The following is a 230,686-nucleotide window of genomic DNA, read 5'->3' as shown; positions in this document are numbered from 1 at the left end:
ATGCCATTCTTTACGTACAATTCCGTTTTTGTCTATTCTCTTGATGTTACCACCATCGGCAACATAACCGGTTTTGATCTGCTCAACGCCAAGTTCTGCATATAAGTCCAGTGCACCTTGCATCTGATCTCGATAGTTGGTCACATTGCCTGATGTTTCATGATGACCAATTAACTTAACGCCTTTTTCTGCACCATATGCAGTTAATTGTTTGATATCAAAATCGTCATAGTTTTCAGTAAAACTAAATACATCACCATTAAAGAACCAGTCACCGTCCCACCCAATATTCCAACCTTCAACTAACACACCATCAAAGCCGTATTTAGCGGCAAAATCCATAAAGTGTTTGGTGTTGTCCGTCGTGGCGCCGTGTTTGTCTCCACTGCCCCAAGTTGATTTATTAACATGCATTTCCCACCAAATTCCCACGTATTTACCAGGATTAACCCAAGATACGTCACCTAATTTATTTGGTTCATTAAGGTTTAAAATTAAGTCTGAGTTTAATAATCCTTTGGCATCTTTTGATACTTGGATAGTTCGCCAAGGTGAGGTGAAGTCCGTTTTGGTTTTTACTGCGATACCATCATACCAAGGGGTTAAATCGGCAACATAACGACCCGGTCTACGTTGATTTAATGTCATAGCAGCGTAATCAACTAACGCGGCTTCATGGATGCTTAAGTGAATGCCCGTATCCGTTTTAAACGTCACAGGGGTGTGGACGTGTTGAGCTTGGTAAACCGGTGTTTCGTTATATGTATATTCATAACGATTCCAACCTCTAGCGGGTATCCACCATGCTGTGGTTTTATCGGCATTGTTAAGGGCAAATTCTGTGTTTTCTTTTACTATCTCTATTTGTTCATAACCGGCTTGTTTTGGGACTTCGTACCTAAAACCAAACCCATCATCAAATACTCGTATACGTACAGAATATGTCCCCGCTGAATCTTTATTGCCAGCGATTAATTCTGAGTTATGCAGTTCCACCAATAATTCATTATATTTGTCTGTAACTACTCGGCGTTCGCCCCAAGGTAACTCCCAACTTGTGTCGTTGCTGCCTTTAGTTGTATTAACAATCTTAAAACCATCAGTAAACGCCGCTTGCTGTTTAAATACTAAGCCTAAAGCTGATGGCTCGATGATCTGTTCCACGCCAAATGAAGCAGAATATTGAGGTTGATTGGTTTCATCACTGATAGAAACTTTTAATTTTCCATTTGGAGACGCCACTTGCAAGGTTTGTGCATGGGTGATGAAGGAGCAGCTGATTAATAAGAGTAGTAAAATGTTTTTCATATTTTATTGGTATCGCTAGTTATTATAATTAGTATGGCTTTAGCATAATCGCCGCGGACTTATTTCTAAATATACAAAGCCGAGTTACATACGTATTCAAACCCTAGTTAATGAAACGATAACAAAGGGTTTAGTTAATATTAAAGGAATCTGAATGACAACCAGCCAACAAATACTTAACCAATTATCTGAATTAGCAGACGCGACAATAGCGGAACATTCAAGCCGTTTCTTTAAGTCGGGTGTTGGTGAATATGGTGAAGGTGATAAGTTTTGGGGTATACGAGTGCCCGCTTTACGACAAATAGCCAAACAGAACGTGGCGACACCGTTGGATGAAATAGTGACATTGTTGTACCACGATCATCACGAAACACGTTTATTAGCTGTGTTTATGCTGGTGCAAATATATGAGAAAAACAAAAAATCACCAGACATTCAACAACAAGTATTTGACCTGTATTTACAACATTCAAAGCAATTTAATAATTGGGATTTAGTGGACAGTTCAGCCCATAAAATTTGTGGCCCACAATTATTTAATCAACAGATAGATAAACAAGATCGTTCAATACTGTACACATACGCAAAGTCAGACAACCTTTGGCAACGCAGAATAGCCATGATGACTACGTATTATTTTATTAAACGTGACGATTACCAAGATGCTTTTGCCTTGGCTAAAATTTTATTAAATGATCAACATGATTTAATTCATAAAATTGTAGGCTGGATGTTAAGAGAAGTTGGTAATAGAAACTTAATGGCAGAACGTGAGTTTTTAAATCAACATTACCAAGATATGCCAAGAACCATGTTGCGTTACGCAATAGAAAAGTTTGAAAAACCGCTTAGGCAGCAGTATTTAAAAGGGCTGATTTAATATAAAAGGTTAACAGGTAAAGTTGTCTAAAACTAAAACCTGATAACCATTTCAAAACGGTAAGATAGCGGTATTATTTGTAATAACGCTATCTGTCACTGTCATTAAATAAGTGATAACTCAACAGCAATATTGCCACGTGTTGCATTTGAATATGGGCATACTTGGTGTGCCGCATCAACTAAAGCTTGCGCTTGTGTTTTGTCTAGATCACCAAGTGATACAGCTAATTTAACTGCGATACCAAAACCACCTTCAATTGCGCCAATTGACACTTCTGAGTTGATGTAGGTTTCTTTTGGAAGTGCAACTTTAGCTTGGCCAGATACAAATTGAAGCGCACCAATAAAACAGGCCGCATAACCAGCAGCAAATAATTGCTCTGGGTTAGTCCCTTGACCGTCATCACCGCCTAGCCCTTTTGGCGTAGACAAGTTTACTTGTAAACGACCATCATCACTTTTAGCAGTACCAGTACGGCCGCCAGTTGCAGTTGCTTTTGCTGTATATGCGACTTCTTTTAATAAATTCATATTGTTCTCCAGAAACGTGTTTTATATAAAATGACTTCGATAAATAAGTGAATATTTACTTTGTGTGCAAAATAATAACCTGCTATTTCAAACATTGCAAATGTTTTGTATGCAAATTATAATCTGTCCATAAATCGCAATCTATTCATCCGAAGGTGCACGTTATGGAATACCCACAACTTAAATTAGACAATCAAATTTGCCATCGACTATATATGGCCTCCAATCGGATTATTAGAAATTACCGTGACCCGCTGATTCAATTAGATTTAACTTATCCGCAATACATAGTGATGATGGCGTTATGGGAAAAAGATGGAATTACCATCGCTGACTTGTTAGAAAAAACAGCTATTGATGGTGGCGCTATGACGCAAATTCTCAAAAAGATGACAGACAAATCATTGCTTTCAATTGTCAAAGATGAAAACGACAAACGTAAACGCATCATCAAGCTTGAAACACATGGTTCTGAGTTACGCCATCAAGCGGCGGCGATTCCAGATAAAATTAGATGTTCATTTTCACATATGACAGATCAAGAAGCACAACAATTGATCGCTTTACTGGATAAGGTTAATCAGGAGCCTTAGAGACAACTAACCTAGATTAACGTCCTCGTTAAAAATACATGCAAAGGAAATTTCATTGAAGTTATTAACTTTTCTTACTTGTCTATTATTTTGCTCTTTAGCTTATGCAAATGATGGATTTGAAATACCTAGAAGTAAAACTGTTGAATTAATTGAGCCTTCAAGCAATAGAGTTTATCCAATATTTATAAAAATACCTCGGTCGTATAAATCAAATCACGATAAAAAATACCCAGTCATATACTTAACCGACGCCTTATATAGCTTTCAAATTGCGTCGGGAGCTACCCGTTTTTCAATGAACAGTGGCGCAATGAAAGAAGCCATTATTGTTGGAGTGTCTTATTCAAAAAATTCTCAAGGCGCATCTAGTCGAGTTAGAGATTACACAACGAGTAAAGCCGAAAGTTGGAAACTAGAAACCGGTAATGCGCAAGGACATGCTCAATTTATTCGCGAAATCGTATTTCCTTACATTGAAGAAAACTACAGAACAACGCCATTGGAACGGACTTTAGTTGGTCATTCTCTTGGAGGTTTATTTGGTGCTTATGTTTTATTTAAACATCCAGATATGTTTAGCAGTTATATATTGGGTAGCCCATCCGTTTGGTTTAATAACTATGACCTATTGACCATCAATGGAATTAAATCCAGTACACCGATTAAAGTTTATTTATCTGTTGGTAGTCTAGAAAAGCCTGAATTTAGTGAGAGGGAAAACATGATTGCAGGAGCTAGACAGCTAGCAAATAAAATTAAAGCACAATCAGGGGGAAATACAGCTCTCAAATTCAATGTTATTGATGGTGCAAAACACGTTACTGCCTTCCCAACAACTTTGATCCAAGGATTAGACTGGATTTACGGCAACAATTAACGAGGTTTGCAACTTCAAAAACTCGCTGGTAATTTAACATCCATAACTTCATTGGTTATTGGGTGAGTAAATACTAACCGACTTGCATGTAACATGAGTCTATCGGCTTTAAAAAATGATTGTTCCAAGTCATATAAATCACAACCAATAATTGGGTGGCCTATTTCTCGGCTATGAATTCTCAGTTGGTGGGTTCTGCCTGTGACAGGTTTAAATTCAACTTTAGTGGTGTTGTTTTCACTGTTGTAACTTACAACCTGATATTGGCTGGTGGCTTGTTTTCCTGTTTGCTCGCATACTTTTTGCAGCGGAAAGTTATCCACATCTTTGATAACAGGGATATTGATTTCTCCTGTTTCTGTTAGCAACTTGCCATCTAATACTGCTTCATAATATTTAGTGACAGTACGTTGACTAAATTGCTCACAAATTTGTTTGTTTATTTCCTTGTTCAGCGCCACCACCATTAAGCCGGAAGTGCCAAAATCAAGCCTGTGCACCATTAATGCCGTAGGGAAATGCTGCACCAAACGCCAATGCACAGAATCTTTATTAAGTGGATGTTTGCCGGACAAGCTTAATAAGCCTGACGGTTTATTAATGATCAGCAATGATTCATCTTGATAAATAATAGCTATTTGATCTGTGCACTTGGGAACAATAAAAGGGTCGGCTTGTGGTTGCATGATCAGATATCTTGCTTTGGTAAGGTGATGTTTCCGGCACTCGCGTTATATTCCAGCAAGGTTAAATATACTCGGGTATCAAATTCTATTTGGTGATATTCAGGCAACATGTGGCAACACAGTTTATAAAATGCCTTGTTATGGTCTAACTCTTTCACATGTGCCAGTTCATGTACCACTATCATGCGTAAAAACGCTTCTGGCGCGTCTTTGAAGATAGAACTGACTCTCAACTCGTTTTTACTTTTGAGTTTGTTACCTTGTACTCTGGAGACATAAGTGTGAGTGCCTAGTGCGTTTTTCACTACATGTAGCTTGTTATCAAACTGGATTTTATTTATCGGTGCCGACTTTTTAAGATACTGGTTTTTAATCTCCATCACATAATCACGCAATTGTTTGTCGTTATTACAATGATGTTTATCTGGATATTTTGCATCAAGGTAGGTTTGCACTTTACCTTGTTGCAACATACCTTGAATTTGCTCCACCAATGACGGTGAATAGTGATTTAAGTATGGTAATCCAGACATAGTGTCGTTTATCTTCTTTTTATTAATAAGTGCTCAAGAGGACTTAAGCAAATATTCGTTGTGACCAACGAGTTAATCCAGAGGTAACACTACCAAAATGATCACCAATGACGACAGGTATATTATTAAATTGCTGCTGTAAAAATTGGTTAATCACAGGCGATTTTGCCGTGCCCCCAGTTACAAAAATAACATCTGGCTGACATTCCGCTAACTCAACCGCTTCACGCATTAACTGTGCAATGTTGTTTAATTGATTTTCACTGGCGTGTAAAAACAATTCACGGTCAACCGACTGAGCAAGTCCCGCATCTAAATAACCTAAATCAACTAAGAATTCGTGGTTATCTGTCAGGTTAATTTTGGCTTGTTCTGCACTGTTAACTAACTGATAACTTAACTTCTGTTCATACACTTTTAATAAACGCGCTAATAACTCAGGTTGTTTGGAATCGCGTTTTAGTTGTGCTAAAATACGGCCATTTTTAGCGTTATAAAACTCGGTTTGCGCGTTAACATCATTGATGGCAACGGCTTCATGATAACTATTAACCGGCATAGGTTTGTCGGTCAATAATTGGCTGGTCATGCCTAAATTAGGCATGATGCCTTTTAATGCCAACTGAATATCAAAGTCGTTACCACCAATACGTTTACCGCTGTGGCTTAATAACTCTGCACTGCGGTCTAACTTATTAATAAAAGACGGGCCCATTAACAACATAGAGCAATCCGTGGTACCACCACCAATATCCACTACTAATACGCGGGTTTCTTCAGTTAATTTTGCTTCATATTCAAATCCAGCGGCCACAGGCTCAAATTGAAATTCAACATCTTGATAACCTACGTGTTTAGCCGCATTGGTTAATACCTGAATAGCTTGTTTATTGCTTTCTTCGCTGTTGCGGCCTTGGAAGTTAATTGGGCGACCTATCACCACTTGCGTCACTTCTCTTTGCAATTCGTTTTCGGTGAGTTGTTTAACATGGGCCATCATAGAGGCAACGATATGCTCAAAAAAAGCAATTTGTGGTGCTAGCAAGCCATTAGTGCCCAAAAATGATTTTGGTGATTTGATGTAATAACCTTCACTTGGATCGTCCAAGTATCGAGAAAGCGCTTCTTTACCAAAAGACAAATGTTCGGCAATGCCGTCATAGCGTAAATCTTCTAACGCTTCTTGGCCTTTTGATAATTGGTATTGTCTAAGGGCTGTGAATTTTGCTTTATGTGGTTCATTAATATTTTTTTGCAGCCAGTTAACAATTACATCACGACTAGGAGAATATAAAGATGACGCCATAAATCGGCCATGTTCACCCAAATTGAGTAACTTAGGTTGGTCTTTTTCCATAATACCAACGGCACAATTTGAAGTGCCATAGTCAAAACCGATCATAAATAGTATCCAATCTTAAATTCAAGAGCTAAAAAGGTCGCGTAGGATACTGACGTTAGTGGTGTCCTGGCAAGCCAATAATGGTTAAGGATAAAAACTATTTCACTTTGTGATTGTATAATTAACACTTCGCATATACCTTTTAAGTACCTCAATTACTTATATGAGAGATATGAACATTAAATTTATCTTATTATTGCCTCTAGTGTTCATCGCATTTTCTGCGCATTGCAAGCAAAAAATCACGGTAGTATTTGGTGACACTCTTGCGCCGTGGGTCATTCCATCTAACCACAGTGGTATCATAATGGACATTATGAAAGCCGCGTTAGAGCCAGAGGGATATGAAATCGATCCTTTTTATTACCCATATGCCAGAAGAATAAATTCATACCGGAATGGGTTAGTTGATGTTTCCATTGATATGAATGCCAACACAATGGAGGCGGAGGGATTAACGGGCTATTTTTCAGGATCAGTTTATCAATATCAAAATTATTTAATTTCACTTTCTGACAATCAATTTCAATTTAAGACGTTGCAAGATGTCGGCACTCATAGCTTAATTAGTTGGCAAGGGGCGTTGCAGCATTTAGGTGAAGAATATAAAAATGTAATGGCAAAGAACCCTAATTACACGGAAACGCACGACCAATCATTACAGGTTAAGATGATATTTTTAAAACGCTATGAAGTGGCGCAAATGGATATTCAAATATTTAAATATCATCGGAACCAAATTCAAAATGAAGGTATCATTAATACCAAAGCTAAAGTCGACCTTTTCCCTGTACTAGGTGCAAGTCCTAATGGTTTTTTATTTAAAGATGAAACGTTAAGAGATGTGTTTGTCGAGCGTATAAAACAATTAAAAGCCAGTGGTGAATTCCAACAGATTTTTGATAAATACACTGTAGAGTCAACACAACCAATCCAATAAAGAATTTATGAATTTAGAAAAGTTACAAATCGCGCAACAAGATTTTTTACGTGTTTACCCTCAGGGGTTCCAAGACCCTAAAATGGCTGAGTTAGCAAAAAAACATCAAGTCGACAAAATGACGGATTTTGTTTTGGACGTATTTTCACGTGATCAATTTAATATACCTGAACGCATATTAGAAAATTGGGCCAAAGCGGTTAGTCGCTCTTCTATGGTGTCTATGTTTGAAAAACCAAAATTCAAAAATATGTTGCACGACTTATCAGCTCATGAAAAAGAGTTGATGATTAATGGTTTATACGAATTATTACATGGAGATGCAAAAGCGGGCTTTAACGCCCAGTTAGATATTTTAAAACAATATAAATTGGCCAAATGGTCATTAATATCCGCTGTACCTGCTTATTTTAAACCACAGCAAGAAGTGTTTATAAAACCTACGACCGCCAAAGGTGTGATCAAATATTTTGAATTACCTAACTTAATCTACAAACCGACACCGAGTTGGGATTTTTATTGTGAATATCGCAAACAGATATTAGCCTTGATGAATTTTGTTGATAAACAATTAGCCCCAAACACCGCCGCATTTTGTGGTTTTTTAATGATGAGTTTGCCTAATAAAAGTTAACCGTTTATTTAACAATAAGGCCAATACTGTGGTATTGGCCTCGCTTTCTTATTAAGACATGTTTTACGGTTATCCGTCTTTTCTTAGGGGGGTATTAGCATTACTGCTGTTATTGCCATTGCTGCTATTGCTGCCATTGTTTCTCGTATTATTGTCATTTCTAAATTTACGATTTCGATCCGACGTCTTTTGTAACTCCATACTTCTAGTGTTAATCGCATTGCCTTCAGCTCTTACCTCAGCGTCTTGTAAATAGAAAGGTGATGAGTAATCGTAAAAATCAAGAGGTAATTCGCTCTTCATTTTATTGTGACTTTCCTTAGCAAATAATGCATTTTGTTTGTTAATAATTAAGTCAAATCCAACTAATTGTCGCGGCTTAAATACCGAAGTTAAGATTGTTTTTTGTCCTTGTCGTATAACCACAATCTGGTAATTTTCTCCCGTTTTTAATGTATTCAACCCTTCTTGTAACTTTTTATGATTGCCTTCTATTTCAATAGAATTAAAGTTAGATATTATATCTCCTGGCTGTAATCCCGCTTTAGCCGCTTGACTTAAGGGGCTTAGGCGTTTTACCACAATGCCCATAGTTGCATTATTATCTAAGCTTATTTTTTGGTAGGTCATACCATAAATATAATCGTCAACCGCTTTTCTGGTTAATTTTTTATGTAATGTGTCTCGGTCAATCTGATCCAATGATTCTAGTTCTAACGTGATCTGGGTGAGTCGATACATTAAATCATCTGGTAATGGAAATTGATTAATCACAACTGGTGGGTTTTCAAATCTATTATTATTAAAGAAGTAGCTTATTTCCGAAAGGTAATTGGGGGTTAAATCTCCGGATAACTGAATTGGTTGCTTATCTCTAAGAATACCAATAACACCATTTTTTTTGCCTGTTGATAAATAGTTATTTATGTTTTCAATAGGTGAAAACTGCTTGTCTATTTCACTTCCGCCTAATTGTACAATCTGATCACCAGCTCTTAACCCAAATTTTTCAGCTACAGATGCAGGAGACACGGCAAGCACTACTATTGAATTAGCGTTTTGCGAGTATGAATTATCTAAAATAGCGCCAAATTTTAAGTTTTGATGTGACGATATTAAGTTGTTTAATGACATGCCTGAAGATAATTGAAATTCATAAATGTCATTCATTAAGGTCCGTAATCGATACTCTAACCCATTGCCAATTGACTTATTATATAGAACCGGTTCAGAGGTTAGTTTTGAATCGTTTAATTCACATTGAACATCCGAGCTAGTAACAATATGCATGTCTGCCTTTAAATTGTTTGCGCTTGTGCTCATGACGATTTTTTTTCCATCCTCAATATAAACCTTAAATTGTTTATATTCTGGGATGGGTACCTTTTTGACATTTCTTTTAATTATGCCTGTTAATCGTTGCAATTTGAGATATCGATAATCTTTATACCGCCACTGGAGCGCTGTAATGGTGTGCCAGCCTGGTGTGATTAGGTAGTTAACATTTCCTTCTGCAAGTTGGTAAATATCATCACGTTCTGAGATATTTAGATTATTGTCGGTTAATATCTCGTAAATATATTCATCACCGTCAATATTGGTTTTGTTAAGTTGCAATATGGAACAATTATCACTTATGGCGTTAAAACTAAAAGTCAGTAAAACGATAGCCAAAGTAGTAATCGGTTTTTTAAATTGTGTACGCATTATCGAGTCCTTTTTTAATTTCTATTAGCTTTACCAATACAAGTCTTCGTTTGTTCAATATCTCTAATTTTTGCTGTGCATCATTTACGTTGTTAAGTTCATTTTCGAGTTGTCTTAGCTCTAAATTTAAACTGTCAAAATAGAGATTCTGGCTAGAAAGCAAACTTAACTCGGCTTCTAGTTGTTGATTTTTATTTAACACTAACTCCAATTGCTGCTTAACCTGATAGGAGCTCCAGCTTAAATAGGTAATCGCACATATCAAAAACGAAGCGGCCATTGCCAAGTAGGTTTTTGAAAAAAAGAGGTGTTTTTTTCTCGGCAGTGTCGCTTCGATGTTTGCCCAAATGTCGGGTGGTACTTCGACGGAATCAGTCGTTTTGGCTTCTATGTATAAGTCGTTTAGGAAATGGAAATGTTCATAACATTCAGAACATGTTTTAAGGTGCTTTATTTCGGCTCCTGATAATTCCGGAGTAAATCTATCAAAATTAATATGCATAATTTTTTACCTTAACGTGACTTTTTATACGCATTAAGCTTCTGGATACCGTAGATTTTGAGAAGCTTGACGTTTTCCCGAATAATGTTGCAATCTCTTGGTGGCTGTATTGTTCGACAATATAAAGCCAAATGATTAATCGCTCAGATTCGTTAAGTATGGAAAGTAATAATTCAAATAACTGAGTATCAGCCAAAGCTGATTCATGTATTGGCGAATCTTGAATGCAATCTTCAACCTCTATGTCATTTTGATTTATGTAATCTTTACGTTTAACGGCATTATAAAAATTATTAAATGCGATTCTTTTTATCCAAGATTTAAAATCACTACCAATTTTGTAACCTTTCATATTTTGAAAGGCATCAATAAATGTGTCTTGTAATAAATCTTTAGCGAGTTCTTCGTTCTTACTAATCTTCAGTAGAAGGTGATAGAGAACAGGGGATAATACTTGATAACAAATCTTAAAAGCTGCTTGATCACCGGCTTTCATCCTGAGCGCGATATCTTCATCCCATTGATCCAAAATGACGTCCTTATTTATGAGTAGTGGTTAATATAACAACTCAGTGTTAGAAAAGGTCGCAATTATTTTATTTTGATATGGATTTTAGATTAAGGATGCTTGTAACAAAGTATGGGATAATCGTTTTAAACCACTAGTCTCATACGCCGTTGAATTATGTGGTTTTTTAATGATGAGTTTGCCTAATCAGGGTTAATGCAGATTAAAGTTACTGTGTTCAGCTAAATACAGTTTAAACTGATTAATCGGTAAGGCTTTTGAATAGAGCCAACCCTGGGCTAAGGTTATATCCATTTTTAGCAGTTCTGCTACCTGTAAATCGTTTTCAACACCTTCTGCCACTATTTCGGCGTGCAATTTATTTGCTATCGAAACTATATTGGGAATTAATGTGGAGCGAATCGCGCCGGTCTCAACTTCATCGATGAATGACTTATCTATCTTTAATGTATGAATTGGGAACGATTGTAGTTGTGACATATTTGAGTAACCGGTACCAAAATCATCGATAGAAATGTTCACACCAGCTAAGACGAGTTTGTTTAATATCTCCTGAGCTTTAGTAAAATCTAATTCTTCGTCTTCTGTAATTTCAAACGCAAATTCAATATTGCTTGGCGTATCTTTAATTAAATCTAATATCTTTAGTACCTGACCATTATTGATATCTTTTGGAAATAGATTGATTGAAAGGTAGATAGGGTAATCTTGCTGACCTAATCCATGTAAATCATCGATGGCTTGTGTGACAAGTAATTCAGTCATTTGCCACGACGCACCCAGTTCAGAGACAAGTGGGATAAATGTATCTGGATACAAACTACCTTGAGAGTCTTTAAAGCGAGCTAATAATTCGCAGCCGATTGTTTTGCCGGTTTTTAAGTCAACGATAGGTTGATAAAAGGGGGTGAATTTTCGTTTCTCTAACCCTTTTTTTACGCGTCTTTTGTCACTGTTTATGTAGCGGTCAACATAATAATAAAGGTGTAAGGCGGTCACTCCTGAGAGGGTTAAAATAAGCAATAAAGCTATTATTAAAGGGACCCTTTGGTATTCGGTAAAGTTATCTTGTTGTATGGCGACACATATGAATCTTTGTTCACCGCAAAACTCTAATTTATGACTGATCAGCCCTACCTGAACATTATTACGATTATTGAGAGTTTCATTTTTGTAGATATCGTCGTGACCATATAAGTGTTTAGGCTGATCATTGATTAACGCAACTATTTCATAGTTGGTGAAATCGTTATGTTTAACCAATAACGTGTTAAATGATAACACCACGTTATATCGTCCGCTTTTGATAACGACACCTTCAACAGTGCCATCGAACGTTTTTAATTTATGGCCGAACCAAAATTCATGCCCGTCTATTTTTTTATCAAATTCACCTTCAGAAATTGGTATCTCTAATTCACCAACACCGGTTGTACATATAATCTTGTTGCCATCAAAAAAACCAATGTCTTTTATATCGTTTGCTTCAAATTGTAACTTGCGCATGGTTAACAAATTTAAAGTGGAACATTCGGTAAAGTTTTTTTGATTTAACATTGCCAGTGCAGAATAGGCTTGATTGGCACCGTCATTTAAGTCGTTTATTATTCGTTGACTGTGATTGCTCATTTGAACAATAAGGGTTTGAGAATAAATAAAAAAGATTAAAAAAGTGCTAATTATAATGCCGATAAAAAATGCGGCTGATTTTTTAATTAGCTTAGAAAGGGGCATTCGATCTACTTGATTTTATTAATGATTAACCAGCTTATATTAGTCGTAACATCCGCTGTATGTCTAACGTTAATATCGGATTGTTACCATTTGATACCTTTTCTCTCAATTACGCACCCATAACATGCAAAAAAGGCCAGCAATGCTGACCTTTTGTTTATCACTTTATAGCTTTTCAGCCTTTTGAACTAGTTACTCAAACACAGCGTCAATAGCTAATAACTCAATGTTGTTAGCTGGTATTGCTAATTTATAATCTTGAATTATCGCGTCTTCATCGGTTAACGCTTTTGGCTTTTCTGAATTGTACAATAACGGTGACGTCTGCTCTTGGCTTAAACGTTTCACCATATCTTCACCGTCTCCAGTAATGAATACATAATGCATGTTTTCGCTTTGTAAGTTCTCAGCAATAACACGATTTACATCTTCAACCGTTAATTGATTTAGCTGGTTTGTCACATACGCACCAAACTCACCAATGCCATAAAATTCACTATCCAGAGCGTAACCAAGTTGTTTGTCTTGGCTTGCTACTAATTGCGGGACATAGTTAATTAAGAAGTTACGAGTGGCCTCAAAGTCTTCTTCACTTAATCCATTTTTAATCAACTGGTCTAGTTCATATAACGCAACACGAGTGGCAAAATGGGCATCATTGTTTGAACGTAATGGACGGATCCAAATTTGGAATATCTGTTCGCTACGGCCTAAGTTTGCGCTCGGTTTCGTTCTAAACATGCCACTTGGGAAGTATTCAATGTATGAATAATCACCGTAGTTCATGCCACGTACTTCACGAATTCGCTTAAACAAATGCGCATTACTGCTTCTGTGCTCACCAAAGTAAGAACGGACTAACCACAATGCAGCCCAATCTTTATCACTTCTTGTTGTCTCAATAGGGAAGCCAAAACTAACGGCTGTTGATTGTGCTGATTTTTCAATTACCGTTGCGTGGCGACCTGTTAATGTTGGTGCATCCGCAATGGTTAAACGTGTTGAATCGCCTACGTTTAACTTAGTTAGGTCAGCTAACATAGTCGCTTTAACATCTTCTGGTAACGCACCCGAAATACCCACATTTAAGTTAGACTGAGTAAATTGTTCAGCATAAAACTGTTTTACGTCATCAAGGGTAATTGACTCAAGATCGGATAAATCACCGTAGTTATAAGTGCCGTAAACATGTCCTTGGTACAGTTGTTCATATAACACTTCTTTGCCTAATTCTTCGTCGTTAGACGCTTTAAGGCCTGAGGTAATACCGTCAATCTGTTCTTTCTTAAGACGTTTAAAGTCGTCTTCTCTCCAACCTGGATTTAACAATTGTTCACTTACTATGTCATACCAAACGGATACTTTGTCTTTGTGTACTCGGCCTTTAAATGAGACCATTTCTTTGTCGACCTGCACACCAAAACTACCAGCGATTGGGTATAACGCAGCTTTGATCTCTTTATAAGAACGAGACACGCTACCTCCATTCGCAACCATGTTGGCTGTTAATGCGGCTAAGCCTTTTTTACCTTCAGGATCGGCAGCTGCGCCAGTATAGAATAATAGGTTAATATCAATTAGCGGTGAGTTGCTTGATTTGTCTAAGACAGTGTAAACACCTGCCGCTTTAGGTTTTGACAATTCTGCAACAGCACTTTCTAAACTTACTTCTTGCTCAAACCCATCTACTTTGTCTAATGCAGACATGGTGACTGTGGTGCGAGCTGAATCAATAAAGTACTTGTTGGCGATATTACGTATATCTTCCGCCGTTACTTTATCTAACGAAGCATAAAGTTGGTTTAACAATTCTGGGTCACGCTCAAAGTGCATGTAACTTGCTAAGGTATCAGCAATAGATTTTGACGAATCTAACCCTTTCGCAAAGCTGTATTTAATATTTGATTTTAAATCTGCTAGTTTATTTGCGTCGACTAATTCTACTCTTGCTTTAGCGTAAGTATTGTTAATCGCGTCACGAACGACTGCTAAGTTTTCTTGTTTATCTACCTTAATAAATACGTGTAATAAACCAGGATCTTTTGTTTCTGGATTGTAAGTAAACATTTGGCTAGCCAGTTGTTTATCCACAACTAACTCTTGGTATATATCTGAATTACTTGAAAAATATAGCTGAGAAATTAAGTCTAAAGCAGCTCTGTCTTTTTGCTCTGGTTCAAAGGCAGTGCCCTTGTAAGAAACTAATAACCAATGCCCTGGTAATCCTTCACTTACTTTATGTGCATATAACGCTTTGTCTTGTTTAGGTTCAGCTGGAACGGAAGAAACGTAATCGCCTTTTTTCCACATGCCCCAGTATTTTTTAACTAGCGCTAAGGTTTCATCTGCGTTTACATCACCAGTGATGATCAAAGACACGTATTCTGGTTTATAAAAACGCTCAAAGAATAATTGGCCATATTCCATTTGATCTGGCATAGCTTCAATATCTTCAAAAAAGCCCATTGTGGTGTGGCTATAAGTATGAGTATCAAACGCAGTGTCTCTTACTGTAGATAATAATTGGCGAACAGGGCTGGCATTATTTTTTAAATATTCGCCTTTAACCGTTAATGCTTCAGTGCGGAACTCAGCTTCTGTGTAACTTAGGTTTTGAAAGATATCAGCTTGGATCTCTAATACTTTTTCTAAATGTTGCTTAGAAAAGTTTAGGTTATAGTTGGTGTAGTCATTGGTGGTATAAGCACGGTTATCCACACCTGAATTTTTGTAGATGTCACTGTAAACATCTTGTGGAAATTTCTCAGAGCCTTTAAATACCATATGTTCAAAGAAGTGAGCAAAACCGGTTTTACCCGCTTCAACTTCATCACGAGAACCAACCGAAACCGGAATTTGTAATGACACAACATCTGGATAATCTGTTGGCACTATCATGACTTTTAAGCCATTTGGTAAGGTTTCTAAAACATAATCTTGCGAGAATATCTTATCTTCACTTTTGGTTGTTTGGGTATCTTGGCCAGAGCAGCCCGCTAACGTTAATAAAAACGCTACCCCCGTGGTTAATAATCGAAATTTCATCTGAGTTCCTTGGATTTTTATAATGTTTGATTTTAGTACGTCTGCGAAAACAGTTAAGCTAAAAACGTGTGGCCGATTGTGCCTATAACGGAATGATATGGCGACTTTTTACGACCAATTAACGGAATTTATATATTAATATGCAGTAATTATATCTATACGAAGGTTTACGACCCTTGGTTAGGGTTTCCTCGTTCATGTCATCTGGTTGAAATCATGTTAAAAAGTAATCTACAGTCATGTGTATTTTAAACATCGCCATTGTTTTATAATTCTCTCTTAAGCCTACCCAGAAGGTATGCTCCGCAATTTAACAACCGAAATCGTGTAACAACAGTTCGTCATTCAAATTTATAGGGATCAGCCCATTATGTGGATAATTTATGCATTACTCGCCACCGTATTTTTTGGTGCACGAGGTATAATGTATCAATGGACATCACAACAAAACATCAATCGTAACTTATTATTATTTGGCGTTTTTTTTGTCGGTTTTATAATAAGCGCTCTAGGCATGATCTTGTTCGACCATAAATGGTATGGATGGCCTGATATCACGGTTGGTTTAGCGTTAGGGCTTGGCTCTTTTTCGGCCAATGCTTTGTTGCATAAAGGTTTTTCAGTTGGCAAAGCGTCACTAATTAGTATCTTGACCGGGTTAACCCCTCTGTTTGTGTTAATTTTTGCGTTTATATTGTGGCAAGAAACGTTAACTACGCTGCAGTTAGTCGGGTTTTTTATTATTTTTTCAGGTCTATATATAATTCGCTATTCCAACGATCTTTCATTGACTAATTTACAAGGCGCACACTGGGGATTACTCGCTGCATTGTGCTTTGCATTTACTGATTTACTTAATAAACAATCGACTCTACTGTCAGCGGATACGTTTGCCACGTTAACGTCGATGTTTGGCTTTGGTAGTGTACTTTTTGCTATCAGTTGGTTGGTAAAACAAAGAAAACATGACAATCAACAAAATGACGCAATACCTTATTGGTCAGGAACAAAAACCTTTGCCTGTGGTTTACTTATCGGTCTGACTAACGTTGGGGGGATGGTGGCAATTATCTCAGCTTTTGCCATTGGCAACACAGGTTTAGTGTCTGCAATTTCGGGTATGAATATATTAATAATACTGTTGTACTCACGCATTATCTTAAAAGAAACGTTTACGCGCCAAGAGGTGTTAGGGCTAAGCACGGCACTGATTGGGGTTATCGTACTGAGGTTGAGTTAATAAAACGTGGATGGATAATAGAGTGAAGGTGGATAATAGAGAGAAGATGGATAATAAAAACCGTTTGAATTAATTTGCACAGCGGACACTGCAATAAGCTATTAGACATAATGCAGTGTATTTCATTTATTCACGGGGTAGTGCTTAGATTTGTATTAATTAACTTATGTCTAATTATGTCTTGTTAATTAAACACTCTGCCCTGCTGCCCAACCACATGCCCATGCCCACTGGAAGTTATAGCCGCCTAACCAGCCAGTGACATCTGTGACTTCACCGATAAAATACAAACCTTTTACGTTTTTGCATTCCATGGTTTTTGATGACAATTGGTCGGTATCCACACCGCCCAAGGTAACTTCTGCGGTTCGGTAACCTTCTGTACCGTTGGGTTTTATTTGCCAATGATTGATGGTGTGGATTAAGCCATCAAACTCTTTATGATCTAGCTGTTTTAATGGTTTGTCCGTTATCTGTTTTGACTCTATTAATGCCTCAACAAAACGTTTTGGTAACCATAAAGCTAAGGTATTTTTTACGCTTTGGTTTGGGTGATGTTCTCTTTGTTTAGTCAGCTCTGCTGTTAAGTTTATATTGGGTAACAAGTCTATACTTACCGCTTCTCCCGCTAACCAGTAGTTTGATATTTGTAATACCACAGGGCCTGATAAACCTCGGTGGGTAAACAATAAATCGGCAGCAAAGCTGGTGCCGTCATTGGATTCCACTCTAGTGGGTAAACTAATGCCAGATAAATCTTGGTATTTTTCTTTATCGTGATCGTGCAAAGTAAATGGTACTAATCCAGCGCGTGTTGGTAATACAGATAAACCAAACTGTTCCGCTACTTTATAACCAAAAGGCGTTGCGCCTAATTTAGGCATGGACAATCCGCCGCTAGCAATAACTAATGATTCACAAGTGTAGTTAAGTTGATTGGTGTTAACGTTATAACCATTATCCGTTTTTTCTATGCCAAGTATGTCGGTACGTAATTGGATTTTGGCGCCTGCTTCTTGGCATTCGCTGGTTAAAATATTGACGATATCTTTGGCGCTGTCGTCACAAAATAACTGACCAAAATCGCGTTCATGGTACGGCACATTATATTTGGCTATCAGCCCCAAAAAGTCCCATTGGGTATAACGAGAAAGTGCCGATTTTACGAAGTGTGGATTACTACAAATGTAGTTGTTAGGTTCAACATCCATATTGGTGAAATTACAGCGGCCGCCACCAGAGATCAGAATTTTTTTGCCCGCTTGTTTGGCGTGATCTAATAAAAGGACGTTTCGTCCTCGATATCCTGCTTGTGCAGCACACATTAATCCAGCAGCGCCAGCGCCAATAATAATTACATCAAAATGTGTGTTAGCCATAAAACAAAAATACCGATTGTATAAACAAATTTAGGGTAATTTTCCCCTATATAGCCAATCTTCACAATCAATAGTTATAAGTGGGCTAAAGTAATTGCACTAGGGTCGTTATTGTATGTAAAATGCGCGGCTTATTACTCCCTGTGTGTTTTTTGGACGAACCTATGAAGTTTGTGACCTTTTTTGCTGCCTTAATTTTTCTGTTGAATGCTTCAACTGTGTCTGCACGTTTGTATGATGAAAGTGATTTATATGATTTAGAGCCGTTAATAACGGATTCTACTTTAGATATTTCTGCGGAACTGGGGGCATTATTTACCACGGGAAATGCAGAATCGACGTCGATATTAAGTAAACTCGCCGTAGATTATGAAATGAACAATTGGCGTCATAAGTATTCTTTTGAGTCGCTATTTAAACAAGATGCTCAGATTGATAGTGAGACAAATACCAGTAAAACCGTTACTTCTGCTGAGAAATATAGATTAAACGCCGAAGGGTATTACAAGATCACAGACACTAAATCAGCGCTCGTTTTCTGGGGTAATGAGTTTGATCGATTTGGTCAATACCGTTCAATTTCTTCAATCGTGGTGGGATACAACTTCAGGGCGATAGATGGCAGTTTAATTAAACTGGATCTCAACGTTGCACCAGGTTTTACTTTTATTGAATCAGAAGATGGTTCAACGCAAAACGCACCTGTGTTACGTGGATCTGGTGTTTATAAGTGGACCATCAATAGTAACGCCCGCTTTACCCAGACGTTCACTATTGAAACCTCTGAGATTAATACACGTGCAATTATTGAAAGCTCTTTAACTGCTAAATTGCATGGTTCAATGCAAATGAAAGTCAGTTATAAAGCCACTTCTGATGATGATGTGGATGATACTCTTGCACACATCAATACCCAAACATCGGTCACCTTAGTGGTGAACTTTTAATTAAGTATCGGATATTTTTTACTTAATTTACATTCATTTGCTGATAATACGTTATTCTTAGCTATGATTATTACGCGAATCATTCAAAATTTTACAATCAAATATAGGTATTTTATGAAAACCAAATTACTAGTCACTGCAGTAGCGACTTCTTTATTATCATTTGGCACTATGGCAGAAGACGCTGCTGACACATGGGTCGTTTCAGCTGAATTAGGCGCATTAATTACTACTGGTAATACTGAATCTTCTTCATTATTTACAAAAATCTCTGCATCACATCAATTAAACAAATGGAAAAACAAATACACGTTTAATACATTGGTGAAAGAAGATGAAGTTGTAAACGCTGACGGTAATAAAGAATCACAAACAACGGCTGACCAATACTCTTTAACGGGTCAAGGTGATTACTCTTTAGGTGAACATTCTGCGGCTTTCGTATTTGGTAGTTATAAAAACACTAAGTTTAGCGCTTATAAAGGGTACACAACAATTGCAGGCGGTTACAGCTTTAGAGCAATTGATAAAGAGAATTTAACGTTAGACGTCAATGCAGGTCCAGGTTTTACAGAAAGTGAAACACAAGATGGTGTTGTAGAAAGCGGCGCGATCATCAGAAGTTCTTTAGCATTAACGTGGCAGATATCTGAAAGTGCAAAGTTTGAACAAAATGTCAGTGTTGAAGCGGCTGAGTTTAATACAAGAACTGTGGCTGAGTCTGCATTAGTATCAAGCATCAATAACTCTATGCAAATGAAGTTTGGTTTTGCGTTAACAAACGACTCAGACGTAGCACCAGGGCTTGAAAAAACAGATACTGAAACATCAGCAACTATTGTTGTAAGTTTCTAATTTGTATATCAATTAATAATTAATAATACGTAAGCTTAATCAGCTTACGTATTATCTTTTCATTCTCAGAGCATTATCAATAACCGATATTTCACACGGTGATTGACCTATATATTCCCCATCCGCTTGTAGATCTAATCCAACAGAATCAATAACCGATACTTTATCCGTAGTGGTATACGTTACTTGTTGTGCCGTTAAATGTTTACCCACACATAACAAAGAGATCAATTTAAGCTTAACCAATAAAGGGTGTTTTCCAACTTGCACTATGTCTAATTGGTTGGATAAAGGATTGGCTTTAGGTGCAACTTTTAATCCTCCCCCAAAGTATTGGCCATTGGCAAAGGCGGTGATCAAGTTTTCATATTTTTGATGAATACCGTCAATCACAAAGCTGGATGCTCTTTCTCGATAAAATGGCACATTCTTAACCGCCGCTAATAAGTAACTTAATCCTTTGAACGTGCCTTTGTTATGCCTTAATGCCTTGGACAATTGGCTATCAAAGCCTGTCCCCATTACATTATGAAATAAGCGTTGATGCTGATATTGGTTGTGTTCATATTTTTCATTAAACACACATTTACCTAAACTTATCGTTTGTACGGTATTGGCAGTCACTACATCCAATATGTAGGGTATGTTTTTGTTTTTACGGCCATACCACATTCTGGCAAAATCATTTCCAGTACCCGCAGGAATGAGTCCCACATTTATGTCAGTGCCAATGGGCAAGCTGTTGACCACACAATGTAAAGTCCCATCACCACCAATCACAATAACATCTGTATATTGATGAATATTGGTCTCAAAATAACATTGATTGACTCTTAATAGTGCATCGGTAGGATAAAGATCAAATGCCATATTTTTTTGTATTAATCTGTGTTTGACCAGATCAATTATGGTTTGTCGTTTTTTATTAGGTAAAGGGTTAAATACAATTAAGTATTTTGTGATCTGGTTTTCAGTTGTTAATTTAGGGGAGTTATTATTATCCAATCTTAACGGTCGCTCTTATCTTTAAATGTGATCTTCTTTGTTAAAAACAGGGTAAACCTAAAAAGATCTATCTCATAGTAAAAAGTCATATCTGGCTTGAAAGTTACTACACGCTTGATTTTAAAGGGGCTAATTAGCTATATAACCAAATGGAATACATATAAGCATTTAGATACTTTATCGAATATAACTAGACTTCTACAATCCGTTTACTTTGTAAATAGATGGTTTAATAACATGAGTCCGGTTCAACTCGTACAACAACTAAATCAAATTGCTTCTCCGTTATCTGCACAACAAGTGACGGACCTGCAAACCTTGGTCGCACAACTTAACCCAATTCAACAAGCTTGGGTGAGTGGCTATTTGGCAGCAAGTGCTAATGCAGCGATGCCAAGTGCTCAAACTACGAGTTTAGCTCCACAGGCAAATGAAGCGTCAGTATTAACCATATTATATGGTTCGCAAACGGGTAATGCTAAAGGCGTTGCCAATCAACTAAAAGAACAAGCTGAAGCTAAAGGCATCACGGTTAAGTTAGTTAATATGTCGGACTATAAAACTAGCCAACTTAAAAAAGAAAAATTTATTGTGGTTGCCGTTTCTACTTACGGAGAAGGTGAACCACCAGAAGATGCAGAAAACTTACACGCATTTTTAGCTTCTAAAAAAGCACCAAAATTAAACGGCGTTAAAGTTGCGGTGATTGGTTTAGGTGATACCAGTTACGAGTTTTTCTGCCAAACTGCCATAGACTTCGAACAACGATTTAACGCATTAGGCGCAGATACCCTTGTTACCCGTGCTGAACTTGATGTTGATTATGAAGAGCAAGCGACACAGTGGATTTCTGGTGCTGTTGAAGCCTTTGAACCTGAATTTAAATCTAATAATCAAGCCGGTGCGCAAGTTATTCCAATGAGCGGTTTTGCCGCTGCACATGCGCATAGCAGTCAATATAATAAACAAAACCCATTTGCTGCAGAGTTAAGTCTTTCACAAAAGATCACCGGCCGTGATTCAACTAAAGACGTACGCCATGTTGAAATCTCATTAGAAGAATCAGGTATCACTTACCAACCAGGTGATGCACTTGGTGTTTACTTCCTTAATGATGAAACATTAGTCGATGCTGCTTTAGCTCAAACGGGGCTTCAAGGTGATGAACAAGTTACCGTTGGTCAAGAAACATTAACCGTTCGCCAAGCGCTGATAGAAAAGTTAGAACTTACTCAGTCTTATCCTGGCTTTGTTGAAAAGTACGCAAGTGCGACCAACAACAAACAATTACTTGCTTTGACTGAAGATAAAGCGGCATTACGTGAATACATTGAAGCACGACAAATATTTGATGTTATCGCCCAAAACCCAGCTAAGTTAGACGCTCAAGTATTGGTTGATTGTGCTCGTAAGTTACAAGCCCGTTTATATTCAATAGCTTCTAGCCAAGCTGAAGTTGAAGAAGAAGTTCATTTAACGATTGGTTTAGTTGAGTTTGATGCGTTTGATAGTGAACATTTAGGTGGCTGTTCTGGTTACTTAGCTCGTCGTGCCGAAGAAGGGGCGTCTATCAAAGTATTTGTTGAACACAACGATAATTTCCGTTTACCGGTGGACAATAACACACCTGTGATCATGGTTGGCCCTGGTACGGGCATTGCGCCGTTCAGAGCATTTTTACAAGAACGTGATGCACGTGAAGCGGAAGGTGAAAACTGGCTATTCTTTGGCAATCCACACTTTACTCAAGACTTCTTATATCAAGTTGAACTGCAAGGTTATGTTAAATCTGGATTATTAACCAAGATTGACCTTGCCTTTAGCCGTGATCAAGCTGAAAAAGTATATGTGCAAGACCGCTTACGTGAGCAAGGCGAGCAAGTATTTGCTTGGTTAGAAAAAGGCGCTCATTTCTATATTTGTGGTGACGCAAACCGTATGGCAAAAGACGTACATCAAGTGCTGCTTGAAATCGTAACAACCTTTGGTGGTAAAAACGAAGAACAAGCAGAGCAATACTTAAAAGATTTACGTAGCGCTAACCGCTATCAAAAAGACGTTTATTAATAGTCGATTAGAATTTAGGAAAAAACGTGAGCAATAATTCAGAATTTAAGAAAAACAGTAAACACGATCCAGATGCAAAGTTTGCTGATAACGAGCGTTTAAAAACGCAAAGTAACTTTTTACGAGGCACCATTGAAGCGGATCTTGATGATCAATTAACCGGTGGTTTTACCGCTGATAACTTCCAGTTGATCCGTTTCCACGGTATGTACCAACAAGACGACCGTGATATACGTTCTGAACGTGCTAAGCAAAAATTAGAACCATTACACAATGTGATGTTACGTGCTCGTATGCCAGGTGGCGTGATTAAGCCACATCAATGGTTGGCTATCGATAAGTTTGCAGAAGATAAAACCATGTACGGCAGTATTCGTTTAACAACGCGTCAAACGTTTCAATTCCATGGTGTATTAAAACCAAATATCAAAGGCATGCACCAACTATTAAATAGTGTCGGCATTGACTCAATTGCAACGGCGGGTGACGTAAACCGAAACGTACTTTGTACTGCCAACCCAGTGCAATCAGAATTGCACCAAGAAGCGTATGAGTGGGCAACTAAGATATCTGAACATTTGTTACCGAAAACCAGAGCGTATGCTGAAATTTGGTTAAACGGCGAAAAATCAGAAACAACTGAAGAACCTATTTTAGGATCAACTTACCTACCACGTAAGTTCAAAACCACTGTGACTATTCCACCGGATAACGAAGTGGATATTCACGCTAACGATTTAAACTTTGTAGCTATTGCTGAAAACGGCAAGTTAATCGGTTTTAACGTTTTAGTGGGTGGTGGTTTAGCCATGACGCATGGAGATGTAAACACATATCCGCGTAAAGCTGACGACTTTGGCTTTATTCCGGCTGAACATACTTTGGCTGTGGCTGAACATGTTGTCTCTGTACAACGTGATTGGGGTAATCGTTCTAACCGTAAAAATGCAAAAACTAAATACACATTAGATTCATTTGGTGTTGAATCATTTAAAGCTGAAGTTGAAAAACGTGCTGGTGTGAAGTTCGAACCAAGCCGCCCATATGCATTTACTCATCGTGGGGACCGCATTGGTTGGGTAGACGGTATTGATGGTAAACATCATTTAACTGTATTTATTCAAAACGGCCGTATTTTAGATTACCCAGACAAAGCGTTAAAAACCGGTTGTCGTAAAATTGCTGAAATCCATCAAGGTGATTTCCGCATGACGGCAAACCAAAATTTAATTATTGCAGGTGTGCCGGTAGAACAAAAAGCTGAAATTGAAAAAATCGCTCGCGAACATGGTTTGATAGATGACAGCAATAGTGAACAACGTAAAAACTCAATGGCCTGTGTATCTCTACCAACATGCCCATTAGCCATGGCAGAAGCGGAACGTTACTTACCAAGTTTGATTGAGAAAACCGAGGCGATTTTAGCGAAACACGATATAGCCAATGACGACATTATTTTACGTGTTGTTGGTTGTCCAAACGGTTGTGGCCGCGCCATGCTGGCAGAAATTGGCTTAGTTGGTAAAGGACCAGGTAAATACAATGTGTATTTAGGTGGTAACCGAGAGGGGACTCGTGTCCCTAAGTTGTATTTAGACAATGTCGGTGAAGATGTGTATTTGCCGGCACTGGATGAGTTAATTGGTGCTTGGGCTAAAGAACGTTTAACGCTTGAGAACAACGAGCATGAATGTTTTGGGGATTTTGTGATCCGTAAAGAAATCGTTGCCGAAGTAAAAGTCTCTAAAACAGACTTCCATGCCTAACAATTTGGGGCTGATACAGCCCTTTAGGAAATAAACATGACAACAGCCACAGCTATAAAAAATCAAAACTCAGGTGACCAACCTGGGTTGGTGGCCAATATTGAGCAGATTAATCAACAGCTTGCACCATTAACGGCAGAGCAACGTGTTGCTTGGGTAGTTGAAAACTTACCTCAAACAATCACCTTGTCATCTAGCTTTGGTATTCAAGCTGCCGTGATGTTACATATGGTAACGCAAGTAAAACCGGATATTCCTGTGATATTAACGGATACGGGTTATTTATTTGATGAAACGTATCAATTTATCGACCAGTTAACTGAACGATTAAACTTAAACTTAAAAGTCTATCGCGCTGAATTAACTCCAGCTTGGCAAGAAGCGAAATTTGGTCAGTTATGGACTAAAGGTGAAGCGGGATTAAAGCAATACAACCTTATCAACAAAGTTGAACCTATGAATCGTGCTCTTGAAGAATTGGATGTAGGTACTTGGTTCAGTGGTATTCGTGCGGGTCAATCTTCTAGTCGAGCTAATAAGACCATTGCTGAATACAGTTTTATTCGTGGTAACCATAAACCTGTCATTAAAGTGCATCCTATTTTGGAATGGTCTAACAAAGACATTTACGATTATTTGCAAAAACATGACTTACCTTATCATCCGTTATGGGAGCAAGGGTATGTATCTGTTGGTGATAAACAAACAACACGCAAGTTAGAACCGGGCATGACGGAAGAAGAAACACGATTTTTTGGTCTGACTCGTGAGTGTGGTCTACATGAAAATGTAGAAGGTGGAGGTATTTAAAATGAACAATGCACCCGTTTCTATATCACTCAACAGCAATGCTGGTAATAAAGTTAACCTGCCTAGCGTAAATACACGAGTGTATTTAGTTGGAGGAGGTCCTGGCGATCCTGATTTATTAACCATCAAAGCGTTACGAGTGATGCAAGCGGCAGATGTCATTGTTTATGATTATTTGATCACCGACGAAATATTAACCTTATGTCGTACCGATGCAGAATATATTTCTGTGGGTAAAAAAGCGGGTAATCACACCTTACCGCAAGATCAAATAAATCAACTACTGGTTGATCTAGCCAACCAAGGCAAAGTGGTTTGTCGTTTAAAAGGCGGTGATCCTTATATATATGGTCGCGGTGGAGAAGAAGCGCAGTTATTAGCGAAATATAATATCCCTTATCAGGTGGTTCCTGGTATTACCGCTGCGGCAGCTTGTTCTGCTGCGGTCGGTATCCCATTAACCCATAGAGACTACGCACAATCTTTACAGTTTGTGACGGGTCATCTTAAAAAGTCGACTGACGCCAATGCGCAGTCAGATACCAATTGGCAGTCATTAGCCAGTACGAATCAAACCTTAGTGATATATATGGGCATCATTCAAAGCCCTGAAATCAAACATCAATTGATAAAACATGGCCGTGCTGCTGATACGCCAGTAGCCATTATAGAAAAAGGCACAAGACCCGACCAACGTGTTGTGATTGGTACATTAGCGACTTTAGATGAGCTCGTGCAAAGCCATAACATTGGCTCCCCTGCGCTGATCATTGTGGGAGAAGTGGTTAACTTATATTCAGAGCTTAATGGTCAAGATGTTAACAACCAAACCAATCAAGATGCACAACAAGAGCTAACAAAAATCATTCAAATTGCTCAAGAGCAAGCGGCTTAAACGCGCGTTTGCTCTACATGTTGTTTAAAGTTATTTAAGATAGATAACCAACCATGTCTCTGTCGTTCATTTGAATTTTCATTTTCAGCTTCAAAAGCCTCAACTAACTTCACACCTTGGTCAGTTTGAGTAAACGTAATAAACACCTTTCGGTCATCGCCTAACACATACTCTATTTGTTGATGTGGTTTAACACAGGTAAACCGTCCCTCGAAATCAAAACCAAATGAACCGTCTTTGGCTTCCATCCGGTAATTAAATTTGCCACCAACAACCAGTTCAATATCTGCTTTGGGGCAAATCCAATCGTCGGAGGCAAAATTCCAATTCACAATATCGCTCGGCGTCGTCCAAGCAGACCACACTTGCTCTAGCGAAGCATTGATTAATGTTTCTATTGAAATAAGCATATAAACTCCTTAAAAAGTGGCCAGTCGATATTTTATACCGCAATTGGTTAATTACATATCGGTCTGACAGCAGGTTAGTTTGTTAATAAATATTTTATAAGCATCTATGGTTTCTGACTTTTTCATTGGTTGCGCGTGTGTTGTGTTAGGCAATACTTTAATCGATTTAATCAGACTAGGTGATATATTAAATAATTGCTGGGAAAAAACCAATGGTGTGGTTTCATCGTTTTCACCACTTAAGATCAATAAAGGGTTAGTGTACTGGGCAATTAACTCTTCATTGTTAATATCACTTAATTCCGGTGACACTGTGACGGTTGAAAATAATTTAGACCAAGTTGGAATTAAATTCTCAACCAGCTCTGGTACCGAGCTAATCGCGCCATCTAATACTAGCCCATCAATATGTCGTTCACTTGCGACATAACCCGCAATTAAAGATCCCATAGATACCCCATGCACAACTAACGGCAATTGGGCAGTGAACTCCTTTTTAGCGAAGTCGAATACGGATAAAGCGTCGATTTTTAAAGCATCTATTGATAGTTCGGTACTTTTTTCACTAACGCCCATACCTTGATAGTCAAACCAAATCACATTCGCAGGGATCAAAGCAAAGTGGTTAAGAATGCCAGCAGAAGCACTAATTCTCATCCCGTTGCCACCAAATAAAACCACATTCACTATGGCATCTGTTTTAGTCAGTTTTATGCCATTTAATGTGATACCAGTTTGGGTGATTACACTGATATTGGAGACGCTAGATGGAGCGTTACTCATTTTGACATCTATGGCTTTTATATCTAATTGAGGTTCAACTTTTTCACTTTGATAAATGAATGAAGCTGGCGTGATATTAATGGCACAGCCACTTAACAATAAAGCAGCGATAATAAATAAGTATTTCATGAGTAACTTCCGTGATTAAGTGAGGGCAATGTCATTAGTAATGATATAGAGCGGGCTACCTTAACGAAAAAAGCGAGACTAACCAACTAGTCTCGCTTTATATGATATTTATTCAGTTATCTTTCTTAGTACCAAACTAGTTGATACTTATCGATATTTTAGCTCCAAAGGTTATGCCATTGAATGTAAACCTATCATATTGCCTTCTGTATCTATCGCTAATGTACAGAAACCAAATTCACCAATAGCCATTTTAGGTTGCTGAATTTTACCTCCAGCAGCGACAACGCTGGCTTCTTCAACTGCACAATCTTCACATGAAAAATAAATGATGGTGCTGTTACCGCCAGCCGAAAAACCATCCATTTTAACTAATGCACCTGAAACACCGTATTCTTCCATATTCGATGGAAACGCCAACATTTCAGTGTCTGTATTGGTGGGATCGCTCAATACTTCGAAACTGACGTTAAAGACGGACTCATAAAAAGCTTTGGCTCTCGCCATTTCATCCACATATATCTCAAACCAACCAACTGGGTTATTCGCCATCACATTTCCTTAAATTTAATAATTTATACAAAACAACAACGAATTAAATGTAGAACAAGTTATCAGTCTTGATAAAAAAAATTTTGTAAATTGTGAAAAGGTAATGCCTGAAAGCAAAAAGCGCCGATATATCAGCGCTTTAAATTATTGAACAATGAAGTGTTTATTCACTAATCTTTAGTTGGGCGTTTCCACCCTTCGATATTACGTTGTTTACCACGAGCTATAGCTAATCCATTTTCACCAACGCCTTTGGTGACGGTTGAGCCTGCTGCCACAAAGCCATTTTCTTCAATGCAAATAGGCGCTACTAATGTTGAGTTAGTGCCAATAAATGCATTGTCTTTGATTTCGGTTTTAAACTTATTTACACCATCATAGTTTGCCGTGATCACGCCAGCACCTATGTTAACGCCTCGTCCGATAATGGCATCACCTAAATAAGAGAAGTGATTAGCTTTTGACCCTTCACCTAAGGTGGATTTTTTCATTTCAACAAAGTTGCCGACTTTCGCATTATTGCCAACAATGGCGGCTGGACGTAAGCGAGCAAAAGGGCCAATTTGAGCTAATTCACCCACTTGCGCTTGATCGATTAAACAATTCGCTTCAATGACGGCGCCGTCACCAATAGTGCAATCTTTAAGTACGTTGTTAGGACCAATTTTTACATTGTTGCCAATCACAACGGTGCCTTCAAAGATAACGTTGACGTCTACTTCAACATCTTGTCCAACGGTTACATTGCCTCTTACATCAACTCGTGCAGGATCACGCATTGACGCACCTGATAACATTAAGGTTTCAACCGCACGACGTTGATATTCACGCTCTAACGTCGCTAATTGAACGCGGTTATTAGCCCCTTCTACTTCAATTCCCGTTTCAGGATGTGCAGTTTCAATTGCAAAACCGGCGTTGTGCGCCATAGCGATCACATCAGTTAAATAATATTCACCTTGCGCGTTGTCGCTGGATAAGTTGGATAACCACTGTTTTAGTAAGTTGCCGTTCACCGCCATGATGCCTGTATTAACTTCATCAATTTGTAACTGTTCTGGGTTAGCGTCTTTTTGTTCAACGATACCAACCACTTTGCCATTTTCACGGACAATTCGGCCATAACCGGTTGGGTTATCTAGTTTAACCGTTAACAAAGCAATGCCTTGTTCAGGTTTTACCGCTAATAAACGTTCTAATGTCGAGGTTTGAATAAGCGGTACGTCACCGTACAAAATAAGAATAGTGTCTGAATCTGGCATATATTCATCGGCGACTTTTACCGCATGACCTGTGCCTAATTGCTCAGCTTGTAATGCCCAATGCACTTTATTATGGCTTAATACTTGTTGCAGTTGTTCACCGCCGTGACCATACACTAAGCTGATGTTTTCTGACTGCAATTCTGTGGCCGCATCGATTACATGTTGCACCATAGGTTTGTGAGCTACAGGGTGTAATACCTTAGGTAAGCTAGATCTCATACGTGTGCCTTTACCGGCAGCTAAAATTACAACAGATAAACTCATTATTTTTCTCATATCCTTTTAAAATCAGAGGTATTATAAAGGCTGTTGGTAAAATGTTCAGTCCTTTTTTTATAAATAACAAATAGAGTGGGTTATGACAGACAAAGTGTTAGTGTCAGCATGTTTATTGGGTTATCCGGTAAGATACGACGGTAAAAGTGTGCCTCTGAAAGAAATAACATGGTTACAAAAATTACAGCAGCAAAATCGCCTCGTTATCATTTGCCCTGAACAAGCGGGAGGTTTACCTACACCAAGAGACCCCGCTGAGCGACAACAAGACAAGATCATGACCGTTAACGGACAAGATGTAACCACTGAGTTTGAACTTGGTGCGCAAAAAGCATTAACGCTTTGTCAGCAACACAATATTAAGATTGCCTTATTAAAAGCAAAAAGCCCAAGCTGTGGTAATCATCAAATATATAATGGTCAATTTGATAAAACGTTAATTGCCGGTCAAGGTGTTACCGCGGAATTACTAAGTAAAAACGGGATCCAAGTTTATTCAGAACTTGAAATAGATAAGTTACTCGACGTCATTTCTTAACCCTTAAGTAAGATAATCTCCACACCTCTTGTTAGATTCTTTTTAAACTAATTTATTGTTTTTGTTGATGCATACTTTTAAAGTGGTACGGATAATAAGAATAAAACGACTAATGTATGTCAGTCAGCTTCAATAATTCGCAAATTACAATAATCGCAATTTCAAAACTGCAATTTCAAAATAAGGGATGCTCGTGAAATCTATAAAGCGTGTTTTAACTATGGTCGCTATTGCCGTCACTATGACAGCTTGCACCAACCCAGAATCATCAACTCCTACTACAAGCTCAACCAAAGAAAGCAAAGCGCTTAACATAGAAAAGTATCAACTTAAAAATGGCCTTGATGTGGTTTTACACCAAGATAAGTCAGACCCAGTTGTTGCCGTTGCGATTGTTTATCATGTTGGTTCAAATCGTGAACTGCCTGGTAAAACGGGTTTTGCGCACTTTTTTGAACATATGCTGTTCCAAAACTCCACCAATGTTGGAGCTGGTAAGTTTATCCAAAACATCGGCAATATGGGGGGCACTCTAAATGGTGGTACTTGGCAAGACGGGACTATTTATTATGAAGTCGTTCCAAATGATGGCTTAGAACAAATCTTATGGATGGAGTCTGACCGTATGGGTTACTTCATCAATACCGTGACCAAAGAAGGCTTGGAAAACGAAAAACAAGTTGTTAAAAATGAAAAGCGCCAAAGCGTAGACAACAGACCTTATGGCCATACAAATTCAGTTGTTATGGAAGCTATGTATCCAGAAGGTCATCCATATAGCTGGAGTGTTATTGGTAGTTTAGAAGACTTACAAAACGCCACCTTACAAGATGTGCGTGACTTCTATCAAAAGTGGTATGGCGTAAATAACGCAACACTGGTTTTAGCCGGTGATTTTGAAGGTGTACAAACCAAAGAGTGGATTGAAAAATACTTTGGTGAGTTACAACCTCAGCCAGAAGTAGAGGCATTACCGCCAATGCCTGCAAAATTAGCGCAAAGTGTGTCTTTGTATCATGAAGATAACTTTGCACAATTACCTGAATTAACCGTTACTTTTCCAGCAGTTGAGCAATATCAAGCAGATGCTTATGCATTAGAGTTATTGGCAGAAGTACTAAACGATGGCAAAGACAGTGTGCTTTACCAAACTATAGTAGAACAAGATAAGTTAGCGCCGTCGGTCAGTGCGTATGCGTATATCGGTGAAATTGCGGGTACCTTTGGTATCAGTGCTAGAGCCTTTAACGGTACAAAATTAGACGATGTAAAAGCCAGTTTGGATAAAGCATTAACCCGTTTTGCAAAAGAAGGTTTTAGCGACGAACAGCTTGCTCGAATTATTACGCGCCAAGAAAAAGCATTTTATAACAACCTAACCAGCGTCTTTAATAAAGCCTCTTCATTAGCGACATACAATGAGTTTGCTGGTGATCCAAACTTAATCACAACAGAAATTGAGCGTTACAAAAGCGTGACTCGTGACGACATCATGAATGTATTTAATAAATACATAAATGGTAAAAATTATGTTGCTACTAGCTTTGTGCCAAAAGGGCAAAAAGAACTGGCGTTAAGTGATGCAACCAAAGCGGACGTTGTTGAAGAACAAGTAGTTCAAGGTGCAGAACAAAACCTTGGGATGGAATCAACGGAAGCATTACCGCCAGTAGCTGAAACTAAGTCTGCATTTGACCGTTCAGTAAAACCTAAGTTTGGTAAGTCACCGACAATTACTTTACCTGATGTTTGGACATCTAAATTAGACAATGGTGTGCAAGTTTTAGGTATTGAACATACTGAGTTACCGTTAGTTTCCTTCTCTATCCGTATTTTAGGTGGTCATGCTTTAGACACGAAAGACAAAGTGGGTACCGCTAATTTAGTCACAAGCATGATGATGGAAGGCACTGCAACGAAAACGCCGCAACAGCTTGAAAAAGCCTTAGGTGAGTTAGGGGCAGACATTCGTTTCACAACCAGTGATGAATATTTAACTTTAACCGGTAATACGTTAGCGGCTAACTTCACAGAAGTGATGGCGTTAGCGCAAGAGATGTTATTGCAACCACGTTGGGACGAGTCAGAATGGACACGTATTAAAAACGAAACAATTGCACAAATTCAACAAGCTCAAGGTAATCCAGGCGCTATCTCTAACATTGTGTATAACAAATTAATGTATGGTGACGAAAACATGTTGTCTACGCCTATTTCCGGCACAGTGGAAAGCGTGAACAATATAACCTTGGATGACGTTAAAGCGTTTTACAACAATAACATAGTAGCTAACTTAACCAGTGTTCATGTTGCAGGTGACGTAGCCCAACAACAAGTAACCGCAAGCTTAGCTCCGTTAGCTAAAACGTTAAAAGCCGGTGATGTTCAATTACCAGCAACGACCGCTGCAACGCTTAATGAAAAAGCCCAAGTTTACTTTGTAGATGTACCGGGGGCTAAACAGTCGTTCATTAAAATTGGGGCTCGCGCTATGGTTGCAAATTCAGATGATTATTATCCTCTGGTTGCTGTTAATCATAACTTAGGTGGCAGTTTCTCAGGTCAGTTATTCCAAATATTACGCCTGCAAAAAGGCTATACCTATGGTGCATATTCTGGTGTAAATCGTAAAAACTTAGGGGGTGTATTCACGGCAAGTTCAAGTGTACGTTCAAATGTGACATTAGAATCTTTACAAACGTTTAGAGAAATAATGACTAATTACAACCAAGGTTTTGACGAAGAAGCTTTGACCAATACCAAGTCAGTCTTATCACGCTCAAACGCCCGCGCATTTGAGACTACAGACAGCCTAATGGGTGTATTACAAAACATTAGCAGCTACGACTTACCTAAAGATTATGTCGCTAAACAACAAGCAACATTAGCTAATATGACCATAGAACAAGCACAGCAAACCGTTGCTAAATACATGAACCCTGACAAGATGATTTATCTAATTGTGGGTGATGCAGCAACACAGCTTGAACGAGTAAATGAACTTGGTTTAGGCAAAGCCATTGTATTGGATACTGCTGGTAACCCAGTTAACTAATTGTGGATTAATATACAAAGGGATAAGCATAGCTTGTCCCTTTTTCACATTTAAAGTAACGAGATCCCAAATGTCATATCAATCAAAACTAGAAAAAGCCCAAGCGGAATTAGCAAACACAGGTATGCGCGAGTCTAACTATAATCCGCCAATATTTATCCTGTTAAGAAAGTTAGGGCTCAAAATTAGACCCGTGCATTACAATAGCTTTATTAATAACTTTGCTTTTTCAGCAATATTTTTCGGACTCATTTGGGGGCTGTTAATGTGGTTTACTACTTGGAGTACACAACGTTTACCTATCTTCAATGTGGTGACGACAAGTATTGTCAGTGGTGTATTGTTTGGTTTGATAATGGCGCTTTATTATAAAAAAAGCGCCTCAAAAAATGGCTTAAGTAAATGGGATGATTTGTAGTAGCTAATAGTGTTTTATAACTCGTTTTCCATTACTGTTGCTCTGATACTTGGAACTTCGGTGTCGTCAAAGCTGTAGCTATATAAAATATGCATGCCTTTAATTTCTTTGAAGTCTTTAAAGTTGGTATTAGCTGAGTTTTTAGCGATATCGTTAAACGACTCCTGCAAAGCGGCTACACCGTCCTCGGTTTTCAAAAAAGCTAAATTGTCATCAATAGACAGCTCGTTTTGTTTTGCCATATCGTCTAAAAATTTAGTTGTTTTCAGTACATAGCTATAATTTAAAATGCAAATATTAGAAACATAAAACACTTGAACGCCGGTCAGAGTCGTCACGTAATCTATATCCATTGGAGCTTGAGCTTGCAGATCTTTTACTACCGGTTTGAGTTCATCACAAGCTTGTTTGGCGGTTGTTGCATAAGCCGAGACGCTAAATAACGCCAGTAAAAATAGTATTGTTTTCATAGCACTTCCTTGTTCACTGATTATAAAACCACAACTTACATTAATAATTTTGACGGGTATAGAAAATATTTTATTGTTATCAAATAATAAGTTTATTCATGATCCCAATCGTGTTTATCAAAATAATCACTAAGAAAATCAATTAAGGCGCGGACCGTAGGCGACAAAAACTTTCTTGATGAATATAAAGCATAGATATACATGTCGTTTGGTTTCCAATCAGGTAAAACATGAATTAAACCACCTTCATTAATTGTTTTATTTACCATATATGTCGGCTGCATGGATATGCCGGAACCACACAACACAGCTTGAAATAACGCGGTTGCTTCGTTAGCGGTTAATTGGCAATTTACATGTATTGATCTGTGTTCTTTGCCTCTTTGCAGGTGCCAAATATTACGCTCAAAGTTAGTATAACTAAGGCATTGATGTTCGCTCAGATCTTCTGGCTCTTTAATAGGAGGCGACTTATCTAAATATTCTTTACTGGCTACCAGCACGGAGCGACACACTCCAATAGGTTTACCAATTAGTGATTGGTCAGGGCTAGATGCTATTCTAATGGCTAAATCAATTCTGCTCTTTACTAAATCAATGGCATTATCTTGTAAATCAATATCAATCGAGACCTTAGGGTGTTTTGACATGAACGCAGTAATTGCAGCCATTAATTGAGTATGAGCAAAAGACATACTTGTCGCCAACCTTATAGAGCCAGACAATTCAGTTGGTGATTCAATACTAGATACAATTTTCTGTGCAACCGATATCCATAACTCAACATCTTCCAAGCACTGTTGACCTATTGTGGTTAAAGTGACTTTCCGTGTTGTCCGGTGTAGTAACCTCGCACCAAACCAAGCTTCAATGGTTTCAATATAACGAGTAACCATAGGTCTGGACATATCTAAGCGTTCAGCCGTTGCGGTAAAACTACCTGAATTGGCAACATCAACAAAAACTTGCGCAGCAGTGAGTCTATCCATTAACTTGTCCGATATATGAAACAATGATGTGCATTATTGTGTATTTATTCGTTCAAATCAATTGCCTATTATTGCCCCACATTAATCATAGACACAAAGAGATCCAAAATGAAAAAAGTAATTTTACTGATAACTTCACTGTTATTAACCACATCATTATATGCAGCGAATAAAACCCCATTAACCCTAAAAGTAATTAATGCAGACAGCAACAGCTTTCATGTCAACTCAACCTTAGTATATGGTGAAACCGAAGCATTAGTAATCGACGCTGGATTTACCAAAGCAGACGCGTTACGCATTGCCGCAAACGTATTAGATTCTGGTAAAAAACTAACCACAATCTTTATTAGCCAAGCAGATCCCGACTTTTATTTTGGTGCTGAAACATTACAAAAGTTGTTTCCTGAAGCCCAAGTATTAACCACACCAGCTGTTGCTAAAGTGATAGAAAAAAAGATGGAAGGTAAACTTGCTTTTTGGGGACCAAAAATGGGCGCAAATGCACCAAAAAATCCATTATTACCAAAAGCAATCAAGCAAACTGAATTGACGGTAGATGGTTATAAAATTGAAATTAAAGGAACCAGCGGCTTATTAGCCCATAGACCTTACCTTTGGATCCCATCTAAAAAGGCATTAGTAGGTAATATTGCCGTGTTTGGCGGGGTACATGTTTGGACAGCCGATACTCAAACGCAAGACAAATTAGACGCTTGGTTAACACAGTTAACACAAATGCAAAACCTTGCTCCACAAATAGTGGTACCTGGTCATATGCAACAAGATACAAATCTTGATGTTAATAATATTAACTACACAATTTCATACTTGAACACATTTATTGAAGAAAAGAAAAATAGCCAACACTCGAAAGCACTAATTGACAAAATGACAGTTGCTTTTCCAAACTCACAATTTGCACTTGCATTAAACATAGGCGCTAAAGTTCACATGGGAGAGATGAAATGGTAACCATTCATTACTTTTTTGACCCTATGTGTGGCTGGTGTTACGGCGCCACACCTCTGGCTGATATTGCGAACTCAGCACAAAATGTAAAATTAGTGATGCACCCTGGAGGAATGGTACAAAGGCGTGAGATGGACGTCTCTTTTAGAAATATGGCAATAACGAACGATAAACGAATTGCTGAAATGACAGGTCAAGAATTCACAGCTGAATATTACGATCGACTTAAAAATGCAACACCTTTGATATTTGATTCATACATTACAGCACAAGCAATTTGGGTTATGGAGCAATATTATAATCAAGGTTTTGTGATGCTAAAAGCGATTCAACAGGCGCATTATCAATCTGCACTTGATTCCAGTGACCCTGTAGTTTTATCTGAGATTGCAGTTGGTCTTGGTGCAAAAAAAGATAATTGGTTTGATTTAATGAAAACCGAAGAGGTTAATGCAATGGCTAACATTGAAAAAAGTCAAAAGTTAATGAAGCAATGGTCAGTTCAAGGGTTCCCAACATTTATCATGGAAAGTGAAGGGAAATTAAGCCGACTCGCCCATTCTGACTTTTACGGTAATGCAATACATTGGCAAAAACTGATAGAAAATTTATAGCGACTGAGTCACCTAAGTACTCGAGGCGCTATCAGTTATGCTTAAACAAGTAATGAATTTATAAAAATGCTGGACGTAAACGGAGATAAGGTAATTATGACCAACCTTGAAATTATCAAAAGTACTTATGAAGGTGCTTCGTCAGAAGAGAATGGACGAAACTTAGAGAAATATTTGTCTGACAAGGTAAAGTGGAAAGAAGCCGACGGCTTCCCATTGGCCGGGACGTATATTGGATTTGAACAAATATCCAAACATGTATTTCACCGCTTAGCAACTGAATGGACCGATTATAAATTTGTCGTTGAAGATTATGTTGCTGAGGGTAATAAGGTATTTGCTTATGGCACTTATTCTGGTGTGTTTAATAATACAGGAAGGTCATTTAACGCCCGAGTTGCTCATCTTTGGACATTAGAAAATAGCAAAATTATTAAGTTTGAGCAGTTTGTTGATAGTGCTCCAGTCAATGCAGCTATGCAATAACGAGGGTTAATGTTCCTTAGCCGTAAAGCAAAAACGGTAAGCTATAAGGCTTACCGTTTATTCATTGAGTTATTATTAAATTCTAATTAAAACAATAGACTTAAACTTAATCTTGCCGTTCTTGGTTCAATTGGGTGGAAGTGATTGTCTTCAACACCTTCACTGATTTCACCCGGTAAACGAGATTCATAATAATAATCAATGTCATGATCATCACTGTCCAGCAAGTTCAATAATTCAAAACTTACTTTCCAATGAGTTTGCGAATAACTGAACATAGTATTTAATACCGTTAACGGGTCTGAACGCTGTTCGTTATCTGCCGTTAATGTACGTTTACCGATATGGCGTAATCGTAAAGATGATTGCCAGTTATCGTTAACATGCCAATTCACACCTGTGCTCGCAACTACTGGAACCGCACCTTCAATGTGGTCGTTCACATCGTTAATATCTAGTCTTGAATGGGTAAATGACGCTTCTGCATCTATGCTAATACTGTCATTTAACCAATAGTACGCACTCACTTCGATACCATAACGTTTGGACGCATCACTGGCTTCCGTATTACCAGCGTCCCCAATAAACAACAATTCTGACTCAAGCTCTAACCACCATAAAGCGGCAGATAGATTGAAGTTTTGTTTATCAGAATAACGCAGACCAATTTCAGCACCTTCACTTTTCACTAATAAATCAACGGTTTCTGCTGGAGTTAACGTAGCAGGATCAATAGAGATAGTTGCCCCACGTGCATCATTAGAATGAAACGATTCACCCCAATTAGCATAAGCTGCTAACGAGTCATTTATTAGATAGTTAAGGCTAGCTTTAAAGCTAATTTGGTCATCATTGGCTGAACCTGAATTTGCTGCAATATCACTATTTACATCAGCGTCAATGTAGTCATACCTGACACCAACCGTTGCTTCTAATTTGTTATTAAAGGTTAAGTTAGATTGCCAATAACTTGAATAACTGGTTTCAGTTAACGCATCTTGGCGAACGGTGCTTACATAAACCGTTTCTTTGGTATTATATAATCCAACATTGTCTATGTTGTCATGACGCAGTTGTAATCCCACCTTGTGCTGAACGGGGATTGAGAATCCATGACTATCAAACTGATAACTTAATGCCGCACCGGAAATGGTACGACTATCCTGTTGATTAAATTGATCACCATTAATCGGATCATTTAAAAAATATGAAAAGTTTGAGAACAAGTTTAAATCGTAATTAATTACATAAGCATTAGCTTGTAGGTTATTGCCTTGCCAATTGGCCGACAAACTATAACGACTTGAACTACCACCTAACGATGTATCTAATGACCCTAATTCAGAGATTAAACCTTGGTCTACTGCACGCTGCGGTATTTGATCCGCTGAGTTCCACGTATTGTCATAAGCCATGGCCGTTACAGATAAGTTTCCGTTTTGCATATTCGTTACATAACGTAATAATGCGTTCTTTTTGTTCACGTCTTCATCAACATTGTCCCAAGGGCCCGAATACGTTTGCCATTCAGTTGCACCAATTAACTTGCCATCACTTAACTGTGCAGCACCTAAAGCGACACCTCTGAAGTAATTGTTTTCACCTAAGCTCAATTCAACTTGTTGATGTTGTAAATCATTGGCAATAAAGAAGTTAGCACTGCCGGCTGTAGAAAAGTCGCCTTGGCTTGCGTCATACGAGCCTTTTGCATAGCTGATGGTAGAAATGGTTTCTGGGATAATAAAGTTAAGATCTGTATAACCTTGTCCGTGACCATGACTGCGCATATTGATTGGCATGCCGTCGATATTGGTGGCGAAGTCAGTGCCGTGATCTAGGTTAAAACCACGAATAAAGTACTGATTAGCTTTACCTGAACCACTATGTTGAGTCACAGCCATCCCAGGAATTAACTCAAGCATTTCAGTACTTCTTAACATTGGACGTTCTTGTATTTCCCCTTGACCAATAATACCACTTGAAGCACTAATCGAATCGCCGATTAAACCTGCTCTATGACCATATACGGTGATTTTTTCAATATTTGCATGCACAGCCGCGCCATATAAAATGCCAATTGTGGCTAAAACTAACCTTCCCATATTACTGCTTATCCTATTAATTTTTTGTACTTACTCGTTTGTTTTATGAGTCATGTTTTTCGGGGGTATTATAAATGAGCTGAAATACGAACACACAGTGATTAGTCTTAGGTTATCTGCAACAGAACTCAGATACATGACTACAAGTTAGTAAATTAACGTTTTATTAGAAAAAAGAGTTTTAAAGGGCAGTTGTAACCAACCTACATGAGTAGAGAAATACCCTTATAATCACTGTAAATTGGCGCACCTAAACGGCATAATACGGCTCGAATCCATCGCACTAACCAACAGGAATTTTCATGGCTCACACCAAAGACACTTGTGTTTTTTGTATTGCTTCGCCCATTTTAGTCGCTGAAATCTTGCAACAGACTGAGTATGAACATCCAAGCGTAAAAGCCGAAGGGTTTATGCATTTATGCCGTTCCCATCAAGTCAGCGAAGTGGTTGATAGGTTTTACCCTGGTGTAACGGACTTAAAATTACTGGTGATTGATATTAGCCTGCTGAAATCCGAACTGGTATACGAGGGGGCGGATGGTGACTTTAGTAATTGTGATGATTCCGCCAGCAACTTTTTTAAAACTGAGTCTTTCCCACACTTGTATGGTGCATTAAATACCAATGCCATTATCGACGTTGTTGATGTCAGCCGATTTAATCAAAAACCAATTCATCCAGATACCGTCGCTATGTTGCGCCATTATCGTTTTGAGCGTTTACCTGTAGAGGGCACCTTGTTTAAAAGTACATGGCGTTCTAATCAAGAAAATAACAATGGCGAACCTGCAGGCACCGCTATGATAGGTTTGTATGCTAACGAACCCGAAAGTTTATCGTGTTTTCATAAACTTGATTTTGATGAGGTGTGGCACGCGTATAACGGCGACCCATTTACGCTTTATTTATTGTATCCAGATGGTAAAACGGAAGAAGTATTAATGGGCACAAACCCAATGGCAGGACAACATATTCAATACGTTATTCCTGCAGGTGTATGGCAAGCTGGCTGTTTAAATGACGGTGGCCGATATGCCTTATTTGGTTGCACTATGGCACCGGGTTTCACTGGCACCTGTTTTGAGGCAGGATTAGCCGATGAGTTAATTAAGCAGTATCCAAGCAGAGCGGAAATCATTAAAAAATTATCTGTTAATGGTCACGAAACTAATATGCCAGAAGGGTTTGCGAGTTAACGGTAGTGGAACATTAATAGGAGGTATCCCTCCGATTGCTCACTAAAGTAGATGTTGTTTAAGTCGATAATATCGCTATTCTACTTTCTCTAACCAAGTACTAAAATCAATCTCTTGTGGCCTAATACTTTCTTCTTCACCTAAATTATCGCCCATATAAAGGTAAGTCCCTTCAATAACGAACAGCTGTAAAAAGGAAGTGTCATAATCATCATATTGATTGCCAAAGGTATCTGAGCCCTCAGTTAACATTAAATCTACCTTTGTGGCATCAATGCGTGCAGGAGTTGATACCAACTCCCCAATTTTATAAGTACCTAATAAAGTAAACTCAATAAGAAGGCGTTCACAAGCCAAGCCTGAATAAATACTTTCTGTAATAGTTACGTTAGTGTCGGTGAAGGTAAAACGACTAATTGAAGACTCTTCATCTTCAGGATCAGTATCATCACTATTACAACTTGAAACCCATTCGCCAAATAAAGGCGACGTTATAACTACTTCAGGTTCGTCTTTGTCGCTTGAACAGCCAGCAATAAAAATAAGTAGTAGTAACAAACTTAAAAGTATCCATCTAGACATATATAATCCTTTAAATTACACAATATTATCAATTAGTTAAGTTTTTACATTAACGTAACTGAGCTAAATGGCAAGTTCTCTACAAATTGTGAATTAACTCATTGTAATTATTTTTATACAAATTAACTGCTGCAACTTATCGATAAGTCTTTTGACCAATCAGGTGGCGTTTGGGCGTATTGTTCAAACTCTGGTTGCTCATCAAAAGGCTGTTTTAGCACTTCAAATAATCTCTCTAGCTCTGAGTTATCACCCGCTTCTGCTGCTTTAATGGCTTGTTGGGCTAAGTAATTTCGTAATATATATTTAGGGTTAACTGCGCGCATTTTTTGTAGACGAGTTTGGGTATCGTCTTTTTCAATTAGTAACCGGCGTTTGTATTTTGTCAGCCATTTACTGGCGGCTTCTCGGTCAATAAAGTGATCAATGAACACGTCATCATTACCATTAAAGTTTGATAATAAACGCCATGAATTCGTGTAATCACGTTTATCTTGTTGCAACAAGGTTAACCACTCTCCTAATAACACTTGATCGCCTTTGTCGTTTTGCGTTAAACCTAGTTTTTGGCGCATAAGCGCCGAATAGGCTTTGACTAATGTAGGTTCAAATTGCGACAAACACTCGGCTAATTGATCTTTCGTTAATAAAGGAGACAACGCATGACCTAAGGCATTTAAGTTCCAGAGCGCAACGCCAGGTTGTTCATCAAAAGCATAACGCCCCGAGTGATCCGAATGATTACAGATGTGTTTAGAATCAAATTCATCTAAAAATCCATAAGGCCCAAAGTCAAAAGTAATGCCCAAAATAGACATGTTGTCGGTATTCATTACTCCGTGACAAAAACCAAACGCTTGCCATTTTGCTACTAACTCAGCGGTGGAGCTGATCACTGCTTTATACATTGCCAATGTTTTGTCTTGAATAGTTAAATGGACGTCAGTAGCCAGTTGTAAAACATGACTATGAGTATATTCCACCAATGTTTCTAATAACTCGGTGTTGTTTTGGTAAAAGGCATATTCAAAATGACCAAAACGAATATGACTTTGGCAAATACGAATTAACACTGCACCTTGTTCGGTTGTTTCACGTTGAATGGCTTCAGATGTTTTAAATACACCTAACGCACGACTAGTTGGTATACCTAAATGGAACAAGGCCTCCGACGCTAAAAACTCTCTAACGCTGCTGCGTAATACAGCTCTACCATCACCAAATCGTGAAAATGGGGTTTGCCCTGCACCTTTAACGTGAATATCCCAACTGCCCGAGGAGCTTTGCAATTCACCCAATAATAATCCTCTACCATCACCTAAGTCGGGATTGTAATGACCAAATTGATGGCCTGTGTATTTTTGCGCTAACGGTTTGGCATTGGATAAGGTTGCATTGCCACTAAACCAGTCTAGGTAATGACTGTCGGTGAAAACAGAGTCAGGTAATTCCAATAATTCAGCCACGTCGGGACTGGTTACTATCCAACTTGCATCGGGCATTGGCGTTGGCGTAATAAATGCGGCCATCTCTGAAAGTTGTTCAGCGTAGCTATGTTTTAGGTTTAGCTGTATTTGATCTGATTGTTTACCATCTGTAGAAGACATAATTTCGCCGTATAAATTGATATATATTAATAAATATAAGATTAACTAACTGTGACCCCATTTCCTTATTCGACATTTTACCAATTAATGCTAAGTTATTAATCAGTAGGTAAAAAATTCAATCTTATATTTTCTATTGGAGTCCATATGAAAAAAATAATAGCACTTTCCACCATGCTTTTTGCATCAGTTGCATTTAATGCAAATGCCGCTGATATTGCAGCTGGTAAAGCTAAGTCTGCCACGTGTGCAGCTTGTCATGGTGCCAACGGTATCAGCATGATCCCTATGTATCCAAATCTAGCAGGACAGAAAGTAGCTTATTTAGAAAAACAATTAAGAGACTTTAAATCTGGTGCTCGAAAAGATCCAGTGATGTCTGCGATGGCCATGCCTTTGTCAGAAGAAGATATTAAAAACGTATCTGCTTATTTTGCGTCATTAAAGTAAGTAAAAAGCCGATTTAACTTAATCATGTTAAACAATGCGATTTCAATTCAATATTGAAATCGCATTTTTGTATCTACGATTAATAAGCGTCAAGCATTGCTAATATAACAAACTAACCATTCGCTAAATGCTGTTCTATAACCGTCAAAAACGCGTTACCGTATCTTTGTAGTTTAGTTTCACCTACGCCTGACACCGCAAGTAACGCTCTTGGATTGGTTGGTAACTTATTGGCCATATCCACCAAAGTTGCATCAGAGAACACCACAAATGGTGGTACGTCGTGCTCTTGTGCAATGGCTTTTCTGAGGCCTTTTAAGCGTGCAAATAAATGTTTGTCGTAATTCACTTTATTCGGTTTCTCATACAAATGAGTACGACCAATTCTTGGGACGGCTAAGTGTAAAACCTTTTCGCTTTTTAAGTACGGACGTGACTTTTCGGTCAGTAATAAACGGCTGCCTTGGCTAATATCTTGTTCGACTAACCCTTGGTGGATTAGCTGACGCATAATACTTAACCAGTATTCTTGGCTCTGATCTTTACCTAAACCATAAGTGCTTAACTTGTCGTGTCCGTGATCTTTAATTCTTAAGTTTTGGCTGCCACGTAAAATATCAATCACATGACCTACACCAAATTGTTGTCCACTGCGATAAACACAAGACAAAGCTTGTTGTGCTAACAAGGTGCCATCAAATGACTTTGGCGGGTCTAAACAAATGTCGCAGTTTCCGCAGGAATGATTGTCGTATTCATTAAAGTAATTAAGTAATACTTGGCGGCGACAAGTTTGAGCGTCGGCTAGTGCAATCATAGCGCTAAAACGTTGTAACTCTACTTTTGCCCTTTCTTCATTAGGGTTGTCGCTGATCAAACGTTTAACTCTTGGCACGTCAGCAGAATCAAAAAACAATAAACATTCTGCAGGCAAACCATCTCGCCCTGCTCGGCCGGTTTCTTGATAATAGTTTTCAATGGTTTTAGCTAAATCATAATGCACAACAAACCGAATGTTAGGTTTGTTAATTCCCATGCCAAAAGCAATGGTAGCAACCACGATTTGAATGTCATCACGTTGGAATTTATCTTGAACGGCAACTCGATGGGACGTATCCCAACCCGCATGATACGCCTCGGCTTTATAGCCTTTTGCTTGTAGTTTTGCGGCGATGTCATCCACACGAGCACGGCTAGAGCAATACACTATGCCGCAGTTATCAGACTGGGTATCCAAAAAAGTTAACAGCTGATTTAGCGGCTTAAACTTTTCTTCTATGGTGTATCTCAAATTGGGTCTGTCAAAACTGCCTACATGAATATAGGGGTCTTGCAGCTGTAATTGATAACTAATATCGTGTCGTGTCGCGCGGTCGGCCGTAGCCGTTAACGCCATAATAGGTGTGTTGGGGAAATTAGGTTTAATGCAGTGTAAACGTAAATAATCTTGCCTAAAGTCATGTCCCCAATGAGACAAACAATGGGCTTCATCAATTGCAAACAAACCCACGCCACAAAACTTCAAATGATCCATAAAGCTAGGTTGTAATAAACGCTCTGGCGATACGTATAATATTTTTATTTCACCATGCTGAACTTGGTTCAACACTTGAATTTGCTCTTGTCGGTCTTGTTGGCTGTTGATAAATGCCGCAGCGATGTCTAATTCTAATAACTGGTCAACTTGATCTTTCATTAACGACAATAAAGGTGTCACCACAACCGTTATATGATTGAGCAATAAAGCTGGAATTTGATAACACAGACTTTTACCACCGCCCGTTGGCATTAAAACTAATGAATCTTTACCTGATAAACAGGCATCAATCACTTCTTGTTGGCCGTCACGAAATGACTCATATCCAAAGACTTGATTTAATAACGACAGCGGTGTGTTTTCGGCTAATGACAAAAGAATTTAACTATTGGTGTGACACAAATGTGCGCGCATTGTACCATTCCTCTGGTCTCTTCTGTGAAGGAAAATTAATGTTATCTGAACAACAAATCAAAGATTGGTTAATCAAGGTATTTTCTCAACTCAACTTCAACCAAACGATTGGTTTAAACATCACGGTTTGTGAGCAAGATAAAGCCGAAATACGCTTTGTATGGGATGACAAATTAATGGGTAATCCTATTCAAAAAATCCTACACGGTGGTGTCACTGCGACAGCGTTAGATACCGTTGGCGGTATTTTAGCGATTTATAGTCGACTCAGTCGTCATACTGATTTAACCGAACAAACCTTAGCCGAGTTAACTGGAAAAGTGGGAACCATCGATCTACGCACTGATTATTTACGTCCCGGTCGAGGGCAAGAGTTTATAGCCACTGCTCATTTAATACGTTCAGGCAATAAAGTCTGTGTGTGTCGAATGGAACTGCATAATGAACTTGAAGAACATATTGCTTACGGAACCGGTACTTACCTTGTTGGTTAATACCTTTAGGGCCAACTGCTTTTGTTAGCTCTATTAATTATTATTGTTATATAAAACTAAAAAGAAGATCTTAATGAATACAAACGCCAAACAAGGTGTATTTTTAGCGATTGCTGCTTATTTTATGTGGGGCGTTATACCTGCTTATTTTAAACTATTAGACTCGGTGGATTCGGTCGAAATATTGATGCACAGGATCATTTGGTCATCACTTTTATTGGCGATAATTATTTCAGTGAAACAAAACTGGATGCAGATCTCCAACATATTCAGAAGTCCCAAAACCTTGGTCATCTTAGTAGCGAGTTCCGCTATTTTAGGCTTTAACTGGTGGTTGTTTATTTGGGCAATAAACAATAATCATATATTAGATGCAAGCTTAGGATATTACATAAATCCTTTATTAAACGTGGGTTTAGGTATGTTGCTTTTAGGTGAACGGTTATCAAAATTACAGTATGCTGCGGTGTCATTAGCCTTTATTGGTGTGGCTATTCAGGTGATCACGTTTGGTTCGTTTCCAATTGTCGCGTTTGCGCTTGCTACTTCTTTTGCCATCTATGGCCTTATTCGTAAAATGGTGTCGGTTGATTCTGTTTCAGGTCTATTAGTTGAGTCTATGTTGTTGGTTATTCCCGCCTTTTTGTATTGGTGGTTTATGGTGCCAACCCCGAGCAGCAACTTCGCCGATAACAGCATAGGTTTCAATTTGTTATTAATGTCTGCGGGGATTGTCACTACCGCACCTCTGTTATGTTTTGTGGCCGCAGCTCGTCGTCTTAACTATTCCACTATGGGCTTTTTCCAGTACATAGGGCCAAGTATTATGTTCATATTCGGTGTGTTTATTTATGGTGAACAAGTAGGACAAGATCGATGGGTTACCTTTGGCTTTATATGGACTGCATTAGTGATCTATTCCATTGCCAGTATCTTAAAAATTAAAAAAGATAATAAAGCGGCCAGTTAAACAGCGAGTACTTTGTTTGAGCCTATTAAAAGGCTCATTTACAATTTAACAATGCAAAAAATAAACCCGCTTAAACCGTTGGATCTATACCGTGCACTATTTTGGCTGAATACTCCGCCTGATTTAATTCGAGTTGACTCGTTGGGTTTTTAGCCGGACAACCGTGCACTAACCGCACAACTATCTCGCCTCTGTCCAATGCACCTTGAATGGTGGTTATCACCGCTTCTTGAGCTGGAATAACCTTGTCACTGTCTTTGCGGGTTAGTTCGATTATCTCTTGTGATACTTTTTGATCATGTACAATTAAATCCGCTAATTGCATCGCTTGTAAGGCTTTTAATGTTAGGTTTTCTGGGTTGTTATTGCCAATGCCCACATAAAAAACCGAGCCGGCTAGTTTGTTGTCATCACTCAATGTTTGTTCTATTAGCTGTTTAACCCCATCCCAGTCTTGTTGCCCTGCTTTGGCGGCAATATCACCACGGAAAAAGCGTTCCCAAAAATGGCGGCGGGATGTGAAATCGGTAATGGTGCCTTTTACTTTATGGCGATATGAACCCGCTAATGCGGCTAACTTACCTGTCCATTGTGGCATTAAAGACTCAAATTTTTCTTTCCACAATCTTGCTAATACAGGCGCTTCTCCACCAGATGAAATAGCAACTACAATGGGTGAGCGGTCAATAATCGCAGGGGTGATAAAATGACAATATTCAGGATCATCCACCACATTAACAAATATTTTTTGCGCTAAGGCGTTGGCTTGTACTTGTCGGTTTAATGCGTTGTCGTCCGTTGCTGCTATGACTAACCACTTGTCCATTAATAAAGAAGAATCGTAATCGCCTAGTATTAATTCTATTGAGTGTTGCACCGCTAACGCTTGCACTTCTTGGCAGATATCATGAGATACCACAGTGATCTTGGCACCAGTCTTACATAAGGTTTGAATTTTTCTTAGAGCAACGGTACCGCCGCCAACCACTAAAACAGGTTTGTTTTCTAACTTAACAAAAATAGGCAGAGTGTTCATGATGTTCCAAATAAAGAGAAGCTTAATGTTAATTTGCAGGCATTAAGGCACGATAATAAGGGGACTATAGAAAATGGTTTACGTTATCACAACAACTAAAGACGATAAGATATAAGTGTTTGATTTTCAGCGGTTGGTTAGGGGAATAATAAACACAAAAAGAAACAGGCCTTTTGCTACAAATTAGTGATAGTTATCAGAGAGGTGCACCACCAATGTGCATTTTAGCGTTAATTTTTCATTTGTATATGTGCGTGATGTGATAGTGAAATTTCGTTACTTATTAAAATATAAGGAGTTTTCTCTTTTCATTATAATAAACATGGGTTTGGTATTTATATTGCTACTGAATGAGCAAGTTACAAATTATACAAAGTTATTAATCCGTACTTTCCTAATATAAAAGTGTTATGCAACGGATTAATAAAATAGGCTTATTAGCCAGCTTCGCCAGAAGCCAGAAACAGCTTAGTTTCTGACACCAACGACGGTGGTCCCACAAGACTCGTAATTTCAAAGTAGAAATTACTGCTCAGGTTGAAATAAATCAAATTCAATTATTCTGAGGGTTACCCCATGTCAAAGACAACAAATGTACAAACAACAAACACATCCAATAAACCATTAAAACTGATCGTTGTAGGCAACGGCATGGTTGGTCATAAATTCATTGAAAATGTGGTTAATCATCCTGACCATGAACATTATCAAGTGATCACCTTTTCTGAAGAACCTCGTTTGGCTTACGACCGAGTTCAATTATCTGCTTATTTCTCCGGTAAAACCGCTGATGACTTAATGTTAACGTCGGAAGATTATTACGACCAACATGGCGTTAAGTACATCATCAAAGACAAAGTGTCTAATATTGACCGTGCTGCTAAAACCATCACCACAGAAAGTGGCCGAGTAGAAAGCTACGACAAACTTATTCTTGCTACTGGTTCATTCCCATTTGTTCCACCAATTCCAGGTGGCGATGCAGAACATTGTTTGGTTTACCGTACCATTGAAGACTTAGAGAACATCACAGCATCTGCTAAAGAAAGTAAGGTTGGCGTTGTTATTGGTGGTGGTCTTTTAGGACTTGAATGCGCCAAAGCATTACACAGCTTAAACTTAGATTCACATGTGGTTGAATTTGCCCCACGCTTAATGGCCGTGCAACTGGATGAAGGTGGCGGTGCGTTATTGCGTACTAAAATTGAAGAGTTAGGCGTACATGTTCACACAGAAAAAAATACTCAGTCCATTACGGCTGGTGAGACTTGTCGTTACCGCATGAACTTTGCCGATGGCAGTCATATTGAAACGGACATGATTGTTTTCTCTGCGGGTATTCGCCCACAAGATGAACTTGCTCGTCAGTTTGATATTCAAATTGGTGAACGTGGCGGGATTGTTATTGATGATAACTGTCTTACTTCTGACAAAGACATTTACGCTATTGGTGAATGTGCATTGTGGGATGGCAAAATATTCGGTTTGGTCGCTCCAGGTTACACCATGGCCAAAGCTGCGGTTTCTCATATAACAGGCGGTAGTGATCAATTCACGGGCGCAGATATGAGCACTAAACTTAAATTAATGGGGGTTGATGTAGCCAGTATTGGTGATGCTCACGCTCGTACCGAAGGTGCACAAACTTACACTTACATTAACGACGCAGAAGGCATTTACAAACGTTTAATTGTTTCAGCTGATAAATCAACCTTGTTAGGTGCCGTACTGGTTGGCGACACTGACGCCTACGGTACCTTGTTGCCTATGATGTTAGAAAAAATGCAGCTGCCTGATGCGCCAGAAGTATTAATATTACCGCAAGTTGAAGGGGGAGGAGAAAGTGCATTTGGCGTCAACGCTCTGCCAGACTCAGCGCAAATTTGTTCTTGTCACGATGTATCAAAAGGTGACTTAATTGAAGCCATTCATGCCGGTGCAACAGAATTAGCAGAGTTAAAATCATGCACCAAAGCGGGCAGTGGTTGTGGTGGTTGTTCGGCTATGGTTGGGCAAGTATTAAATGCAGAATTAGAAAAAATGGGCGTAGAGGTGAACAACAACCTTTGTGAGCATTTTGAATATTCTCGCCAAGAGTTATTCGACATTATCCGCACCAAAGAAATCAAAACCTTCGACGAATTATTAGCACAACACGGTAGCGGCCTAGGTTGTATTACTTGTAAACCTGCCGTTGGTTCAATGTTAGCAACTTACTGGAACGAGTATGTCCTTGAAGATGACCATATTCAGTTACAAGATACCAATGACATCTTCTTAGGCAATATGCAAAAAGACGGAACGTATTCTGTTGTTCCACGTATAGCGGCGGGTGAAATCTCGGCTCAAGGCTTGATTGACCTAGGTAATATTGGTGTTAAATATGACTTATACACCAAAATCACTGGAGGTCAGCGCATTGACTTCTTTGGCGCGCAATTACACGAATTGCCGCTAATCTGGGAAGAATTAGTACAAGCAGGATTTGAAACGGGTCATGCTTACGGTAAGTCCTTACGTACAGTTAAGTCTTGTGTTGGCAGTACTTGGTGTCGTTATGGCATGTTAGATTCGGTCTCTATGGCCGTGAATTTAGAGATGCGTTACAAAGGCTTACGCTCACCTCATAAATTAAAAATGGGGGTATCAGGTTGTACACGTGAATGTGCAGAAGCACAAAGCAAAGACTTTGGCATTATCGCAACGGACAAAGGTTGGAACTTATACGTTTGTGGTAACGGTGGTATGAAACCACGCCATGCAGACTTGTTTGCATCAGACCTTTCTGATGAAGAGCTAATTAAATATATCGACCGAATTGTCATGTTCTATTGTCGTACGGCAGACCGTTTACAACGTACATCAGTATGGATGGACAATATGGAAGGCGGTTTAGAATATCTTAAGTCGGTGGTTATTGAAGATAAACTTAATCTTTGTGCAGATTTAGAAGCCAATATGCAACGTGTTATCGACACTTACGAATGTGAGTGGAAAAAAACACTTGATAACCCTGAACGATTAAAACGTTTTGCCCATTTTATTAACTCAGACGCAACGGACGACCGACTTGCTTATGAAGCTGACCGTGGTCAAAACAAAGCACGTATAGCTCAACCTTCAGTAAGGGCGGCCAAAGCGAAAGGCCAAGAAATTCCAGCGTTAGAAGTGTAATAGGAGAATAAAATGAGTGAATTTAATTGGGAAACCGTTTGTAGCGTGACTGATATTAGTAAAAATACAGGCGTTTGTGCATTGCATCATGGCGAACAAGTGGCCATTTTCAGAGTCGGCCCTGATGAACAATTATTTGCGTTACAAAACTACGACCCATTTGGGCAAGCAAACGTATTGTCTCGTGGTATCGTAGGAGATGTTGATGGATTACTAACCATCTCATCCCCCTTATATAAACAGCATTTCTCGTTAGAGTCAGGTAAGTGTTTGGAAGACGAAAGTGTGATCTTACAAACTTACATGGTTCGTCAACAAGATGGCCTAGTACAATTAAAGGTGTAATAAGCCTAAATAGATTAAATTGAAATTAACTTTGTAGTGAGCAAAAACCACCAAAACATTTGGTGGTTTTTTTTGTGTTAGTGAATAAAGTTAACCATACAGAGGGAGAGTCGTTAGTGCTTACCGATAGTTCTTTCGGTATTTTATATGGCTAAATTGAATACAAATGCGCTGTAATGATTGTATTGATACAATTTGGTACACTCTTAAAAATCATGATACGACTATTACGATCAATACCCATTAATATCTATTTATTCGCTTAGTCCAATATAAATAGAGAGTAACCTCATGGAAAAAATTATTAATTTGAAACGTACTTATATATCAATTGTTATTGCTGCATGTGCCTTTACAACTCACGTTACTTCAGCACAATCTTTAACGGAAAGTCAGCCTTTAGTCGAAACCGAACCCTCAAAAAATGAAGCGCTGTCAGGCAACGAAGAGCCTAGCGATAAAAAAGCGTCGTTAAAGGCTAGAGAGGCTTCTGCCACAAACGAGTTATCAGAAGCAACGGGCTCTAATTTAGACGTTAACGGCGATAAAAATATAAAAAGCAAAAAGAAAAAAGTATTCAACGTTGTTGAACCTAGTCATTTTCAGAAAGTGAAATTTAATGAAAATTTTACCTCATATACTTTGTTACCGGATGATAACGATGGTGACAATGTAGATGAACTCGCTGATGTTGAAACTATTGCTGTTACAGTAAAAGACGAGTTTTACGTAAAACGACCAATGGAGAAAAATAAAAATAAGTTCAATATAGAAGTTGATTTTGACAACGTTGAAGAATATGAAGAGCGAGATTGCTGGACATTTTCTCGCTCTGTTTGTAATCCACAGGATGGTTTTCATTACGCCTTTAGTTTTGTTAGCAGCGGCGGTGATGATATTTACCAAGAGTCAGGCGAGTCCACGGATATAAATACGTATGCGTCTTATCGAATTCAAATCGCTAGTTTATTCATAGAGTCTCCAGGAATGGCCACGCGCCGAATCCATGGTTTATACGCAGGTAAAGCTTGGGGGATTAACTTTTATAACACAGAAAGCTGGCGTTTAGACTTATACAAAGAACGTGACACAGGTGCTATTCGTGATTTACGGGGCATTAAATCTAGGACAAAAGAAAAACGGGCCGGTATACGTTTAACTGGTTTTTGGGATTCGTCGCAACTTCAAATAAGTATGAGTCCATACAGTCGTTCAAATCAAGAAGATGATGGGATTACGGGATCATTATCTTATACCCATTATTGGCAAGCTAGAAATTGGAGTTTTTACGGCAGTTTAGGTGTGCAATATCAACCTAAGCAAGTGGTAAGTTATTACGAGGAAGCTCCGGTCGACTTTACTGAGCGCAAAGGGAGATTAAATCAGGATTTAGAACTTGGTTTTGAATACCCTCTTAGTAAAAGCTGGGTGCTTGGTGGCTTTGTAGCATACAGCGAGTCTGATGCGCCGTTACCTGGGGCTATCACATATAAAGACGCTAGCGATGAATCATACTCAGGCACTCGTTCAGGTTTACTACTAAGTTTTGTGTTGTAAGGTGATGAACATGAACTTAGTCACTGTTCAATCTAATTTGTACTCTAGGACTCAGTTAACCAAGTACCAGCGACCAGTTATGTTATGGCGTTGGTGCATGGTCGTTATATTATTGATGTTGCTATTTACTCACCATGTAACGTGGGCCAATGACAAACCAACAGAGCAACAATTTTCAGCAACCATGACAATATCGCCTGACCAGTGTGTCGCTATGACAGAGGGACAAACTTGTTATGTTGATATTGAGTTGCAATGGCAAGCATCAAGCATTGGTGAGTATTGTTTATTTAGTTCGCGGCAGGAAAATGCTTTACAGTGCTGGTCACAAACGTCAAAAGGTCGCTTTCAACAGGAAGTGGCGTCGACGCAAAATGTTATTTATACATTACGTAAACAACAGACTAATGTAAGACTAGCTCAAAGTGAACTAGAGATGGCATGGGTACACAAAAGACGTGGTAAACCGACCACTTGGTGGCGTCTTTTTTAGCAATCAATTTGAGCTATGGTAGTTTGGTTTATTGGTTAGATGTGGTGCGTAAGCATATTTTTATCAGCGCGAAAAAGTAATGGGTACTAGTAAAAGTAATTAAATCGTTAAGGGCTTATGGAAAATCAACAACATATTTTATTAGTAGAAGATGAACAGTCCCTGTCAGATTGGATTGCAGAATACCTTACTATGCGTGGATTTAAGGTCACTCAAACGGCCAGAGGCGATGAAGCTGTCACTCTTATTCAGTCTCTAAATCCTGATCTGGTGTTATTGGACGGTATGTTACCGGGCATGGACGGCGTTGATGTTTGTAAAACGGTGCGCCCGGAGTTCACCAACGCCATTATCATGATCACCGCCCGTGATGAAGAAGCCGACGAAGTATTAGGCCTAGAAATGGGGGCGGATGATTTTTTAGTGAAACCCATTCGTGCCCGTGCTTTATTAAGTCGTATTAAAATTTTATTGAACAAACAAAATCAAACATCAATAGCGTTAAGTGACGATCCACTAGCTAACGACCCATCAAATGACAATGAGTTGCGCTTTAACAAACTCATCATTAATGCCTCCACGCGACAAGTTACCTTGGCCGATGAGCAGATAAACCTGTCTACCAAAGAATTTGATGTGTTGTGGTTACTTGCTAATAGTGCAGGACAGGTTGTGTCTCGGGAGCAATTAGTGACGGACTTACGTGGTTTTGAATACGATGGTTTTGACCGTTCAATTGACCTGCAAGTATCGCGATTACGAAAAAAACTGAACGGCAAAAACGTTGATAAAAGCACAGACAATCAAACAGATAGGATTAAAACTATTTGGGGTAAAGGTTATTTGTTTGTAAAGGACGTTTGGTAATGCGCTGGTTAGTTGGTTCTTTAATCGCCGCTATTTTATTTGCAACTGTGGGATTAGGTTGGCTATTCGACACTATTTATTTGCAGTACATTGACGACAAATCGAACAAACAAAGTGATGTTGTGAGTGTTATGGAGCAACTTGGCGATAATGTAAGCCAGCTCATTAACTCGTCTAATACACCACATGAACTGTTAGCAAGTTGGCCAGAGGCTAATGATTACCAACTGACACTTCAGTCGGTGGATAATATGCCCTTACCAACGCCATTATTAAATCAGTTTATTAATGAAAAACGACTAGTGTTAGAAACCAAAGATCACATAGAAATTAATTTTTATTTGCCAGCACATGATCAGCGTTTAATCCTGACAGCACCAATTTCACATGCGGTAAATGAACCTCGCTCCAGCGCATATTTATTTACCGGTTTGTTTTATTTTACTTTATTGCTGTTAATGCTGTTGTGGCTAAACCCGTTAATAAAACGTTTACTTATTCTCAGAAAAACCGCAAAAGCCTTTGGTGAAGGTAACTTGGAGCAGCGAGTTAAATTAGGCTCAGTTTCATACATACGAGATTTAGAATTTGAATTCAATCGTATGGCACAGCGTATTGATGACTTAGTCTCAGACGTAAAACTGCTGAGTAGCGCCGTTTCCCACGATTTAAGAACCCCATTGTCATCCATTCGTTTTGGGATAGACACATTACAAGAGGTTGAAGAGCCAGAGTTAAGAAAGCGGTTTGAACAACTGATCAGTAAAGATGTTGATTCTATGATTGAATTAGTGGAAACCTTGTTGAATTACGCTCGATTAGATCAAGCCATGCTTAATATTGATAAATCCAAGATTGCGGTCGCACCGCTAATAAACCAAATATTTGAGAGTAAAAGAAGCGATACCATATCTTTCAGTTTAATTTCAGATGTTAATACAATGGAATTGGAAGTGTTTGCCGACAAGGGTTATCTGCAAATGTTACTGAATAACCTAATTCAAAATGCGTTGCAATATGCGGTATCACAAGTCACTGTTACGCTCAAAAAACTGGACCATGGTTGTGAGATCATTATTGCGGATGATGGCGCAGGAATACCAGAGACTGAGCGTGAAAATATTGTTAAACCTTTCATCCGTGGCGATAAAACCAGAAGTTCAGTGAAAGGTTTTGGTATTGGATTAGCCATTGTTAACCGTATATTACATTGGCATGGTGGGCGTTTAGAGATTGGCCAAGACGAACAACTGTTAGGGGCAAAACTTACAGTATTTTTACCTCATTAATAAGGTGACCAGATGAGTAATGTTTTTATTTAATGTGCCGCCAGATTCTTGAGTGGGCTTTAGTCTAGAAAGGTTATTCCGTTAACTCCGCAGGCAACTCTCGTATAGATACCTTGTTTAAGGTGGTCCATGAATTAGGGCTTTCAATTGAGCTAAAGCCTAAGCTGGACGCTGATAGCCATAACAAAGGTTCTAATTGAGATCAGGGCTGGTAATTTGGAGCTAGCGAGTAATCCCTTGTAAGTTAACCTATCGTTACATTGTAGAGAGTTAAAACCACCAAACCCATTTGGTGGTTTTTTATTGTTTTTTATTAAATTCCATATTCTCTAATGCTTGCGTGATCACAACTATGCTTGGTAATACAATTAATGGAATGGTCAATAAATACATAGTTAAAGGCAATACAGCGTTAAAGCTCAGCCAAAATGTTGCGATTAACCCCACGATACCTAATAACAAATTTATCCACTTTGAAACCTTCATAATATTTCCCTCATCCTGTTTATTGGTTGTGTATATATTTCAGCCTATTCAGTTTATGAGTTTGCAAATTGAATAAAAAGTGTCATTATTGACTTTAATAAGGTGATTAGTGACACTTGCGTGATCATGATGATAGGAGTAATTTTATGCAGCAACAAGAGATCAAACATATTGTTATATTGGCTGCAGACGGAGTGATGTCTTCACAGATCACTGGGGTTATGGATTTTTTTATGATCTGTAACCGTTATTGGCAAGTCCGTAACGGCGGTGCCGAGTATAACTTATTCAATGTTACTGTAGTTTCAGCAAGCGGTGAAAACTTACAATGTTCATCCAATATTATTTTGCCTGCCCAAGACGCAACTAGTGTAGCAACGCCGGATGCGGTATTTATCACCGGCGGAGTCTCTTATGATCAAGCTACATTAGCGGACTATTACCACAAGCTATCCCCTTTGATGCCGCTTTTAATCAAGTGGCATAAACAACAACTGCCAATTTGTGCGTTTTGCAGCTCTACATTTGTATTGGCAGAATTAGGTTTGTTAGATGGTAAACAAGCCACGTCTGTATGGTGGTTGGCCAACTTATTTCAACAACTTTACCCGGCAATAGAACTGCGCTTAGATCAGCTAGTTGTCAATGACGAAAACATATATACAGCAGGCGCTACCACGTCTTATTTAAGTTTATGTTTGGCCTTGGTGAGTTTATTAACTGATCAACAAATAGCTACTCAAATAGCTAAGATCATGTTGGTTGAGCCAAACCGAGCTTCACAACTTTCCTACATGTCCTTACAAACCTTTGAACAACACTCAGATACTTTGGTTAATCAAATTCAAAAATGGATGTCACATAATATTGCATCGCCAATTTCATTGGACACTATCGCTGAAAAGTTTGCGATAACCAAACGCACGCTTAACCGACGTTTTAAGCGTGCCTTAAATGATACTCCTGTGAGTTATTTACAAAGAATGCGAGTAGAAGCCGCGAAGCGTTTATTGGAAAGCAGCGACTTAGCCATTGAGCAAATAGTTTACGAAGTGGGTTATGAAGACGTGAGTTCGTTCCGTAAGTTATTTATGGAAATAGCTGAGCTTTCACCAAAAGCATACAGAGATAAATTTCATAGTGGGTTTGGTATCGCTTTGCCCGGCCAATAAATTTTTTAAGGCATCGTGTTTGTTAAACAAATGAAATAGCTTCTTTATCATTTTGTGAAACCTCTGTGATACTTTTGGGATAATTAACATTCATTCTTGTTATTAGATTAATAACAAGAGAATGAACATGAAAATAAAAACAAAAAACACAATCACCACACTAGCAATCTTGAGTGGCGCACTACTCTGCCAATCTACGTTTGCTGCCGAAATCGACGTTAAAATCACTAACCTTACTCAAGGCATTTACTTCACGCCTGTCATTATTGCGGCTCACACAAGTGACGCCAGCATTTATACACTTGGTAGTGCAGCTTCTGATGAACTACAAATGATGGCTGAAGGGGGCGACATTTCAGGCCTTTCGACAGCATTAACAACAGCAAGTGCAGATATCTTAGAAAACCCTGCTGGTGGCTTATTGGCTCCGGGAATGTCTACTGAAGGTATGCTTTCTACTGCAGATACCAATATGTATTTATCTCTCGGCTCTATGTTACTTCCAACTAACGATGGTTTTGTTGGACTAGACAGTTGGATGATCCCAACAGAAGCCGGTACTTATACCGTTTACCTTAATGGTTATGATGCCGGTACAGAAGCAAATGACGAAATTATTAATGGTGGTGGTATGCCGGGCGCAGCGGGCATTCCAGTTGATCCAGGTGCAGCCAATGGTACTGGCGCAATGGGAGTCACGGATATGGAAAATAATGAAATGGTGCACGTGCATCGTGGTGTTATTGGAGATACTGACGTTGCTGGTGGTTACAGTGATTTAGACAGTACTGTACATCGTTGGTTAAACCCAGTTGCTATGTTAACCGTTACCGTTAAGTAAGGGGGCAACATGAAAAACTTTAAATCAAAATATTTGGCGGCTTTTATCATTACTTCATCTTTAGCACTTGCTGGTTGTAGTGATGATGACGAAAAAGAGATGGTGGAAATGCCAGATCCTGAACCGGTTAATGTTAGTTACGAAGTCACGATAACAAATTTAACCAACGCCCAACCTTTATCACCAGTCGCTATTGTACTTCATGATACTGGCACTTTGTGGGCTATTGGCGAGCCCGCTTCAACGGCATTAGAAACCATGGCGGAAGGTGGCGATAACTCAGAGTTATTAGCATTAGATATTGTTAAAGCCAGTGTTAGTGGCTCAAGCCCTTTAGGTTCAGGAGCCACAGAGATGTTAACCGTTACAATAGAAGACCAAACCGATGCAATGTTGTCATTAGCCACTATGTTGGTGAATACAAATGACGGTTTCACAGGTCTTAGTAATATAGATTTATCAGGCTTGTCAGTTGGCGACACTTGGTCGGCGTATACATCCGTTTATGATGCTGGTACCGAAAGTAATAGTGAAGCGCAAGGCACCATCCCAGGACCCGCTGATGAAGGCACCGGTTTTGAGATGGCCAGAGACGATGTTGATTTTGTTTCAATGCACTCAGGTGTTGTGTCTAAGGATGATGGCTTAACCACATCTGTGTTAACACAAGCCCATCGATTTGATAATCCAGCAACATACATAATGATTAAACGAACGGAGTAAACCTTTTGACCGACACTGTGCTCATTGTTGAAGATGATAAAGACATCGCTGACCTAATCCGCGTTAATTTGGAAGAATTAGGTATAAACACTGAGCATCAGTGTGATGGTCAAATTGGCCTGAACTGCGCATTAGAAAATAATTACACCTTGTTATTGTTAGATGTAATGTTACCTAATGTATCTGGGTTAGATATTTGTCGGCAGGTCAGACAATTAAAACCAGAACAAGCCATTATTATGCTCACTGCCAAAAACTCAGAGACTGACCGTGTACTCGGTTTGGAGTTGGGGGCAGATGATTATATGACTAAACCGTTTAGTGTTCGTGAGCTACAGGCAAGAGTACGTGTGCAACTTAGGCGAGCAAGTTTATTACAACAAAGGCCAACGAACACAGTTCCTAAAAGCGATTTATTGCTGGTGGGTCGTTTAGTTATCAATGAGGTGCAACACAGTGCCAAACTGTCAGGTCAAATACTGGATTTAACCGCAACAGAATTTGATTTACTTAAACACTTTGCCAAACACCCAGATCAAGTATTCAGTCGTGCGCAATTATTAGAAAATGTATGGGGCTATCACCACAGTGGTTATGAACATACGGTGAACTCACATATCAATCGGCTACGTGCCAAATTAGAAAAAAATCCAGCTCAAGCAAACATCATTCAAACGGTGTGGGGCGTGGGTTATAAACTCAATTCTCAAGGTATAAATTAATGTCGTTATCACTTTATCAGCGTATCGCTCTGTCACTGACATTGGCGTTTTCAATTATTTTATACTTGTCATTTTTATGGAGCAGTCAATTACAACAAAGTACACAATGGGAGTCTGAACAAAGACTGCATTTGGGCTTGGCAGAACACTTAGTTTCAGATAACCCGTTATTGGCAGAAGGTGTTTATGATTATGATGGTTTGAAAAATTTATTTCATACCTTGATGATGTTAGGCCCAAGTTTTGAATTTTATTATCTGGATCCAACTGGCAAGGTACTTACTTATTCAGCAGAGCCCGGAAAAGTAAAACGTGATGTGGTGGATATCAAGCCCATTCAGTCTTTGATATCTAATCAAACCGAATTACCCATTCTAGGTGACGATCCTAGGAATGTAGGAAAACAAAAAATATTCTCAGCCGCGCCTGTGTATAAAGACCAAACGTTGCAGGGGTATTTGTACATGATCATTGGCGGTGAAATCCATGACTCCATCGTAAAATCAGTTCAAGAAAGTCACAGCTTGAAAGACTTATCTATTGTCATCGTTGCCAGCTTAGGTGTGTTGTTACTGTTATTGTTAGGTTTGTTTAAGTTTTTTACCGCGCCGCTTAATAAAATGGCTAAGCTGATCAAGGCAATTGATAAAAATACGCTAAGCCAAGTGGAAATAGACTTTGATACATCAACCGATTCAAATAATGAAATCCATGTATTAGCAACAGCGTTTAATACCTTAATCAAACAAGTACAAACTCAGCTAGTGCAATTAGAGAATATCGACGAACACCGAAGAGTTTTATTGGCAGATTTATCACACGATCTACGTACGCCTTTGGCCAATCTGCAAGGATATATAGAAACATTATCTATCCATGGTGAGAAACTCACGGAACAAGAAAGGCAAAAATTCGTCAATATCTCCATGCGCAATGCCAATAATCTCAAGCGCCTGATTGATCAAATTTTTGAACTTGCGTATTTGGAAGGAGGGCAAGTGACCGTGCAACATGAACCTTTTCCATTAGCCGATCTGCTATTTGATGTAACGGCAAAATTTGAATTAAAAGCTAAACAAAAAGGCGTAACGCTACAAATAGAGCCGTTATTGACCAATTATCTGGTGTTTGCTGATATTGGTAAATTAGAAAGAGTGTTAACAAACTTAATAGAAAATGCGATACGACATACACAAGAAAATGGAGACATTACCTTATCGGTTAACGCCCTACCGGATCAATTTAATAAGCTGAGATTGGACATTCGAGATACTGGCACAGGGATTAACCGACATGAAATAGCGCACATCTTTGATGCGCGATACCGAGCCAGTAATGCATTGGAAGATAAAAACACACATGTTGGATTAGGTTTAGCTATCAGTAAAAAGTTAGTGGCATTATTAAACTCTGAACTGACCGTAGAGAGTGAACTTGGCAAAGGCACCTGTTTTAGTTTTAGCTTAACGTTAGCAAGCAACTAATCCATCGTGGGTTAAAAAATGTAATCTATCGAGTGAATTAAATTAACCCGTTGATTTAAAACAATAAAATGGATCAATGTTGTGCAATGCACAAACTAAAGTAGTGCAATTAATGTCCAGATATTGAAATTCACGTTGCTGTTTTAAGTTAACTGTTTGTAATCAATAGATAAATTTTTACTGGCACCTAAAATGCAATTATATATCCAGTAACTCACTTTCGGAGAGGCAAGTGAGTTCGGCAAAGCAGCCACCGTTTCGACATCCTTTAGGGGATGTTGAACGGTGGTTTTTTGGTTTCTGGGCTTTAGTTTTTTTTAAGCTGGTTTGAATGGCGTGGTTTATGGTTTTCAAATGAGTCCAATTTCAATTGTTTTGCCGGTGTGAATTATAAATACATGGGAAAATAATAATGAAAATATCACTATCCAGTAAAGTACCGTTTAAAAAGGCAATGACGTCTTTTTCAAACCCGTTAAATACAATTAAAACACTGATAGCGGCCACCAGTTTAGTGGCAACGTCTATTAGTTTTGGTGCCAATGCAGAATTGGGTTATCCAGAAAAAGAAGAACTTAAATTTGGTTTTATCAAATTAACCGACATGGCGCCAATCGCCATTGCTTATGAAAATGGTTACTTTGAAGACGAAGGTTTGTACGTCACCATTGAAGCACAAGCTAACTGGAAAGTACTGTTAGATGGGGTTATTGATGGCCGATTAGATGGTGCGCATATGTTGGCGGGTCAGCCGATTGCAGCCACTATAGGTTATGGCACTAAAGCGGAGATCATCACCCCATTTTCAATGGACTTAAATGGTAATGCCATTACCGTATCCAATGAAATTTGGAAAGAAATGAAGCCAAACATTCCTAAAATGGCAGATGGACGCCCTGTTCACCCGATTAAAGCAGATGCATTAAAACCAGTAGTTGAAAAGTATATGGACGCTGGTAAGCCATTTAATATGGGCATGGTATTTCCGGTTTCGACTCATAACTATGAATTACGTTATTGGTTAGCTGCTGGTGGCATTCATCCGGGTTTTTATGCACCACATAAAGGGGATACATCAGGAAAAATAGATGCTCAAGCATTGTTGTCCGTCACCCCTCCTCCACAAATGCCAGCCACATTAGAAGCCGGAACGATCTACGGTTACTGCGTTGGTGAACCTTGGAATCAACAAGCTGTATTTAAAGGGATTGGTGTTCCGGTTGTGACCGATTACGAAATTTGGAAAAACAATCCAGAGAAAGTATTTGGTATCACCAAAGCCTTTGCTGAGAAATACCCGAATACCACAATACGTTTAACTCGCGCGCTTATACGTGCTGCCATGTGGTTGGACGAAAAGAGCAATGTTAATCGTCCTGCCGCGGTAAAGATCTTATCTCAATCTAACTATGTTGGAGCGGATTATGAAGTGATCGCAAACAGCATGACGGGAACGTTTGAATATGAAAAGGGCGATGTACGTGAAGTGCCAGACTTTAATGTGTTTTTCCGTTACAACGCCACTTACCCATATTATTCAGATGCGATTTGGTATTTAACGCAAATGCGTCGTTGGGGACAAATAAGTGATGAGCAAACCGACGCTTGGTATGCCGAGGTCGCTAAAAAAGTTTATCGCCCAGACATTTATATGGCCGCGGTGAAATCATTAATAGAAGAAAAAATGGTACCTGCCTCTGAGTTTTCCGATTTACAAGGCGAAGATGGATACCGTGAGCCTCAAACACACTTCATAGACAACATAGTGTATGACGGTAAAAAACCAAATGAATACATTAATAAATTCACTATCGGCTTAAAAGCCAAAGATAAAATTTAACTTAAATATGGGAGTGAATCGGTTTGATTTGCTCCCTCATTTTTAACAAATAGAGAGTTCATTATGTCTAGTTTGATTGCACAACTTATAACTCGAAAAAATGAATCTGTAATAAAAGCGCAGTTACCGCCTTTTGTTATTCACTTCTTTAAAACCGTGACTTTACCTACCATTGGAATCTTGGTCTTTTTACTGTTTTGGACGGTGGGCGCGAATAATATAGATACCTCATTAGGTAAATTTCCTGGGCCTGTGCAAGTCATGACCCAAGTGGGCAATTTGTATAATGAACATGTTGAAAGTAGAGCAAAAGAAAGCGCTTTTTATGAGCGTCAAGATAATAGAAATCAGGCTAGATTAGCTAAAGATCCCAATTATCAAGCTAAAACCCGAACCTACACAGGAAGGGAAACTTTTGTCGATCAGATATTCACCAGTTTAATTACTGTGTTAAGTGGATTTCTGGTTGCCGCGGTTATTGCGATTCCACTTGGTATTGCCATAGGGTTGAGCAAGTCATTAAACACAGCAGTAAACCCAATAATTCAAATATTTAAACCTGTCTCCCCTTTAGCATGGTTGCCTTTGGTTACTATGGTGGTGAGTGCGGTATACACCTCAACGGATCCTATGTTTGCAAAGTCATTCATTGTTTCCATGATCACAGTGACCTTGTGTTGCATTTGGCCAATGGTAATTAACACGTCTGTGGGAGTTGCGTCGTTAAACAGCGACTGGGTAAACGTGAGTAAAGTGTTAAGACTACCTGCATTAACCCATATTCAAAAAATTGTATTACCTGCGTCTATTCCAGCCATTTTCACCGGAATGCGTTTATCACTTGGAATTGCGTGGATGGTTTTAATTGCGGCCGAAATGCTGGCGCAAAATCCGGGGTTAGGAAAATTTGTTTGGGATGAATTCCAAAATGGCAGCTCTGACTCGTTAAGTCGGATTATGACGGCCGTTATCGTGATTGGATTAATCGGCTTTTTATTAGACCGAACTATGTTGCAACTCCAGCGTGTTTTGTCTTGGGATAAAACAACAGAAGTACGTTAATTAAGGAGCACAAAATGAGTCTTACAAAAAACTTACTGTTAGATATTAGTAAAATAGACATGGTGTTTCCAACACCTAAAGGTGACTTTACCGCGTTAAAAGAAGTGGATTTGAAGATCAATAAAGGTGAATTCATTTCGTTAATAGGCCACTCAGGCTGTGGAAAATCTACAGTCCTTAATGTGGTTGCTGGTTTATATCAGGCAACCAGTGGCGGGGTTATTTTAAACGGAAAAGAAGTTAATCAACCCGGGCCAGAACGTGCGGTGGTATTTCAAAATCATTCTTTATTGCCTTGGTTAACGGCCTATCAAAATGTGGAGCTGGCGGTAAAACAGGTGTTTGCCAAAACCAAATCACCGAAAGAAATGCAAGAATGGATTGAATACAACTTAAAATTGGTTCATATGGATCATGCCATGCACAAACGCCCAGATGAAATATCTGGCGGTATGAAACAGCGTGTTGGTATAGCAAGAGCATTAGCTATGCAGCCAGAGGTACTGTTGATGGATGAACCTTTTGGCGCATTAGATGCGCTAACACGTGCGCATATGCAGGACTCGTTAATGGAAATTCAAGATGAGTTAAATAATACCGTCATCATGATCACCCATGATGTCGACGAAGCCGTTTTGTTATCTGACCGTATAGTTATGATGACCAATGGTCCGGCGGCGACGATTGGCGAGATATTGGATATTAATTTAGAAAGACCACGTAGCCGATTAGAGTTAGCTAAAGATCCAATTTATAACCAATACCGTTCGGAAGTGTTAACTTTCCTTTATGAAAAACAACGCAAAGTGGAAAGCATTTCAAAGACAAAAACAGAAACGAGTAGCTCAGCAACAAACGTGGCTTAACGACGAATATATTTCAAACAACAAAAATAATAATCTAAATAATTAATTCGGGAATAATTATGAACAAAAAACAACTGGCGACACTGATACCATTACTGGTCACTACAGCTTCTTATGCCACAATTGAAACTAGCCTAGGTAAAGCCAATGTGGACTTACGTTTACGTTTTGAAACGGTAAGCCAAGATAATGCACTGGATGACGCCACCGCATTTACCTTGCGTACTAAAGCAAATTTTAAAACCAATGCTCATAATGGTTTTTATGGCTTTGTTGAATTAGAAAATTCACTCGCTTTAATTAGTGATTACAATAATGCCATCGGTGATGGTGTTGGTTATTCTGTGATTGCTGACCCTGATTCAACGGAATTAGATCAAGCCTACATTGGTTACAGTCAAGATAAGATAAACCTAAAATTAGGTCGTCAGGTTATTACTATGGATAACCACCGCTTTATTGGTCATGTTGGTTTTCGGAATGATAAACAAACCTTTGATGCGCTAAGTGCAAGTTATGCGGCTTCTGAAAAGGTAAAGTTAAGTTATAGCTATATCAACAAACGTAATCGTATATTTGCCGATGATAAAGACATAGATTCAAATGATCATTTATTAAATGCCTCGTTAAAAACCGACTTTGGCACAGTTACTGGTTACGGCTATTTGTTAGAAATCGACAATGGAACGGACAATGCGTTAAACACTTGGGGCGCACGTTTAGTTGGGGCGAAGGACAAGCTCAGCTATACCGTAGAGTTTGCCACACAAACCTCAGAAACGGGTGGTGCAGAGTTTGATACCAGTTACATGTTGGGTGAAGTTGGAACCACATTTAATGGCCTTAAACTAACAGCTGGTTATGAATCACTAGGGTCAGATAACGGCCAAGTTGGTTTTGCCACACCTTTGGCAACCTTGCACAAATTTAATGGTTGGTCAGATCAATTCCTTGGTACGCCGGGGGTTGGTTTAAATGATATGTATGCGACGGTTGCAGGTAAAGCTGGTGGTGGTAAATGGTCAGCAACCTTCCATAGTTATGCCGCGGATGAAGCGTCAGCTACAGTGGATGATCTAGGGACAGAGCTTAATGTTATTTATACAACAAAAGTGTCGGATTTTCCGGTAGGCGTTAAATACGCTATGTATAGTGCGGGTGATCAAGGAGCTGGTAAAGTTGACACCGACAAGTTATGGATTTGGACGGGATATAATTTTTAATTAATATTGGTTTTGTCAGGTTTGTTATTACAAACCTGACAGATTTTGCTTTAATCGCTGTTATCTCAATAACCAAGCCATTATTGAGTTATACTCCTCATGGCTAAATTCGCACCTGAGAACCCTTCAGAAAGTCACAACATTTGTGACACAATTTATTATTAAACGTCGTTGAATATAGTTTTTAAGATATTTCTTTAAGGCATTCATGTCCTTCCTGATAAATCGCCCGCACATGTTAAAACACGCGGAGCGTTAGGCTGACCTTTCAGTCACCAATTCAAGCGTCGTTTAACGGTACATACGTTCGCTTTCATTTCCAGCAGTATAAAAAAGACCATTGTTAAGATAAGCATCTTGCCAATGTCGTCTCACCTTACAAATTCATACAAGGAAACGGCACATGTATATACCAAAAATAGGCGTCATTGGGACGTCAAAAAAAGTGGATGAACGACGATTTCCAATTCATCCAGAGCATTTATCACGAATTCCAGAAACATTAAGAAAACAACTGATATTTGAACAAGGCTATGGTGAACCTTTTGGTATTAGCGATGCAGAAATAGCGGCGTTAAGCGGAGGCATTGCAACTCGTCATGAGTTATTAGCCGATGTAGGCACGGTTATCATCGCAAAACCGGTATTAGCGGATTTACAAGAGTTACGCGAAGGGGGCACGCTTTGGGGTTATGTACATTGTGTGCAACAAGCGGAAATTACCCAAGCCGCTATCGATCGCAAACAAACCTTACTTGCGTTTGAGGATATGTTTATATGGGCACCTAACGGCCAAGTTGGCAGACATACATTCTATAAAAACAATGAGATGGCAGGGTATTGTGCGGTCATACATTCTTTGCAACTCAAAGGCATAGATGGTCATTATGGTAATCAGCGTAAAACCATAATATTTGGTTTTGGCGCGGTCAGTCGAGGTGCTATTTATGCGTTAAAAGCGCATGGGTTTAGGGACATAACCATCTGCATTCAGCGAGTAGAAGATGAAGTCCGAGAAGAAGTTTTAGACTGTAATTACGTGAGGATCCGATCGGGAAACCATGGTGAAGCTCGGATGATGGTGTCGGAACATGATGGTACAACAAGACCGTTAACTGAATTGATCAGTGAGGCCGACATTATCGTCAATGGTACTTTTCAAAATACCCAAAAACCAACCCATTTTGTGGTTGAGTCAGAGCAGGCATGCCTTAAACCGAACAGTTTGATCATTGATGTTAGCTGTGACGAAAATATGGGGTTCTTTTTTGCTAACCCCACCACTTTTAAACAGCCTATGTTTAAATATAATACAGTGGATTATTACGCGGTAGACCATACGCCAAGTTACCTATGGGAAAGTGCAACCCGTTCCATTTCAGCGGCGCTTATTGTTTATTTACCAATAGTATTAGCAGGACGTGATGCTTGGTATGCCAATGAGACAATAGGCAAGTCGATAAATATAGATGCCGGTATTATTAAAAATAAGTCTATCCTGACATTTCAGAATAGGGATAAGACCTATCCACATTTATGCACAACGACCGCAACCAGTAGTTGATAACAGGATGACCTCAACAACAATTAACTTGTTGTTGAGGGATATTGAAAATCACAAATTAAAGAATATATTTAGAAATCAATTTTTGATAGCTGCCGTCCGTTTTAAGTTTTTTTAACGTGATATCAAATTGCTTTTTTAATGCAAGATCGTTTTTTGAAAAAGCCAAATAAGTAGGCGCCCTAATAAAGGGAAGGGGCAATTCAATGATTTTATTTTGTAAGTCTATGTCTTTCAAAAGGTGAACAATAGTTAAATGAGAACCAACGATAATGTCGACTCTATTTTTTAATAACATTTTAATACTTTGTTCATAGTTAGAAATTGGCGTGATAAATTTAATTGTTTTATCTTCTACAGCGCGATCCCATTTTGCTCCATAGGAAGCCCCTCTGAGAGTGCCAAACCGATACTGAGTTAATACAGAAAAGTCGCCATTAAACGAAATATTGTCCTCCCTTCTAGTGAATAACGTACCTGTTTGGGTAATTAATATCTCATCAGAATACAGTAAATACTTTTCACGTTTTGGGTTATTAACTAAAGCAAAAATGGCATCGCCATCTTGCTCTCTTAACTCTTTTAATGCTCTTGCTAAAGGATAGATGTAAAGCTCAATTGGTTGATTCATTCGTTTAAAGACTTCTTTCACGATATCAACGGCAATGCCTTTGAATTCACCATCTTCGGTATATGAGATAGGAGGTTGTTCTATGGTATAAACTTTTAAAGATTTAGCCGCCACGAAGTTATTAAAACTTAGTAATAAATAAGATAATAAAAAAACAAGAACTCTCATTGCCAAACCTTTGAAAAGTGATTGTATTTTTTGATAGAGGTGTATCAAGGTTAAGGTTAGCCTGAGACTCTGATCTATTACAATAGTTAATGAACAGTGCATTATGTATAGACTATAACTTAAGTTTAAACCACAAGACACATATGCAATGTTTATCGGCATACACAACCCAATAAAACCAAGGGTCACTTTGATTTATTAGTGGATTACTCGCTAAGAGTAACCATAGTTTAAGTCCAATTTATCAGTCCTCAAAATCCCTGTTCACCTTTAATCATCAATCTTGTCACATTTATGGCATACTCATTACAGGGGATTGGCTTAACGACGTCGTATATAAAAAGGCAAAACATCTTCATATTGGTTACACACTAATTATGAGGTTTTGAATTATGGAAATGGAACTAAACAAAAGAACATTAAAAGATCAAAGAGACAGCCGAGCGTGGAGTCAAACCCAACTTGCCGAAGTATCTGGTTTAAGCTTAAGGACAATTCAACGCATTGAAAAAACAGGCATAGCATCACAAGAGTCAGCAAAGTCATTGGCGTCGGTTTACGAATGTTCAATAACCGAGCTCGTGTCAAAAGACGTGAGCGAACATACAAAACAAACCCTGTCTTTAAACACAATGAGTACAAAAGCAAAAGTTATTCATGTTTCAATACTCACACCCGTATTATTGATTGTGTTGTATTTATTTTTTACAGAACATCACTTAATTGCTTGGGTTGATACAATTAGAGACTCCATTTTTAGCCCTACTATTTCAGAAGACCGTTTAGATAAAATCAGCTTTTTAATCTTAGTGGTCGTCGTCGGTTTACCGTGTTTAATACCTGGTTATCTTTATGATCTCATCTCACATCCATCGGACTAATGGCACCTGATTTATGTTTACCTAAAACATGGGTATAAATTTGAGTGGTTTTCACATCATCATGCCCTAATAGCTCCTGTACGACCCTGATGTCATGACCTGTTTCAAGGAGTCTAGTTGCAAAGCTATGGCGTAAAGTGTGTGAAGTTACTCGTTTTAAAAGGTCGGACTGATGAACTGCCTTTTTTAACGCTTTACGAAAAGAAGTTTGATGTAGATGATGTCGGCAAACATATCCGTCATAAGGATGGATACAACGAGTACTTGAAGGAAACATGTATTGCCAAGACAAATTTGTTGCTGCATTACCATATTTTCGAAGTAAAGAAGGGGGTATCGATGTCAGGCCATAACCTTCATCAATATCTTTTTGATGAATTCGTTCAACATTTTTAATTTGTTGCGAAATTGCCTCCTTTGCTAATTCAGGAAACAAGGTCACTCGGTCTTTTTGGCCCCTTGAACGAAAAATGAAGATAGTGCTGCGTTCAAAATCAAAATCTTTCAATCGCAAATTTAACACCTCAGAGATACGGAAGCCAGCACCATACATAAGAATGGCAATAGTTTTATGTACTCCATTTAGCTTATCTATAACTCCAATTGCATCTTTATGACTTAATACTTCAGGGACACGAGAAGGTGTTTTAGCAAATTGAAAAGACATGTTAGTTAAATCTGACTCAAGCACATGTCGATACATAAAAATAATGGCACATAAGGCTTGGTTTTGAGTTGTTGGGGAGACTTTAATCTGAATAGCTAAATGTGTTAAAAATTGCTCAACTTCATAATTACCCAAATCCTTAGGGTGGCGTTTATCATTAAATAATATGAACCGTTTAATCCAATGGAGATATGCTTTTTCAGTTTTTAAACTGTAATGTTTTGTTCGTAAAACAAGTCTGATGGATTCTATGAATGGTGAACGTGACATAATATAAACTCCAATAGCTGTATTTATATACAGGTATAATATGGGTTATAAAAAAAATCCACTTTAACTTCCTATTAAATAACTTCTAAGTTCTCGCTTTGTTTTTATGACAATACCTAAGTTGTTAATTAAATTATGGAAAACGTTATTCATTTAGCTTTTAATAGGAAGTGAAAAAGTCGCGTTAAAGTCAGGCTCGTTTTGTTTTTGATTATTTAGTTATTTATGATAAATATTTATTAAAAATAGATAGTAAAATCAAATAGTAACATCTGATAATGACATTAATTAAAAAAGAATTGAGCAATTACATATACGAAATGCTCGATAATAAGTGTTATATTTTCAAGGAAGTCCGTGCATTTAATTCATCATTTAATATTATTAGACGAAGATAGTCCTCTTAGAAAAGGGATCGAAGTCATTGATTCAAAATTATCTGTAGATACAGTTAGCGACTTGGACTATTACCTTATTTCTTGTGCAAAAGCATATTGTTCACTTACTTCTTCCGTTGATAAAGCTAAATTATCAATATCATTATTAAGCTATGAGAATATTACAAAGTTCGATACCGATAGCCAATCAATAAGTGACTTTATCGAGCTGTTCATTGAAAATACTATTATTAGAATTCAATCAATTTATGATAGAACATTAATTTTTGTAAATAGGCTTCTAGAACTTGGAATAAGTAATGAATGTATTAATCATTCAACTCTAGTGACTAATGATAATGTTAAAAAGTACGGTTTAGATAAAAAACTAAAAAGTCTCAATAAAGCTTGCTCTGAGTATCGTAATATTCGGAATACTATTATTCATCATGACAGATATAGCGAAGAAAACTTAGATATGCTGAGCATGGTCCATCAAGTTGAATTTGCCTCAAAGCAAGAAGGCAAAAAAACACTTATTCCTGAATCACAATTAAATGAAATAACTGAGTTATTTATGACTGACAGCCAAGGTGAGTTAGGTGAATATCTTGAAGAAATTGAGTCTAAACTTCACGAAATTTACAACTCCGCATGTGTCATTTATGCAAAAAAGAAATTGGCGTATCAGAAAATATAACAAGGCATTTAAACGGAAAATTTACAGTTGGCTGTTTTTCGTTCCTCAAACATTTTAGCCAACTATAATTTTCCGCTTAATGCGGCGTTATAGCTCTAGGTGATTATGCGCACTTTAATACTATTATTGTCAATTTTAGTTTCATCTCTGGCTAAAGCAGATACAGATCTATATGCACCCCTAACTGATGAGCTAATAAATAAATTAGGGGTTCATATCGTAGACTTTGGTCTTGATAATGGGATAAGAACAGTAAATATTGGTTATTGTAATAAGTATTTTGAGTCAGAAAGAAAGATAGTACGAGAAGCTAAAGGAGCATCTATCCAATTAATGGATAATGACCTAATGCTCATGAGAACTCACTTATCAATTGTTAAAGGAAGTGGATCAACTTCTTACACAGTAATAAGTTACCAACCAAATAAGCAACTTATTGTTGAGTTAGGTTATGGCTTTAAAGGTGCAACCATCCCTGATAGGGTTATTGCATTGGATCTTAATAAAATCCCATTGCTACATAGTAATTCAAAAGAATTAAAGTCGGAAATAAGAGCTATAACAAGCTGTTAAACAAGGACAAAAAACAGTTGGTTTTTGCTCCTTCGTCGCTAATTTTAACCAACTGTTTTTGCCTGTTAACAGGGCGTTATAACTCAATGGAAAGTCATGCGTATTAATCTCGGAGACGTTTTAAAAGAAAATGATGGTGAGTCAATAATCAAGGTTATAGGTGTTGACGATCATGAAGTATTTTATGATGCATGGTGGGAACATAATGAGTCTTGGGGGCTGAATAAATCTAGAAGTGCTATTTTCTATAGGCTTAAGAAAGAGTTTTGTTCAAACCATTACTCATTTATTCGTAATGAACCGTTGGATGCGAAAGAACTCAATAAGTTTTCGCCGCAACTTCCCCATAGAACCGCTAATTTAATCGAATGGTCATGGAATCAAACAGAATATAAAACACTTGAAGAATACGAAGAGCAAATTGGGGTGTTAGCTAGGAAGCTAAAGCTTCAAGAACATATTAAAGCCGATAAAGTAATGATTATTCCATTGGGTGCAAATGGCGGGCATAAACCCAAAGTTGCTATAGCACCTGAAAATGGTGAAAGCTTTACTCCAATTGAACTGTTGTGGAAATCCCACAATATTCAAGCTAAATATAAAACCAATATTGAATCTAGTGTTGGAATATATAGGCTTGGTATTTCAAATAAAGTACCGTCGTATTATCTTGGTGGTAAAGGCGATAGCGCTGGTAACTTTGAGTTATAACAAGTCATTAAAGCAGGACAAAAAACAGTTGGTTTTTGCTCGTGCCTCGCTTATTTTAACCAACTATTTTTAGCCTCTTAATGAGGCGTTAAGTGCCAATGTAACAATCAATCAAAGAGTGTCTATCTAAAATGGAAAAAAGATATCAAGTATTTGTAAGCTCTACTTTTGCTGATTTACAGGAAGAGAGACAGCAAGTCATTCAAGCATTAATGGAAATGGACTGTATTCCTGCTGGAATGGAATTATTTCCAGCTACAGATGAGGAGCAGTGGGAATTTATTAAAAGAATTATTGATGATTGTGATTATTATTTACTAATTATTGGTGGCCGTTACGGTTCAGTTTCTTCTGAGGGTATTAGTTACACTGAAATGGAATATGATTACGCTGTATCTAAAGGGCTAAAAGTTATAGCTTTGCTTCACGATGAACCTCAGGATTTACCAGCTAGCAAAGTCGAAATGAATACAGAGGCACAAGAAAAGTTAGAAGCTTTTCGAAGTAAAGTAGCAACTGGACGATTGGTTAAGTTTTGGAGTAGAGCTGACTTGTTAGCTGGCTTAGTAGCACTTAGTTTATCAAAGACTATCAAAACATATCCTGCCGTTGGCTGGGTTAGGGCTGATCAGGCTAACTCGACGGATTTATTGAGAGAACTAAATGATTTGCGAAAAGAAAATGAGGCATTAAGAAAAAAATCCGCGGAAAATCCACAACAAAGTATTGTGGCAATAGAGTCACTTTCGCAAGGTGAAGATTTAATTGAAATAGAGGGCAAGTCATCTCCTGGCTCAGGTTATTCAAAGCAACCTTGGAAAGTTAAGATTAATTGGAATGAACTATTTTCAATAATTGGTCCTGATTTATTTCAATATCAATCAGAGTACGAAGTCCAAAAAATTATTTCATCTAGACTTGGCGTAAAAGCAGGTATTGGTGATTATCTTCCGAGCCTTGATGATGAGTCTAAAAAACAAATTAAAATACAATTGATCGCGCTTGGTTTAGTAAAAGTAGATGAGTTAACTCTGAAAGGTGGAGGCTTTGGTCAGTTTTGGAAAATAACTGAGTTTGGCAAGACAACACTGATGGGAATAATGAGTATCAAAAAAGGCACTTAACAAGTTACTCAAACGGACGCTAAACAGTTGGCTTGCGCTCCTTCGTCACTAATTTTAGCCAAGCATTTATGTGCCCATTAGTAAGGTGTTAGCTTTCTTATCTTCCAAGTTGCAAATTGAGTAATAAAGGTATACTTTTAACTCATGTATGATTTCGAATTTGATATACAAAAAAGTACGCTGAATTTTGAGAAGCATGGAATCGACTTTGTTGATGCTCAAGAGCTCTGGTCTGATCCTAATTTAATCGAAATTCCAGCAAATACTTCTGACGAATCAAGGTTTCTTGTTATTGGTACTATTGATAACAAACACTGGTCTGCTGTAATTACGTATCGGAAAAAGATCATCCGCATAATATCGATTCGAAGATCCAGAAAGAAAGAGGTGAATTTCTATGAAAGCTAACAAATTTGATGAAGCGTTTGACGAAAATCAAGATGACATCCTAGAGCACTTGGATCTGACTAAAGCTAAACGTCCTTTACAAAGTCAGCGAAGAGTTAATGTTGATTTCCCTTCATGGATGATTGATTCACTTGACAGAGAAGCAAGTCGAATAGGTGTAACAAGGCAATCTATTATTAAAGTTTGGCTAGCTGAACGATTGGAAAGCCAGGAAAACAAACATCACCACGAAAGCTAACAAGTCATTCAAGAAAGACTCGTCACGGCTTGCTCGAGTTCCTTCGTCACTAGTTTAGCAAACCTAAACTCGCTTCTTAATGAAGCGTTCATAGCATTTGTTGGCTTTGACTCTATATTTTCACTTTTAAACGAGTACAAATCACTTTAAATACCAAATAGAGCAAATGAGGCACAATATTGTGTCAATATACAGGTAGAATAACCATGTAAAAGGTTGTTAACGTTAACGGGTTAGTGCGCGATATGCCTTTACCTAACCCGTGATGTTTATTGCATTTAAACCATAATAAAAATAACAATTAGGAAGATGATTAATGGAAAAATCAGGAAAAGAAATTGCAAAGTACGGGATCACATTTGGAACGGCACTCTCCATCGCTATTTCATGGAGCGTAAATAAGTCAGTGTTATGGGCCATTTTACATGGCTTTTTATCTTGGTTTTATGTGATCTGGCATGTTATTACACGCTAATTAATTAGCGTTATGTTTATTGAGTATTAGTATATTTTTTAATTAATACTCAATAAATCCATGCTGTAGTTAATATTATTTAACTACAGGACTCCCCCAAGTAATCCTGTCACAATTCAAGTTGGTTTGCATATTCGTTAAGGTGCTGATGGCTTTGTCGATATTAGCCATCCTTAGAGTCGTTTTTTAAAATGACGATTAGGGTTTAAATAGAAAACTCTTGTAACGCCTTGATCGCCAGTTCAGCCTTCTCTTTTTGTACAAAAATATGATCGTGGTAATACGCAGCTATCACATTAGCACTGATTTCATATTCAGCTAATTTACTGGCTACTGCAGCGGTTAAACCAACGGCATCTAAACTAGAATGAACCGTTAATGTAATGCCACTAAATACAGATTCAAATGGGATATTATTTGCTTCTGCCTGCGCTTTAGTGATGACTAACGTTAAGCCCTCAGTTTCACGGAATGTGGCTAATGGAGACAAGGCTTGATAATCCATGTGATTGTCTGTTACACAACAAAATACATATTCATCAGTCATTAATTTTGGCGACATAGACTGTAATAATGTTGTTAAATTGGTTTCGCCTACCATGTGTTTGCCTTTTTATATTTTGGATGATTTTAATTCTATTTTAATTTACCCGGTTTTTCCCACGCGTGTTCATCAGCGTCATGTTGCCATGTGCCATCTTGTTTTAATGTTTCTTCTAACAAACGTCTGGCTTCATTGGTTTTGGAAATGTATTCATGTTCATCACCATTAAATGCAGCCAGTTCTAATACACTTTGATCATCGTGTTTTTTGAATAACCGACTCGTTCTGTAGGCGATATTACTTTGCCAACCAAGTGCAACTAAGGCTTTTGCGCCAAGTTCTGCACCAGATGCCATGGTTTCTCGTTCTATTTCATTCACCCCTAAACGGTGTAATTCAACTGCGTGTAATCGGTTGATTGCTCTGGCTAAGATCTTTAAGTGAGGGAAATGTTTTTGCACCATATGCACTATGTTTAAACTGCTGTCTACATTATCAACTGCAACCACAATGGCTTGAGCGGTATCAGCGCCAGCGCTGTGTAATAACTCTGCACTTTCACCTTCACCAAAATAAACTTTAAAACCAAATTTACGTACCATTTCAATTTGACTCGCGTCATGATCCAATACAGTTGCTTTAACATTGTTGGCTAATAATAAACGTCCGACAGACTGGCCAAAACGACCAAAGCCAATGACGATAATTGGGTTGTCCTCGTCGATAACATCCGCAGGACGTTGTTCTTTTTTATGGGTAGCAAAACGTGGTGATATGTATTTCTCATTCACAATTAACATCAATGGGGTTAATAACATAGAGCTGGCAACGACCAAGGTTAATAATCCAATTAAGCCTGTTGGTAAAACGCCGCTGGTGCTAGCAAAAGCGAACAATACAAACGCAAACTCACCTGCTTGAGCTAAGGCAACCGAAAATAACCAAGCATCTGGTTTGGCTAATTTATTGGATTTGGCGAGTAAAAATAACACCAGAAACTTACCAATGATCAAGGCGACTGTAAGGCCAATAACAACTAACGGATCGGCAAGCAGAAGTTCGAAGTTAATACCTGCCCCAACGCTGATAAAAAACAAACCCAGTAATAATCCTTTAAATGGTTCAATATTACTTTCGAGCTCATGGCGAAAATCACTTTCTGCCAATACTACGCCCGCGATAAAGGTACCTAATGCAGGAGATAACCCAATGGCTTGCATTGCTAGTGCAACACCTATCACTAACAATAAAGCAGACGCGGTGAAGATCTCACGTAATTTGGACTTAGCGATAAATCCAAAAATAGGATTCATCAGATATTTACCGCCAAAGATTATCGCGGCTATGACGCCTGCTACAATAAGCCCTTTAACCCAGCCTGCTTGGGATGTATCCGCGTTTACCGTTAATTCAGGGGAGGTAACAGCCAATAAAGGCAAAATGGCTAACATAGGGATGACGGCAATATCTTGGAATAACAATACAGCAAAAGCGCTCTGTCCTGCGGATGTTTTCATCAACCCTTTTTCTTGCAGACTCTGTAATACAATGGCGGTTGAAGACAAAGCCAAGACCATACCTATGGCTAAAGCTTGTTGCCAAATCAGCCCTAAATACATGGCAATTAAAGTGATCACAGCTGTGCTTAATAAGACTTGTAAGCCACCAGTTCCAACAATTGGCCCACGCATTTTCCACAACAAACTTGGTTTTAACTCTAAACCAACTAAAAATAACATCATGACAACGCCGAATTCAGCAAAGTGCATTACATTGGTTTGATCGCCAACAAAACCTAAAACAAATGGGCCTATTAACACACCCGCCACTAAATAACCTAAGACGGAACCTAAACCTAATCGCTTGGCGATAGGGACTGAAATCACCGCGGCACATAAGTAAATAAAGGCATCAAATAACAAATTTCCATGTTCCATGTTATTGCTCCCAACGTTGATTTAAAGTTTGTAAGTGACTCACGGATTCACTATCAAAGTTGTCGTCTTGTAATTCATGAATAAATTTTTGATATTGCTCAGCTAAGTGTTTCAGCTTGTCTGGATTTTTACTTAAGTTTCTAGCGCTGTGAGCAACAAATGGCGGTAAAAATTCCATTTCACATAAATGCGCGGTTTGATCAAATGGCGTTAATAATTCGCGAATGGTGAATCGATTATGACCTTGGGTGCAATAAGCTTCTTTACTGCCGCCTGTGGTTATTACGGTTAACCATTGTTTACCTTTTAAGGCATTACCTTTAGGCCCGTAGGCATAGTTAAACTGTAAGACTAAATCAAACCATTCTTTAAGGATTGCGGGGGCGCTATACCAATAAAAAGGATGTTGAAAAATAACCACGTCTGCGCTGGATAACTTTGCTTGTTCAGCATCAATGTCTATCACGCCATCTGGGTAAGTAAGGTATAAGTCGTGAATGGTTACCTTGTCATTTTGTTCAATGGCGTCGATAAAAGTTCTGTTTATTTGAGAGTTTGCCAAATTGGGATGAGCCAAAATAATAAGGATGTTTCTCATTATGGATCCTTCGAGATTAAATTAACCCCAGTGTACTGGGCATTTGATAAGAAAAAAACAATAATAAAACAATTCTAACCATTGAGTTGTTGAGCTGAAAAAGTATTGCGCCGGATCAGTGCGAGCTTGGATCATTGTTGTGCATATAAGGTTGTAAATAATATAATTTTGGCGCTAAAAATAACGTAACCATCTGTTAATATTATGATTTCAATATTTGGCATTAAAGGTGCTATTTAACCTACATTAAGCCGAAAGGTTTATGTTTACAGTTGAAGATATGGCAAAGAAGCCACCTATGGGCAAGTGAATCACTTGTTCTGGGTGGCTTTTTTTTATGACTAAAAAAGTAGAACAAACGAGAAACCCCATGACAGCAAATGAAACGCCGAGCAAATTCAATCTCTTTTCCTTTCAAGGAAAAATGAAAATATTACATCTGAGTTGGATTGCATTTTTTATCACCTTCATGGTGTGGTTTAACTTTGCTCCAATGTTGATGGCAGTAAAAGAATCTTTGGGATTAACCACGGCAGAAATCAAAACGTTACTTATTTTAAACGTTGCCTTTACCATTCCAGCTCGAGTCATAGTGGGTATGTTAACGGATAAATATGGACCAAGATTAATATACACCGGCCTTTTAGCTATTTGTTCTATTCCTTGTTTTGCTTTTGCTATGGCCGATACATTTACCCAAGCCGCAATAGCTCGCTTTGCACTGGGTCTTATTGGTGCTGGTTTTGTTGTTGGTATTCGTTTGGTATCGGAGTGGTTCCCACATAATGAATTAGGTACTGCTGAAGGTATTTACGGTGGTTGGGGTAACTTTGGGTCTGCTGCAGCGGCATTTACCTTACCGACTGTTGCTGCGATTTGTGCTGGCGTATTTGGCGGAGAAGATGGTTGGCGCTGGGCAATGGGCTTAACGGGTCTAGTTAGTTTGATTTATTCTTTTATCTTTTATAAAAATGTATCGGATACACCAAAAGGATCTACTTATTATCGACCTAAAAAAGCTGGCGCGATGGAAGTAACGTCTAAAGGTGATTTTTGGTTATTGTTGATAATGAAAATACCTATGTACGGCGCGTTAGCGTTGTTAACGTGGAAGTTATCACCCGCTGGCATCAATATGTTCAGTGAGACTTTAGTTAATGGCATTTATATTGGTTTAGCCGCGTTATATTTATTTGATAGTTACCATGTATGGCAGGTGAATAAAAACATCTTTGTTGAGCCCGTTGCTGAAATTCATAAATACAGCTTTAAACAAGTAGCGGTGTTAAACATTTTATACTTTGCTACTTTTGGTTCTGAATTGGCGGTTATTTCAATGTTGCCTTTGTTCTTTTCTGAAACCTTTGAATTAACCCCTGTGGTTGCTGGTATGGTGGCGTCCGCTTACGCCTTTATGAATTTAATGTCTCGTCCAGGTGGTGGTTGGTTGTCGGACCGTTATGGTCGTAAACCTGTGTTATTAATCCTTACCGCTGGTTTAGCTATTGGTTATTTTATGATGGGACAAGTTGATAGCTCATGGCCGGTATGGTTAGCCGTTGTTGCTGCAATGGCATGTTCGTTCTTTGTGCAATCAGGAGAAGGGGCGGTATTTGCTGCGGTTCCTTTGATTAAACGTCGCATGACAGGTCAGATTGCTGGCATGACGGGCGCTTACGGAAATGTGGGGGCGGTAGTGTACTTAACTGTGTTATCTCTGGTTGATTACAGTACTTTCTTCTTAGTAATAGCCGCAACCGCAGTGGTTGGTTTTGCTGCGCTATTATTAATGAAAGAGCCGGAAGGTCATATAGCTGAAGTACAAGAAGACGGTACTGTTGAATTAATCTCTGTCAGTAACTAATACGTTAACGATAAAACAAAAGAGCAAAGATATTGCCTGATTTTGCAACCTCAAAACAGAGTCCGCTAAAGGACTCTGTCGATCAACAAACACACTCTAAATCGTCAGCGGATGAGAGTGAAAACCACTCGTCTATCAAAATGTTGGATGTGTTGTTTGGTGGCTTTTCAGATAAAGGGGTTAAAGCACAAAACCAAGACGCCTTTGCTGCGCAGCAACCTTATGGCTCTGCACGTGAGTTAAAAGGCAGTATTGTTTGCATTGCCGACGGCGTAAGTTGCAGCGAAAACGCGCAACAAGCCAGTCATACGAGTGTGACAACTTTTATCAGTGATTATTTCAGTACCCCGGATTCTTGGTCGGTAAAAGACTCAGTAGCTAGGGTATTGTCTTCCCTAAACTCTTGGTTATTTCATCATGGACAACAAGCCAGTTGTCGCCAAAATCAATTAGTTACTACCTTTAGTGGCATCATATTTAAATCTAATACTGCTTATGTTTGTCATGCTGGTGACAGCCGAATATATCTATTTAGGCAAGGTAAGTTGGAGTTGTTAACCAAAGATCATTGTTATTTCCCAAGCGACAATAACAGTGTTTTAACCCGTGCTTTAGGTATGGACAGCCATTTAGAAGTGGATTTTTTTCAACGAGAACTGCAACTCGGTGACCGCTTTTTATTAACCACAGATGGTGTTCATGATTCATTAAATCAGACACAATTAAGTAAACATTTATCAGAACAGCGGCTTAGTTTAGAAAAAATTGCGACGGCAATCTGTTTAGAGGCTGAAGAAGCGGGCAGTAAAGACAACTTAAGTTGTGTGATAGCAGAAATTAACAGTCTCCCCAATATCGATATAGACGAAGTTCATCAACAATTAACCGCGTTAAAAATTCCACCTGTGATGAAAGCTGGCGTCACTATCGATAATTACTTCATTGAAAAGGTGATCCATAGTGGTTCTCGTAGTCATGTTTATTTAGCTCGTGATAAAAATACTGACCAAAAAGTAGTGATAAAAGCGCCTTCTGAGAACTTTGCCGAAGACTTAATTTATTTAGAAGGGTTTGTGCGTGAGCAATGGGTTGGTAGTCGTATTAATCATAAATCCATCATGAAAATCCAACCAAGAGCAAACAAGGATAATCAAAAAAAGAGCCCATTTTTATATCATGTGTGCGAGTACATTGAAGGGATTACGTTAAGGCAATGGATGTATGACAATCCGCAGCCAAGTTTTAATTTGGTACGAGAAATGACGGCAAAAATCATTGTTGCGTTGCGGGTATTTCAGCGTCAAAGCATGGTACACAGAGATTTAAAACCTGAGAACATCATGATAGATAATGATGGCAATATTAAGCTTATTGACTTTGGTACTGTGCAAGTCAGTGGATTAGCTGAAATTAACTCACCTCTAATTGAAGATACGTTAGCGGGCGCGGTTGGTTATATTGCCCCAGAGTATCTTTTAGGCCAACAAGGTGTACATCGTTCAGATATATTTTCATTAGGCGTGATTGTTTATGAAATGTTAACCGGCGAATTACCTTTTAAAACGCCATTAATTCAGCACCAACAAGTGACTAACTACGATCAATGGAAATACCGTTTTGCTAAACGTATCAGAAAAGATATTCCAGTTTGGTTGGATTTAGCTTTACAAAAAGCCACACAACCGAATATATCTAGCAGATATATGGCGTTGTCAGAATTTTTAAAAGATTTAACCACCCCCAATATGAGCATGGTAAACAAAATAGAATCGGCCCCTTTGATTGAACGAAACCCGGTTGGTTTTTGGAAAATGTTAAGTACCGTACTTGTGTGTTTATTGTTTCTGCAAACCTACTTGTTTACTCGCTAACAGCAAAAAAACGCTTACTCTTAAATCAAGGTTGTTTAACTATTAACCCGCTTCTGTTTAACAATTGTTCAAAAATGAACGATGGTCAAAATTAAAGTGACCGGCGTTTCAGTTTATAAACCTGCCATTGAACTTGTTATTGAGAGGTCACAACGAAAACAATTTGAAGTTTTAATTTGTTTAGCACAAGGTAATAATTAGTTATTGCTGCGGTTTCGGTCAGCAATGAAGCACTGAGAAAATAAGAAATATGAATAAAGCTTTTATCATTATAATTCTATTTATGTTACCCACCGTCGTGTTTGCAACATCATGCAATGAACACTTTGTTGAACAGGATTTATTAACCCTAAAAGACAATGATTTTGTTATTAGTTCACAAGCAGAACGAAATCAAACCGCAATAAAGTTATTAACTTGTTTGGGACACCCGAACCCTAAGATCCGAGATGGCGTTGTGTATGAAGCCAGTAGCCAGTGGTTACGTAAGGGGTTATTAACAACTCAAACGATAAAGACCATGTTTGCTGCATTAACAGAGCAATTGTCCACACAGGTAAAGGACAAAAATAACCGTGATGCGGATAACTTTCGGCAGCCATTTGCGGCATTAGTATTGTCTGAAGTGGTTCGAGTTGATCGCATCAGCCCTTACTTGACCATTGAACAAAGACAAACTGTGGTTGATGTGACCACGCATTATATGCAACACATAAACGATTACCGAGGGTTTGACGACCAATATGGCTGGCGACATGCGGTTGCCCATACGGCCGATGTGTTTTTGCAATTAGCCCTCAATAAAAATATCACCAAAAGCCAATTAACCCAGTTGTTAAACGCAATTAAAATGCAAATAACCCCAAGCCAAGGGCACTTTTATGTTTATGGTGAGCCAAAACGTTTAGCCATGCCTTTTGTGTATTTAACGTTAAGAACGGAATTGTCAGAACAAACCTTGATATCTTTTTTAGATCAGGTTGCTGACCCAACGCCATTTAAAGACTGGACGAAAGTTTATAGCAGTAATGCAGGTCTTGCTAAGTTACATAATACGAGAGCCTTTATTTATAGCTTGTATGCGATAACGTCAAAAAGCGAAAATCCAAGGTTAATCTCTATTCAGGCTAAGTTAGCCGATATTATGGTTCGACTTGGATAACGGAAACAAACCTGAACAACGCAGTAAAAGGTTTGGCAAATCAGTTGTGATTGGTTATTTTAAATAGCTTAGAACAAACAAAGAATACAACGTTAAGGCATGCTACTGTGCCTTATAACCGGAGTGAAACACCAATGACAGATACAATTAGCGGCAGTTGTTTATGTGGGCAAGTCGAAAGTAAAGTGACAGGGCCTTTTCAACGTTTTTATCAGTGCCATTGTGACCGTTGTCAGAAAAAAACAGGTTCGGCATTTGCCTCGTTAATCTTTACCAGCCCAGATAAAATAGAATGGCAATCTGGACAAGAACTGATTAAACGTTACGACTTACCAGAGGCTATCCGTTTTTGTAATAGCTTTTGTTCTAATTGCGGCTCTCAAGTACCTTATTTAAGTCGAGACGGTTCTGCCTTGGTGATCCCTGCAGGTTACTTAAATGGCGATCCCAAAATCCGTCCTATGGCTAATATATTTTACCAAGAAAAAGCATGTTGGTTTGAAGAAGGCCAAGCGTCCACTAAGTTTGATCGTTACCCTGAGTAGCATTATTTGTTAGTCAGTTAGTTATTCCCATCTTGTCATTCATCCACAGGCACCAATTGTTCTTCCAATAAATTGGTGCCGTTCATTAAGTTTATTATGCCTATTCAATTTATTAAATTATTCACTTATGTCAGCTTTGCCTTGTTAGCGTTTGCTGGAAATTCAGTGCTGTGTCGTTTGGCATTGGGACAAGGATTAATTGATGCCTCTAGCTTTACCTCACTCCGTTTATTATCTGGGGTCCTGACGTTAATCGTTATTAGTTTAGTGTTAAATAGAGGCAGCGGATCTGTGGTAATAAGGCAGCTAACTAAACAGAATACAACTAAGACTTGGTTAGCGAGTTTGATGTTATTTGTTTACGCCGCTACTTTTTCTTATGCGTACATCTCGTTAGACACAGGAACCGGCGCGTTGATATTGTTTGGCATGGTGCAATTGAGCATGATTATGATAGGTGCACTTTATGGTAACAAACTGCACTACTCAGAATGGTTAGGTATATTGGTGGCTTTTGCTGGAGTGGTGTATTTAGTTAAGCCTAATCTTTCAACCCCCTCTTTTTTAGGTTTTGTATTGATGGCGTTATCTGGCGTAGCGTGGGCAATATATACCTTATTAGGCCGAGGTTCTAAACAACCAATATTAGACACAAGCGCAAACTTTTTACGCACAATACCGTTTGTTGTTGTGTTAATTTTATTTACCGTTCACGATGCGCAATTAACAAATTGGGGCATTATCTATTCCATCTTATCCGGGGCTGTTACTTCGGCGGTGGGGTATGCTATTTGGTATTTAGTGCTTAAAGATTTAACGGTGACACAAGCGGCTGTTCTGCAATTGTTAGTGCCTATTTTAGCGGCCTTAGGTGGTGTACTATTTGTTAGTGAAATGATTTCAATGAGATTGGTTATTTCGTCACTGTTAGTGTTAGGTGGGATTCTGATGGTGATCATAGGCAGACGTTTTCTTGTTCGTCGTTAACTGATCTGTTTTGCAATGGACCTTAATATAGCAATATGAAAATTTACATCAAAAATATGGTGTGTCACCGCTGTTGTTTAGCGGTTGCCGAAGTATTAAAAACGTTAGAGTTAGCATATTTGTCTATTGATTTGGGCGTAATTGACTTTGCTGATTACCAAGGTGATAAGTTATCAGATGCCAACCACACCTTATTGTTACAAGCATTAGAGAATCTAGGTTTTGCCATATTAAGTGACAATAAAAGCAAGATAATCGAGCAGATTAAACGTTTATGTTTACTCCACCTTCAACAACAGACTCAAACTGAAAAACAAACGCTTTCTCAGTTTATCCATACTGGAATACAACGAGATTATAACTACTTAAGTCAACTATTCTCATCGGTAGAAGGGATTACCATAGAGGGTTACTTTATTAGTTTACGGGTGGAGAAAGTAAAAGAGATGTTATTTTACGAGGAACTTTCTCTCAGTGAAATTGCATACAAACTGGGTTATAGCAGTGTTGCGCACTTATGCGGTCAATTCAAAAAAATAACGGGTTTAACACCGAGTCAATTCCGCGCATTAAAAGATCAAAATAAACGTGTTGGTTTGGATGATCTGAAAATTGTATAACAATGAATAGTGAAGATATAACAGGTTAATTTGTATTATGTTTTATGATGAGACCTAAATATAAACCACTAGGAGCTTGATCATGAAACTGGCTTGGAATAATAAAAACAACTGGATTAAAAGTGCCCACAATACCAAATGGTGTTTAATTGGTTGTGCGATTGGTGATTTTGGCACCATTGCGTATTTTCAATTTAATGAACATACCCTATCAACCATGACGGTGATGATGTTAGCTATGTTTAACGGTTTATTAACCAGCATTATGTTAGAAACTATCATATTACTGCGTTCCAATTTCACATTACCTGAAGCCCTAAAAACCGCATTTGGCATGAGTTTCATCTCTATGTTAGCCATGGAAGCGGCAATGAATATTACGGATTATGCGTTAACCGGTGGTGCTATTTTAACTTGGTGGGTGATCCCAATTTCACTATTAGTTGGTTTTCTAACGCCTTGGCCTTACAACTATTGGCGTTTACAAAAACATGGTAAATCCTGTCATTAATGTAGAGCGAATCCATATTTTGTATTCCTTGGTGTATAGTTAACTTCAACATTTTATTCTATATATGGGAAGTCGTGGTATGAATTTGTCGGTATCGGTAAACATTAATAGCTCTATAGATCAGGTTTGGCGTGCCATCACTGATATTCATAACTGTGACAAAATGATCAATGGCATCATAGGTCTCACCATATTGGAACAACCTGAATCTGGTTTAGTTGGATTAAAGTGGCAAGAAACCCGTTTAATGTTTGGTAAAGAAGCGGTTGAAACCATGTGGATTACCGAATGCCAAGAACAAGTTTATTATTGCACACGGGCTGAAAATCATGGGGCTATTTATATTACTAAAATGTCGGTACAACAGATTGAAGACCAGACGGTATTAACCATGACGTTTAGTGGCACATCAGACTCGTTTTGGATTAAGGTATTGTCGTCAGTGATGAGTTTGTTTATTAAAAAATCGATGATGAAAATGTTACAAGCGGATCTAGAAGATATTAAACATTATGTAGAAAACCAATCTAATTAATAACCATTTTATTTTTAATTTTCCTTAAATTGGGGTTCATAAAGGTTAACGTGAAAGACAATCAAATTAGCGTATTATTTCGCTTTTTATCATTAAATCGAATGCAAAGTTTCACTTTAAATAAAGAGCTGATGGATGCCTATTGCATAGAGGTTGAAGAAAAAAAACAATATATAGGCATGGTGCCATTAACGGATATTAACTTTAACGACATCATAGACTTTTATATCAAACAGCAATTAAAGCTAGACGACTGTGACATTACAATAAAAGTAAATGTGAGTGAAACTCAAGGTCATCATGCTGTCCCGACAATTGTTAGCCAAATGTTAAAACACATTGAATGTAGCTTGTCAGTGACTCTTTCCCATAACTAGTGTCATCCGTTGTTAACCTAACTTCACAATTTAATGTTGAGCTTGTGTTCTGCTATTGATAGTCAGTCAAATAATACTTCATGGAATTGGTATTAGTTATTATTGAATGTAAGCGTTTTGTGGCATAGTTTTACTTTATTTGTAATACATAAGAAAATTTATGGACGCTACTGCCCTACTTCAGCCTGTCATGGTCGTTGCTTTATTAACCTTAGTTATAACACTTTGGGTGCTATTTACTCGTATCCCAGCTATGGTGCGTTTAAGAATACATCCACAAAAAGTGCAAGATACGTCAAAATTTAAAGATTTATTACCACCGGAAATTAATCGAATTTCAAACAACTACAATAACCTGTTTGAACAGCCCACACTATTTTACGCCGTTGCAGGCGTGATCGCGATATTAGGGCATGTTGATATGATTCATGTGTATTGTGCTTGGGCGTATGCGGTATTTAGAATTGTACATTCTCTCGTTCAAGCAACAGTGGATATTGTTAGATTACGATTCGCGATTTTTGTCCTATCATGGATAACATTGGCTATTATGATTGTACGCGAATCTATTACCATTTTTAGTTAAGGAAATATTATGTCAGATACAAGTCACTCTAATAATGATAACAAACCTAATAATAAAAAAGTGGCGGCGGGTATTGCGATTGGTGTCGGTGTGGGACTCGCCATTGGTGCTGCATCAGGCAATATCGGTGCGGGTATTGGTGTTGGTATTGCACTGGGTGTTGCCTTAGGCGTTTCTAAAAGTAAAAACACATAACTCACTTTCAATCGATAAGGTAAATATCATGGCTAAATTTGTAATTTCGTATATTGGTGGTAATCAACCGCAAACCCCTGAAGAGGGAAAACAACACTTTGTAAAATACAAAGAGTGGTTAGCATCATTGGGGGACAGCGCAATTAGTCCGGCCAATCCATTCAAAAATACCCATACTGTTTACCCATCAGGCAAAGTCACTGCGGGTGGCAATACCACAATGTCTGGTTTTACCATTATTGAAGTAGAGAGCATGGAACTTGCCTTAGTCGCCGCTAAAGCCTGCCCATTTCTTGATATTGGTGGATCCTTAGAAGTATCAGAATTAATGCAGATGCCGGTTTGATAACTTATTATTTAAAACGAGTTGTGTGTTGATGTCTGATTTAATTCCAATTGAAGACATTTCCGACCTTGACCCTGACATTACTTGTAATACTTGCCGTGCAAACTGCTGTAAGTTGGAAGTGATGTTGATCACCGATACGGGTGTGCCCCCTCGATATATTAAAACTGATAAGTGGGGTTCAGAAGTGATGTTGCGGTTAGATGACGGCTGGTGTGCGGCACTGGATAGAGACACGCACATGTGCAGTATTTACGAAGTACGCCCATTAATTTGTAGAGAGTTCGAAATGGGCTCGTACGAATGTATTGAAGAACGTAATAACTAGATTAATAAAGTTAGATTAAAACTATGAATATTCTTATTTTGGCCAATAAAGACTTAGCCAGTAACCACGCACTTAACCTTTTATTACCGCAAATTAAACAGCATAAAGTCACTTTATGTTTGTCAGCAAAAGTGGGCGGGAATAACCCAAACAAGCCCACTGAGTTAAATCGGTTAACCTTTTTTGAACAAGACCTTTTTAATAATTTATTAACTCCAGCGTTAGAAGCAAACTGCATATCTGAGAGCATTAACGCTAGTGAAAACAAACTATATAAAACCTTTAACCAATTAAACTGTTATTTAAGTCAACCGGTGCAAGAGTTAAATAAGATAAATCAACCGGAACAATTACAAATGGTGGCAGAGTTAAAACCTGACTTAATAGTTTGTATTCGTTATGGCGTCATTTTAAAAGAACAAGTTTTGGCGATTCCAAGCAAAGGCACGATTAATCTACATTCTGGAATATTACCCGATTACCGTGGTGTGATGGCGACGTTTTGGGCCATGTATCATAAAGAGCCCCAAATTGGGACAACACTGCATTATATTGACGATGCCAACATCGACACAGGTAATGTCATAGCCACTAGCACCTTGGCAGTTAATTATGAAAAATCATATTTATGGAATGTATTGCAGCTTTATGTACACGGCGTTCAGTTAATTTTAAATACGATTAATGCGTTGGCCAGCGATCAAGTTATAACTAAATCAGTGCAAACTGGCGAAGGGCAATACTTTACATTTCCCACTACTGACGACTTAGCTGTTTTTGCTGATAACGGTCATTCGTTAGTGGATGAAACGGAAATTACTGAATTTATCACTGAGTACTTTTTGTCATAGTGCTCTTTTTTGTAAAGCGCACTTTTTAGGGTGGGGTCATGTTTACCAAGGTATTGGATTTTTGGTTTAACGAAATAGAGTCATCTAAATGGTGGGTCAAAGATATAGAGTTTGATCAAATTATCAAACAAAGGTTCACGGAAATTCATCAGTCGGCTCAAAAGGGCGAATTGTTTGCTTGGCGTAAAACCGCACATGGCCGTTTAGCTGAAATCATAGTGTTAGATCAGTTTTCCCGTAATATGTTTCGTGATACGCCAATGGCATTCCAGTCCGATAGTTTAGCTTTGGTTTTGGCCCAAGAAGCAATTGCGGTTGGTGCGGACCAAGCGTTAAGTCAAACGGAACGTAGTTTTTTATATATGCCTTTTATGCATAGTGAATCCTTATTAATCCATGAGGTGGCGGTGGAGCTATTTAAAAATAATGGCAACCAATCCAATTTTGAATTTGAATTAAAACACCAAGCTATCATCAAGGAATTTGGCCGATACCCACATCGGAATCAGATTTTAGGTAGAACGAGCACTGAACAAGAAATCAAATTTTTACAACAACCAGGCTCGTCATTTTAATCTAAGAGTTGTAATGAATACCTGTTGAAAAATAAAGAAAGGCAAAATAAATGATGGCGTTTACAAATTTAACTAACCGGAAAATAAGTGTATTAGGCGGTGGTTGGTTGGGTTATCCGTTAGCACAAGAATTGAAAGCATTTGGCGCGGATGTGAATATTGCCACTCGCTCAAAACAGAGGTTAGACACTTATAACCAGCTAACAGGTTTTTTGGTAGATATTGAAAACTTAACTGATGATGTAAATGCGTTTTTAAACTCAGACGTTTTAGTTGTAAATATCACTAATAAAAACATTGCCGCCTTTAAAGCGTTAATCGATAAAATTGAACATTCACCGATTAAGCAGGTTATTTTTATCAGCTCTACATCTGTGTATCCAGACAACAATAGCGTTATATCTGAGTCAGACGGTTTAGAGTTAATTGAACATCCGTTGTATCAAATAGAGTCGCTGTTTAAGCAATCCGATGCATTTGTGACTACGGTAATTCGTTTTAGTGGTCTTATCGGTTACGAACGTCACCCTGGACGTTTTTTTCGAAATGGCAAAGTGATTAAAAATGCACAAGCGAAAGTAAATTTGATCCACCGAGATGATTGTTTACCGATCATTTGCCAAGTAATTAACGACGATATTTGGTCGGAAGACTTTAATGTATGTTCGGATACGCATCCAAATAAAAAAGAATTTTATACCTATGCTGCTCAGTCACTCGGTGTCACGCCGGCAGCCTGTGAACCTACCGACGTTGTTGCATTTAAGGTTATTGATAATAATAAAATTAAACACAGACTTAACTACCGATTTATTTATCCAGACGTAATGGCGATTGATTTTAGTCAGGACCTTTGTTAATTAATGTTGAAATCGTTAAAGCTATCGTTAGTGGTTTTTAACCACAGGGTAATAAATATTAAAGTCAGTGGGTAAAATCCACAACTTAGGATCGTTAACGTCTGTATTGTCGGATAACAATGGGTTGGGGATGTCGAGAAATAACGTACCCATTTCATTTTTTAAAGGGTAGACATTTTCTGTTAGCGGATGACTCTGCATGAGTTTCACGATACTGCCATTGTTAGCCAGCTGTTTTAAACCTAGTTCTAACCTTGCTGCTAATTCATGATTATTTTTGTTAGTAAAAAAGTAAACGGCAAACGGGTAATGCAGCATGACTTGTTCAAAACTGATTAAATTAGGATACAAGTTACGTCTTAATTTTAATTCGGTTTGCGCGTCATGATAACCCCGTGGAAAATAGTCACAGCGTTTAAGGTCTAACATTTTAAATATATTTTCGTAAATGGTTGTGGTGGTGACTTCAAGCCCTGAAGCTTTGAGAATTTCAGTATCAGGCCAGTTGGTTCCTTGGCAAGCACTTAACTTTTGTAAATCAAAAAATGATTTTACGTTGTTAAATCGGTCTAACGAGTCTTTGTGGATAATGAATTTACGATAGCCAATTAACCCTCTTGTGGTTGGAACTTTAATCGCTAGTAAGTCACTTTCTAACTGTTTACTAGTGCCAAGCCAATATACATCAAGCATATCCCCTTTAATTAATTCTTTTATCGCACGTCCTTGAGACAGAGAAACGGTGGTTTTTATTTGCGTGGCTTGGCCAGGTTGTTCAGTTTGTTTTAATGCTAATAACAATAATTGTTTATGGTAATCATGGGAAATGTCATATTCAGAACGTGGTAATGGGATCCGTAATTCTTCAACTTGTGACTGTGCAATACCGCTAAATAAAAAGATGTAGAGGATTAATAATTGGTAAGTCTTTTTGCAGGATACAGTTTCAAAGGTCATAAGGACTTAATACATAAAGAAGACAATTTCAGTTTAACAGAGGTAACTAAATGGTCAATTTAGTTTACCGATTAATGTCACTAACAGGGGTAAACCTATGGTTATTTGTTTTTAATTACTGTTTTTACTATTGTGCTTTCACTGAGAATGAGTGCCAAAGTTCTTTGCGTTCCAATGGGGTTTTACTCGGTAAAAGTGGGTTGCCAAGATGAATGATAGTTCTATTTTCTAAGTCGGCCTTTTCAATATAGGCTCCGTAATATTGCTCAAATAATGATTGTAGTGATCCATCTTCCACCATTTTTTCTAACCCTAACTCTAGACGCGCGGCGATTTGTGGGGTGCTTTTAGAGACAAACATATAAAAAGGCGAAGGAATATATAAGGCTAACCTTGGTTCAACCATTAAATGAGGTAAGTCTACTTTTCTAATTTCGAGCTCGTCATAAATTTCGTGAATGCCTCTTGGAATATAATCAAAGCGGTTTTTATCTAACATGGCAAAGATAGAGTCGTATGAATATGCGTCGGCAACTTCAAAGCCCAATTTGGTCAGGACTTTACGTGTGGTCCAGCTTTTACGAACCCCAACGGTAAGGGTTTTAAGCTGCTCTAAAGTATGAATGTTATTGAATACTTCCGCTTTTGCCGTGTTGATGGCTAGTAAACGATAACTAAAAATACCTCGTCTAATCGGGATCTGAATTGGCGTGCTTTTTTCTTCCCATTCATCGGTAGTTAACGCCATGGCCACATTAATAAACTCACCTTTAACTAACTCTTTTAGAGTCTGATGATTAGGGACTTCAAATCCTGTAACCTCAATGCCAAATGCGCCATATTTAGGAATACTGGCAATCAAGGCTTTATTTAATACGGTGTAGGTATAATTTGTACGAATGTCTTTTTCTGACTGGCCTCGGTTGATTTTTATTATGTCTGAGGCGTGGCTTGAACTGGAAATGAAGAAAAAAAATAATACAAAAAAAGATACGTAAGGGAATGATATTTTTTGTTTGTATAGTGTGTTTTTCATGACCATCCTGGAAGAATACGTAAATTGAAAAGACAATTGAGATTTATTCATTGTTTCTTTAACTATAGGTGAAATTCTCTAACTTATCTAATGCAAGTCAGAGAGATAGTTAACAGGATATATTTGGCGTGGAAACCTAATTAAAATTCAAATTGGGTGTTGCGTTCAGCCCACATTTGTTTGGCTTTTGTTAATGCTTGCTCCACATCAATGGAATCTAACAAGGTTAAGTAACAGGCGATGGTGCCTATTATTGCTTGTTGGCCATATTCAAATTGAAGTTCCCCAGTCCAACATTGTCTTAATTCATCTGGTGTTAGACTTCTAGGTTTGATTTGCCAATTTGGCAGCAAGGTTGGAAATTCCAGTTCTGAGATTACATCATTATGTATCAAGTGTTGAACAAAACCTCGTTCAGGGTTTACTTCTACTTCACCACCCTCACCGCGAATACAAGACACATGTTTGTCCCCTAATAATTTGGCAACATTGATGTGGCGTTCGTCAAAATGTCGATGATAAACACCATGAAAGCTAAAAGGTGCACCTGTAGGATTTAACATTCTGGCTAAGGTATTGGCAGGAGAACGTAATCCAAACAAACTACGCATTTGAATTAAATCGTTCAATTGTGGATTTACTTGTTGTAGATCCATATAAGCAAATCCGATTTTGTCTAGCTGTGAACTTGCTTGTTCTGCCGTTTGTGAAATTGGAATGTTTAACGTTTTAAACACGTCAGGTATATATAAACGGTTAGAGTCAGGTTCTTTGCAACCATGTAAAAATATTCGTTTACCGGATTGAGCTAGGCATAACATAGCTAATATAAACCAAGGTAAATGACGACGTTTACCAGCGTAACAACCCATATCGAGGTCGGCGTTAATTTGCTGTATGGCTAATGGTGAATATTCACGGGCTGCTTGCACAAATCCCGCTAATTCTTGTTCTGACTCTTCTCTAACTCGCAATAACATTAAAAAGGCACCGACTTGCTCAGGTTCAGCTTGCCCAGTTAACAACAAATGAAACGCGTCATTCGCTTGTTCTTGGGTTAAATACTTACCTGACTTTTTACCTTTACCTATGAGTTTTATGTATTGCGAAAATTCATTCATTTACGTTGGTTTACCATTATGCCGCAGCAAGTTTTGACTTCTTGTTAGTTAAGTCTGTTGTTAATAATTCGATATTTACTTGAGCTTGGTAATTTATAACATCGCCAACCACAATCAAAGCAGGACCAACAATATTTTCACTATTTAATACTTGTTCAATGTTAGCTAAATCAGAAATATAGGTTTTTTGATTGTTTGTTGTACCTTGGTCAATAATAGCCATAGGTGTAGTCGCATTTTTACCATATGAAATAAGGTTTTCAGCTATGTGTTTAACTTTATTCAGTCCCATATAAAATACTAAGGTATCACTCGACTCCGCATAGTTTTTCCAATCTGATTCTATATCTTCACTTTTAAAGTGTGCAGTTATAAAACGTACTGAATGTGCACAATCACGGTGAGTCAAAGGAATACCAGACCAAGCTGCGCAACCAGAGGCAGCGGTTACACCAGGTACAATGGCAAAATCAATATTGTGTTGTTGAAGGTGTTCGACTTCTTCGGCAGCACGACCAAAGATAGATGGATCTCCACCTTTTAAACGTACAACATCTTGTCCTGCCAAAGCGCGGCGTGATAACAGTTGGCAGATCTCATCTTGGGTCATGCTATGACGACCACATTTTTTACCAACAAATACTTTTTCAACATGTTTTGGGATCATGTTAACGATGTCAGGACTTACTAACCAGTCATACATCACAACATCGGCAGTCTGCAACAATCTGTACGCTTTTAAGGTTAATAGTTCTGCATCACCAGGTCCTGAACCCACTAAAAATACTTGACCTACAGCATTATTTTTTTTAGTCGCTTTAGTATGTGATTGCGCTAAACCTAAGTTTGTTTGTTTGTGTGCTGCAAAACTAAACAAACGAGAAAAGGTTAAATTAGACCAGCCAAATGTTAAATTAAACATGATGCACCTACGCTTATATTTCAGTAATTGGAATTTGCACTAACTTGGCATTTTTAGATGCCGTAACATTATCTCTTACAGTAGATATGACGTTAGTTTGTTGTGTGTCTTTTTGTCCGTGTTCGTTGATCAGTGTTCTTAATTCACTTTTACATGAACCACAATTGGTTCCACATTTAAGGCGTTCGCCTAATAACTCAGTGGTATTGTCATTGTGATCAACAATGGCATTGATAATTTGGGTTTCACCTACTTTGAAGCAGCTGCATATGGTTTTGCCATTTAAAAAGTTCTGCTCTACGTCAGCACGTAAAATTCGGTTGATTTGTTCAACCGTAACGCTAGGTTGGTCAAATAAACTTTCTACCCAATCAGCATTTATTTCTGGTTTGTATGACGCTAAAAATGCAGCAAATTGTAATTTGTCGTCTTTAATGCAAAGTACCGTTCTAATGCCACTTTGGCTGTTTTCAAAATAACTCCAGTCACCAGCAATATCGGTATTATCGCGACACCAGTTTATGGCTAAATCGATAGGTAATGAGTTGGCACAAATGTATTCAAAACCTGAGGTTATTTTTACTTTTGCCCAATAATCACTGTTAGGTTCAAATTCAGCATCTGAAAAACATTGAATGAATTGTTCGGTGTTATATTTTTCTATTTTGACTACAGTAAATTTACTTTCTGGCTGACCAGAAATTGGGTCAACAAAAGAACCAAAACATTTAGAAATATTAGCGGTGGGTGCAGTTAACTGACTCCAATGAATTGGGGCAAACACGTTGCCAACTTTTAACCCTTTATCAAATTGCAGTGGTAAAAGAACTTCACCATATGGACTGGTGACTTTTACTAAGTCTGATTTGTTTAATCCTAATTGTTCGGCTTCTTGAGGATTAATAAACAAAAATGGTTCTTTGATATTTTTGGCTAATGCCGCTGATTTTCCTGTTCGGCTCATAGTGTGCCATTGATCTCTTAAACGGCCTGAGTTCAAAATTAACGGAAATTCTGTTGTTGGTGTTTGTTGCGGCAATTGCGCGACAACATTAATAAATTGGGCTTTTTGAGATGGTGTATAAAACCGGCCGTCATCAAAAATATGTTGGCGTCCATTTGGATAAGTACTGTTTACCGGCCATTGAACAGGTGTAAGACGGTTATACTCATTAAGGCTTAACGTACTTAAACCAGAAATATCGAAGTCACGTACTGCATAACCATGTGATCCATTTTTATAACCAGATAAGGCGGCATGTTCTTTAAAAATATCAGCCGCACTTTGGTAGTCAAAGTGGCTTTTATAACCCATTTTGTGGGCGACATCACGGATGATCTGCCAGTCATGTTTAGCTTGCCCTGGTGCTGGCATTAAACCAGTTTGACGAGAAATTCTTCGTTCCGAGTTAGTAACTGTACCGTCTTTTTCACCCCATGTTGTTGCAGGTAATTTAACGTCTGCATAGGTTAAGGTATCATTTTTTTCCATGCAGTCTGATACCACAACAAACTCACATTTTTTCAGAGCTTGTTCAATAACGTTTCGGTTTGGCAAACTCACCAGTGGGTTGGTTGCCATTATCCAAACGGCTTTTATCTCGCCGGAGTTAATTTTGTCGAACAAGTCTATGGCTTTAGCACCCGCTTTAGTGCAAATAGTGGGTGACTGCCAAAACTCTTGCACTAATTGTTGGTGACTTTGATCTTCAATATTCATATGGGCCGCTAACATATTTGCTAAACCACCCACTTCACGACCACCCATAGCATTAGGTTGTCCGGTAATAGAAAACGGACCTGAGCCTAATTTACCAATCTTACCGGTAGCTAAATGGCAGTTAATAATGGCATTACATTTATCTACACCTTGGCTAGATTGGTTCACACCTTGAGAGTAAAAAGTCACACTGGATTTTGAATCAGCGAATAATTGATAAAATTGAGTGAGTTGTTCAGGACTCAAATCACATAACAAAGCCGTATTGTCTATATCACTCTGAGCCACTCCCGCAGCCATTGTAGACCAACCTTCACAATGAGCATTGATATAGTTATTGTCTATCGCATTATGTTGAATCAAGTAATGTAATAAACCGTTAAATAAAGCAACGTCACTGCCTGCTTTTAAAGGCAAGTGAAAATCGGCTAGTTCAGCGGTGGCGGAACGTCTTGGGTCAATAACAATGATTTTAACGTCAGGGTTCGCCAATTTGGCCTTTTCCATACGCTGGAATAAAACAGGATGAGTCCAAGCCGCATTAGAACCCACTAAGACTAATAATTCGGTATGGTCTAAATCTTCATAACTGCACGGAACAGTATCAGAACCAAAAGCACGTTTGTAACCGGCTACTGCTGAGGACATACATAAACGTGAGTTGGTATCTATATTGGCAGAACCAATAAATCCTTTCATTAGCTTGTTGGCAATATAATAATCTTCAGTTAACAGTTGCCCAGAAACATAAAAGGCCACGGAGTCAGGGCCGTATTTTTTTATGGTTTGTTGAAATTTATCAGCAACATGTAGTGTCGCTTGTTCCCAGTCTACAGGTTTGTCAGCAATCATTGGATGTAACAAACGGCCGTCTAAATCAACGGTTTGTATTAGATTAGAACCTTTGACACACAATCGGCCTAAATTAGCTGGATGAGTTTCAGTGCCTTTAACTGCAGATGGAACTGAATTTATTGTAGTGACATCCACGCCACAACCTACCCCACAGTACGGGCAACTTGATCTTACTATTTTCTGTTCAAATTGTTGGGTCATGTATTACTCACAAAAAAAAGGCGACAACCATTAAGGAAGCGCCTTTGCTTAAAAATTTAAATTTGTACCTCAACATTGAGGAGCTAATAATTCAGAGTTTTATCACTCTTAGCTAATGTCGAATAATAGTCTAAACAGGGTATTTATTATTCGGCTATGGTTATTAAGTAACAAGTTATATGCCAGTAAAAAAGAAACTGAATATTTATCCTAACTCTCTGTTATTAATAGCTTTAGTGTTATTGAAGTAAATAAGCCATTATTTAACCTTGCACGTTATTGGTGCTAAATCGTTATTAGCTGTATTGAATGTCACCTAATTGGGTCATCTTTTTTTTCATATCTAACATGCTTTTGTATAAGTCAGGTCGGTAGACGTCCTTTAATAACTGTTGTTTTTGCGCTTGAGTAAAGTCATGTGGTAACTGATGAGCCGTCGCCATTTTATCCAAAAGAACTCGACCTTGGCTTAACTTGGGTAAATTAGCATCTTTACTAATAAAGCGATTATATGCAGGAATATTCCTTGGTGTTCCATTTTGCGTCGTTAGACAACTGCCAATTAATGACGGTGCAATAACATCAAGCGGTTCGCCTAAGTAAGTTTGTAAAACGGCAGCTGCTTCAAATCGATTAGCGGTGGAGTTTAGCCATTCACAGGTTTGTTGTACTGCGGCTAACAGCGCTATAAATGTATTTGGGTGTTGTTGTTGCCATTGTGAGGTTACGGCTAGCACTTTTTCAGGGGCTTCTTGCCAGATATCACATGAAGTTATCACGGTGGCGCCAATGCCAGCTCTTACTGCTTTAGTATTCCAAGGTGTGCCAACGCAAAAACCATCTATTTCGTCATTTTCTAACGCCGCTGTCATTTCGGTTGGCGGAATGATGATAATTTCTATGTCATTATCTACGTCTATTTCAGCAATAGATAACCAATCTCTTAATTGAAATAGGTGACATGAGTACGGATAGACCGCAGCAAACCTTAATTTGGCTTGGCCGTTATCACGTTTGTTTTGTACGATTTGTTTTATCCATGAAGAATCAAGCGGTAATACAGGTTCTTGACCATTATTAAGTTGCTTGATCTGTTCAAATAACGCAGTGGATAACGTAATGCCATTGCCATTCATGCTTAAGTTAAACGCGTTAATAACATCACATTTTGCACCATTTAACCCTAATGTACTGGCTAGCGGCATTGGAGCTAACATTTGAGCTGCGTCTAACAGGCCTGTATGCAACCTGTCTCTGACAGTCGCCCAAGAATGTTGGATATGCAAGTTTACCTGTAAGCCCCATTGCTCAAAAAAGCCTAAATGTTTTGCCATTACCAGTGGCGCACAGTCAGTAAGGGCAACAATACCTATGTCTAAGTCAGTTTGTTCTAATGCTAAATCTTGTTGTATGGTCATGTTATTTTGCTCCACCCATTAACTGCATCATGGAGATCAGATTTTTGGCAACATCTTCCATTTTTTGACCGTTATCCATCGCCATTTTTCTAATTGCAGAATAAGCTTGTTGTTCGGTCATGTTTTGTTTTTCAATTAATAACGCTTTGGCTTGATCAACCCATTTTCTGGATTCGAGCTGACGTTTGGCGTCGGATAGTTCGTTTCTCAATCCTTGGTGTTCATTAAATCGAGCTACGGCGACATCTAATATAAACTTTGCTCGTTCAGGATTAGTATCCCCAGATACATAAGCACTGACACCGGCTTTGATTGACTCACGCATTAAATCAGGCTGATCTTGTTCGGAAAACATGACAACTGGTTTAGGGTTAAAGGCTGATATAGTGCTTAAACTTTCGATGGTGTCGCGGTTTGGGGATTCAATATCAATAAGAATGATGTCAGGTTCGGTTTTTTCGACTTCTTTTAACAAGGAGACACTGGTATGAGCCAAGTGTTTTACTAAATAAGGCGTGTCTTTTAAGGCCGCTTCAAATGTTTGAGCTCTGTCCATATTGTCGTCAATGATTAAGACGGTTAATAGTTTTGCTGCTGTGGTCGATTTTTTTTGTTTTACAGCCATTTGGATAAATTAGCACCTGTTTCACTAACGCGAATATTTTGATGGCTAGCATTACTTCAAGTATTGCACCAAAACTATGAATAAACGGATTTTTGATTGTTAACTGTTGATTTTTATGGATTTATCTTTAATTGATTAGGCTTGTATAGATAGTCTTTGTTTAATGTTTTAACAAATTTGCACCAAAGAAATGTAGGGTTAATAAGTTATGCACAGAATTGGTGAGTAATGAATACTACATAAACCTAAGTAGCTGGATGATGGTTAATTAAATTTATTTTGATTATTTTAAATAAATTTAAAACTATTTATAAACAGGGCTCGACTATACACATGAACCTAATAAAGCGATGGTTTAACGTTTGGTGAAAGGCCAAGTTAGTAAACTTTAAAGAGTGTTATTACTCAACAAAATTATAAGAGAGGAAGCTTTGTCATTGTTTAAACAAACCGATGAAAAGCTAATAAAAAAGGCACTTAAGGGAAGTCAATCAGCTTGGCAACAACTGATATCGCGTTATGAAAAGACGGTTTATCATTATGCGTTACGTATGACTAGTAACTCGGATGACGCCTTAGATTTGATGCAAGAGACCTTTGTTTCAGTATGCCGCAGCTTGCCTGATTATCGTGGGGATAGCAGCTTTAAAACTTGGTTGTTACGTATTGCACATTTTAGAATCATTGAATTTTATCGTAAACGTAAGTGGTTTGCGGATGAGTCTGAATTAGATAATGTCGATGCAGATCCCAGGCATACATGCCCAGAATTAGCGTTAAATAACAAACAGACGCAATTACAAATTGTGCGTGTGATGAAACAGTTACCTTTGGAACAAAAGCTAATTGTTGAATTAAAAATATTTCAACAGCAAACCTTTGATGTGATAGGGCAGCAGTTAGGGATTTCAAATAATACCGTGAAATCCAGATTTTATTCTGCTTTAGATAAGTTAAAAGTATTATTGGAGGCCAATTATGACGCAGCATGAGTCAATAAAGTCAGAGCAATTGGAACGTAATTTTGAACGCTGGTTAAGCGGTGATACGTTAACGGAACAAGAGTTAACGCAATTGAAAATGCATCCAACGTGGTCAGAACGTATGTTAGCGTTTAATAATATGGAAATGTTAGCTGAACAAATGAACAGCGAGTCAGTTGACGTTCCAAACTGGAATAAAGATGCGGGGTTTGACCAATATTTACGCCAACCAAGCTGGTGGCAATCTAATGGTATGGCGATGACCGCCATGTGTTTTTCTATTTTTGCTTGTGTAGTTATGCTTTTTGACTTGCGAGTGAATATTTCAGAACAAGGCTTAATGATCACCTCGGCAGATCAATTGCAGCAACAAAAATTAAGCGCTGAATTTGATAAATTAGCGAAACAAAATAATGAACAAATTCAAACTCGTTTAGATAATTTCCAAGTGAACCAGCAGCAAAGTACTGCCCAAATGGTGAGTTATATTTTGGAAAACTCTCGAGCAGAGAGAAAAGAAGACATTCTAGATGTGGTTAATTTAATTCAAAGGCAGCGAGTGGACGATTTAGATTATTTAAAGCAGCAGTTTAGCGACATTAATTACAGCATTAAATCAGTCGAAAGAAAAAGCCGCAGACGAATTGCAGAACTGAGAGACGACGAATCTCAACTATCAGACGAATAACATAAACCTAATCGTTGGTTTGAAGAATGAAACATTAAGGTAATCCATCGCTTTATTTCCTTAATATATAAAAATTAATTGGAGTTATTATGACTATTTTATCATTACCTAAAAAAGTAAAACTGGCGGTGTTGTCACTTAGTGCTTTGTTGGTAGGAACATCATTACAAGCAGCCACCATTGAACAAAGTACCTTAGATAGAATTCAACGAGACATGAATATAATGACAAAGATCTTAGAAACATCTTTGGAACAAGGGCGAGAAAGGAATGTAAGAATTGAAGGGTTTTATTTAGCCAATCAAGGCATGGTATTTAATGTGGACCCGAGTCATCGTTTTCACTTTGATATGAACGATAGAAACTTTGCTCCTGTTATGCCAACAGCACCAATTGCACCTGTGGTTATTAGTGGTGATGCACGAAAATACTTATCCGAACAGGAAATAGAAGAGATAGAAGAGGAAGCGATGGCTGCGGCTGAATCAGCGATGGAAATGGCTGAGATTTCAATCGATTTTATATCCGACTCAGACTGGTCTCAATACACAAATAAAGAACGTACGGAACAACGTGTAATTCAAAAAGCCATGCGTGATGAAACAAGAGCATTAGAACGTGAAGCTAGGCAACTAGAGCGTGATGTTAGAGAGATAGAACGCAAACTCCGTGACGCTGAATTTGAAGGTGAATTGCAAGATGCCAAAGAGTCTGAAAAAGTTAAATCATTAAAAAAAGAAATGAGCAAACTTACCGACGCACTGACAAAAGTAGCGGGCAAGATCCAAGAAAAGTCAGATGCGTTAAGAAAAAAAGCAGAAGCCATTCGCAACAAAGAATTAGAGAAACAGAAAAAAGCGTTAGCTGAAACAGAAAAAGTGATCAGTCAGACAGTATGCGATTTTGGTTCAGGGTTACGTTCATTACCAAACGATCAACATATATCGTTTAACATTGAAGGCAAGGTAGACCGTTTATACATATTCACCAAGCAAAACATTATGCAATGTGGAGATGGAAAAATTAACGCTGCCAAGATGTTAGAGAACGCCATTAAGTATTCTTTATAATCACTCAAGTTATTATATAGGTTTATCAAAGAGCAGCGTATTTAGGCTGCTCTTTTGGTTTTTTGCATCAAATATCCGCACTGACTATCTTAACAATGTCATACAAACTATAATGACCTCATATTAAAGTTATACAGTTATTGTTATCCCCATGAGCACAGAAGAAATTTATAAAAACAACCCATTACACGGTAAAAAACTAGAACAAATATTAGAAGAGTTAGTCGACTTTTATGGTTGGAATATCCTGTTTGCGTATTTGAATTTACAATGTTTTAAAACCAACCCAAGTATTGAGTCGAGTTGTAAGTTTCTAAGAAAAACCCAGTGGGCACTTGAAAAAGTGGAAGGGTTTTATATGTATAAATTAAAGAACTTACCAAAGCCAGACGATACGCAATTTGCTTTACCTCCGCGTGATCGTATCGTGCCGTTAAATCAAAAGCCAAGAACACCAAGAGAATTGAGCTTAGCGGATGCTGAACGTGTGAAATACAACAAACAAAAAGCTAATTTAACGCGTTCTATTAGACAAAAAGCGTCTACCGTTGAAGACCCTTGGGGCGCATCAAGAAGAAAATAACGTAACAATACATTGCACTTTATTAAGTGATTAACGGCCACTAAAGGGACAAATGCATGTTTAGCAGTTTAAAAAATCAATTAACTCAAGGTTTTTGGAAAATAGCCGCAACGGTGATTGTACTGTTATTGGCAGGTCCTGAAATTCTCATTAGTATGGAATTGATGGCAATGGTTGAAGTGTTAGGTGCTTCCACTTTTGTCATCGCTTACTTTTCAGCGTTTAAATTATATTTTGAAAAACCATTAAACTGGATAAAGCGGTTTGAAGTTTATAGTTTCTTTTTTATTCCTAACAAAACGCATCTTAAAGCCATGCCTAGTCTTATTATCCATGCCATTCCGGAAAGAATATCAATGATTGCGGTTGTCAGTTTTTATACTATTAGTATTACTGCAATGATGGTTAGTTTCGCGTAATTAGCACTAAGTTTTGTGTCGAAATACCAAGGGCCGTTTCTCGCGGTAAAAAAAAGCCAGTTACATGCTTTCGCATAATAACTGGCAATCGAGGAGAGGTTACATTGTCATACATAGATAAATGAGGCGTGTTACCTGAATCTATTAGAAAGATTCAAGTTCTTTTTTGCTTAAGCTACCATCGTTGTTTGCATCGATTTTAGAAAAGTTACTGATTAAAGTGCTGTTTTTACTCGCCATAACTTCTTCTTTACTTAACTTACCGTCGTTATCCGAATCTAATTGACTTAATAAATGGCTAAGATCCGTTTTACTTCCCATTCCTGTTTGTATGTTGGTCGCTTGGTTTGCACTAACAAAAAATGTAGCAACTAAAGAACTAATAACAACTAGGGTAATTTTTTTTAAACTTAACATTTTAATTTTCCTTTTTATTTAAGATTAACGTAGTAGTTTCGTACTAACGATAGGTATATTGCAGCCAACGTGCCAAAGTGTAAGTTGTTGTTATTTAAGGTTTATTTTAATTTTGATTTGTTAATCTGTCGCTAAATGGAGACAGTAAAATTAATTAAATTTAGTATTTATGCAATAATACGTAATGAGTTTTAAAATTTTATATATAAATCAATAATTAACGATTTTTATTGGAGGGGTTAGTGGACTGTCGCTAATACCAGACAATATTGTTTATCCTTGTTAAACAGGGTTAAATCCAGCAGTTGATTATTCGTTTTAAACAAGGACGAGCTGTATAAATGAAAGATTGGGTTAAAAAAATATCATTGTTTCGTGGTTCAATTAAAACACTGACCTTAATGGGGTTTGGTTTAGTGGCTTTGCCTTTGGTATTTGCTTTGCTTTATAGCGCCAATCAAGTGAATAAGTTATCTCAACAGGGAACGTCAGCAATCTTTAATGTTGCTGAGTTGGTGGAAGTTAATCGTCAGATCAGTCAAGCACAGTCTAGGTTGGAGCGATTCTCAGGCCAATATGTGGTGTTAAAAGAGCAAGAGTTACTTAATCAATATTTAGCGCAAAGAGTGTTACTCGACACTGTTATTACGCAAGAGTTTAAACAATATAACGATATTCAAATGTCAGAGCTGATAGCGGCTTACACGAATAAAATCATAGAAATAGATCAGTTAATACAAAGCACACCTGCAAATTTAATCAATCTAAACCAAGTGCAAGATCACTTTAAAGCACTGTCACAGATCAATCAGAAAATATCACTGCACTCCAATCAAATTATTAATCAACAAGCAAAAGGAATGGAAAGTTCGGCTAACGAAATAAAAAAAACCATGTTGCTGAGCTTATTAATTATTCCTATTACGTTATTGATTGCTGGCGTGTTTATCGTGTTGATCACACGTCCGCTTAAAGTATTACTCGGAAAAATAAAACGATTAGAGCAAGGTAGTTTTCAATTGCCTATCACGGTAGATGGCTCTGCAGAGATCAAAGAAATTGCGGATGCTCTAGAGTTGATGCGCAGTCGATTACATATATTAGAGTTACAAAAGTCGAGTTTTATACGTCATATCTCACACGAATTAAAAACACCCTTAGCAGCAATTAGAGAAGGCACTGAATTAATTTACGACAATAGTGTGGGTGAATTAAATAATGACCAGCAAGAGATCACTAACATCATCCGAACGAGTGTGTCTCGTTTGCAGCAATTAATTGAAGACTTACTCGACTTTAATATCGTATTGGACTCAACCAGTTTACAAGACGCTGAAGTAATTAACTTAAACAAAGAGATAGAAGACGCGTTAGCGTTGCGTTTGTTAGATGTGAACCGAAAGCAACTCACAGTAAGTAAAGACATCGCTCAATTATCACTACAATGCAATCGCAAACAATTTAGTGTCATCTTGGATAATCTATTATCAAACGCAATTAAGTTTTCACCAGACAAAGGCACGATTACCATTAAGGCTTGGGTTGAATATCAGACGTTACAGCTATCAATAACCGACCAAGGTGTAGGTATCGCTTCTTCATTGTTTGACAAAATATTTGATGCGTTTTATCAGGGGGCAACAGAGCATAACAGTCCGATAAAAAGCAGTGGTTTAGGGTTAACCATAGTGAAAGAGTTACTCATGCGATTAAACGGCAGTATTTCTATTGATAGTGACATGAACTCACCAAGTTTTACCACGTTTACAATTAGTTTGCCTAAAGCAAAATTGTTATCACCTACCACCACCTCTATGTTGGAAAAACCATCATTATGATTATGCGATTTAACACATTTACCTTTTTGAAAACCATTGTCACATTTGTACTTTTTATGACGCTGTTTGGTTGTCAGTTAACTAACTTTCAGCGTTCAGAGACTACTAAATCAGTGCCTGTGGTGAATGAAACAACGCCTATGACGAGTTATTACTTATGGGTTATGAAGTTAGACAAACAGGAAGTGCAGGCTGAAATCAATAAACTGCAAAGTAAACTTAATGAAGGGAATACCGTCGCTAAATTGCGTTTATTTTTGTTACACAGTTTGCCAAGCTCGCCGGCATACAACCCAACCGAAGCATTATCTCAACTTGAGCAGCAAGCACTTGTTGGTGTACCTGATACAGATTTAGCCTTTATCAGGATGCTAAAAAGTCAATTGCAGCAGCAAGTATCGATCAATAAAAAACTAACCAGCCAGCAGCGGTTATTGAATAAAAAACAAAAACAGCTTAAGGCACAAAGTAACAAGCTTGCAGAGTTAGAGTTACGTTCGCAAAAATTACAGCAACAAATTACTCAGTTAAAAGAGATTGAGCGTTCAATAAATGATAATGGAACCCCGTTATGAATGAGTCAGACAGTTTAAATACTAATCTCAATAAAGAAAAAATTCTTATTGTTGATGATGACCCGAGTTTGCTGCGTTTATTGGCTATACGTCTTAATGCAGTAAATTACCATGTTGAATCAGCACAAAGTGCGAAACAAGCCTTAGGTATTTTAAAAAGTTTCCAGCCGCAACTGGTGATCAGTGATTTACGTATGGAAGGCATGGATGGCATGGCGCTGTTTGAAAAGATACGTCAGCAATATCCGAGTTTGCCGGTGATCATTATGACTGCTCATGGCACTATTCCAGATGCGATTAACGCCACTAAACAAGGTGTATTTAGTTTTTTAACTAAGCCATTCGAAAGCCAAGAATTACTGGATATTGTAAAACAAGCTATTCGTTTGCAACCTAGATCAAACCAAGATAATCCAGATTCTAATGATGCGTTATGGCGGGAGAAGATCATTTCTCGAAGTGCGGTAATGGAAACCCTGTTACAACAAACGCAACAAGTGGCTAAAAGTGACTTTAGTTTATTAATAAACAGTCAAAGTGGCACAGGTAAAGAATTATTAGCGCAAGCCATACATCAGGCCAGTGAACGCAGAGATAAACCTTTTACTGCAATTAACTGTGCTGCGATCCCAGAACAATTATTAGAGTCTGAATTGTTTGGATATAAAAAAGGAGCGTTTACAGGTGCAGCTAATCATCACGTTGGTTTATTTGAAGCCAGTGATGGCGGTACATTATTTTTAGATGAAATTGGTGATATGCCAATGAATTTTCAAGTAAAACTGTTACGTGCACTACAAGAAAAAGAAATTCGGCCTGTGGGCAGTACTACGTCAGTCAAAGTGGATGTTCGTATTATTTCAGCCACACACCAAAACTTACAGAAAGCGATTAAAGAACAAAGGTTTAGAGAGGATTTGTATTATCGTTTAAATGTAGTTGAGCTGATTTTACCGCCCCTATCTGAGCGCCGAGAAGATATACCACTACTTGCTCAACACTTTTTGAGTCTAACGGCAGGCAGAACCAGCATTCAAGTTAATGGCTTTTCACAAGATGCGATGGAGTTATTAATTAGTGCGCCGTGGCCAGGCAACATTCGACAATTACAAAATGTGGTTGAACAAAGTGTGGCGTTATCGACAGAACCGGTGATCAATGAATCTTTAGTGCGCAATGCGTTACGAGATGCCCCAACTCAACATCCGTCGTTTCAAGAGGCCAGAGATCAATTTGAGCGGGATTATTTAGCAAGTATATTAAAAACCACCAGTGGTAACGTGTCTAAAGCGGCAAAAATCGCGCAAAGAAATCGAACCGAATTTTATAAGTTGTTAAATAAACATCATCTCAATGCAGAGTCCTTTCGCGATGGGTAACAATTTTTTCACTTTTATCGCGTTAAACTAAACGTATACTATGACAATAAACATCGACCAACTTTAAGTTAAAGCGCGTTATATGTCAGATAATGATGTGAAAACAGACAGCAAATACAGTGTATTTGCTGTATTTAAAACATTCCTTTTTCTAGGGCTAACGTCCTTTGGTGGGCCAGTTGCTCATTTAGGTTATTTCCGTAAAGAGTTAGTTGAAAAGCAACAGTGGGTTAGCGAAAGCCAATACGCTCAGCTATTGAGCATTTGTCAGTTTATTCCTGGACCTGCAAGTAGCCAACTTGGCTTTGCCCTTGGTTTGATTCGAGCTGGTTGGTCTGGAGCCTTAGCCGCCTTTGTCGCTTTTACTTTCCCTTCAATTATATTATTGATTTTGTTTGCTTGGTTATTACCCCTTCTTTCTGGTGATATTGGGGTTGCGATAATTCACGGCTTAAAATTAGTAGCTGCTGTTGTGGTCGCTGATGCAGTTTGGGGCATGTTTAAAAAACTATGTCCAGATCTGCCCCGGCGCATTATAACTTTGGTGGTTATCATTATCTTGTTATTGCTCGATTCTGTGTGGGCATTGTGGGCAGTTATTATCTTAGGTGGTGTGTTAGGCGGTACCTTCTGTCGTCAATCATCAACTGAGCCGTTAAGTGAAATTAAAGTGACCTATAGCCAACGATTTGGCTTTGTATTACTGACAGTGTTTTTTGTCTTGTTATTAGGCTTAATTGGAATCAGTCACAATGGTGGCATTGTGCAAGTCATGCAGATATTTTATCAAGCCGGTGCATTAGTCTTTGGTGGTGGGCATGTGGTATTGCCACTTTTACAGGAGTCAGTGGTGACAACTGGGTTAGTTTCCAATCAAGACTTCCTTGCTGGGTATGGCGCATCTCAAGCTATTCCCGGTCCTCTGTTCGCCTTTTCTGCCTACCTTGGGGTGTTAATGTCAGGTGGGATTGAACAAAATATGATCTTGGTTGCATTTGTCGCCCTAACGTTTATGTTTTTACCCGGCTTTTTGTTAGTCGCTGCTGTATTGCCTTTGTGGCAAGGTATTTCCAATAATAAAACGACGCTCAATGTGATAGCTGGGGTGAATGCCGCGGTAGTAGGTTTGTTAATTACGGTGTTATATGACCCGATACTTATTACGGGGCTGACCTCATTATTTGATGTATTAGCGATGGTGGTGGGAATACTGATGCTTAATCGATGGCAGTTATCGCCGTTGTTGGTCATTGTTTGGTGTTTACTAACCAGTGCTATGCATTTGTTAATTTAAGGTTTTTTGTTGCGCTCGATCAATAACTAATACAGGTAGATCTTTATACTTCACATCACTTTCTAATAGCAATGTGATTTTATTATGTCTCAGGTATTTAATTTAACGTCAGATTTATTGAATAAGTACAATATTAACGGGCCGAGGTATACCTCGTATCCAACGGCGTTAGAGTTTTCTGAGCAGTTTGGTAATCAAGAATTTGAACTCGCTATTGAGCAGTCAGATTCTAAATTATTGTCTCTGTACATTCACATTCCATTTTGTCATAGCCTTTGTTATTACTGTGGTTGCAATAAAATAGTGACCAGACATAAACACAAAGCCGATATCTATTTAGATTATTTAATCACTGAGATTACCTCTAGAGCTAAGTTGTTTAAACAACATAAAATTCAGCAGATTCATTTTGGTGGAGGCACCCCTAGCTTTTTATCAGAACAACAATTTTCAAGAGTTATTGATGCGATAGAACAACATTTTGTTCTGAATGAATGTGTGCAAATGAGCATTGAAATTGACCCACGCGAAATTGAACTTAACTTGTTAGATCATTTAAAAGGGTTAGGGTTTAACCGTCTTAGCTTTGGTTTCCAAGATACTAATCTTAAAGTGCAAGAAGCAATTAATCGTGTACAGGATAGTGACTTTGTTGATCAGTTAATTAAACGCGGACGAAGCTTAGGATTTGAATCGATAAATTTAGACGTTATTTATGGTCTCCCCCATCAATCAGCTGAACTGTTTAATAATACGTTAGCTAAAGTTGTTGAATTAAATCCAGATAGAATTTCTTTATTTAGTTATGCTCATATGCCATCTAAATTTGCGGCTCAGCGTAAAATAAAAGACGAATGGTTACCTCAGGTAAACGAAAAATTAAATCTGATGTTGTCAGCCATTGATGCGTTTTCAAAAGCCGGTTATGTGGCAATAGGCATGGACCATTTTGCCAAACCTAATGACGAATTAGCGATTGCCCAACAGCAAGGTCAATTACACCGTAATTTCCAAGGTTATACCACACAAGGTGAATGTGACTTATTGGGGTTAGGCGTATCGTCAATTAGTTCGGTTGGAAAATCTTTTAGTCAAAATTATAAAGATTTAAAGGATTATTATAATGCCCTTGATAACCACGAACATGCGGTAGAAAAAGGGGTGTTATTAACTCAAGATGATGTCATTCGTGGTGACGTTATTAAGCAACTAATGTGTAACTTTAAGCTGAATAAAAACAGTTTTAATACAAGGTTCAATATCGACTTTGATGAATATTTTGCCTATGAAATATGCAAACTTACTCCCTTTGTTAACGATAGGTTAGTCACAATTGATAAAACCGAAATATCCATTCGACCGATAGCTAAATTACTGATCCGTAACATTTGCATGACGTTTGATGTTTATTTACAAAAACAATTAAACAATCAGCGCTTTTCTCGGGTGATTTAATTCCCTTTTGTGACTCTGGTAGGCACAATACTAATTCTAAGTTATTGAATTAAGAGAAGCTTGTTTTGAACCAATTAATTACCTCTCCTGCCGTCTTAGTGATAAGCCTTATTGTCGCCTGTGTGTTTTTGATCTTGTTTGTGTTTTTATTATTTAAAAGCCGTTCTCAATTGAGCCTGCAACAGATTCAAATAAGTCAATTTGAATTGGTTAATAACAATGCTCAACAGCAAATTTCTGACTTACAAAGTGCACTTCATGAAGCCAAAGAAGGGGTATTAAACTTTCAAACCCAAGCGCAGTTAGCGAATCAGCAAGTGGCAAAGTATCAGGCCGATATCCAAGGATTAGAAACTCGACTTAATGAACGTGATAATCAGATCTCTGAATTAAAACAACAGTTGGAAAGTCAAACCTTTAACGTACAACGATTGCAATCTGCTCACAGTGAAGTGTCTAACGAATTAACAGAATTAAAAACGTCGTTGTCTGAAAAGCAATTACACTTTGAACAACAAAAGCTCGATGTTGAACAACAGCGTGAACAATTAAAAACTGAATTTTCAAACTTGGCCAATACCATTTTGGAAGAAAAAGGTAAGTCCTTTAGTCAGTCAAACAAAACTGAATTAGACTCAATTTTAAGGCCGTTCAAAGAACAAGTAGAAGGTTTTCAAAAACGGGTGAACGAAGTACATTCTGAGTCTGTTAAAGGCCAAGCGGGATTAGCGGCAGAGCTCAAAAAAGTGTTAGACGTTGGCGTACAAATGAGTGGCGAAGCGAATAACTTAGCAACCGCACTAAAAGGTGAAAAGAAAACAGCAGGAAATTGGGGCGAAGTACAATTAGAAAGAACGTTGCAACTTGCTGGATTGGTTAAAGGCGACCACTACGATAGCCAAGAGAAGTTTATGGATAAGGATGGTAATCGCAGATTGCCTGATTTCATCATAAAACTGCCGGATGACAAACACATCATCATTGATAGTAAAGTATCTTTAGTTGCCTATGACAAAGCTATTGGCGCAGAAACTGAAACGGAAGTCGCGTTAGCGCTTGATGAGCATGTTGGTGCGGTTAAAAATCATATTGATGACTTAAGTAAAAAAGATTACAGCAATTTAGTGGGCATGAAGAGCCCAAGTTTTGTATTGATGTTTATGCCAATAGAGCCTGCCTATATTGAAGCGTTAAAGCACAAAAAAGATCTGTTTAATTATGGTTATGACCGTAATGTTATTTTAGTTTCGCATACGACATTAATGCCTATATTAAAAACGGTGGCTAACCTATGGCGTATAGAGCAAGGTAATTCAGAAGCGAAAGAAATTAGTGAAAAAGCGGGTGATATTTATAACCAAGTTTGCATTGTGGCTGAACGTTTACAGAAGTTAGGTAAAACGTTGGCAACGGTGAGTAATCAATACAATGACACAGTAAAAGGATTGGCTGGTAAACAAGGTTTAGCGGGCAAAGTAGAGCGTTTCTCTCACTTGTCGAATAAGGTCACTAAATCTATGCCTCAGTTAGAAGCATCACATGCCGATGTTGAATTCGACAGACTTGAATTAGTAGCTGAGAAAGTAGAAACAACAAAAAGTAGCAAAGCTGATGACAAACAACCTAGTGTTGAAAACTCAGCAGAACAATAGAATACATCCGAGATCTAGTAACCATAGGTTACCAATAGTACTGTAGTCGTTTTTGAGCAGTCGATCATTTTGAACTCAGGTTCGATGAAATATCAAAGTAAGAGTAAACCCGTATTGGATAATATAGTGAATGACCATAACGAAACATTTAAGCAAAAACGAAAGTTCATAGTACGACTGGGTAAGATGTTGCACAAATATGGCATTCCCGCCTATCGATTAGAAAGTCATTTAATGGAATTGGCTGACGCTATCGAGCTGCGTTCATCTTTTATCATATCGCCAACATCGATGACGTTTGTATTGTGGACGGAAGGTCATGAAGATGAATATACCCATGCTGCGCGTGTGGCTCCGGGTGATCTGGATATGGGCTCATTATCTCGTACTGATGAAGTAGTCAGCGATGTTATTTCAAACACATTAACCATAGATGAAGCCTTAGAGCGGTTAGATGAAATTGAGACTATGCCTAGCCGTAATGGCCGTGCAATTACAGGCCTATCTTATGTATTAGCAAGTGGTGCCTTTGCCATGTTAATGCGCAGTAGTTTAAACGATGTTTTATGGGCTGGATTGTTAGGCGGCATTGTTTATATTTTTGTGCTGTGGAGTGAACGCTCTAAAGGCATTACTAACATGTTAGAACCTTTAGTTGCTATGGTGTCAGCTTTTGCGGCCTGTGGTATAGCGGTCCATTATGACGCGTCCATTAGTATACGGTTAGTGATCCTATCTTCCATCATTGTATTCATACCCGGTTTAGCCTTAACCATTGGTCTAGCAGAACTTTCAGCCCGCCATTTAGTGTCTGGTACGGTTAAGATCATGGACGCCTTTATGATGTTATTTAAACTGTATTTTGGTGCGTTTTTAGGCATGGAATTAGGGTTCGCCGTTTTTGGTCATTCAGAATATGTTGCTTTGCCTCCTCTACCGCAATGGACAGTGTGGTTAGCGATTGCAACCTTATGTACCTCGTTGATCATTGCCTTTAGAACCAGAAGAAAACATATGTTTTGGTCTATGGCGGCTGGTTTCATTGCTTATGCTTCAAGCAGTATCGGGGCGAGTTACTTTGATTTTGGTGTTGGTGCTTTTTTTGGTGCTTTTGTTATTGGTGTTTATGGCAATTTGTTTACTCGTTTTGCCAAAGCTCCTGCGGTTATCGTGGTAATGCAAGGGCTTATTGTATTAGTACCAGGTAGTAAAACCTTTATTAGTTTAAATACCTATATTGCCGGTGAAGGCTTTGCATATGCTGAACACGCCGGACAACAAGCGGTGGTGATATTTATGTCTATAGTCGCGGGATTAATTTTTGCAAACTCGGCGTTACCGCCGAAAAAGAGTTTGTAACTGCTGAAGCGTTAATACAGAACAAACGCACAATATTGATATAGGAACAAAAATGAGAATATTGTTATTGTGCGCCTTAGTTTTATCCATGTCTGGATGCGTTTTTTATCCCAAAGAAGCGAATAAACAAGACTTAGCTGCCAAATGCCACAAAAGTATGAAAACCAAAAAGCTAGTATTAGAGCTTTCTGAAAACCAAATGGCCTTAACTTGTGGACACTCACATAATGCGCAAGGTAATGCGGGCTGTGTTGCTTTGTTTGCTGCACTTATACCAGCTACTTCTTTGGTAGTTTCGGGCTCTATTGTATTAGTTGGTAATGCATTACATTGGTTGGAATATGAATCTCAATGCAGGACGTAATTGATTTTATTCATTAAATATATGAGTAACGATGTTAAATAGCGGTCACCACTAATATCTCTCAGTTATTTAATTATCGGTTCCCCCCATTATTGGTAGATTTGGCTGGTAAAATCGTACTTTTTCTGGTTAAATGCCGACCAATTTTTTGACATAAATACTGTCGATATTTGATTAATAAATGGGATACTAACTTTCGTGATCACAACTGCTAATATCACAATGCAATTTGGCGCTAAGCCATTATTTGAAAACATTTCTGTAAAATTTGGTAACGGTAATCGTTATGGACTTATCGGTGCCAATGGTTGCGGTAAGTCAACGTTCATGAAAATTTTAACCGGTGAATTAACGCCTTCCTCAGGTAATGTTAGTTATGGACCAGGTGAGCGTTTAGGTATCCTGAAGCAGGACCAGTTTGCGTTTGAAGAATTTTCGGTTATCGATACAGTGATCATGGGGCATGCTGAACTATGGGCCGTGAAAGAAGAACGTGACCGTATTTACTCTTTAGCTGAAATGTCTGAAGAAGACGGCATGAAAGTAGCGGACTTAGAAACTGAGTTTGCTGAAATGGGCGGTTATGAAGCAGACTCTAGCGCTGGTGAATTATTACTAGGCCTTGGCATCCCAAGTGATCAACATTATGGCTTGATGAGTGAAGTTGCTCCAGGTTGGAAATTACGTGTGTTATTAGCACAAGCTTTGTTCTCTGACCCTGATTATTTATTACTAGACGAACCTACCAATAACTTGGACATAGACACGATTCGTTGGTTAGAAGAAGTATTAAATCAACGTAATTCAACCATGATCATTATTTCCCATGACCGTCATTTCTTAAACAGTGTTTGTACACATATGGCTGACGTTGATTATGGTGAACTTCGTGTTTATCCAGGCAATTACGACGAATACATGCTAGCGTCAACACAAGCTCGTTCTCGTATGTTAGCGGATAATGCCAAAAAACAAGGTCAAATTGACGAGTTAAAACAATTTGTTGCTCGCTTCTCTGCCAATGCTTCTAAAGCACGCCAAGCAACATCTCGTCAAAAACAAATGGAAAAAATTAAACTTGATGATGTAAAAGCATCAAGCCGTGTAAATCCATTTATTCGTTTTGAGCAAGAGAAAAAGCTTTATCGTCAGTCGTTAATTGTTGAAGGTTTATCTAAAGGCTTTGATGAAGGTCCATTGTTTAAGGACTTCGATTTCATGGTGGAAGTCGGTGAACGTGTTGCCATAATTGGTGAGAATGGTGCGGGTAAAACCACCATGATGCGTTGTTTACAAGGTGACTTAGCCGCAGATGCTGGCACCATTCAATGGTCTGAAGGCGCTAAGATAGCGTATTACGCTCAGGATCATGCCGCTGATTTCGAAACCGACATGAACTTATTTGATTGGATGAGTCAATGGCGACGTGAAGGCGACGACGAACAATCCATTCGTGGTTTCTTAGGCCGTATGTTGTTCTCTTCTGACGATATTAAAAAGTCGGTTAAAGTATTATCTGGTGGTGAGCAAGGTCGCATGTTGTTCGGTAAAATGATGATGGCATTGCCAAACATTTTATTGATGGATGAACCTACAAACCACATGGATATGGAATCGATTGAGTCGTTAAACATGGCGTTGGAACAATATGAAGGTACCTTGATGTTTATCAGTCACGACCGTCAATTTGTATCTTCTTTGGCTACTCGTATTATTGAGATCAAGAAAGATAAAGTCATTGATTTCAAAGGTACTTACGAAGAGTATTTAGCAAGCCAAGGTGTTGAAGCTTAATCTTTAGTTAAGTTCATGGCTGGGGTAAAAAATCTCGTTGTTGTTAATAACGAGATTTTTTTGTTGTTAAATAGGGCGAATACATCAAATAACTTAGGGGAATTGTTTCAATAACCAATTTTCAGCATCGGTTTGATTGGTGAAGTTCTTAATATTTACGTTTGAGCTTAAACAGACATTTTGTATTAGGTCTTGTTTGTAATCGTCGAGACTACATAAACGGGCAATATTAAACCTAACTAATTGGGGTAACAAACGATTCATTAAAGGAAGAAATCGTTCCATCGGGAAGTCTAAAGTAACGTTATTCGCGTTGACGAGAATGTTTTTATACTGGCTCAGCAATGCTATATTTTTAATATCGGCATACATATTTTCAATATGTATATCGTCTGCAATACCTTCAACTGTGATAGATAAATAATGTTGCTCATTAGTATGAGTAGAATAACGAAATGGAATGCTCATAAACTCTTTGGTATTTGTTAAGACCAAACGACAGTAACAACTTAGTGGTTCGACCACTATAGGAGATATCCCTATATCTCGGTCATTTATATTTATCGTCAAATCGAGCTGTGGTTAACGATTAATTGAGCTCGTTTGCTTTGCGGAACTTTCCTTGGTAATCAAATATCTTTTCTTGAATCTTCCAAAAGTGTTTTTGTTTTCTGGCAACGATAAAGTCAGGTGGTATTAATGCTTGTTGCTTATCTATTACCTGTTTGGCATTAATAAACTTAGTTGGCTCTGCTCCATTTGCAACTCGTTGACCAAATTGTTTATTAAAATGATAAAGGGCTTTTGTATTATCTAAATCAAACGACTCTTTTAATTCGGTTGCATCTTCATCGTAATAGGTAATGGATAGGATATTATTAGACTCAAACATGGTCATGCCCGCACAACGAATAACCATGGCATTTTTAAGTTTTAACGCCTCTTTGAGCTTATCGTCTGGGTCGATGATGTCTTCATTGCATGAATGGCAAACCCGAGCGGCTATGTCGTTTTGTGCATTACAATGTTCACATTCTTTAAACCTAAAGCGATAATCACAGTCTTCTTGTACTGATTCTGGGTCATCTTCAACAGCTTCAAAGAAACCCTGGCATTTACGACCATAATGTTCGATGACTTTGCCTTCTTGATCTTTAATGCCCCAGAATGAATTAGCAAAACCACAACTTGGGCAAAATACCTGAACAAGCTCACTTTTACTGTTTGGTTTTTTCTCTCCGACTTCTGGATAAAAAATATTAATGCCATTACCGGCATAATCGACGACCAAACAATCGGTTTTATTTTCATTCAGTCTTAACCCTCGTCCAACAATCTGCTGAAACAGACTAACGGATTCAGTTGGCCGTAAGATAGCGATAAAGTCCACGTGTGGTGCATCAAAACCAGTGGTTAACACGGAAACATTGACCAAAAACTTCAGCTCTTTGTTTTTAAAAGAATTAATTAATCGCTCACGATCAAGAGATTTAGTTTTGCCTGTGATGAGGGCGGTTTGCTCTTGTGGTAGGTATTGTTGGATCTCTTTTGCATGTTTAATGGTTGCGGCAAAGATCATCACACCTTGACGTGTCTTGGCTAACTCTTCAATTTGTTCGGTAATCGCCTGCGTAACTCTTGGGTATTTAACTAATAATGCATTAACTTCCGACTCGGAATAATCACCATTTTTATTCGAATTTAAAGATGAAAAGTCGTATTGAGCAATTGGAGCGTCGACCATTTTAGGGGGCGTTAAATAACCATGTTTGATCATATAAGCTAATGGTAATTCGTAAATGCACTTTTTAAATGGTTTCGGTGTATCGCTGCGTTTAATACCATGATGGTGGTATTGATATATCCAGCCCATACCCATTCGATAGGGCGTGGCAGTTAACCCTAAGACCTTTAATTTTGGATTTATTTTAGTCAGTTGTTGCACTATTTGACCGTATTGACTGGTGTTATCTTGCCCTTCGTCGGTATTCGACTGCTGTAATTGGCTTACTCTGTGGCATTCATCAATAATAACCAAAGAATACTCTGCAGCGAAAGCATCTAGATTACGCACAACGGATTGTATGCTGGCAAAGGTAACTTGGAATTGGGTTTGTTTAAGTTTTAAACCAGCAGAGTACACCCCAGATTTCACTTTTGAGTAGTCACTGTATTGCACAAATTTTTTATGATTTTGCTCTACCAATTCCTTAACGTGCGTTAAGACCAAAATTTTTCGTTTTGCCAACTTTGCGAGTTCTGCAATTACTAAGCTTTTTCCGGCTCCAGTAGGCAAAACAATAACGGCAGGATCATTGGTTTTTCTAAAGTGTTGCAAGGTTGATGTGACAGCATCGGATTGATACGGGCGAAGTGTAAACATAACTACCAATAAAAGTGCTGTGTAGGAAATTGGCTGTTAGTTTAACAGACTCAATTGTCATTATCATTTACTTGAAATAATGAAAACATCATTAAATAAGTCTTAAATGGCGCTTAATTCGTATAAATCGGATTAATATGTTGCTATATATTACCTTATGAACATTAAGTTACATTTCTTTAGCTAAATAAAACAATTATTTACAATTAGATAGGCAAACATTTATCAAAAATTACGTTATTATGATGGTAATTAAATCAAGGTGTTAATGTTATGAATAAAAAATGGATAAAAGCAGGTGCTGCAATATTTACTTTGGTATTGGGCATTGTAGGTATGAATGTCATTGGATCATCAGGTCCAGAAGAAGAAGAAAAAGAAGTAGTCGAAACACGTCCTACCGTTAAAGTGGAATCAATTCATTCACTTAACCACCAAGTTAAAATTAAAGGTCATGGCGAAGTCATTCCGGTCGAGTCTACTATTTTATCGGCTCAAGTATCCGGTGAAGTCATCAGCTGGCATCCAAATTTTGTATCTGGTGGACTGGTAAAACGTGGTGATGTTTTATTCAAGGTTGACCCTGCTAATTATGAAGCCGCTGTATTACAAGCTGAAGCCGCGTTATCTAGTGCTCAGGCCACATTAATAGAAGAACGCGGACGAGCTGATGTAGCTAAACGTGAAGCCAAAACCCTACCAAATGCTAAAGTCACTGATTTATATTTAAGAAAACCTCAATTATTAAGCGCAGAAGCTGCAATGAAATCTGCTCAAGCTAGATTAAAGTTAGCGCAAAGAGATTTATCATACTGTGAAGTGAAAGCCCCATACGATGCACTAGTTGTCGCTAGAGAAATCGGTAAAGGCCAAAACGTAAATCAAGGTGCACGTGTTGGTGAGATTTATAATATTGAAGTTGCCGAAATCATCTTTCCAATCGCTGGTTTTGATAGTGCATTTTTACCAAATCAGTTATTAGGTTTGGCTGCGGATGTCTCAACTGATGGACGTTATTCATTTAACCGTCCAGGCAAAATTGTTCGTGATTTAGGTGTGGTAGACAGCAGCACTCGTATGACTAACATTGTTGTGCAAGTTGAAGACCCATACAGCATTAATTCAAACTTACCTAAAATGCAATTTGGTAACTATGTAACCGTTAGCTTTGACGGACAACGTTTAAATAATGTCTTTAAATTGTCGCAAGATTTAGTCACCAATAATTCAGTATGGATAGTGACAGACGAAAATAAACTAGATATGAGAAACATCGAAGTGATCCGTGAAGAAGCGGATTATTTTATTGTTGGCAACGGTTTAGAAAACGGTAACAACTTAGTATTAACCTTACCTGAATATCCTCAAAAGAATCTTGAAGTGTTAATCGCTGGACAAAAAGATATTAAAACAAAAGATGACTCTGACGCGGTCTCTGTTGAGCCAACTAACGCTGAAAAAGAGTAGGGGCTAACATGTCATCAAATGAACCAAAACAAACCGGGTTAATCGCCTTTTTCGCTAATAATAGCGTCGCGGCTAACTTAATGATGGTATTCATCATTCTAATGGGGTTAGCGAGCTATTTTACAATTCAGCGTCAAATGTTTCCGAATATTGAAATTAACTATATTCAGATAACAGCAAGTTACCCAGGTGCATCGCCACAAGAAATTGAAGAAAGTATATTAATCAAAATTGAAGAATCACTGAAAGGTGTCACTGAAATTGAGAAACAAACGGGGCGAGCTTTTAGAAACTTTGGTCAAATAACACTTGAAATTGACCCAGATAAAAACCTGTCGGAAGTCTTAGATAAAGTGAAATCCAAAACCGACAGTATCGCTACATTCCCTGGTGCGATGGAACCAATAACGGTTTCGCAGATAGAGTTTAATCAAGATGTTGTGGAATTATCTTTAATTGGTGACTTTCCTGTACCTGAGCTTAAACGTGTAGCTAAACAAGTTGAGCAAGAGTTATTAGAGTTAAACAATATTTCCCTCGTTGATGTTTATGCCCCTAGCGAAGAGATAGCAATAGAAATTAAGCCTGAAGCATTACGTAAGTACGACTTAACATTAAGTGATATTTCTCAAGCGATAAGACGTTATTCAGCCAATTATTCAGCCGGCCAGTTAAGAACAAGTTCGGGTGTAATTTCTGTACGTATTGAAAATCAATATTACAGCGGTGAAGAGTTCAGAGATATACCCGTTAAAGTTGGTAAAAATGGCTCTCGAGTATTACTCGAAGACATCGCAATTATTAAAGACGGCTTTGTTGAAGGTGAAAACTACGCCAAGATGTCTGGCGTAAATGTTGTGAATATGTCGGTTAAAGCAACCAAAGATCAGAATACGATTCCGGTTGCTAAATCGGTCAAAGATTTTGTTGAATTAAGAAATAAAACATTACCGATAGGCATGAACCTAGAAGTTATTGTGGACATGACGTATTACTTAAATGCACGTCTGGATATGATGCTTAAAAACTTAGTCCAAGGTTCGTTACTCGTAGCCTTGATGTTAACCATATTTTTACGCTTTAGATTAGCATTCTGGGTAATGTTAGGTTTACCGGTTTGTTTCTTAGGTGCGGTAATGATGATGCCGGTTTTGGGCATTAGTATTAATATTCTTTCACTTTTTGCATTCATTATGGTGCTAGGGATTGTGGTGGATGACGCCATTGTCATCGGTGAAAGTGCCTATAGTGAAGTGGAGAAACACGGTGGCGGTGTTGAAAATGTGGTAAGAGGCGCTAAAAAAGTTGCCACACCTGCGACCTTTGGTGTGTTAACAACTATCGCAGTATTTGCTCCATCGTTATTTACGAGTGGCCCACAAGGTGATTTCTTCTTTAACATCGCTGGGGTTGCTATTTTATGTTTGGTATTTAGTTTAATTGAATCAAAACTAATATTGCCTGCCCATTTATCACACATGAAAGTAACACCAATAAAACCGGGGAGTTGGCGTGAAAAGTTTAATGCTAAATTCTTTGGCTTTGTAAACGGTACTTATAAAAACTTTTTGAATAAGTGTGTGGAATGGCGTTGGTTAGTACTTATGGTATTCATTGGTTTGTTACTGTTAAGCATAGGTCTTCTTCAAGGTAACTATGTACGTATGGTTGCCACACCTAAAGTACCACATGACTTCCCAAGCATTTCGATAGAGATGAATGAAACGGTATCAGATGAAATGACTATCAATGCGATCAAAACCATTGAAGAAGTTATGATCAAAGTTGAAAAAGAAACAGTATCTGAATATGGCACTGGCATGGTTAAAGACATTCTTGCCTACAACCAAGGTCGTACAGAAGGCCGTATTATGGCTCCTTTAGTGGATGAAGAGTTGCGTCCATTTGACACATTTGAATTAGCCCGTCGCTGGCGTGAAAATATGCCAATTATACCAGGTATGAAGTCATTTACTGTGCAAGATGATGTGAATGGCGGTGGTAATCAAGGCGAGTTTGGTTATTTACTGTTTGGTCCAGATATACCAACACTTAATGCCGCTGGCCGACAATTAATTTCTATGTTGCAGCAAGAAAAAGGTCTGTATGACGTTAGTTCAACCATTGATCCTGCAAGTAAAGAAATTCAATTAGACTTAAAACCCGTTGCTTATGATCTTGGTTTAAATTTACAAACCATAGCCAGTCAAATAGGTGCGAGTTTTTACGGTGGTGAAGCACAACGTGTATTACGTGGTGGGGAAGAGATTAGAGTCATGGTGCGTTACCCGCAGCTTACTCGTGAACGTTTCTCAGAGCTGAAATACGCCATTGTAACAACCCCTTCTGGTCAAGAAGTGATGTTAGGTGATGTTGTTACTTTGACTGAAAAACCAGGTATTAGCTATATCCGCCGCGAAGGTGGGTATCGTAGTGTTTATATCTACGGCTCAATTGATGAAGACGTAATTGAACCAAACGAAGTGGTTAAATCAATACAAGAGAACCTACTGCCAAAACTTAAAGAATTATACCCAAGTGTTAAGTCTGAGTTAGGTGGTCAGATAGAAGAAGATCAGTCGCAACAAAGTGAACAGATCATGTTCTTCATTGCGGGTATGTTGATGATTTACATCTTATTAGCTGTGCCACTTAAGAGTTATTCTCAACCTCTAATTATTATGTCTGTTATTCCGTTTAGTTTAACAGGTGCAATAGCCGGGCATTGGTTCTTAGGCTTAGACATGAGCACCATGTCTATGTTTGGGTTGATTGCGGCTGCCGGGGTTGTAATAAATGACAGTTTGGTCATGACCGATTACGTAAATCAAAAACGTTCAGCCGGTTTCAGCATTAAAGATTCGGTAGTCGAAGCAGGAACCGAACGTTTTAGAGCGATAACGCTTACGTCAATCACAACATTTGTTGGTGTACTACCAATTATGTTTGAAACTAGTTTACAGGCTCGTTTTGTCGTACCAATGGCGGCAGGGCTTGGATTTGCGGTGTTGTATGCCACTGTTATTACTTTAATATTGGTGCCTTGTTTATACTTAATTTTAGAAGACTTCCGCAGACCAAAAGCGTGGTTTAAATCTAAATTTAGAAAAAATAAACCGGCTGCGCCACTAACTGCAAACAGTTAATCCGATAGATTAATAAATAAAATATAAAATCCGATAGTTAATAACTATCGGATTTTTTTATGCGTATCAAAAATATTACAACAGGTTTAGTAACGTGAAAATGAATAAACTCTGTGTATGTATCCGCATATTTAATGTCTGAATGTAATAATTCGTTATTCTTTTTTTGTATGATTATTGAACAAACCTATGAGTTCTAAAGCTTAACAACACTTATTAATTATCATTGATGAAATAACTGGTAACACCTGCAGTTTAAATGGTTACAACCTTTTTATTTCTATCCGCCACTATGTATATGCGACCTGTGATGTACAGGCAATATTAATAGTTAGGAGATTAACATGGGTATTTTAAAAACAAGTTTAACCATTGCTGTTTTAAGTTTAGGTGTTGTTACAAGTGCAAGTGCTGCCACATACGTTTCAGCGGATGATACTAAGGAAAGCCAGTTATGTGTCGCTGCCGCTACAGAGAGTAAAATTGGAATGTATATAGAAGCTCGAGATTACAAACCATCTAACGCAGGAATTAAGAACCTTCGTTTTTTAGCTAATAACTTATATTGTAATGGGGTCAATGTTGCTGACTTTGCCAAAAGCGCAGGAAATGACACAGTATCCGTTCAATTAAATCGATTTAGAAACACCAACGTGCAAATTAGGGATTTAGCAAAAATGAGCCATGGGACGGTTTATCTAGGCAGTAAATAAAATGCAATTATTTGATGCCTTTAAGCATAGGTTTAACGGCACCCTCACTGCTTAATATATTTATCTATCATAGAAAATCAGCAAAAAAAAACCGCAACACATGTTACGGTTTTAATCATTAAAATTTGGTTTTATTTAGCGGTTTGGCCAAATGTTTTACCAAAGAAACTATCTTCTAACCAATATGGACGTTCGTCCTGATTAGCAACAGTTAAACCAATACGGATATTAACATCAGCAAACACTTTAGCTGCGTCATAGTTAATTGGTAAATCTAATGAGTCAGATGGCTTATGATAATGTTTAGCAAAAAACTCACCCCAAACTTTACCGCCGTCTTCGCCTTCCGTTTTAGAAGTGAAACCAGTCATTAAGAATACAGATGGGATCCCTTTCTTAACAAAGTTGTAATGATCTGAACGAGTGAAGATCGCTTGCTCAGGCATAGGGTCAGGACTTAAACCAATACCTAATTGACCAGCTGCTTTTTCAACTACTGCACCCATAGAGCTGTGGTTTGCACCAAATGCAATAACGTCAGCAAAATCATACAATAACACAGGCATATCTAAGTTTACGTTAGCAACCATTGACGTTAAAGGAACCGTTGGGTTGTTAGCAAAATAACTTGCACCTAATAAACCTTTTTCTTCACCAGTTACAACTGTGAATAAGATTGAACGACGAGGACGTTCTGAATTAGCTAATACGCGAGCAGTTTCTAATAACACAGAAACACCAGACGCGTTATCCATAGCACCGTTGTTAATTCGATCTTTTGTTGTAACGTCTTTAGCTAGACCAATGTGATCAAGGTGAGCGGTGAATACAACATACTCATCTTTTAACACAGGATCTGAACCAGGTAAAACAGCAACAATATTTGGCGATGTAATTTTTTCATGACGTGATTTAGAAGCAAGTTCAATACTTGTATTTAAATCAAAACCTTTGATTTCTTTATCTTCAGTATCTAGAGCAAAAATATCTTCAAGGCTAGTTGGTGCATTAGCAAATAACTTTTTGCCCGCTTCCATGTTTAAGTAAGCGCCGCCTTTAAACTGTTTCTGTACACCGTATGGTGCATCATCTTTATCTAACCAACGAAGAGAAGGAGAACCTAAGTAGTTCAAAGATGTAGTATACGAACGTACTTTTTCTCTTTTTGGAGTGTGTAAAGTAACAAAGCCTATTGCGCCATGCTCAGCAGCATGTGCTGACTTAAGTTTACCCGAACCTAAATGTGCACCCTCTTCAGAAGGCCATGCTTTAGGGCGACCTGTTAATGCAACAACGATCTTACCTTTAACATCTAAACCTTCATAGTCGTTATAATCGTAATCTTCAGCGATTAAACCATAACCAACAAAAACAACGTCAGCTTTTACACTGGATTCCGTTGTCGCAGTGCTCGCACCCATCATGTAGTCTTGTGGGTATTTAAGTTCAACAGTATCTGAACCAGAACCAATTTTTACAACCGTACTGTTTTGATCTAAATAGGCACGTCTAAATGGAACACGTTGCATATAACCGTCTTCACCAGCAGGCACTAAACCCATTTTTTTAAATTCTGCAGCAACGTAGTTAGCGGCGATTTCATAACCTTGGCTACCAGTATCACGACCCTCTAATTGGTCATCAGCTAAAAACTCTAAGTGAGCTTTAATGCGAGCTTTTTCAACACTAACAGTCGCTACTTCTGAGCTATTCTGTTGTGAACACGCAGCCAGTAAAGCAACAAGTGCTGTCAGGCTAAATTGTTTAATTAGTTTCATATTATTGTTTTAGTAACCTTTTCTATTTGGACGTGCTCTGATTCTACATGAATTGGTTATATAGGTGATAAAAAATTTATATAGAAATTCAAATAACAATTTACGTTAATATTAGTTACAGTTGTTGCTCTTAATTTAGAAGGGAAATTTATGAAATCACTTGTCCGTTTCGCTAATATATGTGTATTAAGTTTGTTGGCAATTACTAACACCACGATAGCATCAGAATCAAACGAAAAAGCCAGCGCGTTTGAGTTACCCCATTTAACAAGTGGCATAATGACAAGCCTGAGTGATTATAAAGGCAAAGTCGTTTATGTGGATTTTTGGGCAAGCTGGTGTAAGCCATGCAAAAAGTCATTCCCTGTACTCAATGAATTCCACAATAAATATAAACAGCAAGGTTTTGAAGTCATCGCCATTAACTTAGATGAAGATAAGTTAAATGCTTTAGCGTTTTTACAACAGCATAAAGTGGATTATTCAGTGTTATATGATGAAGATGCCAAAGTTGCACAACAATACAAAGTACAAGCAATGCCGTCTGCGTATTTTATAGATAAAAAAGGCATCATTCGTTTGGTTCACAAAGGGTATATGGATTCAGACAAAACAAAGATAAAACAAGTCATTGAGTTATTAATTAACGAATAAGTACTCTGATTTAGCCATCGTTATCCAGATAATAAAAAGGCAACCGAGTGGGTTGCCTTGTTTTTTGTATTAAAATGAATCATCAAATTAATTAATAGAATCGTTCTGCTCAGTTGCATCTTTAAATAAAGCTTCAACATCAATGGCATCAAAATGGTAATCGGTTAAACAAAACTGACAGGTTATTTCAATGTCACCACGTTCTTCTATCAATGCCATCGCATCATCCATGCTTAATTTCAAAATAGCATTTGCTGTCTTCTCACGCGAACACCCACATTGATATGTGATTTCTTGAGGTTCAAATAACATAGGGTTATCTTCGTGATAAAGGCGGGTAAGAACTTCTTTTGCTGGCAGGTTCAGTAACTCTTCATCTGAAATAGTGTTGGTTAGGGCCTCTAAGTGAGTAAAGTCATCATCGGCTTTTGCTTCAACAGGCATAACCTGTAATAACATACCGGCTGATTTACCGTTGTGCTCTGAGGTATCTGTTGCCAGCCAAACTCGGGTACGTAATTGTTCCGAGTTTTTGAAATAATCTTCAATACATAAACTTAACGAGTCTTTATCTAATGCTGCCACACCTTGATAACGTTCACCCTTATCCGGTGCAATCGTAATAACCATATAACCTGAGCCAATCAATTCAGGAATAGTGCCTGGTTTGATGTCGTCTTTATATTTTGCAGTGGCTCGCATTTGTTGATGGTTGTTGCCATTTACAACAGCGTAACTCAATGGGCCATCACCTTGCAGTTGAACGCTAATATCGCCTTCAAATTTAATCGTTGCAGTTAACAAGCTAGTGATCGCTAACAATTCACCTAATATTTGTTTAACAATATCAGGGTATTGATGATTCTCTAACATAGCGTTGTAGCTGCTGCTCATTTGAACAATTTCACCGCGAACGTGGTGCTGCTCAAAGATATATCGGTGTAATAAATCGGGTGTGTTTAGATCAGTCATAAAATGTTGTTACTCAAAGTTATCGGTATTCTTAAAATTAATAAGGGTTCTACGTTGTTTCTTATCTGGTTTTGTTACAGGTCTAGGGGAGAAAGCAATACTCTGTTCACGGGCGAGTTGATCACTTTGTCTTTGTTCCAAGCTGGACTCTGTTTCTTGGTAAAGTGTTTGAGCTATTTCGAACTTTTGTCTTTTACTTGAAATTGCTTTAATGATCACGATTTTTTCATCATAACCTTGGCGTATTTTTACCGTTGCACCAACATCTACGGCTTTAGATGCTTTGCATCTTTGTCCATTATAATGAACTTTACCACCGTTGATCATGTCAGTAGCAGTGGAACGAGTTTTATAAAATCGTGCGGCCCATAGCCATTTGTCTAAGCGTACTTTGGTTTCTGACATTGTAATTGTAATGTGCCTAAAAAATAAGTCATAAAAAAACGTTGATAATTTAGCATAAGTAGTGATTTTTAGCCACTTGTAGGGTTATACTCAGCAACCATATTTTTTATTCAAATGAATTTAAAATAGTTACCGTCAATACCGAAATAAAACAATAATAATAAACGGATATATTGGAGTACAAAAATTAATGGAGTCGTCTCGCTTGTTTGAGCAACTCAATACCTTCACAGGCAAATTACCGCATCAAAAGTTAAGTAAAATAGTGACCATCACTTTGTTGGTTTATTGTGCTTATTTATTGGCTGACCTTACGTGGAAGTTAGTACCTACATCATCCGACAAGGGTAAAATCACCGTACAATCCTCTCCAAAGACGGGCAATAACTCTGTTTCTGCTAACAATGTAGATTTAAGTGAATTATTAAGCATTAATTTATTTGGTGACTTAAAGAAAACCGCGGTTAATAAACCTAAACCAAAAACCGACCAACCTGCGCCTAAAACCCGTTTAAATGTAACGTTAACAGGCTTAGTGGCAGACAGTGAAAATGCAACGTCTCCAACCAGTGTGGCCATTATTGAAAGTGCCGGTGGACAAAATACTTACGGTATTGATGAAAAAATAGATGGTACATCCGCATCGGTGTATGAAATATTAATCGATCGTGTCATCTTGTTAGTATCAGGTCGATATGAAACGTTAATGTTAGATGGCATTGAATATTCAACCACTATCCCAGGCTCAAATAATAAAGTTAGTCATCAAGAGCCAGAAGAGGATGATATGGAAGCTGTGGATGATGTGGGCCCAACAATTAATAACAAGCCAATCAAAAAAGAACGTGTGGATAAACGAGAAAATGTAGAATTGTCTCAGTCCTTACGTGAGCAAAGAGAAACATTGTTTGACGATCCTAAAAAATTAATGGATGTGATAAGAATTAAACCATTTAGACAAAGTGGTGAATTAAAAGGTTACCGTCTTGCGCCTGGAAAAGATGGAAAATTATTTACCGAAGTTGGCTTAAAACGTAATGATCTAGCCACTAATATAAACGGATATGATTTAACCGATATGCAACAAGCGTTGACTGTAATGAAAGAGTTAAGGTCAATGACAGAAGCAACTATAACGGTCGTTAGAGACGATACCGCAATCGATATTATTTTAGCACTTTAGTCCCTGGAGTTTGTTTTAATGGGTTTGTTTACAACATCAATCAATAACTTAACTACGAAAGTTATTAAATGCATTCGTGTCACCGCACTGTCATCGTCTTTAACGGTTTTGGCGTTATCAACGTTATGGGTTTCTCAACCTGTTTACGCAACGCAATATTCTCCAAACTTTAAAGGCACCGATATTAATGAGTTTATTAATATTGTTGGCAAGATATTAAAGAAAACCATCATTATAGACCCAACGGTTAGAGGCAAAGTGAATGTACGTTCATACGATTTATTAACCGAAAAGCAATACTACCAATTCTTTTTAAATGTATTGGAAGTTTATGGCTATGCCGTGGTCGATATGGGCGACAGCATTCTTAAAGTGGTAAAGGCTAAAGATGCCAAAAATTCTGCTATTCCGGTTGTTGGCAGTGATGCACCAGGCGTGGGTGATGAAATGGTTACCCGTGTTGTTGAAGTAAAAAATGTATCCGTACGAGAATTATCTCCTTTGTTACGTCAATTTAGTAATCAGTCGGGTTCTGGTCATGTTGTACATTACGACCCATCAAATGTGATCATGATGACAGGGTCTGCAGCTACCGTGAATCGTCTTGTAGATATAATTAATCGAGTAGACCGTGCCGGTGATTTAAAAGTTGAAATTATCAAACTAGAGTTTGCCTCGGCCAGTGAAATTGTTCGTATCTTAGAAAGCATTTATAACGCCAAAGGCAACAAAGACCAGCCAGAATTTTTAATCCCTAAAATCGTATCTGATGACAGAACCAACAGCGTTATCGTCAGTGGTGAACCACAAGCTAGAAGCCGAGTGATTAAATTAATCGAACGTTTAGATGCCGAATTAGAAACAACCGGTAATACCCGAGTTCATTATTTGAAATACGCTAAAGCGGAGGAAGTCGTTAAAGTATTAACGGGTGTATCAGATTCATTAGCTGCCGACTCAAAAGGTGGAACCTCCAGCAAAACGTCATCTCGTAGCCAAAAACGTGATTATTCAATTCAGGCTCATGCCGATTCAAATTCATTAGTGATCAACGCTGAACCAGACATGATGCGTTCGTTAGAACAGATCATTCGACAGCTAGATATCCGCCGCCAACAAGTATTGGTTGAAGCCATTATAGTGGAAGTATTTGAAAGTAACGGCATCAACTTAGGCATTCAATGGGGCAGCGACAAACTTGGTTTTACTCAGTTTACTAACGGTGCAGTAACACCTATGTCTCAAATTGCCGGCGCTGCCTACAGTGCAAGGGATACAACCACTGAAAGCATAGTGAATGGTTATGATGATAACGGTAATACAACACAAAACGTCGTTGCTACGACTCAAGAAGGTGATTACACCGCGTTAGCTACCGTTTTAAGTGGTATGTCTGGTTTTGCCACTGGCATAGTACAAGATGGTTGGGGAGCTGTATTACAAGCGGTTCGTAGTGATACCAATACCAACATATTAGCGACACCTTCAATCACCACATTAGATAACGAAGAAGCCTCCATATTGGTCGGTTCCGAAGTACCAATTATTACAGGTTCGTCAGTGGGGAGCGGTAATGCAAATCCTTTCCAAACGGTTGACCGTAAAGAAGTCGGTATTAAATTAAGTGTAACTCCACAAATCAATGAAGGCACCGCTGTTCAATTATTGATTGACCAAGAAGTTTCAAGTGTTAGTGGTGCAACTGGCGTTGACTTAGGCATTAACAAACGCTCAATTAAAACAACCGTACTAGCTGAAGATGGTGCGACGATTGTTATTGGTGGTTTGATTGATGAAGACGTGCAAGAAAGTGTGTCTAAAGTTCCATTGTTAGGTGACATCCCGTATTTAGGTCATTTGTTTAGATCAACGGGTACCACTAAACGTAAACGTAATTTAATGGTATTTATCCGCGCCGTGATCATCCGTGAGGGCGATACGTTAGTTGGTGAAAGCCGTCGCAAGTATAATCATATACGTGCTGAACAACTAAAAAGTGAAGATGAAGGTATATCGTTAATGCCATTCACTAGCCACCCTGTGTTAAAAGAGTGGGATGATTCCATTACGTTACCGCCGTCGTTTGAAAATTATTTAAATGAAAAACAGCCAGATACGTTAAAACATTTAAATAAAACGACACCAGAGCAAGAGGTGAAAGCACAGCAGGATAATGAGAGCAAGGGCGATAACTAATGTCAGAATTAGAAGCGCAAGAGCCATTGTCTGCAGCGTCATTATCTGAAGACTCTGAGGTATTATTGAATGATCAAGATGAATCAATGGATACGTCGATAAAACGTTTACCCTTTGGTTTTGCACAACGTTTTGGTATTTTAATATCGTATCAGCAAGATACACCTAGACTATTAACGAAAGCATCAACACCCATGCATGCATTGGTTGAAGTTCGTCGTTTTCTCGGTTTTATTTTGCCAACGTCAACGATTGCGGATGATGAATTTGACACCGAACTAGAACAAAGTTACCAACGTAATGCTTCTGAAACACAACAGTTGATGGAAGACATAGGTAACGAAGTTGATTTGTTTTCAATTGCAGAAGAAATGCCTGGTACGGAAGACCTTTTAGAAGGTGAAGATGATGCGCCAATCATTAAACTGATCAATGCGACGTTGTCAGAAGCCATCAAAGAAGGGGCTTCAGATATTCATATTGAGACCTTTGAAAAACAGTTGGTGATTCGTTTCCGAGTGGATGGGGTATTACGAGAAGTGTTATCACCTAATCGTAAACTGTCGTCGTTATTAGTCTCACGTATCAAGGTCATGGCTCAATTAGATATTGCGGAAAAACGTGTGCCTCAAGACGGGCGTATTTCGTTGCGTATTGCAGGACGTGCAATTGATGTGCGTGTTTCCACTATGCCATCGTCATACGGCGAACGTGTGGTTATGCGTTTGTTGGATAAAAACAACGCAAGATTAGACTTAGTTGATTTAGGCATGACCCCTACCAATCAACAAACCTTTGCCCAATTATTACGAAAACCTCACGGTATTATATTGGTTACAGGACCAACAGGGTCAGGTAAAAGTACCACCTTGTACGCAGGTTTAACCAATATCAACAGTAAAGATAGAAACATATTAACGGTAGAAGATCCGGTTGAATATGAATTAGCAGGTATTGGTCAAACTCAAGTTAATACCAAAGTGGATATGACTTTTGCTCGCGGTTTACGTGCCATTTTACGTCAAGATCCAGATGTGGTGATGATAGGTGAAATTCGTGATTTAGAAACTGCAGAAATTGCGGTTCAAGCCAGTTTAACTGGTCACTTAGTTATTTCCACATTACATACAAATACCGCATCCGGTGCCATTACTCGTATGGAAGACATGGGTATTGAGCCTTTTTTATTATCCTCTAGCTTGTTAGCCGTTATCTCACAGCGATTAGTAAGAACCTTGTGCGGAACATGTAAAATAGACTACACGCCGGACGATACCGAAAAAGAAATGCTTGGTTTATCCAAAGACGATACTCGTACTATTTATCATCCTAAAGGCTGCGATAAGTGTAACTTCACCGGCTACCGTGGTCGAATTGGTATTCATGAGTTATTAGTTGTGGACGAAGCTGTACGTGAACATATTCACAATGGTCAAGGCGAACAAGCAATCGAAAAATACGTACGTCAGCATGCACCAGGTATTAGAGATGATGGAATTGGTAAAGTGTTAGCCGGGATCACTACATTAGAAGAAGTGTTGCGTGTCACCCGCGAGGATAACTAATGGCTGCTTACGAATACAAAGCATTAGATGGTAAAGGCAAAACCAAAAAAGGCATGTTAGAGGCCGATACGGCCAAACAAGTAAGGCAGCAATTAAGAGAAAAAGGCTTAATTCCTATTGATGTGAGCCAAGCCAGCCAAAATGAAAAACAAACTGAAGCTGGCATTTCGCTTTTTAGAGCTAAAATATCTGCATCAGATTTAGCGCTTATTACCCGTCAATTAGCCACATTAGTTGGTGCATCTTTAACAATTGAATCGGCTTTATTAGCAGTGGCGGAACAATGTGATAAACCAAGATTAAAACGAACGGTCATGGCAATACGTTCTAAGGTTGTTGAAGGTTACAGCCTGGCAGAAGGAATGCAGGAATTTCCATATATCTTTGATCACTTATTCCGTTCTATGGTCGCTGCTGGTGAAAAGTCAGGACATTTAGACGAAGTACTTAATAGATTGGCGGATTACACTGAAAAACGTCAAGAAACCAAATCTCAGCTTACTCAAGCCATGGTTTACCCTATTATGTTAACGGTGTTTGCTCTTGGTATTGTTACCTTTTTATTGGCCTCTGTGGTACCAAAAATAGTGGGGCAAGTGACCAAATCGGGTCAGGAACTCCCCGGCTCTACCCAGTTATTGTTAACGTTAAGTGACTTTATTCTTAATTATGGCATGTATTTGGCCATCTTTATTGTCGCCAGCATTGTCGTATTTCAAAGGTTATTAAAACGACCAAACATTCGATTAAAGTTTGATAAGTCGCTGCTGAATCTCCCTTTAGTTGGCAAAGTCATCGTGGGAGTAAATACCGCCCGTTTTGCTCGTACCTTAAGTATATTAACCTCAAGTGCGGTACCAATATTAGAAGGAATGAGAATTTCTGGACAAGTGCTATCCAATGCACATATTAAAAAGGCCGTTTTAGAAGCATCTGATAATGTCAGAGAAGGGGCATCATTAAAGAGTTCGTTGGATCATTCAAAAACCTTTCCACCTATGATGTTACATATGATAGGTAGTGGTGAGAAATCGGGGGAGTTAGAACAAATGTTAAAACGTTCCGCCGACAATCAAGATACGGAATTAGATGCCATTGTTAAAATAAGTTTAAGTTTATTAACACCGTTAATCGTGGCGGTGATGGCGGGAATGGTCATGTTTATTGTTATGGCCATTATGCAACCGATTATGCAAATGAACAGTTTGGCAGGCATTTAAAATCAATTTAGAATTTAGTAAAAATTACGAAGATAAACGGAGTGGAAAAGTGAAAAACAATAAGAAATTCAATACAACTCAAAAAGGTTTCACCATATTAGAGGTGATGATCGTTATTGCTATTTTAGGCATGATGGCGACATTAGTTGTTGGCAATTTAATGGATAGTGCCGATGATGCAAAAGTACAAAGCACTGCGATTGAAATTAAAAATTTAGAATCAATTTTAGATTTGTATAAATTAAAAGCAGGCCAATATCCAACTACGGAACAAGGTTTAGAAGCATTAGTCACTATGCCAGAAATTGAGCCAATCCCACGTAATTATCCACAAAATGGTTTTTTAAGTGAACTGCCTCAAGATAAATGGGGTAACGACTATCAATTAGTTAACCCAGGTGAGATGGGAGTATACGATCTGTTTTCAGTTGGCCCTGATGGCGAAGCAGGAACAGAAGATGATATTGGTAACTGGAACGTTAAAGATTTCTTATAACCAATATTGGTGAATGTAAAAGTATATAAATTACGTTTTCTCTCGTGAATACAGTGTCATCGGGCAAGGAATAACAAGTGAACAAACATAAAGGTTTTACTCTTTTTGAGTTGATGCTTGTGATCATGCTGATGGCACTCGTTGTGAGTACGGTTAAATTTCCTAACTTAACTCAAGACCCATTTGATCAAGTTGATCAGCAAAGTAAAAAAATAGCGGCGTTAATCAATTTAGCCAGTGAATATGCAGTCCTTAATAACGCCTTATTAGGGTTTTCCGTGACTGAAACCAGTTATGCGTTTTTGCAGTTTGATGGCACAAAATGGCAACAGATCAATGAAACGCCATTTGCACTTACTGAGTTAGAGCCCACTATCAAAATGGATTTAATGTTAGATGGTTTGGAGTGGCAAGAGCAAAATTTGTTAAGTGCCGTTAAATGGATTGATGAAGAAGAATTAGAACAGGCAAGTGAACAAACCGAAGAAGAAAAGAAACTGGCATTTCCACAAATATTCATTTTATCTTCCGGTGAAATATCCCCTTTCGACCTTGATATTAGTTATGACAATGGCTTTGATGACCCGATTACATTTAAAGTAAGGGGTGAGTTTATTGCACCTGTGTCTGTGTATGATCCGCAACAAATAGAAGAGTTATAACGTGACTATTGTGCGCTCTACTTACCCAGTTAAAGGTTTTACTCTAATAGAGCTGTTATTGGCATTAGCCATATTTGCTTATTCGGCCAGCGCTATTTTAGGTGTGGTCGGCACGGCATCTAACAACTTAGGTCAAATTGAAGAAATGACTTTTGCTTCTTGGGTTGCCAATAATCGACTAGTTGAACTGCAAGTCAGTAAACAATGGCCGCCAAAAGATAAAGAAAAAGGTGAGCAGGAGCTTGCTGGCAGAACCTGGTATTGGCAGCAAAAAGTGGTAAAAACCGAAGATGAAGACTTACGAGCAGTTACCGTGACTGTCTCAAGCGATGAAAAAGCCACGTCCTCAATATATTCCTTAACCACCTATGTCAGTGTGAATGCTGATAGCAGTAAGGACTTATAACTATGATGTTTATCAAAAAAACTTCAGCGGTTAATGGGTTTACCTTATTAGAGATGTTGGTGTCGTTAGCCATTTTTGCCATGTTGGGTTTAGCAACTTACACCGTAGTGAATACAACCGTGAATGGTCACGAGGCGGTATTAAATCAGAATACACAGTTAACCAATTTACAGCGTGCTTTTGTCATTATGGAGAATGACTTAACACAATTAACGCAACGTAAAGTGAGGATCAATGGTGAAGAAGCCAATGATTCATTCTTTCATGTAAGCGATTACTTATTTGAATCAGAAAGTATTGGTTTTGCCTTTGTTAGAGACGGTTGGACCAATCCTGCTATGGTGTTGCCAAGAAGTGAACTACAACTGGTTGCGTATCGCTTAGTCGAAAGACGTTTGGAACGCCTGTATTTTAACTTTGTCGATAATGAAATGGGCACTGAGCCTAAAGTACAAGTATTGATCAACGATATTGAATCAATGACTTTATCTTATTTTATAGATCAAGCTTGGACAGAAGAGCTAGCGCAAGGTGAATTACCCTTAGCGATTAAACTGTCATTAGAGACCGATACTTTTGGATTAATCGAACGTAATTTTCTCATCATAAAAAAAACTGAAGTGGTGAAAGCCACATGATGAAATTCACATCTCGTTATCAAAATAGCCAGCACAAACAAAAAGGTGTGGCATTGGTGTCGGTATTATTGGCAATAGCCTTGTGCGTGATTTTAGCGACAGAAATTTTAACTGAGCAAAAATTTCAAGTACAACGTGTGCAAAATATATTAGAGCGACAACAAGCGTATTGGTATGCCATTAGTTCGGAAAATTTTGTAAAAGCCTTATTAAAACGTACAGCAGAAAAAGACAAAGGGGTATTCAATCTCGATCAGCCTTGGGCTATCAGTGGTATGAGTTTTCCTGTTGATGATGGTTTAATAGAGGGTGAAATTAAAGACTTATCGTCTTGTTTTAATCTAAACAGTTTATATTACCCAGATATTGCAGATGACGAAAAAAAAGCACGGTTAGAATTATTTGTCCGATTGCTGTCGAACTTAGATATCACGGCAGAAGTTAGTCATGAAGATTTAGCGGTTAATTTATTTGATTGGTTAGATAAAGATGATTACCCCTCCGGTGCGGTAGGTTATGACGGTGATATGTATACTGGGCTGGCTTTTCCGTATTTGAGTGCGAATTCAAATTTAGCCCATGAAAATGAGTTACGTGTTATTTATGGTTTTGATGTCATGGTGATGACGCAACTAAAAGATAAAGTATGTGTGATCCCGAATAACAATCAATTGCAGATTAACGTCAATACCATAGACGCCGAAAACCCTGAATATTTGATGGCAATGTTAGATATTGACCGTGCTAAGGTAGATGATATTTTGTCAAATAGACCGGATGACGGGTTTAACGACATCGCTGAATTTTTTGCACTAAAAGAAGTCAGCTCATTAGCAAATATTGCACAACTGGATAAAAGTCAATTTACGGTGAACAGTAACTTCTTTAAACTGATTACCAATGCTTATTTTAATGATATTAAATTCGATTTAACGAGTGTGTTTCAATTAGATAATAACTATAACGTAAACGTCATAACACGCCGTTTTGGAGGAAGAATTGAGCGAAAAGCTAATCCTGAGACTGAGTAGTCAGAGCTCAAGTTGCATCCCTTGGTTGGTTTGGTCACAAACCACAAAAGAAGTCATAGTGTCTGGGCAATTAGACCATCAGGACAATATATCTGTATTGACTGAATATGCAAAAGGGCGTCATGTTACTGTACTCGTGGATAGTGCCGACGTACGATTGCACCGTCATTTCATGCCACGTAAACCAACTCGACAACTGCTTAAAGCATTACCCTTCATGTTAGAAGATGAATTAGCTGAAGACATAGAACATTTACATTTTGCGATAGAAGAAACCGGTTACGATAAAAAATTAGAACAATATTGGGTTAACATCGCCATCGTTAAACGCAGTTTGTTGCAACGTTGGTTAACCTTGTTAGCGGAAGCAAACATCCAAGTAAAAAGCATGTTGCCGGACGTGTTATGTTTGCCCGATTTATCTCATCAGTTTGGTGAAGAAAGTAAAAGCATTTCTATTTTAGAGTATGCCAATGGTTGGTTGATCAGAGAAAGCAATTGGGGTGGATTGTTTTTAACTGACCCATGGTTACCAATGTATTTTGAAAAGTTAATACCCGCTCTTAAACAAGATGGAGCAGATAGTCAAAATACTTTGTCGGCCATTGAAGTAAACTACTTTTCTCCTTTACCTGCAGATTTAACCGCAAGCTTAATTGAGTCTGAACAAGTGAACTTATCAGCGGCAGATCAAGAATTACCTATGTTGTTATTGGCACAACAAGCTGAATCGCTGAAGTGGAATCTATTACAAGGTGATTTTGCTCAGAAAAAAGCGGTGAGTAAAAATTGGTCTTTATGGCGTCCCGCTGCAATTCTATTATGTATTACCTTAAGCATTCAATTTGTGATGACAATTACCAAGTGGCAATCGGCTGCACACGGCCTTGATTTTGCTAAACAAGAGTTAACACAAATGTATCAAAGTGCCTTTCCAAAAGAAAAACTGAGAATAAATATTTTACGTACACAATTAAAACGTAAGGTGGCTGCGGTTGGTGGCGACACTAATTTGGATTCAAGCGGTTTTATTGAGTTAATGACTAAGTTAACGGTTATCTTCAAAAAAAGCCCTAATATCAATCTTGATTCAATACGTTACGACGATAAACGTGGCGAACTTAGATTAAACGCCTCTGCGCCTTCTTTTCAACAATTTGAACAATTTAAAACCGACATTGAAAAGTTAGGATTAACAGTGAAACAAGGTGCCGTGAATAATGAAGGCAATACCGTTTCAGGTTCATTAAGTATTGAGGAGGCCAAGTAATGGATAAGTTAAAACAAATTATAAACACTTGGCTTAACAGTAAAACAGAAAACGAACAGCGCTTAGTTAAAATCGCTGGGATATTTTTTGTGGTGTTTATTGTGATCAGTGTGGTGTCCAGCATTAATAAAAATGTGACAGAGTCAGAAAAGAAACTAACTCAACAATTAGAGCTTAATCGTTGGGCAAAACAACAAATCGATATCATCAAAGCCGCTAATAAAACCTCAGCTACTGGCGTTTCAGGCCAAAGTTCTATCACACAAGTGATCAATGCTACCGCGAAAAAATACGGTGTTGTAATTGAACGAATTCAACCGCAAAAAACGGATTTAGTGAAAGTGGGGATTAATGAAATTGGTTTCAATAATTTAATGAGTTGGTTATCGGAGTTGCAAACCAAACATAATATTAACGCTCAAAATATTGATTTTTCAAAAGCCGATACCTTAGGTATGGTTAAAATCAGAAGACTAGATCTAGGGCGAGAATAATGAGTAAAGTAAAAATAGTCGTACTATTTATAGTGAGTTTTGTTTTATTTACGCTGACATTAGTACCTATCAGTCTTGTGGCTAGTAAACTGTCGCTACCAAAAAACATCGCTTATCAAGGTTTAGATGGCACACTTTGGCAAGGTGAAATTGATGCCGTTCAAGTCAACAATATGTTGTTTGAAAATGTGCGTTGGCAATTTGAATTTAGTAGTTTATTACATGGTAACTTAGGGTTTGATATTAAGTTTGGTAATGCACGTAACAGCCAACAACTTAGCGGAAGAGGCACAGTGTCCTCAGGACTAACCGGTCATCAATTACGTGATTTTGTCTTTAGAATGCCGGCGCATGGTGTAAAACCATTTTTACCTTTACCTGTGGGTGTGATAGCAGGAAGATTGATAACAACGATTGAGGTATTTCAAATAGGCGAGCCGGTTTGTGAACAATTGAATGGTGAGTTTGTTTGGGTCAAAGCAGGCACCGATATCAATGGTCCAATTTCATTTGGCACAATAACATCGACCTTGTTATGTGAAGAAAATAAGTTAGTTGCTAAATTTGATGGTAATAACTTATTAGGCATTGAAGGCAGTGCTGTAATTGAATCGGCAAAAAAGTATGGATTTGATGGTTTTGTTAAACCTGACGTGAGTTTACCTGCGGTTGTGCATCAAGGTGTTGGCATGCTGGGTAAAATGGATAACAAAGGTAAGTATAAAATTAAGTTGTAGTGTTACTATCTATAAATTATCGATTATTTAAAATCGAAGACACAGCGAAATGAGCTCGGTAACTTGATAACTTTGATTGGATCTAGGTGAAAAGAAAAGCCCAATGAAAAGAATAAATAATATTTCAAAATTAAAACTAGTGGAGTTTTTAAATCGAATCCCACTATTTAAAAGTTTGGAACCTAAAGACAGAGAAATGCTGGCCAACATACCAAATATAGTGGTGTTGATTGAGCAGGGTAATGTTTTCATAAAACAGAACCAGTTTGATTCTGACTTTTATATTTTATTAAACGGTGAAGCAGAAATTTCGGTGGATAAACAGTTTATAGCGACAACAACCGCTGGGAACTTCATTGGTGAAGTCGGTTTTATTTGTAATGAAGCGAGAAGCGCTACCGTAACAGCAAAAACAGATATCATTGCCCTTAGGGTTACTCGTGACTTATTTGATTTATTACCACTTAGAGTTAAAGACACGGTAAAGCAAAAAATCATTAATGGATTAGTTACCCGTGTCTCTTCGCAAAATAGCAAAATATTAGACTTGGAAGAACAAGTTGATACGCTTGAGTTACAAATAAACCCAGACCGAGACAAAGTTGACGAGCCTTCAGAGTCAGCTGCACCAAATGAAACGGATTCCCAACACGTACTTAATATAAAAAATGTATAAGCTGGGTTGCTTAAACTCGCTTAGATTTCAGCTTATTTAATGTCGTTTATCAATAGTCTAAAGTCTGTTGTATTAACATAACCTTCTATATTTTTTGCAGGCTTTTTACTGTCTGGGTTGGCGACGGCTAACAAATGTTTAATTCCAAATTGTTGTGCAGACGCTAATACTGGCTTTGAGTCATCGACAAACAAAGTATGTTGATTTTCAAAACCTATATCTTGTTGTAATTGCTGCCACAGGCTTTGACTTTCTTTGCTTACCCCATATTGATGACATGAAATTAATTGGTCGATATGGTTATCTAACTGTGTCATTTCTACTTTTAAACTTAATGAGTCTGGATGTGCATTTGTGACCAGAATGACTTTTTTACCTGCAGCTTTTAACGCATCTAAAAAAGGTATAGTGTCGTCACGTAATTTGATTAAATGTCGGATCTCACGTTTAAGTTCAACAATGGGTAAATCCAACTCTTTTTGCCAATAATCTAGGCAATACCATTCCAGTTGACCATGCACAGCATCGTTTTGTTGTTTTAGCTCTTCTTTGGCTTGTTGTAGCGGAATGTCATGCTTTTTTGCTAACGCTTTTGGAGTGTGTTCCATCCAAAAATGATTATCAAAATGTAAATCGAGTAAAGTGCCGTCCATATCGAGTAAAACAGTGTGGATATCTGACCAATTAAGCATAGATTTTTAAACTTTGTTCGTTATAGTAGTAGTCTAGTATCCGATCTTAGCAGAAGGCAATCAATGTCGGAGCATACAAACAATAAAAAACAGCAATTACCTGTCATTCAAAACGCTGAATTAGTAGCCCAAAGCCGTTTATTTAAAATTGAGCAGCTCGATTTAGAATTTTCAAATGGTGAACAGCGCACTTACGAACGAATGAAAAGTTCGGGCCGAGGCGCAGTCATGGTTGTACCGATTGTGAGCCAAGATGAGTTTTTACTGGTCAGTGAATATTGCGCAGGTACACACAGTTATGAATTGGGTTTTCCTAAAGGGTTGATCGACCCAGGTGAATCACCAGAACAAGCCGCTAATCGAGAATTAAAAGAAGAAATTGGTTTTGGCGCAAAACGTTTGGTGAAGTTAAAAACTTTATCCATGGCACCAAGTTATTTTAATTCAATCATGCATATTTACATTGCCCTTGACCTGTATCCAGAATCCCTCGTAGGAGACGAACCTGAGCCATTAGAGGTAGTGAACTGGCAGTGGAATAACTTAGAGCAGTTGATAGACCGTGAGGACTTTACCGAGGCGAGAAGCGTATCCGCCTTGTATCTGGCGAAAGAAAAACTAACCTTAATAGAATAAATGCAGTTGGGGAGTTAATAGTGACATTATCACTGGAACAATTAGCAATACATGCCGTTGAAATAGCAAATACTGCTGGTTTGGCTATTTTAGAGTTTTTTGAAGATGGTGACTTTGAGCAATTTAATAAATTAGATGAATCGCCTGTTACCAGTGCAGATTACGCGGCAAATGAAATTGTGATGACAGAGTTAAGCAAACTCACTCCAGATATTCCAATTATGTCGGAAGAGGTAGAAAATATATCGCTGGCAGAACGTTCACTTTGGACTCGGTATTGGTTAATTGATCCATTGGATGGCACACAAGAGTTTGTCGCAGGTCGTTCAGATTTTGCGGTAAATATTGCGTTAATAGAAAATGGTAAACCTGTATTAGGTGTAATTCACGCCCCAGTTACAAAAACAACATTTTGGGCGGTATCCGGTTTAGGCGCTCATAAAATATTCAATGGTAAAACCAAAAGCGTGTCGGCTACTCCTGTCGACCCTAAAAATGCATATTTACGTGTTGCCATTAGCCGCGTACAAAAATTAGAAACCATCACTAAATTTATCAAGCCAGATATTGCTTTAGAATTTGTTTCTATGGGCAGTGCCGCGTTAAAATCGTGTTTGGTGGCTGAAGGCAAAGCCGATATTTATATTCGTGTTGGACCTACAGGTGAATGGGATACAGGGGCTCCCCAAATTATTGTTGAAGAAGCTGGTGGATGTATTTTAGATTCAGAATACGCAGCATTAAGTTATAACCAAAGAGAGTCGGTATTAAACCCAGACTTTATGGTGCTCGGCGATAGACTATTGGATTGGTCGACAATCACCATACCTCATACTTCAAGACGAGATTAAGGAAATAGTTTAATTATGATCACGGATATTAATAATTTAATTGGTTGTGCGATGTCGCTTCTCAGTGGCCAAGAAGCGGATTACGTTGATGGTAAAGTATTAAGCCCTCAATCTGCGGATGATATGAAGTGTATCGCTCGTGATATCACCGAATATCTAAAAAACAGCACGATGAAGTCAGAAGTGGAGATGCAGAAGCTAGAGCATTATAAATATACGTTATTGGCTATCGCCCCTTTTGGTAGCCGATATATATCTAATCGCCATGACCATTATTTTATTGTGCAATGTGACTTTGATTTTGATTTGTTAGAAGACGCGATGGAGCACGAAACATTAGATGACATGTATGACTCAATGTCGATTGCCCACGACTTTGATCGTGAAGAGTTTGAATCTACGGCTATTATCGTAAGAGATATAGACAATAATATTTTAGCGTGTGATTTACGTGGGTGTTGGAGTCCATTAGCCGATAAATTTGCTGTTAGAGTAGAAGATTGGGTTGATCACTACGCGATTTAACATAAGATTAAATCGCGCTTGATGATAGCCGTTAACCTTGAAAGTCGTTAGCGGCCATTAAATTTACAGTTTCATGTAACTCGGAATAAACTAACACAATTGACCCACTATTGAGTTGTTGTTTTACCTCTAATTTTTTTTGCTCAAAGGAAATTTCTGATTCACCATAATCCGTCCCCTCTCGCATTACAAACTCTTCAATAATACTGTTTAACGCATCTGGACTTATTTGTTGCCATGGGATTATCATTTTGTCTCAGTTAATAATTGATTGATGAATTTTACGCTGCGTGTTTCCAACCAAAACTCTGGTTTTAATGGGTTGTTACCCGTAAGGAATCCAACATGGCCGCCTTTTTTACTTAACTCAAATTGCACGCTGGCAGACATTTCATTTTCACTCGGGATCACAGACTCATTCATGAATGGATCATCTTGGGCATGGATAATTAACGTTGGTACGTTAATGTTAGACAAAAACTGTTTACCACTTGATTGTTCATAATAATCTTCAGCGCTGGCAAAACCATTTAAAGGCGCGGTAACAAGTTGATCAAATTCACCCATGTTAGCTATGTTATCTAGTTGTTCTTTGTCTAGTAATAGTGGATCTGCACCATTTAACGCATCTATCTTGGCATGTGTACTGCGTTTTAATTTATCCAGTAAGTATTTTTGATAAACCTTGGCAAAACCTTGACCAATAGTTTTAGAACATTCAGATAAATTTAATGGTGCAGAGATGACAATTGCTCCATCGAGTTGCGTGTTTTTTCTTTCACCAAGGTATTTAGCAAGCACATTGCCACCTAATGAAAACCCTATTGAGAACAATGGATTGGTGGGATGCCTTTGTTTTAAATATTTAATAAACTCACTGACATCAGCGGTTTGTCCAGAATGATAAGTTTGAGCCTTGCGGTTGGTTTTGGTACCGCAGCCTCTAAAGTGCATTAATACGGCAACCCAACCTTGTTGGTATAAGGTGTTCATCATTCGTTTGGTATAAAAGCTATCAAACGAACCTTCTAAACCATGAAAAAGTAGAATGATAGGTTGATTAGGTTTTATCTTATTTACTTGATGTGACCAGGTCACTTCGACAAAATCACCATCACTTAGGTCAAACTCTTGAAAAGCGGGTTTGAAGTGAGACGTAATGGGATACGCTCGAGGTAAAATGGTTTGTAAGTGGCGATTAGTCATCCACCAAGCTGGTTTAAATTCTGATTCAATTAACATACTGGCCCCAATGTTGATCACAGTTAAGTGGGGGTAAATTAGGTAAATTCAAATTTTATTTACTATTTTTAATAAATGATAATACTGAATAAAATTAATGATTTATCGAGTTAGAAATTAGCAATACCTGATGCATTTATTGCCAACCAATTTTCCACAAATTAGGATCTTTTAATGTTTTCCAATCAATCTCATATTGGTTGTTATTAAATACCGCCTCAATGACACACTTTGTTAGTAATTGCTCATCGTTAAACTCTACATCAACGATGATAAAGTGTTTTTCTTTGTTACTAATCTCACACTTGGTCCACTTACTGTTTAACAGCGTTTTGGGACTAACTTTGTTCATCTTTTTCCCTTTTGTTATGCAAACGTTGCTGTTGAATTAACGCAAAAGTCTGTTCAATCTCAGCTTGGAATGTGGATAAGTTGGTTTTGTTTTGGTAGTCGAATGTGAATCGACTATGGAATAACAAGGTTAGGGTGACGTCTTCAAAACCAAGGTAACAGGTATACCCATCAATATCGTGCCAAGCGGTTAGTTTGTTAAACGTGGTTTTGTCTGCCACTTTTTCCCCGTGAGTGAGGACATGATTAAATAATTCTAGATAATTTGCGTAAGTCATATGTCACCTAATGTTGAGAACCTTGTTATCAAGGTACCATGTTAAACTAACCAAGATAGGTATTACGTTCAATTAAGCGATAAAGTTCATTCTTTAATGCAATAAATCGTCCCGAGCTACTTAACTCAAAGGGGTTTGGAATAGTTTGCGTGATTCACTCAGTAAATGTTGAACTGCCGGGTGTTTTACCTTCCTTTCTGGAGATATGAGGTAATAGTGTTCCATTATTTGATCCGTTCGACCAATCAGCGCTAAATCAAATTGATTTACAACATGCTCCTCAATAATAGTTGGCGCGCAACAAATACCATAATCAGCTTGGCAAAAATAATTGGCTAATACTGAGTCATCGAATTCACCTAAGATTTGTGGTTGGACGTCAATTTGCTCAAACCAAGACAATACATTGATCCTTTGATTTGTGCCTTCTCCAGCAAGAAAAAACGGTTGTCCGTTAAGAGATTGTGGAAAGTTCAGCGCTAATGCCTCAGCTTTATTTTTGTGGGCAAAAAAGCTCATGCCACTTTTGCCAACAAAGTGATTAAACGCTTTAACGGCAGAATGAGCAGGTAAAGACGTATCACTTAAAATGGCATCCAGTTTATTAATTGCCAACTCACTCAATAAGGTATCTAAACTGGTTTCTTTGCAGATTAATTTTATTGAGTCATCCATCGTGTATATCTGTTTTAAAAAATTAAACGAGAAGACTTTCGCTATAACATCGGTTACCCCAATAGAAAACTTAAAGGCAAATTGTTCGGAGTGATTCTGCAACGAATGGAGTAACTCATCACCAAGACCAAATATTTCTTTTGCGTAACTAAAAGTCACGTTACCCATAGGATTGAGTTGCATTTTATTACCCGAACGTTCAAATAACGCATACCCTAACTGGTCCTCTAGTTTTTTAAGCTGTGCGCTTAAGGTTTGAGGGGTAATGTGCAAAGCCAAAGATGCCTTAGCAATGCTGCCGTGGGTCGCAATGGCATAAAAATAATGTAAGTGATGATAGTTTAAGCGCATAAATCTCCTAATAATATTTGATCAATTATGCATTGCATTATTCAAAATAGTTATCAGTTTTTACTTGATGATTAATCAGTTATAACCGACTGTATATATCCATACACCTCAGTTATAACTTGGCTGTCAATCATTGAGGTATGTATATGTCAGAAAACGCACTTATTATAAAGTGGAAAAATTTCATTCAAACCGATGCCAGCTCCGGCATCATTCTTGTGTTAGCTTCTTTGTTCGCCCTTGTGTTAGCAAACAGCCCTTTCAGTCCCGCTTATAATTCATTCTTAGAGTTTCCAGTTAGCATTGTTTTGGGCTCATTTGAGATCAGTAAACCTTTAGTACTATGGATAAATGATGGGCTGATGGCCATATTCTTTTTTGTTGTCGGGTTAGAAATTAAGCGTGAACTATTGTACGGACAACTCGCGTCAAAAGAGCAAGTCATCTTGCCATTCTTGGCAGCAGCAGCAGGCATTATTTTTCCTGCATTGATTTATGTGGCGTTAAATTATCAAGATGCGATAGCCATGAATGGGTGGGCGATTCCGTCCGCTACCGATATCGCTTTCGCGCTAGGTTTATTCATTATTTTTGGTAAATATTTACCACCTAGTTTGAAAATATTTTTATTGTCAGTGGCCATTATTGATGACATAGGTGCAGTGATCATTATCGCCCTATTTTACTCCTCAGATTTAGCCCCTAACTCTTTGTTGATTGCTAGCGTAGGTTTACTCGCACTGTTGTTATTTAATCGATTAGAGCTATCCAACAAAACACCTTTTATTCTGGTTTCCATCATTGTCTGGGCTGCAGTTTTAAAGTCCGGTGTTCATGCAACCTTAGCCGGTTTTGCTGTGGCACTTTTTATACCAATAGCTAAAGACAAATCTGAATCCATGTCTTATCAAATTGAACACAGTCTTCACCCTTGGATAGCTTTTTTTGTATTACCAGTCTTTGCTTTTTCTAATGCAGGAGTGGAGTTAATTGGTACGTCTGTTTCTCAATTATTTACCCCAGTGTCGATGGGTATTATTGGAGGATTGTTCATTGGTAAACAATTAGGGATCTTTGCAGCATGTTATGCAGCCATTAAGTTAAAGCTTTGTACGTTACCTAAAGATGCAACTTGGTCGCAGTTATACGGTGTGTGTTTACTCTGTGGTGTTGGTTTTACCATGAGTTTATTTATTGGTTCATTAGCATTTGAAGAGCAAGGGTTAGCGTATCAAACACAAGTAAAAGTGGGCGTGTTAGTAGGCTCAATAATGTCAGGGGTGTTGGGCGCTTTACTGATTAAACGCTCGTCAAATAAACTAAAAATAGCAGGTGATAAAAATGAAAATTAAAACCGTTAAACAGTTATTCGTCGTTGTTGGTTTGTCGTTAACATCCTTTGTTGCAACGGCAGATTTTAAATCAGAAATCATTGAGTCTTGTACTGAGTATCAAAAAAATGATGGTGGCAAGTTTGTCAACGCATGCAAGTTGTATATAGACGGCTTTATCGATGCCTCAATGCAATACCATGAAAATACCAATGACGATAAAAGTAGTTTTATTAAACGGGTTTATCGAACACGAACCATGTCCGGGGAAATAGTGAATAGCGATTTTGAGCGCCCTTTTTGTATTCCTAAAAAGCTACAACGACAACAAGTGGCATCAACCGTTGCTAAGTCTATAGAACTCAACAATTTAGACATCATTGATTTTAGACTTGTCGTTCATCAGTCCTTGGTCAATCAGTACCCATGCTGAATTAAATAACCGAACCCAACCTTTGCAGACAAGGGAATGTCTGATTTTTTACGGGAATCATCAGCATATTTTTAGATGATAAACGAACCGAATGTTCGGTTGTGATCGTTATACAATGTTTCTGCGTATTAATACTAAGTTAATAGGTAGAAGTGACATGTGATGCAGCATTACAATAAAGATGATTTAATAAAAATGGATCAGCGTTACCGTGTACAACTGGTCAATAGTTTATCGGGGTTTAAAAGCGCAAATCTGATTGGTACATCTAATCTTGCGGGCCTGCATAATCTTGCTATTTTTAGTTCTGTATTTCATTTAGGTGCATCACCTGCATTGGTCGGATTTATTATCAGACCAGACAGTGTAGCTCGACATACTCTTGATAATATCCAACAGACCAAAACGTATACAATCAACCAAATTAGCGGATCGTTTTGGCGTGAGGCGCATCAAACCTCAGCACGTTATTTAGAGCAAGAAAGTGAATTTGAACAGGTCGGGTTAACGCCTGAATTACATCAGTGTACCCGCGCGCCGTTTGTAAAGGAAAGTCGCCTTAAATACGCTTTGTTGCTCAAAGATATCATACCTATTCCGCTTAATGGCACCCAATTAGTTATAGGTGAAATAACCGATGTGATTTGTGAGTCTAGTGCAATCAAAACCGATGGATATATTGATATTGAATCGTTAGATACCGTTGCACTTTCTGGTTTAGACAGTTACCACGCAACTAAAAGATTGTCCCGTGTCAGTTATGCTAAAACAGATAGTCATCCAAAGGATATTCCATTAAATGGCTTATAAGCTAAACATCAACCATAGCGACTTCATGCGCTCGAATGTCTCACTTAAAATTAACGGAAATATAATGTTAACAATATTTTATGATGGCCAGTGTCCTTTATGTGTTGCCGAGATGAATCATTTGGCTCGTGACGATAAAAATAACCTAATAGAATTAGTCGACATACATCAGCCTAATTTTAATCAAAGGTTTCCTGAGATTGATTATGATGCCGCCATGAAAATATTGCATGGTAAGTACCAAGGCAAAATCCTGTGTGGTTTAGAAGTAACACACAGAGCTTGGACATTAGTAGGTAAAGGCTTTTGGGTCGCACCGTTAAATTGGCCGGTGATAAAAACGCTCAGTCATTATGTGTATTTATTTTTTGCTAAATATCGACAACCTATTTCATCCGTTCTAACTAAGCTTTTTGGTTTAAAGGCCATAAGCTGTCACTCGGGGACTTGTTATGATAACTCAACAAACACTGATCGTAGGCGCAAATAGCGAAATAGCGAAAGCATTGGCTTGTGAAATACTGAAACAACAAAATTGTGGCTTGTTATTACTCAGCCGCCATTTTGATGAGCAGTGGCAGCATGAAAGAACACCTGAGCAACTGCAACGGATAAAATTAATCAGCGTTGAGGACTACAGCGAATCATCCATTGAGCATTCGATAGATAAAATTAATTCAAACAGTCAACTGCCAATCACCCGAGTTTTTATCTGTAATGGGTTATTGCACAATAAAACGGTTAAACCGGAAAAACGATTAGAAGATTTTGATGCTGGAGCATTTCATCAAGTGATGTCAGCGAATGTGTTAACACCAATGTTATGGTTGCAAAAATTAACACCTATTTTAACCGGCGAAGTAAAGTGTAAAATGGTGTTGTTAAGTGCACGGGTCGGAAGCATTAGTGATAACCGTTTAGGCGGTTGGTATAGTTATCGAGCATCAAAAGCTGCACTCAATATGATGGTGAAAACCGCATCAATAGAATTAGCTCGGCGAGCAAAAAACATAAAATTAATACTCTTTCATCCAGGTACGACAGACAGTCCTTTATCCAAACCGTTCCAAGCAAACGTGCCTCAAAATAAGTTATTTAGGCCAGAGTTTGTTGCTACTCAATTATTATCAATTCTAGATAAACAAGAGGTTGATGGGGTCGCTAGTTATTTAGATTGGCAGGGGGAATCTATTAATTGGTGACCAAAGGTTAGTTGAATTGCATATTGAACAGCGATAACGAAAAGGTTTCAGGTTTTTTATTATTAATTAACAAACCAATTTCAATAATATCTTCAGAAGCTAACAGAGGTGCGTTGGCTATCATTCGACCACGAAACGAGGCTTGAAAATCCTTCAATAAAAATCGAATAGTTTGGCGTTGACCATAAGTCGTGGCGAAATTGTGTTTATAGGACAAACGGTATCCATCTACCATAGTGATCATTCTAAGTTGATAAATCAGTCCATCACCCATTACGTTAATAGCAACCGTTTTGAGGTGACTTGATAACGGATCAATAGGGCGAAATGTTGAACTGAATCCGCCATTATTTTCTAACGAAATGTAACCAGAGAATATGCCATAGCCATTTTCAAAATGTATCTTTCCTTGTGACCGTCCACCCATTACCTCATCATCCGTTATACGCCAATGTTTGATTTCTTCAGCTTGGCTAAAATCAATAGAATGTGAATTAGGGGTGTCAGCTGTGTTGATCATTTTTGGGTTACTCTTTGTATGGTTCGCATAGATAACTACTGCAATTACAATAGCGAATAATAGTTTCATTTTGTCGCCTTAATAACACAGTTAAATCACATTGTATTTTCAATGGTTTGGCATAAGTCGGTTAGTTCATTTACGACTAAGGTCGCCAAATCAGCATAATCTAGAGATTTTCCATGGGTGACCAAACAAGACATCGTATTGGCAATGATTGCAGCCTGTATGTCATATAAATAATCACCAACGTATAGGATATTCTCAGGCTTTATTTGCCATTGGTCAGCCAAAAATAATAAGGCGTCAGGTGCAGGTTTTGCTTTGTGTTCTTCGCGTGAAATTACAATAGGAATATTTAAGTTATTGTTTTCAATTTTTATTAAGGCAGCTTCACGGCAATTACGAGTGACAATAGCCATCGGCAGTTTTAACTGATGTAATAATGCTAATAAATCATCAGCACCATCAAGTTTCACTGAGTCCATTGCTTCACTAATTTCATAGCCGATTAGCTGGGGCTCAATGACATCTCTTTGTGCTTTTGGTTTCGCGTTTACAAAATCTAATAAATCGACTTCTAGTGGACAACCCAGAGACTTTTTTATTTTTGTAAAGTCCAAAGATGATGAGACTAAGGTGTCGTCTAAATCAAAAATAACAGCAGATAATTTATTAGTTAACACTATTTTTCCTTATAACTATCAAGTTATGTATTAAAAACTGATCATTTGACGACAAGGAGCTGAAGGACTTAAGCCACACATTTCATCGTAGGCCGTTTGGTACTCAAGAGTGGCGTTAAAGATATTATGGTTTCTTAAATAGTTTTTTGCTTCAATTAACGATGACGTAATCGTTATTTTATTTTGCTGGTTTAAGCTAACTAAATTATTTGAATCATCAACAGCCCCCACTAAGTAATGGGTAGATTCTGCGACACAAATAATAGTCGGGGTTAATTTAGTTTGATTGGTTAACGTGTTATGCATGGTCGAACTCCAGTAACAAGGTTGTTGGTGTCTAATCTTATTACGGTATTTTCATGAGTACAGATCACTATGTCCTCAATGATAATAAAAACACGGTGTTCACATTAAATAAAAATATTGTTTTGACCCATAGTGAACTTAATATCTTGATGTAACGTATAACTTAATAATTCATAACCCCAAATGGTATTTATATGCGTATTGTTATTTTATTGATTATGTCCGCCCTGTTATCTGCATGCAGCACATCATTCCCTAACCAAATGGTTGAAGGTCAAACCTTTCCAGCGATTAGTGGTGAAACCTTAGAGAAAAAAACGTTAAACATTCCACAGGACTTAAATCAAAATCCAGTATTGCTATTAATTGGTTATAAACAAAATTCGCAGTTTGATATTGACCGTTGGTTAATTGGTTTAGACATGACTAATACGTTGGTGGACGTGTACGAATTGCCAACTATTCAAGGCATGTTCCCAAGAATGTTCAGCACCGTTATCGATAACGGGATGCGTAAAGGTATACCTAAAGAGTTATGGAAAGGCGTGGCAACTGTTTATGCAGATGGTGAGAAAGTACAAAAATTCACAGGTAATGAAAATGGCAACAACGCCAGAGTCGCCTTGTTAAATAAAGAGGGGGTTGTTGTGTATTTTTATGACGAAGGTTTTTCAGTTAGTGCATTAAATAGATTAAGAAAAACCTTATCGGCTCTGAATGATGAAGAATAAGAACATCATTATGAGTTCAGCGGTGGGTATTTAATTATATATTAATGTTAATGAATGCCCGCTGACTTTACGTCATTTAAGTAAGTTCTAGACACAGGCACTTCAAGTTCATTAGCTAACAGTAAAGATACTTTTCTCCCTTCTTTTTTTAATGCATTAACCGCTGATTTCGAAACCCACCAAGAACGATGTGTTTGTAAACCGTCAAATTCAGCAAGCTGTGTTAATGCATCTTTAAAACGCATAAGTAATAAATGATGGCCTTTGCTTGTGTAAACCTTAATGTAATGGTCCGCCATTTCTAAACAATACAAATCCCCGCGCTTTTCAATTGGTAACAAAGCCATAAACTGTTCCAGAGCAATATTTTTGCCCTGTTCTGATTGTTGTTGAAATTCAGTATTAATTTTTTGGTGTTTTGTTAACTCTTGTTTCAACCATTTTAAATAATTTTCCATTAAACCAATGAAGTTAAAAATAGCGCCTATGACAATGGCTTTAGGTAATACGCTCCAAAATTGAGTGCTGTAACTTGCGCTGTGTTTAAAAAACAGCTCGTTTAATAAGGGAACAACTAAACTGATAATTACACTCGCGACAAGTCCAGAAAAAATAATACGGAACCACTGCATTGGAATAAATTTTTTTAAAAACACGTTGCCGTAAAAAATGCATGGGACATAAATCATGTAACCAACAGAACATGTGACTAGCCAATAAAGTATTGAATAATGCAATGGCAAAACATTCATTCCAAAAGGTGTTAAAAAACCAATAATGACACTGATAACCAAAAGAATGATCAAAGCACTCTTAAGTTTAGCTTTGGTGAAATATGGCTCAAGGTGTTGATATTTATGGTTCATTTCACGATTCGTCAATGGGAATACTTCCAAATTTGTGCTTTTTACGAATAGTTTTTTACCGTTCGCGTAATGCTTCTTTTTATTTAACGTTTTGCATTTTATCGTAATTCCAACAAGACGCAATTGCTCAAGTTGGGCGGTTGGTATAGTGGCAAACAACAAAAATAAAAGGTAACAAAGATGAAAAAATTAACAAGAATATTAATGGTTATAGTCGCGCTAACTTCAACCTTTACTCAAGCGTCAGAGGTGTCGTTTGAAATTAACGGTATTAAAAGTGACGCAGGAAAAATACTAATTCAGCTATTTCAAGGCAAAGATAATTATGAAAGCGGCAATGCAGAGTCGGCACTCATTGTTAAAGCTAAAACCGGAAGCGTTACCGTTAACTTTAATGAGTTAGACGAAGGTGAGTACATAATACGTTTTTTCCACGATGAAAATAGTAATGGCAAATTAGAGACAAACTTATTTGGTGCTCCGGTTGAAGGTTATGGTTTTTCTAATAATGCTAAGCCGGACTTTGGGCCAGTTAATTATAGTGCAGCTAAGTTTGTTGTTCAAAGCCGTGACGACAAAGTAACCAATTCAGCTTCGGTTATCTATTAATTAGTACATCAACAAATGAATAAGGAGATAGTTATGCAACGTCGACATTTTCTAAAAGGATGTGCTTCTTTGGGCGCTGGAGCGGTTATTGTAAATTCACCGCTAAAAGTTTTTGCCTCAACTGAAACGGCAAGAACGCCTCAAGTGTTGAATTACAAAGCGTTATTTAATGATGCATTGAGTCAATCTCCAGAACTAATAGGTTTTACCAATGTTGACGATGATTTTGCACCTGAGGTTTTGTCGATTGAAGGAAAAATTCCTCTTGATATTCAAGGTACTTTTTATCGAAATGGACCAGGCAAACTTGAACGTGGTGAACACCGTTATCAACACCTATTTGAGGGAGATGGCATGTTGCAGAGTTTTACTATTGCACAAGGAAAAATTGTCCATAAAGGTAAATTCATTAACACGCCTAAATTCCAAAAAGAGCAGAAAAACAAAAAGTTCCTATATTCTGGCCCTGAAACTGTCATTCCAGATGCGTTATCCGTGACTAATGCTGATGTAATTAATACAGCTAACACGAATGTTATCGCTGTGGGAGATGACTTATGGGCATTATGGGAAGCGGGTTCGGCAACCAAAGTCGACGCTAAAAGCCTTGAATATAAAGAGCAAGTGATACTAGGTGAACATGATAAATACAAAAAAACGTTACAAGGTTTACCTTTCTCTGCGCATCCTAAAGTAGAAGCAAATGGTGATATTTGGAACTTTGGCCTTAATTCATCAGGGCATGTTGTTTTATATCATTTGGCACCCAACGGCCGCGCAAAAAATGTGGCGTTAGTTAATGCCAAATACAGAGGTGGTATGCTGCATGACTTTCTCATGACAGAGAAACACTTACTGATCATTTTACCTTCCTTATCAACAAAGCGTTCTTTTGCAAACAACAGACAAGGTGGCTTTTCACGAATTAGCTTTGATAAGGAACAAGCTCAGAGAGTATTGGTTATTGATAAAGCCAGCTTAACGCTAAAAAAAGAATACGAATTAGAAGCAGGCTTTGCCTTTCATTACGGTAACGCTTGGGAAGAAACAGACGGAACAATACGATTTGACGCTAGTCTTTATCCAAATGCCGATAGTCTCCACAATTTATCAAATATGATGAAAGGTGAAATTAACCATTCAGTGCCTAATGCAAAGGCGGCATTTTATACGTTAAGCCCTAATGGCAAATCATCACAGATGATCTTAGATACAAATAGTGAATTTCCTGAAGTGTGTGATCATCGTGTCGGATTGAAAAATGAATACCTTTACCATTTGTCATCAAAACAAAATAGCTTCTGGAGCAACACTGTATGTGGGTTTAATGTTAATAGCGGTAAACTAGATAGTTATGAGTTTGGCGAAGAATTTTTGGTAGAAGAACATATTACCGTTTGTCCAAAACAAAAAGAAGGCACGGGGTATTTAATTGGTTCCGCGCTGCATGTGCCAAGTAAGCGCACATGTTTGAATATATTTAATGTGGAAAATATTTCTGATGGGCCAATAGCCAGGGCCTGGTTGTCGCATCATTTACCACTGGGTTTTCATGGTACTTTTAAAGCTGCTTAGGTGATTTTTATACTGCTATTGATAACAAACTGATTGACTCATTTAAGGTGTTAAATATACACTTTGTATACGTTACGTATATAAAGTGTATAAAATCAAGTGGGAATAGTAAAAATATCAGAAACATTGCATGAAGAAATTAGACGTTCTAGCAATGTCATGTCCAGATCAATTAATTCACAAGCTGAGTTTTGGATAAAAGTCGGGCGATTAGCAGAGTTGAATCCAACACTGACTTTTACGGAAATAATGAAAGCTGAGTTGTTAAAAGCCGATCAGAGTATTGCCGAGGCGTTTCATGAGTAAAGCCATTTTAAAAACAGAGCAAGAAATTACATTAATGCGTGAATCTGGCCGACTGTTGGCACAAGTATTTAAAATGTTAGATGACTTTATTTGTGAAGGCATGACGACATTGGAAATAGATACCAAAGTTGAAGATTATATTCGTAATGAATTAAATGCTCGCCCTGCCAGCAAAGGCCAATATGATTACAAATTCTCGTTAAACTCATCCATTAATGACGTGGTTTGCCACGGTGTTCCTAGTGAGACAGTCAAGATCAATGCTAAAGATATTATCAATCTTGATATCACCTTAGAAAAAGACGGATTTATTAGCGACTCCAGCAAAATGTATACCTTTAGCAATACCAGTGTCGACGCTAAACGTTTAGTCAAAACTACTTATGATGCCATGTGGAAAGGCATTAATGTGGTGAAGCCAGGAGCAAGGTTAGGAGATGTTGGTTATGCAATTCAAAAACATGCAGAGCAGGCCGGTTACAGTGTTGTAAGAGAATATTGTGGCCATGGCATCGGCCGTGAAATGCACGAGGCTCCTCAAGTATTGCATTACGGCAGACCAAATACGGGATTAGTTCTAGAAGCCGGTATGACATTCACCATTGAACCTATGATCAACCAAGGCACTCACAAAATTAAAACCAAGAAAGATGGTTGGACAGTAGTCACAAAAGACAAAAAGCTTTCTGCTCAGTGGGAACATACAATTTTGGTGACCCAAACGGGGTTTGAAGTATTAACACTGCGCCATGAAGAAAGCCCAATAAACTAACACGGTTTCTTTGCCAGCTTTGATAAATGTGATTTTATTAATTTTTGTTATAAAAGTTTGTCACACATTTCTTATGACAGGTTACTTAGTAATTGAAAGAACAAATTCTTGAACATTATTACTAAGGTCATAGGACATTTTATGAGAAATATTCAGTTAACAAAAAACAACAAAATGTATCATGTTGGATTATTATTTCTGGCGATAGTATTTGCTAGTTTTAATACGGCTGCTAAGGTAAGCCAATCTAAAAGTAACATATTTGATGTTACGGTTATTGGGCAAGGCTCCCCAATTATATTGATACCCGGCTTGATGTCGGATGGATCTGTGTGGCAACACATCGCTAATGAACTTTCAGATAAACACCAAGTTCATAGCATCTCTATTGCTGGTTTTGCAGGCACGCCACCTGTGCACAACTTTTCATTGGAACAAGTTAAAGAACAACTTGTTAATTACATAACGCTAAATAAGCTAAAAAACCCAAGCGTAATTGGCCATAGTTTAGGTGGGTTTATGGGGTTTTTATTGGCGTCATCAACGCCTGATCTTATTGGAAAATTAATATCAGTTGATGGTTTACCATTTATTGCACCAGTATTTACCAGAACGAATGACAGTACGGTGCAATCTATGGCCTCTCAAGCTCAATATATTCGGAATATGTACCAAAATATGACATCTCAGCAAGTGGCGGCTCAAACCCAACAAGGTATTTTTATACAAGCTAAGTCGCAAGCCGCACAACAAAAAATCATTCAGATGGCTCTAGCGTCTGATCCTAAAACCGTCGGTGAAAGTATTTATTATTTAATGAGTAACGATTTACGTTCACAAGTGGAAAACATTAAAAGCCCAGTACTGTTAATTGGTGCTTCTGGGGCATTTACTCAAACTTCTCAACAGCAACAAGTTGAAGTATTGTATAAACAGCAACTCGACAGCATAACCAAGGCGCAGTTAATCATGAATACTAAAGATAGGCATTTTATTATGTTAGACAATCCGACTTGGTTACTTAAGCAGATCAATGATTTTTTAGAAGGGTAATGAGATGGAATTAACTTCTAATTTACAAAATGATGTGGAGTTTGCGAAACAAGGGGATATCGCCGCCTTTGAACGCTTAATAAAAAGTACCCAGAATATGGTTAGCAGTATCGCTTTGGCGATAGTAAAAGACTTCCATCAAAGTGAAGATATAACTCAACAGGTGTTTATATCAACGTGGAAAAATATTAATTCATTAAAAAATAACAGCAGCTTTTTGCCTTGGATAAGACAAGCAACACGTAATACGGCATTTAATGCACTCAGGGCAAATAAATCAACTACGACCTTATCTGATGCTGAATCTGAGCAGTTGTTGTTGCAACTTTGCAATCATGATTTGACTCATGAAGAACAAGTATTATTAAAAGAAAAGAACAGTATTCTAAATTCATTTTTAGAAAAATTACCGGATGATAGTCGAGATGTGGTTTTACTTTATTATCGTGAAGAGCAATCGACACAACACGTTGCCACATTGTTAGAGATAAGTCCTGAAAACGTAAGGCAAAAACTAACCAGAGCCCGTCGTTTGTTAAAAGATGAATTGTTGAGCTCCTTTGGTAAAGTGATATTTTCTACTGCGCCAAGTGCGACATTTACCGCTTTAGTAATGGCATCACTTGGTCATTCTGGCAAGGCTGCAGCAGCAACGGCTGCAAGTCATGTTATCGCGACCAAACAGACCAGCTTATTGGGTAAGTTTTCCATGCTGCTAAGTGGCGCTATGTTAGGCGCGACCTTAGGGGCTCTAGCCACGTATTTGGGTACCAAGCCTGCGTTAAAGCGCATGACGGAGGAAAAGGATAAACAAAAGCTGATCAAACATCGAAATCAGACCATTGTGTGGGTAATACTTTCCGGACTAGCACTAGTCGGCGCGTATGAGTTTGGTACAACATACCTAATCATTGGAACCTATATTGTGTTTGCTATCGGACTTTATTATTTTAATAAACGAACTAGCGTTCATATTATCAATAGCCTTTATAATAATCGTCGTTTAAGCGACAAAGAGAGTAGGCGTAAAAAGATTGAACAAGCTTGTGGTCATTGGGGATTAATTATTGGCGTTGGAAGTGGATTTGCTGGATTAATAGTCGGACTAATCAACAGTGGTCAATTAGTATTATAAGTATCAGCTTAGCTTAAGTATTAAACCAAGATTGACTAAAGCAACAATCTTGGTTTAATCAATATCAGTTTAATAGTGGCTTTTTACTCCATAAGTTATTTAGGTTTACTTCTCTAGGTTTGCCGTTTTTTATCTGCCATTGAACATAAACTATGCTTAGAATAATTGCAGAACCTTTGTATAAATTTGAATCCAATTCGCCAATGAACCAACCACAGGACGTAGTTAACGTATTAGTAGCGCTTTGTTTTATTACACGATTTATTTTTAACGTATGTGATTCATGCAACCGTCAATACTTATTAGTAACAACGATTGCATTGTATACTCACTCACGGGGTTAGTTAATTAGTTGTATTATTTTTTTAGCTACAAGTGCTGAAGATAGATAGTTCTGACCAGTGACCACTCGCCCATCAACTTCTATGTATGGTGTGTTTCTTGGGGCGTAGTTAAAGTCACCACCATGCTTTTCTATTGTTTCCGTGATTTTAAATGGAAATTGTTTATAGTATTCTTTTTTAGGGTTTTCATATTCATCAGGGTAACCACTAATGCGTTTACCTGATACAAGGAACTCGCCAGAGCGTAATGTTAAAAAGGCAATCCCAGCTGTACCGTGACATACAGAGGAAATAATACCGTTATGATTTTCATAGATGTCCATGACCAAATTTTGAATAGGCTGGCTATTTGCAACTCCATACATAGCACTACTTCCTCCAATATAATGGACAGCTTTATAGTTATTAGCTGTGACATCTGAAGGTTTTTTAGTGTTTGCTATCGCATGCATAAAATCAGCGTCATATAGATATTTTTTCTGTAAGTCATTCGATGTATTTATATAAGACAATGGAATAGCGCCACCTTCAGGACTAATAAAATCCACTGTAAAACCAGCAATTTTAAACTCATGGTAAGCATTTACTATTTCAGAAAAGCTAGCGCCGACGGGTAGTGATGAGGTGCCATGAAAATGGACATTAGAAACAATAAATAAAATCCGTTTACCATGTTGAATTGAATGCTCATTAGTGGCAGTTTTGCTGATTATTTTCCAGTCGTCTTTGATTTTTTTTAGCAAAAATAAATCAATAAAACGTCGTTGTTCAGTCGGTAAGATGATTTCCACTTTTGCAGTGGCAATGAATCCAGATACACCAATATTTAATATCTCTCCAATGCGTCCGGTATATTCACCAATATTATTTTTTTTGAACCAATTGACATACTCTTTGGCGGGAACTCGCCAAATTTCCTTTTCTTTATTTTCTAATAATAAATTAGCGTCTGTATAAAAAGCTTCTGTAATTTTATCGGGGTAGCTATAAGACGTACCTTGAATATAGTTATTTAAGGTACGTCTTATGTCTTCATTATCAGAGTTGGCTGACGTCTGGGTGCTAAATAAAGTTAATAGCCAAAGCAGTATTATAAATTTCATTGTTTTTCCAAGTTGATTATTAAAAACAATGATTACATTAATACTGTGACTGTTGACTTACAGTCGCAGGTTATAATTTTACACTACGGATTTATAAATTTAGAGTTTGTTCTTTATATTTTGCAGGGGTTAGTTTGGTTTGCTTTTTGAAAACACTATAAAAAGTAGATTGAGAATTAAAGCCGCATAGTTCAGCGATAGTTTCAATCGTTTGATTACTATTAGAGACAAGTATTGATTTTGCTGCCTCAATACGAAGTTCATTGATGTATAAAGAGAAAGACTTATTCAAGTTATCATTTAACAATTGAGAGAACTTAGGTGTTGAAATTCCTAACCGCTTAGCCACTTGTGGCATGCTAATTAATGAGTTTTTATACAGCTCTTCATTTTTCATTAACAGATGAAGACGGTCTATTAACAAGTCTGCTTCTTCTGTTGTGATTTCTTTATCAGCGTATTTTATTTTTATAACCTTGTCCTTAAATTTAAATAACACTAATAAACAAGCGATGAAAAGAATGAATGAAAAAGACAGTGCACCAGCAATATAAGAAGTATATGAGGAAGTGAAATAGGCTAACCAGATAATGGCATTACCAATAAAAACACTGAGCAACCAAATGTCATCTTGTGTAAGCTTAGCTTGTTTTGTAATACTCTTAATTTTTGGGCTAATGACAATGAATGATAAAACTATATACATCAACCATACATAATTTATCAGCGTATAAAGCAGATTTCTCCATAACTCTAAATGCTGTTGGTACGGAAAAATTATACCTATGATTGTGATAACGCTGACTAATGCGATGAGGTGGTATGACCACCGAACTTTCTGATGTGTAATCAGTTTGAGGTGACTCAAACAAAAGAAATAAAGCAGAGGGCCAATTAAAAAACAGGCCGATAAACCAATCTGTAAAATAATGATAATAATGTCAGGATTAAAATGATAAAGAACCGATTTTAATGTACGAATACTGATCATTATCAGCATTGCCGCTAAGAAGCGATTGCTCAAGTTTTTAGACGGTTGAACCCATAAATACAAAGCAACGATAAACCCGTTTATAGAGCCTAATGCGCTTAAAATTAAGATAAGTTGAGTACTAATTGGTAGCATATATATTAAATTTATAAACCTGATACCATATTCTGACAGAGCAATGATCAAATATCACTTATTTAATTTTCGCTTCATTTTTAATCTCACGATTAATAGGACATAAAATTATAAATGTAGCAAAATAGAGGCTTGATCTTTCTTGGTCATTTTACTCACTACTAAATCAAACGAATTATCTATCATGCGTTCTATCTCTCCTTGCGGAATAGAACCATCTAAAATTACCGTGTTCCAATGTTTTTTGTTCATATGATAACCCGCAATAATGGCTGGGAATATGTCACGTAACATCAGGGCTTCGTCTGGATCACATTTTAAGTTTAAGAAATATGGCGTTGAATTATCAGGGGCTTTAAGATGATCTTTACCTGAACCCAACAAAGCAAACATTTTACCTTTTACTTTGTAAACTTCCGTTACATTGTCAAAAGGAAAATCAACTAAAGTAGCGGGTTTAGTTTTTAAATATTGCTGAACAGAAGTTTGAATATCCATGAACAATTCCTGACTACTTAAGTGTTGTTTAATTCTGAGTTAAAAATAAGCGCAGCATGATAGCTGCGCTTAAAATTGTTATTTGACTGCTGATTCAGCGGCTTTCCGGCTGCGTGATATAAAGAATGCACCAGCAATAGCCGATAAAATTGAACCGGATAATACCCCTACTTTGACACTATTTAAATGTTCAAACCCTTGATGTTCAAAGGCTAATGAGCCAATGAATAAACTCATAGTAAAGCCGATGCCACATAACAAGGTAACCCCGTATAACTGAGTCCAATTGGTCCCTTCTGGCAACTTAGCTACACCCGCTTTTACTGCTATCCAGCATGCGCCAAATATCCCCACTTGTTTACCAATAAATAAACCAGCCACAATCCCCATCACCACTGGGTTAAAAATGTCGTCGGCAGATGTGCCAATCAATTGAACACCCGCATTGGCAAAAGCAAAGACAGGCAATATAAAAAAGGCGACCCAATTATGGAGGCTGTGTTCCATATGGTGCAACATAGGGTGACCATCTTCATTTTTAACATTAATTGGAATAAACATAGCGACCGCGAAGCCTGCTAATGTTGCATGCACACCAGATTTAAGTACGGCAGCCCAAACTATCATGCCAACTAAAATATAGGCACCTTGAGCACGGATTTTGTAACGATTTAAGCCAAATAAAACTAACAAACCAACAGCTGCGACAACGAGTGAAGTAGTGGATAAGTCTGCTGAGTAGAACAAGGCAATAATGACGATGGCGCCAATATCATCAAAAATAGCCACAGACAGTAGAAACAGTTTTAACGTAATTGGTAACGAACGGCCAAATAGGCTGAATACCCCTAGCGCAAAGGCAATATCAGTAGCCGATGGAATTGCCCAGCCTGTTACCGCTACAGCATCGTCTTGGTTAAACCAAACATAAATTAGAGCAGGGACAGCAATACCCGCAACCGCAGCAATTGCAGGTAATGTAATTTGGGCAACTGAATTGAGGTGGCCTTGTAAAATCTCTCGTTTTATTTCCAAACCAACCATAAAAAAGAAAATGGCCATTAAGCCATCATTAATCCATAACAATAGTGGTTTAGCTATTTCGAATGATCCAAATTTAACGGCCACAGGCAGATTTAACATGCCATTATAAAACCCATCCAGTGGCGAGTTAGCAAAGATTAATGCGAGCAACGCAGCGCAGACAAGTATAATGCCGCCCGCGGCATCATGCTGGATCATTTGTTTGAAATTTTTAGACATTGTATGTCCTTCACAGTTAGTAGTGGCAGCAGGATAACAAGGAAACTCTCAATATAGAACTAATGAACGATTATGGGTTAATCCCAAAAGGGCGTTTGCGCTCAAATTGCATCGATTTACCCCTATAATATTGATATATCTCAACAATAATAGCTATATATTGGCAGAATTTGTACAATTGGTTTACCTTTATTAGGTGACACAACAACTTTCAAATTAAATGTTAATAAAACTAATTAATGGGTAGTAATTAATGAAAAAGACACTCGCAGCCGCAATAATAGTTGCCCTTGGTGCAGCTTCAACATCTGCGTTGGCAGAAACAAGAATCAATGGGTTTGCTTCAATCGTAGCGGGAGTTATGACTGATAAAGACACCTCTCTTTTTGGTTATTCTGACAACCTTTCTTTTAAACCTGAAAGCCTCTTTGCATTACAAGTATCCTCTGATCTTGGTGAAGGCCTATCTGCAACGGCACAAATCATGTCTCGTGGCGAAAATGATTACTCTACCGAGTTTGAATGGGCATATTTATCTTATGAGATAAGTGATAGCACCCAAATTAATGCCGGTAAACTTCGTATTCCATTTTACCGCTATTCTGACTTTTTAGATGTGGGTTATGCGTATAATTGGGCTCGCCCACCACAAACGGTATATAACCTAGTATTCTCAACATTTGATGGTGTTAGTATCGTCAACAACCATACTTTAGGTGATTGGGATTCTAGTATTCAAGCAATCTACGGTAGTTACGACGGTAGTGTTAACTTACTATCAAATGAAGATCCTGCTGAATTAAATAACATGATGGGTGTGAACTGGACTGTAAGTTATGACTGGCTAACTGCTCGTGCTGTTTATATGGTGGCAGAAACCTCTATCAGTTTTGATAATAACCCTGATCCGGACCAAATATTAAATAAAGGTATTTCTCTTGTTGGCGCAGTATTTCCTGAAGCTGCTGATAGTTTAGTGGTTAGTGAAGACAATGGGTCATTTTTTGGCTTAGGTTTTAGCGTTGATTATAATAACTTTTTAGTTGATGCTGAGTTTACAACGGTAGAAGTTGAAGACAGTATTGTCGCAACTCAAGAACAATATTATGTATCTGTAGGTTATCGTTTTGATACTTATACTGTGTATGCAATTACTGAGCACAGAGAAGATAAAAATGATGATAATTACAGCAGTCAACTTCCAGCTGCATTACCACTTTCAGCTGACTTAACTGTTTATCCTCAAGCTACTTACCAAGCTCTATTAGCGAGTCAAGAAGAAGAGCGTGATGCCTTCACTGTTGGGGTACGTTATAACTTCCACCCAGCAGCCGCGCTTAAAGTTGATTATACATCGTACGATGTGAAAGGCGTTGGTGAGAGTAACTTGTTGTCAGTTGGCGTGAATCTAGTATTTTAAGGGGTAAATAAATGAAACTATTAAAAACCAAATTATGCATAGCCATTCTTGGTCTAGCATCTGTTGCAGCACAAGCTGAGATTGCCGTTGTGGTTCACCCTTCTAATGCGTCAGACATCGATAGTTCTGCTTTATCACGAATTTTCTTAGGAAAATCAAAAAGCTTTAGCTCTGGAGATCAAGCGGTACCAATTAACCAAGAAGAGTCAAATAGTGCAACCGATGAATTTAACAGTAAAGTGTTAAAAAAATCAGGTAGCCAATTAAAAGCATACTGGTCAAAATTGGTATTTACTGGAAAGGGTACGCCGCCAAAAGCCGTATCTAATGATGCAGAAGTTATCAGTTTAGTATCGACAAACCCAAATCTAATCGGTTATGTAGATGCTGCATCTGTAACTGGTGACGTAAAAGTAATCGCTAAGTTTTAAGTGAGTAGGTGAATAACCTTAATTGCTTGCTTTAGTTAAATAGAAATCCGATATCAGTAATGATATCGGATTTTTTTATAGTTGAAATAAGTTAACTCTTTCACTTTTGTCGTTTCACAAAATTGAAATATTAGTTACATATAATCAATGGCAAGTATTTCTAGCGATATTAAAACTTCATGACTGTATCTATCGACGCCTCATCATTAACGCCTCAACCTGAAAGAGAGTTAAGCTATTTTTCCAAAGAACTAAGTTGGTTGTCTTTTAACGAAAGAGTATTGCAAGAAGCTGATGATGCTAAAAACCCGATAATCGAGCGCATACGTTTTTTGGGAATATATTCGAGTAATATGGATGAGTTTTATCGGGTTAGAGTTGCCAGCGTGCGTCGTAAAGTCATTATTTATAAAAATAACGGCCAACTCGATAAAGCAGAACAAGCCTTACAAGTGATGGCGGAAATAAACCAAAAAATCGCGCAAATGGCAGTGAAGTTTGATGCTATTTATAAACGCGCATTTAATGTTTTACGCAAAAATAAAATACATCTAACGGAAAAAGAAGAATTAACCTTAACCCAGATAAACTGGCTCCGAGATTTTTTTGAAAACAAAGTCTTACGTCATATCGCGCCTATTTTAATCGACAAAAAAGTAGACTTGGTTAGCCGTTTGATTGACTCGGCTACTTACTTTTATGTCGGATTATATAGGCAAGATAAACCCACCCAATATGCCACTATTGAATTACCGTCAGATAAAATGCCTCGTTTTATCGTATTACCCTCAGAAACGAAGACCAAACAAATACTGTTATTAGATGATGTATTGCAGTTGTTTTTAGAAAATATCTTCAAAGGGTTTGTTGAATTTGACTCCATTGATTCCTATTCATTTAAAATGACTCGCGACTCCGAATACTCTCTCGATGAAGGCATTGACGACAGTTATCTGGAAAAAATGTCAGACAGTATGAAACAACGATTAATCGCAGAACCTGTCAGAGTTATCTACGATGGCGCTATGCCTGAAGACATGGTTAAAAGTATGAAAAAGCATTTGAAACATGCTTCATACGACAATCTTGTTGCTGGTGGTCATATACGAAACTTTAAAGACTTTATTAACTTTCCAAACATAGGCCGAAAAAGTTTAGAAAATAAACCCATCCCAGCCATCAGCAGTAAACAGTTTACGGCATATAATACCGTCTTTGATGCAATAGCTCAGGAAGATGTGTTGTTGCATTATCCTTATCATCGATTTTTGCATTTTACCGAGTTTGTTCGCCAAGCAGCCTTTGACCCTCATGTGAAACATATTAGGATCACCATGTATAGAATTGCTAAAAACTCACGCATAGTCAGTTCATTAATTGATGCTGTTGACAACGGTAAAATGGTGACCGTGATCATGGAGTTAAGGGCAAGGTTTGACGAGCAAGCGAATATTGCTTGGGCAAAAACCATGACTAATGCGGGTGTAAAAGTAATTTTTGGTAATTCCTCTTTTAAAATCCACACAAAACTATGTGTGATCAGCCGAGAGGAACAGTCGACCCTTACCCATTATGCACATATAGGGACGGGTAACTTTAACGAAAGCACGGCTAAAATTTATACCGACTTAAGTTTATACACAGCTGATCCCATCATCACAAAAGAAGCGATTAAGGTCTTTGAATTAATTCAGCTGCCTTACCGTCAATATGAATTTAAACATTTAATGGTCTCTCCAATCAATTCCAAAGAACGTATTTTAGCGTTAATGGATAATGAAATAGCCATAGCCGCACAAGGCCGTTCTGGAGAGATTACGTTCAAAGTCAATAATTTAATAGACAGCGACATCATAGACAAACTGTATCAAGCTAGCCAAGCCGGAGTAAAAATTAGAGGTATAGTGCGGGGAATGTGCTCGTTAGTGCCAAAAATTAAAAACCTGAGTGAAAATATTCACATCATCAGTATTGTTGACCGTTTTTTAGAGCATAGTAGAGTGATGGTTTTCAATAATGATGGACAACCCAAAGTGTATATTTCTTCAGCTGATTGGATGCGTCGTAATATGCAAGACAGAATTGAAATTGGTACGCCAATATTAAACCCAACATTGGCGCAACGGATCATCCACATCTTGGAATTACAATTTAAAGATACGATGAAAGCGCGGGTGATAGATAAACACCAGTCTAATGTTTATGTGAAAAGAGGTAACAAGAAAAAACTTCGCTCACAGTTAGAAATTTATCAATACCTTAAAGGTTTAGAAAAACAAGATGGTTAACTAAATGATATCCGTGCAGAGATTAGGGATAAGGTTGTCATAAATTGAACATGAATTAGTAACATCTTTGTCACCTTAGTCTAATACGCTCACATTACTTTTATAAAACCTCTTTGGTGACGTGTGATTTCAGTTGAAAGCATAGTTGCAGAGCAGCTGCCTAAAATAGATTCAAGTAACCCATTAATAAAGTCGTCTGCATTACGTTTATTAAAATACCTGTTCCATGAGTCAGAAATGACGGAATTTGGTAAAGCTTATCCAAATTTAAATGGCATCGATTTTGTCGAAAAAGTATTAGATTATTTTGAATTTGATTACCTCATTAACGATAGAGAAAAAGCTAACCTGCCATATTCAGGTGCTGTTGTTGCCATAGCCAATCATCCTATTGGTAGTTTAGATGGCCTTGCTTTATTAAAGATGTGTACCGACATCCGCTCCGACGTAAAGATAGTGGCTAATGATCTTTTGTGGTCAATAAAACCATTACGACCTTTGTTATTGCCGGTAAACAATATGGCGGGTAATACGGCGAAATCAAACATGAAAGCCATTGAGCAACACTTAGCCTCAGGTGGCGCTTTACTGATATTCCCAGCAGGCGAAGTTTCACGTTTAGGGGTTAAAGGCGTCAAAGATGGTAAGTGGCGTAATGGCTTTTTAACCTTTGCCAAACAAGCAAAAGCCCCAATCGTTCCTATTCATATCGATGGTAAAAACTCTCTGTTTTTTTATGCGTTATCTTTATTAGCCAAACCTTTGTCTACCTTGTGGTTGATTGACGAAATGTTCAAACAGCGCAATCAAGATATACGGATTCGAATTGGGCAAGCTATTGAGTACAAAACCTATAACGAGTTAAAGATTGATAGGAAAAACTTAAAACAGTTATTTAAAAAGCAAGTCTACTCACTTGCTAAGAAAAAATATCAAACTGAATTTAAGCCATTAGTTGAGAGTGTGGCACATCCGGAAGACAGAAAAACCTTAACCAAAGAATTGAAAAACTGTGAGCTGTTAGGCCAAACTAATGACGGTAAACGCATCTATTGTTACCAGCATAAAAGTGATTCTGCCATCATGCGTGAAATCGGCCGGTTACGAGAATTTACCTTTAGGAAAGTAGGCGAAGGCAGTGGTCATAAAAGAGATTTAGATAAGTTTGATAATTATTATGACCATATCGTTTTGTGGGATAACGAACAGTATGAATTAGTTGGGGCATATCGCTTGGTTCCTATTGCGCAAGCGCGACAAAACAAAGATACAAACAAGCTTTACAGTGAAACCCTTTTTGATTTAACTAACTTAACTATTGACGTTCAACAATATGGCTTAGAGTTAGGTCGTAGCTTTGTGCAACCAGATTATTGGGGCAAACGTGGCCTAGATTATTTGTGGCAAGGTATTGGTGCTTACTTAAGAAAACATCCAGAGATTAAGTACTTAGTAGGTGCAGTCACTATGAGTAACGATTTAAACCAAGATGCCAAGGCCTGTTTAGTTCGTTTTTATCAAACGTATTTTGGCGATAAAAATAATATAGTCACAGCCAATCGCCCTTTTGAAATGACAGAAAATGATGGCATACAATTTACAGGCAATGATTACGAAACTGAGTTTAAACGGTTAAAAGACGAACTTAAAAAACATAACGCAGTGGTCCCAACATTATATAAACAATACTCTGAGTTATGTGAGCCGGGTGGTACCGCGTTTAGTGCATTTAACGTAGATCCGGATTTCTGCGATTGTATCGATGGTTTTGTTGTAACTGAGATAGCAAAATTTAAAGCGAACAAAAGGCAACGTTATTTAGAGGGGAATAAATAACAGGTAAATGCAAAAATACGGTTTAGTAATCTAGAAGTTGCGGCAGACAATCGCATACAATGATAAAGTTATTCAAAGTGGCAAGATCGGCTGGTTTTAACAGTTGATCCAATACAGACCCGCCAACATCATTGGCAATATGGTTAATATTTTTAGAGGTTCATAGACATTTGCAAGCCAGCTTAATCACCAAAACACTAGACAGCATTGAAGGCACAGATTCTACTAAAATTGCAGTATTAGACATGGGGTCTAATAGTTTTCATTTAGTGGTTGCACGAGTAATTTCTAATTCAGTACAGATCTTACACAAAACTAAAATCAAAGTGCATTTAGCGGACGGCTTATCCAAAGATAACTATTTATCTCAAGATGCGATTCACCGCGGGCTTGAAGCCTTGGAAGTGATCCAACATAGTTTGGCAGGTTTTGAACCTGAAACTGTCAGAATTGTCGCTACTTATACACTTAGAAAAGCCAAAAATGCTTTGGACTTTATTAAAGCCGCTAAAAAAATATTACCCTATCCTATAGAGATAATCGCAGGCAAAGAAGAAGCGCGCCTGATTTACAATGGTGTGGCGCATACTGAGACATTAGTAGGTAAAACTTTAGTCATTGATATTGGGGGAGGTTCTACAGAATTCGCCATTGGTGAGCAGTTTGATCCCCTTTTATTAAGAAGCATTGATGTTGGTTGCGTTAGTTTCAAACAGTTATTTTTTAAAGACGACAAAATCAAACGTAAAATGATGGATAAGGCCATTGCATATGCTCAACAGCAATTGACCTTAATTGAACAAAAGTATCTTAACTTAGGTTGGGATAAGTGCATTGGCACGTCTGGCACCATTGAAAGCATAGTGACCATTTTGAACAAAGGGTCAACTGAGGGGTTAGTCACCTTAGTTCAGTTGGAACAATTGATGGAGACCTTGATTGCCGCGACCGATGTAAACACATTAGATTTTGGTGATATAAACGAAGACAGAAAATTATTAGTTCCGGCGGGGTTAGCCATATTAATTGCTATCTTCAAAGAGTTTAATATTGAGCAAATGTCTTTTGCCTCTGCCGCCCTGCGTGAAGGTGTAATCTATGAAATGGAAGACTCATTAACTCATACTAATGTGCAAGAACGTTCTGTGCAGAGCTTAGCGAGTCGTTATGACATTGATATCAACCAAGCTAACTTAGTGTTAGATACCTGTTTTAGATTATTTAAACAGGTTAAAAAGCCATGGCAAATAAAGAGCGCAGGACTGAAACAACTGCTCGGTTGGTCCGCGTTATTACACGAAGTGGGTTTGCATATCAGCTCATCTGGGGTGCAAAAACACTCACATTACATATTAACCCATTCAGACATGCCAGGGTTTAATGCGGAACAACAACAATTATTGGCCATCCTAGCTCGGTTTCATCGAAAACGAATTAGACTGGATGAAATACCTGTTTTTAGCCAATTTAATGCTAAAGAAGTCTTATATCTGATCATCTTATTACGCTTGAGCGTTTTGCTTAATATAAAACGTCAGCAGGGCTTTTTACCTGATTTTGATGTCACAGTGATAGAAAACCAAATCACACTCAACTTTCCAGAAAACTGGTTAAATCAACGACCAATTATTGATATAAACTTAACTTTAGAAAAAGAGAAACTGGCTAAGGTTGGGATAGAGCTATTGTTTTTATAACCGCGCTTGCTTTATAGTTAGATGATTATCAAATCTAATAAAAATACCCAATAACCTCGCGGTTATTGGGTATTTTTAATGTTAATTAACAAGCACTTTGCCATTTAATTGGTGATTGGTTATTAATAACCTGCGGCTTCTAATTCTGCACCTAATACACGTTGGCGCCACTCAATATAATCCTTAATAGAAATATCACCCTTATCACAAGGTTCATGTTCACTAAGGCCTAACGAGGTTTCATTATAATCGATGTCGCATTCACCTTTTATACTGATGTCCGCGTCTAAAATGGTGTCTTTAATCAAGTCATTGCGTTTACTTAACTCATCTTTTAATTTGCCTTCCCAATTTAATTGGTTAGCTAATAGACTTTTAACCTCTTTATATAAAGTGGCTTTGTTTTCATTGTTTGAGAAAACAATGGTCCAAAGAATGGGATCCATCCAATCTGATGTGTTTTCAATCCAACCGGTATTGTCATCGTTGGAAAATATTTTAGTATCCGCTATGTTTTGGAATTTTATTGAATCTCCCCAATAGTCTGGGTGACGGTCGCGGAAACTGAAGTCGTAATCGTAAACAAGGTAATTCCACTTTTCAGTGAGTGGATTGAAATATAAATAATAATTGTTACCGACACGGGCATAATGATCCGCTGCCCCTGTAACAATATCCACCGCTTGCGCTTTAATAAAACCTAATACATTAAACTGTTCATTAAGCTCTACAGCCGTAGGATTACTTTGCAGAAATAACATAAACGCCTGTAAATCAACACGTGCTTCGCCAATTGACTTTTTCTTCTCTTTTAAGTCATAAGTTGGTCGGTAAGGTGCAAATTGTGACACTTCCCCACCATTATTAATGTCACTATTAACAAAAGTAGGATTCAGATAATTATCAAAACCTAACCACTCTTCTCTACTGACAGGATCCGACTGTTCAACACCAATACGACAGAAGTCGTCATTGATGTAGCCTGTGTTGAGCTTGTCATCATCTTCATAAGGTAGGCATGTTTCGTCTACGGTTTCGTTAAGATCACCACCACCGACTTTAAATAAATAACCGTTTTTACCAAAGAAACGTTTTAAATAAGGTTTATCAATAGGTTCTTCTACCATATAAACCCCCATATTGTAGGTCTGCGGTAGGTCTTTGTTAAACAAGCTTTGATCGGGTTCACCCGTGATCACAAGCTCGATAGCTGCATAAGCCATGCGTGAAGTAGGTACGCCAATTTGAGTTAAAATATCGTGGCTAAGCAGTTCTCGCGCGTAACTTGGATCATCTTTATTAAACTTAAAATTAAGCTTTTCTATGCCTTTAAGCGCTCGGTCATCATTCTCAGGAACTTCAGGGTGGTCTAAAGAAACACGTTTCCAGCATGGGTTACCAGAAACCGCAGCGGGATTTCCAGTTTCATCGATACAAGCATACACACTTTCGTCTTCATCAAACTTTTCAGAAAATTTAAGCGAGAAATGAAAACGGTTAGGCTGACCTTCATCGGATTTAGTTTCTGAGTCATAACGGATCCAATGTTCTGGCCATTGTCTGCTATTGTTGCCTCGCATTTTAAAACCGACATTATCTAACGTGTCGAGAACTTCATTGGTAGTGGCATCCACTCGCTCTACGTTTACTTTTCTATAAACTTCACTATGGGTCCACAAATTACTACGCGAATCATCTCCAGAGTCTCTATTGTCATAACGAGCTCGCTTAGTATCTAAAACAAAAGCATCCCACTCTTCCATAGTTATGGTGATTCTATATTTATGTAAAACATTAATATCAAACAATTCAGCACTTTCGTCATCGGCACAAAGAATGTTAATAATAGAAGCTGGGCCATTACTTATCCCACTACCATCTATTACTTCACATTCTTGTCGAGCAGGCTCACGTTTAATTGCAAGTTCATAAGGATGTTTATAATCCACTTGCTCTGTAAATGTATAATCACCATTACCTTTGATAGTTAAAGTTTGTTCGCTGTCGTCATCCTCATTCAAAACAACATCAAAATCATAAAGATCTGATGCGCCGGTGACACGAAATGAAATAGTTGTGTTTTCAATTTCATGAACTCTTAAAGAAAAAGGAGAAAGGCTAGCAGTCAACTCGCCATCAGAGATAGTGATAGTAATATTATCAGTTGTACCAAGTTGGCTGGCGTCACCTGATAAAACTCCTGTTGTGTTATCAAAGTCTGCCCAGCTAGGCTTGTTTTCTATCGAAAATGTAACGGGATCTTCATTTGGGTCAGAAAAGGTAGGGACAAACTGATAGTTTTCCCCAACCGTGACATGCTCTACAGGTGAACCGTCAATGGTGGGTGCTAAATTGATTTCTTGTTCTACTATTTTGTCGTCACTTTCACAACCCATTAAAACCAAACAAAGTGCAAAGGCGGTAAGAGTTTTTGTGTATTCCATTATCATTATGATGTGCCTAACGTTAAGTAATTTGTGTTAACGATATTTGATGGCAGGAATAATTCCGCAGACAAAATCAGATACCGTTTACAATTTTTATATAAACCGTGATATTCAATCAGTTAAGGAAGGAGTGATTGAGGTAAGGTCGCTATTATTGAATAACCCATCAGTCTACCTATAAAAACGATTAATTAAAGACTAATCGGATGATTAATAATTAACAGGAGGAAATAATATATTGAGCGAGATCAATCATTTCCTAATCCTTTGTTAGCTTGCAGTTTATTTATCGAACAAAAACCGTATAATGCCGCTCCCAATATCCACAATGCTCTGGGTTTACGACTCAGGGGGCAAAGAGGAAGACAATATGTCATCACAAGTAGTAGTGTGCGCAATGTATAAGTTTGTGCGCTTAGAAAATTATCAAGAATTACGTCAACCATTACAAAAAACAATGGAAGACAATCAAGTTAAAGGTACGCTGTTATTAGCCGAAGAAGGCATTAACGGTACTGTTGCAGGCTCTCGTGAAGGGATTGATGCCGTACTCGCTTGGTTACAACAAGACCCGCGTTTGGCTGGTATTTCTCATAAAGAAAGTTTTGATGACAGCATGCCGTTTTACCGTACTAAAGTGAAACTGAAAAAAGAAATTGTGACTATGGGTGTTGAAGGTATTGATCCTTTGCAGGTAGTTGGTACTTACGTAAAGCCAAAAGACTGGAACGACCTTATCTCAGATCCAGATGTGGTTTTGGTGGATACTCGTAACGATTACGAAATCCAAATAGGTACGTTTAAAGGGGCTGTAAATCCAAAAACAGAAACTTTTAGAGAATTTCCAGAATACGTAGCTAAAAACTTAGATCCGGCAAAAAACAAAAAAGTCGCGATGTTTTGTACTGGCGGAATACGTTGTGAAAAATCCACAGCATACATGAAAGAGCAAGGTTTTGAAGAGGTATATCACCTTGAAGGTGGCATTTTAAAATACTTAGAAGAAGTACCACAAGAAGAAACTATGTGGGAAGGAGACTGCTTTGTATTTGATAATCGAGTCGCGGTTGATCATAGCCTAGAAAAAGGTAAGTACGATCAATGTCACGCTTGTCGTATGCCAATTACACAAGAAGAAATGCAATCTGAACATTATGTAATGGGCATCTCTTGTCCACATTGTGTAGACAAAGTCACCGACGAGCAGCGCGCCCGTTTTGCAGAACGTCAGAAACAAATTGAATTAGCAAAACAACGGGGTGAGGAACATATTGGCTCTGACGCAACAGAGGCATTATTACGTCGTCAACAAGAAAAAAAACAACTAAAAGAACAAGCCAGAGCAAAACAAAAATAAGTTGGTTTTCTGATTGATTAATATAAAAAAGCGGATTTTTAAATCCGCTTTTTTTGTGTTGAAACGGGTATAAATATTAGGTCTTCTAATCCAAATGACATCTAATATTTTTAAGCCGTTGTACAAAACCCAAACTATAAACCATAATATTATATGATTTATATCAATTGTTTAAATACCTAACACGCTATGATTTAGTTTGTATTTTATTCATCAATCTTACTTTCTGGGACTAAATAGAAGCTAAACATGTCTATTATTAAGCACTTCACATTTATTACTGTTTTATTGCTGACGTTGAGCAGTGAAGCCGCGAATGAAAAAAATGTAGTCTTACAATTGAAATGGAAACATCAATTTCAATTTGCCGGATATTATGCCGCTAAATATAAAGGATTTTATAAGGATGCTGGCCTTCAGGTTGAGATTAGAGAGCGGGATATTAAGTCTTCGCCATTAGAAGACGTATTGGCAGGCCGAGCGACATTTGGTATTTCTGACTCTAGCCTTGTTTTACAGCGATTACATAATAAACCATTAGTGATTACGTCAACGGTATTTCAACACAGTCCGTTAGTGTTTATGGCCAAAGCAAGTAGCGGTATAAGGAATGTTTCGGATTTAATAGGCAAAAGAATTATGTTTCAAAGGGGCGTTGATGACGCGTCTTTACTGGCTATGTTTTCTATTGTTGGAATTAATAACAAAGACTACCAATTCATCAAACATAACTTCGATAATATGGCGTTAATGAAGGATTATACAGATGTTATGTCGGCGTATTTAACCAATCAGCCCAACTTATATAGGGCTATGGGGGAAGAAGTAGTGATATTTGATCCGGTTAATTACGGGATCGACTTTTATGGAGATTTAATATTCACCTCTGAAGAGGTAATAAAAAATGACCTAGCTAGCGTAGATGCATTCACCCAAGCATCATTAAAAGGGTGGTTATATGCGATGGACCATCCGGTAGAAATTGTTGATTTAATTATCCAACAGTATAACCCTAGCCTGCTTAGAGACACATTATTACAAGAGGCAATGCAAACTAAAAAGTTAATTAACGCTCATTTAATACCAATAGGCACGATTAACAATATACGTTTTGAACGCATAAGCGAAACGTATAAATCATTAGACATGGCCCCCATTGGCAGTGAATTAACCGGATTAACGCTTGATGAATACCGAACCGACACCCAAGTATTTTTAGGTAAATGGGGCATTATTATAGGTGTGGTCATCATTACCTTATTTGTTTTATTGATGTTTTTTTATTACTTAAATCGAAAATTAAATGAAAGAGTAAAAGAAAGAACCTCAGCGTTAAAAGATTCAAATAAATTACTAGAGCAACATGTTGAGAATATTAAACAGAAAAACGAAGCGTTAAAATCGGCAATGTTACAGGTTAATCAGGCCAACGAAGCTAAAAGTACATTTTTGGCAAACATGAGTCATGAAATCAGAACACCAATGAATGGAATCTTTGGTTCATTACAATTATTAGAACAAATGCCGTTAGATAAACTTGCCCATGAACTCATAGAAAGCGCTTCTTTTTCAACCAAGAACTTACTGGTCATTATTAATGATATTTTGGACTTCTCAAAGATAGAGGCCGGCAAGTTAAATGTGTCAGATGTGCCGTTTGATTTATATAAGGTTTTAAGCTCTTTACAACAAGATGTGCAACCTCTGGTTGAAAATAAAGATGTCACTTTTTTAATTAATGTTACTAGCGGTACTCATCAATATTGGAGAGGTGATCCTGTTCGCGTAAAACAAATACTAATTAATATGGTATCCAATGCGATTAAATTTACGGAAGAAGGGACCGTTGTTGTAAATATTGAAGATAAACAAGGTTTACATATTGATGTTATCGATACTGGTATAGGTATGGATGCAGATATGATGTCTAGATTGTTTGGTCGATTTGAACAAGCGGATAGTTCAACAACCAGAAAAAATGGTGGAACCGGTCTTGGGTTTTCGATAACACGTTCTTTAGTTGAACTGATGGGAGGGAAAATGTCGGTTGTAAGTAAAGTTAAGCAAGGCACGACAATAAACATGTTTCTGCCACTGAAGCAGGCCAAGTTTGAGGACATGGTTCATAAAGAATTACCGCACATCAAGCTGTTAAAAACTAAAAAAGTGTTACTGGCAGAAGATAATAAAATTAATCAAATAGTCGCAGTGAAAATGTTGGAATCAATAGGTGTGCAAGTGACGGTCGTTGATAATGGACAGTTAGCTTTGGATGCGGTTCAAAAGCAAGATTTTGATTTAGTATTAATGGATATTCAAATGCCGGTTATGGATGGGCTAGCAGCTTGTACTGAGCTTAGAAAAACACATAAAGACTTACCTATCGTTGCATTAACAGCAAATGTAATGTCAGACGATATACTGAAATACAAACAAGAGGGTTTTAACGATCATGTGGGTAAACCTATTGATCAAGCATACTTATTAAAAGTGTTAGCCCAATATTTATCAGATTAATCATTAAACTAACTCCACATTACCATTACAGCAGCCACTGAAATTAATGCTAAACCAATTAATTCGTTTTGTTTAACTGGCTGTTTTAACCAGAAGACAGATAACAGAATAGTAAATAATACTTCTATTTGTCCTACGGTTTTTACATAAGCAACATACTGTAACGCCATTGCACTGAACCAACCTATAGATCCAATGCAACTAGTGAAGCTAATAGCTAAAGTCATTTTTTTGTGTTGTTTAAGCTGAACTACCGTTTCTGGCTCACGGTAAGCAATATAACTAACTAATAAAATAGTTTGTAAACATAATACCCATAACAACACCCAAGCGGCACTAAATGGAAAAGGCACTTCAAGTTGTAAACTGGCCTCACGTACAAATAATGAAGTCAGTGCAAAACAAGTTCCAGAGGCTAATCCAATGAATACAGTTTTAATATTTAATGAGCCTTTATTTGTAAAACCGCTTAAAACAAATACCGCAGATGTTCCAATAACTATTCCCAACCAACCTAACGCGGATAATTGGCTGCCAAAAAATAACATGCCCAATACGCCCGCTACCAAAGCTTCACTTTTGGCTAAACCAGATCCAACTGCAAAGTTTTTTTGTTTAAATAAAATCACCATTAAGGAGGTTGCAAATATCTGCATTATTGAGGCAATAACTATATACAGCACAAAGGGTTGGTTAAAGGTTGGAATAACCTGTGGGTTCACCCAATACAAAACTGCGAGATAAGTTGCAGCTATCGGGGTAGCAAAAATAAAACGGGCTAAGGTCACGCCAGAAGTCGTGACATCCTTACTGAATTTACTTTGTAATGCATTGCGCCATGTTTGCATAAAGGCAGCTAATACGGTGAAAAATATCCAACTCAAAATATACAGTCTATCTAAGTATTGTCATTGTGGTTACAGGTTATCGGGTTGTGCGATTAGTGCAAGGTTTTGCTGAGAGCGTTAGGCTATATGTAATATGTTAATGAAGCTAATCAGGTATGTTTTGTTTAAGTTAAAAAATTGTTAATTAATAAAACACCTGATAAGTTATTGCCCACCTGAGACCTCCAATATTTGTTCAATCGATGTGATGGTTCTTTAGTTATTCGCAATATTCAAATAAATAAGAGCAAACAATATGACAGAGACCAGCACCACATTTTTAGATTTAGCGTTATCAAAAAAAGTAGCTAGGTCTGCCCTTAAGGTATCAATTCTAGTCGGTACGCTACTTGCGTTGATAAATCATGGTGCTGCATTTGTTAATATGGAATTTTCAACTGATAGAATTGCCCAGGTATTACTGACGTATTTGGTACCTTATTGCGTTTCAACCTATTCGTCCGTTAAGGCAATTCAAGGTCATGCAGAAAAAATCCAAGACTAACATAGTCAGAAATAATGGTATCTATGCTTGACTCGTGTACACGTTGAACGGGAAGTAATGTAGTAAAAACTTGATTAAATTTTATACTGTGCTTTATTATAAGAGTCCAAATTTTATGGATCAGTGGTTGGATACTACAGTGTAAAAGGATCAGGGATTTGAAATTATATTTTTACATATTAATCAGTTTGTTTTTGCTTTATATCCTCGGTTATCAAGTCAACGCCATTTCTTCATCTGGTCGTGTAAATGATGTTTTCACACTTAAGTTTTTAGGCTTAGTCTGTAGCGCTATATATTTTATTTCAGTCAGTATTGTGTTGATTAGGGTTTCCTATTTCAAAAAAAATGATTAATTCTACAATGCCATATACAGAGTCATTTGCTCGCCTGTATTTGGTTTTAGCCACATTGGGCATAATCTAAATGGAGTGTTTTACAATGGATTCAAATATCGATTTTTCTAATTATACGTTACATGAGTTACAGTCTTCAGCAAAAGCAATTGATAGGGAACTCTACCCTGAAAGAGCAAAATTAATCGATGAACTCATACAGCAAAAACAACAAGAGCCTGAGTATAAAGAAAGTGAAGTTGTTGCCGGAGAAATGGCTTCTAGAGGCCATAGATTCGCGGCTGCAATTGTGGATTTGTTAATTGTACTTATCGTGTTTATTCCTTATTTTATTTATTATGGTTTTGAAAAAATTGAAGAAGATACCCTTGAAATAATAGTGACTTCATTTCTTTATGGCGCGTTAAGTACGTTGATCATACATGGGTACCTGCTTTACACGTATGGGCAAACGGTAGGTAAATATTATATGGGAATACGGATAGAAAATTTAGATGGCACACAAGCTTCATTTAGCAAGATTTTTTTTCAACGTATCTTACCTATGCAATTGATTAGTTTGGTTCCGGTTGTTGGCCAGTATATTTCTGGCATAATCAATCCGTTATTTATCTTTGGCAAACAACAACGTTGTTTACATGATTATATTGCCAAAACTAAAGTGAGTTACGTAGATATCGATAATCAAACGTCAGCGTAATAATTCGTTTGTTCAATGGTCAGTGTCATTGTTGTATATCTAAACTTTTTGAGAAGGTGGGAATATGGAGAAAGCACTAGAAACGATGATCAATAACATGCCTGAAAAAACGGGTAAGTCATTAGATCAATGGATGAAGATCTTAGCTTCCAAGCGTTTTGAAAAACATTCACATGCAGTGACGTTTCTTAAAACTGAACATCAAGTGACGCATGGTTTTGCTAATACCATAGTCACACTTTTTCAAAATCAATCGAGTGACCAAGAAAAAACATCCGAACATCTAATTAGCGATCAATACACAGGTAAAGAGTCACTGTTGCCGTTATATGAAAAACTGATAGATATCGTGACCCAGTTTGGTAACGACGTTGTGATCACCGCAAAAAAAACCAGCGTCAGTATTATTAGAAAAAATCAATTTGCGCTAATTAAACCCGCAACAAAAAGCAGGATAGATCTAGGTCTAAAACTCAAAGGAATAGAGGTACAAGGTAAGTTAGAAAACTCTGGTCCTTTTGGCACTATGTGTACGCATAGGATCCAATTAAAGAGCATGACTGATATCGACGACGAAGTTAAAAAGTGGTTAATATTGGCCTATCAGAAGTCAGTATAACCTAATAAGTTAATTGAACAGAATTAGGTTTAACTTGGCTTAACACTAGTTACGGTTAATCGCCTAATTCTGCTATCACAAAGTCAATAAAGCTACGAACCTTACTCGACATATGTTTACGGCTTGGGTAAACCAAATGAACGTCTATATCAATTTTAGGGTAATCCTCAAATAGCTCGACTAACATGTTTTTCTCAATTTCATCTGTTAGGTGAAATAAAGGGATCCGAGTTATTCCTTTACCTGCAATGCAAAGTGCAAGATTCATCTCTCCGCTGTTAGTGACAACTTGGCTATCAACATTTACTTGGGTAGGTCGCCCGTCTTTGTCTGTGTATGTCCAAAGTTTTGGTTGTTTTATATAAGCATAACTTATGGTTTGATGATGCACTAAATCACTGGGTTTTTTGGGTAATCCATTTTTTCTTAGATAACTTGGAGCCGCTACCGTAATAGCTTGTGAGCTCATAAAACGTCGACTTATTAAGCTAGAATCTTCTAATTGCACAGAGGCTCTGATCACAACATCGTAACCTTCTGCCACCATGTCTACCTTGCGGTCCGTTAGCTCTAACTCCAGTTGAACGCCTTTATATAGACTTGTGAATTTAGCCAACACAGGACGCAACTTAGATAAACCAATGTTTACTGGGCAGCTTACACGTAACAAACCTTTCGGTTTTTGTTGTTGTCCGGTCATAAACTGTTCTGCTTGTTCGGCGTCGTTTACAATTTGTTGGCATTGTTGGTAGTAAACCTCGCCTTCAGGAGTAAGGCTTAACGAGCGAGTGGTTCGATTTAGTAGACGTATGCCCAAACGTTCTTCTAATTTGGATATCTCTTTACTGATATAAGAGGTGGAATGTCCGCTTATTTCAGCGGCTTTGGTAAAACTGCCATTGGAGACAACTTCAACAAAAGCGACAATACCTTCTAATAACTTAAAACTAGCTGACATAGACAATCCAAATAAACCTTAAGGTGCATAAGTGTAAATGTAATTTGATTAACTGTTAAATGGAAATAATAAAACTGTGTAACTTATACAAAGTTAACACTGGAAAATATTTAGTTAACACTTGGTAATCTTCTTGGTAGATTGACACGCTCAATACACACTTGGGGGCAAGATGAAAATAATAAGACCACAACAGTTTACCGGCGATAAAGCTTGGCAGGCATTAGACATTGCCAATATGCAAGGCATTACCACTCGGCTACATTGGACAGACCAACCTTATAAATGGCATGTCAATGATGGTGAAGAAGTGTTTGTCGTATTAGATGGTCAAGTCAAGATGTTGTATAAACAAGCCGGTGCGGAACATTCGGCTTTATTAGAAGTAGGCGATATTTTTTATGCGAGCGTTGGCACTGAGCATGTTGCTCATCCTCAGGGGGAAGCTCGAATTTTAGTAATAGAAAAACAAGGAAGTGTGTAAATGAACATTAATCCTTCTGAACGATTAAGTTATAAGTTGATGACGGAAAAAGACGCACCGCTTTTATTCGAACTCGATCAGGACGTTAAGGTCATGCGTTATATAAACGGTGGTAAAAAGTCGACAATGGACGACATCAAACACCGTTTTATTCCTCGTTTAAATAGCTTTAGTAACCATCAGCAAGGTTGGGGGTTATGGCAGGTTAACGTAACACAAACCAATCAATTTATTGGCTGGATTTTAGTAAGACCTATGTCATTTTTTAGTGACTCACCGGAGTTGGATAATTTAGAGCTAGGTTGGCGTTTTAAACAAGATAGTTGGGGGCAAGGATATGCAACGGAAGCCGCGGTAACGGTTAAACAAGCGTTAATCCAAAGCGGATTTACCGGTAAATTTAGTGCCATCGCCGACCCTGATAATGTTGGTTCTATTAATATCATGAAAAAAATTGGCATGCAGTTTATTGAAAAAACCTTACATAAGGACCCGTTGGGTGACTCTGTAGTTGTTTATTACCAATGCATTCGCTGATTTACTTTTAGACAATGTTTGTTAAAATAACATCTTAAATCAAACGATGTGGGGACGACCTCACCGCTCTATTTTATCAGGGGACGACCCCTACTTATTATAGAGAGTCTATATGTATTGGTTTATCTTATTTATTGCAGGGGTTTTGGAAGCTGGCTGGTTAGTGAGTATTCAAAAGTCCGAATCTTTTACTAATATCCCCTATGTTATTTGCGGTGTGCTTTCCATGACACTTAGCTTAGTCTTGTTTTCAATAGCATTAAAAGAGATCCCGATTAACTTGGCTTATTTAGTATGGTTGGCGGTCGGTGCATCGGCGATATCTATTATTAATCATTACTTTTTTAACCAAGCGCTGTCGGTGCCACAAATTATATGTTTGTGTTTGATATTTATTGGCGTAGTGGGCTTAAAGTTATTTAGTTAACGGCCAAACAGATACGTTATCTAGTTACTTTATGCGGTAAGACTAGATAACGTTTTATCAGAAACTTTGTTTAATGTACTGTGATCATATGAAAGATGATCCAAGCTAAGGTTATCATCAACATGATATAAGCGAACGACGTATAATAATGTGGTGAACCGGTGTCAGAAGCTTGCATGGTTCGCTGTTTTTTACTGAGTGCAATATCATGATGTTCATTTTCGTTGAGGGCTAGTGACTCTTGTTTTGCATCTAGTTTTTTGCGCTTTTTATCTAAATCTCTTGCTTTGGCTTTTTGACGTTTTTTATATTCCGTGATGCCCTTTTCAATACCTTTGGCAATGAGCTTAGTTTGTTCTTTGGTTTGATTTGGCTTTTGCGTCGCCTTGGCAATTTGTAAGGCTTGATTTTCCGTTTGTTCTGATATGGAATTTTTAGTCATGTGTTACTTTTTTAATCCAAAATATGTGAAGAGGTTTTATGCGTCCTAAGAATACGTTAACTTATACCTTTTCGCATTATTAATCTTATGGGGCTGTATGTTAGAAGACGCGTTGTATTTGTTTGATCCAAACCAAGATTATTTTAGTCAGTTAGTAGCGGTTATCGCCATATTATCTGGTGTGGTTGTGTTGCGTTTGTTTAAGTCTAAGTTGAACAATCAAACATCTGGAACATTTCTAAGTGTTTGTATAGGCGCTATTTATACCCCAGCAAAGTTTTTGTTGATGACTAGTGCCATCTGGTCATTAATTGAAACCAGTGACGTTATATTCTCATTCAACTTGGGATTAGATGAATATGCGGTTTTACAAATACTAATTGCCCTACATGTGAGTTGGTATGGTTTCAGGATTATTAACAACTACGAAAGACTCAGTTTGTCAGGCGATGGTAGCGGTTCGTTAGATCAAACGGCGGTTATTGGGTTAGCTAAAATAGGCCGATTATTGTTAACGTTAATTTTAGTCATTGTTGCTTTTGACCTGTTAGGTTTAGATGCGACAGGCCTGATTGCGATGGGGAGTGTATCAGGTGCAGCATTAGCGTTTGCCTCTAAAGACTTAGTCTCCAACTGGTTTGGTGGCATTATGTTGTACTTAGATAAACCGTTTCAAGTGGGTGACTGGATACGATCACCAGATCGAGAAATAGAAGGCACCGTAGAATATATAGGATGGCGCATCACAAAAATCCGTGCGTTTGATAAACGTCCTTTGTATGTTCCAAATTCAGCATTTAACAATATTACCGTGCAAAACCCATCACGTATGACCCACAGACGTATTCAAGAAACGATTACAATACGATATGACGATATGAATTTAGTGAAAAATATTGTCGATGACATCACCAAATATTTAACTGAGTCTGAGCTGGTGGCGCAAGACCAAACCATTATTGTAAATTTTAATGGTTATGGTGCATCATCATTAAATATCTTGGTTTATTGTATGACCATCACCACAGATTGGGTGACCTTTCATCAACATAAACAAAAAGTGTTGTTAGACATTGGGGATTTAATACTAGAGCTTGGTGGTGAGTTTGCTTATCCAACTCAAAGGCTGCAGTTAGAGCAGGCTGAGTCTTAATTTGGGAGTGAGTATTTAGGTTTTAATGTAAAAAAAGAGCGCATATCAATGCGCTCTTTTTTGTTGTTAACCAAACTTATTTTTTGCTTGAGTCGTAATCTTGTTCTATAACGTTTAACTCTTTCAGTTTCGTTTCTAGTTTATCAACTTGTGTCTTTGATATAATGCCGAAAATGAACCCCATTACGCCCATCGACATGCCCATAATCCCAAAGATAAATCCTAAATTTTCCATATTTACTCCTTGTTAACTTAACGAACCGGATGATTGTTCATGTTATTTAATCTAAGTTTGTTGAGCGCTTTGTGCCAAAAGCGGAAATCTAAAATACTTAATCAAATTAAACAACTATTAGTGCTGTTATAAATATAGTGAACTCAGTTCAATTTTAAAAGAACAATGATTTAAGTATAGGTTAGATTTTTGTGACCAATTTGCCATTATTTATAGGAGGTTGAAGACGTCTCGATTTTAAAGCATATTGACCGTAACTTGGATCAATTAATTTTAACTTATTAGATTTATCGTTTTTACCTAAACCCAATAAGTTTAAGTTCATTTTACCGACAGGCACCGGTAAGCCAACACTGAGTAAATTATAACTTACATTGGATTTACTATTGCGCCATTCAATGTAAGTAATATCACCAACTTTAGCATCAATAACAATGCTTTCTCCATCTATATTGAGATTATGAGTCCCCTCAGCTAATAGCATATATGTGTAACCACCAGGCTGCATATTTGTGTGATACTGGTTGTTTACAGAAATTCCTACTTTTTTATTTAAATTAGATGTTAATCCAGTTTTACCATATACATATACTAGGGCTGCATCTTCTGTGTTGACCACTGGTGGATGATTAGGTCCCTTTGCACACCCTGACATAATCAATACACTAAAAATAATAAAGCTAATCCATTTATTAAAGTTCACTAAACATTCCTTTCTATATATAACTATTTGCTTTGTTATTTCATAGATTGAAATACTTCTACACTATGGCGCACTTCGCCTAAATCCGCTAATACATTGGCGTATAATATAGTGTCTAAGTTGTTTTTATTACTGTAAATAACTTGTTCAAGTGCTTGTTTTGCCAATTGAGGATCTTTTTGGCCTGCGGCTAAATAAGCAAATATGGTTAACAGTATCTTATCGTCTTTATGTTTATTAATGTGTTTTTGGACTTGTGAAAATAACGCGTCCATATGGACTTTTCCAGTAACTTGATAACAACGTCTGACGTTATTTAATACCCATTGATAACCATTAAAGTTCATGAAGTCGCATAATATGGTTTCCACCTGCTTTGATGCACCTTGCGCTGCAATTGCTGCTATGTAGGCTTCTGATACAGAGTGAATCTGTTGATTGGCTTTTGAAAAATTGTTCCAAACCTGTTGTAGTTGATTATTTGAATACTGTTCTATATAACCAACAAATGCAAAGTTGAATGTATCAAAAAGGTGTTGGTGCCATTCTTCAACCGCCGCTTCCGCTTGTTTTAATGCCAATTTATGAATTTTAGGTAAGTACTTATTAACATCATTCCAAGCATGATTATTAACTTGGATTACCAACCATAATTGTTGAAAAGCGATGGTTTGTTTTAATACAGGTAAATTAAGTTTATTCAGCACTAACAACGCCTCAGAAAACTGCTGTTGTTGCACTAAGATCAATAAATTAGAGAACTGCTGATTAACATTATTTTGTTCAAAATTAGCCTCTAAACTATTTACAATATTACGACTTAACTCTGGTTCATTCGCTCTGGCGGCACAAACCAAAGCAAGTTCCGCTGCAGTTTGTTTTTTAGATATGCGTTTTACTTTTAAAAATTGCTCCGCTGCACTTTTCCATTGGCCCAATGCCATATAATCCACACCGGTTTGGAAATAATTAGCATGGGTTTTAGCATAACGATTTTGCCACCACTTGGTTGGCATAATAAAAACTAAAATAAGATATTTTATGGCTAACCAAAGCCCATATAAAACCAGCGAAGATATAATGAATAAAATAGCAAATTGAACAACGGAACCTTCAATTGTCCAGTTACCTAATGATATTAATATATAACCTTGTTCACCCATTAATTGTGGTGCAATGAAAACTAAAGCCCCAAAAATGGCAAGGAGTAAAAAGCCTTTTACTAGTTTAGTCATTAGCACTTTCCTTCAACATGATCTGTTGTTGAAGATAATTTGAAATCAAAGGTTGAGCTTGTAAGCCCGTAGGTAAGCTCAAAGCAATGTCTTTTTGTTTTAATGCATTGAGTGTCGTTATGAACGAGATAACCGCAGCATCATCAGTGTCAAAGTATTGCATCACCCAAGTTTCAACTTGTTTTAATGCGTCTTCATATAATGCTTGGTTTTTATCTAAAATGGCATTTTGCGCCATTAACATTTGTGTTGTTAAATTGGCTCTGACAAACCACTTTTGATCCGCCGGTAATTGCGGTTGAACTTCAGCGTCACGTTGGGTGATAGTGATAAAATTACCAAAGAAACGTTTTAAGCTGGTTAATAAATTATTATACCAGTCATCAACTTCTCCACTGACTTCTGGCTGTAGTTCAATATCGGTATTCGGTTTAGGGATATACACTTGCGCAAATTTAATGTTTTCCGTTTGTTTTATTAAACCAGAAATCGACAAATAAATGCTGTCACTGTCAGGTTGTTTAACCGTATATAAGCTAGCGATATCTTCACTTATACCCGCTCTTATGTGAAACACACTTGGGTCTTGCATAGCGGTTAATCTTTGATTTGCATCTAATAACAGCTGGATAGCGGTATTTACATCTTGCTCAACCAATAATCGGCGTTCTGCTAAGTTAATTAAGTATCCGGCTTCCGCTGCTAACCAATAATTAGGTTGGCTTTGGCCTAGCTCTTTAATACGAGCGGCTAAACTATTTAATGAGTCATTAATTTTGGCTGAATTATTTTGAGTTTGGTTTTGTTTTTGTTCAACCACAAGTTGCAGTTGGTTTAATTTAGCTTGTAACTGATTAAGTGATTGTTGGGTATTGATCACCGCTTGTTGTTTTAGTTGATCAACTTGTTCTTGATTTTTTAACCATAATTGCGATTGCCACCAAAAAAAGCCAACAAAAGCTGAGGCGGCAATACTAAAAATAAAAGCAAAGATGGATAACCAACTGGTTTGTCTTTTAACTTTCACGGTTTGGGTTTTAGCCGTGTCTTTATTTGTCGACGAGGTTTTGTCAGGAGATGGTTGGCCTTTGTTATTTTCAACAGAGCTTTTACCAGCAGTCGCCTTTACCTTTGATTGAGTTATTTCTTCTTTTTTTACTTCAGCTGTTTGATTTGCTTTTTCGGCATCACGAGATTGCTTAATTTCTGATTCCAGTTTGGCAAGAGATTCAAGTGTAGACAAATCATCATCTGTTTTTGTTGCTGCTTTATTAACATCTGCCACTTCTTTTTCGCCAGGAGGCGTTAATTCATTTGAAGCTTTAGATGGGTTGGATTTTTTATCCTGAGCCATGCCGTTATCTCACTTAGAAATTAAATTGATCGTATTGATAATAGAGGAATTATCTGACTGTTCACAGATAAATATGTGTTGTTCTTTTACCATATTGTCCATTAAAAACTGTTTAATCCTTTCGCTCAAGACTACCCAGTTAATTTTATGTAACAAAAGCTGAATCTCGTCGTTAGACAGTTGTTCAGATAAGTTGGTTAATATGCCATTGGCAATATCAATACTGGTCGCCAAAACTAGATCACATTGCTGCCAAGTACATACCTCTGAATGAGAATAGGAGATCAATTGTCTTTGATAAAGTTCCAATGGGTAATACTGTTTCCCCTGCTGTATTAAGGCATTACCAATGACTTCTCTACCGTCCTTGCCTTTAACTTGTACAAAACTTTGGAAGGCATCTAGTTCTTTTAATGTAAGGAAAGACTCACTATTTGAGTGTTTTGGTGTAATTATTTTAATCTCTGGATTGCACACAAATCGCTGTAGTTCAGCTTTGGTGGACTCGCCAATGGCAAAGATACCACCTGCCGGAGAAAACTCAGTTAAGTCATGTTGTAATAAAAGTTGACGGAAATACACAGCGGTGGGGCGGCTAACAAATATCCAAGCCAGAGACTTGTCCAGTAACCATTGTTTTAACGGTACATCACTAGACAAGGTTATGGGGGCGTTACTAATTGTTGGGAAATGATAGCTAGAGTATTGCGGAATAAGCCGTTGCTGTAACTCCTCGCCCATAGGTGATGGGCGAGTATTTAAAATGGTTAACTTGGCAGGTGTTGCCATTTGTTCACATTCCATTTATCAGTCTTTATAGACTTCTTTTAAGATCACGTCAGCACCTTGAGCTAATAACTGTTTAGCTAATTGTGTGCCCAATGCTTCACCTTGGTCGGTATGGCCGGTTACTTCATCAGTGATGATTTGTGAACCATCTAAACTTCCCACTAACCCTTTTAATGTGACTTGGTCGCCATCAACCGTAGCGTATGCACCAATTGGCACCTGACAACCACCTTCTAATGCACGGTTCATCGCGCGTTCGGTTAACACTCTAATACGGGTTTCTGTATGCTCTAAAGTAGCTAAATAATTATGAATAACGGGATCGTCCGTTCTACATTCAATACCAACGGCACCTTGTCCATTGGCTGGCAACAGTAAATCGGTGGCTAGATGCTGTTTAATTCGTTCAGGCATTTCTAAACGGATAAGACCCGCAGCGGCTAAAATAATTGCGTCGTATTGGCCTTCATCTAATTTACGCAAACGGGTATTAACGTTACCGCGTAAATCTTTGATCACTAAGTCTGGGCGTAACGCTTTGATTTGGCATTGGCGACGTAAACTAGAGGTTCCTACCACTGCGCCATTTGGTAAGCTGTCAAAGTCAGTATAGTTATTAGAAACAAAGGCATCACGTGGGTCTTCACGTTCACAAATGGTGTGTAACATTAACCCTTCTGGAAATTCAACAGGTACATCTTTCATGGAATGCACAGCAATGTCTGCTTTGTTTTCCAAAATTGCGACTTCTAACTCTTTTACAAATAAGGCTTTCCCACCAATAAGGGCAAGTGGTGTATCTAATATTTGATCACCTTTGGTAGTCATTGGCACTAACTCAACGGTTAATTCTGGGTGGGCAAGTTCCAGTTTATTTTTTACATAATAGGCTTGCCACATAGCTAATGCACTTTCACGAGTAGCGATACGGATCAAAGGTTGAGTTGAGTTGGTCATAAGTGAAAAATGTCTTAATAAATAATTGAATTTAATTGGTATTAGAATACCAGTTATTAAAGTGAGCCTAAAGCGGTAACTCGGCAAAATAACTGAAAATGGTAAGCTAGAAAGGTGCAAATAAAATGGGCTAAAAAGTGAATTAACAAATTAGCCCATCAGATAAAGTTTATTCGCTGTAGTTAAATGAGGCTGATGCGATAGGTTGATTATTTTCGTCAACCACTTCAACTTGCCAATGACCCAAATGGTTTGGGACGGTTAAGTTTTTACTTGAATAAGTGCGCCAACGGTTACTGCCAATTTTAAGAATAACCTCGGCCTCTAACTTACCATCTAAAAACCAACGATGCGTGATCATAGTATCGGCTTTGCCAATCACTTCAGTAAACAAATAAACTTTGTTCACATTTGTCTTTATTTCGGTATTTGTTAAATCAGTAACGGGCTCTCTGTTTTCAATCGAGTCGGTAACGATAGCTCGACGAATATTGTCTGACAGAACCGTTTCACTGGATTCAGCGCTGTAAACAGCGGAACTTACAGTTAAAAGCAATAGAGAAAATAAAGCGTTAATAATGTTTGATTTCATTAAATTTTCCTTAAATTTATCACCTAATTTATTGATCTAACTTAGTTTATACCAAGTTTGTTATATTGCTAATGTGATAGGCTCGCCCGCTTGTCTGGTTGCAGCTTCGGTTAATAAAGCCCAAAACTCAGAGCCTCCACGGTTATCTATCCATTGACCATCCTTAAATTCAAAGTGGTGGCCATTGGCTTTTGTTGCCACCCAAATTTGATGTAAAGGGGCTTGTTTGTTAACAATAATCTTAGTGCCATTTGGAAAAATAACTTCCACTATGCCACCGGCACTTTCATAATCTAAGTCAAATTCCACTTCATCAATGGCATCTTGTAAGTTATTTAATAATTCGTCGGCTAATTGGTGATATTCACTGTCGTTCATAGTAGATCCTGCTTGCAATTACGTTATTCCATGCGATTATAGGCGGCAAATTTAATAGATTCAGTAAAAACATGCATTATTATTCAACTAAGTTATGTAAAAGGGCAATTGTACTTTTAACTTTAAGCCTAATATCGTTACAACTAATGGGATGTGGCCAACGTGGGGCATTAATATTGCCTGATCAAAAGCCGGCGACAGAATCAACAAAATCTATTAAAAACTGATTTACAATTATCAACTTTGATTGACCAATAACAAATCTACAAAAAACAGGACCGAACCTTGGATCATTTTAGTTACCAGAATGGCAGTTTATTTGCTGAGCAAGTGGCATGTAAAGACATCGCTGAATCGTTCAATACACCGACTTATGTTTATTCACGCGCGACAATAGAACGTCATTGGAAAGCATTTGATGATGCTGCAGGTGAGCATCCTCATTTGATTTGTTACGCAGTAAAAGCAAATTCAAATTTAGCCGTATTAAATGTGATGGCTCGTCTTGGTTCTGGTTTTGATATCGTTTCTGGTGGCGAGTTGGCTCGTGTATTAGAAGCGGGTGGTGACCCGACAAAAATCGTATTTTCTGGTGTTGGTAAAACGGAAGCTGAAATTGAGTACGCACTTGAAGTTGGCATTAAATGTTTTAATGCTGAATCAGAAGCTGAATTATACCGTATTAATCAAGTTGCTGAGTCTCTAGGCAAAATAGCGCCAATCTCCTTGCGCGTAAATCCAAATGTTGATGCGGGTACTCACCCATATATTTCGACAGGTTTAAAAGAAAATAAATTTGGCATTAATATCGATGATGCGGTTGAATTATTTAAATGGGCCAACCAACAAAAACATTTAAAAGTACAAGGTGTTGATTGTCACATTGGTTCACAATTAACCGATTTGTCGCCATTTTTAGATGCGTTGGATAAATTAATAGTATTAATTGACCAACTGTCAGATAGTGGTGTGACTATAAGTCACTTAGATTTAGGTGGTGGTTTAGGCGTTACCTATAATGATGAAACGCCGCCTCACCCATCAGAATATATGACGGTATTAATGGAAAAATTAAGCCATCGAACAGACTTAACCATCCTATTTGAACCTGGCAGAGCAATCATGGCTAACGCGGGTATTTTGTTAACTAAGGTTGAGTTTTTAAAGAAAAACGAAGACAAGAGTTTCTGTATTGTTGACGCGGCGATGAACGATAACATACGTGCTTCGTTGTATTCTGCATGGCAAAATATTATTCCAGTTGAACCAAGAGATGGCGAAGTATCCAACTATGATGTTGTTGGTCCTGTGTGTGAAACCGGAGACTTTTTAGGCAAAGACCGTGAGTTATCCGTAGAAGCGGGTGATTATTTAGCGGTTCGTTCAACTGGCGCATATGGTTTTACGATGAGTTCTAATTACAACTCAAGAGTAAGAGCTGCAGAAATTATGGTTGATGGTGATAAAATGCATGTCGTTAGACAAAGGGAAACCATCGAATCTCTATGGGCTGGCGAATCGATTTTAGAAGATTAGTTGTACCTTTAAAGCAATCTAGGAAGATTAACAAAGATGTTGTTACAGTTCACAAAAATGCATGGATTGGGTAACGATTTCATGGTGGTTGATGGAGTCACACAAAATGTGTACTTCTCACCAGAGCAAATTAAGCAATTAGCTAACCGCAACTTTGGTATTGGTTTTGACCAGTTGTTGGTTGTTGAGCCTCCTTATGATCCAGATTTAGATTTTCATTACCGTATATTTAACGCCGATGGCAGTGAAGTTTCTCAATGCGGAAATGGCGCTCGCTGTTTTGCTCGTTTTGTTCAGTTAAAAGGCTTAACTAATAAATCTGCTATTAAAGTAAGCACTAAATCCGGCAACATGGTGTTGTATCTTGAGAATGAAAACCAAGTAACGGTTAATATGGGACGTCCTATATTAGAGCCTAAAAAAGTGCCTTTTAATGCGCAACAACAAGAAAAAACTTATATTTTAAAATCTGGTGATGATAACCTCATGTGTGGTGTCGTTTCCATGGGTAATCCTCATTGTGTGACGGTTGTTGATGATGTGTTAACCGCTCCGGTAGAAGATCTTGGTGCGCGATTAGAGCAGCATGAACGGTTTCCAGAGAAAGCCAATATCGGTTTCATGCAAATTATTAATCGCGAACACATTAAATTACGTGTGTTTGAGCGTGGGGCAGGTGAAACATTAGCTTGCGGCAGTGGTGCTTGTGCGGCTGTGGTTATTGGTCGTTTACAAAATTTATTGGATAGCAAAGTTCAAGTTGACTTACCTGGTGGTACACTTCATATTCGTTGGCATGACGAAAATTCTCCAGTTAAAATGACTGGACCTGCAGAATACGTATTTGATGGACAGATGCATATATGACAAAAGTATTGATACCTAATCCTGAAGACCTTGAGCTAGATGCTGAGTTGGTTAAAGACTACCTTGAGCAAAACCCTAGCTTTTTTGTTGATCATCCAGAATTAGTCACTCAATTACGCATTCCTCATGTTGCTCATGGCGCGACCTCTTTATTAGAACGCCGCCAAGAGATCCAGCGCGATAAAATTTTACAAATGGAAGAAGAGCTTAATCTTTTGATGGTCAACGCCAGACAAAACGAAAATATCTTCCGTGCTATCAGCGAAATGTATATTGGCTTAGTGGGTTGTACTTCTGTGGCTGAATTAGAAAAAGTGGTTGATAGAGTGTGTAAAGATCAGCTATTCTTAGCGCAGTTCAGGTTATTACAACCAGAAGACGAAGCCTACATTCACCTACAAGCTAAATTAGATGGCAATCCAAGTTATTTAGGACGTTTATACCCAGAGATCATGGAAACCGTGTTTGATAACTTTGCTCAATCTGTTGCATTAGTTGAACTTAATTACATGGTTGGTGAAGAAGAAACTATTTTTGGCATTGCCGCATTTGCTTCAGGGTCTATCCATCACTTTCAACCTCATATGGATACCTTATTCATCAATCAATTAGGCCGATTGTTAAGTCGTCACGCCGTTCATCTTACCTGCTAATTGCTTGTAAAATGCTAAACCGTATTGAGCATTTACCCCAATCTATTCAGCCACAAGTGGCACAGTATTTAGATTATCTAAAGTACGAACGTGGTTATGCTCAATTAACGTTAAAAACCTACCAAGCTAACATTCTGCATTTATGTACTTTTTGCGTTGAAATTGATGACCTACAGTGGTCAAAAATAGATGGCAACGTATTAAAACAGTGGTTATTAAGTTTACGTAAAGCCAAATTAAAACCTCGTTCAATGCAGTTAAAACTGTCCTCAGTGAAAGGCTTGTTTAATTATTTATTACAAAAGAAAATAATCCAACTAGACCCAACCGAATTATTAACCACACCAAAAACGGACAAACCATTACCTAAAAATATGGAAGTGGATGAAGTCTCACAATTATTGGCTTTTACTCCTGAGCAAACCATAGAGTTCAGAGACAAAGCCATGATGGAATTATTTTATTCCAGTGGATTACGTTTATCTGAGCTGACCTCAATTAATCGTCTGGATATTGATTTAAACAATGCAGAGCTACGAGTAACCGGTAAAGGCAGTAAACAACGGCTGGTGCCCGTTGGTCGAATGGCAATAGAGGCCATTCATCAGTGGTTGGAATGTCGTATTGAGTTTTTGAAAGCAGAGTCAGATGCTTTGTTTATCAGTAAATTAGGTAATCGTATTAGCGTAAGACAAGTGCAACAAAGATTAAGCTATTGGGCTAAACGCCAAGGGTTAAACAACACCTTAAACCCACATAAACTGCGCCATTCATTTGCATCACATTTACTACAATCCAGTAGTGATTTACGCGCAGTTCAAGAGCTGTTAGGCCATGCCGATTTATCCACCACCCAAGTGTATACCCATTTAGATTTTCAACACTTAGCTAAGGTGTACGACAGTGCTCATCCTAGGGCTAAGAAGTAATTAGAATTTTGGTAACTCACTAGCTGTGTTAGTTAGTATAAAATCATCAGTCAATATTTAGTATTACAAAACAATATCCTATTTAAAAAGTACCAGCCTTTGGAGTAATGCAATGGATAAGTTAAACGACCCTCAACTGCTTAAACAATATTCGTATATCAATGGCAGCTGGCATAGCAGTGAGTCAGAATTCCCTGTTGTAAATCCTGCAACAGGTGAAGTTATTATTAACGTGGCCAACGCTGGAATAGCGGAAACTGAACTAGCGGTTAAATCAGCTAAGGCTGCATTAAAATCTTGGTCGGGTAAATCAGCCAATGAAAGAGCTGTGTTATTAAGAAACTGGTTTAACTTAATGATGCAACATCAAGATGATTTAGGCCGCATTCTTACTCTAGAACAAGGTAAACCATTAGCTGAAGCTAAAGGTGAAATTGCTTACGGTGCATCATTTATTGAATGGTTTGCTGAAGAAGGTAAACGTGTTTATGGCGATACTATCCCTGCGCCATCATCTGATAAACGCATTATTGTGATCAAACAACCAGTCGGGGTTGTTGCATCGGTAACACCTTGGAATTTCCCTAATGCCATGATTGCTCGTAAAGCAGCGGCGGCATTAGCCGCAGGTTGTACATTTGTAGGACGCCCAGCAACACAAACGCCTTTGTCTGCTTTGGCTATGGCCGAATTAGCTGAGCGTGCAGGCATACCGGCAGGTGTGTTTAATATTATTATTGGTGAAGATGCCAAAGGCATTGGCCAAATACTTACGGAACATCCAGATATTGCTAAATTTACCTTTACTGGCTCTACTGGTGTAGGCAAACAATTGATTGCGCAATGTGCCACAAGCGTAAAAAAAGTGTCGATGGAACTTGGTGGCAATGCACCGTTTATTGTGTTTGATGATGCGGATGTTGATGCGGCAGTTCAAGGTGCAATTGCTTCAAAATATCGTAATGCAGGGCAAACCTGTGTATGTACTAACCGTATTTTTGTACAACAAGGCATAGCGCAATCCTTTACCGAAAAATTCACAGCTGCAGTGAAAAACCTAGCCATAGGTAATGGTTTAACTGACGGTGTAGCAATAGGACCGATGATCTCAAAGTCAGCAGTAGATGATGTTGATAAGTTAGTGTTGGATTCAGTGCAAGCCGGAGCAAAAGTATTATTAGGTGGTGTGCGTGCTCATGTTAATGGTAACGCCAGCGAAAACTTTTATCAGCCGACTATTTTGAGCCAAGTTACTAATGATATGCCCATTGCGGCTAATGAAATATTTGGACCCGTATCGCCAATTATTAGTTTTGAAACTGAGCAACAAGTTATCGACATGGCAAACGACACTGAATATGGTTTGGCTGCGTATTTTTATGCCAGAGACATAGGCACTATATGGCGTGTGGCTGAAGGTTTGGAGTACGGCATGATAGGCATTAATGAAGGCCTTATATCGAACTCCGCTGCACCCTTTGGCGGGGTTAAACAATCAGGCAATGGACGAGAAGGTTCAAAGTACGGCTTGGATGATTATTTAGAGATCAAATACTTGTGTATGGGCGGCCTGAATTAAGCCGAAGTGAAAATTAACCAGCCGCCTAATACCAACAACAGATAGTTCATGATCTTTAAGAACATGACCTTGTCTAAATTATTATTGATTTTGATACCAAGCCAATGCCCAACAAAGGCCAATGGAATAAAGGTTAATGCGGTTAAAACGAGATCCGTCGTTAAAAATCCTAGTGAGATAAAACCGATTAGTTTCACTAAATTCATAAAAGCAAAAAAGATTGCAGCGGTAGCAACAAACTTAGATGGCGCTAAACCAATAGCACTGAAATATATAATCAAGGGTGGCCCGCCAGCATGCACTAAAGTGCTTGAAATACCAGACAAGCCCGACATGATATAAGCGCCGACTTTGTTATTAAGCATGTGTAACTGTATCTGTTTAAACAGTATATTTTTAAGGGCAAAAACAATACAGATCAGCGCGATGATAAAACGCAGATCATCGGCATTGATAATATCAATGAGCAAATTGGCAGTTACAATACCAATTAATGCACCTGGTATTAGGGATTTTAACAATGCCGAATCCCACAGTTTCCAAAAGCCTTTTACTGTCATTACATCGGCTATGATCAACAGTGGTAGCATAAGGCCTATTGCTTCAATAGCGCTAAACTTAATCATTAAAAGAGGCACGGCAAAAACGCCAAGCGCCCCAGCAAATGCAGATTTGGAAATACCAATCAGTAATACCACAATTGCGACAATTAACACTGCCGATATTTCCATGTTTATCCTTTTTACTTATATTCAAAACCGGTTGACTAGTTAACTCGGCAAGTTAAACCAAAGAGCTTCAAGTGCGGATGTTGCCGTGATTTGATGACCTTGTTCAGGGTCTAGTGCAAATGCATCACCGGCGACAAACTCTTGTTCACTTTCAACTAAGTCATCTACTAATAAGCTGCCTTTAACAAGGTGTAAGTATCCCACACTTTGTTCAGAGTTTAATGTGAATTTCTCACCATCTTTTAACATCAAACGAGACAGTTTAGCGTTTTGGTTGATGGACAAGGTATGTTCAGATCCATTAGGCGTAATTAACGGTGTAAGTTGACCTTGTTGTTTAATGCTTTTTTGTTCATAACTTGGCGCAACACCTGACACATTTGGCTGTATCCAAATTTGTAAGAATTTCACCGGACTGGTACTGGACGCATTAAACTCGGAATGCATAACACCAGTGCCTGCACTCATACGCTGCACATCACCTGCAGGTACGACATATTTATTGCCTGTATTGTCTTCATGTTTTAACGCACCTTCAATCACATAAGAAATGATTTCCATATCACGGTGGCCATGGGTACCAAAACCTTGTGATGGCATAACCATATCGTCATTGATAACACGTAGCGCTGAAATACCCATGTGTTTAGGGTCGTGGTAATGACCAAATGAAAAACTATGTTTGCTTTTCAGCCAACCTAAATCTACCTGACCTCTGTCTTGTGAACGTCTTATATATTTCATGACTAACTCCTACAATTTATTTATTGAGGCCAGTTTAATATTCACCTAGGTAGATTAAAATTATCTATTTTTGTTCAAATCATTAGTTTAAAACGAATGGATGAGGTTAATGTGTCGCCTTTAACGACAAACATTGGGTTCTAAGTTCCGTTAAGAAATATTGAGCCGCAGGGCCGAGTCTGTCCGCGTCTTTAAATACTAAATATAACTGACCCGAACGTTTACTATTTTGGCCCAATCTTAAAGGTACAAGTTGTTGTGTTTTAAGATGTGATTCGATAGAGCTAGCGGGTAACCACGCAAAACCTAACCCTTTACAGATCATGTCGATAGAGGTTTTAATGTGACTGACAGTCCAACGCTGATTGGCCTCTAACCAACCTTCGTCTTTTTTCGTACCGACTGCAGAATCTCTGACGACAATCTGGCGATGACTTTTTAAATCCTCTAAAGTTAGCTCCGTATCTATTTTATGTAACGGATGGTCAGGACTCGCCACGCCAACAAAATCAATATGACACAGACTTTCGCTAAGTCCGTTACTCAAAGGTGTAGCAGAAATTGCAATGTCTACTTTGGTATTTTCAAGCAGTTCAGTAGACCCGTTTAATACGGTCTCAATTAACTCAATTTGCAATAACGGATACTCAATAGATACGTTTTCTAACACTTTAAACAACAAGGTTTGCGGGAAGATTTCGTCGATGGCGATACGCAGACGACTTTCCGTACCTTGCCCTAATGTATGGCCTACAGCTTCCACTTTTGCGGCTTCATCAAGTAAAAAATTAGCTCGTCTCAGGATAAGCGTACCGGCTTCGGTTAATACCGTTTTCCTTCCTTGAATAACAAATAATTTAACCCCTAACGATTCTTCAATTTTACTTACCGCATTATGGATACTGGATTGGCTTTTAAATATGCTCTGGGAGGCTTGATTAAAACCTCCAAATTCTACGACGGCTCGAAACATCCGCCATTGTTCTAATGTAATTCTTAACACTTAAACCACTCTATTTATTAGTTTTATCAATATTTGATACCCAATCACAGGGGAATAAATTCTTTGTTATCATCGGGGATGGTTGGAAATCGTCCGTTATTCCAATCATCTTTGGCTTGTTCAATTCGCTGTTGATCAAAAGCGACAAAATTCCAAAAGATAAAAGGCACTTGTTCAAATTTATCGCCGCCTAGCAGTATGAATCGACTGTTCTGTGATACTTCAATCAGGTCATCGCCGGGCTCCAGTAAAACAAATTCATCGGCGATATACGTGATGCCGTTAATTTTAACTTCGCCATAAATGATCATGACCGCGGTTTCTTGATTTGGATTGGGCGGTGTAATGGTTTCGCCTTTCTCAGCAATAACATCTAGGAAGAACATAGGCCAGTAGGTTTTCACTGGGGAATTCATGCCATAAGCTTCACCTACCACCAGTCTTTTCATTACACCTTGGTGTAAATAATTGGGGAGTTGTTGTTTATTTACATGGGTAAAAGACGGTTCAATTTCTGCCATTGCCTCTGGTAAGGCTATCCAGCATTGCAGACCACTAATTGAATGCGGATTGGCACGTACTTCAAAACTTTCCCGTTCAGAATGCACAATACCTTTTCCAGATGTCATCCAATTCACATCACCAGGATGAATTTCTAAATTATTACCTAATGAATCTCGGTGTAAAATACTGCCTTCAAAAAGATAGGTTAAGGTGGAAAGGCCAATGTGTGGATGGGGACGGACATTTATCCCTTGTCCAGCGTGAAAGGTACTGGGCCCCATTTGGTCAAAAAAGATAAATGGCCCTACCATACGTTTGTGTTGATTTGGTAAAACACGTTTAACCGTTAGTCCTCCTAGATCATGGTCTTTCGCTTTAAGTTGTATAGCCATAACGTTTTCATCTCCAATGTTTTTTGATTGTATAAAGTAATGTTTTATAACGAGTGGAATTAATTGCCTCCCACTTTGTTATTCAACTCGTGTACATGTCTGTACTGAATAATCAAACTTGTTGTAGTGTAGACCATAAATCGTTCGGTTAAATAGAATGATTTGTGCGTATTTTACCAATTTCATTCATTTCAAAATAACATGATACTGCGCCTAAGATCATTATCACTTAGTAAGGAATTTAAAATGAACACAACTTCTTCTATAAACTCGTCTTCTAACGTAAATAAAGTGCTATTAATTAATTCATCTTTAAATGGTGACCAAGGTAATTCACATAAACTTGCTAACGAGTTTATCGCTAAATTAAAACTAAAAATGACCGTAGATGTAATTGAACGTGACTTAGCAAGCGACCCTCTACCTCATTTAAGCCAAGCTGAAATGGGTGCGTGGATGACGCCAGCCAATGAGCGTAGCGATGAACAAGTAGAATTAGCGAATATTTCGGATTCTTTAGTTGCCGAATTACAAAATACGGATACGTTAGTCATTGGAATGCCTATGTATAACTTTGGTATACCTTCTACATTTAAAGTGTGGATTGACCGTATCGCCAGAGCGGGCATTACGTTTAAATACACAGAACAAGGCCCAGTTGGTTTGTTAGAAGGCAAAAAAGCCATTATTGTTGCAGCACGTGGTGGCATGTATGCAGGCACACCAAAAGATAGCCAAAGTCAGTATCTTAAAGATGTATTAGCTTTTGTCGGTATCACAGACGTACAGTTTATTTATGCTGAAGCGTTAAATATGCCAACAAAAGATGAAAATGTGATTTTGGCAAGGCAAGCAATGGATGTTACGGCAGAAGCATTAGCTTAAACACGACACACTGGTTTCAAAGTAAAATAGGACAAACAGTACGCAAGTATTATTCTTATCTCATGGTGGTGGCCCAATGCCACTGCTAGGAGATGCGGGGCACAATGATATGATAGATTGTCTAAAGCGCATAACGAGTCAGATAAAAGAGATGACTTATTAACACATTGGCATCAAGCTCCTGCGGCTAGATATTGTCAGCCAAGAGAAGAACATCTATTACCATTACATGTGTGTTATGACCTAGCACAACGGCCATGTTAATGGCTTTTGAAGTGAACATACTGAAACAAAAAAGCCGACAGTGTTTACGAAAACACGTCGGCTATTTTATTTTTTCGCAACTCGCAACTCGCAACTCGCAACTATTTACTATTTCTTAGCTTTTTTAAACGCATCCGCAAATGCGTTACCCATAGCGCCGCCGCCCAAAGAGTTGCCGCCAAATGCATTACCTGCGTTGTTAGATGAACGGTTATTAGAGCCATTATTTGAACGAGACTTCTGTTCATTTCTCGCCGGTTTAGATTGGCTCGGTTTATGGTCAGATTTCGCTGAAGCTTGTTCATCCATTCGCATACTTAAACTAATACGTTTACGTGGAATGTCGACTTCCATCACTTTCACTTTAACAATATCGCCCGCTTTAACAATTTCAGACGGGTCAGAAATAAACTTGTCCGTCATTGATGAAATATGTACCAATCCATCTTGATGCACACCCACATCGACAAACGCACCAAAGTTAGTTACGTTGGTAATTACGCCTTCCAAGATCATGTTTTCTTTTAAATCTTTTAAGGTTTCAACACCATCTTTAAAAGTAGCGGTTTTAAACTCAGGGCGAGGATCTCGACCCGGTTTATCTAACTCTTTAATAATGTCTTCAACGGTTGGTAAACCAAATTTGTCATTGGTGTAATCTTTAGGATTTATCTTAGATAAAAAGTCAGAATTGCTAATTACATCGTTTACCGCAAAGCCACTTTGTTTAATGATCTCAGTCACTACAGGATATGCTTCTGGATGCACTGACGATGCATCTAATGGGTTGTCACCGTTAACAATTTTTAAGAAACCAGCACATTGTTCAAATGCTTTTGGTCCCAAACGTTCAACATTTTTTAAATCTTTACGGTTTTTAAAACTACCATTGCCATCGCGGAATTTAACTATGTTGTTAGCTAAGGTTTTATTAAGACCAGATACTCGGCTTAATAACGGAATTGAAGCAGTATTTAAGTCAACGCCAACGGCATTTACACAGTCCTCAACCACAGCGTCTAAGCTTTTTGATAATGAACTTTGGCTCACGTCATGTTGATATTGGCCAACTCCAATGGACTTAGGTTCAATCTTCACTAATTCAGCTAATGGGTCTTGTAAACGACGAGCAATAGATACCGCTCCACGGATAGATACATCTAAATCTGGGAATTCCTTAGATGCAAATTCACTGGCAGAATAGATAGAAGCGCCTGCTTCACTGACCATGATTTTACTTAGTTTTAATTCTGGGCAAGCTTTGATCACTTCAGCGGCTAACTTGTCAGATTCTCTTGACGCTGTACCGTTACCAATCGCGATTAATTCTGCTTTATGCGTGCGGGCTAATAGCTCAATGGTACGCATTGATTTTGCCCAGTGATTTTGTGGTTCATGTGGGTAAATAGTGGCCGTATCTAGTAACTTTCCGGTTTGATCCACAACCGCAATTTTACAACCGGTTCTAAAACCAGGGTCAATACCGATTGTGGTTTTTGCACCAGCAGGGGCAGCCATTAACAAGTCATTTAAATTTTTCGCAAATACACGAATGGCTTCTTGTTCGGCATTTTCTCGAATTTCAGATAACAGTTCGTTTTCCATCGACATAGAGATTTTGATCTTCCATGTCCACTGCACAACCGACTTCATCCATTTATCACCAGCTTTTTGATTGAAGTTCAAATCAAAGTGATTGGCAATAATGCTTTCAACTTGAGATTCTCTTACCGGAGCATCTTGACCAGGGTCGGCGTTTAATACCAATTGTAAAACCCCTTCATTTCTTCCGCGTAACATAGCAAGTGCACGATGTGATGGGGTTTTAATAGCTAATTCAGAGTGATCAAAATAATCACGGAATTTAGCTCCTTCGGTTTCTTTACCCGGGATAACTTTAGCTTCAAGGTAAGCATTTTGTTTTAAATAACGACGTACTTTTGTTAACAGTTCAGCATCTTCGGCAAAACGTTCCATTAAAATGTACTTAGCACCGTCTAATGCGGCTTTAGTGTCAGCAACATCATCAGAAATATATGCCTCGGCTTGTTGTTCTGGGTCTAAGTTTGCATCTGCATATAGAGCATCCGCTAATGGCTCTAAACCTTGTTCAATAGCGATTTGCCCTTTGGTGCGACGTTTAGGTTTGTAAGGTAAGTATAAGTCTTCTAAACGGGTTTTATTGTCTGCGGTTAAAATTGCCTTCTCTAATTCAGGCGTGAGTTTGTCTTGTTCGGCAATCGATTTTAAGATCACTTGACGGCGCTCTTCTAACTCTCGTAAATAGATAAGACGTGTTTCTAAATTACGCAATTGGGTATCGTCTAAACCACCGGTCACTTCTTTACGATAACGCGCGATAAATGGAACGGTTGAACCTTCATCTAATAAGGTAATAGCTGCAATAACTTGTTCGGTACGGGCTGAGATCTCTTCAGCAATCAATTGAGGAATAGTTTGACTAACAACAGACATAGGTTTGAAGTCCTTGAAAATAGAGACACGTTGCTCTTATAAAAAATAATCTTATAAAAATAAACTGACAAATATAGGCGGTCAGCATAAGTACGAATACAAAAATAATACAGCAATATATTGAGACTAAATTTTGGTTTTAAATAACAATACTAAAATAAATCAGGTTAATTAAAACTAACCAGTAATAATGGGAAGCTATTGGGGAGAATATATAGGCATTAACCTAAAAATTGACCATTAATGATGGATTAGAAATTGCTCATTGTATTGTTCAGGATGCATAATCTTCCACTGTTTTTCTATTTTATTAAACAGGCTTTGACTGACTAATTTTTTACTAAAAGCAAAATAAACAAAGTTTTCGTGCAGAGTAAATAGTTTCATGAAGCGATCTTTAAAATTATCTAACTGCATTAATTCATCGACAACTTGTTCATCTTCAAATGATATTGCCACTCTGTTTAACATTAACAATGATAGGTTTTTTTGATTTTCAGAAAGCTGAATTAACCGATTGGATACGTGAGGGTTATTTTGTAAAGCGGTTTGCCATTGCGCGCCATAATAGGCACCTCTTGTTACAGAGATCAGGCCATCATGTTCCATTAATTGAGTTAAGTTTTTGATTTTTTTTTGCAAGCCGTTACTTCCAACGGCAACAATACGTTCGGTGTGGTAAGGGCCTAAAAAGTAAAAGTGTTGTTCGCGTTCGCTGGTTTTTGACATACCTACCATAACGGCTAGTTCGCCATCCTTTAGCATTTTAACCGCACGAGCATTTGGTAATGATATTTGTTCCAATGTACAAGCGGACCTTTTTACTACGTCGTTTAATAAAGCATAAGACTGAATAGCTAATTTGTTAATGGAGTAATTCAAAGGTAAGAAGTTTTGTTGTGAAAATTCGGTTCTAACACTTAATTTGCAGTCACTTTGCTTGGCGTACGCACCAAATGTGCAGATAAAAAATAGTAATAAGGCTTTAGGCCAGAAATAATTCATTCAGGGTAAATAAGATATCAGCAAAGAAAAAAGCATTATATACCAATTTCATCGATTAATTTGGTTTAAAGCTCGTATATTCAAGGTAAATGAATATGCCATGAGTTCCTTTTTAACTAATCCTTAGTTAAAAGTTTGTACATTCAAATGTATTAGTTTTAAATACAGCCTATAAATAGCATCAAAAATAAGTAAGACATATCCATGGGGCGTTACAGAAAGCCAGATCCTGAGTTGTTAACCAAAACCAATTACATCACACGTGATGGTTACGACAAGCTTGAAAAAGAGCTGACATATTTATGGAAAGACGAACGACCTCGTATTACTAAGTCGGTATCAGAAGCCGCTGCTCAAGGTGACCGTAGTGAAAACGCAGAGTATATTTACGGAAAAAAACGCTTACGTGAAATTGACTGGCGTGTGCGTTTTTTAACAAAACGGTTAGAAGCGTTAAAAGTGATATATCCATCGGTTGAGCAAGAAGGCAAAGTGTTCTTTGGTGCCTGGGTTGAAGTGGAAAACGACGACGGCGAACTTACTCAAATTCGAATTGTGGGCCCAGACGAAATAGACGTTTACAAAAAGTGGATTAGTATAGATGCCCCTATGGCCAGAGCATTAATTGGCAAACAAGTGGACGAAGAAGCTTGGGTGCAAACTCCCACAGGAAAAGTATGTTACATAGTAAATACCATCAGCTATGTTGAGCCTAAATAAGCGTTTGAGCAACCAGGTCATAAATAAACCCATTCATGATCTGACATTATTGTGTACAACAAGTACAATACAACTATTGCACCAATTTAATGGGTAACTGGTTTATTTATCAGCACACCCAATTTCAGTATTTATAATCAGGAAACAACCATGACAAACAATGACATTTTACGTCGCATCCGTTATAGCTTTGACTTTAGTGACTCTGCAATGATGAAAGTATTTGCCGCAGCCGATCAAAAAGTAACGCAAGAACAAGTAACAGCATGGTTGAAAAAAGACGATGATCCACGTTATGTAAGTTTGCCAGATCCTATGATGGCTACGTTTTTAAATGGTTTAATCAACGAAAAACGTGGTAAACGTGATGGCGCACAACCAGCCCCAGAGCAAAAGTTAACCAATAACATCATCCTTAATAAATTAAAAATAGCGCTTAATTTAAAAGCGGAAGATTTATTAGAATATTTGGAATTAGCCAACTTTAGCTTAGGTAAACATGAATTAAGCGCCTTTTTCAGAAAAGTAGGCCACAAACATTACCGCGAATGTAAAGACCAAGTTATGCGTAACTTCTTACAAGGTTTGCAAATCAAATTACGTGGTGAAGTAGACGCGACTGAAAATAATGAAGAGCCAGAAAGCGAATAAAAAAAGCTGTAAGCTATAAGTTTTAAGCTGTAAGGCGATAAAGCTAAAAAGCTTGAAGGTTAGAAGACTTTAAAGCGTCGTGACCCTGTGGAACTAGTGCAGGGTCGTATTAACTCATCCCTGCTATTTTATATAAAAAGAAACACAAACCGCCTAATAAACTCAGCGCTACAATAAACATAATCAACAGTGTTTTAGATTGTCTAAAAGAATCGAACAAGGGTTTTGCTGACAACAAACCAAATCCCAATGAAGTTTTGTCGGTATAATTCATTTTTAATTTTCCCTTTTTTTATTTACGTTTCCTAAATTCAATTTGAATGTATTTCAGGCTTGTTATTTTTCAACATTAAAAAGTCAAATATGTTCTGTGATTTACAAATAAAGCCTTGATTAAATTTCATTCGAAACTATAATCTTCCGAATCGAAACTTAATGGTTTTTTTTGTGCAAAAAAGAAATACTCAATCCCGCCGACGTTCAATCGTTGAATTAGTTAATGATCAACAAGAAGTTACTGTTGATGAATTAACGACTATGTTCAATACCTCTGAAGTTACCATACGTAAAGATCTTACAGCCCTTGAGTCTAATGGCTTATTATTACGTAAATACGGTGGCGCTATTGCTTTACCGACAGGCTCATCAGAATTAGCGGGGCCGGAAGTTTCGAAACGAAAGCAAGCTATCGCCAAGGCAGCCGCTGCATTGATAAAAGATCATAACCGCATTGTTATAGACAGTGGCAGTACAACGTCTGCTGTTTTATCTCATGCTCAACATGTGCGTGGATTGGTGGTGATGAGTAATTCATTAGAAGTTGCCAATCATATTCTTGAGCTAGAAAACGAACCTACCTTGTTAATGACAGGTGGGACTTGGGATGCGCAATCGCATTCATTCCAAGGTCAGTTAGCTGAGAGCATGTTAAAAGCTTATAACTTTGATCAAGCATTTTTAGGTGCATCTGGTTTAGATGTTACCCGTGGTTCTACGACTTTTAATGAATTAACCAACTTAAGTCGCGTAATGGCAGAAGTGTCACAACAGGTGATTGTATTGGCTGAGTCAGAAAAGTTAGATAGAAAAATACCGAATTTAGAATTGAGTTGGCAAGACATAGACGTGTTAGTAACAGACACAGATATTGATGCTGAAAGTGAGCGCTTAATTACGGCTCAAAACGTATTAGTTATAAAAACAAATTAAAACAGATAACGGCCAATAAGATGGGTCGTTAACTAAATAGATATTGGAGAGAATTATGTGTGGGATCGTTGGTGGTGTTGCTGAGCGTCATATTGTTAATATTTTATTAGAAGGCCTAAAGCGCCTTGAATACCGTGGATATGATTCTGCGGGTGTTGCGTTAATGGAAAATGATGGTTCATTACAACGTGCGCGTGAAGTTGGCAAAGTAAAAAACTTAGCCGATGCGGTCGCGTTATCAAAAGTTAATGGCACCACAGGTATTGCGCATACTCGTTGGGCAACCCATGGCGGTGTAACACAAGCGAATGCTCATCCACATATGTCTAACGACGCCATTGCGCTAGTGCATAACGGTATTATTGAAAACCACGAGTCTTTACGTACAGAATTACAAAACAAAGGTTATGAATTCACGTCTGCAACCGATACCGAAGTAATCGCGCATTTAGTTCACGAAAACCGTAAAGGTACAGATAGCTTATTAGCCGCAGTGCAAATGTCAGTGAAACAGTTAGATGGTGCTTATGGAACCGTAATTATGGAACCTGCTAATCCAGACCGTATTGTGGTTGCGCGTTCAGGAAGTCCGTTAGTTATAGGTGTTGGTATTGGAGAGAACTTTGTTGCCTCTGATCAATTAGCATTATTACCTGTGACACGTCAGTTTATCTTTTTAGAAGAAGGTGATGTTGCCGAGATCACTCGTGATCAAATTAATATTTTTGATGCGGATGGCAACCCTGTTGAGCGTGAAATTAATGAATCTACCGTTACTCATGATGCGGGTGACAAAGGTGAATACCGTCACTACATGATGAAAGAAATTCATGAACAACCTGCTGCTGTTCGTAATACGTTACTTAATCGTATTAATGCAGACACAGTAATAGAAGAATACTTAGGTGAAAACGCCGCAGAAATTTTACAGGGCATTGACCATGTGCAAATCATTGCTTGTGGTACGTCTTACCATTCGGGCATGGTTGCGCGTTACTGGTTAGAGTCACTTGCTAATGTGAGTTGTAACATTGAGATAGCCTCTGAATTTAGATACAGAAAATCGTTTGTACCAGCTAACTCGTTAATTGTGACTATCTCACAGTCAGGTGAAACAGCAGATACATTAGCGGCATTACGTTTAGCAAAAGAGATAGGATATAAAGCCAGTTTAACTGTATGTAACGTACCTGGTTCATCATTAGTACGTGAATCTGACTTGGCCGTTATGACTAACGCCGGTGCTGAAATTGGTGTGGCGTCAACTAAAGCCTTTACTACGCAGTTAGTGGCATTGTTAATGTTAACGGCTTCATTAGGTAAACAAAAAGGCATGAGTGCTGAGTTACAAAAACAAATCGTAACGGCATTAGCAACTTTACCGAACAAACTAGAAGAAACACTGACAATGGCACAAGGCATTGAAAAATTAGCAGAAGAGTTTGCTGACAAACATCACAGCCTATTTTTGGGACGTGGCGAGCAATACCCAATTGCGATGGAAGGTGCGTTAAAGCTAAAAGAAATTTCGTACATTCACGCAGAAGCGTATGCTGCGGGTGAATTAAAACATGGCCCATTAGCGTTAATTGATGCAGAAATGCCAATCATAGTTGTTGCACCAAATAACGAATTGTTAGAGAAGTTAAAATCTAACGTTGAAGAAGTTCGTGCCCGTGGCGGTATCTTGTATGTCTTCGCAGACAAAGACGCACAATTTAAAGGTGACGATACAATGCGCGTGATGGAAGTACCACACGTAGACCCGTTAATTGCGCCAATTGTTTATACAATACCGCTGCAATTATTAAGTTACTACGTAGCCATTATCAAAGGCACAGATGTTGACCAACCACGTAACCTTGCTAAGTCAGTTACGGTTGAGTAACTTTACAAGTCGAGTCTCTCAGTTGTCACATCCAAACTAAATTGGAAAGTTATAAACAAGGATGGAAAGTGACAAACAAAGTTGGATAGTGGATGTGAATTTTGCAGGCTGAACACTTAGCTTGGCCTGCATTAACTAAATCTTATGGAAAAGAGATTATGAAGTTATATGTAATTGGGAATGGTTTTGACTTGCATCATGGACTCAATACTTCGTATATCTCGTTTGGGTTGTTTCTAAAAAAGCATTATTCCGATGTATATGAATTACTTTTAGAACATTATGGTTTCGAGGACATTAATTCAGAAAATCAATCAGTTATTAGAGATCTTCTTTGGTCTGATTTCGAACATAGTCTGTCATTATTGGATACACAAACAGTTTTAGATGCATATACTGATTATCTTGCTAATCCAAGTTCTGCCGATTTTAGAGATCGAGACTGGGGAGCATTTCAAATTGAAATGGAGTTTGTTCTTGAGAAGTTAACGGCGACTTTATTCAGCGCGTTTAAAGAGTTCATTCTTTCTGTTGAATTCCCTAATCTTGATCAACTGAAAGAAATAAAACTAGATAAAAAAGCAAGATACCTAACATTTAACTATACAGATACCCTATCAAGATACTATTCGATTTCAGATGAGAATGTATTGTTTATACATGGAAAAGTTGATGGAGGTGTAGATGAATTAGTGCTTGGACATGGGGTTAATCCTGATAGTTTTATAGAAAAGCCAGAGTCTCCGCCCGAAGGTTTATCCTCTGAGAATTTAGAAGCTTGGTCTGAACAAATGTCGGATCAGTTTGATTATTCATATGAGCTTGGTAAAGAAACTATCAATCGATACTCTAATGAAACTTTTAAGTGCACGGAATCAATAATATCGAGTAATGCTATGTTTTTTAGAAACCTGAAAAGCATAGACGAAGTAATAGTAATTGGTCATTCGTTAGCAGATGTTGACATGCCTTACTTTAAACATTTAGCTATGTCGATTAAGCACTCGGCTAACTGGACGGTAACATTCCACGATGAAGGTGATCAAAATACGCACTTTAGTAAGTTAACAAACTTAGGTATTAAAAATATTTCAGTAGTCAGAATGAGTGCTTTGTAGTTTTACACAAATATTCGTATTAAATTACACCATGACACTTTTTATATTTTAAGCCAGAGCTACAAGGGCATTGTTCGTTTCTTCCAACTTTACCAAATGACTTTTTGCTTTCTTCCAGGTGTGCGATTTGGGATAGATGTGAAATCAAGTCAGTCTGGTTTTCGATTTCGGTGCGCTGTTCGCGGCTTAACCCCTTGTTATATGGATTCAGATTTTTAATTTCTGAAGCTGCATCATTATGTAATCCGCAATAAGCGAGAATGACAGCATATTGACTTCTCACCTGCACCATCCTGTTTATCAAACCCGCTTGATTTACAACAGGTAAAATATGTTGCTCAACTACCTCTTTAGCTCCTTCATAATCTTTCCTCGCAACAAATTCATCAGCCAAATCTTGCCCGACTCGAACCATGGAGTCTGGAGCCATTGTCATATTGTAGAATTTCATAGCATGAATGCGCGTAAATGAGGTATTTTCACCAAGCTCATCTAAAATCCGAGCGTAAAGCTCCAATGCATCTGCTAGGTGTTTGATATGCTCTTGTACATTTTCAGGTCGATTGATAATCGTCCATAACACATCTGAATTTTTGCCAAGAACGTCTTTAGGGGTAATGCCCAAAATATCATAATACTCTCCAACGACTTGTTGGCATATCTGCTTGGCTTTTCTGTATTTTTTGAGCTTCCACAACGCAATAGCATAGTTATAGTTGAATATTCGTTTGTGCTCAGCATCAGGAAGTTTCGTCGAATACTCTTCTTTCAGTCGCTCAACCTCTTGAGCCTTACCATTTTCGGCGGCAAGTAATATTTTTTTCATGCCAAAAGCTACGTGCTCACGATAACTAAACTCATTTTGTACAATCAGATGTTCCATCGCTTCAAGTCTTGGTGGAGCGTCTTGAAAATGCCCTTCCCTAAAAGCAGAGAACACTAATCCATCCAGAGCCCAAAACTTATGTTCTGCCCCTAAAACATCGGAGTTCAGAGCCGATTCTATACTCGCCATAATATCTGTATTGATACCCATCTCATAAAACAACTCTTCACCTGATATTGAGATAAGTGCCATAACGTCATTTAGTTTAATAAAAACCTGGATCAGCAATGCAAATCTAGAAGTGTCACGATCTTTATGTAAACTTGAGATAATAAGATCTTTTAAAGTGATTAAACTTGTTTGTATCACCTCCTCATCTAACAGGTTTAAATGAATTAATCCCAGAGCTCTCAGAGAGTCATGCACTTTCAGCGTTTTATTCCCAAAAGCCTCTACAGCTCCTGTGGCTCTCATTTTTTTAAGATATATGACAGCTTTATTTGTTAGTATATTTAGCGAGTGACTGAGCAATGTAACTATTTCATCCGTGCTTAATCCGACGTCAGCCAAGCTAAATATTGCAAATGAATCTTGAATTACTTTATCTAAGCCTTGATAAATCCGTGAGAGAATAATTTCTTGTGCAGTTTCTGTGCTGCATTTTTGTTGTGTTAAGTCTGCACACAGCGTATCAATATTGTTTTCGTATTCTGTAGAAGCTAAATTTGCAGCGCTTTGAACATAAAGTGGAAGGCCTCCAGTATAGTTTTTTAAATTTTCAAAACCTTGAGGAGTCCCGTATCCTCCCAGCATATTAACTACAGCTGCTATAGAATCAATATCCCAGCCCTTAAGTGTTTCTCTATTTATACCCATAAGAGATTCTAATTCTCTAACGCTCTCATTCGGCTGACAAAGGAGTACAAAGTGAATCGATTTAGTTGAGTTAAATAAGTTTCTGATAGTTTCAGCAGGGATACGGTGTGAGTTATCTATAACGAGAAGGATATTGGTCCCTTGCTGCGTAATATATGTATCAAAGGTTCTTAAAGCATCGTAGCCACTCACACCTGGAAGAAGTATTTTTCTAAATCCATCATTGTCTGAACCTGCGAATTTAGCAGCAAGTTCACGTACCAAAGTACTAGCGAGTGCAGGTGCAGGTATATCGCCAGTGTCATAGTAAGCACAAAGCTGTGAGCTATGGAGAGCTGCTTGTGCTGCCCACGCAGTTTTTCCGGAACCGGATAAGCCACAAATAATACGTATTCGTTCATTGGATATGAGAGTTGGCTCACACATTTGAGCCACGTAATTTTCTGGCGGCTCAGGAAAGTCTTGTAATTGAATCAGTAATTGCTCAAATAACTTAGGTAAGTTCCTAGTTTGAAATACATGTGACATGTCCTGCGAATCGCCTGTGGCTGCTAGCTGCACAAGTCCCGCCAATTTCCAGATAAGTGAGTCAGGTGACAACAATGAAAACTTCAATTTTTGGGCTTGCGTAGTGCACCATTTTGCAGCTTCAGAGAGTGACTCCCACGCTGGGGGGAGAGCAGGATCGCAACCAGAAGGCGCTTTTGGTGAGATAAATTTAATATCACCAGGAAATAGTTTGTTATTGATGTTTTTCTGAAGTTGCGGACTAGGCTCTTGATTAGCTATCAATACAAATAAAGCTTCTCCTTTCCTATTTCCATCAGTATGCTCCTTACGTAGTATGTCAAAGCGTTCTATAACCCCAGAGACATCGCTAGGGATTATCGGCTTAGAACGAGTTTTCACTTGTATGTATATTCGTTTCTTTTTACTTAAAAGCTCTATGTCTTCATCTAATTCAACTATTGTTGACTCTATGTTTGCCTCTTGAGCTAATAATAAACAACCAACAGTATATAAATGTTGATACAAGAAACCTCTATGTACTGCCTCAATTCGAGTTAGCTGAGCTTCATCAAGAACATCGAACGAGTGTTCACTTTTTTTATCAAGCATATGAACTATATTTCCGATCTAAAGTAATGAAACAGTTAACTGACAGGATCAATTAAGCCTCTTTTACGCCAACGGTTTCCATTGACTAAGGATTCAAATTTAACTCCATTTGATAGCTCTAAATTGTCCGCATGATCGGTAACAATAATTTGCGGGCTAAAGCCATTGCTTGATTCAAGTTCATTACAATAGATAGATAGCTGACTAAAAAGGTTCTCAACCGCCTTAATATCTTCATCGACGGGACGCTCCTTCTCAGTTCTTTGCTTAGCTTCCGTGCTTTTTTGCTCATCAAAGGTATCAGCGTTATCACGTGTGAAATTAGGAAAGTAAACTTGGGTTGGCTGATCTAGGAATAATAAAGAAGGTATCGCACACTTGCTTCCTAATTCAGCAAAATATTTATGTAATGCTAAAAATAACGTTACATGGCAGTAAAGCCAGTTTGCACCACTACCCATTGAACGCAGGTAAATCTTTTCGCCTTTAGGTGTTAAATGATAAAGGTCAAAAGTCTCAAATGAAAAATGGAGATTAATTGGCTTGTAGCTTGTCTCAAATTCAAAATGACTGCCTATATCAGTCATATATTTGTTTACCTTTATTGATGCATTTTTTAATCCCTTTTCTACATCATATTCTTTAAGGCTTTCGTTGATTTGCTTTAATTGTTTTCGTAGTACTTTCAAGCTCTTTTCTATATCAGAATCGTCAGACATGTTTAGCGAGTCTAAAAGAGCGAAAAGTTTCGCTTTTTGCATAATGATATTTTCATAAAGGCTTTTGTTTTTAGCTATTTTTTCTTCTGTGGCTTCAACATCTTCAATTTGTTTACTTAAGGCCATCAATTCGTTGTTTAAATGCTCGGTATCGCGCTGAATAGTCACTAGTGAGGATTCGAACTTTGCTTTCATAGGACGAGCTTGAGCAAGGTTGCCAGACACCTTTGTGATAGCTTGCTGTAGCTTTTCTGCACTTTGTTGTAGCGTGTCTTTTTCAGTTTTGCAAAATGGACACACAGAAGCTGAAATATGAACGTGTGTTGGTGTACTAAACTGCTTTACGTTATTAGAGAAGCGTTCTTCTTCTCCTATATGTTTGTTAATTGAGGCTGTTTGACGTTGTAATCTTCTTAACTGAGACGTCTTCTGGGTGCGCTCTAGTTTTAATTGATTATACCGTTGAGTAATAGCATCGGAGTTATGGTTGATCTTCTCCGGCACTATTACTTCATCAAGTTCATCTTTCGCATTTTGCGGGTGGCGAAGCACTTTTTCCAATAAAAGCGGCTCTTCTTCAAACCCCATCAAAGCATATAGTTGACTCAACTCTGGGCCGACTTTTTGTTTGTAGCTGTCTACTGCGCGTTTGTTAGTTTCTTTACTTCGCTCTAAACGTCTAACTTCTGCGGTTAATCGCTCTTTCTCTTGTGATAGATGAAAGAACTTTTGATTGACTAGCCCTAAAAATATCTTGGTATGCTCAATAGCCTGATCGCGCTTTTCCTTTTCATCGAATCGATAAAATAGCGCATGTTTATTAGCAACCAAGTTTTGATGTTGAAGCATGAATGATGAAAAGCTACGAATAGATGGTCGAGGTGCTTTTTGATTAAATCGCCTATTTGCTCTAGCTGCTAAAGATTCATCGACATCATCAATATCTAAGAAAAATTCGTCTCTTATATAATGTTTAAAGTCTTCCAATGGTCTAAAGTAGTTAGCGCTAAAATAGTGTAGTTGAATTTCTTCTGTATTGAATGGCTCTATTCTACGAAAAAAAGCTTTAGTTGGAGTCTTAGGATCGCGCGCAATCACCATGCTTTTGTCATTAACAGCAAGTGCTACGTAATAAATGGTAGCACTATCAGTGATCACTCCTTTAGGTATGGTGTTTTCACCACTGCCAAAGCAGTAATCAAATATTTCAATCAAGGCACTTTTACCAGTCGATGACTTTCCGGTAACAACATTTAGCCCTGCTTGAAAATTAACAGGGTGTTTGACTCCTTGATTATCAATCACGCCAATTTCATGAATAAGGGTTTTCATCGCGGTTTCACTCCTAAAAACGCATAAATCTCGACCACTGAGTGACCGCTAAATAATTGACCTAGTTTTTCTGCACATTTTTTTTGGGTAAATACTGAATTAGAACTGTCACTTTTACTTAAAGACAAATTATTTTCATCGACTGATAGCCAGTCGTTTATTAAGCAATATTGAATACATTGCTCTGTTAATTTTTGTAAACCGTCGATGCGTTCCTGAAGGTCGTAGAGCAAGTCTCTGTGTTTGATTTTCTCTTGGTTAGGTTTCAGGATAGAACTTTTATACTTATCTCTATCAAGCTCCGTTTTAAGCTTTGTTTCGCCATTAAAAATGGTGAAAATTGTGCTATTAATATTTGAACTGTTCAGCTTTAGAGAAAAAAATGAATGGCTGCACAACGGAATCACTAGTTGAGCGAGCAACAAATTGTTTTCGGATTCATCTAAACATGTATAAAAAGAGGCGAGATAAGGACCATACTCAAATGGATTGTATTTTAATTCGTATAAGGTATCGATGATGCTGCTCATGGCTTAACCCTCCATTTTAAATCTAATTTGTCATCGTCCATGGCGTCATGGATAAGGCCATTTCTAAAAACAAGATCTGGATTCGGGTAGCCTTCGATGCCGAATGGAGTTTCGCTGATTACTTGATCGTATAAATCTTGTGATATGTCTACTGGACAACCTTTTTTTCGACAAGAACTGCGATATTTTGCAGAGAATGTTTTAATCCATCGTTCTCTATATTGATTAACTACTCCTCTGAACTGAGGGTAGCCATTTAATTCCTCAATTACCGCATTTCTAAGTTCAAGCCAGCTGCCTACAGCGTCTGGTAAAACATCTTCATACTTAATCTCAATGATTTTTCGTGCAAAAAGCTCTGTAATATATGTATCTACTTCGTTATCAGTTGCGTCTCTGGCGTCGAAATCAGGAATAGTAAATAAAGTCGGCCCCCATTTTGCTGTTAATGCTTCTCGTTTTTGGTCAAACGCAGTTTTATCTATTACCCATTCGATATCATTTGCTTGTTCATAGATAAAGCCTATTAAACTTTCAGCAAAAGCCTGTCGATTGGACGGTGGAATGTAGCCACTGAGCTTATTAAAGTAACTTTTTTTCAATGTATCTAAATCAGCTGATTCAGTATGCAATACAACTTTTTCGAGTATATCTAGCAAATTTTCACTAGCCTTACCTATCACATACTTTTGTAATGTTATGATTTCTTTTGGCTTTTTTGAATTTCGTTCTTTTTCTGGGCGAGCGATAAAAATATCTTTTAATGTTTGTAAGCGTTGCTGTGCTGTTTTTTCATTCCAGTCTTTCAATTGAGTAGTTGCACCAAAAGCTTGAGTTGTATGTAACACCAAAATGCCGTAGTGTTGGTGTTTAAACTCTGGGGCTAGCCAGTTCTTGAGTGTTTTCCACAAGTTTTCGTGGTGATCGGTAAGTGGTGCTTTATAGTTTTTAACTTCAGTTTGAATTGAAGCAGATGTATCGGGCGAAGTTATGCTTACATCACCGTCTTTTTCAAACCAAACAGATTGTCCTTCTTCAAGCGAAAAGCATTTATCTAGTCCAATCAACATTTGGTAATGGAAGGCTAAGGCTGTTGTTAATGCTACATTTTTTGGTGGGCTATTACTCATTATCATTCCTAGAATTCATCGTCCCTAAATTAGCCTAGTATTAATACCTGCAATCTTAAGTCTCGTGGTTAAGTTTCGCATTTTACTAAACTCTGTACTAAGACTTTGCTTTAACCCTACTTCCTCACAAAATTCTTTAGCAGTGATGTGCTTTAACTCAACAGCAAACTTGATCATTTGTAGATGAAGCTCAGCCGTGTACTGGTTACGAGATGATTCAGCCAAAGCCAGTTTTATTTGCTCAAAAATCGCTTTATTAGACATTAGTAAGGATTAGATTTTGACCGTTTAGTTAAATTAGCTAATTTAGAAAAAAGATGCAAAGACTATTTGGTTTCTGCTTTGATATAATTGAGCAAGTAAAAATAGTTCAAACTTAATGGCGAACTGATTTTATAGTCTCTGTTTAGTGTTGGAGGTAAGGCATTATGGAATTTTTGAAAACGTTAGAATTGGTTGCACTTAGTAAGGCGGCGCGTAGTTCTCAGGGGGGCGATTTAATCTTAAAAAGCTCGTTAGCCTCCACTAAAAAAATATGCGCTAAATACTCAATTCCGTTTATAAATGTAGATGTCACTATCCCCTATGTGGAGCGAAGAACGTTATTAGATAAAATAGCCAGAGATCATGGATTAACGTCAATTCTTGATATGGACACTATAGGTAAGAAAACAAGAACTGAACGTGCTGAAACCAATACCAATGAAAAGTATGCGGCTAAGTCACCAAACGATGGTTATGTATTAATAAAATCACAAGTTAACGTGTTGAGGCATATTAACAACCCTAACTGGACTTGTATTAGAGTTAATCATAATGAGATTAACTTAGACTCTATACAGCGCGTTATTGTAGTAGAAAATTTACAAGCATTTGACCAAATTTTGCAATCTACCAATGAAATTAATGATTTGGATTTGGTTTTATATCGTGGTAATGGGGTTAGTGTTAAGTCAGTAACCGAGTTTTTGACTAAACTGGAAGGTACTAATATACAGGTAATAGCTTGGTGTGACTTTGATCCTGAAGGGATTAAAATTGCAGCAACAATGCCAGCGGTGTCTCAATTAATTGTGCCTAAATTAGCTGAGCCGGAATTAATGGAGGAACTGGGAAAAATAAACCAACCTGATTTATTTTTAAAGCAATACCGTGTAATTAGTTTTGTAGAAAAAATACAAAAACAATGTGGCTCAGAAGAGCTCAGTCATTTACTTAAACGAAAATTAGCCATTAGCCAAGAGCATCAAATAGCGCATAAACTTAAGCTACATGTTATTAATCTAAAATAATGTCCTGTAGTTTCATTTTAAGGGGCGGTAAATACATAAGAAGAGTTCTTGCTTAACTAATCAATGTTTCAATCAAAATATACTAAAAACGTAATAATCAATAAATATACTAAATAAGTAATATTTGTAAAATATACCAAATGTGTAATAATTAAAAAATATACTAAATTGGTAATAAATATTATGAAATTTACGACAAACATTCAGCTTGGCGTGTTAATCGCGAACAAGCGTAAAAAGTTGGGATTAACCCAAACCCAACTATCTGAAATGTGTGGCATAAATCAAAAAGACATCTCTCTTATTGAGTCAGGAAAAAGTCGTCCTGACATTGAACGATTGTTACCTATTCTCTCTAAGTTGAAGCTAGAAATGCAGCTGGTGGATAAAGAAACAGATAAACCTACCTACACAACTTCTTGGTAACTATTATGGATACCTTGTATTGCTACATGAATGGAATAAAAGTGGGTGAGCTGACAAGAAATAAACATCATGCTTTGTTTTTTACCTACTCTGCCACTTGGTTAAATAGCCCGTATGCTCGAGCAATATCTCTGTCTATGCCGTTGACGGCTAAACGTTATTCAGGCGATGTGGTGGTTAATTATTTTGATAATTTATTACCCGATTTACCAGAGATAAGACGAGTAGTACAAACACAAGTTGGGGCTGACTCTATTGAACCATTTGATTTGTTAACCGCTGTTGGTAGCGATTGTGTTGGTGCGTTACAACTGTTAACTCATGATGGTACAAACGGGGTTACCGGACTTGGCGATAAACTGTCAGACGATGAAATTTGCGTTATTTTAAAAGAATTAGAGCATAAGCCGCTTGGAGTTGATAAAGGACAAGAATTTAGGCTGTCTATTGCTGGCGCGCAATCAAAAACCGCATTGTGCTACAAAGGTGGTAACTGGCATAAGCCTATAGGTGAAACACCCACAACCCATATTTTCAAATTGCCAATGGGGAGAGTGACCGACCAACATATAGATTTTAATGACAGCTGCGAAAACGAACACTACTGCATGACGTTAGCTAGAGAGTTTGGATTGGATACGCCAAACTCAATGGTAAAAAAGTTTGGCGATACAAAAGCATTTATCGTTGAGCGATTTGACCGAAAATTCAATTCAGATGAGGGCGTGACATATAGACTACCTCAAGAGGACTTTTGCCAAGTATTTAATGTAAATTCAGGTTTAAAATATCAAAGCCAAGGTGGTATAGGGATAGAGAAAATCTATAAAATGTTATTGGGCTCTGATAACGACAAAGACTTAAAAGACTTCATGAAAGCTCAAATATTTAACTGGCTCATAGCGGGAATTGATGCGCATGCAAAAAACTACAGTGTATTTTTATTACCCGGTGGAGGTTTTAAGCTAACGCCATTTTATGATCTGTTGTCTGCTTATCCATTATTTGATAATGGACTTAATTACCGTGATGTTAGTTTGGCAATGGGGTTGCGCAGTACTAACGGGCTAAAATATAAATGGCGTAAAATTCAAACAAGACATTTTTTTCATACTGCAAAAGAAGTGGGATATTCTTTAGCAGATATGCAACAAGACATTGAAATGTTTTACGACACGGCAACACAAGCGATGGAAAATGCCACTAACAAGGTTTTAAAAAATAATAAGGACGGTGATTACTCTTGCATTGACTCTGTTAATGCCGGCATAAAAAAAATCATTCAAAGCAAAGTTATTGTAAATCCATTTGAAAAATAAATACTGAGTCAAACAATAATCATCTAAGCTACTTGTTTTTAAAGGTTTAAGTGCAATATAACGTGAAACTATTACTTTAACTGAGAGATACATGACTGAATTACTAAAAAACCTACAATGGCGTTACGCCGCAAAAAAAATGGACTCAACTAAACCGGTTAGCCAGGAGAAAGTTGACTATATATTAGAGTCTATTCGATTAAGCGCTAGCTCTAGTGGTTTACAGCCATATGAGGTTTTTGTTGTAACCAATCCTGACGTTCGTAAACAAATCGTACCGCATGCTTGGAACCAAGCGCAAATTACTGATGGTTCTCATTTATTAGTTTTTGCTGCGTGGGATAATTACACGGCTGAACGCATTAACACTATGTTCGATTTAGTTAACGAAAAACGTGGTGGTACTAATGAAGGTTGGGAAAACTACCGTCAAATGCTATTAAATACTTACCCACAGCGTGATGCTCAAATCAACTTTGAACATGCTGCTCGCCAAGCTTATATCGGGCTAGGTTCGGCGCTTATCGCGGCCGCTGAACAGAAAGTCGACAGCACGCCAATGGAAGGGTTTGTTCCTGAACAAGTTGATGCAATCTTAGGCCTTAAAGAGCGTGGTTTAAAATCAGTTATCTTATTACCTCTAGGTTATCGTGAGGTGGAAGGTGATTGGTTAGTTAATTTAGAGAAAGTACGCCGTTCAACACAAGACTTTATTACTGAAGTTAAATAACTAGATAGCTTAGAATAAATACTTAACGACATAAGTCGTAAGTCACAAAAAAATACGCTGAGCAAATAAACTGCTCAGCTTTTTTTATGCCTGATTTTAGCAAAGTGAAGTGATCGTCTAAATGGTGTTTCAAGCTAAATACAACAGGCTAAATTTATTAATAACATTATGAATATATAACAAACATTTAGGTACTTGTTTTTATTTTTAGTCAGGCTATTATCGAGCTAGACATTAGAGGAAATAATGAACAGAAAACACATCATTAACATCTTTAAGAGTAACGTACTCACCTTCCCAATTTAAGCCGAACGTAACAAATACGTTCGGCCGCTTTTCCTATGCATCATTTTTAATAATCAGTCCGGTTGGAGATATCGCCGTGCTTATGTCTATTTCTAGGTTTTGCAAAACCTTAATTTGCCCATTAAACCCAATGTTTCATAACTCAAGCTACCGAGTGTTAATGGACCCAATGGCGCTTTGTTTATTACTTAGCCGTTTGGAATCCAGTAATAGCCAAACATCCCGTTTGGAAAATCGAGCAAGAGTTGGCAGCACTGTAATACTAAAAAACGTATCGACTAACGAGAAAACTCAGTTACACATTGGTGAAGTTGCAATGCCAAATTCCGTTATGGAAGTGGTTCCGTATACCTCAGTTTTGGGGTGTGAATTGTTGGGGCTTCGCCTTGGCGAGGTTGCTCGTATAAAAACCGCTATTGGTGTCGTAAAGTGGAAAGTGATTTCTATAAATACCGAGTCGTTTATTTAATCTTTTTATTAAATCAGACGTCATTATTGGGCTCGGTTGAGCCCTTTTTACCTATCTAAATATAAGAAGTGATTATGGAAAAACAACCAGAGATTATTATTTCAACTGTTGATTTAGAAAAAATTGAATATCAACTAGAACGCAGTCAGTTGTCAGAAGAATTAATGAACGCGCTAGAAGAGGAGTTAGCTAGAGCAAGCATAGTAGCTCATAAAGAGATGCCTGTTGGTGTTGTAATGCTTGAAAGCCAGGTGACGTTTAAGGTGGTAGCAACGGATCGAACTTTCACTAAGACTTTATGTTTACCAAACGATTTGAGCAAATATGAAGATAGCATTTCTATCTTTGCACCTATTGGCTCGGCGATACTTGGTTTAAGCGCTGGGCAGAAGATTTCATGGCAAATTCAAGGTAAACCACAAGCGGTTGAAATTGTAGAAGTGAATAATAAATGAGCGATTTTAGTTGGTTATTATAATTCGTTTGGAGTTAGTAATGATGGCGACTTAAGTACCCGAATACAGATATATATGTGTTGGGGGAGGTGGGGAGATAGCCTTATGAAGAACCAACCTTATTGTTATAATTAGAATAAGGTTGGATATTTATCGATTTGCGGAATTTGTTGTTATAAAATTGCGCCATAAACCATTTATAAAAAGGAAAGTTTAATGGTCATTCATCATTTAAAGTGGGCAATTATCTTTGCTGTCTTCATTTGCATCAGCCCAATGTCCGTTAAGGCTCTCGAAATAAAAGTCGGTATTCTTGAGTCAGATAAAGCCAAACAAGAGCAGTATTTGTCTTTACTCAATAAGGCTTACCCAAATAGAACTATTAGTATTGAGCCTAAACAATCTCCTGCGGTGTTATTAGAATCCTTAGCTAAATATGAGATAGACATCATCATTCCTTGGTACCCAAGGGCCAATATCAATGTTCTAGAGTCAAATTATACATTAGCGGCTCAACCAGAAGTGGTACTCAGTCATCGTCAAAATATAAACTTGAATATCACCAGTAACTTAGCAAAATATCGATTTGCTGTGGTTGACGGTCTCAATATAGAAAGTATCCGAGGTGTGGAAAAAAATGCGATAACAGTCGATTCCTATGAAGAAGGGTTGCAACAGCTAACCTTAAACAAGGTAGATGGGGTTATCCATTATCAAACTAATAAAAATTTAGATGGTATTGCCACTTTGTTATTAATACCTGAGCGTCAATTAGTGGCCGCATTTGCTAAAACCATTGTGGGACGAAAATTAAAAAAACAATTTGATCATTTCTTAAATCATGATCAAAAGGACTCAAATAGCAGTGAAATAAAACCAATTGATATCTATTTTGCAGGTCGTAAAAGTGATTATGGCGTGGTTGATGGGTATGAGTTAAGCCCTTATCAAACCATGTTATTTTCTGGCATGAAGGACTATCAAGTTAATATCAAATGGTTAGATAATTTCACAACATATCTTGATGGTCCCGCAGCTCAAAACAGCTGTGGGATGATGTTTATAAAAAACCAAGAAAGAGAAGCTAAGTACAATTTCAGCCGACCGGTGAATTTTTCAACTGGCATACGTTTATATTCTCTAATGCCGTTAAATATACCTGAGCCTGTTGCACTATCTACATTGGTAAAAATCCATCCTAGTTTACAGCTAGGTTATGGGGCCAGTAGAAGTTATGGTGATTTGGATAGCGAAATTGAGTCATTACCTTTTTTTAATAAAATAAGTTACAACACTTCGAATGAGGTTATATTAAAACACTTTATTAATAACAAATTTCAATTATTTTTAACCTTACCGGATCATGCCATGCAGGCTAAGTTGCCTATTAAAGTTCATGGTTATGAGTTACAGAATTCAGCTCAATTTATTGATGGTCATATTATGTGTGGTCGGTCAGACTTTAATAGCGAATTTCTCGATAAGTTAGATAAAAGCTTATTGAACTTAGCCAAATATAAACAGTTTTTTGATGCCCAATTAACCTATTTACCAGAAAGTGAGCACAAACATTTTGCTAAGTATTTTAAGCAGATCTATCCTTGACCAGGCTCAGCATCGCGTTCATCTAATATTGATACTTGCAGTAAAGCTTCAATCACATCTTCTAAGGTAATAATACCTTGCACTTCACCGTATTCATCCACAACTAATGATATATGCGCTCTTTGTGTTAGTAATTTATTAAACAAAAGAGGTAAAGATAAGGTTTGGGATACGGTTAAAATGGAATTAACCAATTTAGAAATACGATAGCCGGGTTTTACCCTACTGTTGGCTAACATAACATCCGTTTTTAATACGTAACCTATGATGTCATCTGGATTTTGATCAAATACTAAAACTCTTGAGTAAGGCACAGAACCATGTTGTTTGCAGTATTCTTCTACCGTAGTGTCTTTGTGTAAACGGAACACTTTTGCTCTTGGTGTCATCACTTCACGTAAAGAAATATCTCTGAAGTTTAATAGACTTTGAATAATATCAGACTCACCTTTATGCAAGGCGCCTGCTTGTAAACCCAACTTTGCCATGGCTTCAATTTCAGAGCGCATGTAGTGACTTTCATCGTCCTTTTGTTTAAATATCTTAGTGACCAATTCAGACATCCACACAAATGGTTTTAATATCCAAACTAAATAGGTTAATACCGAGCTTACAAAAGGAGCGAGTTGTCGCCAATAGTTAGCGCCTAATGTTTTAGGAATGATCTCAGAAAAAATAAGCACAAATAACGTCATAATGGCTGAAGCGATCCCAATGGCCGAATCCCCATAGATATGAGATGCTTGTGCGCCAACCCCAGCCGCGCCTGCGGTATGAGCAATCGTATTTAAAGTTAGAATGGCGGAGAGTGGTTTATCAACTTGCTGATTTAATTTACTCATACGTTTGGCCGCTTTCACATTGCTTTGAGTAGCAATATAAGCGGGGGTAAGACTCAATAACACCGCTTCCATTATTGAACATACAAATGAAATTAATATTGCGACAAGCGCAAATACTAATAATAAAAACATAAAAATTCCTTTAACTTGCAACCAACAATTGCGAGTTAGTTTCTGAGCTGAATAAACCTAAGTAATGACTATATATTCATTAATAGGCAGCATTTCAACAAAAACAGGTTATTAATATCAATTAACTTAACAATGACTAAAGTTAACTTGCTGTCAGCACCATGAAATAGCTCATAACTAGAAGTGAGTATTTCTAATGGATTCTTTTTTTTGCCCAACCCTGTATTATTCACGGCTAGTCAAAGTAGGTAGTTTTAGTAGGCCGTTTTAATGTGGTTAAATGAAGAAAAAATAAGTGATTTAGTGATAAAACATTACAGAGCTTGTTTGCTTAACACTTGCCCTAAACATGTGGTGATTGATAACTTATTTAATGCCGAAAAACTCGATGCGATCATTCAGTTGCTTTCACAACCTCAGCATTGGCAAACTCAACAACATTCTTATTCCGAATTATACGTTGATCCCCAACACTGGCATGAAGTGACAGAACAAGAGCGTTTTGTGCAAAGAGATTCTTGGCAACCTGATATAGATGACAATACAAAAATTGGTACTGATTTAGCTCAAGAGTTTTTAAGTTTTTTACGAGGACAAGAATTTATGTCCTTGTTATCAAAAATATTTAATGTGCAGATAACGGACATTCATGTTGCTGAACCTAGCATTAATACCAATTACTTTCGCCTAGGGAACCATGATTTTGTATCTCAACATGCTGATGATTCTCCTGGAAGAGAAGTGTGCATGTTGTTGTATTTAAATAAAAACTGGCAAACTAATGCGGGTGGAGAATTGGTGTTTTTAGGTAAGACTGATAACCCATTAAGTATTTCGCCTTTGTTTAATCGTTGTGTGTTGTTTGATCCTAGCTCAGAAGGGTCCGAACATTGGGTAGCAAGTTTAAATCCCGAGAATACAGCGCAGTATCGATATAATGTTACGAGTTGGTATTGGTCTGAGTAGCATGATTAACGTTTCCAAAATTCAACTATGGTTCTAATATTTAACAAGAAAGTTAATATTCAGCGGTTGGATTATCTGACAATATCAAATATATTAACTCAGTCTATTAGGTCACTTTGATTGTGAGCCGAACGTATTATGTTGTTCAATCTGTCGGTGTACAAAAAAGGAAGTGGTTTTGAGAGTGTACTATAGCTTTTTGATTGTTATTTTTAGCCTGTTATTAAGCGCTAATGCCATGGCAATGATGGCTAATGAATTAACCGTAGGATTGTTAAAAACTGACAGTACCGCAGAGAAAAAATATTTATCCTTGTTACAACAAGTTTATCCCAACCATAAAATAACAGTTCAACGCAGTGATAATGCTCCGGCGTTATTAGAACAACTCATAACATATGACATCGACTTAATCCTTCCTTGGCAACCATATATTTATAAAAATGTGCTGCAGTCATTTAACTCTGTTAGTGCTACTGAAAAAGTCATAGTCAGTTACTCTTCGAATCTCGAATTTAACCAAACAACGGATATGAAGAAATTCAAGTTTGGTATGGTCGGAGATGTAGATACGCAAAATATTAAAGGACTTGATGACAATGTCGTTCAAGTATCCAGCTTTCAAGCTGGTTTAAGCTTAGTTAATAAAAAACAGTTAGATGGCATCATACATTATGTTTCTGATGCAAAAACGACTGAAAATAACTTATCTCAACTAGCATTGCTCCCTGCCAAAAATAACGTTGTCGCATTCAGTAAAACCATAATTGGCCGTCAACTGAAAGAACAATTCGACGCTAGCTTAAACCGCCAAAGCGATCCTGTAATTCAAGACCAACGCCCCCCTTTTACTATCTATTTGTCTGGTAAAACGAGTGACGATAATTATGACTTAACTCACTACACCAGTTTGATTTTATCGAGCATGGGGGGTTATAACATTTCGCTTGAGTGGATGAACAACGCGACTGAATACTTTAACAGTGCTGGGGCAAATAACAGTTGTGTGATGACCATGTTAAAAACACCAGAGCGATTACAAAAGTTTGATTTTAGTGAGTCAATTAATTTAACTTTGGGCCAGCGTTTATATTCATTAACGCCCATTTCTAGCCCTGAACCTATTTCATTAACCACGTTAATAAATCAAAGTGTAGACTTACGATTAGGCTTTGGGGCGACTCGTAGTTATGGTGATAAATTGGATGATGAGATCTCAAACTTATTGTTTAAAAATAAAATGGCATACGACTCATCTCACCAAGTGTTATTAAAACATTTTGCTAATAAAAAGTTTGAGTTATTGATCACATACCCCTATGACTTCATGCATTTTGATGTACAAGAAAAAATGTATAGTTATGAAGTTCAAAACTCGCCTAAATTTATAGAAGGTTACTTAATGTGTGGCCGATCTAATTTGAGTAATCAGTTTTTAAAACAGTTTGATCATGCGTTAACGGAACTGACTCAATATAAACAGTTTTTTGATTCACAACTGCAATATTTGCCAAAAAGTGAATACACACTTTTTGCCAAATATTTTAAGCAAATATACAAGTAAGCCTTAGTAAAAAATTAACATTCCGCTTAAGTTTGTTATAAACCTTGACCATAAATAAACCCAAATATGGTTAAGTGTTTGCTTTTGTATTAGTCGTTTAAAAGCCCTTAGCTAGGCTTATGTTTATGTATTGATAACATCATTAAGCGCGTCATTTATCTGTTCAAATTTAAATTGATAACCGGAAGCCAATGCCTTAGCTGGCACTACTTTTTTACCACTTAATAATAATTCTTGTCCCATTTGGCCCATTAGTAATTTAATTAACCAAGCTGGTATAGGCAACAAAGTAGGACGATTGACGGCTAAAGATAGTGCTTTAGTAAATGCCGAGTTAGTAACAGGAAATGGCGCGGTACAATTAATAGCTCCATTTATATTCTTGTTTTCGATACACCATGTTATTAGTCCCACCATATCGTCTATATGAATCCAAGGCATCCATTGCTGGCCAGATCCAATCTTACCGCCAAGTCCTAATTTAAAAGGCGGGAGCATTTTATTTAAGGCTCCACCCTTTTTGCCTAATACAATTCCAGTTCTCAAGAGGCAAGTGCGAATACCTAGTGCTTGTGCTGCCAATGCCGTAGTTTCCCATTCCTTACATAACGTACTGGAAAAGCTTTCATCGCCTTTAGCTGTTTCATTTATATCTTGGTTTGTTGTGTTGATACCATAAAAACCAATTGCTGACCCACTAATGAATAATGAAGGTTTTAATAGGGTGTTCTTAAAGTAATCTATAAGGTGAGTTGTTGTGTTAATACGACTATCTTGTATTTTGCTTTTTTGCGAATGTGACCAACGTTTGTTGGCGATAGGTTCACCAGCCAAGTTAATGACAACGTCAAACTGCATAGAGTTATCGATTTGCGTTACATAGGTTATGTTAGAATGATTGCGCTTGATTGAACGTGATACCACAACGAGTTTGTGTCCACCCGCTAATAAATAAGAACATAACGCATTACCAATAAAGCCAGTCCCCCCAGTTATAAGAATGTTCATGAATTTGACTCCTGTAGTGAACGAGCAATAGGTAAATCGCGCTTGTTTTTATTCAATGCCACAACACAACCACTAATTAACATACTCTCTATATCCCTAGTTGGATCACAATAGAGTCAATTAGCAATAACCGTAATGGATGGTTTTATGTAAATCATATATTTGTTGTGGTGAGTAAAACTGGGTATTTTTTGGTAGATTAAATAAATATTAATTTTTATTAGTTCAGATCAAATTTATATTACCGATATACCGTTATGGTTTATTGCTTATATCCGACAAAATATAAATATATAGTAAGATTAATATTGTTGGATGTTAGTAAACATTAGGAATGCAATTGATTAATAAAACGTCTGCTGTTAATACTCTTAAAAATGAAGTTATTGAACGCCTAGAATTAGTGATTAATTCAACTGGGGCCGCAATTTGGGACTGGCAAGTTCAAACCGGAGACGTGACGTTTAACGACCGCTGGGCAGAAATTATTGGTTATAGCGTTGATGAATTGCAACCTATGCACTTTAACACTTGGTCTAGCAGCATTCATCCAGATGATTTTAAAGCAGCAGAGTCAAAAATTCAGGAACATTTTCGCGGAGAAACTGAGTTCTATGAAGTTGAGGCTAGGATGAAACATAAGTTGGGGCACTATGTTTGGGTTCTTGCTACTGGCAAGTTAATAGAATGGGATGATGCCGGACAGCCTCAGAGAATGATTGGAGCTCACTTAGACATCAGTCAGCGGAAACACAATGAAGAACAATTGTTAATTAATAGCCAGCTATTAAACGAATCTCAAAAAATAGCAAAAGTTGGAGGATGGAAACTCGACTTAACAACAGGTGATTTATTTTGGACGGATGAAACCTATCGTATCCATGATACATCGCCAGAAGAATTTAACCCTACTGTCGATGCGGGTGTTGGTTACTTCTTGCCAGAGTCTAAAAAAATCATATCCGAGGCTTTGGATCAGGCCATTAATCAAGGTATAGGTTACGATTTAGAATTAGAAACGTACACGACGAAAGGGCGACTAATCGATGTCAGAACAACTTGCTCAGTCACCTTGGAAAATGGCACTCCCGTGCGTCTCACAGGTATTTTTCAAGATATTAGTCTGCATAAATCAGATCAAAGAAAACTTAAAGAAAATAACATTGCCTTGGAGAAAGCGAATTCAGCGTTAGAGTTGTCCGCTCATTATGATTCCCTCACGGGATTTCCCAATAGAAATCTATTATCCGATCGATTGGAGCATGCTTTAATTAGAAGTAAACGGAACAAAAAAACGGTTGCCATTGCGTTTATTGATTTAGATGAGTTTAAAGTTATTAATGATACTCATGGTCACAATGTGGGTGATGAGTTATTAAAAAAGGTAGCCAACAACTTAATGGGGGCACTGCGAGCTGGCGATACACTATCCCGTATCGGTGGAGATGAATTTGTTGCTGTGATTGAAGAGCTCACCAATACGTCTGAAAGTGAGCCGATAATTGCCCGTATGCTCGAATCTGTGTCCGGAGTACTTTTGGTTGAAGGCAAGTTAATGAAAATTTCAGCCAGTATTGGAGTGACATTTTATCCTTCGGATAATGCCAGTCCAGATCAGTTGCTCAGGCATGCCGACCAAGCTATGTATATTGCTAAACAGAAGGGAAAAAATTGCAGTCATATATTCGATATTGAAAATGATGTTGCAGTTAAACACTTAAATGAAGAATTAAGCCGGATTGCCCAAGCGTTAAAAAACAATGAATTTACCTTGTATTACCAACCCAAAGTCGACCTCAGAAATTATGAGATCATTGGGGTTGAAGCATTAATACGTTGGAACCATCCCGACAAAGGTGTGCTTGTTCCAGATTTATTCTTGCCTACTGTAAAACACGATATGTTAGATATTGAAATAGGTAAGTGGGTCATACACACCGCAATGGAGCAATTACAAAGCTGGCAAGCGCTTGGTTATGATATTCCCATCAGTGTAAATATAAGTCCGCTGCATATTGAACACGCCGAATTTGTAAATGACTTAAAAGACATTCTTGCTCAATACCCCAGTATTAATCCAAAACTGCTTGAGTTTGAAGTTCTAGAAAGCAGTGCGCTTAACGACATAGAATTGGTATCTAAAGTAATGAAAGACTGCAGTGAATTAGGTGTATGTTTTTCTATTGACGACTTTGGAACAGGTTATTCATCTTTGACCTATTTAAAACGTTTACCCGCTAAGTATTTAAAAATTGATCAGTCATTTGTCAGGGACATGTTAATCGATAAAGACGATAAAGCGATCATTCAAGGTATTATTGAGCTCGCAAAAGTGTTTAATCTAAACATTGTTGCCGAAGGGGTAGAAACGCCTAAACATGGAGAGGCGCTGTTGGCCTTAGGTAGTTATGTTGCACAAGGTTTCGGGATTGCAAGACCAATGCCTGGGACCAAACTATTGAGTTGGATTGGTGATTGGAAGCAACATCCGTGTTTAATTGACGGAAGTGAATAAGAAAACTGAGTGGCAATGTATAACTTGAAAAGCGCATTTACGGTACGTATTTTAATGCTTTGTCGACTTTCAGCAAAAGAACAACTATTCTTATAGTTATTAAATATTTAGTGGTTATGACAATAGAGAATATAGAGCGTACATGGTTTTTCAATCAACACATAAAATTTTCATATTATACCTAAGCATTGTAATAGAGTTATTTGCTTTACTATTATCGTCCTCAACATTTGCGGCTGATACCATAGAAATTGAGCAACGCTTTCGTCAACTCGAGCATTCAGAGCTCATTGGTGGTATGGACAAATATCGTGAAAAGCTACTGGAACTTCAGTCTTGGTTAGACCCCAATAATAACAAACAGCAAAATCGTTATAACGCCTTAGATTGTTGGGTGACGCAAGCCGATACTGCAGAATTACTGCAGTCTGCCATCATTAAAGCTAATAAATACCTTTCAAAAGCACAAGAGGACGGGGACAAACGAGCCCAGTCTGATTTAACTCTATGTCGTGGGGTATTCTATCAATCAGCTTCGGATGATGTTTCAGCGGAGCGTGATTACAATACCGCTTTGAATCTAGCGACTGAAATAAATAACATCAAACTGATTGCTGATTCGTTGTCGACTCGAGCATCGTTAGCCGCTCTTAAAGGTGATTTAGCCCAAGCTCTGGAAGACTTTCAACTTGCACAAACCAACTATGAATTAGCCAACATCCCTTACTGGGCTTATTATAATTTAAGCGAAATAGGGAACACTTATCGTCGTATGGGGGACTTTGAACGAGCATTAAGTCTGATGGATGAAGTTGAACAATTTTATGAACAAAGTGGGAATTTACAAGCGGTTAATGATAATCGATATATACGTGCGTTGATCATGGATAATTTAGGCAATCATTCACTAGCGCAAGAACTCTACGCCATTTTGTTAGCCGATGCGTATAAAAAGGGCGATGAAAAATTAATATCGTCAATGCTTGTTACTATGGCTGATTCACTGCTGCAAGCAGATAAAACGTCAGAGGCAAAAAGCCGACTTAATGAGGCTGAGCCAATGTTAGACCCTCAATTCGATCCCAATAATTGGTCGTTGTGGCATTTATTTAGTGCCAAATCGGAGTTTACAGATGGCAACTACGAATCCGCGTTAGCACATATAAAAAGCGCAGAGCCACATGTGAGTAGTCAAGATAATTATCGTTACTTGGCATGGATTCAGAACGTAAAGGCGAAAACATTGGCTGCACTCGGTGATTGGCAACAAGCCTATAAAGCAAATGTCGCCTATAACAATACACAAGAGTTACTAGCAAGCAAACTGCGCGAACAAAATACCACGCGCATGCGTATCGAGTTTGATGCTGCAAGAAAAGAAGCGGAAAACAAAACACTAAAAGCTGAACAGTCAGTCCAGAAAGCATTATTACAGTCATTAGAAGAACGTAAACGTTGGCAAGCTCTAGTGATTGGTTTATCACTAATTTTATTAACCTTAATATTAATTTGGGCATATCGACAATTTAAGCGTGCTCGTTTAATGCATAAAATGGCCATGACCGATGAATTAACCCGACTTCCTAACAGGCGCAGCATTCAGGCTAAAGCATTGCAGGCTATGAATGCAGCTCGTGAAGCCCAAACCCCAATGAGTTTATTAGTATTTGACGTTGATTACTTCAAACGTATTAATGACACTTGGGGGCATGAGGTTGGAGATCGTGTTTTACAAAAAATATCAACGGCAGCGCAACTTGTTATGCGTAAAAACGACAGCGTAGGTCGTACTGGTGGTGAAGAGTTTATGGTGGTGTTACCTGACTCTACATTGGACAGTGCCACAGAGGTGGCACAACGCTTATGTGACTGTGTTGCTGCAATAGATATGCAAGAGATTGATGATAATTTAGTTGTGACCATTAGCTTAGGAGTTGCTCAACTCACGGAGGTTGATACAACCGTTTCCATGTTAACCCAAAGAGCAGATAATGCATTGTATCGAGCAAAAGATGCCGGGCGAAACCGAGTTGAGGTTGAGAGGTAATTGTTATTTTATCATTACCTCTAACTAATTTGTATGAACTGAAATTAGCTAGTTAAATCAACGCTAATTAGGATTCAGATAACGTAATTACAACTATATACTTTTAACATCCCCTTTTACTTCACCTTTGAAATCTCATTGCAGTTCATATACATCACCTGGTAAATGCCCAGTCGTATAAACAAAAGTGGGATATACAACACTTCACTTTAATCCCAGTTATATCCATGTTCATGTTTGTGAGTTGAGCAACTAACTTAATTATAAAAATATATAATGTATGGTGTTAGACAAGGTGTCCTAGAGTGATGTTTTTGAGTCTTGTCTGTTGGTACATCTGATGACACATTAAAGTTAGGCTTTAGCAATATTGTATAAAACTAATTGAGATGCTCAAGTGTAAGTATTTATAGGTGTATGGGGGATTGCAGGCATAAAAAAAGATGTTATAAACGTCTTGAGTTGAAATAATGGTGCCCCAACCCTCCCT

Annotated in this window: 224 protein-coding genes and 2 pseudogenes (1 of these 226 running past the window's edge); 145 read left to right on the top strand and 81 right to left on the bottom strand. The window is 37.9% G+C overall.

The features are described 5' to 3' along the window. Positions 1 to 1,308 carry the 5' portion of a glycoside hydrolase family 97 protein gene (locus tag KO505_RS10015; RefSeq protein ID WP_216055310.1) on the bottom strand. The gene continues 756 nt to the left of window position 1, outside the view, so 1,308 of the gene's 2,064 nt are visible here — the first part of the coding sequence; it begins with the start codon at positions 1,306 to 1,308; its stop codon lies off the left edge, out of view. A 154-nt stretch (positions 1,309 to 1,462) separates the two neighbouring features. Here KO505_RS10015 and KO505_RS10010 point away from each other — a divergent pair, with 154 nt between their 5' ends. Next, a complete protein-coding gene (locus tag KO505_RS10010; protein ID WP_216055309.1) occupies positions 1,463 to 2,191 on the top strand; it encodes a DNA alkylation repair protein in 729 nt (242 codons plus the stop codon). Between the two features lie 104 nt (positions 2,192 to 2,295). Here the strand turns inward: KO505_RS10010 and KO505_RS10005 are convergent, their stop codons facing one another. Further along, positions 2,296 to 2,724, bottom strand: a complete 429-nt coding sequence (locus KO505_RS10005; RefSeq protein WP_216055308.1) for an organic hydroperoxide resistance protein — start codon at positions 2,722 to 2,724, stop codon at positions 2,296 to 2,298. Positions 2,725 to 2,888: 164 nt separating this feature from the next. On the opposite strand from KO505_RS10005, the gene KO505_RS10000 reads away from it, so the two are divergent. Beyond that, the gene (locus KO505_RS10000; RefSeq protein WP_216055307.1) at positions 2,889 to 3,317 is read left to right on the top strand and encodes a MarR family winged helix-turn-helix transcriptional regulator; all 429 of its coding nucleotides are present in this window, start codon (positions 2,889 to 2,891) and stop codon (positions 3,315 to 3,317) included. Between the two features lie 55 nt (positions 3,318 to 3,372). Further along, positions 3,373 to 4,197, top strand: coding sequence for an alpha/beta hydrolase (locus KO505_RS09995; RefSeq protein ID WP_216055306.1), 825 nt, complete (start codon positions 3,373 to 3,375; stop codon positions 4,195 to 4,197). A 14-nt stretch (positions 4,198 to 4,211) separates the two neighbouring features. On the opposite strand, the gene KO505_RS09990 is transcribed toward KO505_RS09995, so the two are convergent. Genes KO505_RS09990 through yegD form a run of 3 tightly spaced genes read right to left on the bottom strand, consistent with a single transcriptional unit; the run spans position 4,212 to position 6,818 of the window. After that, positions 4,212 to 4,883, bottom strand: coding sequence for an RluA family pseudouridine synthase (locus KO505_RS09990; protein WP_216055305.1), 672 nt, complete (start codon positions 4,881 to 4,883; stop codon positions 4,212 to 4,214). 2 nt (positions 4,884 to 4,885) lie between these two features. Then, positions 4,886 to 5,416 (bottom strand): YgjP-like metallopeptidase domain-containing protein, encoded by a 531-nt coding sequence (locus KO505_RS09985; protein ID WP_216055304.1) that lies wholly within the window; start codon positions 5,414 to 5,416, stop codon positions 4,886 to 4,888. 43 nt (positions 5,417 to 5,459) lie between these two features. Next, positions 5,460 to 6,818: a molecular chaperone gene (gene yegD / locus KO505_RS09980; protein WP_216055303.1), complete on the bottom strand. Its 1,359-nt coding sequence runs from the start codon at positions 6,816 to 6,818 to the stop codon at positions 5,460 to 5,462. 172 nt (positions 6,819 to 6,990) lie between these two features. Between yegD and KO505_RS09975 the strand changes: the two genes are divergently transcribed. Continuing rightward, the gene (locus KO505_RS09975) at positions 6,991 to 7,758 is read left to right on the top strand and encodes an ABC transporter substrate-binding protein (RefSeq protein WP_216055302.1); all 768 of its coding nucleotides are present in this window, start codon (positions 6,991 to 6,993) and stop codon (positions 7,756 to 7,758) included. 7 nt (positions 7,759 to 7,765) lie between these two features. Next, complete coding sequence (locus KO505_RS09970; RefSeq protein ID WP_216055301.1) at positions 7,766 to 8,392, top strand: hypothetical protein; 627 nt, start codon at positions 7,766 to 7,768, stop codon at positions 8,390 to 8,392. Positions 8,393 to 8,461: 69 nt separating this feature from the next. On the opposite strand, the gene KO505_RS09965 is transcribed toward KO505_RS09970, so the two are convergent. The 5 genes from KO505_RS09965 to KO505_RS09945 all read right to left on the bottom strand — a co-directional run bounded on the left by KO505_RS09965 (position 8,462) and on the right by KO505_RS09945 (position 15,909). Then, complete coding sequence (locus KO505_RS09965; protein ID WP_216055300.1) at positions 8,462 to 10,099, bottom strand: PDZ domain-containing protein; 1,638 nt, start codon at positions 10,097 to 10,099, stop codon at positions 8,462 to 8,464. After that, complete coding sequence (locus KO505_RS09960) at positions 10,083 to 10,601, bottom strand: hypothetical protein (protein WP_216055299.1); 519 nt, start codon at positions 10,599 to 10,601, stop codon at positions 10,083 to 10,085. The genes KO505_RS09965 and KO505_RS09960 overlap by 17 nt, the downstream gene beginning before the upstream one ends. Beyond that, the gene (locus KO505_RS09955) at positions 10,591 to 11,130 is read right to left on the bottom strand and encodes an RNA polymerase sigma factor (RefSeq protein ID WP_216055298.1); all 540 of its coding nucleotides are present in this window, start codon (positions 11,128 to 11,130) and stop codon (positions 10,591 to 10,593) included. The genes KO505_RS09960 and KO505_RS09955 overlap by 11 nt, the downstream gene beginning before the upstream one ends. 192 nt (positions 11,131 to 11,322) lie before the next feature. Next, positions 11,323 to 12,759, bottom strand: coding sequence for an EAL domain-containing protein (locus KO505_RS09950; RefSeq protein ID WP_216055297.1), 1,437 nt, complete (start codon positions 12,757 to 12,759; stop codon positions 11,323 to 11,325). Between the two features lie 297 nt (positions 12,760 to 13,056). Then, positions 13,057 to 15,909: a pitrilysin family protein gene (locus KO505_RS09945; protein WP_216055296.1), complete on the bottom strand. Its 2,853-nt coding sequence runs from the start codon at positions 15,907 to 15,909 to the stop codon at positions 13,057 to 13,059. A 370-nt stretch (positions 15,910 to 16,279) separates the two neighbouring features. Here KO505_RS09945 and KO505_RS09940 point away from each other — a divergent pair, with 370 nt between their 5' ends. After that, on the top strand, positions 16,280 to 17,149 hold the full coding sequence (locus KO505_RS09940) for a DMT family transporter (protein WP_216055295.1): 870 nt from the start codon (positions 16,280 to 16,282) through the stop codon (positions 17,147 to 17,149). A 188-nt stretch (positions 17,150 to 17,337) separates the two neighbouring features. On the opposite strand, the gene KO505_RS09935 is transcribed toward KO505_RS09940, so the two are convergent. Continuing rightward, positions 17,338 to 18,528, bottom strand: a complete 1,191-nt coding sequence (locus KO505_RS09935) for an NAD(P)/FAD-dependent oxidoreductase (RefSeq protein ID WP_216055294.1) — start codon at positions 18,526 to 18,528, stop codon at positions 17,338 to 17,340. A 164-nt stretch (positions 18,529 to 18,692) separates the two neighbouring features. On the opposite strand from KO505_RS09935, the gene KO505_RS09930 reads away from it, so the two are divergent. Together KO505_RS09930 and KO505_RS09925 are read left to right on the top strand one after the other, a co-directional pair. Continuing rightward, positions 18,693 to 19,475, top strand: a complete 783-nt coding sequence (locus KO505_RS09930) for a YdiY family protein (RefSeq protein ID WP_216055293.1) — start codon at positions 18,693 to 18,695, stop codon at positions 19,473 to 19,475. Between the two features lie 114 nt (positions 19,476 to 19,589). Then, positions 19,590 to 20,330, top strand: a complete 741-nt coding sequence (locus KO505_RS09925; protein WP_216055292.1) for a YdiY family protein — start codon at positions 19,590 to 19,592, stop codon at positions 20,328 to 20,330. A 51-nt stretch (positions 20,331 to 20,381) separates the two neighbouring features. On the opposite strand, the gene KO505_RS09920 is transcribed toward KO505_RS09925, so the two are convergent. Beyond that, positions 20,382 to 21,335, bottom strand: a complete 954-nt coding sequence (locus KO505_RS09920) for a diacylglycerol kinase family protein (RefSeq protein WP_216055291.1) — start codon at positions 21,333 to 21,335, stop codon at positions 20,382 to 20,384. Between the two features lie 237 nt (positions 21,336 to 21,572). Here KO505_RS09920 and KO505_RS09915 point away from each other — a divergent pair, with 237 nt between their 5' ends. The 4 genes and pseudogenes from KO505_RS09915 to cobA (KO505_RS09900) all read left to right on the top strand — a co-directional run. Then, entirely contained in the window at positions 21,573 to 23,402 is a 1,830-nt protein-coding gene (locus tag KO505_RS09915; protein ID WP_216055290.1) for an assimilatory sulfite reductase (NADPH) flavoprotein subunit, read from the top strand. Between the two features lie 26 nt (positions 23,403 to 23,428). Continuing rightward, positions 23,429 to 25,168: an assimilatory sulfite reductase (NADPH) hemoprotein subunit gene (gene cysI / locus KO505_RS09910; RefSeq protein WP_216055289.1), complete on the top strand. Its 1,740-nt coding sequence runs from the start codon at positions 23,429 to 23,431 to the stop codon at positions 25,166 to 25,168. A gap of 36 nt (positions 25,169 to 25,204) precedes the next feature. Further along, positions 25,205 to 25,978: a phosphoadenylyl-sulfate reductase gene (locus KO505_RS09905; protein WP_216055288.1), complete on the top strand. Its 774-nt coding sequence runs from the start codon at positions 25,205 to 25,207 to the stop codon at positions 25,976 to 25,978. Positions 25,979 to 26,057: 79 nt separating this feature from the next. Beyond that, positions 26,058 to 26,873: pseudogene (gene cobA, locus KO505_RS09900) on the top strand (uroporphyrinogen-III C-methyltransferase); the annotation flags it as partial. On the opposite strand, the gene KO505_RS09895 reads toward cobA (KO505_RS09900), so the two are convergent. From KO505_RS09895 to glmU, 4 genes are all read right to left on the bottom strand, one after another. Further along, positions 26,870 to 27,283 (bottom strand): SRPBCC family protein, encoded by a 414-nt coding sequence (locus KO505_RS09895; protein WP_216055286.1) that lies wholly within the window; start codon positions 27,281 to 27,283, stop codon positions 26,870 to 26,872. The pseudogene cobA (KO505_RS09900) and the gene KO505_RS09895 sit on opposite strands and share 4 nt — an antisense overlap. Before the next feature lie 51 nt (positions 27,284 to 27,334). Next, a complete protein-coding gene (locus KO505_RS09890; protein ID WP_216055285.1) occupies positions 27,335 to 28,195 on the bottom strand; it encodes a serine aminopeptidase domain-containing protein in 861 nt (286 codons plus the stop codon). Between the two features lie 171 nt (positions 28,196 to 28,366). Continuing rightward, the gene (locus KO505_RS09885; protein ID WP_216055284.1) at positions 28,367 to 28,747 is read right to left on the bottom strand and encodes a VOC family protein; all 381 of its coding nucleotides are present in this window, start codon (positions 28,745 to 28,747) and stop codon (positions 28,367 to 28,369) included. A 170-nt stretch (positions 28,748 to 28,917) separates the two neighbouring features. Then, a complete protein-coding gene (gene glmU / locus KO505_RS09880; protein ID WP_216055283.1) occupies positions 28,918 to 30,276 on the bottom strand; it encodes a bifunctional UDP-N-acetylglucosamine diphosphorylase/glucosamine-1-phosphate N-acetyltransferase GlmU in 1,359 nt (452 codons plus the stop codon). A 94-nt stretch (positions 30,277 to 30,370) separates the two neighbouring features. On the opposite strand from glmU, the gene KO505_RS09875 reads away from it, so the two are divergent. The 3 genes from KO505_RS09875 to KO505_RS09865 all read left to right on the top strand — a co-directional run bounded on the left by KO505_RS09875 (position 30,371) and on the right by KO505_RS09865 (position 34,299). Beyond that, the gene (locus KO505_RS09875) at positions 30,371 to 30,826 is read left to right on the top strand and encodes a DUF523 domain-containing protein (protein WP_216055282.1); all 456 of its coding nucleotides are present in this window, start codon (positions 30,371 to 30,373) and stop codon (positions 30,824 to 30,826) included. A 193-nt stretch (positions 30,827 to 31,019) separates the two neighbouring features. Next, positions 31,020 to 33,881, top strand: coding sequence for a pitrilysin family protein (locus KO505_RS09870; RefSeq protein WP_216055281.1), 2,862 nt, complete (start codon positions 31,020 to 31,022; stop codon positions 33,879 to 33,881). Positions 33,882 to 33,951: 70 nt separating this feature from the next. Next, positions 33,952 to 34,299: a DUF6404 family protein gene (locus tag KO505_RS09865; protein ID WP_216055280.1), complete on the top strand. Its 348-nt coding sequence runs from the start codon at positions 33,952 to 33,954 to the stop codon at positions 34,297 to 34,299. A gap of 14 nt (positions 34,300 to 34,313) precedes the next feature. Here KO505_RS09865 and KO505_RS09860 read toward each other — a convergent pair whose 3' ends face one another. Further along, on the bottom strand, positions 34,314 to 34,769 hold the full coding sequence (locus tag KO505_RS09860) for a hypothetical protein (protein ID WP_216055279.1): 456 nt from the start codon (positions 34,767 to 34,769) through the stop codon (positions 34,314 to 34,316). Positions 34,770 to 34,861: 92 nt separating this feature from the next. After that, the gene (locus tag KO505_RS09855) at positions 34,862 to 35,758 is read right to left on the bottom strand and encodes a LysR family transcriptional regulator (RefSeq protein ID WP_216055278.1); all 897 of its coding nucleotides are present in this window, start codon (positions 35,756 to 35,758) and stop codon (positions 34,862 to 34,864) included. 108 nt (positions 35,759 to 35,866) lie between these two features. Here KO505_RS09855 and KO505_RS09850 point away from each other — a divergent pair, with 108 nt between their 5' ends. From KO505_RS09850 to KO505_RS09840, 3 genes are all read left to right on the top strand, one after another. Continuing rightward, positions 35,867 to 36,733: an MBL fold metallo-hydrolase gene (locus tag KO505_RS09850; RefSeq protein ID WP_216055277.1), complete on the top strand. Its 867-nt coding sequence runs from the start codon at positions 35,867 to 35,869 to the stop codon at positions 36,731 to 36,733. Then, positions 36,727 to 37,344 (top strand): DsbA family protein, encoded by a 618-nt coding sequence (locus KO505_RS09845; protein WP_216055276.1) that lies wholly within the window; start codon positions 36,727 to 36,729, stop codon positions 37,342 to 37,344. The genes KO505_RS09850 and KO505_RS09845 overlap by 7 nt, the downstream gene beginning before the upstream one ends. A 96-nt stretch (positions 37,345 to 37,440) precedes the next feature. Next, entirely contained in the window at positions 37,441 to 37,830 is a 390-nt protein-coding gene (locus KO505_RS09840; protein WP_216055275.1) for a nuclear transport factor 2 family protein, read from the top strand. Positions 37,831 to 37,916: 86 nt separating this feature from the next. Here the strand turns inward: KO505_RS09840 and KO505_RS09835 are convergent, their stop codons facing one another. Next, the gene (locus KO505_RS09835) at positions 37,917 to 39,932 is read right to left on the bottom strand and encodes a TonB-dependent receptor (protein ID WP_216055274.1); all 2,016 of its coding nucleotides are present in this window, start codon (positions 39,930 to 39,932) and stop codon (positions 37,917 to 37,919) included. A 302-nt stretch (positions 39,933 to 40,234) separates the two neighbouring features. Here KO505_RS09835 and KO505_RS09830 point away from each other — a divergent pair, with 302 nt between their 5' ends. Continuing rightward, positions 40,235 to 41,131: a cupin domain-containing protein gene (locus KO505_RS09830; RefSeq protein ID WP_216055273.1), complete on the top strand. Its 897-nt coding sequence runs from the start codon at positions 40,235 to 40,237 to the stop codon at positions 41,129 to 41,131. Between the two features lie 75 nt (positions 41,132 to 41,206). Here the strand turns inward: KO505_RS09830 and KO505_RS09825 are convergent, their stop codons facing one another. After that, a complete protein-coding gene (locus tag KO505_RS09825; protein WP_216055272.1) occupies positions 41,207 to 41,713 on the bottom strand; it encodes a hypothetical protein in 507 nt (168 codons plus the stop codon). 122 nt (positions 41,714 to 41,835) lie between these two features. Further along, the gene (locus KO505_RS09820; RefSeq protein ID WP_216055271.1) at positions 41,836 to 43,320 is read right to left on the bottom strand and encodes a YdiU family protein; all 1,485 of its coding nucleotides are present in this window, start codon (positions 43,318 to 43,320) and stop codon (positions 41,836 to 41,838) included. Positions 43,321 to 43,467: 147 nt separating this feature from the next. Between KO505_RS09820 and KO505_RS09815 the strand changes: the two genes are divergently transcribed. Then, positions 43,468 to 43,770, top strand: a complete 303-nt coding sequence (locus KO505_RS09815; RefSeq protein WP_216055270.1) for a cytochrome c — start codon at positions 43,468 to 43,470, stop codon at positions 43,768 to 43,770. A gap of 112 nt (positions 43,771 to 43,882) precedes the next feature. Here the strand turns inward: KO505_RS09815 and recQ are convergent, their stop codons facing one another. Beyond that, on the bottom strand, positions 43,883 to 45,682 hold the full coding sequence (gene recQ / locus KO505_RS09810) for a DNA helicase RecQ (RefSeq protein WP_252731737.1): 1,800 nt from the start codon (positions 45,680 to 45,682) through the stop codon (positions 43,883 to 43,885). Positions 45,683 to 45,759: 77 nt separating this feature from the next. Between recQ and KO505_RS09805 the strand changes: the two genes are divergently transcribed. Together KO505_RS09805 and rarD are read left to right on the top strand one after the other, a co-directional pair. Then, the gene (locus KO505_RS09805) at positions 45,760 to 46,215 is read left to right on the top strand and encodes a thioesterase family protein (protein ID WP_216055269.1); all 456 of its coding nucleotides are present in this window, start codon (positions 45,760 to 45,762) and stop codon (positions 46,213 to 46,215) included. Between the two features lie 67 nt (positions 46,216 to 46,282). After that, positions 46,283 to 47,185, top strand: coding sequence for an EamA family transporter RarD (gene rarD, locus KO505_RS09800; RefSeq protein WP_216055454.1), 903 nt, complete (start codon positions 46,283 to 46,285; stop codon positions 47,183 to 47,185). A gap of 70 nt (positions 47,186 to 47,255) precedes the next feature. Here rarD and KO505_RS09795 read toward each other — a convergent pair whose 3' ends face one another. Further along, positions 47,256 to 48,221, bottom strand: a complete 966-nt coding sequence (locus KO505_RS09795; protein ID WP_216055268.1) for a siroheme synthase — start codon at positions 48,219 to 48,221, stop codon at positions 47,256 to 47,258. Between the two features lie 576 nt (positions 48,222 to 48,797). Here KO505_RS09795 and nirB point away from each other — a divergent pair. The 6 genes from nirB (at position 48,798) to KO505_RS09765 (ending at position 55,946) form a co-directional block, all read left to right on the top strand. Continuing rightward, positions 48,798 to 51,395 (top strand): nitrite reductase large subunit NirB, encoded by a 2,598-nt coding sequence (nirB, locus tag KO505_RS09790; protein WP_216055267.1) that lies wholly within the window; start codon positions 48,798 to 48,800, stop codon positions 51,393 to 51,395. Between the two features lie 12 nt (positions 51,396 to 51,407). Beyond that, entirely contained in the window at positions 51,408 to 51,740 is a 333-nt protein-coding gene (nirD, locus tag KO505_RS09785) for a nitrite reductase small subunit NirD (RefSeq protein WP_216055266.1), read from the top strand. A gap of 291 nt (positions 51,741 to 52,031) precedes the next feature. After that, the gene (locus tag KO505_RS09780) at positions 52,032 to 53,297 is read left to right on the top strand and encodes a MipA/OmpV family protein (RefSeq protein ID WP_216055265.1); all 1,266 of its coding nucleotides are present in this window, start codon (positions 52,032 to 52,034) and stop codon (positions 53,295 to 53,297) included. Between the two features lie 10 nt (positions 53,298 to 53,307). Continuing rightward, the gene (locus KO505_RS09775) at positions 53,308 to 53,790 is read left to right on the top strand and encodes a DUF3019 domain-containing protein (protein WP_216055264.1); all 483 of its coding nucleotides are present in this window, start codon (positions 53,308 to 53,310) and stop codon (positions 53,788 to 53,790) included. A gap of 117 nt (positions 53,791 to 53,907) precedes the next feature. Continuing rightward, a complete protein-coding gene (locus KO505_RS09770; RefSeq protein ID WP_216055263.1) occupies positions 53,908 to 54,657 on the top strand; it encodes a response regulator transcription factor in 750 nt (249 codons plus the stop codon). Beyond that, complete coding sequence (locus tag KO505_RS09765) at positions 54,657 to 55,946, top strand: ATP-binding protein (protein WP_216055262.1); 1,290 nt, start codon at positions 54,657 to 54,659, stop codon at positions 55,944 to 55,946. The genes KO505_RS09770 and KO505_RS09765 overlap by 1 nt, the downstream gene beginning before the upstream one ends. Before the next feature lie 300 nt (positions 55,947 to 56,246). On the opposite strand, the gene KO505_RS09760 is transcribed toward KO505_RS09765, so the two are convergent. Then, positions 56,247 to 56,432: a hypothetical protein gene (locus tag KO505_RS09760; RefSeq protein WP_216055261.1), complete on the bottom strand. Its 186-nt coding sequence runs from the start codon at positions 56,430 to 56,432 to the stop codon at positions 56,247 to 56,249. A gap of 146 nt (positions 56,433 to 56,578) precedes the next feature. Between KO505_RS09760 and KO505_RS09755 the strand changes: the two genes are divergently transcribed. The 10 genes from KO505_RS09755 to KO505_RS09710 all read left to right on the top strand — a co-directional run bounded on the left by KO505_RS09755 (position 56,579) and on the right by KO505_RS09710 (position 67,929). Next, complete coding sequence (locus KO505_RS09755; protein ID WP_216055260.1) at positions 56,579 to 57,604, top strand: GlxA family transcriptional regulator; 1,026 nt, start codon at positions 56,579 to 56,581, stop codon at positions 57,602 to 57,604. Between the two features lie 127 nt (positions 57,605 to 57,731). Next, the gene (locus tag KO505_RS09750; protein ID WP_216055259.1) at positions 57,732 to 58,445 is read left to right on the top strand and encodes a spondin domain-containing protein; all 714 of its coding nucleotides are present in this window, start codon (positions 57,732 to 57,734) and stop codon (positions 58,443 to 58,445) included. Positions 58,446 to 58,454: 9 nt separating this feature from the next. Next, entirely contained in the window at positions 58,455 to 59,168 is a 714-nt protein-coding gene (locus KO505_RS09745; RefSeq protein WP_216055258.1) for a spondin domain-containing protein, read from the top strand. Positions 59,169 to 59,173: 5 nt separating this feature from the next. Then, on the top strand, positions 59,174 to 59,890 hold the full coding sequence (locus KO505_RS09740; protein ID WP_216055257.1) for a response regulator transcription factor: 717 nt from the start codon (positions 59,174 to 59,176) through the stop codon (positions 59,888 to 59,890). Further along, positions 59,890 to 61,374, top strand: a complete 1,485-nt coding sequence (locus KO505_RS09735; RefSeq protein ID WP_216055256.1) for a cell wall metabolism sensor histidine kinase WalK — start codon at positions 59,890 to 59,892, stop codon at positions 61,372 to 61,374. The genes KO505_RS09740 and KO505_RS09735 overlap by 1 nt, the downstream gene beginning before the upstream one ends. A 454-nt stretch (positions 61,375 to 61,828) precedes the next feature. Beyond that, the gene (locus tag KO505_RS09730; RefSeq protein WP_216055453.1) at positions 61,829 to 63,214 is read left to right on the top strand and encodes a CmpA/NrtA family ABC transporter substrate-binding protein; all 1,386 of its coding nucleotides are present in this window, start codon (positions 61,829 to 61,831) and stop codon (positions 63,212 to 63,214) included. Positions 63,215 to 63,277: 63 nt separating this feature from the next. Next, a complete protein-coding gene (locus KO505_RS09725; RefSeq protein WP_216055255.1) occupies positions 63,278 to 64,276 on the top strand; it encodes an ABC transporter permease in 999 nt (332 codons plus the stop codon). Positions 64,277 to 64,290: 14 nt separating this feature from the next. Next, entirely contained in the window at positions 64,291 to 65,142 is an 852-nt protein-coding gene (locus KO505_RS09720) for an ABC transporter ATP-binding protein (protein ID WP_216055254.1), read from the top strand. A 59-nt stretch (positions 65,143 to 65,201) separates the two neighbouring features. Beyond that, on the top strand, positions 65,202 to 66,365 hold the full coding sequence (locus tag KO505_RS09715) for an alginate export family protein (RefSeq protein WP_216055253.1): 1,164 nt from the start codon (positions 65,202 to 65,204) through the stop codon (positions 66,363 to 66,365). 403 nt (positions 66,366 to 66,768) lie between these two features. Further along, a complete protein-coding gene (locus KO505_RS09710; RefSeq protein ID WP_216055252.1) occupies positions 66,769 to 67,929 on the top strand; it encodes a N(5)-(carboxyethyl)ornithine synthase in 1,161 nt (386 codons plus the stop codon). 58 nt (positions 67,930 to 67,987) lie between these two features. Here KO505_RS09710 and KO505_RS09705 read toward each other — a convergent pair whose 3' ends face one another. Continuing rightward, positions 67,988 to 68,728, bottom strand: a complete 741-nt coding sequence (locus tag KO505_RS09705) for an ABC transporter substrate-binding protein (RefSeq protein WP_216055251.1) — start codon at positions 68,726 to 68,728, stop codon at positions 67,988 to 67,990. A gap of 398 nt (positions 68,729 to 69,126) precedes the next feature. Between KO505_RS09705 and KO505_RS09700 the strand changes: the two genes are divergently transcribed. Next, complete coding sequence (locus KO505_RS09700) at positions 69,127 to 69,609, top strand: helix-turn-helix domain-containing protein (protein WP_252731735.1); 483 nt, start codon at positions 69,127 to 69,129, stop codon at positions 69,607 to 69,609. Here the strand turns inward: KO505_RS09700 and KO505_RS09695 are convergent. After that, positions 69,587 to 70,546 (bottom strand): integron integrase, encoded by a 960-nt coding sequence (locus tag KO505_RS09695; RefSeq protein ID WP_216055249.1) that lies wholly within the window; start codon positions 70,544 to 70,546, stop codon positions 69,587 to 69,589. The genes KO505_RS09700 and KO505_RS09695 overlap by 23 nt on opposite strands. 357 nt (positions 70,547 to 70,903) lie before the next feature. Between KO505_RS09695 and KO505_RS09690 the strand changes: the two genes are divergently transcribed. The 7 genes from KO505_RS09690 (at position 70,904) to KO505_RS09660 (ending at position 75,152) form a co-directional block, all read left to right on the top strand. Beyond that, a complete protein-coding gene (locus KO505_RS09690) occupies positions 70,904 to 71,623 on the top strand; it encodes a Cthe_2314 family HEPN domain-containing protein (protein ID WP_216055248.1) in 720 nt (239 codons plus the stop codon). Between the two features lie 105 nt (positions 71,624 to 71,728). Continuing rightward, positions 71,729 to 72,196 (top strand): hypothetical protein, encoded by a 468-nt coding sequence (locus KO505_RS09685; RefSeq protein WP_216055247.1) that lies wholly within the window; start codon positions 71,729 to 71,731, stop codon positions 72,194 to 72,196. A gap of 96 nt (positions 72,197 to 72,292) precedes the next feature. Further along, positions 72,293 to 72,907, top strand: coding sequence for a hypothetical protein (locus KO505_RS09680; protein ID WP_216055246.1), 615 nt, complete (start codon positions 72,293 to 72,295; stop codon positions 72,905 to 72,907). A gap of 131 nt (positions 72,908 to 73,038) precedes the next feature. Next, positions 73,039 to 74,031: a DUF4062 domain-containing protein gene (locus tag KO505_RS09675; protein WP_216055245.1), complete on the top strand. Its 993-nt coding sequence runs from the start codon at positions 73,039 to 73,041 to the stop codon at positions 74,029 to 74,031. A 144-nt stretch (positions 74,032 to 74,175) separates the two neighbouring features. Further along, positions 74,176 to 74,439, top strand: coding sequence for a BrnT family toxin (locus KO505_RS09670; protein ID WP_216055244.1), 264 nt, complete (start codon positions 74,176 to 74,178; stop codon positions 74,437 to 74,439). Beyond that, on the top strand, positions 74,429 to 74,677 hold the full coding sequence (brnA, locus tag KO505_RS09665) for a type II toxin-antitoxin system BrnA family antitoxin (RefSeq protein ID WP_216055243.1): 249 nt from the start codon (positions 74,429 to 74,431) through the stop codon (positions 74,675 to 74,677). Before KO505_RS09670 ends, brnA begins: the two co-directional genes overlap by 11 nt. Before the next feature lie 316 nt (positions 74,678 to 74,993). Next, a complete protein-coding gene (locus KO505_RS09660; RefSeq protein WP_216055242.1) occupies positions 74,994 to 75,152 on the top strand; it encodes a hypothetical protein in 159 nt (52 codons plus the stop codon). Between the two features lie 205 nt (positions 75,153 to 75,357). On the opposite strand, the gene KO505_RS09655 is transcribed toward KO505_RS09660, so the two are convergent. Genes KO505_RS09655 through KO505_RS09645 form a run of 3 tightly spaced genes read right to left on the bottom strand, consistent with a single transcriptional unit; the run spans position 75,358 to position 78,231 of the window. Then, positions 75,358 to 75,753: an ACT domain-containing protein gene (locus KO505_RS09655; RefSeq protein WP_216055241.1), complete on the bottom strand. Its 396-nt coding sequence runs from the start codon at positions 75,751 to 75,753 to the stop codon at positions 75,358 to 75,360. 35 nt (positions 75,754 to 75,788) lie between these two features. After that, positions 75,789 to 77,633, bottom strand: a complete 1,845-nt coding sequence (locus tag KO505_RS09650) for a monovalent cation:proton antiporter-2 (CPA2) family protein (RefSeq protein ID WP_216055240.1) — start codon at positions 77,631 to 77,633, stop codon at positions 75,789 to 75,791. Between the two features lies 1 nt (position 77,634). Further along, positions 77,635 to 78,231 carry an NAD(P)H-dependent oxidoreductase gene (locus tag KO505_RS09645; RefSeq protein WP_216055239.1) on the bottom strand — a complete coding sequence of 199 codons (597 nt, stop codon included), beginning with the start codon at positions 78,229 to 78,231 and terminating at the stop codon, positions 77,635 to 77,637. Positions 78,232 to 78,601: 370 nt separating this feature from the next. On the opposite strand from KO505_RS09645, the gene KO505_RS09640 reads away from it, so the two are divergent. The 16 genes from KO505_RS09640 (at position 78,602) to KO505_RS09565 (ending at position 90,444) form a co-directional block, all read left to right on the top strand. Next, complete coding sequence (locus KO505_RS09640) at positions 78,602 to 80,095, top strand: NarK family nitrate/nitrite MFS transporter (RefSeq protein ID WP_216055452.1); 1,494 nt, start codon at positions 78,602 to 78,604, stop codon at positions 80,093 to 80,095. 32 nt (positions 80,096 to 80,127) lie between these two features. Next, complete coding sequence (locus KO505_RS09635) at positions 80,128 to 81,966, top strand: bifunctional protein-serine/threonine kinase/phosphatase (protein WP_252731734.1); 1,839 nt, start codon at positions 80,128 to 80,130, stop codon at positions 81,964 to 81,966. Positions 81,967 to 82,216: 250 nt separating this feature from the next. Further along, positions 82,217 to 83,128 (top strand): DUF2785 domain-containing protein, encoded by a 912-nt coding sequence (locus tag KO505_RS09630; protein WP_216055238.1) that lies wholly within the window; start codon positions 82,217 to 82,219, stop codon positions 83,126 to 83,128. 134 nt (positions 83,129 to 83,262) lie between these two features. Next, positions 83,263 to 83,673: a GFA family protein gene (locus tag KO505_RS09625; RefSeq protein ID WP_216055237.1), complete on the top strand. Its 411-nt coding sequence runs from the start codon at positions 83,263 to 83,265 to the stop codon at positions 83,671 to 83,673. A gap of 96 nt (positions 83,674 to 83,769) precedes the next feature. Continuing rightward, the gene (locus KO505_RS09620; RefSeq protein WP_216055236.1) at positions 83,770 to 84,660 is read left to right on the top strand and encodes a DMT family transporter; all 891 of its coding nucleotides are present in this window, start codon (positions 83,770 to 83,772) and stop codon (positions 84,658 to 84,660) included. A 35-nt stretch (positions 84,661 to 84,695) separates the two neighbouring features. After that, positions 84,696 to 85,280: an AraC family transcriptional regulator gene (locus tag KO505_RS09615; RefSeq protein ID WP_216055235.1), complete on the top strand. Its 585-nt coding sequence runs from the start codon at positions 84,696 to 84,698 to the stop codon at positions 85,278 to 85,280. Between the two features lie 82 nt (positions 85,281 to 85,362). Further along, positions 85,363 to 85,791 carry a DUF4396 domain-containing protein gene (locus tag KO505_RS09610; protein ID WP_216055234.1) on the top strand — a complete coding sequence of 143 codons (429 nt, stop codon included), beginning with the start codon at positions 85,363 to 85,365 and terminating at the stop codon, positions 85,789 to 85,791. A 79-nt stretch (positions 85,792 to 85,870) separates the two neighbouring features. Then, positions 85,871 to 86,326 (top strand): SRPBCC family protein, encoded by a 456-nt coding sequence (locus KO505_RS09605; protein WP_216055233.1) that lies wholly within the window; start codon positions 85,871 to 85,873, stop codon positions 86,324 to 86,326. Positions 86,327 to 86,376: 50 nt separating this feature from the next. Continuing rightward, positions 86,377 to 86,703 (top strand): hypothetical protein, encoded by a 327-nt coding sequence (locus tag KO505_RS09600; protein ID WP_216055232.1) that lies wholly within the window; start codon positions 86,377 to 86,379, stop codon positions 86,701 to 86,703. 160 nt (positions 86,704 to 86,863) lie between these two features. Further along, positions 86,864 to 87,289 (top strand): MAPEG family protein, encoded by a 426-nt coding sequence (locus tag KO505_RS09595; protein WP_216055231.1) that lies wholly within the window; start codon positions 86,864 to 86,866, stop codon positions 87,287 to 87,289. Between the two features lie 9 nt (positions 87,290 to 87,298). Continuing rightward, on the top strand, positions 87,299 to 87,484 hold the full coding sequence (locus KO505_RS09590) for a hypothetical protein (protein WP_216055230.1): 186 nt from the start codon (positions 87,299 to 87,301) through the stop codon (positions 87,482 to 87,484). Between the two features lie 28 nt (positions 87,485 to 87,512). After that, complete coding sequence (locus tag KO505_RS09585) at positions 87,513 to 87,830, top strand: hypothetical protein (RefSeq protein ID WP_216055229.1); 318 nt, start codon at positions 87,513 to 87,515, stop codon at positions 87,828 to 87,830. 31 nt (positions 87,831 to 87,861) lie between these two features. Continuing rightward, positions 87,862 to 88,158 carry a YkgJ family cysteine cluster protein gene (locus tag KO505_RS09580; RefSeq protein ID WP_216055228.1) on the top strand — a complete coding sequence of 99 codons (297 nt, stop codon included), beginning with the start codon at positions 87,862 to 87,864 and terminating at the stop codon, positions 88,156 to 88,158. Positions 88,159 to 88,181: 23 nt separating this feature from the next. Beyond that, positions 88,182 to 89,009 carry a formyl transferase gene (locus tag KO505_RS09575; RefSeq protein ID WP_216055227.1) on the top strand — a complete coding sequence of 276 codons (828 nt, stop codon included), beginning with the start codon at positions 88,182 to 88,184 and terminating at the stop codon, positions 89,007 to 89,009. Positions 89,010 to 89,047: 38 nt separating this feature from the next. Further along, positions 89,048 to 89,584: a DUF924 family protein gene (locus KO505_RS09570; RefSeq protein ID WP_216055226.1), complete on the top strand. Its 537-nt coding sequence runs from the start codon at positions 89,048 to 89,050 to the stop codon at positions 89,582 to 89,584. Between the two features lie 50 nt (positions 89,585 to 89,634). Further along, a complete protein-coding gene (locus KO505_RS09565) occupies positions 89,635 to 90,444 on the top strand; it encodes a dTDP-glucose 4,6-dehydratase (protein ID WP_252731733.1) in 810 nt (269 codons plus the stop codon). A 27-nt stretch (positions 90,445 to 90,471) separates the two neighbouring features. On the opposite strand, the gene KO505_RS09560 is transcribed toward KO505_RS09565, so the two are convergent. From KO505_RS09560 to KO505_RS09530, 7 genes are all read right to left on the bottom strand, one after another. Further along, positions 90,472 to 91,401, bottom strand: a complete 930-nt coding sequence (locus KO505_RS09560; protein ID WP_216055225.1) for a hypothetical protein — start codon at positions 91,399 to 91,401, stop codon at positions 90,472 to 90,474. A 127-nt stretch (positions 91,402 to 91,528) separates the two neighbouring features. Then, complete coding sequence (locus tag KO505_RS09555; RefSeq protein WP_216055224.1) at positions 91,529 to 92,437, bottom strand: ABC transporter substrate-binding protein; 909 nt, start codon at positions 92,435 to 92,437, stop codon at positions 91,529 to 91,531. 140 nt (positions 92,438 to 92,577) lie between these two features. Next, the gene (locus KO505_RS09550) at positions 92,578 to 93,558 is read right to left on the bottom strand and encodes a glycosyl transferase family protein (RefSeq protein WP_216055223.1); all 981 of its coding nucleotides are present in this window, start codon (positions 93,556 to 93,558) and stop codon (positions 92,578 to 92,580) included. Between the two features lie 16 nt (positions 93,559 to 93,574). Continuing rightward, positions 93,575 to 94,480, bottom strand: coding sequence for a uroporphyrinogen-III C-methyltransferase (gene cobA / locus KO505_RS09545; RefSeq protein WP_216055222.1), 906 nt, complete (start codon positions 94,478 to 94,480; stop codon positions 93,575 to 93,577). Positions 94,481 to 94,493: 13 nt separating this feature from the next. Next, positions 94,494 to 97,256: a nitrate reductase gene (locus tag KO505_RS09540; RefSeq protein ID WP_216055221.1), complete on the bottom strand. Its 2,763-nt coding sequence runs from the start codon at positions 97,254 to 97,256 to the stop codon at positions 94,494 to 94,496. A gap of 296 nt (positions 97,257 to 97,552) precedes the next feature. Further along, a complete protein-coding gene (locus KO505_RS09535; RefSeq protein WP_216055220.1) occupies positions 97,553 to 98,674 on the bottom strand; it encodes a CmpA/NrtA family ABC transporter substrate-binding protein in 1,122 nt (373 codons plus the stop codon). 1 nt (position 98,675) lies between these two features. Continuing rightward, positions 98,676 to 99,299, bottom strand: coding sequence for an ANTAR domain-containing response regulator (locus KO505_RS09530; protein WP_216055219.1), 624 nt, complete (start codon positions 99,297 to 99,299; stop codon positions 98,676 to 98,678). 437 nt (positions 99,300 to 99,736) lie between these two features. Here KO505_RS09530 and KO505_RS09525 point away from each other — a divergent pair, with 437 nt between their 5' ends. The 5 genes from KO505_RS09525 (at position 99,737) to KO505_RS09505 (ending at position 103,042) form a co-directional block, all read left to right on the top strand. After that, positions 99,737 to 100,291 carry an RNA polymerase sigma factor gene (locus KO505_RS09525; RefSeq protein ID WP_216055218.1) on the top strand — a complete coding sequence of 185 codons (555 nt, stop codon included), beginning with the start codon at positions 99,737 to 99,739 and terminating at the stop codon, positions 100,289 to 100,291. Beyond that, the gene (locus KO505_RS09520; protein WP_216055217.1) at positions 100,278 to 100,970 is read left to right on the top strand and encodes a hypothetical protein; all 693 of its coding nucleotides are present in this window, start codon (positions 100,278 to 100,280) and stop codon (positions 100,968 to 100,970) included. The genes KO505_RS09525 and KO505_RS09520 overlap by 14 nt, the downstream gene beginning before the upstream one ends. Positions 100,971 to 101,059: 89 nt before the next feature. Further along, entirely contained in the window at positions 101,060 to 102,040 is a 981-nt protein-coding gene (locus KO505_RS09515; protein ID WP_216055216.1) for a hypothetical protein, read from the top strand. A 151-nt stretch (positions 102,041 to 102,191) separates the two neighbouring features. Next, entirely contained in the window at positions 102,192 to 102,623 is a 432-nt protein-coding gene (locus KO505_RS09510) for a VF530 family DNA-binding protein (RefSeq protein WP_216055215.1), read from the top strand. Between the two features lie 56 nt (positions 102,624 to 102,679). Next, positions 102,680 to 103,042 (top strand): hypothetical protein, encoded by a 363-nt coding sequence (locus tag KO505_RS09505; protein WP_216055214.1) that lies wholly within the window; start codon positions 102,680 to 102,682, stop codon positions 103,040 to 103,042. 144 nt (positions 103,043 to 103,186) lie between these two features. Here the strand turns inward: KO505_RS09505 and KO505_RS09500 are convergent, their stop codons facing one another. Next, complete coding sequence (locus tag KO505_RS09500; RefSeq protein WP_216055449.1) at positions 103,187 to 103,459, bottom strand: EF-hand domain-containing protein; 273 nt, start codon at positions 103,457 to 103,459, stop codon at positions 103,187 to 103,189. 341 nt (positions 103,460 to 103,800) lie between these two features. Here KO505_RS09500 and KO505_RS09495 point away from each other — a divergent pair, with 341 nt between their 5' ends. The 9 genes from KO505_RS09495 (at position 103,801) to KO505_RS09455 (ending at position 115,169) form a co-directional block, all read left to right on the top strand. Then, on the top strand, positions 103,801 to 105,297 hold the full coding sequence (locus tag KO505_RS09495) for a HAMP domain-containing sensor histidine kinase (protein ID WP_216055213.1): 1,497 nt from the start codon (positions 103,801 to 103,803) through the stop codon (positions 105,295 to 105,297). After that, the gene (locus KO505_RS09490; RefSeq protein ID WP_216055212.1) at positions 105,294 to 105,872 is read left to right on the top strand and encodes a hypothetical protein; all 579 of its coding nucleotides are present in this window, start codon (positions 105,294 to 105,296) and stop codon (positions 105,870 to 105,872) included. Before KO505_RS09495 ends, KO505_RS09490 begins: the two co-directional genes overlap by 4 nt. Continuing rightward, positions 105,869 to 107,251: a sigma 54-interacting transcriptional regulator gene (locus KO505_RS09485; protein WP_216055211.1), complete on the top strand. Its 1,383-nt coding sequence runs from the start codon at positions 105,869 to 105,871 to the stop codon at positions 107,249 to 107,251. The genes KO505_RS09490 and KO505_RS09485 overlap by 4 nt, the downstream gene beginning before the upstream one ends. Before the next feature lie 82 nt (positions 107,252 to 107,333). After that, positions 107,334 to 108,545, top strand: coding sequence for a chromate efflux transporter (gene chrA / locus KO505_RS09480; RefSeq protein ID WP_216055210.1), 1,212 nt, complete (start codon positions 107,334 to 107,336; stop codon positions 108,543 to 108,545). Positions 108,546 to 108,629: 84 nt separating this feature from the next. Then, positions 108,630 to 110,000 carry an oxygen-independent coproporphyrinogen III oxidase gene (gene hemN, locus KO505_RS09475; protein WP_216055209.1) on the top strand — a complete coding sequence of 457 codons (1,371 nt, stop codon included), beginning with the start codon at positions 108,630 to 108,632 and terminating at the stop codon, positions 109,998 to 110,000. 65 nt (positions 110,001 to 110,065) lie between these two features. Then, positions 110,066 to 111,652 (top strand): DNA recombination protein RmuC, encoded by a 1,587-nt coding sequence (gene rmuC / locus KO505_RS09470; protein WP_216055208.1) that lies wholly within the window; start codon positions 110,066 to 110,068, stop codon positions 111,650 to 111,652. Between the two features lie 84 nt (positions 111,653 to 111,736). Next, positions 111,737 to 113,011 carry a threonine/serine exporter family protein gene (locus KO505_RS09465; RefSeq protein WP_216055207.1) on the top strand — a complete coding sequence of 425 codons (1,275 nt, stop codon included), beginning with the start codon at positions 111,737 to 111,739 and terminating at the stop codon, positions 113,009 to 113,011. Between the two features lie 52 nt (positions 113,012 to 113,063). After that, entirely contained in the window at positions 113,064 to 113,375 is a 312-nt protein-coding gene (locus tag KO505_RS09460) for a hypothetical protein (protein WP_216055206.1), read from the top strand. 198 nt (positions 113,376 to 113,573) lie between these two features. After that, positions 113,574 to 115,169, top strand: a complete 1,596-nt coding sequence (locus tag KO505_RS09455; RefSeq protein ID WP_216055205.1) for an ABC-F family ATPase — start codon at positions 113,574 to 113,576, stop codon at positions 115,167 to 115,169. 93 nt (positions 115,170 to 115,262) lie between these two features. Here KO505_RS09455 and KO505_RS09450 read toward each other — a convergent pair whose 3' ends face one another. Together KO505_RS09450 and KO505_RS09445 are read right to left on the bottom strand one after the other, a co-directional pair. Then, positions 115,263 to 115,637, bottom strand: a complete 375-nt coding sequence (locus KO505_RS09450) for a hypothetical protein (protein ID WP_216055204.1) — start codon at positions 115,635 to 115,637, stop codon at positions 115,263 to 115,265. Between the two features lie 121 nt (positions 115,638 to 115,758). Further along, positions 115,759 to 117,552 (bottom strand): DEAD/DEAH box helicase, encoded by a 1,794-nt coding sequence (locus tag KO505_RS09445; protein WP_216055203.1) that lies wholly within the window; start codon positions 117,550 to 117,552, stop codon positions 115,759 to 115,761. A 273-nt stretch (positions 117,553 to 117,825) separates the two neighbouring features. Here KO505_RS09445 and KO505_RS09440 point away from each other — a divergent pair, with 273 nt between their 5' ends. The 3 genes from KO505_RS09440 to KO505_RS09430 all read left to right on the top strand — a co-directional run bounded on the left by KO505_RS09440 (position 117,826) and on the right by KO505_RS09430 (position 122,878). Then, positions 117,826 to 119,019 (top strand): efflux RND transporter periplasmic adaptor subunit, encoded by a 1,194-nt coding sequence (locus KO505_RS09440; protein ID WP_216055202.1) that lies wholly within the window; start codon positions 117,826 to 117,828, stop codon positions 119,017 to 119,019. Between the two features lie 8 nt (positions 119,020 to 119,027). Continuing rightward, entirely contained in the window at positions 119,028 to 122,165 is a 3,138-nt protein-coding gene (locus tag KO505_RS09435) for an efflux RND transporter permease subunit (protein WP_216055201.1), read from the top strand. Positions 122,166 to 122,509: 344 nt separating this feature from the next. Next, complete coding sequence (locus KO505_RS09430) at positions 122,510 to 122,878, top strand: DUF3718 domain-containing protein (RefSeq protein ID WP_216055200.1); 369 nt, start codon at positions 122,510 to 122,512, stop codon at positions 122,876 to 122,878. Between the two features lie 131 nt (positions 122,879 to 123,009). Here the strand turns inward: KO505_RS09430 and KO505_RS09425 are convergent, their stop codons facing one another. Further along, positions 123,010 to 124,656 carry a M28 family metallopeptidase gene (locus KO505_RS09425; protein ID WP_216055199.1) on the bottom strand — a complete coding sequence of 549 codons (1,647 nt, stop codon included), beginning with the start codon at positions 124,654 to 124,656 and terminating at the stop codon, positions 123,010 to 123,012. 150 nt (positions 124,657 to 124,806) lie between these two features. Between KO505_RS09425 and KO505_RS09420 the strand changes: the two genes are divergently transcribed. Continuing rightward, positions 124,807 to 125,310, top strand: a complete 504-nt coding sequence (locus KO505_RS09420) for a TlpA disulfide reductase family protein (RefSeq protein WP_216055198.1) — start codon at positions 124,807 to 124,809, stop codon at positions 125,308 to 125,310. A gap of 87 nt (positions 125,311 to 125,397) precedes the next feature. Here KO505_RS09420 and hslO read toward each other — a convergent pair whose 3' ends face one another. Both hslO and hslR read right to left on the bottom strand, forming a co-directional pair. Continuing rightward, positions 125,398 to 126,282 carry an Hsp33 family molecular chaperone HslO gene (hslO, locus tag KO505_RS09415; protein WP_216055197.1) on the bottom strand — a complete coding sequence of 295 codons (885 nt, stop codon included), beginning with the start codon at positions 126,280 to 126,282 and terminating at the stop codon, positions 125,398 to 125,400. 9 nt (positions 126,283 to 126,291) lie between these two features. Next, on the bottom strand, positions 126,292 to 126,687 hold the full coding sequence (hslR, locus tag KO505_RS09410; protein ID WP_216055196.1) for a ribosome-associated heat shock protein Hsp15: 396 nt from the start codon (positions 126,685 to 126,687) through the stop codon (positions 126,292 to 126,294). A gap of 190 nt (positions 126,688 to 126,877) precedes the next feature. Here hslR and gspC point away from each other — a divergent pair, with 190 nt between their 5' ends. The 13 genes from gspC to KO505_RS09345 all read left to right on the top strand — a co-directional run bounded on the left by gspC (position 126,878) and on the right by KO505_RS09345 (position 139,261). After that, positions 126,878 to 127,870 carry a type II secretion system protein GspC gene (gene gspC, locus KO505_RS09405; RefSeq protein ID WP_216055195.1) on the top strand — a complete coding sequence of 331 codons (993 nt, stop codon included), beginning with the start codon at positions 126,878 to 126,880 and terminating at the stop codon, positions 127,868 to 127,870. An 18-nt stretch (positions 127,871 to 127,888) separates the two neighbouring features. Then, positions 127,889 to 130,066 (top strand): type II secretion system secretin GspD, encoded by a 2,178-nt coding sequence (gspD, locus tag KO505_RS09400; protein WP_216055194.1) that lies wholly within the window; start codon positions 127,889 to 127,891, stop codon positions 130,064 to 130,066. Beyond that, positions 130,066 to 131,631, top strand: coding sequence for a type II secretion system ATPase GspE (gene gspE / locus KO505_RS09395; protein ID WP_305849774.1), 1,566 nt, complete (start codon positions 130,066 to 130,068; stop codon positions 131,629 to 131,631). Before gspD ends, gspE begins: the two co-directional genes overlap by 1 nt. Next, positions 131,631 to 132,851 carry a type II secretion system inner membrane protein GspF gene (gspF, locus tag KO505_RS09390; protein WP_216055193.1) on the top strand — a complete coding sequence of 407 codons (1,221 nt, stop codon included), beginning with the start codon at positions 131,631 to 131,633 and terminating at the stop codon, positions 132,849 to 132,851. Before gspE ends, gspF begins: the two co-directional genes overlap by 1 nt. A gap of 49 nt (positions 132,852 to 132,900) precedes the next feature. Then, positions 132,901 to 133,347, top strand: a complete 447-nt coding sequence (gspG, locus tag KO505_RS09385) for a type II secretion system major pseudopilin GspG (protein ID WP_315946181.1) — start codon at positions 132,901 to 132,903, stop codon at positions 133,345 to 133,347. A gap of 77 nt (positions 133,348 to 133,424) precedes the next feature. Beyond that, complete coding sequence (gene gspH / locus KO505_RS09380) at positions 133,425 to 134,009, top strand: type II secretion system minor pseudopilin GspH (RefSeq protein WP_216055192.1); 585 nt, start codon at positions 133,425 to 133,427, stop codon at positions 134,007 to 134,009. A gap of 1 nt (position 134,010) precedes the next feature. Further along, a complete protein-coding gene (gspI, locus tag KO505_RS09375) occupies positions 134,011 to 134,415 on the top strand; it encodes a type II secretion system minor pseudopilin GspI (RefSeq protein ID WP_341205790.1) in 405 nt (134 codons plus the stop codon). 2 nt (positions 134,416 to 134,417) lie between these two features. Beyond that, the gene (gene gspJ / locus KO505_RS09370; protein ID WP_216055191.1) at positions 134,418 to 135,053 is read left to right on the top strand and encodes a type II secretion system minor pseudopilin GspJ; all 636 of its coding nucleotides are present in this window, start codon (positions 134,418 to 134,420) and stop codon (positions 135,051 to 135,053) included. Then, the gene (gspK, locus tag KO505_RS09365; RefSeq protein WP_216055190.1) at positions 135,050 to 136,084 is read left to right on the top strand and encodes a type II secretion system minor pseudopilin GspK; all 1,035 of its coding nucleotides are present in this window, start codon (positions 135,050 to 135,052) and stop codon (positions 136,082 to 136,084) included. Before gspJ ends, gspK begins: the two co-directional genes overlap by 4 nt. Further along, complete coding sequence (gspL, locus tag KO505_RS09360; RefSeq protein WP_216055189.1) at positions 136,053 to 137,354, top strand: type II secretion system protein GspL; 1,302 nt, start codon at positions 136,053 to 136,055, stop codon at positions 137,352 to 137,354. Before gspK ends, gspL begins: the two co-directional genes overlap by 32 nt. Continuing rightward, the gene (gene gspM, locus KO505_RS09355) at positions 137,354 to 137,848 is read left to right on the top strand and encodes a type II secretion system protein GspM (protein ID WP_216055188.1); all 495 of its coding nucleotides are present in this window, start codon (positions 137,354 to 137,356) and stop codon (positions 137,846 to 137,848) included. The genes gspL and gspM overlap by 1 nt, the downstream gene beginning before the upstream one ends. After that, entirely contained in the window at positions 137,848 to 138,585 is a 738-nt protein-coding gene (locus tag KO505_RS09350; protein ID WP_216055187.1) for a type II secretion system protein N, read from the top strand. The genes gspM and KO505_RS09350 overlap by 1 nt, the downstream gene beginning before the upstream one ends. Before the next feature lie 103 nt (positions 138,586 to 138,688). Continuing rightward, positions 138,689 to 139,261 (top strand): cyclic nucleotide-binding domain-containing protein, encoded by a 573-nt coding sequence (locus KO505_RS09345; protein WP_216055186.1) that lies wholly within the window; start codon positions 138,689 to 138,691, stop codon positions 139,259 to 139,261. Positions 139,262 to 139,293: 32 nt separating this feature from the next. Here KO505_RS09345 and yrfG read toward each other — a convergent pair whose 3' ends face one another. Continuing rightward, entirely contained in the window at positions 139,294 to 139,953 is a 660-nt protein-coding gene (gene yrfG, locus KO505_RS09340; RefSeq protein ID WP_216055185.1) for a GMP/IMP nucleotidase, read from the bottom strand. Positions 139,954 to 140,016: 63 nt separating this feature from the next. Between yrfG and nudE the strand changes: the two genes are divergently transcribed. The 3 genes from nudE to KO505_RS09325 are packed head-to-tail and all read left to right on the top strand — an operon-like array spanning position 140,017 to position 141,965. Beyond that, entirely contained in the window at positions 140,017 to 140,589 is a 573-nt protein-coding gene (gene nudE / locus KO505_RS09335) for an ADP compounds hydrolase NudE (RefSeq protein WP_216055184.1), read from the top strand. 20 nt (positions 140,590 to 140,609) lie between these two features. Then, positions 140,610 to 141,440: a 3'(2'),5'-bisphosphate nucleotidase CysQ gene (gene cysQ, locus KO505_RS09330; protein ID WP_216055183.1), complete on the top strand. Its 831-nt coding sequence runs from the start codon at positions 140,610 to 140,612 to the stop codon at positions 141,438 to 141,440. 15 nt (positions 141,441 to 141,455) lie between these two features. Continuing rightward, positions 141,456 to 141,965: a hypothetical protein gene (locus tag KO505_RS09325; protein ID WP_216055182.1), complete on the top strand. Its 510-nt coding sequence runs from the start codon at positions 141,456 to 141,458 to the stop codon at positions 141,963 to 141,965. Positions 141,966 to 141,996: 31 nt separating this feature from the next. Here KO505_RS09325 and KO505_RS09320 read toward each other — a convergent pair whose 3' ends face one another. The 5 genes from KO505_RS09320 to nhaR form a co-directional block, all read right to left on the bottom strand. Next, positions 141,997 to 142,215 (bottom strand): YheU family protein, encoded by a 219-nt coding sequence (locus tag KO505_RS09320; RefSeq protein ID WP_216055181.1) that lies wholly within the window; start codon positions 142,213 to 142,215, stop codon positions 141,997 to 141,999. After that, positions 142,212 to 143,207 carry a hydrolase gene (locus KO505_RS09315; RefSeq protein WP_252731732.1) on the bottom strand — a complete coding sequence of 332 codons (996 nt, stop codon included), beginning with the start codon at positions 143,205 to 143,207 and terminating at the stop codon, positions 142,212 to 142,214. Before KO505_RS09315 ends, KO505_RS09320 begins: the two co-directional genes overlap by 4 nt. A gap of 136 nt (positions 143,208 to 143,343) precedes the next feature. Further along, on the bottom strand, positions 143,344 to 143,559 hold the full coding sequence (locus KO505_RS09310) for a TIGR02450 family Trp-rich protein (protein WP_216055180.1): 216 nt from the start codon (positions 143,557 to 143,559) through the stop codon (positions 143,344 to 143,346). Then, positions 143,546 to 143,836 (bottom strand): DUF3081 family protein, encoded by a 291-nt coding sequence (locus tag KO505_RS09305; RefSeq protein WP_216055179.1) that lies wholly within the window; start codon positions 143,834 to 143,836, stop codon positions 143,546 to 143,548. Before KO505_RS09305 ends, KO505_RS09310 begins: the two co-directional genes overlap by 14 nt. 120 nt (positions 143,837 to 143,956) lie before the next feature. Beyond that, positions 143,957 to 144,862, bottom strand: a complete 906-nt coding sequence (gene nhaR / locus KO505_RS09300; protein WP_216055178.1) for a transcriptional activator NhaR — start codon at positions 144,860 to 144,862, stop codon at positions 143,957 to 143,959. A gap of 146 nt (positions 144,863 to 145,008) precedes the next feature. Between nhaR and nhaA (KO505_RS09295) the strand changes: the two genes are divergently transcribed. The 5 genes from nhaA (KO505_RS09295) to KO505_RS09275 all read left to right on the top strand — a co-directional run bounded on the left by nhaA (KO505_RS09295) (position 145,009) and on the right by KO505_RS09275 (position 148,638). Next, entirely contained in the window at positions 145,009 to 146,214 is a 1,206-nt protein-coding gene (nhaA, locus tag KO505_RS09295) for a Na+/H+ antiporter NhaA (protein WP_252731731.1), read from the top strand. Next, positions 146,204 to 146,626 carry a Rap1a/Tai family immunity protein gene (locus tag KO505_RS09290; protein WP_216055176.1) on the top strand — a complete coding sequence of 141 codons (423 nt, stop codon included), beginning with the start codon at positions 146,204 to 146,206 and terminating at the stop codon, positions 146,624 to 146,626. Before nhaA (KO505_RS09295) ends, KO505_RS09290 begins: the two co-directional genes overlap by 11 nt. Positions 146,627 to 146,788: 162 nt before the next feature. After that, positions 146,789 to 147,436, top strand: a complete 648-nt coding sequence (locus KO505_RS09285; protein WP_216055175.1) for a flavin reductase family protein — start codon at positions 146,789 to 146,791, stop codon at positions 147,434 to 147,436. Positions 147,437 to 147,500: 64 nt separating this feature from the next. Continuing rightward, entirely contained in the window at positions 147,501 to 147,926 is a 426-nt protein-coding gene (locus tag KO505_RS09280; protein ID WP_252731730.1) for a thiol-disulfide oxidoreductase DCC family protein, read from the top strand. Then, the gene (locus KO505_RS09275; RefSeq protein ID WP_216055174.1) at positions 147,889 to 148,638 is read left to right on the top strand and encodes an SDR family NAD(P)-dependent oxidoreductase; all 750 of its coding nucleotides are present in this window, start codon (positions 147,889 to 147,891) and stop codon (positions 148,636 to 148,638) included. The genes KO505_RS09280 and KO505_RS09275 overlap by 38 nt, the downstream gene beginning before the upstream one ends. 7 nt (positions 148,639 to 148,645) lie before the next feature. Here KO505_RS09275 and KO505_RS09270 read toward each other — a convergent pair whose 3' ends face one another. Genes KO505_RS09270 through KO505_RS09260 form a run of 3 tightly spaced genes read right to left on the bottom strand, consistent with a single transcriptional unit; the run spans position 148,646 to position 150,150 of the window. Continuing rightward, a complete protein-coding gene (locus KO505_RS09270) occupies positions 148,646 to 149,227 on the bottom strand; it encodes a CIA30 family protein (protein WP_252731729.1) in 582 nt (193 codons plus the stop codon). 26 nt (positions 149,228 to 149,253) lie between these two features. Beyond that, positions 149,254 to 149,844 carry an HAD-IA family hydrolase gene (locus KO505_RS09265; RefSeq protein ID WP_216055173.1) on the bottom strand — a complete coding sequence of 197 codons (591 nt, stop codon included), beginning with the start codon at positions 149,842 to 149,844 and terminating at the stop codon, positions 149,254 to 149,256. Between the two features lie 30 nt (positions 149,845 to 149,874). Continuing rightward, positions 149,875 to 150,150, bottom strand: coding sequence for a DUF6482 family protein (locus KO505_RS09260; protein ID WP_216055172.1), 276 nt, complete (start codon positions 150,148 to 150,150; stop codon positions 149,875 to 149,877). A 194-nt stretch (positions 150,151 to 150,344) separates the two neighbouring features. On the opposite strand from KO505_RS09260, the gene KO505_RS09255 reads away from it, so the two are divergent. After that, positions 150,345 to 150,881, top strand: coding sequence for a hypothetical protein (locus KO505_RS09255; protein ID WP_216055171.1), 537 nt, complete (start codon positions 150,345 to 150,347; stop codon positions 150,879 to 150,881). A 47-nt stretch (positions 150,882 to 150,928) separates the two neighbouring features. Here the strand turns inward: KO505_RS09255 and KO505_RS09250 are convergent, their stop codons facing one another. Continuing rightward, positions 150,929 to 151,762: a LytTR family DNA-binding domain-containing protein gene (locus KO505_RS09250; RefSeq protein WP_216055170.1), complete on the bottom strand. Its 834-nt coding sequence runs from the start codon at positions 151,760 to 151,762 to the stop codon at positions 150,929 to 150,931. A gap of 165 nt (positions 151,763 to 151,927) precedes the next feature. Here KO505_RS09250 and KO505_RS09245 point away from each other — a divergent pair, with 165 nt between their 5' ends. The 6 genes from KO505_RS09245 to KO505_RS09220 all read left to right on the top strand — a co-directional run bounded on the left by KO505_RS09245 (position 151,928) and on the right by KO505_RS09220 (position 157,197). Next, on the top strand, positions 151,928 to 152,356 hold the full coding sequence (locus tag KO505_RS09245; RefSeq protein WP_216055169.1) for a DUF2141 domain-containing protein: 429 nt from the start codon (positions 151,928 to 151,930) through the stop codon (positions 152,354 to 152,356). A 33-nt stretch (positions 152,357 to 152,389) separates the two neighbouring features. Beyond that, positions 152,390 to 153,931 carry a carotenoid oxygenase family protein gene (locus KO505_RS09240; protein ID WP_216055168.1) on the top strand — a complete coding sequence of 514 codons (1,542 nt, stop codon included), beginning with the start codon at positions 152,390 to 152,392 and terminating at the stop codon, positions 153,929 to 153,931. Positions 153,932 to 154,030: 99 nt separating this feature from the next. Continuing rightward, positions 154,031 to 154,237, top strand: a complete 207-nt coding sequence (locus tag KO505_RS09235) for a ParD-like family protein (protein ID WP_216055167.1) — start codon at positions 154,031 to 154,033, stop codon at positions 154,235 to 154,237. Continuing rightward, entirely contained in the window at positions 154,230 to 155,009 is a 780-nt protein-coding gene (map, locus tag KO505_RS09230) for a type I methionyl aminopeptidase (RefSeq protein ID WP_216055166.1), read from the top strand. The genes KO505_RS09235 and map overlap by 8 nt, the downstream gene beginning before the upstream one ends. 141 nt (positions 155,010 to 155,150) lie before the next feature. Then, positions 155,151 to 156,062 carry an alpha/beta fold hydrolase gene (locus KO505_RS09225; protein WP_216055165.1) on the top strand — a complete coding sequence of 304 codons (912 nt, stop codon included), beginning with the start codon at positions 155,151 to 155,153 and terminating at the stop codon, positions 156,060 to 156,062. 4 nt (positions 156,063 to 156,066) lie between these two features. Continuing rightward, complete coding sequence (locus KO505_RS09220; protein WP_216055164.1) at positions 156,067 to 157,197, top strand: RNA polymerase sigma factor; 1,131 nt, start codon at positions 156,067 to 156,069, stop codon at positions 157,195 to 157,197. A gap of 340 nt (positions 157,198 to 157,537) precedes the next feature. Here the strand turns inward: KO505_RS09220 and KO505_RS09215 are convergent, their stop codons facing one another. The 4 genes from KO505_RS09215 to nhaA (KO505_RS09200) form a co-directional block, all read right to left on the bottom strand. After that, positions 157,538 to 158,644 carry a nuclear transport factor 2 family protein gene (locus tag KO505_RS09215; RefSeq protein ID WP_216055163.1) on the bottom strand — a complete coding sequence of 369 codons (1,107 nt, stop codon included), beginning with the start codon at positions 158,642 to 158,644 and terminating at the stop codon, positions 157,538 to 157,540. A gap of 91 nt (positions 158,645 to 158,735) precedes the next feature. Next, on the bottom strand, positions 158,736 to 159,821 hold the full coding sequence (locus KO505_RS09210) for an AraC family transcriptional regulator (RefSeq protein WP_216055162.1): 1,086 nt from the start codon (positions 159,819 to 159,821) through the stop codon (positions 158,736 to 158,738). Positions 159,822 to 159,878: 57 nt separating this feature from the next. Continuing rightward, positions 159,879 to 160,268 carry an MmcQ/YjbR family DNA-binding protein gene (locus KO505_RS09205; protein WP_216055161.1) on the bottom strand — a complete coding sequence of 130 codons (390 nt, stop codon included), beginning with the start codon at positions 160,266 to 160,268 and terminating at the stop codon, positions 159,879 to 159,881. Positions 160,269 to 160,346: 78 nt separating this feature from the next. Then, positions 160,347 to 161,531, bottom strand: a complete 1,185-nt coding sequence (gene nhaA, locus KO505_RS09200; protein ID WP_216055160.1) for a Na+/H+ antiporter NhaA — start codon at positions 161,529 to 161,531, stop codon at positions 160,347 to 160,349. Between the two features lie 253 nt (positions 161,532 to 161,784). Between nhaA (KO505_RS09200) and KO505_RS09195 the strand changes: the two genes are divergently transcribed. From KO505_RS09195 to KO505_RS09175, 5 genes are all read left to right on the top strand, one after another. Further along, complete coding sequence (locus KO505_RS09195; protein WP_216055159.1) at positions 161,785 to 162,951, top strand: porin; 1,167 nt, start codon at positions 161,785 to 161,787, stop codon at positions 162,949 to 162,951. A gap of 11 nt (positions 162,952 to 162,962) precedes the next feature. After that, entirely contained in the window at positions 162,963 to 163,382 is a 420-nt protein-coding gene (locus KO505_RS09190) for a phosphate ABC transporter substrate-binding protein (RefSeq protein ID WP_216055158.1), read from the top strand. Positions 163,383 to 163,561: 179 nt separating this feature from the next. After that, the gene (gene ppk1, locus KO505_RS09185; RefSeq protein WP_216055157.1) at positions 163,562 to 165,670 is read left to right on the top strand and encodes a polyphosphate kinase 1; all 2,109 of its coding nucleotides are present in this window, start codon (positions 163,562 to 163,564) and stop codon (positions 165,668 to 165,670) included. A 123-nt stretch (positions 165,671 to 165,793) separates the two neighbouring features. Beyond that, complete coding sequence (locus tag KO505_RS09180) at positions 165,794 to 167,506, top strand: lysophospholipid acyltransferase family protein (RefSeq protein ID WP_216055156.1); 1,713 nt, start codon at positions 165,794 to 165,796, stop codon at positions 167,504 to 167,506. Positions 167,507 to 167,676: 170 nt separating this feature from the next. Beyond that, positions 167,677 to 169,203 carry an exopolyphosphatase gene (locus tag KO505_RS09175; RefSeq protein WP_252731728.1) on the top strand — a complete coding sequence of 509 codons (1,527 nt, stop codon included), beginning with the start codon at positions 167,677 to 167,679 and terminating at the stop codon, positions 169,201 to 169,203. A gap of 122 nt (positions 169,204 to 169,325) precedes the next feature. Here the strand turns inward: KO505_RS09175 and KO505_RS09170 are convergent, their stop codons facing one another. Further along, complete coding sequence (locus tag KO505_RS09170) at positions 169,326 to 171,647, bottom strand: CotH kinase family protein (protein WP_216055155.1); 2,322 nt, start codon at positions 171,645 to 171,647, stop codon at positions 169,326 to 169,328. A gap of 373 nt (positions 171,648 to 172,020) precedes the next feature. Here KO505_RS09170 and KO505_RS09165 point away from each other — a divergent pair, with 373 nt between their 5' ends. Together KO505_RS09165 and KO505_RS09160 are read left to right on the top strand one after the other, a co-directional pair. Further along, positions 172,021 to 173,007, top strand: a complete 987-nt coding sequence (locus tag KO505_RS09165) for a rhodanese-related sulfurtransferase (RefSeq protein WP_216055154.1) — start codon at positions 172,021 to 172,023, stop codon at positions 173,005 to 173,007. A 249-nt stretch (positions 173,008 to 173,256) separates the two neighbouring features. Next, a complete protein-coding gene (locus KO505_RS09160; protein WP_216055153.1) occupies positions 173,257 to 175,524 on the top strand; it encodes an ABC transporter substrate-binding protein in 2,268 nt (755 codons plus the stop codon). Between the two features lie 8 nt (positions 175,525 to 175,532). Here the strand turns inward: KO505_RS09160 and KO505_RS09155 are convergent, their stop codons facing one another. Next, positions 175,533 to 176,408: a DMT family transporter gene (locus KO505_RS09155; protein ID WP_252731727.1), complete on the bottom strand. Its 876-nt coding sequence runs from the start codon at positions 176,406 to 176,408 to the stop codon at positions 175,533 to 175,535. A 259-nt stretch (positions 176,409 to 176,667) separates the two neighbouring features. Here KO505_RS09155 and nrtS point away from each other — a divergent pair, with 259 nt between their 5' ends. The 3 genes from nrtS to KO505_RS09140 all read left to right on the top strand — a co-directional run bounded on the left by nrtS (position 176,668) and on the right by KO505_RS09140 (position 178,591). Further along, positions 176,668 to 176,916 carry a nitrate/nitrite transporter NrtS gene (gene nrtS, locus KO505_RS09150; RefSeq protein WP_216055152.1) on the top strand — a complete coding sequence of 83 codons (249 nt, stop codon included), beginning with the start codon at positions 176,668 to 176,670 and terminating at the stop codon, positions 176,914 to 176,916. A 441-nt stretch (positions 176,917 to 177,357) separates the two neighbouring features. Next, positions 177,358 to 177,972 carry an RDD family protein gene (locus tag KO505_RS09145; protein WP_216055151.1) on the top strand — a complete coding sequence of 205 codons (615 nt, stop codon included), beginning with the start codon at positions 177,358 to 177,360 and terminating at the stop codon, positions 177,970 to 177,972. A gap of 64 nt (positions 177,973 to 178,036) precedes the next feature. Beyond that, a complete protein-coding gene (locus KO505_RS09140; protein WP_216055150.1) occupies positions 178,037 to 178,591 on the top strand; it encodes a DUF5655 domain-containing protein in 555 nt (184 codons plus the stop codon). A gap of 55 nt (positions 178,592 to 178,646) precedes the next feature. Here KO505_RS09140 and KO505_RS09135 read toward each other — a convergent pair whose 3' ends face one another. Further along, positions 178,647 to 179,549, bottom strand: a complete 903-nt coding sequence (locus KO505_RS09135; protein ID WP_216055149.1) for a LysR family transcriptional regulator — start codon at positions 179,547 to 179,549, stop codon at positions 178,647 to 178,649. A gap of 172 nt (positions 179,550 to 179,721) precedes the next feature. On the opposite strand from KO505_RS09135, the gene KO505_RS09130 reads away from it, so the two are divergent. The 3 genes from KO505_RS09130 to KO505_RS09120 all read left to right on the top strand — a co-directional run bounded on the left by KO505_RS09130 (position 179,722) and on the right by KO505_RS09120 (position 180,997). Next, complete coding sequence (locus tag KO505_RS09130) at positions 179,722 to 180,033, top strand: cupin (RefSeq protein ID WP_216055148.1); 312 nt, start codon at positions 179,722 to 179,724, stop codon at positions 180,031 to 180,033. Continuing rightward, entirely contained in the window at positions 180,034 to 180,570 is a 537-nt protein-coding gene (locus KO505_RS09125) for a GNAT family N-acetyltransferase (RefSeq protein ID WP_216055147.1), read from the top strand. It begins immediately after the preceding gene. 112 nt (positions 180,571 to 180,682) lie between these two features. After that, positions 180,683 to 180,997, top strand: a complete 315-nt coding sequence (locus KO505_RS09120) for a multidrug efflux SMR transporter (RefSeq protein WP_216055146.1) — start codon at positions 180,683 to 180,685, stop codon at positions 180,995 to 180,997. 70 nt (positions 180,998 to 181,067) lie between these two features. Here the strand turns inward: KO505_RS09120 and KO505_RS09115 are convergent, their stop codons facing one another. Beyond that, positions 181,068 to 181,439, bottom strand: coding sequence for a DUF2956 domain-containing protein (locus tag KO505_RS09115; RefSeq protein ID WP_216055145.1), 372 nt, complete (start codon positions 181,437 to 181,439; stop codon positions 181,068 to 181,070). Positions 181,440 to 181,536: 97 nt separating this feature from the next. Between KO505_RS09115 and KO505_RS09110 the strand changes: the two genes are divergently transcribed. Further along, on the top strand, positions 181,537 to 182,592 hold the full coding sequence (locus KO505_RS09110) for a mechanosensitive ion channel family protein (protein WP_216055144.1): 1,056 nt from the start codon (positions 181,537 to 181,539) through the stop codon (positions 182,590 to 182,592). 76 nt (positions 182,593 to 182,668) lie between these two features. Here KO505_RS09110 and KO505_RS09105 read toward each other — a convergent pair whose 3' ends face one another. From KO505_RS09105 to cyaY, 8 genes are all read right to left on the bottom strand, one after another. After that, positions 182,669 to 182,827 (bottom strand): hypothetical protein, encoded by a 159-nt coding sequence (locus KO505_RS09105; RefSeq protein WP_216055143.1) that lies wholly within the window; start codon positions 182,825 to 182,827, stop codon positions 182,669 to 182,671. Positions 182,828 to 183,008: 181 nt separating this feature from the next. After that, positions 183,009 to 183,530, bottom strand: coding sequence for a DUF2846 domain-containing protein (locus tag KO505_RS09100; RefSeq protein ID WP_216055142.1), 522 nt, complete (start codon positions 183,528 to 183,530; stop codon positions 183,009 to 183,011). Between the two features lie 35 nt (positions 183,531 to 183,565). After that, positions 183,566 to 184,765: a heme biosynthesis HemY N-terminal domain-containing protein gene (locus KO505_RS09095; RefSeq protein ID WP_216055141.1), complete on the bottom strand. Its 1,200-nt coding sequence runs from the start codon at positions 184,763 to 184,765 to the stop codon at positions 183,566 to 183,568. Next, positions 184,758 to 186,119 carry a uroporphyrinogen-III C-methyltransferase gene (locus KO505_RS09090; RefSeq protein WP_216055140.1) on the bottom strand — a complete coding sequence of 454 codons (1,362 nt, stop codon included), beginning with the start codon at positions 186,117 to 186,119 and terminating at the stop codon, positions 184,758 to 184,760. The genes KO505_RS09095 and KO505_RS09090 overlap by 8 nt, the downstream gene beginning before the upstream one ends. 9 nt (positions 186,120 to 186,128) lie before the next feature. Further along, on the bottom strand, positions 186,129 to 186,923 hold the full coding sequence (locus KO505_RS09085) for a uroporphyrinogen-III synthase (protein ID WP_216055139.1): 795 nt from the start codon (positions 186,921 to 186,923) through the stop codon (positions 186,129 to 186,131). Between the two features lie 3 nt (positions 186,924 to 186,926). Beyond that, positions 186,927 to 187,865 carry a hydroxymethylbilane synthase gene (gene hemC, locus KO505_RS09080; protein WP_216055138.1) on the bottom strand — a complete coding sequence of 313 codons (939 nt, stop codon included), beginning with the start codon at positions 187,863 to 187,865 and terminating at the stop codon, positions 186,927 to 186,929. Positions 187,866 to 188,034: 169 nt separating this feature from the next. Then, positions 188,035 to 188,457 (bottom strand): DUF2914 domain-containing protein, encoded by a 423-nt coding sequence (locus KO505_RS09075; protein WP_216055137.1) that lies wholly within the window; start codon positions 188,455 to 188,457, stop codon positions 188,035 to 188,037. Between the two features lie 60 nt (positions 188,458 to 188,517). Continuing rightward, positions 188,518 to 188,835 (bottom strand): iron donor protein CyaY, encoded by a 318-nt coding sequence (gene cyaY / locus KO505_RS09070; RefSeq protein ID WP_216055136.1) that lies wholly within the window; start codon positions 188,833 to 188,835, stop codon positions 188,518 to 188,520. Between the two features lie 285 nt (positions 188,836 to 189,120). On the opposite strand from cyaY, the gene lysA reads away from it, so the two are divergent. The 5 genes from lysA (at position 189,121) to KO505_RS09045 (ending at position 194,399) form a co-directional block, all read left to right on the top strand. Then, positions 189,121 to 190,371 carry a diaminopimelate decarboxylase gene (gene lysA, locus KO505_RS09065; protein WP_216055135.1) on the top strand — a complete coding sequence of 417 codons (1,251 nt, stop codon included), beginning with the start codon at positions 189,121 to 189,123 and terminating at the stop codon, positions 190,369 to 190,371. 39 nt (positions 190,372 to 190,410) lie between these two features. Continuing rightward, positions 190,411 to 191,238, top strand: coding sequence for a diaminopimelate epimerase (dapF, locus tag KO505_RS09060; RefSeq protein ID WP_216055440.1), 828 nt, complete (start codon positions 190,411 to 190,413; stop codon positions 191,236 to 191,238). Further along, positions 191,235 to 191,891 carry a DUF484 family protein gene (locus KO505_RS09055; protein ID WP_216055134.1) on the top strand — a complete coding sequence of 219 codons (657 nt, stop codon included), beginning with the start codon at positions 191,235 to 191,237 and terminating at the stop codon, positions 191,889 to 191,891. The genes dapF and KO505_RS09055 overlap by 4 nt, the downstream gene beginning before the upstream one ends. Before the next feature lie 11 nt (positions 191,892 to 191,902). Further along, on the top strand, positions 191,903 to 192,820 hold the full coding sequence (xerC, locus tag KO505_RS09050; RefSeq protein ID WP_216055133.1) for a tyrosine recombinase XerC: 918 nt from the start codon (positions 191,903 to 191,905) through the stop codon (positions 192,818 to 192,820). 112 nt (positions 192,821 to 192,932) lie between these two features. Beyond that, a complete protein-coding gene (locus KO505_RS09045; RefSeq protein WP_216055132.1) occupies positions 192,933 to 194,399 on the top strand; it encodes an NAD-dependent succinate-semialdehyde dehydrogenase in 1,467 nt (488 codons plus the stop codon). On the opposite strand, the gene KO505_RS09040 is transcribed toward KO505_RS09045, so the two are convergent. The 4 genes from KO505_RS09040 to KO505_RS09025 all read right to left on the bottom strand — a co-directional run bounded on the left by KO505_RS09040 (position 194,396) and on the right by KO505_RS09025 (position 197,773). Beyond that, positions 194,396 to 195,130, bottom strand: a complete 735-nt coding sequence (locus KO505_RS09040; RefSeq protein ID WP_216055131.1) for a sulfite exporter TauE/SafE family protein — start codon at positions 195,128 to 195,130, stop codon at positions 194,396 to 194,398. The genes KO505_RS09045 and KO505_RS09040 overlap by 4 nt on opposite strands. 39 nt (positions 195,131 to 195,169) lie before the next feature. Beyond that, entirely contained in the window at positions 195,170 to 195,874 is a 705-nt protein-coding gene (locus KO505_RS09035) for a pirin-like bicupin family protein (RefSeq protein ID WP_216055130.1), read from the bottom strand. A 106-nt stretch (positions 195,875 to 195,980) separates the two neighbouring features. Next, entirely contained in the window at positions 195,981 to 196,877 is an 897-nt protein-coding gene (locus KO505_RS09030; protein WP_216055129.1) for a LysR family transcriptional regulator, read from the bottom strand. 44 nt (positions 196,878 to 196,921) lie between these two features. Continuing rightward, positions 196,922 to 197,773: a pirin family protein gene (locus tag KO505_RS09025; RefSeq protein ID WP_216055128.1), complete on the bottom strand. Its 852-nt coding sequence runs from the start codon at positions 197,771 to 197,773 to the stop codon at positions 196,922 to 196,924. A 246-nt stretch (positions 197,774 to 198,019) separates the two neighbouring features. Here KO505_RS09025 and KO505_RS09020 point away from each other — a divergent pair, with 246 nt between their 5' ends. Together KO505_RS09020 and KO505_RS09015 are read left to right on the top strand one after the other, a co-directional pair. Next, positions 198,020 to 198,658, top strand: a complete 639-nt coding sequence (locus KO505_RS09020; protein ID WP_216055127.1) for an FMN-dependent NADH-azoreductase — start codon at positions 198,020 to 198,022, stop codon at positions 198,656 to 198,658. A gap of 165 nt (positions 198,659 to 198,823) precedes the next feature. Further along, positions 198,824 to 198,922: pseudogene (locus KO505_RS09015) on the top strand (dioxygenase); the annotation flags it as partial. A gap of 108 nt (positions 198,923 to 199,030) precedes the next feature. Here the strand turns inward: KO505_RS09015 and KO505_RS09010 are convergent. Together KO505_RS09010 and KO505_RS09005 are read right to left on the bottom strand one after the other, a co-directional pair. Next, positions 199,031 to 201,397 (bottom strand): Tex family protein, encoded by a 2,367-nt coding sequence (locus tag KO505_RS09010; RefSeq protein WP_216055126.1) that lies wholly within the window; start codon positions 201,395 to 201,397, stop codon positions 199,031 to 199,033. Between the two features lie 240 nt (positions 201,398 to 201,637). Beyond that, complete coding sequence (locus KO505_RS09005; RefSeq protein WP_216055125.1) at positions 201,638 to 202,402, bottom strand: ABC transporter substrate-binding protein; 765 nt, start codon at positions 202,400 to 202,402, stop codon at positions 201,638 to 201,640. A gap of 204 nt (positions 202,403 to 202,606) precedes the next feature. Between KO505_RS09005 and greB the strand changes: the two genes are divergently transcribed. The 5 genes from greB (at position 202,607) to KO505_RS08980 (ending at position 207,988) form a co-directional block, all read left to right on the top strand. Continuing rightward, complete coding sequence (gene greB / locus KO505_RS09000; protein WP_216055124.1) at positions 202,607 to 203,122, top strand: transcription elongation factor GreB; 516 nt, start codon at positions 202,607 to 202,609, stop codon at positions 203,120 to 203,122. Between the two features lie 150 nt (positions 203,123 to 203,272). After that, on the top strand, positions 203,273 to 203,773 hold the full coding sequence (locus KO505_RS08995; protein ID WP_216055123.1) for a DUF1456 family protein: 501 nt from the start codon (positions 203,273 to 203,275) through the stop codon (positions 203,771 to 203,773). A gap of 447 nt (positions 203,774 to 204,220) precedes the next feature. Continuing rightward, a complete protein-coding gene (locus KO505_RS08990; protein ID WP_216055122.1) occupies positions 204,221 to 204,982 on the top strand; it encodes a DeoR family transcriptional regulator in 762 nt (253 codons plus the stop codon). Positions 204,983 to 205,037: 55 nt separating this feature from the next. Next, the gene (gene glmS / locus KO505_RS08985) at positions 205,038 to 206,870 is read left to right on the top strand and encodes a glutamine--fructose-6-phosphate transaminase (isomerizing) (protein ID WP_216055121.1); all 1,833 of its coding nucleotides are present in this window, start codon (positions 205,038 to 205,040) and stop codon (positions 206,868 to 206,870) included. A gap of 158 nt (positions 206,871 to 207,028) precedes the next feature. Then, positions 207,029 to 207,988 (top strand): bacteriophage abortive infection AbiH family protein, encoded by a 960-nt coding sequence (locus KO505_RS08980; protein WP_216055120.1) that lies wholly within the window; start codon positions 207,029 to 207,031, stop codon positions 207,986 to 207,988. Positions 207,989 to 208,007: 19 nt separating this feature from the next. Here KO505_RS08980 and KO505_RS08975 read toward each other — a convergent pair whose 3' ends face one another. Genes KO505_RS08975 through KO505_RS08955 form a run of 5 tightly spaced genes read right to left on the bottom strand, consistent with a single transcriptional unit; the run spans position 208,008 to position 214,784 of the window. Beyond that, complete coding sequence (locus KO505_RS08975; protein ID WP_216055439.1) at positions 208,008 to 210,809, bottom strand: dsDNA nuclease domain-containing protein; 2,802 nt, start codon at positions 210,807 to 210,809, stop codon at positions 208,008 to 208,010. Positions 210,810 to 210,844: 35 nt separating this feature from the next. After that, positions 210,845 to 212,860 (bottom strand): DUF3732 domain-containing protein, encoded by a 2,016-nt coding sequence (locus KO505_RS08970; protein WP_216055119.1) that lies wholly within the window; start codon positions 212,858 to 212,860, stop codon positions 210,845 to 210,847. Continuing rightward, positions 212,857 to 213,390, bottom strand: a complete 534-nt coding sequence (locus tag KO505_RS08965; protein WP_216055118.1) for a three component ABC system middle component — start codon at positions 213,388 to 213,390, stop codon at positions 212,857 to 212,859. Before KO505_RS08965 ends, KO505_RS08970 begins: the two co-directional genes overlap by 4 nt. Beyond that, on the bottom strand, positions 213,387 to 214,520 hold the full coding sequence (locus KO505_RS08960) for an adenylate cyclase (RefSeq protein ID WP_216055117.1): 1,134 nt from the start codon (positions 214,518 to 214,520) through the stop codon (positions 213,387 to 213,389). Before KO505_RS08960 ends, KO505_RS08965 begins: the two co-directional genes overlap by 4 nt. 24 nt (positions 214,521 to 214,544) lie before the next feature. Beyond that, the gene (locus KO505_RS08955; protein WP_216055116.1) at positions 214,545 to 214,784 is read right to left on the bottom strand and encodes a transcription factor; all 240 of its coding nucleotides are present in this window, start codon (positions 214,782 to 214,784) and stop codon (positions 214,545 to 214,547) included. Between the two features lie 164 nt (positions 214,785 to 214,948). Here KO505_RS08955 and KO505_RS08950 point away from each other — a divergent pair, with 164 nt between their 5' ends. From KO505_RS08950 to KO505_RS08920, 7 genes are all read left to right on the top strand, one after another. Further along, on the top strand, positions 214,949 to 215,812 hold the full coding sequence (locus KO505_RS08950; RefSeq protein WP_216055115.1) for a DUF2399 domain-containing protein: 864 nt from the start codon (positions 214,949 to 214,951) through the stop codon (positions 215,810 to 215,812). 183 nt (positions 215,813 to 215,995) lie between these two features. Then, complete coding sequence (locus KO505_RS08945) at positions 215,996 to 216,238, top strand: helix-turn-helix domain-containing protein (protein ID WP_216055114.1); 243 nt, start codon at positions 215,996 to 215,998, stop codon at positions 216,236 to 216,238. Between the two features lie 5 nt (positions 216,239 to 216,243). Then, positions 216,244 to 217,557 (top strand): HipA domain-containing protein, encoded by a 1,314-nt coding sequence (locus KO505_RS08940; protein WP_371819983.1) that lies wholly within the window; start codon positions 216,244 to 216,246, stop codon positions 217,555 to 217,557. A gap of 91 nt (positions 217,558 to 217,648) precedes the next feature. Further along, entirely contained in the window at positions 217,649 to 218,287 is a 639-nt protein-coding gene (locus tag KO505_RS08935; RefSeq protein ID WP_216055112.1) for an NAD(P)H-dependent oxidoreductase, read from the top strand. Positions 218,288 to 218,675: 388 nt separating this feature from the next. Next, positions 218,676 to 219,062 carry a GreA/GreB family elongation factor gene (locus KO505_RS08930; protein ID WP_252731724.1) on the top strand — a complete coding sequence of 129 codons (387 nt, stop codon included), beginning with the start codon at positions 218,676 to 218,678 and terminating at the stop codon, positions 219,060 to 219,062. Between the two features lie 74 nt (positions 219,063 to 219,136). After that, on the top strand, positions 219,137 to 219,517 hold the full coding sequence (gene rnk, locus KO505_RS08925) for a nucleoside diphosphate kinase regulator (protein WP_216055111.1): 381 nt from the start codon (positions 219,137 to 219,139) through the stop codon (positions 219,515 to 219,517). Between the two features lie 216 nt (positions 219,518 to 219,733). Next, a complete protein-coding gene (locus KO505_RS08920; RefSeq protein WP_216055110.1) occupies positions 219,734 to 221,122 on the top strand; it encodes a hypothetical protein in 1,389 nt (462 codons plus the stop codon). On the opposite strand, the gene KO505_RS08915 is transcribed toward KO505_RS08920, so the two are convergent. Further along, the gene (locus tag KO505_RS08915) at positions 221,113 to 222,096 is read right to left on the bottom strand and encodes a CNNM domain-containing protein (protein WP_216055109.1); all 984 of its coding nucleotides are present in this window, start codon (positions 222,094 to 222,096) and stop codon (positions 221,113 to 221,115) included. The genes KO505_RS08920 and KO505_RS08915 overlap by 10 nt on opposite strands. Before the next feature lie 270 nt (positions 222,097 to 222,366). Here KO505_RS08915 and KO505_RS08910 point away from each other — a divergent pair, with 270 nt between their 5' ends. After that, the gene (locus KO505_RS08910; RefSeq protein WP_216055108.1) at positions 222,367 to 223,062 is read left to right on the top strand and encodes a 2OG-Fe(II) oxygenase; all 696 of its coding nucleotides are present in this window, start codon (positions 222,367 to 222,369) and stop codon (positions 223,060 to 223,062) included. Between the two features lie 178 nt (positions 223,063 to 223,240). After that, positions 223,241 to 224,626 (top strand): hypothetical protein, encoded by a 1,386-nt coding sequence (locus tag KO505_RS08905; protein ID WP_216055107.1) that lies wholly within the window; start codon positions 223,241 to 223,243, stop codon positions 224,624 to 224,626. A 123-nt stretch (positions 224,627 to 224,749) separates the two neighbouring features. Here the strand turns inward: KO505_RS08905 and KO505_RS08900 are convergent, their stop codons facing one another. After that, positions 224,750 to 225,634 (bottom strand): TIGR01777 family oxidoreductase, encoded by an 885-nt coding sequence (locus tag KO505_RS08900; protein WP_216055106.1) that lies wholly within the window; start codon positions 225,632 to 225,634, stop codon positions 224,750 to 224,752. 340 nt (positions 225,635 to 225,974) lie between these two features. Here KO505_RS08900 and KO505_RS08895 point away from each other — a divergent pair, with 340 nt between their 5' ends. Together KO505_RS08895 and KO505_RS08890 are read left to right on the top strand one after the other, a co-directional pair. Then, positions 225,975 to 228,149: a bifunctional diguanylate cyclase/phosphodiesterase gene (locus tag KO505_RS08895; RefSeq protein ID WP_216055105.1), complete on the top strand. Its 2,175-nt coding sequence runs from the start codon at positions 225,975 to 225,977 to the stop codon at positions 228,147 to 228,149. 142 nt (positions 228,150 to 228,291) lie between these two features. Then, positions 228,292 to 230,196: a diguanylate cyclase gene (locus KO505_RS08890; RefSeq protein ID WP_216055104.1), complete on the top strand. Its 1,905-nt coding sequence runs from the start codon at positions 228,292 to 228,294 to the stop codon at positions 230,194 to 230,196. The last annotated feature ends 490 nt before the right edge of the window (positions 230,197 to 230,686 follow it).

Source organism: Psychrosphaera sp. F3M07 (genome assembly GCF_018860345.1).
In the GTDB taxonomy this organism is placed as follows: Bacteria; Pseudomonadota; Gammaproteobacteria; order Enterobacterales; family Alteromonadaceae; genus Psychrosphaera; species Psychrosphaera aquimarina.
The sequence above is the reverse complement of the archived record's forward strand: the minus strand, read 5'-3'. Positions and strand labels throughout refer to the sequence as shown.

Bases quoted from the DNA above. Each gene is read 5' to 3' on its own strand.
- KO505_RS09110 (WP_216055144.1), top strand. From the start codon at position 181,537: ATGTTAGAAGACGCGTTGTATTTGTTTGATCCAAACCAAGATTATTTT.
- KO505_RS09560 (WP_216055225.1), bottom strand. From the start codon at position 91,401: ATGACCTTTGAAACTGTATCCTGCAAAAAGACTTACCAATTATTAATC.
- KO505_RS09960 (WP_216055299.1), bottom strand. From the start codon at position 10,601: ATGCATATTAATTTTGATAGATTTACTCCGGAATTATCAGGAGCCGAA.
- KO505_RS09020 (WP_216055127.1), top strand. From the start codon at position 198,020: ATGAACACAACTTCTTCTATAAACTCGTCTTCTAACGTAAATAAAGTG.
- KO505_RS09765 (WP_216055262.1), top strand. From the start codon at position 54,657: ATGCGCTGGTTAGTTGGTTCTTTAATCGCCGCTATTTTATTTGCAACT.
- KO505_RS09260 (WP_216055172.1), bottom strand. From the start codon at position 150,150: ATGCATAACACGTTAACCAATCAAACTAAATTAACCCCGACTATTATT.
- nirD (WP_216055266.1), top strand. From the start codon at position 51,408: ATGAGTGAATTTAATTGGGAAACCGTTTGTAGCGTGACTGATATTAGT.
- KO505_RS08935 (WP_216055112.1), top strand. From the start codon at position 217,649: ATGACTGAATTACTAAAAAACCTACAATGGCGTTACGCCGCAAAAAAA.
- KO505_RS09310 (WP_216055180.1), bottom strand. From the start codon at position 143,559: ATGAACAAAGTTAGTCCCAAAACGCTGTTAAACAGTAAGTGGACCAAG.
- gspK (WP_216055190.1), top strand. From the start codon at position 135,050: ATGATGAAATTCACATCTCGTTATCAAAATAGCCAGCACAAACAAAAA.
- KO505_RS09145 (WP_216055151.1), top strand. From the start codon at position 177,358: ATGGATTCAAATATCGATTTTTCTAATTATACGTTACATGAGTTACAG.
- KO505_RS09720 (WP_216055254.1), top strand. From the start codon at position 64,291: ATGAGTCTTACAAAAAACTTACTGTTAGATATTAGTAAAATAGACATG.
- KO505_RS09830 (WP_216055273.1), top strand. From the start codon at position 40,235: ATGGCTCACACCAAAGACACTTGTGTTTTTTGTATTGCTTCGCCCATT.
- KO505_RS09500 (WP_216055449.1), bottom strand. From the start codon at position 103,459: ATGTTAAGTTTAAAAAAAATTACCCTAGTTGTTATTAGTTCTTTAGTT.
- KO505_RS09925 (WP_216055292.1), top strand. From the start codon at position 19,590: ATGAAAACCAAATTACTAGTCACTGCAGTAGCGACTTCTTTATTATCA.
- KO505_RS09585 (WP_216055229.1), top strand. From the start codon at position 87,513: ATGGCTAAATTTGTAATTTCGTATATTGGTGGTAATCAACCGCAAACC.
- KO505_RS09530 (WP_216055219.1), bottom strand. From the start codon at position 99,299: ATGGCTGTAAAACAAAAAAAATCGACCACAGCAGCAAAACTATTAACC.
- KO505_RS09770 (WP_216055263.1), top strand. From the start codon at position 53,908: ATGGAAAATCAACAACATATTTTATTAGTAGAAGATGAACAGTCCCTG.
- KO505_RS09535 (WP_216055220.1), bottom strand. From the start codon at position 98,674: ATGACCATACAACAAGATTTAGCATTAGAACAAACTGACTTAGACATA.
- KO505_RS09280 (WP_252731730.1), top strand. From the start codon at position 147,501: ATGTTAACAATATTTTATGATGGCCAGTGTCCTTTATGTGTTGCCGAG.
- KO505_RS09240 (WP_216055168.1), top strand. From the start codon at position 152,390: ATGCAACGTCGACATTTTCTAAAAGGATGTGCTTCTTTGGGCGCTGGA.
- KO505_RS08980 (WP_216055120.1), top strand. From the start codon at position 207,029: ATGAAGTTATATGTAATTGGGAATGGTTTTGACTTGCATCATGGACTC.
- KO505_RS09970 (WP_216055301.1), top strand. From the start codon at position 7,766: ATGAATTTAGAAAAGTTACAAATCGCGCAACAAGATTTTTTACGTGTT.
- KO505_RS09105 (WP_216055143.1), bottom strand. From the start codon at position 182,827: ATGGAAAATTTAGGATTTATCTTTGGGATTATGGGCATGTCGATGGGC.
- map (WP_216055166.1), top strand. From the start codon at position 154,230: ATGAGTAAAGCCATTTTAAAAACAGAGCAAGAAATTACATTAATGCGT.
- KO505_RS09615 (WP_216055235.1), top strand. From the start codon at position 84,696: ATGAAAATTTACATCAAAAATATGGTGTGTCACCGCTGTTGTTTAGCG.
- KO505_RS09570 (WP_216055226.1), top strand. From the start codon at position 89,048: ATGTTTACCAAGGTATTGGATTTTTGGTTTAACGAAATAGAGTCATCT.
- KO505_RS09715 (WP_216055253.1), top strand. From the start codon at position 65,202: ATGAACAAAAAACAACTGGCGACACTGATACCATTACTGGTCACTACA.
- hslO (WP_216055197.1), bottom strand. From the start codon at position 126,282: ATGACTGATCTAAACACACCCGATTTATTACACCGATATATCTTTGAG.
- KO505_RS09620 (WP_216055236.1), top strand. From the start codon at position 83,770: ATGCCTATTCAATTTATTAAATTATTCACTTATGTCAGCTTTGCCTTG.
- KO505_RS09125 (WP_216055147.1), top strand. From the start codon at position 180,034: ATGAACATTAATCCTTCTGAACGATTAAGTTATAAGTTGATGACGGAA.
- KO505_RS09825 (WP_216055272.1), bottom strand. From the start codon at position 41,713: ATGTCTAGATGGATACTTTTAAGTTTGTTACTACTACTTATTTTTATT.
- KO505_RS09760 (WP_216055261.1), bottom strand. From the start codon at position 56,432: ATGAAGGTTTCAAAGTGGATAAATTTGTTATTAGGTATCGTGGGGTTA.
- KO505_RS09650 (WP_216055240.1), bottom strand. From the start codon at position 77,633: ATGGAACATGGAAATTTGTTATTTGATGCCTTTATTTACTTATGTGCC.
- KO505_RS09905 (WP_216055288.1), top strand. From the start codon at position 25,205: ATGACAACAGCCACAGCTATAAAAAATCAAAACTCAGGTGACCAACCT.
- nudE (WP_216055184.1), top strand. From the start codon at position 140,017: ATGTCGGAGCATACAAACAATAAAAAACAGCAATTACCTGTCATTCAA.
- KO505_RS09055 (WP_216055134.1), top strand. From the start codon at position 191,235: ATGACAAAAGTATTGATACCTAATCCTGAAGACCTTGAGCTAGATGCT.
- KO505_RS09425 (WP_216055199.1), bottom strand. From the start codon at position 124,656: ATGAAACTAATTAAACAATTTAGCCTGACAGCACTTGTTGCTTTACTG.
- nhaR (WP_216055178.1), bottom strand. From the start codon at position 144,862: ATGCGCTTAAACTATCATCACTTACATTATTTTTATGCCATTGCGACC.
- KO505_RS09555 (WP_216055224.1), bottom strand. From the start codon at position 92,437: ATGAAAAACACACTATACAAACAAAAAATATCATTCCCTTACGTATCT.
- KO505_RS09165 (WP_216055154.1), top strand. From the start codon at position 172,021: ATGTCATCACAAGTAGTAGTGTGCGCAATGTATAAGTTTGTGCGCTTA.
- KO505_RS09590 (WP_216055230.1), top strand. From the start codon at position 87,299: ATGTCAGATACAAGTCACTCTAATAATGATAACAAACCTAATAATAAA.
- xerC (WP_216055133.1), top strand. From the start codon at position 191,903: ATGCTAAACCGTATTGAGCATTTACCCCAATCTATTCAGCCACAAGTG.
- KO505_RS09990 (WP_216055305.1), bottom strand. From the start codon at position 4,883: ATGCAACCACAAGCCGACCCTTTTATTGTTCCCAAGTGCACAGATCAA.
- KO505_RS09805 (WP_216055269.1), top strand. From the start codon at position 45,760: ATGTTATCTGAACAACAAATCAAAGATTGGTTAATCAAGGTATTTTCT.
- KO505_RS09120 (WP_216055146.1), top strand. From the start codon at position 180,683: ATGTATTGGTTTATCTTATTTATTGCAGGGGTTTTGGAAGCTGGCTGG.
- KO505_RS09255 (WP_216055171.1), top strand. From the start codon at position 150,345: ATGCGTATTGTTATTTTATTGATTATGTCCGCCCTGTTATCTGCATGC.
- KO505_RS09875 (WP_216055282.1), top strand. From the start codon at position 30,371: ATGACAGACAAAGTGTTAGTGTCAGCATGTTTATTGGGTTATCCGGTA.
- KO505_RS09865 (WP_216055280.1), top strand. From the start codon at position 33,952: ATGTCATATCAATCAAAACTAGAAAAAGCCCAAGCGGAATTAGCAAAC.
- KO505_RS09160 (WP_216055153.1), top strand. From the start codon at position 173,257: ATGTCTATTATTAAGCACTTCACATTTATTACTGTTTTATTGCTGACG.
- KO505_RS09350 (WP_216055187.1), top strand. From the start codon at position 137,848: ATGAGTAAAGTAAAAATAGTCGTACTATTTATAGTGAGTTTTGTTTTA.
- KO505_RS08975 (WP_216055439.1), bottom strand. From the start codon at position 210,809: ATGCTTGATAAAAAAAGTGAACACTCGTTCGATGTTCTTGATGAAGCT.
- KO505_RS09440 (WP_216055202.1), top strand. From the start codon at position 117,826: ATGAATAAAAAATGGATAAAAGCAGGTGCTGCAATATTTACTTTGGTA.
- KO505_RS09670 (WP_216055244.1), top strand. From the start codon at position 74,176: ATGTATGATTTCGAATTTGATATACAAAAAAGTACGCTGAATTTTGAG.
- KO505_RS09840 (WP_216055275.1), top strand. From the start codon at position 37,441: ATGACCAACCTTGAAATTATCAAAAGTACTTATGAAGGTGCTTCGTCA.
- KO505_RS09540 (WP_216055221.1), bottom strand. From the start codon at position 97,256: ATGACCCAACAATTTGAACAGAAAATAGTAAGATCAAGTTGCCCGTAC.
- KO505_RS09680 (WP_216055246.1), top strand. From the start codon at position 72,293: ATGCGTATTAATCTCGGAGACGTTTTAAAAGAAAATGATGGTGAGTCA.
- KO505_RS08965 (WP_216055118.1), bottom strand. From the start codon at position 213,390: ATGAGCAGCATCATCGATACCTTATACGAATTAAAATACAATCCATTT.
- KO505_RS09710 (WP_216055252.1), top strand. From the start codon at position 66,769: ATGTATATACCAAAAATAGGCGTCATTGGGACGTCAAAAAAAGTGGAT.
- KO505_RS08950 (WP_216055115.1), top strand. From the start codon at position 214,949: ATGGAATTTTTGAAAACGTTAGAATTGGTTGCACTTAGTAAGGCGGCG.
- glmU (WP_216055283.1), bottom strand. From the start codon at position 30,276: ATGAGTTTATCTGTTGTAATTTTAGCTGCCGGTAAAGGCACACGTATG.
- KO505_RS08970 (WP_216055119.1), bottom strand. From the start codon at position 212,860: ATGAAAACCCTTATTCATGAAATTGGCGTGATTGATAATCAAGGAGTC.
- KO505_RS09700 (WP_252731735.1), top strand. From the start codon at position 69,127: ATGGAACTAAACAAAAGAACATTAAAAGATCAAAGAGACAGCCGAGCG.
- KO505_RS09935 (WP_216055294.1), bottom strand. From the start codon at position 18,528: ATGGCTAACACACATTTTGATGTAATTATTATTGGCGCTGGCGCTGCT.
- KO505_RS09515 (WP_216055216.1), top strand. From the start codon at position 101,060: ATGACTATTTTATCATTACCTAAAAAAGTAAAACTGGCGGTGTTGTCA.
- KO505_RS09755 (WP_216055260.1), top strand. From the start codon at position 56,579: ATGCAGCAACAAGAGATCAAACATATTGTTATATTGGCTGCAGACGGA.
- KO505_RS09520 (WP_216055217.1), top strand. From the start codon at position 100,278: ATGACGCAGCATGAGTCAATAAAGTCAGAGCAATTGGAACGTAATTTT.
- KO505_RS09685 (WP_216055247.1), top strand. From the start codon at position 71,729: ATGCGCACTTTAATACTATTATTGTCAATTTTAGTTTCATCTCTGGCT.
- KO505_RS09580 (WP_216055228.1), top strand. From the start codon at position 87,862: ATGTCTGATTTAATTCCAATTGAAGACATTTCCGACCTTGACCCTGAC.
- KO505_RS09490 (WP_216055212.1), top strand. From the start codon at position 105,294: ATGATTATGCGATTTAACACATTTACCTTTTTGAAAACCATTGTCACA.
- ppk1 (WP_216055157.1), top strand. From the start codon at position 163,562: ATGACTGTATCTATCGACGCCTCATCATTAACGCCTCAACCTGAAAGA.
- gspE (WP_305849774.1), top strand. From the start codon at position 130,066: ATGTCAGAATTAGAAGCGCAAGAGCCATTGTCTGCAGCGTCATTATCT.
- KO505_RS09325 (WP_216055182.1), top strand. From the start codon at position 141,456: ATGATCACGGATATTAATAATTTAATTGGTTGTGCGATGTCGCTTCTC.
- KO505_RS10005 (WP_216055308.1), bottom strand. From the start codon at position 2,724: ATGAATTTATTAAAAGAAGTCGCATATACAGCAAAAGCAACTGCAACT.
- glmS (WP_216055121.1), top strand. From the start codon at position 205,038: ATGTGTGGGATCGTTGGTGGTGTTGCTGAGCGTCATATTGTTAATATT.
- KO505_RS08955 (WP_216055116.1), bottom strand. From the start codon at position 214,784: ATGTCTAATAAAGCGATTTTTGAGCAAATAAAACTGGCTTTGGCTGAA.
- KO505_RS09625 (WP_216055237.1), top strand. From the start codon at position 83,263: ATGACAGATACAATTAGCGGCAGTTGTTTATGTGGGCAAGTCGAAAGT.
- KO505_RS09965 (WP_216055300.1), bottom strand. From the start codon at position 10,099: ATGCGTACACAATTTAAAAAACCGATTACTACTTTGGCTATCGTTTTA.
- KO505_RS08915 (WP_216055109.1), bottom strand. From the start codon at position 222,096: ATGTTTTTATTATTAGTATTTGCGCTTGTCGCAATATTAATTTCATTT.
- KO505_RS09170 (WP_216055155.1), bottom strand. From the start codon at position 171,647: ATGGAATACACAAAAACTCTTACCGCCTTTGCACTTTGTTTGGTTTTA.
- KO505_RS09095 (WP_216055141.1), bottom strand. From the start codon at position 184,765: ATGACTAAACTAGTAAAAGGCTTTTTACTCCTTGCCATTTTTGGGGCT.
- gspC (WP_216055195.1), top strand. From the start codon at position 126,878: ATGGAGTCGTCTCGCTTGTTTGAGCAACTCAATACCTTCACAGGCAAA.
- KO505_RS08945 (WP_216055114.1), top strand. From the start codon at position 215,996: ATGAAATTTACGACAAACATTCAGCTTGGCGTGTTAATCGCGAACAAG.
- KO505_RS09045 (WP_216055132.1), top strand. From the start codon at position 192,933: ATGGATAAGTTAAACGACCCTCAACTGCTTAAACAATATTCGTATATC.
- KO505_RS09730 (WP_216055453.1), top strand. From the start codon at position 61,829: ATGACGTCTTTTTCAAACCCGTTAAATACAATTAAAACACTGATAGCG.
- KO505_RS09985 (WP_216055304.1), bottom strand. From the start codon at position 5,416: ATGTCTGGATTACCATACTTAAATCACTATTCACCGTCATTGGTGGAG.
- KO505_RS09430 (WP_216055200.1), top strand. From the start codon at position 122,510: ATGGGTATTTTAAAAACAAGTTTAACCATTGCTGTTTTAAGTTTAGGT.
- brnA (WP_216055243.1), top strand. From the start codon at position 74,429: ATGAAAGCTAACAAATTTGATGAAGCGTTTGACGAAAATCAAGATGAC.
- KO505_RS09605 (WP_216055233.1), top strand. From the start codon at position 85,871: ATGAATTTGTCGGTATCGGTAAACATTAATAGCTCTATAGATCAGGTT.
- hslR (WP_216055196.1), bottom strand. From the start codon at position 126,687: ATGTCAGAAACCAAAGTACGCTTAGACAAATGGCTATGGGCCGCACGA.
- nhaA (WP_252731731.1), top strand. From the start codon at position 145,009: ATGTCAGAAAACGCACTTATTATAAAGTGGAAAAATTTCATTCAAACC.
- KO505_RS09005 (WP_216055125.1), bottom strand. From the start codon at position 202,402: ATGAATTATTTCTGGCCTAAAGCCTTATTACTATTTTTTATCTGCACA.
- KO505_RS09795 (WP_216055268.1), bottom strand. From the start codon at position 48,221: ATGAACACTCTGCCTATTTTTGTTAAGTTAGAAAACAAACCTGTTTTA.
- KO505_RS09565 (WP_252731733.1), top strand. From the start codon at position 89,635: ATGATGGCGTTTACAAATTTAACTAACCGGAAAATAAGTGTATTAGGC.
- KO505_RS09465 (WP_216055207.1), top strand. From the start codon at position 111,737: ATGAAATATCAAAGTAAGAGTAAACCCGTATTGGATAATATAGTGAAT.
- KO505_RS09610 (WP_216055234.1), top strand. From the start codon at position 85,363: ATGAAACTGGCTTGGAATAATAAAAACAACTGGATTAAAAGTGCCCAC.
- KO505_RS09305 (WP_216055179.1), bottom strand. From the start codon at position 143,836: ATGACTTACGCAAATTATCTAGAATTATTTAATCATGTCCTCACTCAC.
- KO505_RS09315 (WP_252731732.1), bottom strand. From the start codon at position 143,207: ATGTTAATTGAATCAGAATTTAAACCAGCTTGGTGGATGACTAATCGC.
- KO505_RS08910 (WP_216055108.1), top strand. From the start codon at position 222,367: ATGTGGTTAAATGAAGAAAAAATAAGTGATTTAGTGATAAAACATTAC.
- greB (WP_216055124.1), top strand. From the start codon at position 202,607: ATGGGGCGTTACAGAAAGCCAGATCCTGAGTTGTTAACCAAAACCAAT.
- KO505_RS09885 (WP_216055284.1), bottom strand. From the start codon at position 28,747: ATGGCGAATAACCCAGTTGGTTGGTTTGAGATATATGTGGATGAAATG.
- KO505_RS09195 (WP_216055159.1), top strand. From the start codon at position 161,785: ATGAAAAAGACACTCGCAGCCGCAATAATAGTTGCCCTTGGTGCAGCT.
- KO505_RS09675 (WP_216055245.1), top strand. From the start codon at position 73,039: ATGGAAAAAAGATATCAAGTATTTGTAAGCTCTACTTTTGCTGATTTA.
- KO505_RS09550 (WP_216055223.1), bottom strand. From the start codon at position 93,558: ATGAATGAATTTTCGCAATACATAAAACTCATAGGTAAAGGTAAAAAG.
- chrA (WP_216055210.1), top strand. From the start codon at position 107,334: ATGTCAGATAATGATGTGAAAACAGACAGCAAATACAGTGTATTTGCT.
- KO505_RS09190 (WP_216055158.1), top strand. From the start codon at position 162,963: ATGAAACTATTAAAAACCAAATTATGCATAGCCATTCTTGGTCTAGCA.
- KO505_RS09705 (WP_216055251.1), bottom strand. From the start codon at position 68,728: ATGAGAGTTCTTGTTTTTTTATTATCTTATTTATTACTAAGTTTTAAT.
- nhaA (WP_216055160.1), bottom strand. From the start codon at position 161,531: ATGTCTAAAAATTTCAAACAAATGATCCAGCATGATGCCGCGGGCGGC.
- KO505_RS09090 (WP_216055140.1), bottom strand. From the start codon at position 186,119: ATGGCTCAGGATAAAAAATCCAACCCATCTAAAGCTTCAAATGAATTA.
- nrtS (WP_216055152.1), top strand. From the start codon at position 176,668: ATGACAGAGACCAGCACCACATTTTTAGATTTAGCGTTATCAAAAAAA.
- KO505_RS10010 (WP_216055309.1), top strand. From the start codon at position 1,463: ATGACAACCAGCCAACAAATACTTAACCAATTATCTGAATTAGCAGAC.
- KO505_RS09890 (WP_216055285.1), bottom strand. From the start codon at position 28,195: ATGAAATACTTATTTATTATCGCTGCTTTATTGTTAAGTGGCTGTGCC.
- yrfG (WP_216055185.1), bottom strand. From the start codon at position 139,953: ATGCTTAATTGGTCAGATATCCACACTGTTTTACTCGATATGGACGGC.
- KO505_RS09845 (WP_216055276.1), top strand. From the start codon at position 36,727: ATGGTAACCATTCATTACTTTTTTGACCCTATGTGTGGCTGGTGTTAC.
- KO505_RS08920 (WP_216055110.1), top strand. From the start codon at position 219,734: ATGGTCATTCATCATTTAAAGTGGGCAATTATCTTTGCTGTCTTCATT.
- KO505_RS09040 (WP_216055131.1), bottom strand. From the start codon at position 195,130: ATGGAAATATCGGCAGTGTTAATTGTCGCAATTGTGGTATTACTGATT.
- KO505_RS09245 (WP_216055169.1), top strand. From the start codon at position 151,928: ATGAAAAAATTAACAAGAATATTAATGGTTATAGTCGCGCTAACTTCA.
- KO505_RS09645 (WP_216055239.1), bottom strand. From the start codon at position 78,231: ATGAGAAACATCCTTATTATTTTGGCTCATCCCAATTTGGCAAACTCT.
- KO505_RS09205 (WP_216055161.1), bottom strand. From the start codon at position 160,268: ATGGATATTCAAACTTCTGTTCAGCAATATTTAAAAACTAAACCCGCT.
- KO505_RS08900 (WP_216055106.1), bottom strand. From the start codon at position 225,634: ATGAACATTCTTATAACTGGGGGGACTGGCTTTATTGGTAATGCGTTA.
- KO505_RS09945 (WP_216055296.1), bottom strand. From the start codon at position 15,909: ATGAAATTTCGATTATTAACCACGGGGGTAGCGTTTTTATTAACGTTA.
- nirB (WP_216055267.1), top strand. From the start codon at position 48,798: ATGTCAAAGACAACAAATGTACAAACAACAAACACATCCAATAAACCA.
- KO505_RS09835 (WP_216055274.1), bottom strand. From the start codon at position 39,932: ATGGGAAGGTTAGTTTTAGCCACAATTGGCATTTTATATGGCGCGGCT.
- KO505_RS09140 (WP_216055150.1), top strand. From the start codon at position 178,037: ATGGAGAAAGCACTAGAAACGATGATCAATAACATGCCTGAAAAAACG.
- KO505_RS09085 (WP_216055139.1), bottom strand. From the start codon at position 186,923: ATGGAATGTGAACAAATGGCAACACCTGCCAAGTTAACCATTTTAAAT.
- KO505_RS09035 (WP_216055130.1), bottom strand. From the start codon at position 195,874: ATGAAATATATAAGACGTTCACAAGACAGAGGTCAGGTAGATTTAGGT.
- KO505_RS09505 (WP_216055214.1), top strand. From the start codon at position 102,680: ATGTTTAGCAGTTTAAAAAATCAATTAACTCAAGGTTTTTGGAAAATA.
- KO505_RS09420 (WP_216055198.1), top strand. From the start codon at position 124,807: ATGAAATCACTTGTCCGTTTCGCTAATATATGTGTATTAAGTTTGTTG.
- KO505_RS09735 (WP_216055256.1), top strand. From the start codon at position 59,890: ATGTCGTTATCACTTTATCAGCGTATCGCTCTGTCACTGACATTGGCG.
- yegD (WP_216055303.1), bottom strand. From the start codon at position 6,818: ATGATCGGTTTTGACTATGGCACTTCAAATTGTGCCGTTGGTATTATG.
- KO505_RS08940 (WP_371819983.1), top strand. From the start codon at position 216,244: ATGGATACCTTGTATTGCTACATGAATGGAATAAAAGTGGGTGAGCTG.
- KO505_RS09595 (WP_216055231.1), top strand. From the start codon at position 86,864: ATGGACGCTACTGCCCTACTTCAGCCTGTCATGGTCGTTGCTTTATTA.
- KO505_RS09460 (WP_216055206.1), top strand. From the start codon at position 113,064: ATGAGAATATTGTTATTGTGCGCCTTAGTTTTATCCATGTCTGGATGC.
- cyaY (WP_216055136.1), bottom strand. From the start codon at position 188,835: ATGAACGACAGTGAATATCACCAATTAGCCGACGAATTATTAAATAAC.
- KO505_RS09895 (WP_216055286.1), bottom strand. From the start codon at position 27,283: ATGCTTATTTCAATAGAAACATTAATCAATGCTTCGCTAGAGCAAGTG.
- KO505_RS08995 (WP_216055123.1), top strand. From the start codon at position 203,273: ATGACAAACAATGACATTTTACGTCGCATCCGTTATAGCTTTGACTTT.
- KO505_RS09860 (WP_216055279.1), bottom strand. From the start codon at position 34,769: ATGAAAACAATACTATTTTTACTGGCGTTATTTAGCGTCTCGGCTTAT.
- gspD (WP_216055194.1), top strand. From the start codon at position 127,889: ATGGGTTTGTTTACAACATCAATCAATAACTTAACTACGAAAGTTATT.
- KO505_RS09435 (WP_216055201.1), top strand. From the start codon at position 119,028: ATGTCATCAAATGAACCAAAACAAACCGGGTTAATCGCCTTTTTCGCT.
- KO505_RS09850 (WP_216055277.1), top strand. From the start codon at position 35,867: ATGAAAAAAGTAATTTTACTGATAACTTCACTGTTATTAACCACATCA.
- KO505_RS09495 (WP_216055213.1), top strand. From the start codon at position 103,801: ATGAAAGATTGGGTTAAAAAAATATCATTGTTTCGTGGTTCAATTAAA.
- KO505_RS09290 (WP_216055176.1), top strand. From the start codon at position 146,204: ATGAAAATTAAAACCGTTAAACAGTTATTCGTCGTTGTTGGTTTGTCG.
- KO505_RS09695 (WP_216055249.1), bottom strand. From the start codon at position 70,546: ATGTCACGTTCACCATTCATAGAATCCATCAGACTTGTTTTACGAACA.
- KO505_RS09445 (WP_216055203.1), bottom strand. From the start codon at position 117,552: ATGTTTACACTTCGCCCGTATCAATCCGATGCTGTCACATCAACCTTG.
- KO505_RS09510 (WP_216055215.1), top strand. From the start codon at position 102,192: ATGAGCACAGAAGAAATTTATAAAAACAACCCATTACACGGTAAAAAA.
- KO505_RS09220 (WP_216055164.1), top strand. From the start codon at position 156,067: ATGGAATTAACTTCTAATTTACAAAATGATGTGGAGTTTGCGAAACAA.
- gspF (WP_216055193.1), top strand. From the start codon at position 131,631: ATGGCTGCTTACGAATACAAAGCATTAGATGGTAAAGGCAAAACCAAA.
- KO505_RS09655 (WP_216055241.1), bottom strand. From the start codon at position 75,753: ATGGTAGGCGAAACCAATTTAACAACATTATTACAGTCTATGTCGCCA.
- KO505_RS09115 (WP_216055145.1), bottom strand. From the start codon at position 181,439: ATGACTAAAAATTCCATATCAGAACAAACGGAAAATCAAGCCTTACAA.
- KO505_RS09285 (WP_216055175.1), top strand. From the start codon at position 146,789: ATGCAGCATTACAATAAAGATGATTTAATAAAAATGGATCAGCGTTAC.
- KO505_RS08960 (WP_216055117.1), bottom strand. From the start codon at position 214,520: ATGAGTAATAGCCCACCAAAAAATGTAGCATTAACAACAGCCTTAGCC.
- KO505_RS09075 (WP_216055137.1), bottom strand. From the start codon at position 188,457: ATGAAATCAAACATTATTAACGCTTTATTTTCTCTATTGCTTTTAACT.
- KO505_RS09660 (WP_216055242.1), top strand. From the start codon at position 74,994: ATGGAAAAATCAGGAAAAGAAATTGCAAAGTACGGGATCACATTTGGA.
- KO505_RS09950 (WP_216055297.1), bottom strand. From the start codon at position 12,759: ATGAGCAATCACAGTCAACGAATAATAAACGACTTAAATGACGGTGCC.
- KO505_RS09575 (WP_216055227.1), top strand. From the start codon at position 88,182: ATGAATATTCTTATTTTGGCCAATAAAGACTTAGCCAGTAACCACGCA.
- KO505_RS09750 (WP_216055259.1), top strand. From the start codon at position 57,732: ATGAAAATAAAAACAAAAAACACAATCACCACACTAGCAATCTTGAGT.
- KO505_RS09855 (WP_216055278.1), bottom strand. From the start codon at position 35,758: ATGGATAGACTCACTGCTGCGCAAGTTTTTGTTGATGTTGCCAATTCA.
- KO505_RS09820 (WP_216055271.1), bottom strand. From the start codon at position 43,320: ATGTCTTCTACAGATGGTAAACAATCAGATCAAATACAGCTAAACCTA.
- KO505_RS09640 (WP_216055452.1), top strand. From the start codon at position 78,602: ATGACAGCAAATGAAACGCCGAGCAAATTCAATCTCTTTTCCTTTCAA.
- KO505_RS09345 (WP_216055186.1), top strand. From the start codon at position 138,689: ATGAAAAGAATAAATAATATTTCAAAATTAAAACTAGTGGAGTTTTTA.
- KO505_RS09815 (WP_216055270.1), top strand. From the start codon at position 43,468: ATGAAAAAAATAATAGCACTTTCCACCATGCTTTTTGCATCAGTTGCA.
- hemN (WP_216055209.1), top strand. From the start codon at position 108,630: ATGTCTCAGGTATTTAATTTAACGTCAGATTTATTGAATAAGTACAAT.
- KO505_RS09450 (WP_216055204.1), bottom strand. From the start codon at position 115,637: ATGAGCATTCCATTTCGTTATTCTACTCATACTAATGAGCAACATTAT.
- KO505_RS09135 (WP_216055149.1), bottom strand. From the start codon at position 179,549: ATGTCAGCTAGTTTTAAGTTATTAGAAGGTATTGTCGCTTTTGTTGAA.
- KO505_RS09915 (WP_216055290.1), top strand. From the start codon at position 21,573: ATGAGTCCGGTTCAACTCGTACAACAACTAAATCAAATTGCTTCTCCG.
- gspJ (WP_216055191.1), top strand. From the start codon at position 134,418: ATGATGTTTATCAAAAAAACTTCAGCGGTTAATGGGTTTACCTTATTA.
- KO505_RS09320 (WP_216055181.1), bottom strand. From the start codon at position 142,215: ATGATAATCCCATGGCAACAAATAAGTCCAGATGCGTTAAACAGTATT.
- rnk (WP_216055111.1), top strand. From the start codon at position 219,137: ATGGAAAAACAACCAGAGATTATTATTTCAACTGTTGATTTAGAAAAA.
- KO505_RS09485 (WP_216055211.1), top strand. From the start codon at position 105,869: ATGAATGAGTCAGACAGTTTAAATACTAATCTCAATAAAGAAAAAATT.
- KO505_RS09130 (WP_216055148.1), top strand. From the start codon at position 179,722: ATGAAAATAATAAGACCACAACAGTTTACCGGCGATAAAGCTTGGCAG.
- KO505_RS09215 (WP_216055163.1), bottom strand. From the start codon at position 158,644: ATGAAATTTATAATACTGCTTTGGCTATTAACTTTATTTAGCACCCAG.
- KO505_RS10000 (WP_216055307.1), top strand. From the start codon at position 2,889: ATGGAATACCCACAACTTAAATTAGACAATCAAATTTGCCATCGACTA.
- KO505_RS09940 (WP_216055295.1), top strand. From the start codon at position 16,280: ATGTGGATAATTTATGCATTACTCGCCACCGTATTTTTTGGTGCACGA.
- gspM (WP_216055188.1), top strand. From the start codon at position 137,354: ATGGATAAGTTAAAACAAATTATAAACACTTGGCTTAACAGTAAAACA.
- KO505_RS09275 (WP_216055174.1), top strand. From the start codon at position 147,889: ATGATAACTCAACAAACACTGATCGTAGGCGCAAATAGCGAAATAGCG.
- KO505_RS09010 (WP_216055126.1), bottom strand. From the start codon at position 201,397: ATGTCTGTTGTTAGTCAAACTATTCCTCAATTGATTGCTGAAGAGATC.
- KO505_RS09775 (WP_216055264.1), top strand. From the start codon at position 53,308: ATGAACTTAGTCACTGTTCAATCTAATTTGTACTCTAGGACTCAGTTA.
- KO505_RS09725 (WP_216055255.1), top strand. From the start codon at position 63,278: ATGTCTAGTTTGATTGCACAACTTATAACTCGAAAAAATGAATCTGTA.
- cobA (WP_216055222.1), bottom strand. From the start codon at position 94,480: ATGTTTAATTTAACATTTGGCTGGTCTAATTTAACCTTTTCTCGTTTG.
- KO505_RS09225 (WP_216055165.1), top strand. From the start codon at position 155,151: ATGAGAAATATTCAGTTAACAAAAAACAACAAAATGTATCATGTTGGA.
- KO505_RS08930 (WP_252731724.1), top strand. From the start codon at position 218,676: ATGTCTATTTCTAGGTTTTGCAAAACCTTAATTTGCCCATTAAACCCA.
- KO505_RS09630 (WP_216055238.1), top strand. From the start codon at position 82,217: ATGAATAAAGCTTTTATCATTATAATTCTATTTATGTTACCCACCGTC.
- KO505_RS09025 (WP_216055128.1), bottom strand. From the start codon at position 197,773: ATGGCTATACAACTTAAAGCGAAAGACCATGATCTAGGAGGACTAACG.
- KO505_RS09270 (WP_252731729.1), bottom strand. From the start codon at position 149,227: ATGAAACTATTATTCGCTATTGTAATTGCAGTAGTTATCTATGCGAAC.
- hemC (WP_216055138.1), bottom strand. From the start codon at position 187,865: ATGACCAACTCAACTCAACCTTTGATCCGTATCGCTACTCGTGAAAGT.
- KO505_RS09975 (WP_216055302.1), top strand. From the start codon at position 6,991: ATGAACATTAAATTTATCTTATTATTGCCTCTAGTGTTCATCGCATTT.
- KO505_RS09780 (WP_216055265.1), top strand. From the start codon at position 52,032: ATGGAAAAAATTATTAATTTGAAACGTACTTATATATCAATTGTTATT.
- KO505_RS09745 (WP_216055258.1), top strand. From the start codon at position 58,455: ATGAAAAACTTTAAATCAAAATATTTGGCGGCTTTTATCATTACTTCA.
- KO505_RS08890 (WP_216055104.1), top strand. From the start codon at position 228,292: ATGGTTTTTCAATCAACACATAAAATTTTCATATTATACCTAAGCATT.
- KO505_RS09930 (WP_216055293.1), top strand. From the start codon at position 18,693: ATGAAGTTTGTGACCTTTTTTGCTGCCTTAATTTTTCTGTTGAATGCT.